This is a genomic window from Gluconobacter sp. Dm-74 (assembly GCF_018256135.1).
GTDB classification, from domain to species: Bacteria; Pseudomonadota; Alphaproteobacteria; order Acetobacterales; family Acetobacteraceae; genus Gluconobacter; species Gluconobacter cadivus.
Window position 1 is genome coordinate 1 of sequence record NZ_JAERLX010000002.1, and the last position, 230,686, is coordinate 230,686.

204 protein-coding genes, 5 tRNA genes and 3 pseudogenes (1 of these 212 cut by a window edge) are annotated in these 230,686 nt (G+C 57.7%); 105 read left to right on the forward strand and 107 right to left on the reverse strand.

Annotated elements, in window-relative coordinates:
• The 4 genes and pseudogenes from JK208_RS03180 to JK208_RS03195 form a co-directional block, all read right to left on the reverse strand.
• Nucleotides 1–356 (reverse strand): annotated as a pseudogene (locus JK208_RS03180) (energy transducer TonB); the annotation flags it as partial.
• Nucleotides 357–361: 5 nt separating this feature from the next.
• On the reverse strand, nt 362–829 hold the full coding sequence (exbD, locus tag JK208_RS03185) for a TonB system transport protein ExbD (RefSeq protein ID WP_211574341.1): 468 nt from the start codon (nt 827–829) through the stop codon (nt 362–364).
• Between the two features lie 5 nt (nt 830–834).
• Nucleotides 835–1,584 carry a tonB-system energizer ExbB gene (gene exbB, locus JK208_RS03190; protein WP_328750686.1) on the reverse strand — a complete coding sequence of 250 codons (750 nt, stop codon included), beginning with the start codon at nt 1,582–1,584 and terminating at the stop codon, nt 835–837.
• Nucleotides 1,585–1,801: 217 nt separating this feature from the next.
• On the reverse strand, nt 1,802–3,049 hold the full coding sequence (locus JK208_RS03195) for a PepSY domain-containing protein (protein WP_211574342.1): 1,248 nt from the start codon (nt 3,047–3,049) through the stop codon (nt 1,802–1,804).
• A 369-nt stretch (nt 3,050–3,418) separates the two neighbouring features.
• Between JK208_RS03195 and JK208_RS03200 the strand changes: the two genes are divergently transcribed.
• From JK208_RS03200 to JK208_RS03210, 3 genes are all read left to right on the forward strand, one after another.
• The gene (locus JK208_RS03200) at nt 3,419–3,925 is read left to right on the forward strand and encodes an RNA polymerase sigma factor (protein ID WP_249201914.1); all 507 of its coding nucleotides are present in this window, start codon (nt 3,419–3,421) and stop codon (nt 3,923–3,925) included.
• Between the two features lie 148 nt (nt 3,926–4,073).
• The gene (locus JK208_RS03205) at nt 4,074–5,006 is read left to right on the forward strand and encodes a FecR domain-containing protein (protein WP_211574343.1); all 933 of its coding nucleotides are present in this window, start codon (nt 4,074–4,076) and stop codon (nt 5,004–5,006) included.
• A 142-nt stretch (nt 5,007–5,148) separates the two neighbouring features.
• Nucleotides 5,149–7,653, forward strand: coding sequence for a TonB-dependent siderophore receptor (locus JK208_RS03210; protein WP_249201915.1), 2,505 nt, complete (start codon nt 5,149–5,151; stop codon nt 7,651–7,653).
• A 79-nt stretch (nt 7,654–7,732) separates the two neighbouring features.
• On the opposite strand, the gene JK208_RS03215 is transcribed toward JK208_RS03210, so the two are convergent.
• From JK208_RS03215 to JK208_RS03250, 8 genes are all read right to left on the reverse strand, one after another.
• Nucleotides 7,733–10,234, reverse strand: coding sequence for a TonB-dependent siderophore receptor (locus JK208_RS03215; RefSeq protein WP_249201916.1), 2,502 nt, complete (start codon nt 10,232–10,234; stop codon nt 7,733–7,735).
• Between the two features lie 82 nt (nt 10,235–10,316).
• Nucleotides 10,317–11,330: a FecR domain-containing protein gene (locus JK208_RS03220; RefSeq protein ID WP_211574346.1), complete on the reverse strand. Its 1,014-nt coding sequence runs from the start codon at nt 11,328–11,330 to the stop codon at nt 10,317–10,319.
• A 71-nt stretch (nt 11,331–11,401) separates the two neighbouring features.
• Nucleotides 11,402–11,926, reverse strand: a complete 525-nt coding sequence (locus JK208_RS03225) for a sigma-70 family RNA polymerase sigma factor (RefSeq protein ID WP_211574347.1) — start codon at nt 11,924–11,926, stop codon at nt 11,402–11,404.
• Between the two features lie 189 nt (nt 11,927–12,115).
• Nucleotides 12,116–13,489, reverse strand: a complete 1,374-nt coding sequence (locus JK208_RS03230; RefSeq protein ID WP_211574348.1) for a PepSY domain-containing protein — start codon at nt 13,487–13,489, stop codon at nt 12,116–12,118.
• Nucleotides 13,489–13,836, reverse strand: a complete 348-nt coding sequence (locus JK208_RS03235; RefSeq protein ID WP_349291955.1) for a hypothetical protein — start codon at nt 13,834–13,836, stop codon at nt 13,489–13,491. The genes JK208_RS03230 and JK208_RS03235 overlap by 1 nt, the downstream gene beginning before the upstream one ends.
• Entirely contained in the window at nt 13,785–14,063 is a 279-nt protein-coding gene (locus JK208_RS03240) for a hypothetical protein (RefSeq protein WP_194263344.1), read from the reverse strand. The genes JK208_RS03235 and JK208_RS03240 overlap by 52 nt, the downstream gene beginning before the upstream one ends.
• Nucleotides 14,060–16,339 carry a TonB-dependent siderophore receptor gene (locus JK208_RS03245; protein WP_211574349.1) on the reverse strand — a complete coding sequence of 760 codons (2,280 nt, stop codon included), beginning with the start codon at nt 16,337–16,339 and terminating at the stop codon, nt 14,060–14,062. The genes JK208_RS03240 and JK208_RS03245 overlap by 4 nt, the downstream gene beginning before the upstream one ends.
• Nucleotides 16,340–16,654: 315 nt before the next feature.
• Complete coding sequence (locus tag JK208_RS03250; protein ID WP_211574350.1) at nt 16,655–17,632, reverse strand: LLM class flavin-dependent oxidoreductase; 978 nt, start codon at nt 17,630–17,632, stop codon at nt 16,655–16,657.
• Nucleotides 17,633–17,961: 329 nt separating this feature from the next.
• On the opposite strand from JK208_RS03250, the gene fucP reads away from it, so the two are divergent.
• The gene (fucP, locus tag JK208_RS03255) at nt 17,962–19,296 is read left to right on the forward strand and encodes an L-fucose:H+ symporter permease (protein ID WP_211574351.1); all 1,335 of its coding nucleotides are present in this window, start codon (nt 17,962–17,964) and stop codon (nt 19,294–19,296) included.
• A 756-nt stretch (nt 19,297–20,052) separates the two neighbouring features.
• On the opposite strand, the pseudogene JK208_RS03260 reads toward fucP, so the two are convergent.
• The 14 genes and pseudogenes from JK208_RS03260 to JK208_RS03325 all read right to left on the reverse strand — a co-directional run.
• Nucleotides 20,053–20,394: pseudogene (locus JK208_RS03260) on the reverse strand (transposase); the annotation flags it as partial.
• Between the two features lie 192 nt (nt 20,395–20,586).
• Entirely contained in the window at nt 20,587–21,564 is a 978-nt protein-coding gene (locus tag JK208_RS03265) for a DGQHR domain-containing protein (protein ID WP_211574352.1), read from the reverse strand.
• Nucleotides 21,561–22,178, reverse strand: a complete 618-nt coding sequence (locus JK208_RS03270) for a hypothetical protein (protein ID WP_211574353.1) — start codon at nt 22,176–22,178, stop codon at nt 21,561–21,563. The genes JK208_RS03265 and JK208_RS03270 overlap by 4 nt, the downstream gene beginning before the upstream one ends.
• A gap of 91 nt (nt 22,179–22,269) precedes the next feature.
• Nucleotides 22,270–25,053, reverse strand: coding sequence for a MobF family relaxase (gene mobF / locus JK208_RS03275; RefSeq protein ID WP_249201918.1), 2,784 nt, complete (start codon nt 25,051–25,053; stop codon nt 22,270–22,272).
• Entirely contained in the window at nt 25,053–26,948 is a 1,896-nt protein-coding gene (locus JK208_RS03280) for a type IV secretion system DNA-binding domain-containing protein (RefSeq protein WP_249201919.1), read from the reverse strand. Before JK208_RS03280 ends, mobF (JK208_RS03275) begins: the two co-directional genes overlap by 1 nt.
• On the reverse strand, nt 26,945–27,310 hold the full coding sequence (locus JK208_RS03285) for a hypothetical protein (RefSeq protein ID WP_249201920.1): 366 nt from the start codon (nt 27,308–27,310) through the stop codon (nt 26,945–26,947). Before JK208_RS03285 ends, JK208_RS03280 begins: the two co-directional genes overlap by 4 nt.
• Nucleotides 27,311–27,517: 207 nt before the next feature.
• Nucleotides 27,518–28,099, reverse strand: a complete 582-nt coding sequence (locus JK208_RS03290; RefSeq protein WP_211574354.1) for a hypothetical protein — start codon at nt 28,097–28,099, stop codon at nt 27,518–27,520.
• 106 nt (nt 28,100–28,205) lie between these two features.
• Nucleotides 28,206–28,412, reverse strand: a complete 207-nt coding sequence (locus JK208_RS03295; RefSeq protein WP_211574355.1) for an AlpA family transcriptional regulator — start codon at nt 28,410–28,412, stop codon at nt 28,206–28,208.
• A 128-nt stretch (nt 28,413–28,540) separates the two neighbouring features.
• Complete coding sequence (locus JK208_RS03300; protein ID WP_211574356.1) at nt 28,541–29,614, reverse strand: hypothetical protein; 1,074 nt, start codon at nt 29,612–29,614, stop codon at nt 28,541–28,543.
• Nucleotides 29,615–30,778 (reverse strand): site-specific integrase, encoded by a 1,164-nt coding sequence (locus tag JK208_RS03305; protein ID WP_211574357.1) that lies wholly within the window; start codon nt 30,776–30,778, stop codon nt 29,615–29,617.
• A gap of 136 nt (nt 30,779–30,914) precedes the next feature.
• Nucleotides 30,915–31,005, reverse strand: a tRNA-Ser gene (locus JK208_RS03310).
• 18 nt (nt 31,006–31,023) lie between these two features.
• A complete protein-coding gene (locus JK208_RS03315) occupies nt 31,024–31,680 on the reverse strand; it encodes a phosphoribosylanthranilate isomerase (RefSeq protein WP_211574358.1) in 657 nt (218 codons plus the stop codon).
• Nucleotides 31,677–32,387, reverse strand: a complete 711-nt coding sequence (pyrF, locus tag JK208_RS03320) for an orotidine-5'-phosphate decarboxylase (RefSeq protein WP_211574359.1) — start codon at nt 32,385–32,387, stop codon at nt 31,677–31,679. The genes JK208_RS03315 and pyrF overlap by 4 nt, the downstream gene beginning before the upstream one ends.
• An 8-nt stretch (nt 32,388–32,395) precedes the next feature.
• Nucleotides 32,396–32,728 carry a lipopolysaccharide assembly protein LapA domain-containing protein gene (locus JK208_RS03325; protein WP_211574360.1) on the reverse strand — a complete coding sequence of 111 codons (333 nt, stop codon included), beginning with the start codon at nt 32,726–32,728 and terminating at the stop codon, nt 32,396–32,398.
• Between the two features lie 371 nt (nt 32,729–33,099).
• Between JK208_RS03325 and JK208_RS03330 the strand changes: the two genes are divergently transcribed.
• Genes JK208_RS03330 through JK208_RS03350 form a run of 5 tightly spaced genes read left to right on the forward strand, consistent with a single transcriptional unit; the run spans nt 33,100 to nt 39,955 of the window.
• Complete coding sequence (locus JK208_RS03330; protein WP_211574361.1) at nt 33,100–33,621, forward strand: protein-export chaperone SecB; 522 nt, start codon at nt 33,100–33,102, stop codon at nt 33,619–33,621.
• A 54-nt stretch (nt 33,622–33,675) separates the two neighbouring features.
• Nucleotides 33,676–36,768: a glycosyltransferase gene (locus JK208_RS03335; RefSeq protein ID WP_211574362.1), complete on the forward strand. Its 3,093-nt coding sequence runs from the start codon at nt 33,676–33,678 to the stop codon at nt 36,766–36,768.
• A 60-nt stretch (nt 36,769–36,828) separates the two neighbouring features.
• Nucleotides 36,829–38,253, forward strand: coding sequence for a M20/M25/M40 family metallo-hydrolase (locus tag JK208_RS03340; protein WP_249201921.1), 1,425 nt, complete (start codon nt 36,829–36,831; stop codon nt 38,251–38,253).
• The gene (pdxA, locus tag JK208_RS03345; protein ID WP_211574364.1) at nt 38,253–39,260 is read left to right on the forward strand and encodes a 4-hydroxythreonine-4-phosphate dehydrogenase PdxA; all 1,008 of its coding nucleotides are present in this window, start codon (nt 38,253–38,255) and stop codon (nt 39,258–39,260) included. Before JK208_RS03340 ends, pdxA begins: the two co-directional genes overlap by 1 nt.
• Nucleotides 39,257–39,955 (forward strand): pyridoxine 5'-phosphate synthase, encoded by a 699-nt coding sequence (locus tag JK208_RS03350; RefSeq protein WP_211574365.1) that lies wholly within the window; start codon nt 39,257–39,259, stop codon nt 39,953–39,955. Before pdxA ends, JK208_RS03350 begins: the two co-directional genes overlap by 4 nt.
• Before the next feature lie 46 nt (nt 39,956–40,001).
• Here the strand turns inward: JK208_RS03350 and JK208_RS03355 are convergent, their stop codons facing one another.
• Complete coding sequence (locus JK208_RS03355) at nt 40,002–40,601, reverse strand: hypothetical protein (protein WP_211562951.1); 600 nt, start codon at nt 40,599–40,601, stop codon at nt 40,002–40,004.
• A gap of 188 nt (nt 40,602–40,789) precedes the next feature.
• Here JK208_RS03355 and JK208_RS03360 point away from each other — a divergent pair, with 188 nt between their 5' ends.
• Nucleotides 40,790–41,014, forward strand: coding sequence for a DUF3126 family protein (locus tag JK208_RS03360; RefSeq protein WP_062107861.1), 225 nt, complete (start codon nt 40,790–40,792; stop codon nt 41,012–41,014).
• A gap of 4 nt (nt 41,015–41,018) precedes the next feature.
• Here the strand turns inward: JK208_RS03360 and JK208_RS03365 are convergent, their stop codons facing one another.
• Nucleotides 41,019–41,516: a DUF2939 domain-containing protein gene (locus tag JK208_RS03365; RefSeq protein WP_249201922.1), complete on the reverse strand. Its 498-nt coding sequence runs from the start codon at nt 41,514–41,516 to the stop codon at nt 41,019–41,021.
• Nucleotides 41,517–41,642: 126 nt separating this feature from the next.
• Here JK208_RS03365 and JK208_RS03370 point away from each other — a divergent pair, with 126 nt between their 5' ends.
• The 4 genes from JK208_RS03370 (at nt 41,643) to pyk (ending at nt 45,255) form a co-directional block, all read left to right on the forward strand.
• Nucleotides 41,643–42,413, forward strand: coding sequence for a HesA/MoeB/ThiF family protein (locus JK208_RS03370; RefSeq protein ID WP_211574367.1), 771 nt, complete (start codon nt 41,643–41,645; stop codon nt 42,411–42,413).
• Complete coding sequence (locus JK208_RS03375; protein WP_211574368.1) at nt 42,410–42,787, forward strand: DsrE family protein; 378 nt, start codon at nt 42,410–42,412, stop codon at nt 42,785–42,787. Before JK208_RS03370 ends, JK208_RS03375 begins: the two co-directional genes overlap by 4 nt.
• An 85-nt stretch (nt 42,788–42,872) precedes the next feature.
• On the forward strand, nt 42,873–43,799 hold the full coding sequence (locus JK208_RS03380) for an SH3 domain-containing protein (RefSeq protein WP_211574369.1): 927 nt from the start codon (nt 42,873–42,875) through the stop codon (nt 43,797–43,799).
• A 25-nt stretch (nt 43,800–43,824) separates the two neighbouring features.
• Nucleotides 43,825–45,255, forward strand: a complete 1,431-nt coding sequence (gene pyk, locus JK208_RS03385; protein WP_211574370.1) for a pyruvate kinase — start codon at nt 43,825–43,827, stop codon at nt 45,253–45,255.
• A 58-nt stretch (nt 45,256–45,313) separates the two neighbouring features.
• Here pyk and JK208_RS03390 read toward each other — a convergent pair whose 3' ends face one another.
• Both JK208_RS03390 and JK208_RS03395 read right to left on the reverse strand, forming a co-directional pair.
• Nucleotides 45,314–46,195: a prephenate dehydrogenase/arogenate dehydrogenase family protein gene (locus JK208_RS03390; protein WP_211574371.1), complete on the reverse strand. Its 882-nt coding sequence runs from the start codon at nt 46,193–46,195 to the stop codon at nt 45,314–45,316.
• Nucleotides 46,192–47,367 (reverse strand): HpnL family protein, encoded by a 1,176-nt coding sequence (locus tag JK208_RS03395; RefSeq protein WP_211574372.1) that lies wholly within the window; start codon nt 47,365–47,367, stop codon nt 46,192–46,194. The genes JK208_RS03390 and JK208_RS03395 overlap by 4 nt, the downstream gene beginning before the upstream one ends.
• Before the next feature lie 134 nt (nt 47,368–47,501).
• Between JK208_RS03395 and hpnA the strand changes: the two genes are divergently transcribed.
• From hpnA to hpnC, 3 genes are read left to right on the forward strand one after another with little or no spacing between them, the layout of a single operon-like run.
• Nucleotides 47,502–48,497 carry a hopanoid-associated sugar epimerase gene (hpnA, locus tag JK208_RS03400; protein ID WP_211574373.1) on the forward strand — a complete coding sequence of 332 codons (996 nt, stop codon included), beginning with the start codon at nt 47,502–47,504 and terminating at the stop codon, nt 48,495–48,497.
• Nucleotides 48,497–49,639 carry a glycosyltransferase gene (locus tag JK208_RS03405; protein ID WP_211574374.1) on the forward strand — a complete coding sequence of 381 codons (1,143 nt, stop codon included), beginning with the start codon at nt 48,497–48,499 and terminating at the stop codon, nt 49,637–49,639. The genes hpnA and JK208_RS03405 overlap by 1 nt, the downstream gene beginning before the upstream one ends.
• Complete coding sequence (gene hpnC, locus JK208_RS03410; protein ID WP_211574375.1) at nt 49,636–50,499, forward strand: squalene synthase HpnC; 864 nt, start codon at nt 49,636–49,638, stop codon at nt 50,497–50,499. Before JK208_RS03405 ends, hpnC begins: the two co-directional genes overlap by 4 nt.
• Nucleotides 50,500–50,528: 29 nt before the next feature.
• Here hpnC and JK208_RS03415 read toward each other — a convergent pair whose 3' ends face one another.
• The gene (locus tag JK208_RS03415; protein ID WP_194268405.1) at nt 50,529–51,698 is read right to left on the reverse strand and encodes a pyridoxal phosphate-dependent aminotransferase; all 1,170 of its coding nucleotides are present in this window, start codon (nt 51,696–51,698) and stop codon (nt 50,529–50,531) included.
• A gap of 80 nt (nt 51,699–51,778) precedes the next feature.
• Nucleotides 51,779–52,237 carry a cupin domain-containing protein gene (locus tag JK208_RS03420; RefSeq protein WP_194268407.1) on the reverse strand — a complete coding sequence of 153 codons (459 nt, stop codon included), beginning with the start codon at nt 52,235–52,237 and terminating at the stop codon, nt 51,779–51,781.
• A gap of 136 nt (nt 52,238–52,373) precedes the next feature.
• Here JK208_RS03420 and hpnD point away from each other — a divergent pair, with 136 nt between their 5' ends.
• The 4 genes from hpnD (at nt 52,374) to JK208_RS03440 (ending at nt 57,248) form a co-directional block, all read left to right on the forward strand.
• Entirely contained in the window at nt 52,374–53,249 is an 876-nt protein-coding gene (gene hpnD, locus JK208_RS03425) for a presqualene diphosphate synthase HpnD (protein WP_211574376.1), read from the forward strand.
• Between the two features lie 3 nt (nt 53,250–53,252).
• A complete protein-coding gene (gene hpnE, locus JK208_RS03430; protein ID WP_211574377.1) occupies nt 53,253–54,548 on the forward strand; it encodes a hydroxysqualene dehydroxylase HpnE in 1,296 nt (431 codons plus the stop codon).
• A gap of 73 nt (nt 54,549–54,621) precedes the next feature.
• Nucleotides 54,622–56,616 carry a squalene--hopene cyclase gene (shc, locus tag JK208_RS03435; RefSeq protein ID WP_211574378.1) on the forward strand — a complete coding sequence of 665 codons (1,995 nt, stop codon included), beginning with the start codon at nt 54,622–54,624 and terminating at the stop codon, nt 56,614–56,616.
• Nucleotides 56,616–57,248: a hypothetical protein gene (locus tag JK208_RS03440; RefSeq protein ID WP_211574379.1), complete on the forward strand. Its 633-nt coding sequence runs from the start codon at nt 56,616–56,618 to the stop codon at nt 57,246–57,248. Before shc ends, JK208_RS03440 begins: the two co-directional genes overlap by 1 nt.
• Here JK208_RS03440 and JK208_RS03445 read toward each other — a convergent pair.
• The 3 genes from JK208_RS03445 to JK208_RS03455 form a co-directional block, all read right to left on the reverse strand.
• On the reverse strand, nt 57,216–58,577 hold the full coding sequence (locus JK208_RS03445; RefSeq protein WP_211574380.1) for a sodium:solute symporter family transporter: 1,362 nt from the start codon (nt 58,575–58,577) through the stop codon (nt 57,216–57,218). The two genes, JK208_RS03440 and JK208_RS03445, sit on opposite strands and share 33 nt — an antisense overlap.
• Nucleotides 58,578–58,663: 86 nt before the next feature.
• Nucleotides 58,664–59,461 (reverse strand): RlmE family RNA methyltransferase, encoded by a 798-nt coding sequence (locus tag JK208_RS03450; RefSeq protein WP_194263053.1) that lies wholly within the window; start codon nt 59,459–59,461, stop codon nt 58,664–58,666.
• Complete coding sequence (locus tag JK208_RS03455; RefSeq protein ID WP_194268423.1) at nt 59,458–60,579, reverse strand: Ppx/GppA phosphatase family protein; 1,122 nt, start codon at nt 60,577–60,579, stop codon at nt 59,458–59,460. The genes JK208_RS03450 and JK208_RS03455 overlap by 4 nt, the downstream gene beginning before the upstream one ends.
• Nucleotides 60,580–60,736: 157 nt before the next feature.
• Between JK208_RS03455 and JK208_RS03460 the strand changes: the two genes are divergently transcribed.
• From JK208_RS03460 to JK208_RS03470, 3 genes are all read left to right on the forward strand, one after another.
• A tRNA-Gln gene (locus tag JK208_RS03460) sits at nt 60,737–60,810 on the forward strand.
• 155 nt (nt 60,811–60,965) lie between these two features.
• Nucleotides 60,966–62,459 carry an IMP dehydrogenase gene (gene guaB, locus JK208_RS03465; protein WP_211574381.1) on the forward strand — a complete coding sequence of 498 codons (1,494 nt, stop codon included), beginning with the start codon at nt 60,966–60,968 and terminating at the stop codon, nt 62,457–62,459.
• 56 nt (nt 62,460–62,515) lie between these two features.
• A complete protein-coding gene (locus JK208_RS03470; protein WP_211574382.1) occupies nt 62,516–63,877 on the forward strand; it encodes an RsmB/NOP family class I SAM-dependent RNA methyltransferase in 1,362 nt (453 codons plus the stop codon).
• Here the strand turns inward: JK208_RS03470 and JK208_RS03475 are convergent.
• Nucleotides 63,843–64,367: a GNAT family N-acetyltransferase gene (locus JK208_RS03475; RefSeq protein WP_249201924.1), complete on the reverse strand. Its 525-nt coding sequence runs from the start codon at nt 64,365–64,367 to the stop codon at nt 63,843–63,845. The two genes, JK208_RS03470 and JK208_RS03475, sit on opposite strands and share 35 nt — an antisense overlap.
• Nucleotides 64,368–64,459: 92 nt before the next feature.
• On the opposite strand from JK208_RS03475, the gene JK208_RS03480 reads away from it, so the two are divergent.
• Nucleotides 64,460–66,262, forward strand: a complete 1,803-nt coding sequence (locus JK208_RS03480) for a sodium:proton antiporter (protein WP_211574384.1) — start codon at nt 64,460–64,462, stop codon at nt 66,260–66,262.
• A gap of 154 nt (nt 66,263–66,416) precedes the next feature.
• The gene (locus JK208_RS03485; protein ID WP_211574385.1) at nt 66,417–67,376 is read left to right on the forward strand and encodes a glycosyltransferase; all 960 of its coding nucleotides are present in this window, start codon (nt 66,417–66,419) and stop codon (nt 67,374–67,376) included.
• Between the two features lie 23 nt (nt 67,377–67,399).
• Here JK208_RS03485 and JK208_RS03490 read toward each other — a convergent pair whose 3' ends face one another.
• Nucleotides 67,400–67,912 carry a L,D-transpeptidase gene (locus JK208_RS03490; RefSeq protein ID WP_211574386.1) on the reverse strand — a complete coding sequence of 171 codons (513 nt, stop codon included), beginning with the start codon at nt 67,910–67,912 and terminating at the stop codon, nt 67,400–67,402.
• Between the two features lie 163 nt (nt 67,913–68,075).
• Between JK208_RS03490 and JK208_RS03495 the strand changes: the two genes are divergently transcribed.
• The gene (locus JK208_RS03495) at nt 68,076–68,810 is read left to right on the forward strand and encodes a response regulator transcription factor (protein WP_194255901.1); all 735 of its coding nucleotides are present in this window, start codon (nt 68,076–68,078) and stop codon (nt 68,808–68,810) included.
• A 23-nt stretch (nt 68,811–68,833) separates the two neighbouring features.
• On the opposite strand, the gene JK208_RS03500 is transcribed toward JK208_RS03495, so the two are convergent.
• Nucleotides 68,834–69,631, reverse strand: coding sequence for an exodeoxyribonuclease III (locus JK208_RS03500; RefSeq protein ID WP_211574701.1), 798 nt, complete (start codon nt 69,629–69,631; stop codon nt 68,834–68,836).
• 81 nt (nt 69,632–69,712) lie between these two features.
• Between JK208_RS03500 and JK208_RS03505 the strand changes: the two genes are divergently transcribed.
• From JK208_RS03505 to JK208_RS03520, 4 genes are all read left to right on the forward strand, one after another.
• Nucleotides 69,713–70,720, forward strand: a complete 1,008-nt coding sequence (locus JK208_RS03505; RefSeq protein WP_211574387.1) for a dipeptidase — start codon at nt 69,713–69,715, stop codon at nt 70,718–70,720.
• Between the two features lie 315 nt (nt 70,721–71,035).
• On the forward strand, nt 71,036–72,973 hold the full coding sequence (uvrC, locus tag JK208_RS03510) for an excinuclease ABC subunit UvrC (protein ID WP_211574388.1): 1,938 nt from the start codon (nt 71,036–71,038) through the stop codon (nt 72,971–72,973).
• A 90-nt stretch (nt 72,974–73,063) separates the two neighbouring features.
• Nucleotides 73,064–73,666: a CDP-diacylglycerol--glycerol-3-phosphate 3-phosphatidyltransferase gene (gene pgsA, locus JK208_RS03515; protein ID WP_194263082.1), complete on the forward strand. Its 603-nt coding sequence runs from the start codon at nt 73,064–73,066 to the stop codon at nt 73,664–73,666.
• 102 nt (nt 73,667–73,768) lie between these two features.
• On the forward strand, nt 73,769–74,377 hold the full coding sequence (locus tag JK208_RS03520; protein WP_211574389.1) for a hypothetical protein: 609 nt from the start codon (nt 73,769–73,771) through the stop codon (nt 74,375–74,377).
• A 54-nt stretch (nt 74,378–74,431) separates the two neighbouring features.
• Here JK208_RS03520 and lexA read toward each other — a convergent pair whose 3' ends face one another.
• Complete coding sequence (lexA, locus tag JK208_RS03525; protein ID WP_194263042.1) at nt 74,432–75,151, reverse strand: transcriptional repressor LexA; 720 nt, start codon at nt 75,149–75,151, stop codon at nt 74,432–74,434.
• A gap of 303 nt (nt 75,152–75,454) precedes the next feature.
• Here lexA and rpmG point away from each other — a divergent pair, with 303 nt between their 5' ends.
• Entirely contained in the window at nt 75,455–75,622 is a 168-nt protein-coding gene (rpmG, locus tag JK208_RS03530; protein ID WP_011253780.1) for a 50S ribosomal protein L33, read from the forward strand.
• 84 nt (nt 75,623–75,706) lie between these two features.
• Here rpmG and JK208_RS03535 read toward each other — a convergent pair whose 3' ends face one another.
• Nucleotides 75,707–76,036: a septum formation initiator family protein gene (locus tag JK208_RS03535; protein WP_099286734.1), complete on the reverse strand. Its 330-nt coding sequence runs from the start codon at nt 76,034–76,036 to the stop codon at nt 75,707–75,709.
• Nucleotides 76,037–76,175: 139 nt separating this feature from the next.
• On the reverse strand, nt 76,176–77,456 hold the full coding sequence (gene eno, locus JK208_RS03540) for a phosphopyruvate hydratase (RefSeq protein WP_194268451.1): 1,281 nt from the start codon (nt 77,454–77,456) through the stop codon (nt 76,176–76,178).
• 101 nt (nt 77,457–77,557) lie between these two features.
• Between eno and JK208_RS03545 the strand changes: the two genes are divergently transcribed.
• The gene (locus JK208_RS03545; RefSeq protein WP_228125595.1) at nt 77,558–78,034 is read left to right on the forward strand and encodes a DUF3429 domain-containing protein; all 477 of its coding nucleotides are present in this window, start codon (nt 77,558–77,560) and stop codon (nt 78,032–78,034) included.
• Here JK208_RS03545 and kdsA read toward each other — a convergent pair.
• The 4 genes from kdsA to tpiA all read right to left on the reverse strand — a co-directional run bounded on the left by kdsA (nt 78,031) and on the right by tpiA (nt 81,707).
• On the reverse strand, nt 78,031–78,855 hold the full coding sequence (kdsA, locus tag JK208_RS03550; RefSeq protein WP_211570562.1) for a 3-deoxy-8-phosphooctulonate synthase: 825 nt from the start codon (nt 78,853–78,855) through the stop codon (nt 78,031–78,033). The two genes, JK208_RS03545 and kdsA, sit on opposite strands and share 4 nt — an antisense overlap.
• The gene (locus tag JK208_RS03555; protein ID WP_211562695.1) at nt 78,852–80,483 is read right to left on the reverse strand and encodes a CTP synthase; all 1,632 of its coding nucleotides are present in this window, start codon (nt 80,481–80,483) and stop codon (nt 78,852–78,854) included. Before JK208_RS03555 ends, kdsA begins: the two co-directional genes overlap by 4 nt.
• A gap of 103 nt (nt 80,484–80,586) precedes the next feature.
• Entirely contained in the window at nt 80,587–80,910 is a 324-nt protein-coding gene (gene secG, locus JK208_RS03560; RefSeq protein WP_099286729.1) for a preprotein translocase subunit SecG, read from the reverse strand.
• A complete protein-coding gene (gene tpiA, locus JK208_RS03565) occupies nt 80,907–81,707 on the reverse strand; it encodes a triose-phosphate isomerase (RefSeq protein WP_211574390.1) in 801 nt (266 codons plus the stop codon). Before tpiA ends, secG begins: the two co-directional genes overlap by 4 nt.
• A gap of 190 nt (nt 81,708–81,897) precedes the next feature.
• Between tpiA and JK208_RS03570 the strand changes: the two genes are divergently transcribed.
• The 12 genes from JK208_RS03570 (at nt 81,898) to JK208_RS03625 (ending at nt 94,954) form a co-directional block, all read left to right on the forward strand.
• Nucleotides 81,898–83,847 (forward strand): peptidyl-prolyl cis-trans isomerase, encoded by a 1,950-nt coding sequence (locus JK208_RS03570; RefSeq protein ID WP_211574391.1) that lies wholly within the window; start codon nt 81,898–81,900, stop codon nt 83,845–83,847.
• Nucleotides 83,847–85,259, forward strand: coding sequence for an anthranilate synthase component I (trpE, locus tag JK208_RS03575; RefSeq protein WP_211574392.1), 1,413 nt, complete (start codon nt 83,847–83,849; stop codon nt 85,257–85,259). Before JK208_RS03570 ends, trpE begins: the two co-directional genes overlap by 1 nt.
• A gap of 61 nt (nt 85,260–85,320) precedes the next feature.
• Nucleotides 85,321–85,917 carry an aminodeoxychorismate/anthranilate synthase component II gene (locus JK208_RS03580; protein ID WP_211574393.1) on the forward strand — a complete coding sequence of 199 codons (597 nt, stop codon included), beginning with the start codon at nt 85,321–85,323 and terminating at the stop codon, nt 85,915–85,917.
• A complete protein-coding gene (gene trpD, locus JK208_RS03585; protein ID WP_211574703.1) occupies nt 85,914–87,017 on the forward strand; it encodes an anthranilate phosphoribosyltransferase in 1,104 nt (367 codons plus the stop codon). The genes JK208_RS03580 and trpD overlap by 4 nt, the downstream gene beginning before the upstream one ends.
• Entirely contained in the window at nt 87,014–87,940 is a 927-nt protein-coding gene (gene trpC, locus JK208_RS03590) for an indole-3-glycerol phosphate synthase TrpC (protein WP_099286724.1), read from the forward strand. The genes trpD and trpC overlap by 4 nt, the downstream gene beginning before the upstream one ends.
• Nucleotides 87,941–88,093: 153 nt before the next feature.
• The gene (pdhA, locus tag JK208_RS03595) at nt 88,094–89,098 is read left to right on the forward strand and encodes a pyruvate dehydrogenase (acetyl-transferring) E1 component subunit alpha (protein WP_099286723.1); all 1,005 of its coding nucleotides are present in this window, start codon (nt 88,094–88,096) and stop codon (nt 89,096–89,098) included.
• A 3-nt stretch (nt 89,099–89,101) separates the two neighbouring features.
• The gene (locus JK208_RS03600) at nt 89,102–90,469 is read left to right on the forward strand and encodes a pyruvate dehydrogenase complex E1 component subunit beta (protein ID WP_211574394.1); all 1,368 of its coding nucleotides are present in this window, start codon (nt 89,102–89,104) and stop codon (nt 90,467–90,469) included.
• A 5-nt stretch (nt 90,470–90,474) separates the two neighbouring features.
• Nucleotides 90,475–91,704, forward strand: coding sequence for a pyruvate dehydrogenase complex dihydrolipoamide acetyltransferase (locus JK208_RS03605; protein WP_211574395.1), 1,230 nt, complete (start codon nt 90,475–90,477; stop codon nt 91,702–91,704).
• Nucleotides 91,705–91,707: 3 nt separating this feature from the next.
• Nucleotides 91,708–93,114: a dihydrolipoyl dehydrogenase gene (gene lpdA, locus JK208_RS03610; protein WP_211574396.1), complete on the forward strand. Its 1,407-nt coding sequence runs from the start codon at nt 91,708–91,710 to the stop codon at nt 93,112–93,114.
• A gap of 5 nt (nt 93,115–93,119) precedes the next feature.
• On the forward strand, nt 93,120–94,088 hold the full coding sequence (gene lipA, locus JK208_RS03615; RefSeq protein ID WP_194263029.1) for a lipoyl synthase: 969 nt from the start codon (nt 93,120–93,122) through the stop codon (nt 94,086–94,088).
• Nucleotides 94,088–94,567, forward strand: coding sequence for a type II toxin-antitoxin system RatA family toxin (locus tag JK208_RS03620; protein ID WP_211574397.1), 480 nt, complete (start codon nt 94,088–94,090; stop codon nt 94,565–94,567). The genes lipA and JK208_RS03620 overlap by 1 nt, the downstream gene beginning before the upstream one ends.
• A gap of 84 nt (nt 94,568–94,651) precedes the next feature.
• Nucleotides 94,652–94,954, forward strand: coding sequence for a hypothetical protein (locus JK208_RS03625; protein WP_211574398.1), 303 nt, complete (start codon nt 94,652–94,654; stop codon nt 94,952–94,954).
• Nucleotides 94,955–95,032: 78 nt separating this feature from the next.
• On the opposite strand, the gene JK208_RS03630 is transcribed toward JK208_RS03625, so the two are convergent.
• Genes JK208_RS03630 through JK208_RS03640 form a run of 3 tightly spaced genes read right to left on the reverse strand, consistent with a single transcriptional unit; the run spans nt 95,033 to nt 97,983 of the window.
• On the reverse strand, nt 95,033–95,518 hold the full coding sequence (locus JK208_RS03630) for a CinA family protein (RefSeq protein WP_211574399.1): 486 nt from the start codon (nt 95,516–95,518) through the stop codon (nt 95,033–95,035).
• The gene (locus tag JK208_RS03635) at nt 95,508–97,397 is read right to left on the reverse strand and encodes a lytic transglycosylase domain-containing protein (RefSeq protein WP_211574400.1); all 1,890 of its coding nucleotides are present in this window, start codon (nt 97,395–97,397) and stop codon (nt 95,508–95,510) included. The genes JK208_RS03630 and JK208_RS03635 overlap by 11 nt, the downstream gene beginning before the upstream one ends.
• Entirely contained in the window at nt 97,381–97,983 is a 603-nt protein-coding gene (locus tag JK208_RS03640; protein WP_099286714.1) for a YjbE family putative metal transport protein, read from the reverse strand. The genes JK208_RS03635 and JK208_RS03640 overlap by 17 nt, the downstream gene beginning before the upstream one ends.
• A gap of 91 nt (nt 97,984–98,074) precedes the next feature.
• Between JK208_RS03640 and purB the strand changes: the two genes are divergently transcribed.
• The 9 genes from purB (at nt 98,075) to JK208_RS03685 (ending at nt 105,047) form a co-directional block, all read left to right on the forward strand.
• On the forward strand, nt 98,075–99,406 hold the full coding sequence (gene purB / locus JK208_RS03645) for an adenylosuccinate lyase (protein ID WP_211574401.1): 1,332 nt from the start codon (nt 98,075–98,077) through the stop codon (nt 99,404–99,406).
• Nucleotides 99,407–99,551: 145 nt separating this feature from the next.
• Nucleotides 99,552–100,316: a phosphoribosylaminoimidazolesuccinocarboxamide synthase gene (gene purC / locus JK208_RS03650; protein WP_194263023.1), complete on the forward strand. Its 765-nt coding sequence runs from the start codon at nt 99,552–99,554 to the stop codon at nt 100,314–100,316.
• Nucleotides 100,313–100,555, forward strand: a complete 243-nt coding sequence (purS, locus tag JK208_RS03655; RefSeq protein ID WP_099286711.1) for a phosphoribosylformylglycinamidine synthase subunit PurS — start codon at nt 100,313–100,315, stop codon at nt 100,553–100,555. Before purC ends, purS begins: the two co-directional genes overlap by 4 nt.
• Complete coding sequence (locus JK208_RS03660; protein ID WP_211574402.1) at nt 100,552–100,956, forward strand: Rap1a/Tai family immunity protein; 405 nt, start codon at nt 100,552–100,554, stop codon at nt 100,954–100,956. The genes purS and JK208_RS03660 overlap by 4 nt, the downstream gene beginning before the upstream one ends.
• Nucleotides 100,953–101,654, forward strand: a complete 702-nt coding sequence (gene purQ / locus JK208_RS03665) for a phosphoribosylformylglycinamidine synthase subunit PurQ (protein WP_211574403.1) — start codon at nt 100,953–100,955, stop codon at nt 101,652–101,654. Before JK208_RS03660 ends, purQ begins: the two co-directional genes overlap by 4 nt.
• Entirely contained in the window at nt 101,651–103,855 is a 2,205-nt protein-coding gene (gene purL / locus JK208_RS03670; RefSeq protein WP_211574404.1) for a phosphoribosylformylglycinamidine synthase subunit PurL, read from the forward strand. Before purQ ends, purL begins: the two co-directional genes overlap by 4 nt.
• Before the next feature lie 5 nt (nt 103,856–103,860).
• Nucleotides 103,861–104,091: a BolA/IbaG family iron-sulfur metabolism protein gene (locus JK208_RS03675; RefSeq protein WP_194263019.1), complete on the forward strand. Its 231-nt coding sequence runs from the start codon at nt 103,861–103,863 to the stop codon at nt 104,089–104,091.
• An 87-nt stretch (nt 104,092–104,178) separates the two neighbouring features.
• On the forward strand, nt 104,179–104,514 hold the full coding sequence (gene grxD / locus JK208_RS03680) for a Grx4 family monothiol glutaredoxin (RefSeq protein WP_099286707.1): 336 nt from the start codon (nt 104,179–104,181) through the stop codon (nt 104,512–104,514).
• 206 nt (nt 104,515–104,720) lie between these two features.
• Nucleotides 104,721–105,047 carry a hypothetical protein gene (locus tag JK208_RS03685; RefSeq protein WP_211574405.1) on the forward strand — a complete coding sequence of 109 codons (327 nt, stop codon included), beginning with the start codon at nt 104,721–104,723 and terminating at the stop codon, nt 105,045–105,047.
• 4 nt (nt 105,048–105,051) lie between these two features.
• On the opposite strand, the gene JK208_RS03690 is transcribed toward JK208_RS03685, so the two are convergent.
• The 3 genes from JK208_RS03690 to JK208_RS03700 are packed head-to-tail and all read right to left on the reverse strand — an operon-like array spanning nt 105,052 to nt 107,877.
• Nucleotides 105,052–105,423 (reverse strand): YraN family protein, encoded by a 372-nt coding sequence (locus JK208_RS03690; RefSeq protein WP_349291962.1) that lies wholly within the window; start codon nt 105,421–105,423, stop codon nt 105,052–105,054.
• Entirely contained in the window at nt 105,420–106,430 is a 1,011-nt protein-coding gene (gene hemB, locus JK208_RS03695; protein WP_211574406.1) for a porphobilinogen synthase, read from the reverse strand. Before hemB ends, JK208_RS03690 begins: the two co-directional genes overlap by 4 nt.
• Nucleotides 106,431–106,440: 10 nt before the next feature.
• The gene (locus JK208_RS03700) at nt 106,441–107,877 is read right to left on the reverse strand and encodes an amino acid permease (protein WP_211574407.1); all 1,437 of its coding nucleotides are present in this window, start codon (nt 107,875–107,877) and stop codon (nt 106,441–106,443) included.
• 92 nt (nt 107,878–107,969) lie between these two features.
• Here JK208_RS03700 and glyA point away from each other — a divergent pair, with 92 nt between their 5' ends.
• Nucleotides 107,970–109,274 carry a serine hydroxymethyltransferase gene (gene glyA / locus JK208_RS03705; RefSeq protein ID WP_194255868.1) on the forward strand — a complete coding sequence of 435 codons (1,305 nt, stop codon included), beginning with the start codon at nt 107,970–107,972 and terminating at the stop codon, nt 109,272–109,274.
• On the opposite strand, the gene JK208_RS03710 is transcribed toward glyA, so the two are convergent.
• Nucleotides 109,271–110,413 carry a succinylglutamate desuccinylase/aspartoacylase family protein gene (locus tag JK208_RS03710; RefSeq protein WP_249201927.1) on the reverse strand — a complete coding sequence of 381 codons (1,143 nt, stop codon included), beginning with the start codon at nt 110,411–110,413 and terminating at the stop codon, nt 109,271–109,273. The genes glyA and JK208_RS03710 overlap by 4 nt on opposite strands.
• A 207-nt stretch (nt 110,414–110,620) precedes the next feature.
• Here JK208_RS03710 and JK208_RS03715 point away from each other — a divergent pair, with 207 nt between their 5' ends.
• Nucleotides 110,621–111,814, forward strand: a complete 1,194-nt coding sequence (locus JK208_RS03715; protein ID WP_211574408.1) for a glycosyltransferase family 4 protein — start codon at nt 110,621–110,623, stop codon at nt 111,812–111,814.
• Nucleotides 111,811–112,899 (forward strand): glycosyltransferase family 4 protein, encoded by a 1,089-nt coding sequence (locus tag JK208_RS03720; RefSeq protein ID WP_211574409.1) that lies wholly within the window; start codon nt 111,811–111,813, stop codon nt 112,897–112,899. Before JK208_RS03715 ends, JK208_RS03720 begins: the two co-directional genes overlap by 4 nt.
• Here JK208_RS03720 and JK208_RS03725 read toward each other — a convergent pair.
• Nucleotides 112,896–114,077, reverse strand: coding sequence for a DEAD/DEAH box helicase (locus JK208_RS03725; RefSeq protein WP_211574410.1), 1,182 nt, complete (start codon nt 114,075–114,077; stop codon nt 112,896–112,898). The genes JK208_RS03720 and JK208_RS03725 overlap by 4 nt on opposite strands.
• Nucleotides 114,078–114,139: 62 nt before the next feature.
• Here JK208_RS03725 and JK208_RS03730 point away from each other — a divergent pair, with 62 nt between their 5' ends.
• The 3 genes from JK208_RS03730 to JK208_RS03740 all read left to right on the forward strand — a co-directional run bounded on the left by JK208_RS03730 (nt 114,140) and on the right by JK208_RS03740 (nt 117,143).
• The gene (locus tag JK208_RS03730) at nt 114,140–115,072 is read left to right on the forward strand and encodes a mitochondrial fission ELM1 family protein (RefSeq protein ID WP_211574411.1); all 933 of its coding nucleotides are present in this window, start codon (nt 114,140–114,142) and stop codon (nt 115,070–115,072) included.
• 13 nt (nt 115,073–115,085) lie between these two features.
• The gene (locus JK208_RS03735; RefSeq protein ID WP_211574412.1) at nt 115,086–116,972 is read left to right on the forward strand and encodes a hypothetical protein; all 1,887 of its coding nucleotides are present in this window, start codon (nt 115,086–115,088) and stop codon (nt 116,970–116,972) included.
• Nucleotides 116,973–117,068: 96 nt separating this feature from the next.
• Nucleotides 117,069–117,143: transfer RNA gene (locus JK208_RS03740), tRNA-Val, on the forward strand.
• 167 nt (nt 117,144–117,310) lie between these two features.
• Here the strand turns inward: JK208_RS03740 and JK208_RS03745 are convergent.
• A complete protein-coding gene (locus JK208_RS03745) occupies nt 117,311–117,925 on the reverse strand; it encodes a LysE/ArgO family amino acid transporter (RefSeq protein WP_211574709.1) in 615 nt (204 codons plus the stop codon).
• A gap of 76 nt (nt 117,926–118,001) precedes the next feature.
• Here JK208_RS03745 and JK208_RS03750 point away from each other — a divergent pair, with 76 nt between their 5' ends.
• The gene (locus JK208_RS03750; protein WP_211574413.1) at nt 118,002–118,922 is read left to right on the forward strand and encodes a LysR family transcriptional regulator ArgP; all 921 of its coding nucleotides are present in this window, start codon (nt 118,002–118,004) and stop codon (nt 118,920–118,922) included.
• A gap of 95 nt (nt 118,923–119,017) precedes the next feature.
• Here JK208_RS03750 and JK208_RS03755 read toward each other — a convergent pair whose 3' ends face one another.
• A complete protein-coding gene (locus tag JK208_RS03755; RefSeq protein ID WP_249201928.1) occupies nt 119,018–119,596 on the reverse strand; it encodes a hypothetical protein in 579 nt (192 codons plus the stop codon).
• Nucleotides 119,597–119,616: 20 nt separating this feature from the next.
• Nucleotides 119,617–121,374, reverse strand: coding sequence for a hypothetical protein (locus JK208_RS03760; RefSeq protein WP_211574414.1), 1,758 nt, complete (start codon nt 121,372–121,374; stop codon nt 119,617–119,619).
• Nucleotides 121,375–121,912: 538 nt separating this feature from the next.
• On the opposite strand from JK208_RS03760, the gene JK208_RS03765 reads away from it, so the two are divergent.
• The gene (locus JK208_RS03765; protein WP_211574415.1) at nt 121,913–122,758 is read left to right on the forward strand and encodes an SDR family NAD(P)-dependent oxidoreductase; all 846 of its coding nucleotides are present in this window, start codon (nt 121,913–121,915) and stop codon (nt 122,756–122,758) included.
• 499 nt (nt 122,759–123,257) lie between these two features.
• Here JK208_RS03765 and JK208_RS03770 read toward each other — a convergent pair whose 3' ends face one another.
• The 15 genes and pseudogenes from JK208_RS03770 to gatC all read right to left on the reverse strand — a co-directional run bounded on the left by JK208_RS03770 (nt 123,258) and on the right by gatC (nt 139,974).
• Nucleotides 123,258–123,863 (reverse strand): nucleoside 2-deoxyribosyltransferase, encoded by a 606-nt coding sequence (locus tag JK208_RS03770; RefSeq protein WP_211574416.1) that lies wholly within the window; start codon nt 123,861–123,863, stop codon nt 123,258–123,260.
• Nucleotides 123,864–124,341: 478 nt separating this feature from the next.
• Nucleotides 124,342–125,120, reverse strand: a pseudogene (locus tag JK208_RS03775) (IS5 family transposase).
• A gap of 770 nt (nt 125,121–125,890) precedes the next feature.
• Nucleotides 125,891–126,811, reverse strand: a complete 921-nt coding sequence (locus JK208_RS03780; protein WP_211574417.1) for a hypothetical protein — start codon at nt 126,809–126,811, stop codon at nt 125,891–125,893.
• A 173-nt stretch (nt 126,812–126,984) separates the two neighbouring features.
• Complete coding sequence (locus JK208_RS03785) at nt 126,985–127,806, reverse strand: HNH endonuclease signature motif containing protein (RefSeq protein ID WP_211574418.1); 822 nt, start codon at nt 127,804–127,806, stop codon at nt 126,985–126,987.
• A gap of 45 nt (nt 127,807–127,851) precedes the next feature.
• A complete protein-coding gene (gene mobF, locus JK208_RS03790; RefSeq protein WP_211574419.1) occupies nt 127,852–130,635 on the reverse strand; it encodes a MobF family relaxase in 2,784 nt (927 codons plus the stop codon).
• Nucleotides 130,635–132,515, reverse strand: coding sequence for a type IV secretion system DNA-binding domain-containing protein (locus JK208_RS03795; RefSeq protein ID WP_249201929.1), 1,881 nt, complete (start codon nt 132,513–132,515; stop codon nt 130,635–130,637). The genes mobF (JK208_RS03790) and JK208_RS03795 overlap by 1 nt, the downstream gene beginning before the upstream one ends.
• The gene (locus tag JK208_RS03800; protein WP_249201930.1) at nt 132,512–132,877 is read right to left on the reverse strand and encodes a hypothetical protein; all 366 of its coding nucleotides are present in this window, start codon (nt 132,875–132,877) and stop codon (nt 132,512–132,514) included. Before JK208_RS03800 ends, JK208_RS03795 begins: the two co-directional genes overlap by 4 nt.
• A 207-nt stretch (nt 132,878–133,084) precedes the next feature.
• Nucleotides 133,085–133,666 carry a hypothetical protein gene (locus tag JK208_RS03805; protein WP_211574420.1) on the reverse strand — a complete coding sequence of 194 codons (582 nt, stop codon included), beginning with the start codon at nt 133,664–133,666 and terminating at the stop codon, nt 133,085–133,087.
• 107 nt (nt 133,667–133,773) lie between these two features.
• The gene (locus JK208_RS03810; RefSeq protein WP_211574421.1) at nt 133,774–133,980 is read right to left on the reverse strand and encodes an AlpA family transcriptional regulator; all 207 of its coding nucleotides are present in this window, start codon (nt 133,978–133,980) and stop codon (nt 133,774–133,776) included.
• Between the two features lie 136 nt (nt 133,981–134,116).
• On the reverse strand, nt 134,117–135,268 hold the full coding sequence (locus JK208_RS03815) for a hypothetical protein (protein ID WP_211574422.1): 1,152 nt from the start codon (nt 135,266–135,268) through the stop codon (nt 134,117–134,119).
• The gene (locus tag JK208_RS03820) at nt 135,261–136,427 is read right to left on the reverse strand and encodes a site-specific integrase (protein WP_211574423.1); all 1,167 of its coding nucleotides are present in this window, start codon (nt 136,425–136,427) and stop codon (nt 135,261–135,263) included. Before JK208_RS03820 ends, JK208_RS03815 begins: the two co-directional genes overlap by 8 nt.
• Nucleotides 136,428–136,563: 136 nt before the next feature.
• Nucleotides 136,564–136,655 (reverse strand) — tRNA-Ser (locus JK208_RS03825).
• Between the two features lie 90 nt (nt 136,656–136,745).
• A complete protein-coding gene (gatB, locus tag JK208_RS03830) occupies nt 136,746–138,203 on the reverse strand; it encodes an Asp-tRNA(Asn)/Glu-tRNA(Gln) amidotransferase subunit GatB (RefSeq protein WP_211574424.1) in 1,458 nt (485 codons plus the stop codon).
• Nucleotides 138,200–139,687, reverse strand: coding sequence for an Asp-tRNA(Asn)/Glu-tRNA(Gln) amidotransferase subunit GatA (gene gatA, locus JK208_RS03835; protein ID WP_211574425.1), 1,488 nt, complete (start codon nt 139,685–139,687; stop codon nt 138,200–138,202). The genes gatB and gatA overlap by 4 nt, the downstream gene beginning before the upstream one ends.
• Nucleotides 139,687–139,974, reverse strand: a complete 288-nt coding sequence (gene gatC / locus JK208_RS03840; RefSeq protein ID WP_194263284.1) for an Asp-tRNA(Asn)/Glu-tRNA(Gln) amidotransferase subunit GatC — start codon at nt 139,972–139,974, stop codon at nt 139,687–139,689. Before gatC ends, gatA begins: the two co-directional genes overlap by 1 nt.
• A 69-nt stretch (nt 139,975–140,043) precedes the next feature.
• Here gatC and ruvX point away from each other — a divergent pair, with 69 nt between their 5' ends.
• The gene (ruvX, locus tag JK208_RS03845) at nt 140,044–140,526 is read left to right on the forward strand and encodes a Holliday junction resolvase RuvX (RefSeq protein ID WP_194263285.1); all 483 of its coding nucleotides are present in this window, start codon (nt 140,044–140,046) and stop codon (nt 140,524–140,526) included.
• A 350-nt stretch (nt 140,527–140,876) separates the two neighbouring features.
• On the opposite strand, the gene JK208_RS03850 is transcribed toward ruvX, so the two are convergent.
• Genes JK208_RS03850 through JK208_RS03870 form a run of 5 tightly spaced genes read right to left on the reverse strand, consistent with a single transcriptional unit; the run spans nt 140,877 to nt 147,225 of the window.
• A complete protein-coding gene (locus tag JK208_RS03850; RefSeq protein WP_211574426.1) occupies nt 140,877–141,713 on the reverse strand; it encodes a lytic transglycosylase domain-containing protein in 837 nt (278 codons plus the stop codon).
• Between the two features lie 49 nt (nt 141,714–141,762).
• A complete protein-coding gene (locus JK208_RS03855) occupies nt 141,763–143,544 on the reverse strand; it encodes an aminopeptidase P family protein (RefSeq protein ID WP_211574427.1) in 1,782 nt (593 codons plus the stop codon).
• On the reverse strand, nt 143,541–144,086 hold the full coding sequence (locus JK208_RS03860) for a GNAT family N-acetyltransferase (protein ID WP_211574428.1): 546 nt from the start codon (nt 144,084–144,086) through the stop codon (nt 143,541–143,543). The genes JK208_RS03855 and JK208_RS03860 overlap by 4 nt, the downstream gene beginning before the upstream one ends.
• Complete coding sequence (locus JK208_RS03865) at nt 144,086–144,991, reverse strand: 50S ribosomal protein L11 methyltransferase (protein WP_211574715.1); 906 nt, start codon at nt 144,989–144,991, stop codon at nt 144,086–144,088. Before JK208_RS03865 ends, JK208_RS03860 begins: the two co-directional genes overlap by 1 nt.
• Nucleotides 144,991–147,225 carry a UvrD-helicase domain-containing protein gene (locus JK208_RS03870; protein WP_211574717.1) on the reverse strand — a complete coding sequence of 745 codons (2,235 nt, stop codon included), beginning with the start codon at nt 147,223–147,225 and terminating at the stop codon, nt 144,991–144,993. The genes JK208_RS03865 and JK208_RS03870 overlap by 1 nt, the downstream gene beginning before the upstream one ends.
• A gap of 93 nt (nt 147,226–147,318) precedes the next feature.
• Between JK208_RS03870 and JK208_RS03875 the strand changes: the two genes are divergently transcribed.
• Complete coding sequence (locus tag JK208_RS03875) at nt 147,319–147,942, forward strand: RadC family protein (RefSeq protein ID WP_249201932.1); 624 nt, start codon at nt 147,319–147,321, stop codon at nt 147,940–147,942.
• Between the two features lies 1 nt (nt 147,943).
• Complete coding sequence (gene radC / locus JK208_RS03880) at nt 147,944–148,690, forward strand: RadC family protein (RefSeq protein WP_249201933.1); 747 nt, start codon at nt 147,944–147,946, stop codon at nt 148,688–148,690.
• Nucleotides 148,691–148,694: 4 nt separating this feature from the next.
• On the opposite strand, the gene JK208_RS03885 is transcribed toward radC, so the two are convergent.
• From JK208_RS03885 to rpmE, 6 genes are all read right to left on the reverse strand, one after another.
• On the reverse strand, nt 148,695–149,819 hold the full coding sequence (locus tag JK208_RS03885; RefSeq protein WP_211574430.1) for a 5-(carboxyamino)imidazole ribonucleotide synthase: 1,125 nt from the start codon (nt 149,817–149,819) through the stop codon (nt 148,695–148,697).
• Nucleotides 149,819–150,340, reverse strand: a complete 522-nt coding sequence (gene purE, locus JK208_RS03890) for a 5-(carboxyamino)imidazole ribonucleotide mutase (protein WP_211574431.1) — start codon at nt 150,338–150,340, stop codon at nt 149,819–149,821. Before purE ends, JK208_RS03885 begins: the two co-directional genes overlap by 1 nt.
• The gene (locus JK208_RS03895; RefSeq protein WP_011253895.1) at nt 150,341–150,541 is read right to left on the reverse strand and encodes a YdcH family protein; all 201 of its coding nucleotides are present in this window, start codon (nt 150,539–150,541) and stop codon (nt 150,341–150,343) included.
• Between the two features lie 119 nt (nt 150,542–150,660).
• Nucleotides 150,661–151,245 carry a DUF1013 domain-containing protein gene (locus JK208_RS03900; RefSeq protein ID WP_062028710.1) on the reverse strand — a complete coding sequence of 195 codons (585 nt, stop codon included), beginning with the start codon at nt 151,243–151,245 and terminating at the stop codon, nt 150,661–150,663.
• A gap of 210 nt (nt 151,246–151,455) precedes the next feature.
• Nucleotides 151,456–151,914, reverse strand: a complete 459-nt coding sequence (locus tag JK208_RS03905) for an Hsp20 family protein (protein ID WP_349291957.1) — start codon at nt 151,912–151,914, stop codon at nt 151,456–151,458.
• Between the two features lie 156 nt (nt 151,915–152,070).
• A complete protein-coding gene (rpmE, locus tag JK208_RS03910) occupies nt 152,071–152,298 on the reverse strand; it encodes a 50S ribosomal protein L31 (RefSeq protein WP_062028708.1) in 228 nt (75 codons plus the stop codon).
• Nucleotides 152,299–152,487: 189 nt separating this feature from the next.
• Here rpmE and mscL point away from each other — a divergent pair, with 189 nt between their 5' ends.
• A complete protein-coding gene (mscL, locus tag JK208_RS03915; RefSeq protein WP_194263293.1) occupies nt 152,488–152,946 on the forward strand; it encodes a large-conductance mechanosensitive channel protein MscL in 459 nt (152 codons plus the stop codon).
• Nucleotides 152,946–153,338, forward strand: coding sequence for a hypothetical protein (locus JK208_RS03920; protein WP_194263294.1), 393 nt, complete (start codon nt 152,946–152,948; stop codon nt 153,336–153,338). The genes mscL and JK208_RS03920 overlap by 1 nt, the downstream gene beginning before the upstream one ends.
• 33 nt (nt 153,339–153,371) lie before the next feature.
• Here JK208_RS03920 and secF read toward each other — a convergent pair whose 3' ends face one another.
• Both secF and secD read right to left on the reverse strand, forming a co-directional pair.
• Nucleotides 153,372–154,310 (reverse strand): protein translocase subunit SecF, encoded by a 939-nt coding sequence (gene secF, locus JK208_RS03925; RefSeq protein WP_099286582.1) that lies wholly within the window; start codon nt 154,308–154,310, stop codon nt 153,372–153,374.
• A 5-nt stretch (nt 154,311–154,315) separates the two neighbouring features.
• Entirely contained in the window at nt 154,316–155,857 is a 1,542-nt protein-coding gene (gene secD / locus JK208_RS03930) for a protein translocase subunit SecD (protein ID WP_206033954.1), read from the reverse strand.
• Nucleotides 155,858–156,016: 159 nt separating this feature from the next.
• Here secD and JK208_RS03935 point away from each other — a divergent pair, with 159 nt between their 5' ends.
• Nucleotides 156,017–157,012 (forward strand): Gfo/Idh/MocA family protein, encoded by a 996-nt coding sequence (locus JK208_RS03935; RefSeq protein ID WP_211574432.1) that lies wholly within the window; start codon nt 156,017–156,019, stop codon nt 157,010–157,012.
• A 15-nt stretch (nt 157,013–157,027) separates the two neighbouring features.
• Here JK208_RS03935 and JK208_RS03940 read toward each other — a convergent pair whose 3' ends face one another.
• Both JK208_RS03940 and JK208_RS03945 read right to left on the reverse strand, forming a co-directional pair.
• Nucleotides 157,028–158,836, reverse strand: a complete 1,809-nt coding sequence (locus JK208_RS03940) for an ABC-F family ATP-binding cassette domain-containing protein (RefSeq protein WP_211574433.1) — start codon at nt 158,834–158,836, stop codon at nt 157,028–157,030.
• A gap of 60 nt (nt 158,837–158,896) precedes the next feature.
• Nucleotides 158,897–159,637, reverse strand: coding sequence for a response regulator (locus JK208_RS03945; protein WP_211574434.1), 741 nt, complete (start codon nt 159,635–159,637; stop codon nt 158,897–158,899).
• A gap of 226 nt (nt 159,638–159,863) precedes the next feature.
• On the opposite strand from JK208_RS03945, the gene JK208_RS03950 reads away from it, so the two are divergent.
• From JK208_RS03950 to recQ, 8 genes are all read left to right on the forward strand, one after another.
• Complete coding sequence (locus JK208_RS03950) at nt 159,864–160,367, forward strand: sigma-70 family RNA polymerase sigma factor (RefSeq protein WP_265589649.1); 504 nt, start codon at nt 159,864–159,866, stop codon at nt 160,365–160,367.
• 136 nt (nt 160,368–160,503) lie between these two features.
• Nucleotides 160,504–161,079: a sigma-70 family RNA polymerase sigma factor gene (locus JK208_RS03955; RefSeq protein ID WP_194263300.1), complete on the forward strand. Its 576-nt coding sequence runs from the start codon at nt 160,504–160,506 to the stop codon at nt 161,077–161,079.
• A 199-nt stretch (nt 161,080–161,278) separates the two neighbouring features.
• Nucleotides 161,279–161,452, forward strand: a complete 174-nt coding sequence (locus tag JK208_RS03960) for a NepR family anti-sigma factor (protein WP_194263301.1) — start codon at nt 161,279–161,281, stop codon at nt 161,450–161,452.
• 86 nt (nt 161,453–161,538) lie between these two features.
• Entirely contained in the window at nt 161,539–163,323 is a 1,785-nt protein-coding gene (locus JK208_RS03965) for a sensor histidine kinase (RefSeq protein WP_211574723.1), read from the forward strand.
• A gap of 112 nt (nt 163,324–163,435) precedes the next feature.
• Nucleotides 163,436–165,121, forward strand: coding sequence for a thiol reductant ABC exporter subunit CydD (gene cydD / locus JK208_RS03970; protein WP_211574435.1), 1,686 nt, complete (start codon nt 163,436–163,438; stop codon nt 165,119–165,121).
• Entirely contained in the window at nt 165,118–166,794 is a 1,677-nt protein-coding gene (gene cydC, locus JK208_RS03975) for a thiol reductant ABC exporter subunit CydC (RefSeq protein ID WP_211574436.1), read from the forward strand. Before cydD ends, cydC begins: the two co-directional genes overlap by 4 nt.
• Nucleotides 166,795–166,849: 55 nt before the next feature.
• A complete protein-coding gene (locus tag JK208_RS03980; RefSeq protein WP_194263304.1) occupies nt 166,850–167,257 on the forward strand; it encodes an OmpA family protein in 408 nt (135 codons plus the stop codon).
• Between the two features lie 13 nt (nt 167,258–167,270).
• Nucleotides 167,271–169,139: a DNA helicase RecQ gene (gene recQ / locus JK208_RS03985; RefSeq protein ID WP_211574437.1), complete on the forward strand. Its 1,869-nt coding sequence runs from the start codon at nt 167,271–167,273 to the stop codon at nt 169,137–169,139.
• A 4-nt stretch (nt 169,140–169,143) separates the two neighbouring features.
• Here the strand turns inward: recQ and JK208_RS03990 are convergent, their stop codons facing one another.
• Nucleotides 169,144–169,635: a copper chaperone PCu(A)C gene (locus JK208_RS03990; RefSeq protein ID WP_235993461.1), complete on the reverse strand. Its 492-nt coding sequence runs from the start codon at nt 169,633–169,635 to the stop codon at nt 169,144–169,146.
• 121 nt (nt 169,636–169,756) lie between these two features.
• Between JK208_RS03990 and nrdR the strand changes: the two genes are divergently transcribed.
• From nrdR to thiL, 3 genes are read left to right on the forward strand one after another with little or no spacing between them, the layout of a single operon-like run.
• A complete protein-coding gene (gene nrdR / locus JK208_RS03995; RefSeq protein WP_099286572.1) occupies nt 169,757–170,257 on the forward strand; it encodes a transcriptional regulator NrdR in 501 nt (166 codons plus the stop codon).
• On the forward strand, nt 170,254–170,739 hold the full coding sequence (gene nusB, locus JK208_RS04000; RefSeq protein ID WP_099286571.1) for a transcription antitermination factor NusB: 486 nt from the start codon (nt 170,254–170,256) through the stop codon (nt 170,737–170,739). Before nrdR ends, nusB begins: the two co-directional genes overlap by 4 nt.
• Before the next feature lie 3 nt (nt 170,740–170,742).
• Nucleotides 170,743–171,720: a thiamine-phosphate kinase gene (gene thiL / locus JK208_RS04005; RefSeq protein ID WP_211574438.1), complete on the forward strand. Its 978-nt coding sequence runs from the start codon at nt 170,743–170,745 to the stop codon at nt 171,718–171,720.
• A 27-nt stretch (nt 171,721–171,747) separates the two neighbouring features.
• Here the strand turns inward: thiL and JK208_RS04010 are convergent, their stop codons facing one another.
• A complete protein-coding gene (locus JK208_RS04010) occupies nt 171,748–172,941 on the reverse strand; it encodes a hypothetical protein (protein WP_211574439.1) in 1,194 nt (397 codons plus the stop codon).
• Nucleotides 172,942–173,080: 139 nt separating this feature from the next.
• On the opposite strand from JK208_RS04010, the gene JK208_RS04015 reads away from it, so the two are divergent.
• Nucleotides 173,081–173,884: an SDR family oxidoreductase gene (locus tag JK208_RS04015; protein ID WP_211574725.1), complete on the forward strand. Its 804-nt coding sequence runs from the start codon at nt 173,081–173,083 to the stop codon at nt 173,882–173,884.
• A 111-nt stretch (nt 173,885–173,995) separates the two neighbouring features.
• A complete protein-coding gene (gene glk, locus JK208_RS04020; protein ID WP_211574440.1) occupies nt 173,996–174,964 on the forward strand; it encodes a glucokinase in 969 nt (322 codons plus the stop codon).
• A gap of 81 nt (nt 174,965–175,045) precedes the next feature.
• Here the strand turns inward: glk and JK208_RS04025 are convergent, their stop codons facing one another.
• Both JK208_RS04025 and JK208_RS04030 read right to left on the reverse strand, forming a co-directional pair.
• Nucleotides 175,046–177,172: a hypothetical protein gene (locus tag JK208_RS04025; RefSeq protein ID WP_211574441.1), complete on the reverse strand. Its 2,127-nt coding sequence runs from the start codon at nt 177,170–177,172 to the stop codon at nt 175,046–175,048.
• 327 nt (nt 177,173–177,499) lie between these two features.
• Nucleotides 177,500–177,573: transfer RNA gene (locus tag JK208_RS04030), tRNA-Cys, on the reverse strand.
• 156 nt (nt 177,574–177,729) lie between these two features.
• On the opposite strand from JK208_RS04030, the gene JK208_RS04035 reads away from it, so the two are divergent.
• The 4 genes from JK208_RS04035 to JK208_RS04050 are packed head-to-tail and all read left to right on the forward strand — an operon-like array spanning nt 177,730 to nt 183,337.
• Nucleotides 177,730–179,187, forward strand: coding sequence for a TolC family outer membrane protein (locus tag JK208_RS04035; protein ID WP_194262009.1), 1,458 nt, complete (start codon nt 177,730–177,732; stop codon nt 179,185–179,187).
• 29 nt (nt 179,188–179,216) lie between these two features.
• Nucleotides 179,217–179,741: a DUF2497 domain-containing protein gene (locus JK208_RS04040; protein ID WP_211574442.1), complete on the forward strand. Its 525-nt coding sequence runs from the start codon at nt 179,217–179,219 to the stop codon at nt 179,739–179,741.
• Nucleotides 179,742–179,796: 55 nt separating this feature from the next.
• A complete protein-coding gene (locus JK208_RS04045) occupies nt 179,797–182,463 on the forward strand; it encodes a valine--tRNA ligase (RefSeq protein WP_211574443.1) in 2,667 nt (888 codons plus the stop codon).
• Nucleotides 182,456–183,337, forward strand: a complete 882-nt coding sequence (locus tag JK208_RS04050) for a hypothetical protein (RefSeq protein WP_194262012.1) — start codon at nt 182,456–182,458, stop codon at nt 183,335–183,337. Before JK208_RS04045 ends, JK208_RS04050 begins: the two co-directional genes overlap by 8 nt.
• Here JK208_RS04050 and ilvD read toward each other — a convergent pair.
• Nucleotides 183,315–185,171 carry a dihydroxy-acid dehydratase gene (gene ilvD / locus JK208_RS04055; protein WP_211574444.1) on the reverse strand — a complete coding sequence of 619 codons (1,857 nt, stop codon included), beginning with the start codon at nt 185,169–185,171 and terminating at the stop codon, nt 183,315–183,317. The genes JK208_RS04050 and ilvD overlap by 23 nt on opposite strands.
• Nucleotides 185,172–185,323: 152 nt before the next feature.
• Here ilvD and JK208_RS04060 point away from each other — a divergent pair, with 152 nt between their 5' ends.
• The 3 genes from JK208_RS04060 to JK208_RS04070 all read left to right on the forward strand — a co-directional run bounded on the left by JK208_RS04060 (nt 185,324) and on the right by JK208_RS04070 (nt 189,329).
• Nucleotides 185,324–187,267 (forward strand): CocE/NonD family hydrolase, encoded by a 1,944-nt coding sequence (locus tag JK208_RS04060; RefSeq protein WP_211574445.1) that lies wholly within the window; start codon nt 185,324–185,326, stop codon nt 187,265–187,267.
• 73 nt (nt 187,268–187,340) lie between these two features.
• Complete coding sequence (msrA, locus tag JK208_RS04065; RefSeq protein ID WP_211574446.1) at nt 187,341–187,895, forward strand: peptide-methionine (S)-S-oxide reductase MsrA; 555 nt, start codon at nt 187,341–187,343, stop codon at nt 187,893–187,895.
• A 51-nt stretch (nt 187,896–187,946) separates the two neighbouring features.
• Nucleotides 187,947–189,329, forward strand: coding sequence for a DUF2252 domain-containing protein (locus JK208_RS04070; protein WP_211574447.1), 1,383 nt, complete (start codon nt 187,947–187,949; stop codon nt 189,327–189,329).
• Nucleotides 189,330–189,332: 3 nt separating this feature from the next.
• Here JK208_RS04070 and JK208_RS04075 read toward each other — a convergent pair whose 3' ends face one another.
• The 5 genes from JK208_RS04075 to JK208_RS04095 form a co-directional block, all read right to left on the reverse strand.
• A complete protein-coding gene (locus JK208_RS04075) occupies nt 189,333–190,646 on the reverse strand; it encodes an AAA-associated domain-containing protein (RefSeq protein WP_211574448.1) in 1,314 nt (437 codons plus the stop codon).
• Between the two features lie 24 nt (nt 190,647–190,670).
• Complete coding sequence (locus JK208_RS04080) at nt 190,671–192,314, reverse strand: ABC transporter permease subunit (protein WP_211574449.1); 1,644 nt, start codon at nt 192,312–192,314, stop codon at nt 190,671–190,673.
• Nucleotides 192,315–192,406: 92 nt separating this feature from the next.
• Nucleotides 192,407–192,862 (reverse strand): dUTP diphosphatase, encoded by a 456-nt coding sequence (gene dut / locus JK208_RS04085; protein ID WP_211574450.1) that lies wholly within the window; start codon nt 192,860–192,862, stop codon nt 192,407–192,409.
• 19 nt (nt 192,863–192,881) lie between these two features.
• Entirely contained in the window at nt 192,882–194,081 is a 1,200-nt protein-coding gene (coaBC, locus tag JK208_RS04090) for a bifunctional phosphopantothenoylcysteine decarboxylase/phosphopantothenate--cysteine ligase CoaBC (RefSeq protein WP_211574451.1), read from the reverse strand.
• 4 nt (nt 194,082–194,085) lie between these two features.
• Nucleotides 194,086–194,874, reverse strand: a complete 789-nt coding sequence (locus tag JK208_RS04095; RefSeq protein WP_211574452.1) for a class I SAM-dependent methyltransferase — start codon at nt 194,872–194,874, stop codon at nt 194,086–194,088.
• Nucleotides 194,875–194,904: 30 nt separating this feature from the next.
• Between JK208_RS04095 and mutM the strand changes: the two genes are divergently transcribed.
• The 12 genes from mutM to JK208_RS04155 all read left to right on the forward strand — a co-directional run bounded on the left by mutM (nt 194,905) and on the right by JK208_RS04155 (nt 213,214).
• Complete coding sequence (gene mutM / locus JK208_RS04100; RefSeq protein WP_211574453.1) at nt 194,905–195,738, forward strand: bifunctional DNA-formamidopyrimidine glycosylase/DNA-(apurinic or apyrimidinic site) lyase; 834 nt, start codon at nt 194,905–194,907, stop codon at nt 195,736–195,738.
• Between the two features lie 136 nt (nt 195,739–195,874).
• Nucleotides 195,875–196,144, forward strand: coding sequence for a 30S ribosomal protein S20 (gene rpsT, locus JK208_RS04105; protein WP_062031354.1), 270 nt, complete (start codon nt 195,875–195,877; stop codon nt 196,142–196,144).
• 332 nt (nt 196,145–196,476) lie between these two features.
• The gene (gene dnaA / locus JK208_RS04110) at nt 196,477–197,901 is read left to right on the forward strand and encodes a chromosomal replication initiator protein DnaA (RefSeq protein ID WP_249201934.1); all 1,425 of its coding nucleotides are present in this window, start codon (nt 196,477–196,479) and stop codon (nt 197,899–197,901) included.
• Between the two features lie 90 nt (nt 197,902–197,991).
• Nucleotides 197,992–199,116: a DNA polymerase III subunit beta gene (gene dnaN, locus JK208_RS04115; RefSeq protein ID WP_194262021.1), complete on the forward strand. Its 1,125-nt coding sequence runs from the start codon at nt 197,992–197,994 to the stop codon at nt 199,114–199,116.
• 13 nt (nt 199,117–199,129) lie between these two features.
• On the forward strand, nt 199,130–200,233 hold the full coding sequence (recF, locus tag JK208_RS04120; RefSeq protein ID WP_211574454.1) for a DNA replication/repair protein RecF: 1,104 nt from the start codon (nt 199,130–199,132) through the stop codon (nt 200,231–200,233).
• A gap of 85 nt (nt 200,234–200,318) precedes the next feature.
• Nucleotides 200,319–202,763, forward strand: a complete 2,445-nt coding sequence (gene gyrB, locus JK208_RS04125) for a DNA topoisomerase (ATP-hydrolyzing) subunit B (protein ID WP_211574455.1) — start codon at nt 200,319–200,321, stop codon at nt 202,761–202,763.
• Complete coding sequence (locus tag JK208_RS04130; RefSeq protein ID WP_249201935.1) at nt 202,753–203,544, forward strand: DUF3108 domain-containing protein; 792 nt, start codon at nt 202,753–202,755, stop codon at nt 203,542–203,544. The genes gyrB and JK208_RS04130 overlap by 11 nt, the downstream gene beginning before the upstream one ends.
• Nucleotides 203,545–203,647: 103 nt before the next feature.
• Nucleotides 203,648–204,982, forward strand: coding sequence for a bifunctional UDP-N-acetylglucosamine diphosphorylase/glucosamine-1-phosphate N-acetyltransferase GlmU (gene glmU, locus JK208_RS04135; RefSeq protein ID WP_211574456.1), 1,335 nt, complete (start codon nt 203,648–203,650; stop codon nt 204,980–204,982).
• A complete protein-coding gene (gene glmS / locus JK208_RS04140; protein ID WP_211574457.1) occupies nt 204,982–206,808 on the forward strand; it encodes a glutamine--fructose-6-phosphate transaminase (isomerizing) in 1,827 nt (608 codons plus the stop codon). Before glmU ends, glmS begins: the two co-directional genes overlap by 1 nt.
• A gap of 78 nt (nt 206,809–206,886) precedes the next feature.
• The gene (locus tag JK208_RS04145) at nt 206,887–209,853 is read left to right on the forward strand and encodes an FAD-binding and (Fe-S)-binding domain-containing protein (protein WP_211574458.1); all 2,967 of its coding nucleotides are present in this window, start codon (nt 206,887–206,889) and stop codon (nt 209,851–209,853) included.
• A 117-nt stretch (nt 209,854–209,970) separates the two neighbouring features.
• Nucleotides 209,971–210,591, forward strand: a complete 621-nt coding sequence (locus JK208_RS04150; protein ID WP_211574459.1) for a thiamine phosphate synthase — start codon at nt 209,971–209,973, stop codon at nt 210,589–210,591.
• A gap of 49 nt (nt 210,592–210,640) precedes the next feature.
• Nucleotides 210,641–213,214 carry a cation:proton antiporter gene (locus JK208_RS04155; protein ID WP_194262029.1) on the forward strand — a complete coding sequence of 858 codons (2,574 nt, stop codon included), beginning with the start codon at nt 210,641–210,643 and terminating at the stop codon, nt 213,212–213,214.
• Here JK208_RS04155 and JK208_RS04160 read toward each other — a convergent pair.
• Nucleotides 213,211–214,638 (reverse strand): peptide MFS transporter, encoded by a 1,428-nt coding sequence (locus JK208_RS04160; protein WP_211574460.1) that lies wholly within the window; start codon nt 214,636–214,638, stop codon nt 213,211–213,213. The two genes, JK208_RS04155 and JK208_RS04160, sit on opposite strands and share 4 nt — an antisense overlap.
• Before the next feature lie 576 nt (nt 214,639–215,214).
• Here JK208_RS04160 and JK208_RS04165 point away from each other — a divergent pair.
• On the forward strand, nt 215,215–216,840 hold the full coding sequence (locus JK208_RS04165) for a porin (protein ID WP_211574732.1): 1,626 nt from the start codon (nt 215,215–215,217) through the stop codon (nt 216,838–216,840).
• 540 nt (nt 216,841–217,380) lie between these two features.
• On the opposite strand, the gene JK208_RS04170 is transcribed toward JK208_RS04165, so the two are convergent.
• Genes JK208_RS04170 through JK208_RS04205 form a run of 8 tightly spaced genes read right to left on the reverse strand, consistent with a single transcriptional unit; the run spans nt 217,381 to nt 225,208 of the window.
• Entirely contained in the window at nt 217,381–218,178 is a 798-nt protein-coding gene (locus JK208_RS04170) for an MBL fold metallo-hydrolase (protein WP_211574461.1), read from the reverse strand.
• Nucleotides 218,175–218,960, reverse strand: coding sequence for a TatD family hydrolase (locus tag JK208_RS04175; RefSeq protein WP_211574462.1), 786 nt, complete (start codon nt 218,958–218,960; stop codon nt 218,175–218,177). The genes JK208_RS04170 and JK208_RS04175 overlap by 4 nt, the downstream gene beginning before the upstream one ends.
• A complete protein-coding gene (metG, locus tag JK208_RS04180; RefSeq protein WP_211574463.1) occupies nt 218,957–220,492 on the reverse strand; it encodes a methionine--tRNA ligase in 1,536 nt (511 codons plus the stop codon). Before metG ends, JK208_RS04175 begins: the two co-directional genes overlap by 4 nt.
• 30 nt (nt 220,493–220,522) lie before the next feature.
• Nucleotides 220,523–221,446, reverse strand: a complete 924-nt coding sequence (locus tag JK208_RS04185) for a DNA polymerase III subunit delta' (protein WP_211574464.1) — start codon at nt 221,444–221,446, stop codon at nt 220,523–220,525.
• Nucleotides 221,443–222,087, reverse strand: a complete 645-nt coding sequence (tmk, locus tag JK208_RS04190; RefSeq protein ID WP_211574465.1) for a dTMP kinase — start codon at nt 222,085–222,087, stop codon at nt 221,443–221,445. Before tmk ends, JK208_RS04185 begins: the two co-directional genes overlap by 4 nt.
• Nucleotides 222,088–222,091: 4 nt before the next feature.
• Nucleotides 222,092–223,366 carry a D-alanyl-D-alanine carboxypeptidase family protein gene (locus JK208_RS04195; protein WP_211574466.1) on the reverse strand — a complete coding sequence of 425 codons (1,275 nt, stop codon included), beginning with the start codon at nt 223,364–223,366 and terminating at the stop codon, nt 222,092–222,094.
• A complete protein-coding gene (locus JK208_RS04200) occupies nt 223,363–224,214 on the reverse strand; it encodes a septal ring lytic transglycosylase RlpA family protein (protein ID WP_211574467.1) in 852 nt (283 codons plus the stop codon). Before JK208_RS04200 ends, JK208_RS04195 begins: the two co-directional genes overlap by 4 nt.
• On the reverse strand, nt 224,201–225,208 hold the full coding sequence (locus JK208_RS04205) for a lytic murein transglycosylase (RefSeq protein ID WP_211574468.1): 1,008 nt from the start codon (nt 225,206–225,208) through the stop codon (nt 224,201–224,203). The genes JK208_RS04200 and JK208_RS04205 overlap by 14 nt, the downstream gene beginning before the upstream one ends.
• A gap of 193 nt (nt 225,209–225,401) precedes the next feature.
• Here JK208_RS04205 and JK208_RS04210 point away from each other — a divergent pair, with 193 nt between their 5' ends.
• The gene (locus tag JK208_RS04210) at nt 225,402–225,968 is read left to right on the forward strand and encodes a DedA family protein (RefSeq protein ID WP_194262040.1); all 567 of its coding nucleotides are present in this window, start codon (nt 225,402–225,404) and stop codon (nt 225,966–225,968) included.
• Nucleotides 225,969–225,973: 5 nt separating this feature from the next.
• Entirely contained in the window at nt 225,974–227,038 is a 1,065-nt protein-coding gene (locus JK208_RS04215) for an ATP-grasp domain-containing protein (RefSeq protein WP_194267724.1), read from the forward strand.
• Between the two features lie 12 nt (nt 227,039–227,050).
• On the opposite strand, the gene JK208_RS04220 is transcribed toward JK208_RS04215, so the two are convergent.
• Nucleotides 227,051–227,515, reverse strand: coding sequence for an MlaD family protein (locus tag JK208_RS04220; RefSeq protein ID WP_211574469.1), 465 nt, complete (start codon nt 227,513–227,515; stop codon nt 227,051–227,053).
• Nucleotides 227,516–227,673: 158 nt separating this feature from the next.
• Here JK208_RS04220 and JK208_RS04225 point away from each other — a divergent pair, with 158 nt between their 5' ends.
• Both JK208_RS04225 and JK208_RS04230 read left to right on the forward strand, forming a co-directional pair.
• Nucleotides 227,674–228,516, forward strand: coding sequence for an undecaprenyl-diphosphate phosphatase (locus tag JK208_RS04225; RefSeq protein WP_211574470.1), 843 nt, complete (start codon nt 227,674–227,676; stop codon nt 228,514–228,516).
• Between the two features lie 38 nt (nt 228,517–228,554).
• Complete coding sequence (locus tag JK208_RS04230; RefSeq protein WP_211574471.1) at nt 228,555–230,096, forward strand: APC family permease; 1,542 nt, start codon at nt 228,555–228,557, stop codon at nt 230,094–230,096.
• Here the strand turns inward: JK208_RS04230 and JK208_RS04235 are convergent.
• A protein-coding gene (locus JK208_RS04235) for a mechanosensitive ion channel family protein (RefSeq protein WP_211574472.1) crosses the window boundary here: on the reverse strand, nt 230,088–230,686 show its end. 601 nt of this gene lie beyond the right edge of the window; only the last 599 of its 1,200 coding nucleotides appear in the window; its start codon lies off the right edge, out of view — the gene reads right to left on this strand; the stop codon is at nt 230,088–230,090. The two genes, JK208_RS04230 and JK208_RS04235, sit on opposite strands and share 9 nt — an antisense overlap.

Genomic DNA, 230,686 nt, shown 5'->3' on the forward strand with positions numbered 1-230,686 from the left:
GCGGGGGATGGGGGCGCGGTAATCTTTGGTGGATCTACGGGTGCCGGATCGGGGATGGACTGTGTCTGCTGTGGACCGGGTGGAACATCCGTAGGCGGTGTCGGGATTGATACCGGTTCAGGAACCATGTCGATGGCAATCGCGGCAGGGGGCGGTGCGGGAACGGCCATAACCGGCGGCGGCAGCCGCATGACGTACCACAGAGTGCCGCCACTGATCGCAAGAACAGCCAGAAAGGACAGCCCCCAGCGGAGCGCGTCTTCGCGATGTTTCAGTCGGAACTGGTCTCGTTGCCATCTGCTGAAAGAGAAAAGATCCTCCGCGCGGTTTTCCAGTTCCCGCGGCCGCCCGGTCATCCCGATCACGGTGTACCTCCAGGAAGGGCAGCCGGGTTTGACGCTGTTTCGCCCCCTTCTTCCTGTCCTTGCAGATTGACGAGCGCCACCTTGAGGTAGCCAGCCGAACGAAGTCTGTTCATCACCCCCATCAGCGTCCCGTAATCAACCGTCTTGTCTGCCCGCAGGAAGATGCGTTCGTCGTGATTTCCTTTTGTCGCCCGTTCCATCGCCGGGCCCAGTCCTCTGGTTTCCAGAGAGTCTTCTCCCAGAGCCAGAGTGTGATCCGCCTTGATCGTCAGGAATACGGGGTCCTCAGGTCGAGGCGTGGGTTTTTCGCTGGAGGACGGCAGATCTACCGGCACATTCACGGTGGTCAGGGGGGCGGTCACCATGAAAATCACGAGGAGCACCAGCATCACATCTATGAACGGCGTGACGTTGATTTCACTGGCTTCGTGCGGGCTTTCGTCAGCGTAGCGGATGCGGATCATACGGTTTACTCAGCAGCAAGGGAGCGCGCCTCCCGCGAGACGTCAAAACGGACCACCTGTCCACTCCCGCCAGACGGCTGAATCCGGCTCAGGTCACGTGAGACCAGCCGCATGACAAGGGACGTCAGGTCTGCGACCTGCGCCCGGCAGGCAGCGGACTGCCGGGCCAGATGATTGTAGATGACGACAGCCGGAATGGCCGCAACCAGACCCAGCGCTGTCGCCAGAAGGGCTTCGGCGATGCCCGGAGCGACGACGGCGAGACTGGTGGCCTTGCTGGCGGCAATGCCTGTAAACGAGGTCATGATACCCCAGACCGTGCCGAAAAGCCCGACGAACGGTGCCGTGGCTCCAATGGTTGCCAGAAGCCCGGTTCCGCGCATGAGATGCCGGCCTTCAGCCGCTTCCAGCCGTTCGAGATGCAGGACGATCCGTTCTTTCAGGCCATCGCGATCATCAAGGATATCGTGTGAACGCCGACGTTCGGTTTCAGCCGCAAGAACCAGGACATGAGCGATGGATCTGTTGTCCCGTGTCCATTCCTCTCCCAGATCCAGCGTGTCCGCTTCAGCCAGAGCATTTTCGGCCTTCCGCAGCCTTTGGCGCATACGGAAAAATTCAACCGTTTTGGCGATGAAAACGGTCCATGTCAGCAGGCTGGCAAACGCCAGCAGACCCATCACGCACCGCACGACAGGACCAGCGTTGAGAAACATGTCCCAAGGGGAAAAGGACATCGAAGTGAGATCGGTCACAGGGGACCTCCTTTTGAAGACGGTCTGCTCCAGGCACGCCTCAGGCAGACAGTTATGACGGCCAGAGGCATGGACAGGCTGATCCATGAAACGGCGAGCCAGACGCCGTGCTGGCCCAGCAGCGCCGAGATAAGGCCGGACAGCATGAGGGCTCCAAGCGATGCCGGCCATATCCAGATGGCAGTTGAGGACATGGAGGAGGGAAGGGCTTTAGCCTTCATCGCGCCGCATCCCCTGCATCGTGAGAAACGACGAGACCTGTATTGTCGTCGAATTCGTAGCCAAGAGTTCGCAGGCGCGTATCTGCGCTGACCCTGCGTTTTGCAGCCCACAGAACAAGCCCGCTGACCAGAACGCCGATCACCACGAGATCAAGAAGCGCCCAGAGAATGCGCAGCGGCATCCCGCCATAATCGCCGAAATGCAGAGGACGGGAAATTTCCAGAAAGCGGAGATACCAGGGCATAGGGTATGCGCCGGTCAGTTCCCCGGTTCGGGCGTCAACCAGCACCGGCGTGAAGAGACGTGCGCGTAGTGGCGTAGCCCCATGTGTCCAAAGAACGTAGTGAACCGGGCTGCCGAAGGAAGAGCCCGGAAAAGACAGTTCAGTGACCACATTCCCCGGAGCTGCTTTCGCCGCAGTTTCAAAAGCGGCCTGTACGGAAGAGAGATGGTTCTGAGTAGGGACTGCAAGATTGGCATAGGGTTTGAGAATCTGTCGGACATCCGTCACGCGCCACAGGCCGAACAGGGGTGTCTGAAGTTCGTTGATCAGTCCCGTAAATCCGACAACGCTCGCCCAGACAAGTGTCGCTACTCCCAACAGATTGTGCAGATCCAGCCAGGTGAGGCGCCGCGCACGATCCCGTCGGACGGTCCCGAACGGCAGGCGCTTCATGAATCGGCCATACAGAATGGTCCCTGACACAAGCGACCCAACGAAGATGCCGCCCATCAGTCCCAAAAACAGGCGTCCCGGCAGATAGGCGAACAGGCTGACATGCAACCGGCTGCACGTCCCCATAATGACGCCGGTCCAAGTCCGGGGCGGCGGTGGGGCATCTGCAGGTCGTGACTGCTTTAGGACTCTGGTGGTTCGGGCATCGAATTTGATCCAATGTCCGGAATTCCGGTCCGGGTATTTTTCGTCGTCTTTCAAGGCCTGCCAGCTTGGCGCCATGGACACCAGAACGGCAGGTTCATCATCATCGGGAGCAATGTCCGTGACAATCTGGCCCGGGAACAGGCTGTGTGCCTTTGCCACGATCGTATCCAGACTGGCATTGGACGTTCCGGGAGGGAGTGTTTCGTAAGGAGGATCGTCGTCTCCGACAAAAGTGTCCCAGATCTGTTCGGAAAACAGAAGCGGCAGCCCGGTCACACAAACGATCAGAAGGAACAGGGTACAGATCAGACTTGTCCATTTATGCACCAGAAACCAGCGGCGAAGGGTCCGGGTAGTCATGACTGGCTGACCGTATCCAGAACTCTGATGCATACTATACAATGATACTCATTCGCATCTTCATTCCGTGAAAAGAGCCACCTCTGCGTCATCTGAACCTTCTCGCCTTATCCGATAGGGGGTCTGCAATTTCGAGCCCGACCGGGCTGTGATGTTCCCCTGTTCTTTCAGACGTTCGGGCAAGGCATTTTTTCACAACTCAGCATAAAAAATAACGTGGACGTGATATCGCGCTTCCCCAGACAGTCGTGAGTGCGGACGGGAGAGGCGCTGTAGCCAGACATCTTGCGAAATGAAGATCTGTGTGTCATCAGAATTGCAAGTCGTTCTCAACTGCCGTCTGTCGGTCTGGCATCGGGAAGCTGTCTCTTGAAGTCTGAATCACTGCCTGTGGATCTGTATGAAACCCATCGCGCGGGGCTGCTGGCGTATGCCAGACGTCTCTCAGGAGACGGCGTGCTGGCTGAAGATATCGTCCATGATGCGTGGCTGCTCTTTTCGCGGCAGCCGAGTGGCAGTGTGTTGTCCCCGGTCAGCTATCTGCGGGCAATTATTCGTAATCTCTTGCTGGGCCGTCTGCGTCGTGCCGGGATTGAACGTGTCAGTACGGCTGATTTTGACATGACTGTTGCCGGTATTGTTGACAATACGGTGTCTCCAGAGGAGACCGTGGCCACGCGGGAAATTGTCGTCAGGATCATGGACGCCATCGATGCGATGCCGGACCGTCAGGCTCAGGCGATCCGCATGTATCATTTTGAGGGTATGAAACTGCGCGAGGTTGCCAAGGTTCTGGGGGTTTCCGTGCCTCTGGTTCACGCTCTGATTGCTGAAGGTATGGCAATCTGTAATAAAATCCGCAGGGAAGGGCAGTAAGCCGCGGTGCGCACTACGCTTTTCATGAAAAAGATGCGGTCTTGCGCATCATTCCGGTATGACTTCTCAGTGCATGCGTTTTTGTCTCCGTCATGGCTGTGTAGGGCTGCGCCTGAGAAACTGTTGTGCGATGGGACCAGAATGGCTCATGGATAACACTCACAACGCTGATAAGGCAGCATCTGGCTGGTATATTGCACTGCGCGAAGACAGTGATGATCCGGAACTGAGAAGTGCTTTTGAGGCGTGGCTGGCACAGGACCCACAGCATCGCCAGTCCTGGCAGGATATAAACGCTACAGCGCGAATCATGAAGTCCGTTCCTGCCATGCAACGACGGAAAAGACAGCGCGGTGTCCGGTATGGTGGCTATGTTGCTGCAATGGGCATGGCTGCCGCAGCCTGTCTGGCGACCGTTCTGCTCGTGCCTGATCTGATGCTTCGGCTTCGGGCAGACTATTACGCGCCGCCCGGCATGACGCGCGACATCCGTCTGGCAGACGGCAGCAGGATCGTTCTCGCTCCGCGCACAGCGCTTGCGGTGCATGTCACGCCTCGGGCACGCCAGATCGAACTGCTGCGGGGCGAGGCCTATTTCATTGTTAGACATGATGAAACCCGACCGTTTTTGGTCAATGCAGGTCCCGTCACAACGACCGATATTGGAACGGAATTTGATGCGCGGACGGACGGGTCAAAGACGGAAGTCGTTGTAAAAGAAGGGGAAGTTCATGTTTCAGCACGGAGCGGGCTTCCTTTTGAAAAGGATCTTCGTGCTGGAAACTGGGCTGAAATAAGCCGAGCGCGCGCTGCAACGGGTAACCAGAGTCCAGATACGATCGCGCTGTGGCGCACAGGGACGCTTGTCGCCCAGGACAATACCATAGCTGAGATGGTCGCAGCCCTTCAGCCCTGGATGCATGCACGCATTATGGTGATGCATGGAAGTCTAATGGAAAAGCGCGTGACAGGATCATACGATCTCCATCATCCAGAGGAAGCACTTGCGCTCATCGTAAGGCCTTACGGTGGAGAGATAGCCTCTTTTTCTCCGTGGCTTGCAGTCGTGACGGGGCACTGAGTCCGATGGGCTTTTTATATCGAAAAAAATAATATTGATTTAAATCAATACCTTATAAGAAAATAGTTTCTGATGGATGTTTTTTTTCGAAAAACGGAAGACGTCAAACATCTCACTGTCATAGGCAAAAGATGCAAATGACTTGCATTATCAAAAAGCTGCAGAGACAGGAAATGCTGCGTCCATGTGTCCATCAGGATTTTTAAAGACCCCCCTTGTTGCATCGGTTCTTATACTTGGTGGCACAACTGCCCTGAGTGCGGCTGTGTGCGGAACGGCTTTGGCGCAGGTTGAAACAGGGCAATCAAAATCACGTTTCGATATTTCAGCAGGCTCCCTGTCAGATGCGCTGGTTGCTTTCAGTGCGCAATCCCATCTTCAGATCACGTCACAGGCCCCCGCGCTGTCAGGGCATCGCACAAACGGTCTGCATGGCAGTTTTACGCCGGATGAAGCGTTGGGACATCTCCTGTTGGGAAGTGGTCTGTCCTGGCGGCCAGCAGGATCTTCGGCCGTACAGATTATTCCTGCGACCCGGTCGGCTTCGATCACACTGGGACCCGTCCGGGTTGGAGGGACTTCTGCCCGGATGTCCAATCCTCAGGCAGCCTATGGCCCGGGCGAGGGATTTTTTGTAAGTCACTCGACTGCGGCCACTAAAACCGACACGCCCATCGTCGACATTCCTCAGTCCGTTTACGTGATTGGACGACAACAGATGGATGATCTTCAGCCACTCAATGTGGCCGAAGTTCTGCGTTATATGCCCGGAATTACGGACCCGATGGGAGGGAGCGGAATACCGTCGATCAATTCGCACGATATTTATCAGCGCGGATTTCAGAGTGATACATTCGTGGACGGTTTGATGACGGGCGTGTCGCCTTCTACCGTGGAGCCGTTCATGCTTGACCGGGTGGAAGCCATGAGCGGTCCCGCGTCAGTGATGTACGGGCAGGCGGCGCCGGGCGGGATCATCAATGAAGACCTCAAGCGACCAACCGAACAGGCACAGCATCAGTTCAATGTGGGTTTCGGTAGTTATGGACGCTATGAAGGTCAGTTTGATACCAGCGGCCCACTGACAAAAGACGGCCAACTCCTTTATCGTATCGTCGCTGTCGGAAATACACAGGGCGATCAGGTTCAGTACGTGAAATATCAGAGAATGGTCGTTCAGCCAGCTTTGACCTGGAATATCGATAAAAATACGAAACTCACACTGATTGGGCAGTATAATTATACACCTTCACTGAGATATGCCGCCGGGGGACCGGCAATCGGGTCTCTCTTTCCCCAGAAATATGGACGATACAGCCCAACGATTGATACTGGCGATCCGGGGTTCGACAGGTCTTATGACAAGAGCCATCTGTTCGAATATATTTTCTCGCATAAGTTCAACCGTCATTTGCAGTTTAGTCAGAATTTTCGGTACGAGTATGACGACAGTTACTTCGCCCAACTCTTCAGTAATGGACTGGTTGCTGGTACGTCCGACATGAAGCGTTATGCGCTCGTTGATCACTTTAAAGGATGGGCCGCTTTACTCGATTCACATCTTCAGGGTGATTATGATACGGGTCCGGTTCACCATACTCTTCTGGTTGGCGTTGATTACAGGGATCAGCCCGACTCAGGAACGTACGCGTTCGATTTTTCCACCGTTCCAACACTAAACCTGCTGAGTCCGAAATATTATCAATATAACTACAGCGATTTTATAAAACAGACTGGCAACAAATGGGATACCGAGAACGACTCCCTATCCCAGACAGGTGTCTATTTTCAGGACCAGATGAAATGGAAAGGCCTCAATGTCATGATTGGTGGCCGTCAGGACTGGGACGATTATTATAGTACGTTCAAAAAAGCTTTTACGTGGCATGTCGGTGTTTCGTACAAGACAAATTTCGGGCTTTCTCCCTATTTCTCTTATGCAACATCATTCTTCCCACAAACATCCAATGTCTATGGAAAGGGAATTGCTGATCCCCTTGAAGGCAAACAGTGGGAGGTAGGTTTAAAATATCAGCCAACCAACACGAAAATGCTGTTCACTGCGGCTGCGTATGATCTGCGGGAAAACAATGTTCTGGAAAGTGATCCAGATCATCAGAACTTTTCTCTTGAAATCGGACAGGTCCGGGCGAGGGGCGTTGAACTTTCAGCAAACGTCAATATTACACAAGGGCTGAATCTGAACGCTAATTATACATATATGTCTATATATAACAGCCGTACGACACTGACTTCGACGGATATCAACGGAAAAACGGTTTCGCTGCAGGGTAAGGCTCCCACCGAACTTCCCCGGAATACCGTTAATCTCTTTGTGGATTATAAATTCCAGAAAAATTCCCTGAACGGCATTTTCGATGGCTTATCGTTGAATGCGGGCATGAGATATGTCGGCTTTTCCATGGGGGACGAAGCCAATTCCTTTCATGTTCCCGCCTATACTGTGTTTGATGGAGGCGTGAGTTACGATTTTGGGACGTTAAGCAGGCGTCTCAAAGGGCTTAATATGCGGGCAAGTCTCGTCAATGGTTTCAACAAACAATATGTAGTGGAATGTTCGTCGAGCAAATCCTGTTCATGGGGGCAGCTTCGCCGGGTAACGGGGCAGATCGGATATCGTTGGTAACTCTGTAGCGTTTGAAAGCCCACCACCCAGAGAGGCAGTGGGCAATAGTTTCAAGGCCAGCAGGGGCTACGGCAATGGATTACCAACGATATCCTATGAGTCCGAAAATTCGGCGCTGTTCACCGTACTGGCAGGTATCTAAACCACCGCATGATGTATAGGTTTTGTTTGTGGAATTTGTCATACTCAGCCGGACATGCAACCCTTTAAGAGATGGGAATGTCTGGGCGAAATTATAATTCAGACCGCTATCGAACAAGACATAGGCTGGGTTGCGGAAGGAGTTGGCTTCGTCGCCCCACGCAGAACCAATATAGCGCACACCGAAATTTATCGACAGCCCCGATGCAAGAGATGTCGGAAAGCGATAGTCGATGAAGACTGATGCAGTATGTTTCGGTTGATAAACAAGCGTCTTCTGGAGCAGTGATACTGTCTCACCCCCGATCGTATCAGCTGTCAGGTCTGTTTTTGAGTTGACTGGTCGCGAATAACTATAACTGGCTGTCAGATCCAGCCCTTCGGCCAGATTAGCATTTGCAGAAAGTTCAACACCGCGTGAACGCACCTGCCCGATTTCAAGATCGTAATTCGGAAAATCAGGATCGCTGACTAGAACATTATTTTCTTTTACGTCATAATAAGCCGCAGTGAAAAATGTCTGTATATGAGGGATCTGGTATTTCAGGCCAGCTTCCCATTGATGTCCGTTAAGCGGATCGGCCTGCCTGAGAACCTGATGGTTATAGATAGATCCTGTTTGTGGCATGAAGGATGTCGAATAGTTGAAATATGGTGCCAGGCCGACACTTGAAACATAATTAATGCCAGCATTCCATGTGAATGGGCGATTGAATATATGTCTTGCTCCATAAGAGTTCCAGTCCTGCCGCCCAGCCAGCGTGAGGTAGAATTTGCGCCATTTGATCTGATCCTGAAAATATATGGCATATTGGGAATACTGATAATGATATTGTGTGAATTTTCCCTGCGTTGCTGAAATATAATCGCTCATTGTGTATTGATTGTATTTCGGGTCCGTGATGCTGATGGATGGAACATTCCCGAAGGAAAATTTACTTCTCCCGTCTTCAGCCTGTGTCCGGTAGTCCACACCGACAAGCAGGTTGTGCCTTACCTGGCCCGTGGAAATTTTGTAGCTCAGGTTGCTGGTCATCTGGACGGAGCGTCCATTATTATTGTTGTTACAGGTTGCATAGCGACTGATCGTTTTGTTTACGAGATCAACAGTATCCAGCTGAAGATTGCAGTGACTGTCTGCCTGACCATCGTACCGGACAGTACTGTTGAATTGCATATTTTGGGAAAAATCGTGATGTAGGAGAAATTCTCCCAGATATTCTCTGTCCCAATTGCGATCAAAAGATGGGTCGCCATAATATCGGTTAACAGGAATATGCCCTAGAGGACTGCTGAGGGCACTTCCATAAGCAGGAACATAAGCACCAGAAATGGTCTGAGGAGAATAAGCGAACTGTCCAATCAGAGTGATGCTGGTTCTGTCATCGACTTTCCATTCCAGGTCACCCTGAATGGCAACGCGCTTGTAGTGCTGGTAATCGACCTGCGAGCCCTGTGTATTGCCGAGGGCGACAACTCGGTAGAGGACGTTGCGTTTTTTGTTAAGCGGGCCACCGAAATCGAGTTGTCCTTCATAGCGGCCATAATTGCCGAACCCGACATTAACCTCATGGCGGGCCGTGGTCGTCGGGCGTTTCAGGGTCATATTGATAAGACCCCCGGGTGTGGACTGGCCATACATGACTGAAGACGGTCCGCTCAGGGCTTCGATCCGATCGAGGAAAAACGGATCTGTAACGGAAGTACCGTTCAGGAGGCCATCTACGAAGGTATAGGATTCAAATCCGCGCTGATGCACGGGCTGGAATGTATCGCTTGAAGGGGAACTTGAGAGAACGTTCCCCGGAGAGGTAACGACGCCAGGTGTGTAGCGCAGGGCTTCGGCAATACTCTGTGGCTGAAGATCATCCATCTGTTTTCTGGTGACGACATAGATCGATTTTGGAGTTTCGATCATGGCAGTGTCGGTTCGGGTCGCTGATGCGCTTCGGGTTGCGACCAGCCCAACGCCCGGTCCATATGCTGACTGGGGATCAGAATTCCTGGAAACACGGCCGCCAACCCTGACGGGTCCGAGTCTGATGGCGGAAACAGCAGAAGCCTTTTGGATGACGATGGTGTCTTGCTGTGCGCGCCGGTAATTTAATCCACTTGCAGAGAGAAGCTGCTGCAGGGCAGCAGATGCGTCCTTTGCCCCTATAACGGGCTGTGACGTTTTTCCGGAAGTCAGAGCTGGATCGTATGTGATCTGAAGCCCCGCTTTTTTACCCAGAACTTCCAGAGCCTTATCCAGAGGCATCGCCGGGATCGTGTATGACTGAGACTGGGAAAGCTGAAGCGGGGCGGCGAGTGCTCCGGTGGATACCCCCAGTGTTCCAGTCACGCCCGCAAATATCAGGATAGATCGGATGGAGAGAGATGAAGATTTTTCGAAACTCCGTTCAGTGAGCGGATTTTCACAGGGCTTCGTCGGTTTCAAGAGTGTGGCGTCCTTGTTAAGAATGCATCGCATTTACAATAAGGACGGATTACGGTAAGAATTTTTAAGAGGACGGCCGGAATTAATTCAGCAAATCATGTGCCGAAGCGGGCACGACAATCATAAAGTGGGTTCCGAGCCTGTGTACGGTTCCCCCTGCTGGCATCAGGACAGCGCGCAGGGCGGCGGGGATATCGTGGAGATTATAAAGCCCTCCAATCCGATGCAGTTTTCGTTCTGGGAATGGTGTAAGAATGAAGCCTGGATAATAGCGTCTCAGGGTGGCGATCACATGATCGCTGGTATCATTTTCAACAACCAGTGTTCCGTCCCGCCATGCCCCGATACGATCAGGATCGACTGTTGTACGGGAGATTCTGCCGCTTTGCAGATCAAGCGCCAGTTCATCTCCCGGACCCAGTCGTGTCTCTGGAAGGCTTGGCTTCATTTGCCGGGAAACTCCAACACGTCCGTCCTGAACGTCAACCCGAATTTGTGTAGAATCCATTCGGATATCAAAGCGCGTACCGATGTCGCGGGCCTGCAGGATGCCGGCCTTTACCTGAAAAGGGCGACGAGGATCATGTCGGACATCGAATAAGGCTTCTCCGGCAAGGAGTGTGATATTCCGTCGTTCAGCGCTGTAATGAACGGCAATCGCAGAGTGGCCTCCCAGTGTGACGACGCTGCCATCGGATAGAACGATCCGGCTGTTTTGGCCGACCGCTGTTCTATGATCGGCCATGGTCGCGGTCTGGATTGCAGGGAACCCAAGCCAGAGTCCTGCGCAGGCCGCAGCGGCAAGGGCGATGGGCAGGCTTTTAGCCAGCATTCTGCTGCGGTGGATTTTTTTGAGCGGTTTCCGGCTTTTTGCAGGCAGGGAAACGTGAGCAAAAGCTGGCGTGGTCTGTCCCGTCAGGCTCCAGATGTGGAGTGTTTCGCGCCAGGCTTGGGCGTGAAGGGGGGAGGCCGCATGCCAGGCAGCAAAATCCTGTTTCAGGATGTCATTATCTGGATCGTCCGTCAGAACAATCGCCCAGAGGTTGGCTTCTGATCTGATCTGCTCAGAAAGAGGGATATCCGGAATCTGTTTCATGGTTCGTCGGTTCTCCTCTTCGCTCGAATGGAGGTTATCGAGCACGGGGAGCGCATATTGATGTCAGTCATTCAGGTGCGGGGATCGGCAGAATCAAGAACATTCTGGCATGCAAGAAGAGCATCGTTGATAAGTTGGGAGGCACGTACAACGGAAATATCGAGTGCTATCGCGATTTCCCTCAGTTTGAGGCCTTCAAATCGCTTCATCTCAAAAGCGCGCCGTGTGCGCGCGGGCAGGGCAGCCAGAGCCTGTTCCACAGCATCCAGTTCTTCTCGTCCTGAAGTATGGAGTTCTGGCGTCAGAGGATCGGCAAGGAGGATTTCCAGCCCCTGATCCGCAATGTCGGAAGTTTTGCGGATATTGCGTTGGCGCATTGTATCGATGGCAAGACGGCGAACAACCTGAAGGAGGTAAGCCAAGGGATGTCGGATCTCAAGCTCCGGTCGGTGGGTCAGCGCAATTTTGACAAAAGCGTCGTGAACAAGATCTTCGGCCTGAGCCCTGCATCCAACAATGGACGCAGCAAGATCTACGGACCGGTGCCTGTAACTGAGATAGGCATCTAGGACGCACTTGCTTTCATCTGCCGGCACGACACGGTCTTTCCTGTTCGATCGGCACAAGGCTGCTGATTCGGGTTTTATAGATAATGATAATTATTATCATTTAAAACAGTAAAAGAAAACCCCGTTCTTTTTATAGTGCATAGGTCCTGTTGCTGTGTCGGGTAACTGCTCTGACTGTTGCCGAGCATCGTAAAACATAAGCGATTTTCAACATTTTCATGATTTTTGTGTTTTTTTCGGTCGGAAAAGGAAAATGGCGATACATCCCAGGAAGACGGCATAATAAACAGAAGCTACGACGTTTCCGGTCATGATATCGGGTTTGGTGAGCCCCAGCAGAAGGACGATGGCAGTTCCGCTGATGCAGCCTGCGGTCCAGCCGGGAGTCAGTCGAGCCAGAATGTTGGTGGGGAGGCTGTCCCTGGAGAGGCCTGCTGCCTTTTCACGGCGGCGGCGGGCGTCGATCCAGAGCCGGTTGCCGGTATAGAACATGCCGGCTCCTGCAAGACCCAGAACGACATAACCCCATCGGATCGCGTTGCCGCCGAAACTACCGAAATGCAGTGCGAAGAAAACCGTCAGGATGGCAAAGCCGGTTTTCTGATGACCGGGGAGGTAATCCGCGGACAGGATTTTGCCGCTGCGGGGATCGACCGTGGCGAAGCCTGCCGTGGGACCGCGCATGCTGTAGCGGCTGTCCTGCCCGCTGACACGCAGCATCATGCCGCCATGGCCCTGACTATAGGCCAGTGTGGTGGGGACGAAGCCCGGGGCCTGTGTTCCGAGAGACGTCACGAGTGCGGTCGGGGTGAGGAGCGGTGCGTCGGGGTGTTGGTCCGCAGTGATGGGATGAGGCCTTGTATGCGTCGGAAGATGCTGGGAGGCATGGGATGTGCCGAAAACGCGGCTTTGCACTGCGAAAATGGGGTCATGGAATGCGAAGACCACCGAGGTCAGGGCCATGACGATGTGAAAGGGCAGCGAAAAGAAGCCCAGCAGATTGTGCAGGTCCAGCCAGAGTTTGCGCGGCCCCTCGCGGAAGCGGAAGGCGAACAGGTTGCGGGCCAGTGTGGGCAGGAACAGCAGCACGCCTGAGATCAGGGCTATGCCATAGAGCAGCGCGATGATGCCCATGAACGGTCGGCTGATTGCATGGGGCAGGGGGATGCCCAGTTCCTGATGCAGCATGTCGATGAAATGCGCGACCGGGGTGATGGCCTGCTGACGGACGACCAGCGCGCCGTCGGGGGCAAGCGTTGCGACGAACATCGGCCCGGCGTCGTGGCCGTGAGGCGGGTGCACAGGCCATGCCACGCGGCCGGGAAGGCTGCGGTCCGGGGCGAGAAGGATAGTGTAGGTCTGCCGGGCCTGCGGATAGGTACTGAAGACTTTTTCGAGCAGGTCTGGTGTCCGGGACAGGGGCACCGGGGACGGCATGTCGAGTTGGGGTGAGGTCAGGTTCTGGAGGGGCTGTTCGAACATGCTGATCGCACCGGCGAAGAACGCCACGAACAGAAGCAGTCCGGCACAGATCCCGACCCAGCTATGGACCTCGCGGTAGACGCGCAGGATGTCGGAGCGGATTTTCATCAGGATAATGCTCTCAGGAGCAGGAAGAGACCCCAGAAGGCGACACAGCCTCCGCCCAGCATTGCCCAGGCCCGGCGGCCCGTGGGGAACAGAAAGCAGGTTCCCAGCACCAGCACCCAGAGAACGGCCGTCAGCCACATCAGAGCCTGGGCGGAGAGGCTTCTGGGGTCGCCATTCGCGCCGATGAGCCGTCCGAGGACGGCCATGATGGCGAATGTCATGCCACCGCCCGCGAGGATGGCGGCGGAGACTTTCGCGACCCAGTGCCGGTTGTCGAGAGTTTGCGGCAGGCGCGTCATGGTCGGGACCTGCCAGCGAGGAGAGATGCGCTCAGTGGCAGCAGGCACCAGACGATCATGAGCAGGGTCATGCCCATCAGGCAGGCGGTGCAGAAACTCGTTGCGGTTGTCAGGATGGCTGTTCCGGCAAGCAGAGATCCGATCCCGAGCAGAACCGGAACGTTGCCCTGCAGGGCGCGGTTCAGGAGTTTCTGGTTGGCGGAACATGCATAGAGCAGTGCTCCGCCCCCTGCGATGAACAGGGTTGCGAGAGCGTAGGACAGGGCCGGACTCACCAGCGGTATTCCAGTCGGGCGGTGAGGTTTCTGCCTTGCCCGTAGTAGCAAGCGGCGACCGCCGTACAGGTTGCGACGAAGCGCTTGTTGGCGACGTTGCGCATGTTGAGCGAGAGCATCAGGCCCTTATAGGCGGGATGGGCATCGCCGACATCGTAGCGCAGAAAGGTGTCGAACAGCGTGTAGTCCGGGATGGCCAGTTTGTTGGCCGTATCGCCGTAGCTCGTGCCGGTGTAGCGCACGCCGCCGCCGACCCCCAGACCGCGGAGGGCGCCGTAGCGGATGCGCTGGTCGATGAAGAGCGAGGCCATCCATTTCGGGGCCTGCGGCAGATAGTTGCCGACCTGTCCCGGTGTGTTGGACTGCCGGATGCGGGCGTCGCTGCGCGTTCCGGTGAAGATGACGGCCATGTCCCACGGAAGGGTGGCGCGTCCTTCAAGTTCGAGACCGCGAACGCGCCCTTTGCCCGTCTGGATCAGGCAGGTCGCGGTGCCGCAGGTTTCGCCGTCGGGGTCGGGGGTCGTCATGTTCTTCTGGGTGATTTGGTAACCGCCAAACGTGACATAGATGCTCTTGCCGTATTGGTAGCGGATGCCGGCTTCGTACTGGTCGCCGGTGGTCGGCTTGAAGGGCAGGCCGTTCTTGGCCGTGGACGGATCGGAGACGGTCGGCTGGAAGGACTGGGCATAGCTGAAATAGGGTGCCAGTCCGTTATCGAACAGATAGACGCCGCCCGTGCGCCAAGTGAAGGCCTGCGAGGGGGTGATGTACCGTTTGCGGGTCAGGATATTATAGGTGTTGTCATTGGCCCAGTCCTGACGGCCGCCGATTGTAACGCGCAGGCGCTCGAACTTGAGCTGGTCCTGAAAATAGATTCCGTTCTGGCGGCTGACCGTGGACGTATAGACCTGCGGTGATAGGTTGTTTTCGTAACCTGCGCTGCCACGGCTGACAGGATCGAAAATGTTCAGAAGCGGCTTGACCAGTGTCGCGCTGACGAGGTCGCGGTCATGGTTCCAGTCCGTATAGAAGTAGTCCGTCCCCGCGAGGAAGAGGTGACGTACGGGGCCGGTGCGGACATGGCCTTCGAGCTGTGTGTCCATGGCGACGCCCTGCGACCGTCCCCGGCCTTCCACGGCACGGCGGTTGACCGTTTCTCCTGCCACGCATCCCGCAACAGTACTGGCGCATTTCGCAAGCGTGTCACCCGAGAGGACCGTGGAGCGGTAGAGTGTGTCGAGATAGGTATAGCGGACGTTGTTCCGCACCGTCAGGAAACGGTTGAAGCGATGTTCCAGAAACGATCCGAAAAGCGCCTGATTTCGGTCGAATGTGTTCCAGTCGGGTTCGCCGATATTGGCGTCATTGGCGATGTAACGGCCTTTGGAGGCGTAAAGCGTGCCAGTTGCGGGCAGGAACTGGAACGTCGAGCCGCCGACATCGCGCTGGTATTGCGCAAGCAGTGTCCATGTCGAATGGGGGGCGAATTTCCATGTCAGGCTGGGCGAGACGTAATAGCGGCCTGCCGTAACGTCATTGACCTGTGTGCCCCCATATTTCGCCAGAGCGACCATCCGGCCCGTGAGGCTGCCACTATGGGTCAGTTTTCCCGACACATCGCCGGAAGCCTGTCCCTGCCAGTTTTCCAGATCTGTATATCCGCTACTCTGGAGGAAGAACTCCCCTTCGCTTTTTTCTGTCGGACGTTTCGTCACCAGATTGACCACGCCGCCCGGTGCTGTCTGACCGTATAACGCTCCGGAGGGGCCTTTCAGGACGTCGATCTGCTGGAGGGCGAACGGATCGAACGATGTGCGCGTCCACTGCCCCCCGGCGGGCAGGCGCAAGCCGTCCACGAAATTGTTGTTCGATGAAAACCCCCCCGCCCCAAAACCACGGACAGACACTTCGTCAACCCGGTTGTCGATGCCCTGTGGTTCGGCTTGGACGCCTGCGGTGTAGGCGAGGGCATCGGCGATGGTGGGGGAGGAGCGCAGTTCGATTTCGTCGCGGCTGACGATCGAGATCGTCTGGGGAGATTCGATGATGGGTGTGCGGGTTTTGGTCGAGGCTCCGGCCTGCGACAGGCCCGTTGCGGTAACGGTGATGATTTCGGCAGACGCACCCGTCGCTGCCGGTTTCGCAGACCCCGTGGTCTGACCGGACGTGGTTTTCCCGGTGCGTTTGTCCTGCGAGGCAGAGGGGGTTGCGGATGCGATCTGTGCGCTCAGGGCGAGGCAGGACGCCGTACCGCAGATAAGCCGGGAGAAACTCATGGAGCGCCTTCATTAAAACTAAATTTACCCCTTTCTATTTCGATAATGAGAATCATTGTCAACTAGATGACATGGATAGGAAAAATACTTATTGTTGCCAGAGACGACACGCACCCGATTAAAGTCCGCAGAGGGCAGGTGCCGCACGTGCAATAACGAAAAAAATGGCTGGATAAATTGACCCGGGAGTGTCGAAGACCGGCTTGCAGCAGTTAGGCTGCCATAAGGAATGTGACCCATGGCGGCATAGAGTTGCTGCACGGTTTTAGCCTACGCTATGTCTCTCAGTGCCACCGCGTGTGCTCAGGTATAGGATTATTTTTCCATCAGATGATGCGCGATGCCACTGAGGGTCTTTCGCCTTGCCTCCTGAGAATATAACGGCGCACCGATCAGGAGTTCATCAGGCCTGTACCGCTCTACGAAAGCGGAGATGTTTTTTGTGACGTCTTCTGCGGTTCCTACGAAGGTATAACGTAGTGTGCTGTCAAGGATACGCTGTTCCTGACTATTCCAGGACACTGACCGAGGTGCAGGAAAAGTCGACGGACGTCCCTGACGCAGAGCAACGAAATGCTGCTGTAGAGATGTTGCCGCCTGCTGCGCTTCGGTCTGCGTCTCCCCGATCACTGCGTTGATGCCCAGCATGGCATAAGGTGACTGCAGTCGCTCCGAAGGCTCAAACCGCTCACGGTACAGCGTCAGAGCCTCTTCCATCAGATCAGGAGCGAAATGGCTGGCAAATGCGAATGGCAGCCCCATGATGGCGGCCAGATGAGCGGAGAACAGGGACGATCCCAGCAGCCAGACCGGTATAGTCAGCCCCGCGCCCGGAACGGCAAAGACTGCCTGACCCTGTTCCGGCTTTTCAAAGTAACGCAGCAGTTCGAACACGTCCTGTGGGAAGCGGTCAGCAGAGGCCGGATCACGACGCAGCGCGCGCATTGTGGCCTGATCGGAACCGGGCGCCCGTCCCAGCCCGAGATCGATCCGGCCCGGATAAAGGCTTTCCAGCGTGCCGAACGCCTCGGCAATAGCAAGCGGGGCATGGTTTGGCAGCATGATCCCGCCTGCACCCACCCGGATGGTTTTCGTAGCGCCTGCGACATAGCCGATTACGACCGCAGTCGCAGCGGAGGCAATGCCCGCCATTGAGTGATGTTCAGCCAGCCAGAAACGCTTGAAGCCCAGACTTTCCGCATGCTGCGCAAGATCCGCACTCCGATGAAGCGCCTCGGTCGCCGAACTGCCTTCGGTGATGAACGCGAGATCGAGAATTGAAAGAGGAATCATGTGCAACGCCCTGTCAGCAGTTTGCCCATACAGGTGGGGTGAAGTGTGGGATGTGCCAAGCAGAAAGGGCCAACCTTCTAAAACTCGGGGGACGCCCTGCTCCAACCTCAGAAAAGATGGCTACCGATACATCCCCGCGATCCTGGACCTCCATACAACGTGCTCTCCCCAAAGAAGTCAGAGCAGAGAAAACACATAAAATACCTCTTACAAAACATTTTATATGTGATATTCGAGATAAATATAACGAACACAATGATGAAGTGATGACCTCACGCCGAGGCGCCAGTTCTTATCTTTAGCGATCAACAAATTCTACGAGGCAATCCGTGGCCAAGTCCGATCCCGTCGTCCAGCTTCCGGATGGCTTTTACCTGAACCGCACACCCCTGCTCGCTTTCGGCCTGCTCTGCTGTCTGTTTTCACTATGGGGCTGTGCAATGAGCCTCAATGATGTGTTGATCGGGCAGTTCCGCAAAGCCTTCATGCTGTCGGATTTTCAGTCCGCGCTCGTACAGTTCTCGTTCTATATCAGCTATTTCGTGCTGGGCATTCCAGCCGGTATGATCATCAAACGCTTCAGCTACAAATGGTCGATCCAGCTGGGCTTGCTGCTTTATCTCATCGGCTGCTGCCTGTTCTTTCCCGCTGCCCATTTCGCGACGTATCAGATTTTCTTCGTAGCGCTTTTCGTCGTGGCGGCAGGGCTGGTCTTTATTGAAACTGCGGCTGATACCTATTGCACCCTGCTCGGCCCTCCGGGGCGCGGTACCCAGCGCCTGAACTTTGCCAGTGCTTTCCAGCCAATCGGCGCCATTCTGGGATCCAGCATGGGAGCCTACCTGATTTTCAGGGATGGCGATCTTTCGCGTGAACAGCTCTCCGCCATGCCAGCGGCTCAGGCGTGGCAACATCAACTCGGCATGATCCATGCCACTCTCGAGCCATATGTTTATATTCTCGGAGTGCTGCTGGTCGTCATGATCGGCATTGGCATCACGCATTATCCGGCCTGCAAGGGGCGGGATCAGCACAAGAAGCACGCCCTTGATACGACCGGTGCCCTCAAGCGCCTGTTCTCCAACAAACGCTTCGTCCTCGGTATCCTGACGCAGTTCCTGTATGTCGGCGCACAGGTGGGCGTCTGGAGCTTCATGATTCGTCTCTCCATGAGGCTGGGACACATCAACGAACGACAGGCCTCCGTATACCTCATCCTGTCATTCTGTGCGTTTTTTGCTGGCAAGCTGGTCGCCAACTTCTTCATGCGACATGCACGCCCTGCAAGGGTCCTGTTCATCTACAGCCTGCTCTGCATTCTCGCACTGGGGTACGCAGTGATGGTGCACGACTTTACGGCTGTCTATGCGGCCATCCTCGTCAGCGGACTGCTTGGCCCCTGCTGGCCTACCATTTACGGCCTTACCGTTGATGAACTTGGTCATGACCGTGCTTACGGCGGATCCATTCTGGTAATGAGCATCAGCGGCGGCGGTATCCTTCCGCTTCTGCAAGGCTATATCTCAGACGCTACTGGCGGGAACATGCAGCTTGCATATATCGTTCCGATGGGATGCTTTATTGTGATCGCGATGTTCGCAGCATACTGCATGAAAAACACAGGTGAAACGGCTGCAAATACCGTATTCGATGCCACGCTTTAATGACGTCATATGCCGGAAAAACTTCCATACGGCGTTCGAACACGAAGCCATATCGCTTCGTGTTTGTGGCACCTTTGGTTCGTCTCTCTGGTTAAGTCCTGTCTAAGTTCTCCTGTGTAAATCCAGATCTTCTATTCTAGGCGCAAAGCGATAATTGAAGAGAGGCAGGATCCCTTCGTGTGTCGAGCATGCCTTCGCCAAACAGAAGGTGTAGATGGAACTGTTCGTCCGGACCGTCGGCATTCCCCGGCCTCTATGAGGATCGGCTTGGTCACCTTTCTACAACATACGCCGATTCTTCTGGTGCGGCCTTGCTTACGCACGGTGATGTTTGTCAGCACTGATACCCCCATTCGTGCTTTGTTTGCTATTTGTTCTTTTTTGTTAACAGACACAAACTAGATGGGGGAAAAGGGCAGATTTGGCTGCCCTTGGTCAATAACGATCACTAATGGTGGGGGTATCACTGGCGGAGAGAGTGTCTTCCATATTATATCAACAATTTATTGATTTTACTATTAATTTATAATTTTTATTCTAAATTATACCACAAAAATTACCACTGAAGCATATTTCGCAACTCTCCTTTCGTGAACTTCAACGTGCAGCGCGCATGACGGTCCTTGCGGGATAGTTTGGACGGGTTGTCCTGTCAGTCTTTAAGAATCTGTTCTGCCCGGAGATCCGCCTTCTCGGCATTCGTATTGCGCTGCTTTGCGCAGGATCGCGTCAAAGCGATTGAACAGTCTTTACCTGTGTCAGGCGTTCACGGAACATCCAGATCGTCTTAGTATCCGGCACCCGATCTGAAAGCCCCAGACCAAGAAAGTGCATGAAGGAGAGGCGATCGTTGATCAGATACTCCGTCCGTTCATTGGACAAATTGTTCAGCGTCTGGATCACCAGGATTTTGAACATCAGTACCGGAGCAAATGGCGGTCGTCCGCCTCTGCTCCCGTCTGAATACGCCAGACCCAGCTCCAAATCCGGACGGAAGACTTCAAAATCCACAGTCCGGGAAAACGCTTCGAGTTGATCACCAAGCCCACTCAGCCGGGCAAGTCGTTCTTCAACATCAAAGAAGCCGCCCCGCGTTATAGCGCCACTCCCTCAATCAGAACCGGAGGAATGGAATCACAGAGCTGGCCTCAAAAGCAGAGGGTTTTTCGAACCCTCCACCTCCCCGGTACGAAACTTTCAGCTTTCTCACAAAGAAACGGCATTTCATTTATCCGTATTACTCTCGAAAAGCTCATTTTAAAAATATTTGTCTGGAGAAGCAGTCTTGTTTCAGTCAAATTTTATATTTTTTACAATTGTTTCTATTTGCTTCTGTACGTCTATCATTGCAGAATTACCTACCCCCACAGGTATCTGGAATTCTTCTTCAATTTTTTTCATCAAACAATTGAAGAATGCTACAGAAAGATCTTTTTGAGAGTCCCCAATTTGAATGATTGTTGACATAGCTCGCATCATGCCACCGTAGCCAGCCGTTTTATAAAAATAGCTCACATTTTTATCTGATAAATTCTGCTTCAATGAAGTGAAACAATTAAATATTATCTTTCTTATTACAGCATCCTGCTCATCTAAATAATATTTTTTAAATGACCCACTTCTTATTTGTTTCTCAATACTACCAGAAAAGGCAGCTTGAGATAAGCTTTCACTTTCATCCATTTTTTTTCCAAGAATTTTTATTTTTTTATAAAATGGAGATTCACTATCATTGTTTAATGATACAGCTATTTCATGACAAGTTTTTTCTATTGATCTTTTGTCATCCAATCCGAAAAGATCATACATTAAAGATTTTGAAACCGGTTTTTGGTTACTATTTATAGTGCTAAAAATTTTTGCTTGAGAATAAGGGTCTATATCGAAGCAAAAAACAATTAATATACTAGTGCTAAATCCAAATTCTTGATAAGCCCTTTTTATACCAAGAAGTCTATGTTGCCCATCTATAACCATTCCTAAATTGCCGTTATCAGAAATGTAGATTTTCCCATTGTCAAAATGAACAACATCTGAATTTGCAGCAATAATAATTGGTGTAGGAAATATTACATCGACTTCACTGCAGAATTTAGAAATATTTTTAATTTTTCCTTTATCTTCGTCTCTCTGAATCCCAAATTTAGGATCTTCTGATCGGCGATTTATTTCCACTCTATGTATGAAAAAAGTCGAAAGCATGACGCATGCGTAAAAAGTGCCTCCCGGCTGATCGTAAGGAAGACAATCAAATGTTAAGCTGCTCATAATTTAACACCATTTGCGCTATTCGTAGTGTTGGATTTTTTAGTCAGATCGTTTGCTTGTGCATCCCAAGCATTAGTAGCTTCTTTCGCACTATTTTGAATTTCCTCAGTGAACCACAATATTATTGAAACAATCAATGAAAAACAATATAATCCCCAATGCCAATGCTCCCTTACATTTGAATTTATTCCGCCATTATACTTGAAATTCATATAAAAATAAGAACAAATCGACAATAATGATACAGAAATTAGTATTAAAATTGATTTATAATTACTGTTATTTATATTTTCACTTGATATATATTCTTTAACCAAAAAGAATAATCCAGCAGAAAGTATGGATACAGCGCACATTATAAAATCACCACTATTTTCCATTTCATTTATTGATTTAATGATATCTTCAGAACTCCAATTCGTATTTAATATATTTAATACTATAGGAGCTTGCCCTGCGATAATTATCAAAAAAAGATACCAAATAAATATATACTTTTTCTCATTAAAGCCTTTAATTAATTTTTTCATAATAATAGCACCTCTCGAGTTAATGGTTTTATATAAAATTTCATTTATATATTTATTTATATTTTCTTTTTGTATTTTTATCATTAGATTATTTCCATTTATATTAATGTATTCCAATATGGTATAGGGTGATCTGGAATATTGCATAAGATTGCAGCAGGCTCAATAACTTCGTTTATATAATAAGACTAAAGTCTTGCACCCTCCCTCGCTGGCCGAGCCTCTCGATCAGCGAGGCAGATTTGTGCTGATTGACGGCATGTGCAGCGATCCCGACACGTTCCTGAAGCCCAACTTGCATTTCAAATCGGTTATCCGTGTAGAGCACGCTCTCTGCCTTGGCGCGTGAGAGGGCCACATAGAAGCTCTTCTGCTCCAAAAGATGCGTGGCCGAGCTCTCCGCATTGGCAAGCACCCGATCCGCCGTTCGTCCTTGGGCCGCAAAAGTTGTGCACACATAAGCATGAGACAGATGCCGGTCTCGTGTGCGCTCCAAGCTGATCGTCTCAATCCGGTTGCCTTGGAGTTTGACGCGGGCAAGCCCTCGGTCTGCGTCGATTGCGATCACCTCCCCAAGCTGCCCATTCATGCGCTTTGCCGCTTTGTCGTTCCGCGTAAACTGCACCCGATCGCCCACGCGAAGCTCTAGCGCTTCCTCACGATAGACCTGGGCCTGCGCCGCTCCCCATTGCCTGGGATGCCACGTAAGCTCTCGCCCGCGCCCGTCTTGAAGCGTGATCACATTTCTCGCCTCATCCGCCTGGATGACTCGATAGGCTCCATGCCGAGAGATGCCCTTATCCGTGTAATCCTTGGCAAAGCGCACGATATCACCGAGTTCATAACTCTCCGCCCGCGTGGCCTCCGCTTTGGTGAGGTCCTTGGAAACGAACTTCGTCGCGTTGAGCACCTCTGCGCCGAGCTGATCGCGCTCTATCAGTTTTTTTCGAATGTCCTGGGTCAGGCTGTCACGCCCTTCTCGCGAAGGTTCAATCACCAGCGTTTTCTGCCGTTCCTCGGTGCTAAGCGCCGCATAGTCCTCGGCAATCTGCGCAAACCGGGCTTCGCGATCAGCAATCTCCACCACACGCCCACCGCCGCGATCCAAGGCTTCCAATGCTTTCTTGGCGTTCCCCTCCAAGCTGGCCTCGACGGCCGCTTTTGTGTGCACATTGGTCTGGCGCAAGATCGTCGTCAGCGTGGTCGTTTCCATGCCTGCCTCTTGGAGCTGTTCAAAAGCGGCTCCGGCTTCAATGGAGCCAAGCTGTTTGATATCGCCCACCAAGAGCACCCGCGCCCGATGGCTCTGGGCGGTGTTCAAGAGCTTCGCCATGTCTTTGGCAGACACAAGCGACGCCTCATCGACAATCCAGAGCTGAGGCTGGGAGGTCGGTCGACCGGGGGCCAGAAGATGCCGCGCCAACGTGTCGGCCCGACTGTCGAGCGCATCCCCCAACACCTGCGCGGCTGAGGCGGTCGGGGCCAGGGCTGTGACGCGATAGCCTTGCGCTTCCGCACTCTTGGCCACCGTTGCCAAGACCGTCGATGTCTTGGCCGTGCCTGCATAGCCTTGGAGGCCAACGATCTGATTGCTGCTCGTGAGGATCTGCGCGGTCGCAGCCCGCTGCTCTTCATTCCAGGCGTGCCCTTTGAGGGCTGAGCGTTGCTCGGCTTCAGCCACGGCTTTGCCAGCCTCAAGGGGGGAGAGGATGGGCGCGGCTTTCTGCCGTCCGTTCTCTTCAAGCCGCAAGAGCGTCATCTCGTTTGCGATATTGGCCGCCGTCGTCATGCCCTCAAAAGCCGCGCCCCGATAATCAAGATAGGTCCGTCTCTCTAGCCCGCCAGCCGTCTCAGCCCGCGTGATCGCCTCAGCAATCTCGGCCTGACTGACCGAGCCAAGCGCAAAACGTCCTGCCGCCTCATGCAGCGCAGTCGTGGCAAAGACAGAATTCCGCTCGCCCAGCATCGCCGCCCCTTGAGCAACTGCCTGATCCGCTAACAGCTCCCGGCCAAACAGGTTGGGGCTCTCTTGATCGGCTTGCGCCGCCAGGCGCCCCTGAGCCTCTGCCACAAGCTGACGGCGCTTTTCTTCTGTCAGTCCGGCTGAATCTGCGGCCTCTCTCCAAGCCTGAACCAGTTCAGCCTGGGGCACGGCCTCTTTGGCTTGGCGAGTATCCAGCGCGATCGTCTGTTTTTCGGCCGCACTGGCCTGAGCGCGCGACTTTCCACGCTCCGCCAGTTGTGCCTCGATCGCCTGCGCTCTTTGGCTAAATGTCTCCAAGCTCTCAGGAGAGAGACTGGCAATCTCAAAGCTTGAATCTTTGCCTTTGGTGATCTCGTAGCCCAGCTGTGTCACCTCATGCGCTAACTCTTGGCGATAAAGCGCACCCAGCTGCTTTTGGAGTTGATACAGAGCCCGTGGTTCCAAGCTCCGCCAATGGCCGTCCTGGTCCTGCGTCATGTTCAAAATGACGTTGTGGCTATGGAGCTGCGGATCGAGCGCGCGGCTGGTCCCGTGCCGGAAGCTTGCAATCACAAGGTTCTGCGTCACCTCGCGGCTGACCGTCCCATCTTCTCGGATGCGGGTCGCCGCCAAGTGCTGCTCGGCAAGGGCAAGGGTGCGCTGGACCGCCGCCTCATGGGCTTCAATCAGACGACGATCGCCAGCTACTTCCGCCATGACCGATACGGACTTTGGCGCACTGAAGGTGAGATCCCATCCAGGGCGATGGCTCCATTCTCCATCGCGCTGCGTGCCCAGGCGCTGATCTTTTGTGATCTGTCCATGAAGGAGGCGTGTAAACGCCTCCTGATCGACGTCTCCAGAGAGGCCCAGCTCAGCCGCACCTTTTCCCAACCAGACAGACGGCGCAGTGCCATCCTCAGAATAGTAATCATCGGCCTCGTAATAGGCGCTGGCTTGCGCCGCATTGGTCAGCCCGGAAACGGTCGCCACCATCAGACTGGCCCCCGATCACGCGCGGGTTTGGGTGGAACGGCTGATGTCGGTTTTTGCGCCGTCTTGGATGGCGTTTTCTCACGGGCGGCGTCTTCACGCACAGCATTCTGTCTGTCTTGTTTGCCCCAGAATGTTTTGGCGGGGTCGATCGCTTCAAAAGCCGCGGCTTTTGGAGCGCCACGGGCCGCAATATGGTCTGTGCTGAGTGTGATGCGCGCCACTGGCAGGCCATCAGGGAGGAGCAGATAGCCGCGCCCAGGTGGCAAGCGGAACTGGCTTTCCATGACAGCAGGCCTGACCTCCCGTCGAGAACTTACAGTGATCTGGGGTTTCCGTGTTTTGGTGTCCATCACGCCCGAGACGGTTTGGATCTCCACCTCGACCTTGCCGATTGTAGCAGAGGCGCGCTCTCGGCTTTCCGTATCCGAGAGCTGAAGAAACAGCTTTGTGTTGCAGTTGCCCAAAATGGCTTGGGCATCTTGTTCACCGTAGCGGCTACGCATTTGACCGATGGTCTGAAAGGTCAGAATGACCGCGGCCCCGAACTGTCGGCCTTGGGGTAAGAGGCGCGTCATATTGTCAACGCGGGGAAGATCCGGGAATTCGTCGAGCACAAACCACAAGCGCCGCGTGCTCGAGGGCGGCAAGGCGAGAGTGGCCGAGGCCGCACATTCGAGCCAAAGTGCCATGAGCGGTTTGACGGCTTCGAAGTAATCTTCCTTACGCGGCACAAAAACCCAAGGGGCGCGTGTTCCGCCTTTGTACTTGTCCAGGCCGCCGAAGAACGCAGCAAAGGAAAAGCTGGCCGCGCCCGGTTCCGGCTCAGCCCGCAGGAACATCAAAAGATTGACCGCCTTGGCGAGCATGAAGAGCACGCTGGCTGTGGCGCGTTCTGCATCCTGAGCAAAGGTCCGCGCTGAGGAGGTATGAGCCAGCCAGTGGCCCAGCTCCTCGCTCGTCATATATTGCAGTGCCTCGATCAGCGCGGTCGGTGTTCCGCGTTGTTCTTCCCAAAGCTGGCGCAAGATATTGGCAACCAGGATGCGCGCCGTCTCTAACCAGACGTCTCGATCCCGATCTCCGGTCTCATTAATCAGGTAGCGCGCAAGACGCGCTGCATCCGCCGGATGCTGGATTTCGTCGAAGAGGTTCCAATAAACCCCGCGGGCATCAAAGGGGCTGAGAATAATGTCACCCCGTACAGGGTTATAATACTGAGCGACAAACGCGCCGGAGATGTCATAGACAATCGCAGGCTCACCACGGGCTTCGATGCCATCAAGCATCTGACGCATAGCCGTGGTCTTGCCGGACCCGGTCGAGCCATCCAGCTCAAAATGGCGAGTTTCAAAGCCGCGCGGGACCGGCACTGATCCGATGAAGAGTGGCGCAGGGTCATCGGGGTTGGTCGTGGCCTTAGCGAGCGTTTGGGGTGAGACCAGTTGCGTTCCGCTGATATAGCGATCCGCCAGCTCAGCAGCGGCTTTACGCTGTCGTTTGTCTTTGGTCAGCCAAAGACCCGCAATCGCGGCACCTCCACCCAAGATCAAGCCGATTGCGACGCGCTCCAAAAGACCGATCATGCGCCCCCGGAGCCAAGGCTCGCTCAGAACTTCTTGCGCGCCGGTGTCGTAGGTTTTGCCTTCAATACTCACGTGCATGGGCACGTCTTTGCCGGTTATGGCCATCACCGGACGTTGGGCTTCTGCACGCAAAAACGCTCCTGACAGACGCAGTGTCTCGCGTTGTGTCGTGGCGAGCCCGAATAAGAGTCCGCTTACAAGCGCCACGAACAAGATGATGAGGAACCCCTGGCGGGCGCGGGCGCCGCTCTCGGCGCGTCGAAGGGCGCGCAAAGCTTGAGCATGAGCGCGTTGGTCAAGATCATTGCTCATGAGGCGTCTCCGGCATGAGAAAGCTGGCGCTGAAAAGCCGCCGTGATGTCATCACTGAGTTGGGTGTCATCGACACGGGCCGGAGTTGCGGCGCGGGCATAGACATAGGCAGCGCACGCCACATAGAGCGTGCGCTCTGTGAGGCGCTCGACATGGGCAAGGCGCGCGCTGAGCGCTCCAAGCTCTCGCGCGATCTCGTTGAGGAGTGGGGTTTGGCCGCGCTCTTCGATTGCGCTCGCGAGTCCGCTGCGAACGCAGAGCTGTAAGAGTGCATAAGGGGTCAGCTCGCGAGCTGCCGCGTGCTTGCGTAGAGCCTGATCGAGCGCCCTTGGCAGGCGCAGAGTGTGCTGGACCGTGCTCATGGCTGCACCTGCCCGTGTAGGCCATCCGCACTCTCGGAAAATCTAGGCGTTCCAAGGTGTCGAACAGAACCGCCGGATGTGTAGGCGGATCGCACGCGCTGAAAAGCGCAGCCCCAAGCCGCAGGCCAGTGCGTGGGGTGTGTTCTTCTTTCTGTGGCCCGAGACAAAGTCTCGGGTCGATCGATCGGGAGAGAGACAGGCTGTCGTTTAGACATGCTGACCTCCTTTGGATGAGGAGGTCGAACGGCGCCGCTTCTGTGTTTTGGCCGGTGTAGGCCGTGTCTCTAATGAGTCTGGATGAAACACGGACGCCGTGTCGTCAAGGAGCGCGTCGAGATCGACTGTTGGGCCTGGCGGATGGAGGGGCTCAGGGGCAGGCTCACGCTCGTGGTACTCCGCGACCCAATCGACGATCGTGTTTTCGATGGCGATCTGGATCTGTTGGTCCAGGTCGTGGGCGTCTTCTGGCGGGAGGCGAACATCGAAGCCGGGTGTCTCAATGATCGCCCCTGTTGGGCGGTAGGCTTTGCCATGCTTCAGCAACGGGCCGGAGATGACGCAGGTCGATGTGGTGCCGAGATAATAGGCCAGAGGGGGCATGTCGTAGCGAAACCAGTGCGACGTGGCGCAACGGTAGCTCTCACCGATTTTGTCATCAGTGATGAGCTTCTCAATGATGGGGCCAACCCCCCGCAGAATACGGGCAGGCGCTTTGACCGAGAGGGTCTGATCAGAGGCGGGCAATAGCCAGGACTGAAGGCGTGCAAAAGCACTCAGGAACACGGGCATGCGAGATCCTTTTCGCATTCGAGGACGCAAATTCATGGAAGGGTGAGAATGTTCGGGAGGTCTGAGGCGGTGTGGCGCTTAACGACGCAGGCGCCGCCTCAGGCCGTTAACGGTAGGATTGGGTCGGGAGGCTCTTGAGCCAGTGCTCGATCTCGCCAGAGCGCCATCGGACGCGGCCTCCGCCGACCATAATCGGTAGCGGGATTTGGGAGCGCTTCATCAGGCGATAAATGCTCGATCGGCTGCGATAGCCCGTCATGCGGAGCACATCATCGATCGTGAGGAGGAGTGAAATGGACTGATTGGTGTTCATGCATTGCCATCCTGTTTGATTGGGTGCCTCCAATCTCTAGGCAAATGCGTTTTTGAAACGCCACAAGCTACTCTTACCATACCCAAGAAACGCAATTCGGTAATGAGTAATGCAGACTTATCAGTGGGTTAGTTAGATATAGAGGATTGATCCTTCAGGCCCATTTCCTTAAACGTCTCAATGCGATACCTGACATAATCGTGGTCTTTGGCGTAACCAAAGAACTTGCTCAGGCTCTGTGTGGGATCGCCGTTTCCCTCTGCCCCCTTGGAGAGCCATAAGGTTGAAAAGCCCTCTCTTTTCTGGGCTGTCGTCAAGGCATTAATAGCAACTCTCGCTAGGAATGCCCGCTGCTCCTGACCGCCCCGCAGCGGAACGGATTGATCATATTCAAGCACTGCGTTGAGTGCACTTCTCACCTTAATGGCGTCATCGTCGCGCCATTTCCCAATGCGTATGAACGTTTTACAGAACTCTGTACGGAGCTCAGGGGGAATGGAGTGCCGCCAATGGCTCTTCAGGCGATCTCCTTCCGACTCAATCGTTCTTTCATCCGCGAATGTAGCTGGCTCATCTAACTTCAGCGAAGGTGAAGTCTGCACGTAAATCGGTCGGCGAATACCCGAAAAAATATTGCGACAATCTGAGAGAACAAAGTGCCAGCAGTCTGGATTATTCATCAATAGAAGCGGACAAAACAGGCTTTTAAAAACCCGGCTGGACATCTCGCTTTCCAATTTTTCACCGTCAGGGGCACGGAATACGGCTTTCTTGGATAACGGCGAAGCCGTCACGAAATACGCCCGCAGACTCCCATTGCTGAGTTCTTGTATTATTCTTTTGGCGTCTTCGGATAAATTAAGATCAGGAATAAGTTTAGAGAACCATTGATTGCCTGACTGCACCAATCTGAGTAACGCACAACATACGCAAAACAATACAAATGCTATCGCAAATATATTGAACAATATGAGCTTCTGGTAAGAGGGATCAGTCGGAAGTTTAAATAAAACCCAAAATGCAGATGCGGAGATGATCAAAGATGGAAATCCAACCGCCCACCTAAAAAAATCTAACCTTTTTACAGTTCTAAATAATCTGTTTATTTCGTGTTTGTCCTTTTCCAGATCCTCGGAGGAGTTTGAATTTTCTTCATAAAATTTCGGCAGAGATTTAGCCACAAGTGAAGGCAAATGAGACATTTAAAGTGTCCTGCTTGGCTGTTGGGTGGAGCAGTAATCCCCCCAAGATGTCATCATAACCCGCCGTTTTTCTAAAAGATTTCCTCGGCGATAAGCAGCTTCGACCTTGTTTCCGATCGCATGAGCCAAGGCCATTTCGGCGATATCGCCATCAAAGGTGGTTTCTTCTGCCACCCAGTCGCGGAAAGACGATCGGAAACCATGTGGGACGGCTTCGATCTTGGCGTCTCGACAGATTTTAGTCAGCGTCATGTCCGACAGCGGCTTCGCTCCTCGCTGCCCTGGAAAGACCAGAGGGCTCCGCGCCTCCCGATATGCCGCAGCTTTGCGCAGCAGGGCAAGTGCCGGTGGGGAGAGGGGAATGACATGCTCCCGGCCTGCCTTCATACGCTCAGCCGGGATCGTCCAGAGGGCATTCTCGAGGTCAATTTCATCCCACGTTGCACCCCTGACCTCGCCAGAGCGTGTCGCCGTGAGGATCAGGACCGACAGGGCTAAGCGACCGATCGAATCACCGTCTTTGAGATAAGCCAGAAATTGCGGAACCTCCGCATAAGGAAGTGCCGCATGATGAATTGGCTTGGATTTGATTCGCGGGAGAGATTTGTCCATTGCTGCGAGCGGCAACGGTAAGGTTCGGTAGCCTTTGCCAATAGCCCAATCCACGACGCTGCCAATGCGCTGACGGACCCGGCGCGCTGTTTCGGGCTTCTCAAGCCAGATGGGCGCAACAACATCGCGCGCATGATGTCCGTCGAGCTCCGAAATGGAGAGGTCACCGATGATGGGAAAGGCGTAGCGCTCCAGCGTGGACAACCACTGGGCACGGTGTTTCTGATTTTTCCAACTCGCCTTGTTCTCGGCGAAGACCAGAGAGACGGCTTCGCGGAATGTCGGAATACCTGCCTCTTTGCGGCGCTCTGAGACGGGATCAATTCCGACCTCGACCTGCATCCGTGTTTTAACAGCGCGCTCCCGAGCGAGGGCCAAAGGCACCTTCTTGACGCTGCCTAAGCCGATATCCCGTCGCTTGCCGTTCTTCTGAACCCTGCAAACCCAAGATTTGCTGCCTGACGGCGTCACGACGAGATAAAGCCCATCACCATCTCCATAGCGTCCAGGCTCTTTGGTGGCCTTTACAGAGGTCGCTGATAACCGGCCCATCTATTCCCACACTCCATACCACGCGTGATGTGGGATACAGTGCAATTTGATGAGTCGGTATGCAACACGCAATGAGAGGATATCCGCAGAAATCCGCCACTTGTGATATTAATTAAAACTGTATTGTAAGGGTGATTGGCGGAGAGAGTGGGATTCGAACCCACGGTACGCTATTAACGTACACACGCTTTCCAAGCGTGCGCCTTAAGCCGCTCGGCCATCTCTCCTGTCGAGCGAGGCGGTGTTTACGAAAGGTTTGACGTCAGATCAAGCCCCTTTCGGGCATTTGCTACAAATTTTTCAATCAGTTCAGCAGATTTATAGCCCGGGGAGGCTTCAACTCCTGAGGAAACGTCTACTGCCGGGGCCTGACTTTCCCGAATTGCGTTCTGGACATTCTCGGGGGTCAGACCGCCTGCAAGCATCCAGAATGAAGGAGAGGTCCAGTTTTGCGTCAAGGACCAGTCAAAGGTTCGACCAAGCCCTCCCGGACGGCTGTCCCGGGCCTGTTTCGGAGCTTCGATAACATATCCTGACATTTGTGGATCTGTCGGTAGGTCAGCGCGTGAGGCGATGCCACAGGCCCGCCAGACAGGACGTCCAAAGCTGGACTGGATTTCGAGCGCGCGGTCAGCAGTATCGTAAATCTGCAGGATATCCAGCGGAACTGCCTTCAGAACCTGTTCTATCGATCTGTCATCTGCTCTGACAAAAAGGCCAACACGAAAGGGGCCGTTTTCCTTCGTAGATGGTGCGCTATCGTGCAGCCGTGATGCCTGATCGGCCGTCACAACTCTGGGGGAGGTTTCGCAGAACACGAACCCGACCCAGTCCACTTTCAGGCGCGCACAGAGCGCCATCGTCTGAACGTCCCGAATACCGCAGATCTTGACGCCCGTCATACGCTGGCGAGGTCTTCCATGATGGCTCTGGCAGCCAGAACAGGATCGGCGGCTTTCGTGATGGGCCTGCCGACAACGATCCAGTCCGCTCCTGCCTCGGCAGCCTGAACAGGGGTCATGATCCGTTTCTGATCGTCAGCCGAGCTGCCAGCAGGACGAATACCGGGAACGACCAGAATGGGATCGTCACCCAGAGCATCGCGCAGAGGGGCTATTTCATGTGCAGAGCAGATCAGACCATCTGCACCGGCCTGAACAGCCAGCTTTCCAAGCCTGAGCACCTGCTCCTGAGGCGTTGCATTCACACCGGTCTCAAGCAGACCTTCCGCATTCATACTGGTCAGAACGGTAACCGCCAGCAGTTTCGGGCGCTGTGCCTGTTCGGGAAAGGCCGCTTCAAGAGCTTCTCTGGAGCGGGAAATCATTTCCGTGCCACCACTGGCATGGATGGTCGTCAGGGTCGGCTTCAGCGGGGCGAGGGCGGCAAGACCCGATGCAACCGTATGGGGAATATCGTGCAGTTTCAGATCCAGAAACAATCGATGCCCCTCGGATACCGTTTTCACGGCATCCAGTCCGCAGGCATAAGTAAATTCAAGCCCGAGTTTGATGGCGTCGACGTCGTTTTTCAGACTGTCTGCCCAATGCTGGGCCTGAGTACGCGAAGCAGTATCAAGAGCTACGATCAGTCGTGTGCGGCGCGACATGCTGGAAGTCAGACCTTTGTTTCTGGAGAAGCAACGGAAGAGGAGAGGGGAGATGTCGGGTTTTGCAGGCGGTCGAGACGCTGGTGAAGTTCCACAAGCTGGCTCTCCAGCGTGCGGACATGCTGCTCGGCCCGACGCGCGCGTGAACGCTGTTGCATGTCACCGATCAGGCCGATCAGGAACCCGAGCAAGAGCGCAATCACGCCGACACCCAGAACAAGCGTGCCAATCGAAAGATGCCAGCCGAATGAGACCAGCCAGATAGGTTCCAGATCCGTATTGCTCAGGGCAAAAACGATCAGGACCGCAAGAAGAATAACAAGAATGAGCAATCTGAGCATGAATAAGGTCCTATCGTGCTGTCTGCAGCGCAACAAGGCGTGCGGGCAGGAAGAATGTTTCCCTGTCAGCAGTCATGATGTTCGCAGAGGGACACATCATGCGCCCGTGCTGACCGTTTGCAGGAGGGCGATATCGTTGCCAGCATATCTCAAAAGATCCATGGCTACACGGGGGAGGGAATAAAGCACTCCACTTTTCCCTGAAAACTGAGGAGCTTTTCCAGAAACAGGTCTGTTGGACGAAAGATGCATTGAAATCGCCCCGCTGGTCAAAACTGCGACATCGTGACAGAGTGCATGGCACCACATTTCATTGCATTTCAGTGCAATACGGAATGAAAAAGGTCATGACCGCATGAGGATGCTAGCCAATGGATCAGACATACACCGATACCGTGACAGGCAGTTCGGCCAGCCTTGATGTATCGGATTCCCTGCCTTCCTCCTCATCCCTGATTGTAGGGTCGCAGTATCTCCGTGCCTTGAACATTGACGTCCAGAATACTCCGGATGTCTATCGCGACCTTCCCTCGCAGCCTCATATTGGCATGACGGTGGATGTCACAGGGCGTCAGCTTGGAGATCAGCCGACATTCGAAGTCAATCTGGTCATCCGGGCACAGGGCTTCGAGAGCGCACCGGCACAGGATGCGTCCACACCCCGGGTGCTATACGAAATCAGTCTCGCTTATGCGGGTCTATTCGGCCTGACGGGACGCATTCCGCAGGAGGCAGTAGAGCCTCTGCTTCTGGTCGAAGCACCGCGTTTTCTGTTCCCACCCGCACGAAGTGCTTTGCTGAATACAATCCGCGAGGCTGGATTTCCGTCCCCAAACATCCAGCCCATCGATTTTCATGCGCTCTGGCAGAGCCGACGCGCTCAGCAGCGGTAAAGACGGAATAACGGCTCGGCCGTTCAGCAAAAGGCTCCAGAGGGTTCAGCGTCAATGAAAGATCATATCCTTGAATCCCCGGCTTTTGCTGGAGACCGACCGCCTCTCTGGGCGGCATTCGACGCTGAGTGGTATCGGACGCGTTACGGGCAGCGGCTGCGGCAGGACGCCAAAGACGGAGCCGAGGCTTCCGAACTTGATCTGAGCGACGACGGGCTGGAGCGTCACTGGAAACAGCATGGCGCCAGAGCCGGATTTTCTCCCAATCGCTTCTTCGATGAAGAATGGTATCTCCGTCAGAATCCTGACGTCAGGGAAGGGATCCGGCTTGGAATTTTTGACAGTGGCTTTCTGCATTATTGCGAAAGTGGCTTTCGGAGCCGCTCTCCGCACTGGCTGTTTTCCGAAGAGAACTATTTCAGCTGCAATCCCGACCTGAGCCCACACGTTCTCAAGTCCCAGGGTTTCTGTAATGGTTACGATCATTATCTTGCGATAGGCGATCAGGAACACCGCAAATCCCACGCGTTTTTTGATCCCGAGGTTTTCCGTGCTGCCAGCATGACCGAACGGCAGCATTATGATTTCGGCATGGGAGACTTCTTCCAGTTCATCAGATTTTCATCTGCCGGACGTCGACGCAGTTCGTGGTATTTCGATCCGCAATGGTATCTGGACCGTTATCCTGACGTCATCGAAGATCTGAAGAACAACCGTTACCAGAGCCCGCTCCATCATTATCTGACCAATGGAAACCCGACAGCCTACGACCCCAATCCATGGTTCAGTGAAGCTTTTTATGCCGAGCAGTATCCTGATGTCCGCGAAGTCGTGGCTCAGGGGAGCTTCCGCAATGGTTATGAACACTTTATCCGGTTTGGGATTTCAGAAAAACGTCAGCCTCAGGCGGATGTCGATCTCGCAGGCTTTCTGAGACAGAGCGGAATACAGCGCCTGCTGCGGCAGCCTCATATCCCCGACGTTTTTGCTCTGTGGGTTCAGTCTCAGGGCAGCCCTACGCAGGACGAAGCTCTGGAGGCCTCGGAAGAGCAGTACCAGTTGCTTGATCTTCAGCGAGCGCAGACTCTCATTCCTTCTCTGGTTCGTGCACCGCTGGATTTTCAACCGCTCACAGCGCCGGACATGACGGTTATCCTGCCTGTTTCAAACCAGTTTCAGGAAACGCTCTCCACCCTTGCGGCACTCCACGCAAATAATGATCGCAACCTTCAGGTTATTCTGGTCGATGCGGGCTCCACCGATGAGACTGCCCAGATCGAAAGGTTCGTTCGCGGTGTACAGATCGTCCGTCCTCCTTATCGCACGACTCATGCCGAACAGATGGGGCTCGGACTTGAGCTTGCACGGGGGGAGATCATCCTGCTGCTTTCCGCCGGTGTCCAACCGTTCCCTGGTGCTCTGAAGATCGGGCTTGAAGCCTTCGCAGATCCACAGGTCTGGGCCGTAGGCGGCCAGTCTCTGGGGCTGGACAGTAAAGTTCGGGAAGCCGGTAGCGTCGTCTGGAGAAATGCGAGTTTTACGCCTTTCGGGTTCGGAATGCGGGCCAACGAACCCGAAATTGCTTTCCGACGTTGGGTGGACGCTTTTACCGGGGGGCTTCTGTTCTGTCGCCGCTCCCCGCTGCGGGAGCATAATCGCCTCACTCTGGGGTGCATTGGCCTCGAAGCTGAGTTGCTGGCGATCTGCCTCTCCCTGCGTCAGGCGGGCGGGAAAATCCTTTACGATCCGGATGTGATCGACAGATCACCCTCCGAACCTGCAATCGCGGCGGATCTGCGAGCGCGCAATGAATCCTGGCTGAAACGCCGTTTTGCAGGGCTGCTCTCCAGACAGCCATTGCCCGGAACCAGCCTCATGCGTGCACGCGCCACGTTTGGGACGTCAGCGATATTGTTCCTGTGCCAGCGATTGCCTCATCCTGTGCTGGGAACGACCTGTCTGCGTCATCGGGACATGATTGTCGGACTGAGCCAGCTTGGATATCGGGTCACGGTCTTTCCGCTGGAGGGCACGCTGCACGATTGCGTGGCAACAGCTCTGGATTTCCCGCCTGACATTGAACTGATGGATGATTGTGATCTGTCCGAGCTTCCGGGCTTTCTGCGGGACCGCGCGGACTGTTTCGATGGCGTCTGGATTGGCGGATTACAGACACTCCAGCAGGCCGGCCCGATCCTGCAACAGCATTCCGGCTTTTTGCCCAAGCTTGGAATAGTCGCGGATATTCATGCAAGCCCGGCCAGAGAAACCCATCTGCGCAGGCGTGTCGGTGCTGTTAATGACCGGGAGCTGTTTCTGGACGATCTGGAACTTGATACCGATCAGGTCTGGCTCGCCCAGGCTATCGCTGTCGGAAACGAGGACGAAAAAGCAGATCTGGAAGCGCTCGGCCTGACCAATGTGCGCGTCATTGGGCATCCTCCAATTCCGTCAACGCCTTCTCGATCCTTTGAAAAACGTTCAGGCATCCTTCTGGCTCTTCCGGTCCATACCAGCGGCGATGCCATACATGATGGTTTGCATTTCTTCATTCATGATGTCCTTTCAAAACTGGACCGTGACCTTCCACCTGATGCAACCGTTCTTCTGGCAGGCTACCGCTCGGAGCAGATCGACCTTTCAGCCTTCACAAGATACCGCCGACTGGAAGCCTTTCCGGAAGACGTCGATCTGGATACGCTCTACAGATCCCGGCGTATTCTTGTAGAACCTGCGCGTGTCCTCGCTGCCGCTCCACGCGAAGTTCTGGATGCCGCAGCAGCCGGATTGCCCGCAGTGCTCTCGGAGACCGTCTGTCACACATTAGGCTGGGAGGATGGCCAAAACTGTCTGTCGGGCGGCTTCTGTGACCCGGAGAGGTTCGCCAAAGCTGTCATACGCCTGTATACCGACGTCGATCTGTGGAACGCGATAAGCCGACAGGCGCAGGCCAGAATGGACGAAGACGCCACCCATTCGAGTTTTTACAAAGACCTGAAGGACGTTCTTTCCGTCGCGGCGGGTATTACTCCCCTCACACCGTCGACGGTGACCTTGCGCCCACAGAAAAATCACGAAACCCAGATCGCTTTTGCTCCGGCTCCGATCCGGCTGCAACCGCGTCGACTGACGACGGATGACGCCTAAACGAACGACGCTCCCGCCTGACTTTGTGTATCTTAACCAGCCTGAATTATGGACAATACAATGACTGCCTATTCCGAGAAACTTGATGCCGTTCTCCAGACTGTCGACACCCAACTGGAGGCGTCGGTATCACGTCTTTTCGAGATCCTGCGTATTCCGAGTATTTCAACCCAGCCCACACATGCCGCCGATTGCCGCAAAGCTGCCAACTGGATGCAGCGCGAACTCGAAAATCTGGGCATGACGGCGGATGTTCGCGACGTTCATTGGGCAGCCCCCGGTCATCCGATGGTTGTCGGGCATGATCAGGGCTCAGCCGAGGACGACAATCGCCCGCATGTTCTGTTCTATGGACACTATGATGTTCAGCCGACAGATCCGGAATCGCTCTGGACGGCACCTCCCTTTGAGCCTCGCCTGATCGAAGAACCGTCAGGCCGCAAGGTGATCGTTGCCCGTGGCGCTAGCGACGACAAGGGACAGGTCATGACCTTCCTTGAAGCGTGCCGGGCATGGAAGCAGGTTACAGGATCACTGCCAGTCCGGGTCAGCGTTCTGCTGGAAGGCGAGGAGGAGTGTGGTGGCGCCAACCTGTTCCCCTTCCTCAAGGAAAACGCTGCAGAACTGAAAGCCGATGTTGCGCTCGTCTGTGATACGTCCATGGCCGACCGCACGACACCGGGCATCACGACATCCCTACGCGGCATGATGGCTGATGAAGTGGTCATCCAGTGCGCCAGCCATGACCTTCATTCCGGGCTGTACGGCAATGCAGCGGCCAACCCGATTGCCGTTCTGTGTCAGGCTCTGGCCACATTACGGAACGCGGATGGCAGCGTGACGCTTGCAGGGTTCTATGACGGCATCCAGGATCCGGCGCCCGCAACCCGCGCGCAGTGGAGCAAGCTCTTTCCAGACGACAGTTCTCTGCTTGATGAAGCAGGTCTGTCGGTTGCGGCTGGCGAAAAGAATTACAGTGCGATCGAGCAGACGTGGTGCCGTCCGAGCTGTGAAATCAACGGGATTTCGGGTGGCTATGAAGGCGAGGGCTTCAAAACCGTCCTGCCCGCCAAAGCCATGGCAAAAGTCTCGTTCCGCCTGGTTCCGGGACAGAACCCGGCCCGCATCCGCGAGGCTTTTCGTGCGCATATCCGTGCGGCCCTGCCAGCAGACGCCCATGTGACCTTTACGGCGCATGGTGGCTCTCCGGGCTTCGAGGTTTCCCGTGACAGCCGCTTCCTGACGCCGGCGCTTCAGGCCCTGACGGATGAGTGGGGCGTTCCGGCTGCCATGGTCGGATCAGGAGGCTCCATCCCCGTGGCCGGAGAAGTCCGGGATGCCTTGGGGCTGGATGCGCTCATGATCGGCTTTGCCCAGAACGACGACCGGATCCATTCTCCGAACGAACAATACGGGCTGGACTCCTTCCACAAAGGGATCCGTTCCTGGGTTCGGGTGCTCGCCGCTCTCGCTGAAGCAGGCTGATGATGCCCCCCTCCAGACCACTTGCGCTGACGCTGGGAGACCCGGCGGGCATCGGCCCGCAGCTTGCGGCGGAAGCGTGGCGCAGGCTGCGGCATTTGGAGGAGAGCGTGTTCTTCTGGCTGGGCGATCCGCAGCTGGTCGAGGCCGCAGTACCCGTCACTCTGATCGAGACACCGGAAGAAGCAGGCGCGGTTTTCGCCGACAGCCTGCCCATCCTGCCAGTTCTCTGTGAAGCCGACGTGATTCCGGGACAGCCCGATCCGCGTAATGCCGCAGCCACGATCACCAGCATCCGTCTGGCCGTTGAATACGCACTTGCAGACCGGGCTGGCGGCGTCGTGACCAACCCGATCGCCAAACATGTTCTGGCGGCGGCAGGCTTTCCGTATCCGGGGCATACGGAGTTTCTGGCAGCACTCTGTGGAATGGCAGGAGAGGAGATCATGATGCTCGTCTCACCCCAACTCAGGGTCGTGCCGGTAACGGTGCATGTTTCGTTGCGAAAGGTTCTGGAAACGCTGACGACCGATCGCATCGTGAGCGTGGCGGAAACGGCAAATGCGGCTCTGAAACGCGACTTCGGGATTGCAGCTCCGCGTCTTGCGATTGCGGGGCTCAACCCTCATGCCGGTGAACAAGGATTGATGGGCGAAGAGGAAATCACGATCATCCGCCCTGCAATCGAGCGCCTGCACTCAAAGGGGATTGACTGTCAGGGGCCATTCCCTCCGGATACGATGTTCAGCGCCACGGCCCGACCAAATTATGATGTCGCCATCTGTATGTACCACGATCAGGCGCTTATCCCGCTCAAGACGCTCGATATGGCCGAGGGCGTGAATGTGACGCTGGGGCTGCCCATTATCCGCACATCGCCCGATCACGGCACAGCGTTCGATATTGCAGGCCCTGTGACGGAGACATGCCGCGCCGACGTCTCAAGTCTTCTGGCTGCCATCCGTCTGGCAGACGGGATGAGCGCTTATCGGGAAGGAAAAAGATCATGATCCGCCTTGGTGTAAACATCGATCACGTCGCCACGTTGCGGAATGCCAGAGGCGGCACGTTTCCCGATCCGGTCGCCGCAGCGGAACTGGCGATTGTCTCAGGAGCGGACGGAATAACGGCGCATCTGCGGGAAGACCGTCGCCATATCCGCGACGCTGACATGCCGCGTCTGAAAGCGCTGTCCGCGCCGCTGAACTTCGAGATGGCCGCAACGGACGAAATGGTCCGGCTCGCCTGTGAGCTTCGTCCGCATGCCTGCTGTCTGGTTCCGGAAAAACGGCAGGAAGTCACAACCGAGGGCGGGCTTGATGTGGTCGGGCAGCGTGAAGCCCTGAGTTCCAAAATCGACCGCCTGAGAGACGCGGGAATACGGGTCTCCCTGTTCATCGATCCCGATACGCGACAGATCGAGACGGCAGCAGCTTTGGGAGCGCCCGTCGTGGAGCTTCATACGGGCGCTTATGCTTTGGGAGGCACTCGTGAACTGGAGCGCCTGCAAAAGGCCGCACACACGGCTTTAGCCTGTGGGTTGGAACTCCATGCCGGGCACGGGCTGACCTACGGCAACGTCGAAGCCATTGCCGCCCTGAAAGGTCTTGCCGAACTCAATATCGGCCATTTCCTGATCGGACAGGCCATTTTCGACGGTCTGGGATCAACGGTTCAGAAAATGAAGCGTCTCATAAACTCCTGAACAAAAAAAGGGCCGGGACAGAGTTGTCCCGGCCCTTTTTTCAAACTCACTTGACCGGCTGGATAACCGGCTGGGTGTCGTCCTTGCTGAACTTGGGAACATATTTTCCGGACTGATCGGAATAGGTGGCCGTAGCGCTCTGGGGCGGTGTGCGCGGCGGATGGAAAGCCGACACAGGACCGAACGGGCCCGCATTTACGCGGCGCATCGTCGATTCACGCTGCCGGGCACAACCCCGTGTAATGATGGAACAGATGCCGTCCGTACCGATATATTCATCATCATTGCCGGTATAATGGACTTCCGAAACCCGGTCATGATCTACCCGCACCAGCATCCGGCAGGTCGTCCCACCGCCACCCAGAGCGGACTGGTAAATGCTGATTGCAGACTGGACGGGAATGAAGCCGGAATCAGCCGGCATGGTCGGCAGAGCCATGGTTCCGTCATACTGCCAGAGCTCGGTCGTATCGTTCAGTTTCTTCGTGCTGGCCGGAATACCCGCGCAGGACTGAAGATCGTAGCTGGTCATCCCGATCATTTCGTACTGCGCCTTATGCGCATTCCGGGAATCAAAATATCCACATCCCGAGAGGGCGGCGGTGGAGGTCAGGGCAACGATCATTCGAAGGAAAACCGGGCGCATCATGTCTCCTTTGCGCGGAAGGGGAAGCAGACTGCGGACCCTGAACGATTCATGGCGAACAGGACACAATCACATGTGAAGTGCCCGGTTTCTACAACAGCATCCCTGACGGGGATAGAGGAGGCGGGTTCCTTTGTACGTGTCGATGGGTTACAGGGCAGTTCCCTTGCAGCACAGGAATGCCACCAATGGCCGATATGACCCTATCCGAGGTGACACGCCTCCAGACCACGCTCCAGCGCCTGCTGGGCTCTCCGAAACTGACCGTCAACAAGCCCAGCCGCAAGGGCATGAGCGTTGAACTGGCCGTGTCGGGAGAAGTGATCGGAACGGTTCACCGTGACGAAGACGAAGGTGAAGTTTCCTACGCCATTCACATCACCGTTCTGGAAGAAGACCTTCCCGCAGCCTGAGTTTTCAGGCTGCGGACGCCGGAGCAGGCATCTCGAATCGTGTGATCTTCCAGCCCCAGTGCTCGAATTTCATATGCAGGACGAACGGTGTCTGTCCCGGCTGATCCAGACTGGCCTCGAACTTTCCCGCGCTTACGAAATGGGCATGCACGCCATGCCAAACCCCGAGCCAGCCGGAAGTTGATACATCATGCGGCATGACCTGGTGGGCTGTGGTCATCAGTGTCGCAGGCGTCAGATGGGTGTCGATTGCGTTGGACACGACCTGTCCGGCAAAGGAACTCCCAAAACCAGGCAGGTCATCATCGGCCGGAACGGCAGGCGTGAACTGTTCCTTCAGGCAATGGCTCAGCGACGACCAGTCCACATGCGGCGCTAGACGCGACGCATTATTGCCGTGCAGTGCCCGGTCGATATCCCACAGGGCAAGATAAGGGGAGACGGCATAGGCCGCCAGAACGGCACCAGCCGTAACGCCCAGACCCTGCCATGCACGAGGCATGGCTCTGCGAAATCCTTTTCTCATGACATTTCCCTGCCTCGGGTCCCGCTAATGCAACCCCACGGTGACGGACAATTATCACGCTAACGTCTTTCAAGAGCGAAAGTCAGCAATTATCATCGTTCCATGGACATGAATTTTTCCGACCAGGAACTGGAACGGTATTCCCGCCACATCCTGCTGCCACAGGTGGGCGCGACCGGACAGGCGCGGCTTCGACAGGCTTCGGTGCTCGTCGTCGGCGCAGGCGGTCTCGGAGCGCCTCTGCTCCAGCAGCTTGCGGCTTCGGGCATTGGACATATCGGGATTATGGATCATGACCATCTGGAACTCAGCAACCTTCAGCGGCAGGTTCTTTATGGGACAGACGATCTTGGACTGCTCAAGGTCGAAGCCGCAGCCCGACGCCTGAAAGCGCTTAACCCACTGGTCAAAATCAGTCCCTACGCGGTTCGCGCAACGGAGACGACGCTGGACGCTCTTGTACCGCAATACGATCTCGTCTGTGACGGCACCGATAATTTTCCAACCCGGCTTGCAGTTTCCGATGCCTGCGTCCGGCACGGACGCTCTCTGGTTTCTGGCGCTGTACAAGGATTTTCGGGGCAACTCGCCGTCTTTCGGTCTCAGAAGGGCGGTCCCTGTTATCGCTGTCTGTTCCCCGAAGCCGAACAGACAGCGGCACCGGACTGCGGAATGTCGGGTGTGCTGGGCGCCGCCACAGGCGTTATGGGAAGTCTGATGGCCGTCGAAGTCATGCGTGAAATCATCGGCCTCGAAGGGCGTGACGAAACGCGGGTGAGTATGTGGGACGCGCTGTCGGGAACGATGACCGGTTTTACGCTCAGACGCGATCCCCGCTGTCCGGCACATCATGAGGACACCGTCAAACCATGAGCCGTCCCCTGTTTCTGACGCTGGCAGATGATTCGTGGCAACGCGCCCATTATGCGATGGTGGTGGCGGCAGGGGCGCTCTCGCTCGGGCGTGACGTCACAATTTTCGCAGGCGGACGCAGTGTTCTTGCCCTGACGCCGGATTGGTCAGGACTTCAAGACATCCTTGCCGATAGCCTGCTTGAGGCCCGGGGAATTGCAGGGTTCGGCGAATTGCGAGCGGCGGTGCTCGATTTTGGCGCTACTGTCATGGCCTGCGAAACCGGTCTGACGATGGCAGGGCTGGTTCCGGAAGACCTTTTGGAAGGCGTGATGGTGAAAGGAATTGTCAGCTTTCTCGAACTGGCGGGAGACAATCCGCTCCTTGCGCTGTAAGTTTTCCTTAAAGATTACGGGTTCAGGATGTCTTTCCCGTTTTGATGACTTGCCCAAACCGTCGGCCCTTGGCAGGGATGCGCTCATGAGAATGTCAGTCTTCCTTCCGCGTTCCGCCACAGGCCCATCCGCTTTTCTGCGTGCGCTTCTGGCAGGCACGATCCTGCTTGCCGCTCACGGCGCGCAGGCGGCCCACCATCACAAGAAGCATACAGAAAGCGCCGCAAAACCCGCGGACAAACACGTTTCTGCGAAAAAACACCACAAGGCCGACACGGCAAAGCCGACATCTCCGGCGCCGCACCACAAGGCGGCCCATCATGTCGCCATGAAACATGCGGCTCCCGTCGTCGCCGGGGCGGCTGTAGCAGGAGCCGCGGCTTCAACGGCAGCCGCTGCGGATCAGGCGGCCACCCCCGCGGTTCCTCCCGCGCCGGAAAATGCGGACAAGGGCAGCAATACCGGTCTTCCCCTGCCGCGTTACGCCGCGCTCCGCGCTGACAAAGTCTATATGCGTCGCGGACCCGGAGACCGTTATCCGATCGACTGGGTCTATCATCGTCGCGGACTTCCGGTGCAGATCGAACGTGAGTTCGATGTCTGGCGTCTTGTGGAGGACTCCGATGGCCAGAAAGGCTGGGTCCATCAGGCAACGCTGTATGGAAGCCGCACATTCGTAATTCCGGGCCTTCCTCCCGAAGGTGTGAAAGCCCAGACGGGCGAGGCGAGCGCGCAGGAAGGCGACCATATTGGCAAGGCCGACGCCCGCATCCTTGCCCGCGTCGCAACGCAGGATGAGGCGAGGGCACATAAAAATGATGTGCTTCTCATGAGCCATCCGGAAGAAGATAGCACCGTGGTTGCGGTTCTGGAGCAGGGAACGGTGGGCAACATCAAGCTGTGCCCGCAGAACTCCCAATGGTGCCATGTTAGCGTGAAGGGCTACGACGGCTGGCTGCCACGCCGTCTTTTCTGGGGCCTGCTCCCGGGCGAGACGATTCAACCAAACTGATTTTTTCCGATCGAGGACGCCGTATATGACATCGAGTTCCCATCACCGCCGCACGCGGATCGTCGCCACACTGGGGCCGGCTTCATCGTCCCCCGAGATGATCCTTTCTCTGGCGCAGGCCGGTGTGAATGTCTTCCGGCTCAATTTCTCCCATGGCGCGCATGCAGATCATGGCGAGCGTCATGCCGCCATCCGTGCCGCCGAAGAGAAGGTCGGCCATCCGCTGGCGATTCTTGCAGATCTTCAGGGCCCTAAACTGCGCGTTGGCGTGTTTGAAAACGGCCCCGTGATTCTGGAGGAAGGCAAACCGTTCCGTCTGGATCTGGACCGTACGCCGGGCACAATTTCGCGGGTCTGTCTGCCGCATCCGGAAATTATTTCCGCTGCGAAGCCGGGAAGCCACCTTCTGCTGGATGACGGCAAGCTCAAGCTGCGTGTGGTGACAGTCGGGGAAGGCTTTCTAGAAACGGTCGTGGTGGTCGGCGGCAAGCTGTCCGAGCGCAAGGGCGTCAACGTTCCCGACGTGACACTTCCCATTCCAGCACTGACCGAAAAAGACCGCCGCGACTTCGACTTCGCCCTGTCTCTTGGTGTCGATTTCGTGGCTCTGTCCTTTGTGCAGCGCCCGGAAGACGTTCAGGAAGCGCGCGATATTGCGAACGGCCGCGCAGCGATCGTGACCAAGCTCGAAAAGCCTCAGGCGATGGATAACCTTGAAGCCATCGTACATCTTTCGGATGCGCTCATGGTGGCGCGCGGTGATCTCGGCGTTGAACTTCCGCCCGAGGAAGTTCCGGTTGCCCAGAAGCGCGCAATTGCCGAAGCCCGCAGACAGTGCCGTCCGGTGATTGTGGCGACGCAGATGCTCGAGAGCATGATTGAAAGCCCGACCCCGACACGCGCCGAAGTCTCTGACGTCTCCAATGCCGTTTATGACGGTGCGGATGCAGTCATGCTGTCTGCGGAAAGTGCTGCCGGCAAATATCCGCTCGAGGCCGTATCAATGATGGTACGGATCGCCGAGCGGGTCGAGCAGGACCATGAATGGCGGGTCCGCATGGACCGTCTGCGCCCGACGCCGGACGAGAGCGTTCAGTGTGCGATTGTTCAGGCAGCTTGGCAGGTCAGCCGTACGCTGCATGCCGGTGTGATTGCGTCCCATACCCGTGGCGGCGGCGGCGCAATGCGCATGGCGCGTGAGCGGCCGCATTGCCCAATCATTGCCCTGACGCCAGAACTGGATGTTGCACGACGCCTCTGCATCGTGTGGGGGACATTCCCGCATGTCGTGGACCGCGAACAAACCGCTCACGGCATTGAGGATCTCGCTGGCCCTGCCGCAGAACTCGCCCGCAGCATGAACTTCTGCAAGGCCGGAGACCGGGTTCTGGTTCTGGCTGGACTGCCTTACGGCCATTCCGGCAGCACGAATACCCTGCGTGTTGTCACTGCCTGACGAAACGACCTGCTGCCGGGACATAGCCCGGCAGCAGATTCATGCATCTCAAAAAATCTCAGGCCTGACGGTTTTCGATCAGGGTTCGGCGGATCGCGCGTCCACGTTCGATCTTGCTGGTTATAGTCGCTTCGTCACCATGACGGATCGCATCCGCCATGGCCTGCGTATCGGCTAAGAACCTGTCGAGGGTACCCAGCAAGGCCTCACGATTGGCGAGAAAAATATCCCGCCACATAACCGGATCTGAGGCTGCAATCCGGGTGAAATCCCGAAATCCCGAAGCCGCATAGTCCAGTACCGCTGCGCGAATTTCGTCCGACAGATTATCGGCGGTATCGCAGATCGTGAAAGCCAGAAGGTGCGGCAGGTGACTCACCATGGCGCAGATCTGGTCGTGCTGTTCGTCAGACAGGATTTTCGTCCGGGCGCCACACAGATTCCAGAGTGCCTGGATTTTGGCGATCGCTTCCGGAGCAGATCCTTCAGGCGGCACGAGAAGCGCCCATCGATCTTCAAACAGGGTTGAAAAACCGGCGTCCGGCCCGGAATGCTCGGTTCCCGCCATGGGATGGCCCGGAACATAGGATATGCCTTCGGGCAGGATCGCCTGAATCGTCGGCCCAAGCTGGCCCCGCACCGACGCCACGTCCGTGAGAATGCTGCCGGGCTTCATGTATGGAAGCACCTGTCGTGCGACTTCTTCCACCGCACCAACAGGAACACAGATCATGACACAGTCCGCCTGCGCCGCAACGGCTAAATCAGGCGTCGTGACATCCGCAATCCCCAGTTCCTGAACCCGTTCGCGAACATGCGGCTTCGAGTCCGCTGCGATCAGGGTTCCGGCAATCGTGCAAGTTTCTTTGGCACGTCGAAGGATGGACGAGCCGATCAGTCCCGGACCGATGACACAAAGGGAACTGAAAAGCGGCGTCATAACACGCGTCTTGCTGTCGCGAAGGAGCTGTCTTCGGGAGTTTTTCCGTCTCGGGACACTGCTTCTTTCTTGATATTCCCGGTAAGAGCCGTCACGGCTGGCGCAATGACCTTTTTGCGAAGAGAGGCAGTGGCTGGTTCGTTTTCCAGCTTTGCCGCAGAGCGTTCATGACGAAGACGCCGCATCTCAACGAACTGCCAGATCAACAGAACCGGAATACCAATCAGGATATCCCGGCCGCGACGCAGAAGCGAAAGGCTAAGGGACACTTCCGCATCCACGCCGAAGATCATCCCAAGCGCGACATAAGCGGCTTCCTGAACCCCAAGCGCGCCCGGAACCAGAAAACCTGCCGACATAATGCCGCAGACTACGCCTTCAATGGCAACGGACGAGAAAAATCCGACATGCGCGCCAAGAAGCTGAAGTCCCAGCCACGTCATGGCAGCACTGCCCGTCCAGCATACCAGATGACAGAGCGCTCCCAGAGAAATCCGGTCCGGGCGGCTCCAGAGTTCCTCCAGTCGGGACTGGAAAGCGGCGGTATTTCCGATCAGCGACTCACGCCACTCCGCAGCGATATGCCGTCCAAGGAATGTCGCAACCTTGCTGACCGTCGCCCCACCGCGCTGCTGGGTCCAGATGAAACCGGCAATTCCGAGGCTGAGCAGCGCCATTCCGCCAATGAGCGGCCAGACAAATCTGGCAGCGTCATGATGACCGATAAGGCAGAGCAGTGCGATCAGCACGAAGGCAATCTGCCCCAGAACTTCTGTTGTGATGTCCACAAGATTGGCAGCGACGGCTTCGGGCCAGTGCAGTTCTTCGCCCTGTTCAGTTCTTGGGTCCACACCCGCCATTGTTGCACGAACACCAATAACCATTCCGCCAAGCTGGGAGAAGGGCAGGCAGGCTCCCGCACTGTCCCGAACAAGCCGTGCGGCCATCAGGCGTTTGACGCTGAGAATGGGAACGGCTGCATGCCAGGCAATCCCCAAACCCACATCCACCACAAGCTGACAGGCCGCAAGGAGCAGGAAGCCGCCAAGCCCGACTTTGGAGAGCGCTTCCATGACAGGATGGATACCGGCTCTGGCCGCAATGAAGGTGAACAGGGCCACCCCGAGAAGGGAAAGGAGAACAGGGAGAGTTTTTTTCAACGTCTTCGTCACATGCCGTTTGCACACGATCTATCGCAGGTATCGTTAATATTCCACCCTCACAGACGCTTTCCCCGAAAAGCCGGGAGGATTATGCTGTCATAAATTGCAACCATCTGCTGATGACCCAAGGAGACACTGCCACCATGAACGATGTCACACTCGTGACGGGGGCTACCGGGTTTGTCGGCTCTGCCGTCGCCCGCGTCCTTGAAGAACGCGGACACCGCCTGAGGCTTTTCGTTCGCCCGACATCCGACCGTTCAAATATTGCGGAGCTTGACGCGGAAATCGTTGTCGGAGATCTCGCCGATCCGGACACGCTCGCTCCGGCACTGAAAAACGTCAAAACCCTTTTCCACGTCGCTGCCGATTACCGACTCTGGGTTCCGGATCCGGAAATCATGATGAAGGCCAATGTGGAGGGCACGCGCAACCTGATGCTGGCCGCTCTGGAGGCCGGGGTAGAAAAAATCATCTACTGCTCGTCGGTTGCGGCACTTGGCCTGTGCAAAAATGGCGAATCAGCTGATGAGAACACTCCGGTTACGGAAAGTCAGGTCATCGGGATCTACAAGCTCTCGAAATATCGTGCGGAACAGGAAGTCCTGCGGCTGATCCGCGAAAAGAATCTGCCCGCGATTATCGTCAATCCCTCCACCCCCGTTGGCCCCCGCGACATCAAACCAACACCAACGGGCCAGATGGTTCTTGACTGCGCCAGCGGAAACATGCCGGCCTATGTCGAGACGGGTCTGAATATCGTCCATGTCGATGATGTCGCGGAAGGCCATGCTCTGGCTCTGGAGCGGGGCAAGATCGGCGAGAAATACATCCTTGGCGGCGAAAACATCATGCTGGGAGATCTTTTTCGCATGGTCAGTCAGATTGCCGGGGTGAAGCCGCCGGGGATCAAGCTCAAGCAATCCTGGCTCTACCCCGTAGCTCTCGTATCCGAATGGCTGGCACGTGGGTTCGGCATTGAACCGCGGGTGACGCGTGAAACACTGGCCATGTCGAAGAAGCTAATGTTCTTCTCATCGGACAAGGCCAGGAAAGAACTCGGATACACCCCGCGCCCGGCCCGCGATGCCGTGACAGATGCGATCGTCTGGTTCCGTCAGCATGGGCGGATGAAATAATGCTGTTCGGAACCTCACTGACCAGCCTGGGAGCCTGGATCTATCTTTCGCTGTTTCATGGAAAGTTCTGGCAGAAAGGCCCCATTCTTGAGCCAAAATCCACCCCGGATGCAGCTCCGGATGTGGCCATCGTTATTCCCGCACGGGACGAAGCCGAGTCAATCGCAGCCTGTCTGACGTCTCTTCTGGAACAGGATTATGATGGCAAGCTGTCCATTATCCTGATCGATGACGAGAGCACGGATGGAACGGCCGATATTGCCCGTGCCCTGCCTGATCCGCATGAGCGTCTGACAGTCATTACAGGCGCTAAACGTCCCGCAGGATGGAGCGGCAAGCTCTGGGCCGTCCATCAGGGAGAACAAGAAGCGCTGACACGGATCGCCCCCTATGGATACGTCCTCCTGACCGATGCCGACATCATGCACGCGCCAGAGCATCTGGCCTCTCTGGTCGCCAAGGCACGGGAAGACGATCTGGACCTTGTCTCGGAAATGGTGGCGTTGAACTGCGAGAGTCATGCGGAGCGCTTTCTGGTTCCAGCGTTCGTCTATTTCTTTGCCATGCTCTACCCGTTTTCGCGGATCGCCAGCGAACACTCCCGCATTGCCGGGGCTGCGGGGGGAACAATTCTCCTGCGTCGTCGGGCCCTGGACCGGATCGGCGGGATCAAGGCACTGCGCGGCGCACTGATCGACGACTGCACTCTGGCGGCTCATGTCAAACGGTCCGGTGGGCGGCTCTATCTGGGACACAGTGCTCTGGCATGGTCGATCAGGCCGTATCGCGGCATGAAAGATGTCTGGCACATGATTGCCCGCACGGCCTATGTGCAACTACGCTACTCGCCACTCCTCCTGTTGGCGACCATTCTGGGAATGGCCATGATCTGGCTGCTTCCCATCGGCCTCACACTCTTTGGCAAGGGGCGGGAACGGCGGATCGGACTTCTGACCTATCTCCTGTCGTGCCTGACCTTTGTCCCCACACTCCGCCGTTTCGGCCTGCCGCTGTGGCGCGCCATTCCTCTTCCACTTGTTGCGGCTTTTTACATGGCCGCAACCATCGGCTCAGCCATCGACCACCATCGTGGTGTTGGTGTGCGGTGGAAAAATCGTTCCTACACGGATGAAACATCGTGACAGACACCATCTGGGGGACGAAAGACGTCACCTCCGCCAAAGGCAAATCCGACGAAAATTTTCCCGTTGGATCATTTCTGATCGCCCCGCGTCTGCGGCCTTACGTTCACACCTATTATAATTTCGCGCGTGTCGCGGATGATATGGTGGACACGACTGAGCTGACGCCGTCTGAAAAGATTGCACGCCTCAAGGGCATGGCAGCCGTTATCCGGGGTGAGATCACAGCTCCTCAGCGCGCGGACGCACAAACAGCGGTCAAACTTCGAGACGTCCTCCTCCAGACAGGCGTCCCACTTGAAACAGCAACGGATCTTCTCGAAGCGTTCTGCATGGATGCCGAAAAGAACCGCTACGAAAGCTGGGACGAACTGCTGCATTACTGCAAATATTCTGCCAACCCCGTGGGGCGGTTTCTGCTCCTGCTACACGGCGAGGCCGAAGAAACGCTCGTCCCATCCGATGCGCTCTGTTCCGCACTTCAGGTCATCAATCATCTTCAGGATGTCGCGGGCGATCTGAAGGATCTGGACCGCTGCTATGTTCCGCTACCGTGGCTGGAAGAAGAAGGCGTCTGTCTGGATGACCTGCGTCTGGTCCGCAGCAAACCGGGCGTGCGTCGTGTGTTCAACCGGATGCTGGATGGTGTGGATGTTCTTAACAGGAACGCGAGGACCCTGCCGCTGCTCGTCCGGGATCGTCGGATGCGACTGGAAGCTGCCGTCATTGTGGAACTCTGCCACATCCTCACCGCTCGCCTGCGCCATCAGGACCCGCTTTTAGAACGCGTCGCCCTGACGAAAGCAGACGGTGCAAAGGCCCTGTTCCGAGCCCTGCGCCATTTCCCTGCCGTCGGCTGAATCGCAACGGCAGGGTTATCTGGACCAGATCAGGTGTAGATCTGGTCCAGTGCGGTACAGAAGGTCTTCATTTCATCCATGGAGCCAACCGTAATCCGCGAAGCATTTGGCCAGATAGGCCATGAGCGACCGATCAGAACATTCTGCTTCAGGAAGGCGTCCTGAATGGGCTTTGCCGGCTTCTTCCAGTCGATGATGAACATGTTTGCATCAGACGGAATGAAATGAATGCCCCGCTTGCGAAGGTGCTGGAACGTCATGTTGCGGGCCGCAATCATCTCCTCCTTGCGGGCCGCGATAGCGGACTTCATGGTGAGGCTCATCGTACCACAGGCCATGGCCGGAACCGGAAGCATCGAAGTGGCGCTTTTCCCATCATAGCGCATCATGCTTTCATGCAAATCAGGTCTGGCGAATGAAAGGCCAAGACGCATCCCAGCCATGGCAAACATCTTAGAGAACGTCCTGAGAACAACGACGTCCTTGTTCTTCGCCACCAGTTCCACGGCACTCGGCGCATTCGAGAAGTGGATATAAGCCTCATCCACCAGCACGACCGAACCCTTGGGCTTGTTCTCGACCAGCCATGCGATATCGCGCAGCGGCGTCAGCGTTCCCGTCGGATTGTTGGGAGAGCAGATATAATAAACACCAGCATTGGGATCAGCAGCCAGCATGGCCCGGACATCTGTCTTATAGCCGTTTTTCGCTGTCAGCGGCACACGGGCCAGAGGAATTTTCAGCCAGTCTGCCGCGACCCATCCGGCCTCATAGCTGGGGTCAGCCGTCACAAGGCCGCGGGTGGGTGAGCAGAACGTCACGATGGCACGGGCGAGGGGATCGGACGAGCCACACCACGTCATGACATGGGTCTGGGGAAGTCCTTCGACATTGGAAACCGTCTTGATAAGGTCATCACGCATGTGACCGGTCGGATCGTAGCGATTACTCTGAAAAACCGAGGATGCGCCAGCCTGTGCAGCTTCCGGGAAGGGACCAGTCCAGCATTCATTGCTACCAAGACGGGTAACGCCCTCGAAATTGATCCCCGACGGAAGAATATCCGCGCGGGCTGAGTTTGTCAGGGCCTTTACGGTCGCACCTGCGGCCAGAAGTGTAGCAATGCGCCCGAAGCTGCGCCGGGAATATCCCCGGGCAAGAAGGTCACTACGGGCGGCGGAAGAGAGGGGACTGGTCATTGTGGGCCATACTCCAGACTAGGGCCGGAACATGTTAGTTCCGAAACGTTTTCCCTGTCAAAGCACACCCGAAGATATTTTCAGTATTCTTTCTGCTGACCAGGCAGAGGGATGGACGTCGGCTTTCCGGGCGAACCGGCATAAGTCAACAAAAGAACCGTCTGGCCGTCGCCCGTGACGCCACGATGAACATCATTGACCGATTCCGCGAAGGCTTCGCCTTGATGAAACGTCCGCTTTTTGCCGCTCTGCCGATCCTCGATCGTGAGCGTTCCTTCCAGGACATAACCCGCATTCGGATACGGATGAACATGCCAGGGAAGGGCGGAATGCGCAGGAATGGTCAGCTTAATCATACTGAGCATCGGTCGCGTGGTCGGGTAGTGGTCGTAGGGCGTGCCATTCCAGGAATGATCGTCGGCAAGAAGATGTTCCGCATGCCCGCTGGCCGTCGTGGGAGGCGCTGTCTGGGCAGAGGCGAGGGGAGCGACCAGCACTGCGGCAAGAACGGTGGCGTTTTTCAAAGAGAGAACACGCATGACGAAAGACTCCTTTTCAGGTGTTGCCTTTTGGCATCATATTAACACAGGGCAGCCCTTTCGGTTCAGGTCATCTTTGTCTCGCCGGGATTTGGGTCTAGAACCCTGATCTTCTGAAACGAGACAGGGGACAGACATGGTTTTCAGCAGGATGCGCGCTTCTTCAGGTCTTCCCTGCGCGCAGGCCGATCTGGATCATGTCGAAAGGATCGTCACCGCCTCGGGAACGTCCTTTGCCCGTGGAATGCGTATCCTCCCGGCGGACCGCCGTCAGGCGATGTTCGCGGTCTATGCTTTCTGTCGTCAGGTGGACGATATCGCCGATGGCGATGCAGGCGTTGCAGACCCTATGGCCGCCCTTCAGGACTGGCATCGTCGCATCGACGGCCTCTATGAAGGGATCGCGACGGATGCGCTCGACCGTGTTCTGATCGTGGCAATCCATCGTTACCAGCTTCAGCCTCAGGACTTCCACGACGTCATTGACGGCATGGCCATGGATTGCGGAGCGCCAATCGTCGCACCGGATGAGGCGACGCTGGATCTGTACTGCGATCGTGTGGCGTCGGCTGTCGGGCGCCTGTCGGTCTGCGTGTTCGGAGATTCTTCCGACAATGCCCGGCGCGTTGCCTATCATCTGGGGCGCGCGCTTCAGCTGACCAACATTTTGCGCGATATTTCCGAAGATGCGGGCCGCGACCGGCTGTATCTTCCATCCGAACTCCTGACCCGGTTCGATGTCCCGAAAAATCCGCACGAAGCGCTTTACGCTCACGGTCTGGATCAGGTGGGGCGCATCCTTGCCCAACGTGCACGGGATCATTTCCGGGACGCGCGGAAGGCCATGCAACTGTGTGACAGCAGCGCAATGCGCCCCGCACGCATGATGGCTGCGTCCTACGCGCCCATCCTTTCAGCCCTGCAAAAGCGCGGCTGGAAAACACCCGACATCGCCCCGAAAGTCTCCAAACCCTTGAGACAGCTTCGTACCCTCGCAGCGTATGTGAAGTAACCCATGAGCCACGTCCACATCATCGGCGGTGGTCTGGCAGGCCTCTCCGCCGCAATCGAACTGGCGGCACAGGCCCGCGTCACCGTTTACGAATCAGGCCCGGCCTGTGGCGGCCGGGCGCGTTCCTTTCACGACCGCTCTCTCGACGCCCGGATTGATAACGGTAGCCACCTGATCCTGTCCTCGAACGATCTGACCTTCCGCTATCTGGACATTATCGGCGCGCGTCACACTCTGACCGGACCGGGATTACCGATCTTCCCCTATTACGATCTGGAAGACAGCCTCGCCTGGACGCTGCGCCTGTCGAAGGGAAAGATGCCTTTCTGGGCGCTTCCGGGCGGACGGCGCGTTCCGGGTATGAAGCTGTCCGAACTGGCCTCTCTCGGACGTTTCCTGCGCGCAGGCGACAGAACGACCGTGGAGAGCTGCCTCAGCTCCGGCCAGTTGAGCCGTAGGCTGCTGATCCCGTTCGCCATCTCGGTTCTCAATACAGACATCCATACAGGCAGCGCCAAACTCCTTGGCAATGTGATCCGCAAGTCTCTTGCCAAGGGAGGCATGGCCTGCTGCCCATGGTTTCCAGCCGTCGGTCTGTCCGAAACCCTGATCGATCCGGCCGTCGCCTATCTCAAACGCTTTCATGGCAACGTGCGCACCGGCGTCCGCGTGAGTGCCATCGAACAGCAGAACGGTCGCGCCACGGCACTGGAAACCGGGGAAGGGCGGATTGAACTCGGCCCTGAAGATCAGGTCATTCTGGCCGTTCCGGGGCCAGTAGCACAGTCCCTGCTACCGGGACTGACAGCGCCTGACGCTTTTGAAAGCATTGCCAACGCGCATTTCCGCCTTCCTGCTAAAGTTCAGGCACGGGGCGTTGTGGCTCAGGCCGGTTTCGTAGGACTGGTCGGGGGCATTTCGGAATGGATTTTCCTGAAAGGGGATATCCTCTCCGTGACCGTCAGCGCAGCCAACCGCTACGCGGATCGCAGCAACAGCGAACTTCTGGCCACGATCTGGTCAGAAATCAGACGCGCGCTCGATCCCGTTCTATCGCAGCCGCTGCCGGTCGCCATCCCACCGTCGCGTCTGGTATGGGAAAAGCGGGCGACGTTTGCCGCAACGCCGGAACAAAACCTCCTGCGTCCGGGAGCCAGAACCGACCTCGTCAATCTGGCACTGGCCGGAGACTGGACGGAGACCGGACTGCCCTCCACGATCGAAGGCTCCATCCAGTCCGGACTTCAGGCCGTCGCTGCTCTGGGCTTCCGGTCCGCCGTAGAGAACACAGGATCGTGATGAGCGGTCGTCCTGTCATGATTGTAACACAGCTCCCGCCTTTGAGGACTGCCTGTGTCGGAAGAGCCGAACAATGCTGATCTATTCTGATATTCTGGAAAAGGAGGATCGCGTGAGCGAAACCTTGTCCCGTCAATCGGTCGAACCCGATGAGATCAACCATGCCATCGAAGGCGCACAGAACGCGCTGGGCGGGAAACAGAAATCAGACGGTCACTGGGTTTACGAACTCGAAGCCGATGCGACGATCCCAGCAGAATATGTCCTGCTCGAACATTATCTCGACCGGATCGACCCGGAAAAACAGGCCAAGATCGGCGTCTATCTGCGTCGGATTCAGGGCGATCATGGGGGGTGGCCGCTTTATCATGATGGCGGCTTTGATCTGTCGGCGAGCGTAAAGGCTTACTTCGCCCTCAAGGCGATCGGGGATGACATCAATGCGCCCCACATGCGTATTGCCCGGGAGGCCATTCTCGATCACGGCGGGGCCGCACGAACCAACGTGTTTACGCGGATCCAGCTTGCCCTGTTCGGGGAAGTCCCCTGGAATGCAACGCCCGTGATGCCTGTTGAGCTGATGCTCCTGCCACGCAAGGCGTTCTTCTCGGTCTGGAACATGTCTTACTGGTCGCGGGCTGTGATCGCACCCTTGCTGGTTCTCAACACGCTCCGCCCCAAAGCTATCAATCCACATGGCATCCATGTGCAGGAACTGTTCGTCAAGCCGCCCTCCGAAGTCACGGACTGGATCCGTGGCCCGTACCGCTCGGTCTGGGGACGCTTTTTCAAGCATCTTGATTCTGCCCTGCGCCCCGTCCTGCCGCTCATTCCACAGAGCGTGCACAAAAAAGCCCTGAAAGCCGCCAGCGATTTCATCGAGCCGCGTCTGAGCCGGGGAGGGCTGGGTGCCATTTATCCCGCCATGGCGAATGTCGTCATGATGTATCGCGCGCAGGGTGTCCCCGATAGCGATCCACGCGCCATGACCGCATGGGAGGCGGTACAGGACCTGCTGGTGGATCATGGCGATGAAATCTATTGCCAGCCCTGCGTCTCGCCGGTTTGGGATACTGGCCTGTCCGGCCTTGCGATGATCGAAGCCGCTTCTGGCCCCGCTGGCACCAAGCATGAAGAAACGCTCGCTTCCCTGAAAAAGAGCGCCGAATGGCTTCGGGAACGCCAGATCCTGAACGTCAAGGGCGACTGGGCCATCAACACACCGGACCTGCGTCCTGGTGGCTGGGCGTTCCAGTACGAAAATGACTACTACCCGGACGTCGATGATACCGCCGTCGTCGGCATGCTGCTGCATCGTGTTGATCCCGAAGGCAGCCGCGAGGCGATCGCACGTGCGCGGGAATGGATCATTGGCATGCAGAGCACCAATGGTGGCTGGGGTGCGTTCGATATCGACAACGATCTCGAACTGCTCAACCACATCCCGTTCTCTGATCATGGCGCGCTTCTGGACCCGCCGACGGCCGACGTTTCGGCCCGCTGCATTTCTTTTCTGGCCCAGCTTGGCGATCCGGACGACCGTCCTGTCATTCTCAAGGCACTGGAGTATCTGCGCTCCGAGCAGGAGCCGGAAGGCTGCTGGTTCGGTCGTTGGGGCACGAACTACATCTATGGGACTTGGTCTGTCCTGTGCGCGCTGAATATCGCCGGTGTGCCGCATGACGATCCGATGGTTCTGCGTGCCGTGAACTGGCTCGAAGGCGTCCAGCGTCCTGATGGCGGCTGGGGTGAAGACTGTGCGACCTATGAAGGGGGCACTGCGGGCGAATACAACAAGAGTCTGCCCTCCCAGACGGCCTGGGCTGTTCTGGCCCTCATGGCCGTCGGGCGCCGCGAGAGCGACGCCGTCAAGCGCGGTGTTGCGTATCTGGTCACTCAACAGAACGACAAGGGGGAGTGGCAGGAAGACGCCTATAATGCCGTTGGTTTCCCGAAAGTCTTTTACCTGCGCTACCACGGCTATAAGCAGTTCTTCCCGCTGACCGCACTGGCCCGCTATCGCAACCTTGGCGCAAGCAACAGTGGCAAGGTGGAGTACGGGTTCTGATGCTGGGCATTCTCGCAGGGCTGAAACAGGAAGCCCGTCTGATCCGGCGCTTTCTGCCGGATGCCCCTCTTGCCCTGAGCCATGCGACGCCTGAGGGCGCACGACAGGGCGTGGAGCGTCTGCTTCGCGCGGGTGTCACGGAACTCCTGTCTTTCGGCTGTGCGGGAAGTCTTTCGCCAGAAGCGCCTCCCGGCACTGTTATCGTGGCCCATCATGTGCATCATGAGAACCGAAATATTCCCTGCGATCCCGCTCTGAGCCAAAGGTTTGGCTCTGCCTTCGCACGCCGGGGCGGCATTCTGCATAGCGATGCGCTGGTTGAATTCGCCTCTGAAAAGGCACGCTATTTTACCGAAACGCACTGTCTTGCAGTGGATATGGAAAGCGGTGTCGTGGCGCAGAGTGGCGTCCCGTTTGCCGTCCTCAGGGTTGTTTGCGACGACGCCACACAGGACCTGCCTCCTGCGGTGAAGACCAGCGTGAAGGATGGCGCGGTATATATTCCCGGACTGATCGGCTCGCTTGTCCGGCATCCGTTGCAGATCGGCGGTTTGATCCGCCTCGGCAAAGAAGCTGCCCTCGCGCAGCGCGCGATGGCGTCATTTCTTCAGGCCAATCCGCCGCAGACCTGAAAAGACCTTCGCTCCAGCGAACGTGGCCGTAACTCCCGCAGGAACGAGCCAGGGAAAAGCGATGGCATGTCCTTCGATCCTGACAAAGGACATGAGACCCAGCGCGCCAACAGCCGAGACAAAGCCGAAAATTGCCGCCTTCTCATCCCGCGAACGGCCAATCATCGCCAGCAGGAATACCCCAAGCGTCGCACCATAGCTGTAGGATGCGATGGAAAGTCCAAAGACGACAGCCGATCCATTGGGCCGTGAAAACAGCAGCGCGGTCAATACAAGAAGGCCGGCCCAGATAACCGTCAGACCCCGCAGGGAAAATTTCGCGCGCGACAGGAAATCGGCCTTGGTCGCCGCTGCCATGGCATTCATCGCGCTCGACAGAGATCCCATGGTCGCAGCCAGAATACCCGCAACCAGCAAGCCGCTCAGAACGGGAGGCAGCGTCAGGATAAACTGCGGAAACAGAGCATCCGGCCTCGCACCCTGACCCGGCATGAGATCGCGCAGCGCAACCCCGATGCATGACAGCAGAGCGAACAGCAGCCCCACGATAAAGACACTGCCGATCATCGCCGCCCGCGCGCCGTTGAGTGTTTTTGCCGCAAGACAGCGTTGCAGCATCAACTGGTCCGTTCCATGCGATGCCAGAGCCAGAATAGCGCCCCCGATCACAGCGCCAGCTATGGAAAACGGATCCGTAAAAGGCGGCATCCCATGGCTGAAAACAGGCGCCCAGTGAAAAGGGGCCACGCCTGCACGAGACCAGATCACAGCCAGACAGGCGATGCTTCCGCCCAGATAAAGTCCCAACTGGAGGCTGTCAGACCAGACAACCGCCCTCAACCCACCTGCCACGGTATAAGCCAGCGTCAACAAAACAATCAGAACTAACAGAAGCAGATCCGGGACGGCGTAGCCCATGCTGACAAACAGCATCGATACGGGAATCATCCCGGCGTAAAGTCGAACACCTTCGGCGACGAGACGGGTTGCAAGGAATGTTCCGGAAAGAATTTTCTGAAGTTTCGTGCCAAATCTCTGACCGATATAGCGATAGATCGACGTTGCACCGCGTTCGTGCAACGGCAGGAACCAGAGCGCAACCGCGATACGCCCAACGAGATAACCCGCGGCCAGACCAACGAAAACATACCCTTTAAGGTAAGAAACCCCCGGAACACTGACGATAGTCAGGGTGGATGTTTCGGTCGCGACAAGGGATAGACAGATTGCCCAGGGAGGAAGATCCTTACGCGGCTGACGGGCCAGCGTAATCGAAATGACAGGTAGCAGGCAGAGATACAGGAGAATAACGAGCAAACTTACAGTCATTGAAAATTATTACTTTTCCGGAATGGTGTTCCTGTAAGAAAAGGGAGGCAAATACCTCCCCTTTTCTTCTTCTCATATTCAGCCCGTCAGGAAGGATTAGTCAGGCGTTCAGGCCGAAACCCTGTTGCCACGACGTAAAGCTCACTTGATTCCTTGCGTGATGCAGGCGGTTTAACGTGCCTGACGCTGGCAAATGCGGTTTTCATCGTCGCCAGCATGTCTTTTTCCGAACCGCCCTGAAAAACCTTGGCGATAAAGCTGCCACCCTCGGCCAGAACCTGAAACGCAAAATCCAGCGCGCCCTCAGCAAGACCCATGATCCGCATATGATCGGTTGCGGCGTGCCCTGTCGTGTTGGGCGCCATGTCGGACATGACCAGATCAGCAGGACCGCCCAGCATCTCTTTCAACCGATCAGGCATCTCGGGATCGGTAAAGTCTCCCTCAATAATCTCTGCTCCGGCAACAGGATCAACCGGAAGCAGATCAAGCCCGACAACATGCTTTGCCCCCCGCTTGACCGCAACCTGCGTCCAGCCGCCCGGAGCAGCACCCAGATCGATGATGCGGGTCCCTTCTTCAATCAGCTTAAAGCGATCGTCGATCTCAATCAGTTTAAAAGCCGCACGAGACCGCCAACCCTGCTTGCGGGCCGCCGCGACATACGGATCGTTGAGCTGACGGTTGAGCCAGCGTTGCTGGGCCGTCGTGCGTCCACGCGCTGTTTTGAGCGAAACGGTCTTGTTGCGGGCCGTTTTTGACGTTGCGGAATCACGTGTTGCGTCGTTTTCACCGGGATTGGAAGCACTTTTCAGAGCCTTTCCCGGAATACGCTTCGGTCCCGTATCCTTACTGGAACCGGAACGGGATCTTGGCGACTTCATAGTGTGGCATATGTCCCGAATGGGCCCCTTGAACGGGGCGTGGCATGACGACTGGTCGTGTGGCGCCCCTTGCCGGAACGCTGACCATGATCGCGGGCCATACGCAGCAACATCCCATCGCGCAACCCCCGGTCTGCAATCGTGACGTCTTCGACCGGCCATAAACGATGGATGGCTTCGAAGATTGCGCAGCCCGGCAAGACGAACTTCATACGCTCAGATCCCACGCAGGGATGATCCGCCAGTTCTTGATTATTGAGACGCCGCAGACTTCCAATGGCATCCACCATGCTCGACCCCGGAAGCGTCAGTCCATCAATCGCCGCACGATTATAGCGGGGCAGGGAGAGGGCCACTCCGGCCAGCGTCGTTACGGTTCCAGACGTCCCGATCAGACGTGTCTTTCCGTGTGTAACCTCACGCCGGATGCGATGTACGTTCTCAAAGCCATTCAGATACTCCTGAACATGGCTGACCATCGTCTCATAAGAAGGGCCATGACCTTCACCAAACATTTCCTGCAGCGTGATCACGCCCACAGGAACGCTCGTCGTGCCAATGAGTGTCTGCGTCTCCCGTTCGGGGTCAATCCGCACCCATGCGACTTCGGTAGACCCACCACCGATATCGAAAAGAACGCCCCGATCGGCGCGAACAGGTCGATGTTCCGGCTGACGGAAAAGGGGAGAACAACTCTCAAGAGCCAGCTCCGCTTCTTCACGGGCCGTGATGATATCGATCGTCAGACCCGTCTCATGCTGCACACGCGCCAGAAACTCGCGGCCATTGGCAGCCTGACGACAGGCCTCCGTCGCAACCGCACGAACATGGACCAGAGGCCACTGTCTCATGCGCTCCGCACAGACCCGCAGGGCATCGAGCGCGCGCTTCATGGAATCTTCGGCAAGCCGCCCGCTGGCACGCAGGCCTTCCCCAAGCCGGACAGAGCGGTTGAAACTGTCCACGACACGAAAACCGGTCGGCGTTCCAGCAGCGATCATGAGGCGGCAGTTGTTGGTGCCGAGATCAATGGCGCCAAAGAACGGACCCGTACGTCTTGCAGACGCATGAACAGGCATCGGGCCTGACAGGTTGTGATCCGTTCCGTACCTCATCATATGTTTCGGCTCCCGCTTGCCCGTGATCTGGGACCTTGGAAATGCAGCATGGGGCGCGGGGGACCCTGCTCGCAAGAAAAATATGTGTTTTTTCAAAAAAATGTCCTGATCGCTCTTGCGCCCCACGGGGTCGGTTGATAAACACCCTCTCACCGCTTGGGAGATAGTTTAGCGGTAGAACTACCGGCTCTGACCCGGTCAGCCCTGGTTCGAATCCAGGTCTCCCAGCCAAGAAAATCCTCAGAAAATACCGCAAAAAAAAGAGACTTCCCCTCAGGGGGCAAAGTGCTCTATGAGGACCCGCCAACGGCCGGTCGGCCTTCTGGCCTCCGGTTCACACACATCGCGTCTTTCACGACGCATGACGTAACGGGGGCACGCGGCTCATGACTTCATCTTCCCACACAACAAATCTGAATGAGCGCATCCGCGAAGCGCTGGCTTTCGACGACGTTCTCGTCGAACCGGCAGAATCGTCGGTCCTTCCAGCCCAGACTTCGACGCGCACGCGCCTGACACGCTCCATCGAGCTGAACATCCCCCTGATGTCTTCCGCAATGGACACCGTGACTGAAGACGGCATGGCCATCGCCATGGCGCAGCAGGGCGGCATGGGCGTTATTCACAAGAACCTCTCAATTGAAGAGCAGGCCGAGCAGGTCCGTCGCGTCAAGCGCTTCGAATCAGGTATGGTCGTCAATCCCGTCACGGTCGGTCCGAACCAGACGCTGGCAGAAGTTCAGGCCATCATGGCACGTCATGGCGTCTCCGGCCTCCCGGTCATTGAAGAGGGCAGCGGCGTTCTGGTCGGTATCCTGACCAACCGCGACATGCGCTTCACGACCGACCCAAACACGCGCGTCCGTGACCTGATGACGCATGAAAACCTCGTGACGGTCCTTAACGGCGCGGCACCGGACGAAGCACGCACACTTCTGCACCGCCACCGCATCGAAAAACTGCTGGTGGTTGACGAAGCACAGCGATGCATCGGCCTGATCACTGTCAAGGACATGGACAAGGCCATCGCACACCCGCTGGCCATTAAGGATTCGCAGGGGCGGCTGCGTTGCGCCGCTGCTGTCGGTGTGGGCGAAGACGGCTTCCGGCGCGCCGCCGCACTCGCTGAAGCTGGTGTGGATGTCATCGTCGTAGATACGGCCCACGGCCATTCACACGGCGTTCTGAGTGCCGTCGAAACCCTCAAGAGCCGTCATGGCGGGTTGCAGGTCATCGCCGGCAACGTCGCCACCCCACAGGCCGCCCGCGCCCTGATCGCTGCCGGAGCCGACTGCGTGAAGATCGGTATTGGACCGGGCTCCATCTGCACCACGCGCGTCGTGGCCGGTGTGGGCGTTCCGCAGTTCTCGGCCGTTATGGAAACAGCCGCAGCCTGTCATGAACTGGACATCCCCGCCATTGCAGATGGTGGCGTCCGGACATCGGGCGATATCGTGAAGGCCCTCGGCGCAGGCGCGGATGTGGTCATGGTCGGCTCGCTACTGGCTGGCACGGATGAGAGCCCAGGCGAGACGTTCCTGTATCAGGGCCGCTCCTACAAGGCCTATCGCGGCATGGGATCGCTGGGCGCCATGGCCCGCGGTTCCGCAGACCGGTATTTTCAGGCGGAAGTCCGCGATACGCTCAAACTGGTCCCGGAAGGTATTGAAGGCCAGGTTCCCTACAAGGGGGGCATGTCCGCCGTCATTCACCAACTCGTCGGTGGTCTGAAAGCAGGTATGGGTTATACGGGATCGGCCACGATTGCCGATCTTCAGGTCCGCACCATGTTCCGTCGCATCACGAATGCAGGCCTGCGTGAGAGCCATGTCCATGACGTGACGATCACCCGCGAAGCCCCGAACTACCGCCGGGACTGAACCTCCCTGCATCAAAGTCTCTCGCATTGAGAGGCTAAACGGGCTACGGGGGCGCTATGACCCCCGCAGCCCGTCTTTCAGGCGCCATCGATCTGCTCTGTGCGATCCAGAATGCGCCCCGCCGTCCCGCCGACGCCACAGCCAACGCTTTTTTCCGCGAACGCCGTTATATTGGTGGCGGAGACCGTCGGGCCATTTCCACGATCGTCTGGGATGTCCTGCGTGGCTGGAGACGACTGCAATGGAATCTCCGGGATATTTCCGGCGATATTTCCCCACGACTGATCTGTGCGGCATCGCTCCTTCTTGGCGGAGAGACGATGGAAAATGTCCGTCGGCTTTTCTCCGGGGAGCGTTACGCGCAGAACCCTCTGACGTCTCGCGAGGATGTGGCCCTCAAGGGTTTGGAAGGAAAAGAACTTTCCACCCAGAAGCAGCCACTGGCCGTGCGGCTTGAGTACCCGGACTGGCTGGAGAGCGCGCTCCGTGAAACGTTCGGTAACCGGCTGCCAGACGAAATGGAAGCAATGCTGGGCACGCCGACGCTAGATCTTCGGGTCAACCTGCTCAAGGGAAGCCGGGAACAGGCCGCGCGGGAACTTCGTCGCGAATCGCTTCCGGCGGAAATGACGAAACTGTCTCCGTGGGGTCTGCGTCTCGATGGGCGCCAGCCCGTCACCGCGACGCAGGCTTTTAAAGACGGTCTGGTTGAGATTCAGGACGAAGGCAGCCAGCTTGTGGTCGCGGCCGCCGATGCGCGTGGTGAGCACCGGGTTCTGGATTATTGCGCCGGAGCAGGCGGCAAGACGCTGGCATTGGCGATGACCATGGAAAACCGTGGACATATCGTTGCCTGTGACGTGCATGAGAAACGCCTTGACGGAGCGGTGAAGCGGCTGCGTCGTGCAGGCGTTCACAACGTGGAACGGCATCTGTTGGTGTCCGGAGACAAATGGGCGAAGCGTCGGGCTGGCAGCTTTGATCGCGTGCTTGTCGATGCGCCTTGCTCGGGAACCGGGACATGGCGGCGCAACCCGGATGCACGTCTGCGCCTGACGCCCGAAGACATTCAGGAACTCGTCATCAAACAGGCGCAGATCCTTGATCGTGCAGCATCTTTGGTGAAGCCGGGTGGACGTATGATCTATGCGACATGCTCACTTCTGGCCTGTGAGAACGGCCAGCAGATCGACGCCTTCCTCAAGCGTCGCGATGACTTCAGACGCCTGCCGAAAGAGCAGATGTCCGAACTTCTGCCCGCCGAGTTGCGGAGCAAGGCCCAGTTCTCGCTGACACCATTGCGGGATGGCACGGATGGATTCTTCGCTTGCGTTCTCGAACGCGTCGTGACGGAAGCAAAGACACAAGAGGAAGACGTGGCCGTTACGGCCCCGGTGGCAGAAGATCCTTCCACATAACAAGCGCGTCCACATATCCTTCCGAAGGGTGATCGAATGCGCCCGGCAGCGTTCCGATCACCCGAAACCCCAGTAATTTCCACAGCTCTACGGCGCGCAGATTGGTGCTGACAACGAAATTGAACTGCATGGCGCGAAAGCCGAGTTTCGTCGCTTCAGCAAGTGCTTCCTCGGCCATTGCCCGCCCAGCACCAAAACCGGGTCGTGCAACGAATCCCGCATTGGCGATGTGACTTCCGCCGCCTTTCTGGTTGGCTTGAAGATAGAATGTGCCCACGATTTCATGATCGTGGGTCTGAGCGACATAAACGCGATGCTCGACAGCCATCCAATACGCCAGCGCCTGCTGCCGTCCCCAGTGTCGGGGCAGTGCGTAAGTTTCGCCTTTACGCAACACAGGAGACAGCAGGCGCCAGATTTCTTCCCGATCCAGAGACTGGGCGGGACGAATCAGAAGGTTGTTTCCGGTTTGAGCTGAAGACGATGGCATAACAGGGCTTTCTTCCATGTTTTAGGTGCGCGACGGCATTTGAGGTATGATACCGCTTCGTATCCATCATGCGGAGCCCGTGCCGAATATCCATGCAGTATGACATTCTTATCGGCATTGCCTCGACGTTTGGCGCAGGAATGCTGGCCCAGTGGGTCGCCTGGCGCTTTCGGCTTCCGGCCATTGTCCTTCTCTTCTCGCTGGGTCTGATTTTCGGGCCGGGGCTGGGTATTCTTCATCCTTCCGAAACGATGGGATGGATGTTCCGACCATTGGTGTCACTGCTTGTGGCGCTTGTCGTGTTCGAAGGCGGCATGGCGCTCGATTTCCGCCAGTTGCGCGAAGCCGGGGAGGGTGTCGCACGCCTGACGATGCTCGCGCTACCCATCAACTGGGTTCTGGGCTCTCTGGCAGCACATTACGTGGCCCATCTGGAATGGGGCACCTCCATGCTGTTTGGGGCAATCGTCGTGGTGACGGGCCCAACAGTCGTTCTGCCGCTTCTGCGTAGTGCCAAGCTTCAGCCGCGCGTTGCAGCGTTCCTCCGATGGGAAGCCATCGTCAACGATCCGCTAGGCGCCATTCTGGCTGCAGTCGTGCTTCAACTCATGCTGTTGCATGCGGACGTACATGCAGGCGTCTTCTTCACCCACACACTGCCTGATCTGCTGGGCGCGATTGCCGTCGCGCTCTCTGCAGGCATCCTGCCAGCCTATCTGATCCGGTATCTGTTCACCCGTGATCTGATGCCGGAAATTCTCAAAACGCCCATGTTGATCTCGATGGCATTGGTGATCTTCTCGCTGTGCAATCTGGAAATGGGTGGCGCAGGGCTGATGGCGGTCACGATCTTCGGCATGGCGCTGGCCAATCTTCATATTCCGGGTGTGACAGAGCTCCGGCGTATGAAGGAGTCACTGGTGGTTCTGGTCGTATCGGTGCTGTTCATCATGCTAACAGCCGATCTGCAGCGGAATGTTCTGGCGCAGCTCTCGATTCCGATTTTCGCACTGACGGTAGTGGTTTTATTTGTCGTGCGTCCGTTGGGTATTTTCCTTTCAACTCTGGGGACAAGCATGCCCTGGAAGGAAAAGCTGTTTGTCGGCTGGATTGCGCCACGCGGTATTGTCGCAGCTGCTGTGGCGGGTGAGGCGGGTGTCAGCCTGAAGGAAGCGGGCTATCATTCTGCCGATCTGATCATGCCCGCTGTATTCGCCGTGATTGCCGTTACGATGATCCTACACGGTTTTTCACTTGGCCCGATTGCGCGGCGCCTCAAACTCACACTCTCCAATGATCCGGCAATCGCAATTCTGGGATCAAGCGGATGGTCCATCAACTTTGCGTCCTGTCTGCGCAAGGCAGGGGTGCCAGTTTTGCTGGTCGATAACCGCTCCAGCGCACTTCTGCCCGCCACCCGGCAGGACATTCCAGTACTGCGCGCAGAACTCCTGTCACAACACGGACAGGAATCCCTTGAAGAGCGACCTGCCGACTATCTGATCGCAACAACCGCTGACGGCATTTATAACGGTATGGTCTGCGGGCATCTGGCCCCCACCATGGGACGTCAGCGCGTCTACCAGATCAGCCCAGGGGTGGCGCGGCTCGACTTCTATCACGGCCTGTCACGCGATGCGCGCGGCAAGGTTCTGGGCGAACCGGCGTGGAATTATACGCTGTTCGATACGCTATTCGATCAAGGCTGGCGTTTCAGCGCCACAGAAGCCACCGAAGAGAGCGCCTCAATGTTCGGAAATGACGAAAACAGGCTTGATATTCTCGTCGTGCGCCGCGACGGAGGCATCCTGATCCGTTCAGCTGAAGACAATGACAAAGCCGTACCCCAACCAGGAGATTACATGATCTCCATGGTTCCGCCGGATGTCGAATAAATATGAAGAGACCAAAGTAATATTCTGTCATGACGGCCATAAAATTGAAGATACATCTCAAAAATGACGTCTGATTTTTTACAATAGAATTTCCTCTTTTTCCTCTTCCCTTGCCCGCATGGCACCGCCATCATACAGAAAACGGAGAACTCGCATGGACGTACAGACTTGCGTTTGTTACTGCACTGATCGATCATATCTTTTTCCAACTCTCGTCAGTGCACTTCAGGCGCGCGCTCATGCGGCATCACACATTGCAGACATTATTATTGTCTGCTTTGACGTCGATGCAGAGACAATTTCCGTCGCTCAATCAATATGCAATAAAAATAATATCATTCTCTTCTCAAGATCTGGAAAAGACATAGATGGCGCGCCAGCTATGCTTGGAAGACTGTATCTGGATGAAATTCTACCTGAAAATTATAAAAATATCCTTTATGTCGATGGCGACACGCAGATCAAATCGTCGCTGAACGAATTTCTAGCCTGCGTACCGCCTGAAGGACGCTTTTTCGCTTCAGCCGATCCTATGGTTTTCCTGCTTGAAGATCAGTCAAAAGAAGGAAAGTCAGTCCGGAAGCACTTTCAGGAAATCGGCCTCAATCCTGAGCAATCCAGGCAATATTTCAATACAGGAGTGCTCTACTTCAATCGCTCAGCCTGGGCTGTTATTGCGGAGAAGGCACGGACAATCATTCGGTCTCAGAACACGATGTCCAGATTCCCGGATCAGGACATTCTCAATATTGTTGGCATTGAGCGTGCGCTGCCGATGTCGCTATCGTGGAATTTTCCCGTCTTTCTGCACAATGCCCGGCTTGAGAGCACGATTCAGCCAAAAATTGTCCACTATATGTCTCAGCCAAAACCATGGGACGGCGTCTTTCAGCCATGGCAGGCAGGTGATTATGCCCCATACTCGGCATTCGTTGCAGCTTATCCCGAAATTTCCGGACTATGGAAAAGAAGTTCGCTCCTTCGAAAATTAAAATATTTCGCGCAGCAGCATTACAAACGTTTCTGCGAGACCCGGAAATGGGGGCATGGTGCTGTGCATGCCCTTGTTCTGGACTACGAATCTAAATGCCGTAATGACGCAAAACAGGCCTAACGACTATAATTTCAATAGGGCCCTCAGGACGGCTCTTCCACTGTGATATGCGATAAACCGGCTTCAAGAAGCGCACGGAGGTCCTTTTCCTCAACGGCAATACAGCCCTCCGTGTATCCACTGGCAGGCGGTAGGTGCAGGAAGATCGCCGATCCGCATCCCGACCTGGCTGGCGCATCATTCCACCCCAGAACGATGCAAAGATCGTAAACATGATCGTCACGCCACAGGTTTTCGCATGAGGCCGGGTGAGGAAGCGTTACGGCGCGATTGTAATCAGAATGAGCGGGATCGTCGCACCAGCCATCATTAGGGGCGATAGGCTCGATGGGGAGGCCTGCTGTGCAGTCCGGACGCGATAGACGGTCCGCACGGTAGAAGACGCGCCGGAGTGGCAGTTCCCCGACGGGAGTACGAAGGTCTCCCTCCGTTTTGTCAAGAGACAGGCCGCGTTGTCCGATCAAAGCCGGAATGATTTTCCCCTGAAAGTGAAGAAAAGCGCGGTCTCCAGCGGTTCTCAAAATAGCTTTAGCCATAATGCTGTTTCCTTTTTCAGCTGTACTTGCCATAGTCTGATGCGAAAGCATGCTGCTTTCTTCCCGTTTACCGGGAATGGTAAGTCCGGATGTGCAAGTTACGAACACCGAATTTTTGCGGATGTGTCGTTTCTTCCGTCACGAGAGAACGAGACAGGTTATTATGGCAGGTCCACGCCCCATCCTGGTTGTTGACGATGATGATACGCTCCGTCGTCTTCTGGCGGAGCAGCTTCAGCACGGCGGCGAACTGGAAGCGGTTGAGGCGACGTCCGTTGCCGCAGCACGCGAACTCCTCGCCAAGCCTGGTGCCCGATATGACGCCATGCTGCTGGACATTACCCTTCCTGATGGTGACGGACGCGATTTCTGCGCGGAACTGCGGCGCGCTGGCGTCCGCATGCCAATCATCATCCTGACAGGCTCCGACGACGAACATGACGTGGTGCGCGGCCTTGATGCAGGGGCCAACGACTACGTTGCCAAGCCCTTCCGGATTGGTGAGCTTCTGGCCCGTCTGCGTGCCCAGTTGCGGATTTTCGAGAATAGCGAAGACGCCGTATTTGAAATCGGCCCCTATGCGTTCCGCCCGTCCGCAAAACTGCTGGTCGAAACTGCCCGCAACCGCCGGATCCGTCTAACGGAGAAGGAAGCGGCGATCCTGAAATATCTCTATCGTGCGGGTCAGCGTCCGGTGGCGCGTCAGGTTCTTCTGAACGAAGTCTGGGGTTATAACGCCGCCGTCACCACCCATACGCTTGAGACGCATATCTATCGCCTGCGTCAGAAAATTGAGCCCGATCCGACACGCACGTCGCTTCTGATTACAGAAGGCGGCGGATACCGTCTTGATCCTGAAGGACGTGGCGTTATTGGCTCCGACAGCCTGTCAGCCTAAAGGCTGACAGGCGTGGTGAGGGGTCAGGCTGGATCGAAGTCCAGCACGACCGGGACGTGATCGGAGGGGCTTTCCCAGTCCCGTACGTCCTGTAAGACCCTGATATCCCGCAGGCCCGGCATAAGATCGGGCGTCATCCAGACATGATCCAGCCGCCGTCCGCGGTTGGATTTTTTCCAGTCCTTGTTGCGGTATGACCACCATGTGTAGAGCTTTTCCGGCTCTGGTGTGATCTTCCGCATGGCATCCTGAAATCCTGTCGCCATCCACGCCTTCAGACGTTCGATTTCGGGCGGTGTGTGACTAACGATTTTCAGGAGTTGTTTGTGGCTCCAGACGTCATGCTCCAGCGGCGCGATATTGAGGTCTCCGACCAGAATGCTGCGGGCAGGGGGCGTATTGCTGAACCAACTCGTGGCTTCATCCACAAAAGCGAGTTTGTGGGCGAATTTTTCGTTTTCCACCGGGTCGGGAATATCGCCTCCTGCCGGCACGTAAAAATCATGCAGTAGGATCGGACCGGCCGGGGTCGCAATGCTGGCTGCCACATGTCGGCAATCGGAGCGGGTACACCAGTCGGGCGTACCCGCCACACTCTGCAGCGGATGTCGCGACAGGATCGCCACACCATTATAGCTCTTCATGCCCTTATAGGCCTGATGGGGCAGCCCCATTTCAGCCAGAGCCTGAGCGGGAAAGAGCGGATCCGGGACTTTCGTTTCCTGTAGACAGACGATGTCCGGGGCTTCCTGTTCGACGATCAGCTTCAGCAGAGGCAGTCTGAGTCGAAGGGAATTGATGTTCCAGGTGATGAGACGCATGACGACTGGATCGACCGGATCAGGCGTTTTGACAAGCACCCTCTTGCACACAAAGCTTTCCCGTCCGATCTAGAACGAACCATGACTGATCTGCACAACACGCTCCTGACGCTTGATTCCCATATCGATATTCCTTGGCCGGACCGGCAGGATGCCTGGGCGGAAGATACGCCGAGGCAGGTAAATGTCCCCAAGACACGCAAAGGTGGCCTGAAAGCCGTATGCCTTGCAGCCTATATTCCGCAGGGTTCGCGTGATGAGGCGGGACATGCCGAAGCCTGGGAGCGGGTTCAGGGCATGCTGGATGTCATTTCCGGGATCGAAGGACGTCAGGGCGATCACAGCGCACGCGTCTGTCGGACGGCGGCGGATGTCCGTGCGGCCCATACAGCAGGCGACCTTGCCGTCATTCCGGCGATCGAAAACGGCCATGGGCTGGGCGGTCAGCCAGAGCGTATCGCGGAACTCGCTCGTCGCTATGGTGTGCGCTATATGACGCTGACTCATAACGGGCATAATGCGCTCGCGGATGCGGCCATTCCGCGCAAGGATCTGGCGGACAGCGAAACACTTCACGGCGGGCTGTCAGATCTCGGGCGTGAGGCAATCGCACACATGAACCGCTCCGGCGTTCTGGTAGACGTCTCCCATGCCGCAAAATCGACCATGATGCAGGCCAGTGAAGTCTCCGCCACGCCGGTTCTCGCAAGCCATTCCTGTGCCCGTGCCCTGTGCGACCACCCACGCAATCTGGACGATGAACAACTAGACCGCCTGAAAGAAACGGGCGGCCTGATTCAGGTAACGGCCATGGGGTCATTCCTGAAGAAAGGCGGCGGCGGGACGGTCGAAGATCTGGTGCGCCACATCTTGTATATTGCGAACCGGATCGGTGTGGAGCACGTGGGCATTTCCTCGGACTTCGATGGCGGCGGCGGCATTCCGGGATGGAAAGATGCAACCGAAACCGCAAATGTGACGCATGCCCTTCAGGCAGCTGGGTTCAGTGATGCGGACATTTCTGCCATCTGGGGTGGCAACATGCTGCGCCTTCTGGAGACTGCTGAAAAAGCAACAACGGCACCCTGAACCCAGCATTGAAAACCCGCTTCGACAGACCGAAAAAGAACAGAACATGATCATGGCGGGCAAAACAGGCACCGCTTCGTCCACCATGATCTGTTGAGGCCCTCTCAAGCCTCCTGTCGATCCTTTCCTCCCTTCCAAAAATGCTTCTTGGAAGGGAGGAAGAAAGTAAGAAGTGACTGTTTTCAACAACTTACAAAATATGATTAAAAATTAGGCAATCTGATGGCAGGTCTGGCAAACCGTGGCTTTCATGATTCTGTCACAGACCAGCCCACAGACTTTTCCACAGGTTCAGTGGATGACTGAAGAAGCCCGATGACCGACCTTCCTCCCCAGAACTCCGACCGGCCTGACGACCATGACGAACCCACTGTTTCTTCGGAAAAAAGACAAGGTGTGGAGGCGATCCGCGAGGCCCTAAAGACCATACCATACAGCCCTGGCGTGTATCGCATGCTGAGTGCGAAAGGGGAGGTGCTGTATGTCGGCAAGGCGCTGAGCCTGAAAAAACGCGTCTCATCCTATACCCGCATCAATCAGCTTCCGGAGCGGCTGAGGCGCATGGTGTCGATGACGGTTTCGATGGAAATTGTCATCACGAAAACAGAAGCAGACGCCCTGCTTCTGGAAGCGAATTACATCAAGCGCATGAAGCCGCGCTTCAACATCCTGCTGCGTGACGACAAGAGCTATCCGTGGCTGATGCTGACTGAAAGCCACGAGTTTCCACAAATCACCAAACAGCGCGGCAAACCCGTAAAGGGCGCGACCTACTGGGGGCCGTTTGCCAATGCCTGGGCCGTCAACCAGACGCTCAATCTGGTGCAGCGCAGCTTTCTGCTCCGCTCCTGTTCGGATGCCGTGCTGAACAGCAGGACGCGGCCCTGCCTGCTGTACCAGATCAAACGCTGTTCGGCGCCCTGTGTGGATCGTATTTCCGGGCCTGACTACGCAAAACTGGTTGACGAGGCCCGGCAGTTCCTTTCGGGACACAGCACGGACCTGCAACAGCGCCTGGCTGCCGAGATGGAGCAGGCCTCGCAGGATATGGATTACGAGCGAGCCGCGTCGATCCGGGACAGGATCCGAGGCTTTGCCAGCATTCAGGGCTCCAGCACCGTCAATCCGGCATCGATCAATGACGCCGATATCATGACAATCTGGCAGGAAGCCGGTCAGAGCTGCATTCAGGTGTTCTTCATCCGGGGCAGCCGCAATAACGGCAACCGGGCATTCTATCCGGCTCATGCAGAGGAAGAGACCGCAGCAGACGTGCTGTCGGCGTTCATGATTCAGTTCTACGACAACAAACCGCCCCCGCCCACAATTCTGGCGAACTGCGAAATTCCCGAGCTGAATCTGGTCGAAGAAGCCCTCAGCATCCGGCGCGGACAGAAGGTCGAAATCCTCAGGCCACAACGGGGGGAGAAAAAAGACGTCGTCGAACACGCGGCTCTAAACGCGAGGGAGGCGCTGGAGCGCAAGCTGGCCGAGAATACCGGACAGCGCAAACTTCTCGAAGGGGTAGCGGAGGTCTTCGGTCTTCCGGAAACGCCACAGCGCATCGAAACCTATGACAACTCCCACATCATGGGACAGGCGCCTTATGGCGTGATGGTTGTCGGTGGCCCTGAAGGCTTCAACAAACGTGCTTACCGCAAATACGGGATCAAGGGTCCGGTCGCGCCGGGAGATGATTTCGGCATGATGCGTGAAGTCATGGAACGCCGGTTCGGGAAACGACCGGAAAACGGAGAGCGGCCGGAGGACTGGCCGGATCTGCTTCTCATCGACGGCGGCCTTGGGCAGTTCAATGCCGTGCGAAAGGTATTGGCCGATATCGGCGTTACCGGAATTCCGATCGTGGCCATCGCCAAAGGGCCGGACCGGGATGCCGGACGGGAATGGTTCTTCACAGAGACAAAACCGCCCTTCCAGCTCCCTCCAAGAGACCCGGTTCTCTATTATCTGCAAAGACTGCGTGACGAGGCGCATAGATTCGCGATCACCACCCACCGGGCAGGACGCTCGAAAGGCTTACGCAGCTCCGAACTGGATAATGTGCCAGGAATCGGCGCCGCGCGGAAAAAGGCTCTTCTCAATTATTTCGGCTCGGCAAAATCGGTCAGACAGGCGAGTCTTGAGGAGCTGGAAAGCGCCCCCGGCATCAGTTCGAGCACGGCAACTGCCATATATGGGCATTTCCATCCTGAATGGGTCCAGAAAGCCTCAACCGATCATCGCAGCCCCTGAGACCCGTTCGACGATTTACACGAAAAATACATCTTTCGCGGACACATTGGCGCATACCGGTATGAGGGAAACTGTTCTAGACTGAGCGTGATGCTGACAGATCTGCCAAACATTCTGACACTGCTGCGTATCGCGTCCATTCCCGTACTGGTCGTGCTGCTCTCCGTGCATTCACCGACCGCGAATGTGATCGCCTGCGTGTTCTATACGGCCGCATGCATCACGGACTATCTGGACGGAGCACTGGCCCGTCGCTGGCAGCAGCTGTCCGAGCTGGGCCGGATGATGGACCCAATCGCAGACAAGCTTCTGGTCGGATCACTTCTGCTGGCTCTGGCAGGGCTAACGCAACTGCCTGTCTACTCGCTCTATGCAGCGATCATCATCATGATCCGCGAAATTCTGGTCAGCGGCTTGCGGGAATACATGGCGTCCCAGCGGGAGACGCTTCCATCGACGCGATTGGCGAAATGGAAGACCGGTATCCAGATGGTGGCGATCGGTTTTCTGATCGGTGGGGATGGAGCCGCAGGAATGCTGGGGCTTTCGTTTCTGCCGGCAACGCTGATTGGCGGAATCCTCCTTTGGTTCTCGGTCATTCCGACCGTCATCAGCGGCTGGGGATATCTGACCGCAGGGTTAGCCCGCATCATGGCGGGACAATCCCGTAAATCATCCAAAATCGGCTTCTGAGGTCATAAGGCGAAAGAATTGTAGCGTTCTTCGACTGTCTTCATCTGGCGCTCCGTTACAAGGACCGCTAAAGGTCATGGATTGACCTCGTGGGAGTAAGAAATGCGGAAGACCGCTCTGCTGGCACTACCTCTCGCTCTGAGCGGCTGTTCAGGCATGGGCAAGTATATCCGCGACACGATGGTCTGGACGGCGCTCGATAATCCGAACGGCCCTCATGGTGACAGCGAGAATATTCATCGCGCCCGCGGTGAGAAATACTCCGAAACTCCAATTCTTCCCGAAAGCGGAAATATCTGGCCCGGGGCCCCACAACCGCTCCCGACGCTCAAGGATGTCGAAAACCCCAACAGTACGTTCAGCCACGCTCTCGGCGATCCGGCGACCTACTTTGGCGGTGCTGCACTTGACGAAAACTTCATGGGCGGAATCGCTGGCAAGGGCGCTCTTGGAGCCTCCGGCCCGCAACTCATGCAGGGCCAGAGCCTGTCAGTCGGGGAAGGTGCCGATACGCATCAGGGTGTGTCACACGACCGTAGCCATCTTATTCCGACGCTTCCTTCGTCAGTTCCCGACAGTGCGGCCCGCTTTCTGAACAAAAGCCCCAGCAAGGCCATCATCATTCCTAACGGAGATGGCACCAGCACAGTTATCGGCCCGGACGGAAGTGTGAAGGTCATTCACGGAACAACCTTACCTCCCACACAATGAGGGTCTACTGACGGACCAGAGCCGTCAGCATTTTACCATATCAGGCGTCCGTCTTTAATACTGACGGAAAAGGGCGATCAACCGTCCCTGAATGTTCACACGCTCTGCTGGGAAGATGCGCGTTTCGTAATCCCGGTTCGCAGCTTCCAGTGCGATCATTGATCCGCGACGGCGTAGCTTTTTGAGCGTCACTTCCTGTCCATCAATGAGGGCAACGATAATCTGTCCATTTTCGGCCGTCTCACGTCGCCGAATAATGGCGATGTCTCCATCCAGAATTCCAGCCTCGATCATCGAATCGCCAGCCACCGTGAGGGCGTAATGCTCTCCGGTGCCCAGAAGCGAAATGGGAACTTCGATCCTGTCGCTGTCGTCCTGCATGGCTTCAATCGGCAAACCCGCTGCGATACGACCATAAAGAGGAATGCTGACGGTCTGACGATCATTGGCGACACTGGCTTCGGAGAAGGCTCCATCAAGGCCCGTCTCGCCCTGGCTCAGAACAGCCGGGACAAAACCGGTTTCCGGAGCCAGAGCGGCAACAGGAGCTTCCGTACCCATATGGGGCAGACGCAGCACTTCGAGCGCCCGTGCACGGTGATGGTGCCGACGCAGAAAGCCACGTTCTTCCAAAGCGGAAATCAAGCGATGGATGCCCGATTTGGAACGTAGTTCGAGGGCATCTTTCATCTCATCGAAAGAGGGCGAATATCCCGTGCGGCGGAGATGATCGTCGATATACAGCAAAAGCTGGTGCTGCTTACGGGTCAGCATACAGGCGCTCCCATGCGCCTCGGCGGAGGCAGGTCAGAACAGGACACAGAATGACGGGCATCCTGCATTTGTTCCTTATAGGTTCCCACCTGTTGCCCTTCAAGCAAAGAGACGCACCGACAGAGTTATCCAGCAAGAATTTTTAAGCTTCAAACTCCTTGAAACTACAGGAAAACCGCTAAATCGTGCGCAAAGGTCTTGACCTGCGGGCCACAAATCAGCATGGTGCGCCAAATCTAGAGATCAACATGCTGCATCGACACCTTCGAGCGGCATAAGTTATGGCGAAAGCCCGAGGGTATCATGGGAAAGAGCAACGTTATTCAGATCCGGCTCGTTTCGTCAGCTGAAACCGGCTACTTCTACGTCACGAAGAAGAATGCCCGTTCCGCTACGGGAAAGATGGAAGTGCGCAAGTACGATCCGGTCGCACGCAAGCACGTCGTGTTTCGCGAAGCCAAGATCAAGTAAGGCTGCATCCAGCAGTCTTTATAAAAAAAGCGGCCTTCGGGCCGCTTTTTTTATGCTCTGAGAGCTGTTCGTTTTAACTACTGCTTAGAACAGCTTGTCATGCGGTCCGTAAGGAACAACCAGATCGCCGCTGCGCGTCAGGTTCATCGTGGCACGCGCACGCTCATCCAGCATATCAGCGTCCAGCGCTTTCTCCTTGAGGGCAACGACACGGCGACGCCAGACATTCTGCTCGTCATCAGCGTCCTGCCGGGCCTGAAGCGCATCCTTTTGAAGCTGGGTCTGCTCCTGATAGGCATGAATCCCGTGCGCTCCATGCAGAGCGTTCCAGCCGAAATAGGCGGTAAGCGACAGAAAAAAAGCCGGAGGAGCTACGGCGCGGACACCACGCTTGATAAGTCGGATCAGTGTCACGTCGCGAAAACTCCGTTCTGAGAGACTGTATCAGTCTATATCAGTCATTTGTGACCAGACAATGAATGATACGGACATCAATCATATTCAGGCACAAAAAAGGCCTCATTCCGGGGAGGAATGAGGCCTTGGCTCAGTCTCAGGAGTTTCTGAGAATGTTGCGACCGGCATAACGGGCCGCACTGCCGAGCTGCTGCTCGATGCGAATAAGCTGGTTGTACTTGGCCGTACGGTCAGAGCGGGAGAGGGAGCCTGTCTTGATCTGGCCGCAGTTCGTGGCGACCGCGAGATCAGCAATGACGGAGTCTTCCGTCTCGCCCGAACGGTGGCTCATGACGCAGGCGTAACCGGCCTTGTGAGCGGTTTCGACGGCTTCCAGCGTCTCGGTCAGCGTGCCGATCTGGTTGACCTTTACCAGCAGTGCGTTACCGGTTCCGGCCTTGATGCCGCGACGCAGACGCTCGGGATTGGTGACGAACAGATCGTCTCCGACCAGCTGGAGCTTCTTGCCCAGACGGGTCGTCAGTTCTGCCCAGCCTTCCCAGTCATCTTCCGCCAGACCGTCTTCGATGGAGACGATCGGATAGCGGTTGGCCAGATCTTCAAGGTAGGAAATCATGCCCGAGGCATCAAATTCCTTACCTTCGCCCTTCAGATTGTAGCGTCCATCCGCATAGAACTCGGTCGCGGCACAGTCGAGAGCGAAGGTCACGTCTTCACCCAGTCGATAGCCGGCGGCTTCAACAGATTTTGCAATGAAACCAAGAGCTTCATCCGCAGACTTCAGATTCGGCGCGAAGCCACCTTCATCGCCGACATTGGTGTTGTGACCGGCTTCAGACAGACCTTTCTTCAGGCGTGCGAAGATTTCGGAGCCCATACGGATGGCATCCGCAATCGTCGGCGCGCCGACCGGCTGGATCATGAATTCCTGAATGTCGATCGGATTGTCGGCATGCTCGCCACCATTGACGATGTTCATCATCGGCACGGGAAGCAGGTGCGAATAAGCGCCACCAACATAGCGGTACAGCGGCAGTTCCAGTTCCTCGGCGGTCGCCTTGGCAACAGCAAGCGAGACGCCGAGAATGGCGTTGGCACCCAGACGGGATTTGTTGGACGTTCCGTCCAGATCGATCATCGCATTGTCGATAGCGATCTGATCTTCGGATTCGGCCCCCTGAAGCACTTCAAGAATGTCGTTCTCGACGTGACTACAGGCCTTCAGGACGCCTTTGCCGCCATAGCGGGACTTGTCACCATCACGCAGTTCCACGGCTTCATGTGCGCCTGTGGAAGCACCGGACGGGACGGCTGCACGGCCGCGGGCACCGGAGGACAGCTCGACTTCGACCTCGACAGTGGGATTGCCGCGGCTGTCCAGGATTTCGCGGGCGATGATATCAACGATAGCGCTCAATGGAAGCTCTCCTGGGATGCGTGAACCGGGTTGGCTCGTGACCGTTCTGAATGGAACAGCTATTTCAAGTCTCAAAATCACGCCGTGAGGTCAACGACGACATGCGCCTTCCTTTTCCCATTTTCGTGCTTGGCATTGCCGGACTGATCCCCTTCATGACGCTTGGAGGGTGGATTTTCCTTGCCGGACTGTTTACGCCGCTGCCGCATCTGAAGATCATTCTGCTGGCGTATGGTGCCTGCATCCTGTCATTTCTGGGGGCCGTACACTGGGGGCTGGCCATGGAACGGCCGGACATCATTACGGTCGGCGGCACGTCACAGCAGGACCGGCAGCGCCTTGTGCTGGGTGTCTGCCCTGCGCTCTGGGCATGGCTTGCCCTCTGCATCGGCGTTCTGGGTCATGTCCGGGCCGGGTTCGGGCTGGAAATCATCGGTTTTGTCGGGACGTTCTTGGTGGAACGGGAAGCCTGGAGGAAGGGGGCGCTTCCCCCAGGTTATCTGCCGCTGAGAGCCGGACTGACGGCTATTGCGGTACTGAGCTTGTTTCTGGCTGCTTTGGCACCGTCCGGCAGTTAGGCCGGAAAGGATTTCGCCAGAGCGTCAAAGGCTTTCAGGCGCGTCAGGAAACTGCGCATTTCATGGAGCGGCACCATAGTCGGACCATCGCTTGGAGCATAGTCCGGGTCCTGATGTGTTTCGATGAAAACAGCCGCCACACCAATGGAGAGGGCTGCACGAGCGAGGGGTTCCACGAATTCACGCTGCCCCCCCGTTGACGCTCCAAGGCCACCCGGCTGCTGCACGGAATGTGTCGCATCGAACACGACGGGATAGCCCGTCTGCGCCATGATCGGCAGGCCGCGCATATCGCTGACAAGCGTGTTGTAACCGAAACTCGTGCCCCGATCGCAGAGCATGATGCGCTCATTGCCGGTTGAGGCAATCTTGGCCGCGACGTTCGCCATGTCCCACGGTGCGAGGAACTGACCCTTCTTAACGTTGATGGCACGACCGGTTTCGCCCGCCGCCAGCAACAGGTCCGTCTGGCGGCACAGAAATGCCGGGATCTGCAGAACATCTACGGCCTGAGCGGCAGGTGCGCACTGCTCGGCAGTATGCACATCCGTCAGGACGGGAACGCCGAATCGTTCGCGGATGCTGGCAAGGATCTCCAGACCGGCATTCATACCCACACCACGCGCAGCGTTGACCGAACTCCGATTGGCCTTGTCGAAGCTGCTTTTATAGATCAGCCCGATTCCGAGTTCGCGGCAGATGGAGGAGATGGCATCGGCCATCTCCGTTGCATGCTCGCGGGATTCGATCTGGCAGGGGCCAGCGATCAGCGTGAAAGGCTGATCCTGACCGACCGTGAGGTCTCCAATCCGGAAGCTCACTTGTTGTGAGCCTCCTTGACGGCGGCACCAATAAAGCCCGCGAACAGGGGATGCGGGTCGAAGGGTTTGGACAGCAGTTCCGGATGGTACTGCACGGCCACGAACCATGCGTGATCCGGGTATTCGACCACTTCCGGCAGCACGCCGTCGGGGGAAAGGCCAGAGAACCGCAGACCTGTCTTTTCCAGACGATCCTTGTAATGCGCGTTGACTTCCCAGCGATGACGATGGCGCTCACGGATTTCCGTACGGCCATAAATTTCGGCTACGCGGGAACCGGGAACCAGCTTTGCCGGATAGGCACCAAGACGCATCGTGCCGCCCAGATCGCCGCCTTCACGACGGCGGAGCAGTTCGCCCCCACGCGCCCATTCCGTCATCAGACCGACAACAGGCTCGTCCGTCGGACCGAATTCAGTGGAGGATGCTTTAGGAAGACCGGCAAGTGAGCGCGCGCACTCGACTACGGCCATCTGCATGCCAAAGCAGATCCCGAGGAACGGAATATTGTTCTCGCGGGCATAACGGACAGCCTGGATTTTGCCCTCGGCACCGCGTTCACCAAAGCCGCCGGGAACAAGGATCGCGTCTGCATCCTTCAGGCGCTCGGCGATATTACCGTTCTTTTCGAACTCTTCCGATTCGATCCAGTCCAGATTGACCTTCACATGATTGGCGATGCCACCATGCAGCAGAGCTTCGGCCAGCGATTTATAGCTGTCGAGCAGAGCTGTGTACTTACCGACAACAGCCACGCGGACTTCGGCTTCGGGTTCGCGAATCGCATGAACGATCTTTTCCCAGCGCGAGAGGTCTGGCTTGCTGTCATAGGGCAGACCGAAATAGCGCAGGACTTCCTGATCCATTCCCTCGTTGTGGTAGGAAATGGGGCAGGCATAGATCGTGTCCACATCGAGCGCCGCAATGACGGCTTCCGGACGGACGTTACAGAAATTGGCGATCTTGCGACGCTCGTTGTCCGGGATGGGACGGTCCGAGCGGCACAGCAGCATCTGCGGCTGGATACCCACATTCTGCAGTTCCTTGACGGAATGCTGCGTCGGCTTGGTCTTGAGTTCGCCCGCTGCCGGAATGTAGGGCAGAAGCGTCAGATGCACACACATGGTCTGGGCATGGCCCAGATCATTGCGGAGCTGACGGATGGCTTCAAGGAAGGGCAGACTCTCGATATCGCCGACCGTGCCGCCGATCTCCACCAGCACGAAATCGTAATCGTCCGTGCCCGTGACCACCACGTCCTTGATGGCGTCCGTGATATGCGGAATGACCTGCACGGTCCCGCCCAGATAGTCGCCGCGACGTTCGCGCGCGATCACATCCGAATAGATCCGCCCTGTCGTGGTATTATCAGCCCGGGAGGCATGAACGCCCGTGAAGCGCTCATAATGACCGAGATCGAGGTCAGTTTCCGCCCCGTCATCGGTAATGAACACCTCGCCGTGCTGATACGGGCTCATGGTGCCCGGATCCACGTTGAGATAGGGGTCCAGTTTGCGCATGCGGACCTTGTATCCGCGCGCCTGGAGGAGAGCAGCGAGGGCCGCGGAAGCGATGCCCTTGCCGAGAGAAGATACCACACCGCCGGTGATGAATACGAAACGCGTCATGGGCGGTCTTCATACACTGCCGACGTAGGGCAGGGGAAGCGAAGAGACGCGTCTGTGTGAAAGATCCCCGTTAAAAAATCTGAACGGGGATTTTCAGGCGCGGTCAGTGAGCGGGCGTGGACGCCGGAGCAGCAGGCGTTGCCGGTGCTGTAGCGGCGGGCGGCTGGGCCAGAATGTCACGCGAGCCGACGCCCGAGGAGGCACCACGGTTCATGACGGCCAGCACCAGGCACAACAGCATGAAAATTCCGGCCAGAACCGACGTGGCCCGCGTGAGCAGCGTTGCCGTTCCGCGGCCACTCATGAACGAGCCCATCCCCTGGCCGCTGCCAATGCCGAGGCCGCCGCCTTCGCTGCGCTGGATGAGGATCACCCCGATCAGCGCCAGTGTGACCAGCAGGTTGAGAGCAAGCAGAAGAGTGGTCATGAACGATAGGGTCCGGACAATGGTTGGGCAGACAGGCGGAGAGAGGCTGATTCGGCAATGCGCAGAAAGCTCTTCGCTTCCAGACTGGCACTGCCCACCAGCACCCCTCCGAGCGACCCGATGGAAAAAATGGTCGGCGCCTGAGCCGGTGTTACGGAGCCGCCATACAGGATCGGGACACGAATGTCATCCATCTTGAGACGCGACTGCAACAGTCCGTGAAGCAAAGAGAGGGTCCGTTCAAGCTCCTCAATCGGCGGAACGGAGCCGCTTCCGATGGCCCAGACCGGCTCATAGGCCAGTACGCCATTGAAATTATCTGTCAGCGACCCTTCGACCTGCGTTGCCAGAACGGTGGTCGTCCGCCCTTCGAGGCGCTCCTCCATCGTCTCGCCGATACAGACGATGGGAATAAGCCCGGCAGCCTCGGCCGCCTCGACCTTCCGGCGGATCAGTGCATCGGTTTCGCCATGGGCCTGACGACGCTCGGAATGACCGAGGATGACATACTGCACCCCCAGATCGGACAGCATATCCGCCGAGATATCGCCGGTATGTGGACCGGACGAGGTCGTATGGCAGTCCTGCGCACCAAGGTGCAGTAGTGTATCCGGGCCTGCGGCATTGATGATGCCGTGAACGCTCGCAAGCTGGGTGAAGGGCGGACACAGAACGAGCCGCACATCATCTGGAAGGGCGTCTGCGCCCTCGGCGACGGTACGGGCCAGACGGGTGGACTGCTCACGCAGCCCGTGCATCTTCCAGTTACCAACGACAAGTCTTGGGGATGGGATCACTCTTCCTCCTTGGTGGCGATAGCAGCGGGATAACCGCTCAATCGGGGCTTAAGGACCGGACGGGGGCTAAAAGGATGCTTTCCGTTCCGGTCTGCTTCTGGTCAAGCCGTTCTCACGACATTATGGTGCGGCAAGTTTAGCGGTCCTACCGTGTCCGCACCATCCCGTCATCCGGATCTGCCCTGACCCCATGATTATCTCGCTCCGCCACCTGTTTGTTGACTCCTGGATTGGCCGTGCCGCCGCTCTTCTGATCTTTCTGGCCTTTATCGGCTGGGGCGTAGGAGATGTTTACTCCAATCTGGGCGCGACAGGGTCCAACGAAATCGTGCGCATCTACGATCGCAGCATCACTCCGGACGATTTCAGCCGAGCACTTTCAGCCCAGCTTCCCGCCGTCGCCAAGCAGATCGGACTTGCCGATCCCTCCAAACTGCCCAAGAGCGAGGTGGAGCAGATCGCCCGACAGACGCTTCAAAATCTCGTGATGCAGAACGAGATCCAGCTTGCCGCCGAGCGCGCAGGCATGATGGTGCCCGACGATCTGGTTCGGCAGGATATTTTCGCGATCCCCGCTTTCCATGACGCGGCCGGAAAGTTTGACCGAAGCATCTTTAACGACCGTCTGACCCGGATGGGTCTGACTGAAGGCAAACTGATTCAGGTCGTTCGCGAGGATATTGCGTCCCGTGGTCTGTTGCAGGGGATCGGTCAGGCCGTAGTCGCGCCCCCGTCATTGACGGAGCGCATGCTGTCTTTCGATGCGAACCAGCGCGTTTTTGATATGGTGGAAATCCCGTTTGCGAGCGGCACTGTGACTGCGCCTCCCACAGACGAACAGCTTCACCGCTTTTATGACAACCACCCGCAGATGTTCCGCACGACAGAATATCGTCATGCCAAGATGGTCGTCATGACGGCGGACAGCGTTGCCAAGACAATCGAGGTTCCGGACGACGTTCTTCACCGGCTGTACGATTTTCAGGCGCGCACCTATGACATGCCCGAGACCCGCACGCTTCAGGTTCTGACTTTTACGGATCAGGCGAAAGCCGCTGCGGCAGCGACCGCATGGAAAGGCGGACTTTCCTGGGACGATATCCAGAAGAAGTTTCCCGAAGCCGCTGCCGTGGCCCTGCCATCGGTTCGGCAGAGCGATATTCCCAACCCCGAACTCGCCAAGGCCGCTTTCGCTGCACAGCCTGACCGCATTTCCGGCCCGGAAAAGACCGGAATGGGATGGGTCGTTTTCAACATCACGGCCGTCGTGGCGCCTCACAAAACAACATTCGAGCAGGCAAAAGGCGATCTGAAAAAGCAGGTCCAGACGCAGGAAGCTGCTGAGGCTCTTCAGGCACGCCAGAAGCAGTTTCAGGACGCGGTTGCCGGTTCTTCGACGCTGGAACAGATCCCGGGTGATCTCGGCGCCGTTCCGGCTGCGGGAACGCTGGACTCCAATGGCATGACGCAGGACGGTCTGCCCGCACCCATCCCGGGTGATGAGGCTCTGCGTCAGGCCATCGTTCATCAGGTCTTCACGCAGTCCAAAAATGCCCAGCCGACAGTGGTCAACGGCCCGAATGGCACCTTCTTTTCGGTACTGGTTGACGAGGTCCGCCCCGGAACCCTCAAGCCTTTCGACAGCGTACGCGATCAGGTCGTTCAGGCATGGACTGCCGAGCAGAAGCGCCGCGCCGCCAATCTGCGCGCAACAGCTTTGTTCGGCACTGCAAAGTCCGGCACACTTCGCAAGGCCATGGACGGGCAGCCGGAAGCTTCGACCCTTCGCCAGGACGTGAGCGTCTCGCGTGTTCATCCCGATCAAAGCCTGCCCCAGAACATCCTGCGCGGGATCTTTGATCTCAAGCCGGGTACGACCGGGATGTTTGAAACGCCGGATGCATTCTGGCTCGTTAACGTGACGGCCGATCGCCCTGCTTCGGCAGAAGACCTGAAATCCCTCGGCACCCGTCTTGTGGACGATTATCGTCAGTCCATGCAGTCCGATATTCCGATGGTTCTGAGTGCTGCGATGGAAAAGGCTTTTCCGCCCTCGCATATCAATATGGCGCTCTACAATCAGGTCGTAGCGGCCGCGGCTCCGGCCAGCGCACCCGCACCAGAAAACGGGGCACACTGATGGGTATCGTCTACAGCATTGAGGCTGCCGATCTCCTGACGCCTGTTTCGGCGTTTCTCAGATTATCGAACCTGTCGGATGATGCGTATCGGCTTCTGTTTGAAAGCGTCGAAGGTGGTGCTGCACGCGGGCGTTATTCCGTCATAGCTCTGCTGCCGGATCTGGTCTGGAAGTCCCGGGACGGAAAGGTCACGCTCGACGGCAAACCCATCGACGGAATACCGCTCGAGACACTCAAGACCATCGTGGACGAAAGCCAGATGGATCTTCCGAGCGGAATGCCTCCCATGATCGGGGGCGTGTTCGGCGTGCTGGGCTACGACATGGTGCGGCAGATGGAGCGTCTGCCGAATGCTCCGGTCAACGATCTGGAGCTTCCGGAAGGGATCATGATCCGTCCGCGTCTGTTCGCGGTCTTTGATTCCGTGCGGGACGAACTGACGCTGGCCGTGCCGGTCCGTGGAGATACGACGGACGCGGAAGCTCACGCGCTTCTGAACAGGGCGCGGTCTGCTCTGTCCGCCCCTCTGGGAGACGCGCGCGAGACGCTGCCTGCAGGTACAGAACTGGAAGCTCCGGTCTCCAACATGACGCAGCAGCAGTTTGAAGACCATGTCCGCAAGGCGCAGGACTATATTGCGGCGGGCGATGCCTTCCAGATCGTGCCGAGCCAGCGCTTTACGACACCATTCCCCCTCTCACCGCTCTCGCTCTATCGCAGCCTGCGGCGGGTCAATCCGGCGCCGTTCCTGTTCGTGATGGAGCTTGAGGATTACGCCCTCGTTGGCTCGTCACCAGAAATTCTGGTCAGGTTGCGGGACGGCGAAGTCACGGTGCGGCCGCTGGCGGGCACCCGTCCGCGCGGTGCAGACCGCGATGAGGATCTGGCTCTGGAAAAAGAGCTTCTGGCAGACCGCAAGGAACTGGCCGAGCATCTGATGCTGATCGATCTGGGACGCAATGACGTAGGCCGCGTCTCGAAGCTCGGGACTGTCGCGGTGCCGGAGCAGTTCGTCGTCGAGCGCTACAGCCATGTGATGCATATTTCCTCGACCGTCACGGGCCAGATCAAGGATGGCAGCACGGCGATGGATGCGCTTGTGGCTGCGTTCCCCGCAGGAACCCTGACAGGCGCCCCCAAGATCCGCGCCATGGAGATCATCGACGAACTGGAGCCGACACGACGCGGGCCATATTCCGGCTGCGTCGGATATTTCGGCGCGGACGGCGAGATGGACACCTGCATCGGACTGCGCATGGCCGTTCTCAAGGACGGCAACATGTATGTGCAGGCCGGATGCGGCGTCGTTGCGGACAGTGATCCGAATGCCGAATTCCGTGAGACACAGGCCAAGGCCCGCGCACTCTTCCGGGCGGCGGAAATCGCGGTCGCAACCGCGGCCAAAGCCTGACGGAGAGCCGAAACACGATGTGTTGTTTGACGAAAAGAGACGCGAAGGTCATTCTGTCGCCATGATCCTTCTCATCGACAATTACGACAGCTTCACGTTCAACATCGTCCATCATCTGGGCGCTCTTGGAGCAGCATGTGATGTGCGTCGCAACGATGCGCTGAGTGTCGACGAGGCTCTGGCGCTTGATCCGGCTGCTATCGTAATCTCACCCGGTCCCGGTGCCCCCGCGGAAGCGGGGATCTGCTGTGATTTGATCCGCGCGGCAGCAGGACGTGTGCCGGTTTTTGGCGTGTGCCTTGGTCATCAGGCCATCGGGCAGGTCTTCGGTGCAGAAGTCGTGCGGGCGCCCGTGCCGATGCACGGCAAGATCAGCGCCGTGCATCACGACGGAACGGGGGTTTTTGCCGGATTGCCCGATCCGGTAGATGTTGTCCGTTATCACAGCCTGACGCTTCGGCCCGACAGCATTCCCGAGACTCTGGTCGTCAATGCGCGGACGGAAGATGGGGTCATCATGGGTGCGCGCCATCGCGACTATCCCATACATGGCGTTCAGTTCCATCCTGAGAGCATCGCTTCCGTCGCCGGACGCGAACTGCTGGCCAATTTCCTGACGATTGCCGGAATCCCGGTCGTGACCTCGCAGGCCGCCTGACGGTGGGAACTGAGTTTACAACGCTTTTGCACAAAGCTGCTTCGGGACAGGTTCTCAGCAATCAGGAAGCAGAAACCGCTTTCCACGCCATCATGGCAGGAACGGTTGATCCGGTTCATCTCTCGGCTTTTCTGACGGCTCTGAAACTCCGTGGAGAAACTCTGGCCGAGCTGACGGGTGCCGTGAAAGCCGTCCGGCATCACATGACACTCCTGCCGGATGTTCCAGCTGGGGCGATTGATGTTTGCGGAACGGGCGGGGATGGCCTGAAGACGCTGAACGTCTCGACGGCTGTGGCCTTCGTGCTCGCCGGTCTGGGCGTTCCCGTCGCCAAACATGGCAACCGCGCGCTCTCGTCAGCCACGGGCGCGACGGATGTTCTGGAAGTTCTGGGCATTCCACCAACCGATGATCTGGCCCTGCAAGGCAGGCGTCTGCGCGAAGACGGTCTGGTCTTTCTGGCAGCCCCCCAGCATCATCCTGCGATGCGTCATGCGGCACCGGTGCGCAAGGCGCTGGGTTTTCGGACATTGTTCAATCTGCTCGGACCCCTCTGCAATCCCGCTCAGGTGCGCCATCAGCTGATCGGCGTATTTGATGGACGCTGGTGCGAGCCGGTTGCAAAAGCACTCGGTACATTGGGGAGCCTGTCTGTCTGGGTTGTGCATGGCGCGACCCCGGAGGGTGGCAGTGACGAACTGACCCTCGCTGGCCCCTCTCAGGTCTCGGCTTGGGAGAAAGACGCTCTTTTTTCGTTTGAGATCGAACCGGATATGGCAGACCTGAAGGCAGCTCCGATCTCCGCCATCCGCGGCGGTGATGCCCAGACCAACGCGACCGCACTGCTTTCCCTGCTGGAAGGCGCCGGTGGCGCTTACCGTGATACGGTTCTTCTCAACGCGGCCGCGGCCCTGCATGTGGCAGGACGCGGCGATATCGTGAAGGGCGGGACGATTGACGTTCCGGCTTTCCGTCGCAATGTAGGTCTGGCGGCAGAGTCCATCGACCGTGGGCTCGCCCGCGCCGCGCTTGAGCGGGCGCGTCTGTCAGCTCATTCCCCGACTCATTCCATTGCTTCCACAGACGCAGGACGATCATGACATTCATGCACCATCGACCGGCGATGACATATTCGCCCGAGGGAACAGAACAGTTTCCGGACCCGGAAGTTCCGGAAACGACGACCCCTCCCATCAAAAATCCGGAAGCGGAAACCGCTGCCGACCGGAGTGATGTTCTGGCACGCATCTGCGCGCGTACGCGGGTGGACATCGAGCAGCGCTCGCAGATCATGTCGCTTAAGGACATCACAGCGCGGGCGCGGGAAGTCACCACTCCCACACGGGGGTTCGGGCAAGCGCTTCAGCATCTGACGGCAGACCGTCAGGTCGGGCTGATTGCAGAAATCAAGAAAGCATCTCCCTCCGCGGGAATCCTGCGTCCGGACTATGATCCGGTGAAAATTGCGCAGGACTATCAGGCCGCTGGCGCCACCTGCTTGTCCGTTCTGACGGAAGGCTCGTGCTTTCATGGCAGCACGGAAGATATCCGCGTTGTTCGCGAAGCCTGCAGTCTGCCGATTTTGCGCAAGGACTTTATCCTTGACCCTTGGCAGGTCCATGAAAGCCGTCTGATCGGGGCCGACTGCATTCTGCTGATCATGGCAGTGCTTACGGAAACGCAGGCCGCCGAACTGATCGCGATTGCACGTGGACTAGATATGGATGTCCTGCTGGAAGTCCATGATGAAGCCGAACTGAACCGGGCGCTGGCACTCGATACATTCCTGATCGGGATCAACAACCGTAACCTGCGCACTCTGAAAACCGATATCCAGACGACGATCGATCTGGCGCCGATGGTGCCGCCGGATCGTCTGGTCGTCTCTGAAAGTGGCATCCGGACGCAGGATGACATGATGAAGGTTGGCGCAGTTGGCGCGAGCGCCGTGCTGGTCGGTGAGAGCCTGCTGCGTGAGCCCGATCCGGGCGTGGCGGCACGTCGACTGCTCGGTTTTATTTAAACTCCGGCCGCCTTTCGGGGCGGTCAGGGCCGTTTTTTCACGGCATATCCCTCAGATCGGGGCGTTTCGCGCAAGCGGAACGTGGTCTGGCTTTTGGTGGCTTCTGCCGCTAAGAGCATGCGGGATTTTATGCATTTCCATCAGGAGACCGTCATGGACGAGACACCGTCCGCTTCAGGCCGGAGCAACGGTCCGGCCCTTTCGCCGGAGACCATGAAGCGCGCTTACAGGGACATGCTTCTTGTCCGGCGTTTCGAGGAAAAAGCCGGACAGCTTTACGGCATGGGTCTGATCGGCGGCTTCTGCCATCTTTATATCGGGCAGGAAGCCGTTGTGGTCGGGATCGGCCTCAACATGAAGCAGGGCGACAAGTCCATCACGTCCTATCGTGACCACGGACAGATGCTCGTGGCGGGTATGACGCCGCGCGGTGTGATGGCGGAACTGACGGGCCGGTCCGGCGGGTATTCCCGCGGCAAGGGTGGCTCCATGCATATGTTCTCCCGTGAAAAGGAGTTCTACGGTGGTCATGGTATCGTCGGTGCGCAGGTCGCACTGGGTACAGGTCTAGCTTTCGCGAACAAGTATCGCGGGACGGATGAAGTCTCGATCGTGTATTTCGGCGAAGGCGCATCGGCACAGGGGCAGGTCTATGAGAGCTTCAATCTCGCGGCACTGCATAAGCTGCCCTGCATCTATGTGATCGAGAACAACCGCTACGGCATGGGCACGTCCATTGAGCGCGCCTCGGCCTCGAAGGACCTGTCGCGCAATGGCGAGCCCTGGGGCATTGCCAGCCGCAAGGTCGACGGCATGGACATTTTCGCAGTTCATGAAGCCGCGCAGGAAGCTGTGGAATACTGTCGTGCGGGTAAGGGGCCGTTCCTACTGGAAATGGAAACCTATCGCTATCGTGGGCACTCCATGTCGGACCCGGCGAAGTATCGCCAGCGTTCGGAAGTCGAGGAGATGCGCCGGACGCGCGACCCGATCGAGACGCTGAAGGCCGAGATGCTGCGCAGCGGGATCGAAGAGAGTGTGTTCAAGGACATTGAGACGGACGTGAAAGCCATTGTCGCTGACGCGGCCGAATTTGCGCAGACGAGCCCCGAGCCGGATCATTCCGAACTCTGGACTGACATTCTGGTGGAGGCCTGATCCATGGCATCTCTAATTCTGATGCCGGCTCTCTCGCCGACCATGACCGAAGGGACGCTTGCGCGCTGGGTCAAGACGGCGGGTGAGGCCGTTTCCGCCGGAGACGTGATTGCCGAGATCGAGACCGACAAGGCGACCATGGAAGTGGAAGCCGTGGACGAAGGCGTGATCGGCAAGACGCTGGTTGCCGAAGGTACGCAGAACATTGCAGTCAACACGCCGATCGCCATGCTTCTGGCGGAAGGCGAGGACGCTTCGGCTGCGGACACCGTAACCCGCTCTGCCGACCCAGCTGCGGGCGCTTCTGTCGCGATTGAAACACCGGCTGATCTGGGGATCGTGGAAGCGCCGGAAGTCGCACAGGCCGAGAATGACCGGGACTGGGGCGAGACCAGCGACATCACCGTCCGTCAGGCCCTGCGGGATGCGATGGCAGCCGAACTTCGTCGTGATGAGGACGTGTTCCTGATCGGTGAGGAAGTGGCGCAGTATCAGGGCGCCTACAAGGTCAGTCAGGGTCTGCTGGACGAGTTCGGCGAGAAGCGCGTCATCGATACGCCGATTACGGAACATGGTTTCACAGGTATGGCCGTGGGTGCGGCGCTGACGGGGCTGAAGCCGATCGTCGAGTTCATGACCATGAACTTCTCGCTGCAAGCCGTTGATCACATTATTAATTCTGCTGCCAAAACGCTTTACATGTCCGGCGGTCAGATGGGCTGCCCCATCGTGTTCCGTGGCCCGAACGGGGCAGCGGCCCGCGTGGGTGCCCAGCATTCGCAGTGTTTTGCGAGCTGGTACGCCCATATTCCGGGCCTGAAAGTGGTCGCCCCTTGGTCGTCTGCAGATGCAAAGGGTCTGCTGCGGGCTGCCATTCGCGATCCGAACCCGGTCATCGTTCTGGAAAACGAGATCCTCTACGGCCAGAAGTTTCCGTGCCCCGTAGATGAAGACTTCATCCTGCCGATCGGTCGCGCGAAGATCGAACGGGAAGGGACGGACGTAACGCTCGTGGCCTTCTCCATCATGGTCGGCGTGGCGCTGGAAGCCGCAGCCCTTCTGGCAGAAGAAGGCATTTCGGCCGAAGTCATCAACCTGCGCTCGATCCGTCCTCTGGATACCGAGACAATCGTACGCAGTGTGAAGAAGACGAACCGCATTGTCTCCGTCGAAGAAGGCTGGCCGGTTGCGGGCATTGGGGCGGAAATCTGCACCGTGGCCGTCGAGCAGGCTTTTGACTGGCTCGATGCTCCGCCCGCGCGTGTCTGCGGGCTTGACCTGCCGATGCCCTATGCGGCCAATCTCGAAAAACTGGCGCTTCCGAAACCCGAATGGGTGGTGGATGCGGTTCGCAAGCAGCTGCGGGACTGACAACGATGGCTACCGATATTCTGATGCCGGCGCTGTCGCCGACCATGACCGAGGGCAAACTGGCCCGCTGGCTCAAAGCCGAGGGCGATACCGTTTCCGCCGGTGACGTGATTGCTGAAATCGAGACCGACAAGGCGACCATGGAAGTGGAAGCCGTGGACGAGGGCATCCTTGGCCGCATCCTGATTCAGGAAGGCGTCGAGGGGATTCCCGTCAACACGCCGATTGCGATTCTTGTGGAAGAGGGCGAGGCCGTGCCTGACGCCTCTTCCACGCAGGCCCCAGCGGCTCCGAAAGCTGAGACACCAAGCGCGGAAACAACGCCTGCGGCTCCAGCATCCAAAGCTCCGGCTGAGGACAAGGGAGAGCGGATTTTCGTTTCTCCGCTCGCCAAGCGTATGGCGCGTGAGCGGGGCATTGCCCTTGACGCCCTGACAGGAAGTGGTCCGAACGGACGCATTCTCAAGCGCGACGTTGAGAAAGGCCCTGCTGCGCCCAAGACGGCTCCGAAAGCTGCTGCTACGCCCGTCCTCACCGCATCGGAAGAGACGGTCCGTCGGGTGCCGAACTCGACGATGCGCAAGGTGATCGCGCGTCGTCTGACAGAATCCAAGACGCAGGTTCCGCATTTCTATGTCTCGGTCGATATCGAACTGGATGCACTGCTGGCCCTGCGTTCGAAGCTGAATGCGACGGCGCAGGAAAACAGCTTCAAGATCTCGGTCAATGACATGATGATCAAAGCCGTGGCGTTGGCATTGAAGAAAGTACCGGGCGTGAACGTCCAGTTCACGGATGCCGAGACGCTGCATTTCGAGAATGTCGATATCTCGATGGCCGTCTCAATTCCGGACGGGCTGATCACACCGATCATCCGCAATGCCGATCGCAAATCCCTGCGCGACATCAGCGTCGAAGCCAAGGATCTTGCCAAGCGCGCGCGTGCCGGAAAGCTCAAGCCCGAGGAATTCCAGGGCGGGACGTTCTCCATTTCCAATATGGGCATGTTCGGCGTGCGTGACTTCGCGGCGATCATCAATCCGCCGCAGGCCGGTATTCTGGCGATTGCCTCAGGCGAAAAACGGGCTGTGGTCCGTGGCTCGGAGATTGCGATTGCGACCGTAATGACGGCGACGCTGTCGGTTGATCATCGGGCGGTTGATGGTGCCCTTGGGGCCGAGTGGCTGAATGCACTGCGCGATATCGTGCAGAACCCTTACTTTCTGGTGGTCTGAACCATGTCCGAGACTTTCGATCTGATTGTTGTTGGTGGCGGCCCCGGCGGCTATGTGGCTGCTCTGCGGGCCAGCCAGCTCGGCATGAGCGTGGCCCTCGTGGAAAGCACGCATTTTGGTGGCGTCTGCCTGAACTGGGGCTGTATTCCGACCAAGGCGCTTCTGCGCTCCTCGGAAATCCATCATCTTCTGCATGAACTGGGTACGTTCGGCCTGTCCGCAGACAATATCTCGTTCGACCTGTCCAAGATCGTGGGCCGCTCACGTAGCATTGCGCGCCGGATGGGCGGCGGGATTGCCCATCTTCTGAAGAAAGCCAAGGTCACGACCTTTGACGGCCGCGCCAAACTGGCTGGGCGTTCGGGCGAGGCGCATCAGGTTGCCATCACGAAGGATGGCGCGGCGGTTGCGACCATCAAAGCCCCGCATGTCATTCTGGCAACGGGTGCGCGGGGGCGTCAGCTTCCGGGACTGGAAACGGATGGCACCCTGATCTGGGGGGCACGCGAGGCCATGACGCCGAAGGAGTTGCCGAAGCGTCTTCTGGTCATCGGATCGGGTGCGATCGGTATCGAATTTGCGTCGTTCTACCGGAACATGGGCAGTGAGGTCACGATCGCCGAAGTGGCGGATCGGATCCTGATCGCCGAAGATCCGGAAATCAGTGCAGCAGCCCGCAAGGCTTTCGAAAAGCAGGGGATGACGATCATCACCAGCGCGAAAGTGGGCCCACTGAACAAGACTGAAAACGAGGTTTCCACGACGATCGAGAGCCCAACAGGCAAAATCGATCTGACGGTGGACCGCGTGATCTGTGCTGTTGGCATCGTGGGCAATGTCGAGGATCTGGGGCTTGACGGCACCAAGGTTCAGGTGGACCGCACCCATATCGTCACGGACGGTTTCTGCCGGACCGGCGAGCCGGGTGTCTATGCGATCGGTGATGTGGCCGGAGCACCGTGGCTGGCCCATAAGGCGAGCCACGAAGCCATCCTGTGCGTTGAAAAGATCGCCGGACGTTCGCCGCAGCCCTTGCATCCGCTCAACATTCCGGGCTGCACCTATTCGCGTCCGCAGATCGCGTCTGTCGGTCTCAGCGAAGAGAAGGCGATTGCCGCAGGACATAAGGTCAAGGTCGGTCGTTTCCCGTTCATTGCCAACGGCAAGGCTGTGGCGATGGGTGAGACGGACGGCATGGTCAAGACCGTGTTCGACGCGACGAGTGGCGAACTTCTGGGCGCACACATGATCGGCGCGGAAGTTACGGAAATGATTCAGGGTTATGTCATTGCCCGGACCGGGGAACTGACAGAGGCGGAACTGATCGAAACGGTCTTCCCGCATCCGACCATTTCCGAGACCATGCACGAGGCAACACTGGCGGCCTTCGACGGCCCGCTGCATATCTGAGCATCATGTCCCAGCGCATCACCATCGACCATCGCGCAGCACCCGCGCTTCGTCACCCGGAAAAGGCGCATCGGCCTGACAATCCGATCCAGCGCAAGCCGTCCTGGATCCGGGTCAAGGCGCCGAACCATCCCGTGTATCACGAGACGCGGGCGCTGATGCGCGATGCAGGCCTCGTGACGGTCTGCGAAGAAGCAGCATGCCCCAATATCGGGGAATGCTGGTCGCAGCGTCATGCCACGATGATGATCATGGGCGAGATCTGCACCCGGGCCTGTGCGTTCTGCAACGTCACGACCGGGATGCCAAAGCATCTTGATGCGGACGAACCCCGGCGTGTTGGCGAGGCTGTGGCAAAGCTCGGGCTACGGCATGTCGTTATCACGTCCGTGGACCGTGACGATCTGGCAGATGGCGGTGCGGAGCATTTCGCGCAGGTGATCCGTTCGATCCGGCAGACCTCTCCAGAGACTACGATTGAAATCCTCACTCCTGATTTCCTTCGCAAAGATGGAGCGCTGGAGGTCGTCGTGGCTGCACGTCCCGACGTGTTCAATCACAATATCGAGACCGTACCCCGACTTTATCCCACCATCCGGCCGGGTGCGCGTTACTATCAGTCCGTTCGATTGCTGGACGGAGTAAAGAAACTCGATCCTTCCATTTTTACCAAGTCCGGCCTGATGCTTGGGCTGGGCGAGGAGCGTATGGAAGTGGCTCAGGTCATGGATGATTTCAGGATCGCGGACGTCGATTTCCTGACACTTGGGCAATATCTCCAGCCCTCCGCAAAACATGCGGCCGTTGAAAAGTTTATTACCCCCGACGAGTTTGACGGCTATGCTGCGGCTGCCCGTTCAAAAGGATTTCTTCAGGTCAGTGCCAGTCCGCTGACCCGGTCCTCCTATCATGCGGACAGTGATTTCGCGAAGCTTCAGGCTGCGCGGAAAAGCCGTCTGAAAGAAAGTCTCTGATGCCGACACATGCCGAGCAAAGGTTGATCGCCTACACTCCGGACCAGCTCTTTGATCTTGTGGCGGATGTCGAGAAGTATCCGCAGTTTCTGCCCTGGTGCGTGAAGGCGAGCATCCGCACCCAGACGGAACAGGAGCTTGTGGCGGATCTGACGATCGGGTTTGGCCCCTTCCGCGAGACCTTCACGAGCCGTGTAACGCTGGAGAGGCCGTCGCGCATCCGGGTGCGTTATGAAAAAGGGCCTTTCCGTTATCTGAACAATGTGTGGACGTTCAGCCCGGACCCTCGTGGCTGTCTGGTCGATTTCTTTGTGGATTTCGAGTTCAAGTCACGCCTGTTGCAAAACGCGATGGGCGTGGTGTTCAATGAGGGTGTGCGCCTTATGGTGTCCGCCTTCATCAAGCGCGCACGAGATATTTACGGTGCCCAGGGGGCAAAGGCTGCTCCTCCGACGCCCGGTCTTTCCCAAAGGACATAAAATTTCATAGTGTTGCCAGAACCATTTGCGGGTTGAGTCGTTACACAGTCAAACACCGCGATGGTGACAGGAAAGGATTACGTTATGAAAAAGATTTCTTTTGGCGCATTCGCTCTGACTGCACTGGTCGCTGCGGCCTCTCCGGCCATGGCCGCGCATCATCACGGCAAGCATCATGACAAGGGCGGGCATGCTGCAAAAGCCAGCGGCTCCCCCACGACGGAAGACCTGAACGCACGTTCGCTGCAGCAGGCCCAGACGCCGGTTTCTCCGACGGCTCCGACGGCAGCAATCCCGCCCGCTGCTCCGACCGCGATCCCGACCGCTCCCAGCCTTCAGGCAGCTCCGGCAGCTTCGACGATGCCAGCTCCGACGCAGGGCAACTGAGGCTGTAAACAGATCGGTGGTCTGTTGTAGGTTTGCAAAAAAAGGCGGCGCCGTTCATTCGGAGCCGCCTTTTTTACGTCAGGCGTTCAGAACCATCTGAAGCGCTTGCTGCACAGCCTGAAAGCGAATGCTGCTGCGATCTCCGGCAAAGTGACACTGAACGACCGAAGGCAAGCCGGTGCGAACAGCCAGTCCGAAACAGACAGTCCCGACCGGTTTGGCAACGCTACCACCGCCTGGGCCTGCGATGCCTGTCACAGAGACGGCAATATCAGCATCCACGGCGTTCAAAAGGCCGCCTTCCGCCATGGCCTGAGCCGTCTGGAGGCTGACGGCTCCGTATTGTGCGAGAACCGTTTCTGGCACGCTCACGGCGCTCATTTTCAGAGCATTGGAATAAGTGATGAAGCCGCCTTCCAAAACGTCCGACGAACCGGGAATATCACTGAGAGCCGCACCGATCAGGCCGCCTGTGCAGCTTTCCACTGTCACCAGTCTGCGGCCGGACTGACGCAGATGTTCCAGAACCTGCCCGGCAATGGCTGCAATGTCGTTATCCGGCATGAAGATTCCTGACGCGATACACCATCATTCCTGCTTCAATATTCTCGATATAAAGGCGGGTTTCCCGGTAGGGTAGGCGTTCGATCCAGTCCAGAACGCCCTCTTCAGACAATGGTTCGGAAGGTGGGTTTGCTTTGAGCCAGAGGTCTACCCGATGCGGGCCAGCATTATAGGCAGCCAGCGCGTAGGGAATTACATTCCCGAAGCGTTCGAGAAGCTGCGAGACATAGGCGTTGCCGATTTTCAGGTTTATCTGCGGATCGGTCAGAGACGCGGGAGAGACATTGATCGGCCCCAGATGCCCTTTGCGCACCACGTCTCTGGCTGCGGCGGGCAGGAGTTGCAGCAGGCCCACAGCCTTTGCGCCGCTTAGGGCGTTCGGATCGAAACCACTTTCCTGCCGGATGATGGCGGGAAGCAAGCCGTCCGGAACAGTTGATGCGGCTGGGTAGGGGTCGGGGAAGCCCTGCGGGTAAAGGGCAATACCCTTGCGGGCCAAGGCATAGGAGGCAAAGACTTCCGGCGCAGGTAACCCAAGGCGGGACGCAGCATCGGCAACGGCTTTCTGACCTTCCGGAGACGGATTGACGGCTTCCAGCATCATGAGGAAATCCCGTGCATGATCAGGATCACCTGCCTGTACGAGATCCGTGGCGGCTTCGAGCAGATCAGGTCGGCTGAGCGTTCCTGCGGGCGGAGTGGGCAGAGACTGAAGGGCCTGTAACAGGGCGTCGTCAAAGGCCGATGACGACTGACCTGAGACCAGAATGGCGTTGTTCTGCGTCAGGGATGCCAGAGCGAGCTGACCCGGAAACGTCGTGGGGAAGGTCGCGGCTTTCTGAAAGGCGGCTTCAGCATCCTGATGCTTTTCAGCCGCCTGAAGAGCACGGCCTGTCCAGTAATAGCCGCGCGCCTGCATCTGAAGCGAGGTTGCGCTCTGAAGAAGGGCAAAGAACTGTTCCGCGCGCGCAGGGTCATGAAGCTCTCTAAGCACAATGAAGCCGCTGAGAAGAGCCGCTTCCTGACGGTCTGTGGTGTCCGCAGGCAGGGTGGTGTCATCTGCGAGATCGGCTGCCTCTTTGGGACGACCGGCCAGAAGCAGGGCGCGGGCGAGGCTGATGCGTTCGGAAGACCAGTCATGGGATGGGTGCGCCTGCTGGAGCATCGCGCCCTGCGCGTTCCAGAGAGACAGCGCTTCATCCAGCCGATCCCCGCGACGCAGCGCACGCAGGCGATAGCGGATCAGGGTCGGGTCGGATTGTAGGTCCGATGGCAGGGAGGCGAAAAGGGAATCGGCATCGGGAGACGCCAGACGCTCGGCCAGTCTGGCGCGGGCAAGAGGTTGCTGTTTGGCGGAAAGGCGCTCGATCTGCCTAGACGCCGCCGAAAACTGCCCCCGTAGTTCGAGCGCTTCATAGCGGCTCCACTGATCGGCGGGCGTGAAAGCCTGACCAAACCGCGTGAGCAGGGTCTGCTCTTCGGCAGTCGTCAGGGCATTTCCCGACAGCCAGAGACGGCGCGCTGTGGAGGCCGGGTCCGGGAGATGGTCTGCACACGCTGTAAACGCGGCTGGCACTGTCAGCGGATAAAGCGGGCAGAGGGCGTTCAGAGCCTGCGGGTCGGATGTCTGGGACAGGGCGTTCTGAAAACGCCACAGAATACGCACTCTCTGCGGCCATTGCGGCGTTTGTGCGAGGAAACTTGCGTAACGCTGCGCCGGGAAACTGCTTCCTTCCGGCCCGACGAGGATCAGCCACTCTGCCAGCCGTTCCTGAACAGGCGAGGGGGCGGTCTCTATCGGGGGTGCAGCGAGGGCTGATGACGTGACAAGCAGCGTCATCAGCCCTGCAAAAAGAGTTTTGTCAGCTCGGAAGAACATGCGTCCAGACCTCCCCGCCGCCGCGGATGATGAGTTCGATTGCAACACCCAGAACCACCAGCAGACCGATCCATGCAATCCAGCGATATCTGGCCAGAAGATTGGCGACGACCGATGCAGCAAGCCCCATCAGCAGCACCGACAGCACGAGCCCCGCAACCAGAATCCACGGATGACCGACAGCCGCTCCGGCAACCGCCAGCACGTTGTCCAGACTCATGGACAGATCGGCCACGACAATTTTAAGCACGGCAGGGCCGAGCCGGGGCGGGGCGGCTTCGACGTCTTCATGATGTTCGCCGCCTCGAAGCTCACGATACATCTTCCAGCAGACCCACAGAAGCAGAAACCCACCCGCCAGCGTCAGACCGACTACGGCGAGCAGCGTGGTCGCCAGCAGGGCCAGCCCTACGCGTAGAATGGCGGCGAACCCCGTTCCGAACAGAATGGCGAGCCGACGCTGCCGCCCTTCCAGATTGCGCACGGCCATCCCGATGACGACCGCATTGTCACCGGCAAGGGTGATGTCGATCAGGGTGATCTGGCCGAGGGCGATGAGGGCGTGAAGCAGAGAGTCAGGGGCCAAGGTGTCATTCTTCCGAAAAGGGGTCCGTGCAATGTCTTCGTATTTGGTCTAAGGAGCCTCCGTAAAGCCCCACCTCGCATCCGGAGTTCCCATGGTACCCCGTTACAGCCGTCCGCAGATGACTGCCATCTGGTCTCCCGCCAACCGTTTTCGCATCTGGTTCGAGATCGAAGCCCTTGCCTGCGAAGCCATGGCACAACGGGGTGACATTCCCGCCGAATCAGCAAAGACCATCCGTGAAAAGGGTGACGTCGCCATGGCGGCGTTCTCCGACGCGGATCTGGCCCGCATCGACGAGATCGAAGCCGAAACGCGCCATGACGTCATCGCGTTCCTGACCTGGCTTGCGGAAAAGGTCGGTCCGGACAGCCGTTTCGTGCATCTGGGCATGACGTCTTCGGATGTGCTGGACACCTGCTTGTCCGTGCAGATGACGCAGGCTGCCGATCTGCTGCTGGAAGATCTGGACCGCGTTCTGGCCGCACTCAAAGAGCGCGCCTACGAGCATCGCAACACGGTGACGATCGGCCGCAGCCATGCGATCCACGCCGAGCCGACCAGCTTTGGCCTGAAGATTGCCGGTCACTACGCCGAGTTCGCCCGGAACCGCGAGCGTCTTGTGCAGGCCCGCAAGGAAATTGCGGTCTGCGCGATTTCCGGCGCTGTCGGAACCTACGCCCATATCGACCCGGAAATCGAGGAATACGTCGCCGACAAGCTGGGGCTGGCCGTCGAGAGCGTGTCGACGCAGGTCATTCCGCGTGACCGCCATGCTGCCTTCTTCTGCGCGCTCGGCGTGATCGCTAGCGGCATCGAGCGTCTGGCGATCGAAGTCCGTCATCTTCAGCGTTCGGAAGTCCGGGAAGCGGAAGAATTCTTCCACAAGGGGCAGAAGGGCAGTTCGGCCATGCCGCACAAGCGCAACCCTGTCCTGTCGGAAAACCTGACCGGTCTGGCGCGCCTGATCCGCTCGCATGTCGTCCCCGCGCTAGAAAACGTCGCACTGTGGCATGAGCGGGACATCAGCCACTCCGCCGTCGAGCGCAACATCTGCCCTGATGCCACGATCGGGCTGGATTTTGCACTGATGCGTCTGGCCGGGATGATGGAAAAGCTGGTCGTCTATCCCGAGCAGATGATCGCGAACATGGAAAGCCTCGGCGGCGTCGTACATTCCGGCGAAGTCTTGCTGACGCTGGCGCGCGCCGGAATTTCCCGCGAGGACGCCTATCGGATCGTGCAGCGTAACGCCATGGAAACATGGACCAAGCTGAACAAGCCGGGCTTCAAGACGTTCCGTGAAAACCTTGAAGCCGACCCGGAAGTGGCCGGTCGTGTCAGCAAGGACATTCTCGATCAGGCGTTCGACCCGGCACAGCATCTGCGCGCCGTGGACCGCATCTTCGCCCGTATCTTTAACTGAGAAGGGTGCGGGACGCAGACCTCCTGCGATTTCCTGCGTTCCGCACACTCGCAGTTCCGGTTCCGCAATGCTATGGAACCACAATTCGTCGCTGCTCCAGCCGTCCGCATTTTCTGTCAGGACGGCGCAACGCTAAGGATTGCTCATGGCTCGCCGCCGCCAGCTCTATGAGGGCAAAGCCAAGGTTCTTTTTGAAGGCCCAGAACCCGGCACACTCGTTCAGTACTTCAAGGATGACGCCACCGCCGGAAACGGCGCGAAGAGCGGCATCATCACCGGGAAGGGTGTCCTGAACAACCGCATCAGCGAATACCTGATGCTCAAGCTTCACGAGATCAACATCCCGACCCACTTCATCCGCCGGCTGAACATGCGCGAGCAGCTCATCCGCGAAGTGGAGATCATCCCGCTTGAAGTTGTGATACGCAATGTGGCGGCGGGCTCGCTGGCCAAGCGGCTTGGCATCCCCGAGGGGACGCGCCTGCCGCGCACGATCATCGAATATTACTACAAGAACGACGCGCTCAACGACCCGATGGTGTCGGAAGAGCATATCGCAGCGTTCAACTGGGCCGCGCCGCAGGACATGGATGACATGAACCAGCTTGCGCTCAGGACAAATGATTTCCTGATGGGCATGTTCACAGCTGTCGGCATTACGCTTGTCGATTTCAAGCTGGAATTCGGACGGATCTGGGAAGGCGAGGAGATGCGTATCCTTCTGGCCGACGAAATCTCGCCGGATAACTGCCGTCTGTGGGATTCCAAGACGAACGAGAAGTTGGACAAGGATCGTTTCCGCCGCGACATGGGTCGCGTCGAGGAAGCGTATCAGGAAGTGGCAAAGCGTCTCGGGATTCTGCCCGAGTCCGGGAATGGTGACCTCAAGGGTCCGGAGGCAGTTCAGTGAAAATTCGTGTTTTTGTTTCCCTGAAAGACGGCGTTCTCGATCCGCAGGGCAAGGCCGTGGGCCATGCTCTCGAAACCCTAGGCTTCAAGGGTCTGGGCGAAGTCCGCATCAATCGCGTCGTTGAACTCGATGTTCCGGCCGACAATGCCGCCGACGCACTCGCACAGGGCGAGGCCATGGCGCGCGCGCTTCTGGCCAATGAGGTCATTGAGGATTTCAGCGTTGAGGTGGCCGGATGACTCGTCTTTCCACGATCTTCCTGCTGGCTGGTCTCGCGGCGGCTCCGGCTCTTGTTTCGGCCCCGGCTCACGCACAGCGCGTGTCCAAGGTTTCGGGCAAGGCTCTGGGCCAGATGTGCTCCAGCAAGTCCTCCATCGGGATGTGCGACGCCTATCTGTCCGGCCTGATGGACGGTGAGGCCTGGGCTAAGAAGTACGACACCTTCGCCCATGATGAATCTGCTCCGGTTGCATTCTGCGTTCCAGCCCAGCAGACAGCCCCGCAGGTCCGCGGCCTGGTCGTCGCGTGGCTGCATGCCCATAACGATGCGCTGACGGAGCCTGCAGGCAAAGCTGTCTATCGCGCGCTGCATGACACTTATCCGTGCCATGCGTCCGCTCCGGCGGAGGGCCAGAAATGAAGGCAGGTATCGTCGTATTTCCCGGCACGAACCGGGAGCGCGACATGGTCCATGCCCTGAAGCTGGTGACGGGGCAGACGCCGCGTCTGATCTGGCACGGGGAAACCTCTCTGGGGGATCTGGACCTCGTGGTGCTTCCGGGCGGTTTCAGCTTCGGGGATTATCTGCGTAGTGGCGCCATGGCCGCGCATTCTCCGATCATGCGTGACGTCAAGGCATTCGCAGGCAAGGGCGGTCATGTTCTGGGTGTCTGCAATGGCTTCCAAATCCTGACGGAATCCCATCTGCTGCCGGGCGCGCTGCTTCGCAACGCCGGGCTGCGCTTCCTGTCGCAGGACTGCCACCTGAAGGTTGAAAACGCTTCGTCGCCCTATACGCAGGGCTGGACGCGCGGCGACGTGTTCCGCGCGCCGCTTGCCCATGGTGACGGCAATTACACGGCCTCTCCCGAGACGCTGAAGCGTCTTGAAGGTGAAGGCCGCGTGGCGTTCCGCTATTGCGGTGCGGATGGTGTGGTTTCAGACGATAATCACACCACCAACCCTAACGGGAGCACGCGCTCCATCGCCGGGATTCTGAGCGAAAACGGCCGTGTCTGTGGCCTGATGCCGCACCCGGAGAACCTGACTGACCCCGAAATCGGCGCAACCGACGGCGTGCCGCTTTTCAAAGGCCTTGTGGAGGCTCTTGTCGGATGAGTGTGACGATTGATGCCCAGCTTGCCCAGTCTTTCGGACTGACGGGCGAGGAATACGACAAGCTTGTCACGATCATGGGACGGACACCGAGCTTTACGGAGCTTGGAATTTTCTCCGTCATGTGGTCCGAGCACTGCTCCTACAAATCGTCCCGCATTCATCTCAAGACGCTGCCGACCAAGGCACCGTGGGTCATCCATGGGCCGGGCGAGAACGCAGGCGTCGTGGATATCGGCGAAGGTCTGGCTGCCGTCTTCAAGATGGAAAGCCACAACCATCCGTCCTTCATCGAGCCCTATCAGGGCGCGGCGACAGGCGTCGGCGGCATTCTGCGTGACGTGTTCACGATGGGCGCACGTCCGGTTGCGAACCTCAACGCCCTGCGTTTCGGTGATCCGAAACATGCAGGAACGCGTCGCATCGTCGATGGCGTCGTCCGCGGCGTTGGCGGTTATGGCAACTGCGTCGGTGTTCCGACCGTGGGTGGCGAGGTCAACTTCCACAAGGCGTATGACGGCAATCCGCTCGTCAATGCCATGACGGTCGGCGTAGCCAAGCAGGACAAGATCTTCCTGTCGGCTGCGGCCGGCGTGGGCAATCCTGTTGTCTATGTCGGTTCCAAGACGGGACGTGACGGCATTCATGGCGCGACCATGTCTTCAGCCGAGTTCGACGAGGAAGCGGCGTCCAAGCGTCCGACCGTTCAGGTTGGCGATCCGTTCATCGAGAAGCTGCTGATCGAGGCCTGCCTCGAACTGATGGCGACCGATGCGATCGTTGCCATTCAGGACATGGGCGCGGCCGGTCTGACGTCTTCCGCCGTTGAAATGGCAGGCAAGGGCGGCGTTGGCATCGAGCTGAATCTTGATGCCGTGCCGCAGCGCGAGCCGAACATGTCGGCTTACGAGATGATGCTGTCCGAGAGCCAAGAGCGGATGCTCATGGTCCTCAAGCCCGAACGGACCGAAGTTGCCCGTGCGATCTTCGCAAAGTGGGAACTGGATTTCGCGATCATCGGCGTACTGACCAATACGGGCCGCATCACGATCCGTCATCATGGCGAAATCGAAGCCGATATTCCGCTGGCTCCGCTGGCGGATGAAGCCCCGCTCTATAACCGTCCGACCGTGCCCCTCACGGCGCCTGCACGCATCGAAACGCCTGCTGACCCGGAAGGGATTGAAAAGGCGCTTCTGACGCTGATCGGCTGCCCGGATCTGGCATCCCGCGCGTGGGTCTGGAACCAGTATGACGGTTCGGTCGGTGGCAACACGGCGCGTCGTCCGGGTGCGGCCGATGCGGCAGTCGTGCGCGTTGACGACACGCGTCTGGGTCTTGCCCTGACGACAGACTGTACGCCGCGTTACTGTCAGGCCGATCCGAAGACTGGCGGTGCGCAGGCCGTGGCCGAAGCCTGGCGGAATCTGACAGCAACGGGTGCCACACCGCTGGCCGTGACGGACAACCTGAACTTCGGCAATCCGGAACGGCCGGAAATCATGGCGCAGTTCGCCGATGCCATCAAAGGCATGGGCGATGCCTGTCGCGCGCTCGACTTCCCGGTCGTAAGCGGCAACGTCTCGCTTTATAACGAGACTCGCTCGCCGTCCGGTGAAGCTCAGGCAATTCTGCCGACGCCCGCGATCGGTGCGCTTGGCGTACTTGCGGATGCGTCCAAGTCCATCGGGCTTGCGATGCCGGATGCCCATGATCTGGTGCTGGTCGGCTCTATCCGGGGCGAACTTGGACAGTCCTTGTGGCTCCGCGAAATCTGCCAGCGTGAAGACGGAGCGCCGCCGGCGGTCGATCTTGCCGTCGAACGTCGTAACGGAGACTTCGTACGCAGCCAGATTACAGCGGGTGCGGTTGCGGCCTGTCATGACATCGCCGATGGCGGTCTGCTGGTGACAGTCGCGGAAATGGTCATGGCAAGCGGCGTCGGCTGTACGCTTGAAGCCGCTCCGCCTGATATTGCCGCGCATGCCTTCTGGTTCGGTGAGGATCAGGGCTGCTACGTCATTGCAACGTCCGATGGCGCAGCCCTTGTCGAAGCAGCAGGGAAGGCCAATGTCCCGGCGATCCGTCTGGGACGTTCGGGCGGCAGTGATCTGGTTCTTCCGGGAACCGTCAGCGTCAGCGCGGAGCGTCTCAGCGAGATCAATGCCGCGTTCTTCCCGCGGTTCATGGGTGAGGGAGCCTGATTTTTATGCCAATGGCAGCTTCTGAAATCGAACGCACGATTCTCGCCGCCATCCCTGATGCCCAGATCGAGATCGAAGATCTCGCCGGGGACGGGGATCATTACGCCTGTCAGGTTACAAGCGAAGCCTTCCGCGGGCTTTCGCGTGTACGCCAGCACAAACTGGTTTATGATGCGTTCGGAACCCGCATGGGCACTGAACTGCATGCGATGGCCCTCAAGACGCTCACCCCTTAAGAGCCGGGGCTGACGTCTTTTTTTCCAGACGAGCACTGACAGCAGGAGCGGACGTTCTGTCCGCCCTGCCGAACCAAGGAAAATCCAATGTCCGAAACCGTGTTCCAGCATATCCAGACCCTGATCGACGCCAATCCGGTCATGCTGTTCATGAAGGGTGACAAGCTCTTCCCGCAGTGCGGCTTCTCCGCGCGCGTGGTCCAGATCCTCAACCATCTTGGCGTTCCGTTTGCCACCTGCAATATCCTTGAGAGCGCTGAGCTGCGTCAGGGCATCAAGGACTTCTCGCAGTGGCCGACCGTGCCGCAGCTTTACATCAAGGGCGAGTTCGTGGGCGGCTGCGATATCGTGACCGATATGTATCAGAGCGGCGAGCTTGAGACTCTGCTGACCGAAAAAGGCATCACGACAGCCAACGCCTGACCGGCACGCGCCTGATTCGGGCGCGATTGTGACGAAAAGTGCTAAATTCAGCACTTTTTAAGCATTGCTCCTGCCACAATTCAGCCATGAAGCGACGAAAAGTGGCAGGACCTTGATTTTTTCGGAAACTTTCCCATCAGGGGTTGCCGGACCCCGAGTTCAGCGCATAGGCTGTTTCCATCAGAACGGGATGGGACACAACGTCAATGGCGCGCAACTGGGTCGGCAGAATTGCTCTGGGTATCATGGGTGTTGGTATCTGCATGGGGGCAGGCAAGGCCTATGCCCGTCCGGCCATCACCGATTACGAAGCCAGCAAGCTGACCTTTGACGCATTGACTGCAACGCCGGTCTATCACCGTGCCGTTTTCCATCATGCACTTGCGCGTCGCGCAACGTCGCATAACACAGCCGTTGCCTGGAGCAGCTCACACGCTGTCATCCGCAACGTTGCTTACCGCCCGCATGCAATCGCTCATGCCCATATTGCGGTTGCATCCGCTCATCACCACGCCCGCGTCCGTCGCACCTGATTTTTCAGAACTGGCGCAGCGCATCCTGAATGCGCCGCGCCTGACCTGACAGGTCCACGACGATCAGATCAAACCGTGTGTTAGGCCGCTGCCACTCCGGTTTCGTCAGCAGGATATACTCGAAGGCTTCCATCAGCCTTTGGGACTGTCTGACTGTCAGGCATGACGCACTTTCCCACAGGCTGCGTCTCTGCTTGACTTCAACAGCAATCAGCCATTCCGAATCTGCTGCCAGAAGATCGATTTCGCCGTAAGGCGTCCGCAATCTGTGCGCCATAATTGTCAGCCCGCGCTCTTCAAGGAGGCGGGCTGCAATGTTTTCGGCGTTCAGCCCCGTATAATAGGACTGAACACCTCGGGTCTGTGGGCTTTTCAGTGTTCGTCCCGCAGAAGACGGGCGGCATCCAGAGCAAAATAGGTGAGAATGCCATTACAGCCGGCACGCTTGAAGGCGATCAGGCTTTCCATGATCGTACGATCGCGGTCGAGCCAGCCGTTCTGGATGGCCCCCATAAGCATCGCGTATTCCCCGGACACCTGATAGGCGAAAGTCGGAACTTCGAAGCGTTCGCGGACGCGGCGAATGATGTCGAGATACGGCATGCCCGGCTTGACCATGATCATGTCCGCACCCTCGCGCAGATCCTGTTCGACTTCACGCATGGCTTCGTCGGAATTGGCCGGGTCCATCTGGTAGGTCTTCTTGTCCCCGTGCAGCAGGCTGCCCGACCCCAGAGCGTCACGGAACGGGCCGTAGAAAACGGAGGCATATTTCGCCGTGTAGGCCATGATACGCGTCGTATCGTAGCCATTGCCGTCGAGCGTTTCGCGAATGGCTTTCACGCGGCCATCCATCATGTCGGATGGGGCGATGATGTCGTTACCTGCACGGGCCTGATTGAGGGCCTGCTGGCGGAGAATTTCCACGGAGGCGTCGTTCAGGATCCGGCCATTCTCGATCACGCCGTCATGGCCATGATCGGTGTACGGGTCCAGCGCTACGTCGCCGATGATGCCCAGATCGGGGAAGGCGTCCTTGATGGTGCGCGAGGCGCGACACATCAGGTTGTTCGGATTCAGGGCCTCTGTGCCCGTGGCATCGCGGACGCTCATGGGCGTTACGGGGAAAATGGCGACAGCCGGGATACCGAGATCCACGGCCTGACGGACATGTTCGACGACATTGTCCACGCTGACGCGTTCTGCGCCCGGCATGGAGTCGACCTTCTGGCGCTGGTTTTCACCTTCGCAGACGAAAATCGGCCAGATCAGGTTGTCGACATGCAGGCGATGTTCCTGCACCAGACGACGGGTGAAAGCATCGTGGCGATTACGCCGCGGACGGGAAAGGGGATATGCTGCATTGCTCATACCCCCGATCATGCGCCTAACTTCAGTCCCTGCAAAGTCGACTGTTGCGGATGCCGTAGACGAAATAAATGACAAGCCCAATGATGAGCCAGACGATGAGCCGGATCCATGTCAGGCGATCAAGCGATACCATCACGGCCCCGCAGGACAGAACGCCGAGGACCGGAATGATAGCGCCACCCGGCACGCGGAACTGACGGGGTGCATCCGGCTGGGTTCGGCGCAGGACGGGGACGCTCGCACAGACAATAATGAAGGCAAGAAGCGTTCCGATCGAGGTCATGTTCCCAAGCACGCCAATCGGCACGAGAGCCGCGAGAAGGCTTGTCAGAACCGCGAACAGAAGATGGGACGTCCAAGGCGTGCGGGTGCGGGCGTTCAGCCGTGCGAACAGCGGAGGAAGCAGCCCGTCATGGGACATCACGAGAAAGATCCGTGCCTGTCCCAGAAGCATTCCGAACAGAACCGAGACATAGCCCGACGTAATGCCAAGCTTCACAAGACTTGCGACCCAAGGGAGATGCGCGGTGTCGATGGCGGTCGCCACTGGGCTCGGGTCATTGGCCATGAGGCGATAATTGACCACCCCGGTCAGAACCAGCGAGAAAATGACGTAGACCACGGAACAGACCAGTAGACTTCCGATGATCCCGATTGGGATGTTCCGCGCCGGGTTCCGGCTGTCCTGCGCGGCGGTCGAGACGATATCGAAGCCGAGATAGGCAAAGAAGGCCATCCCGGCCGCGCGCATGACGCCAGAAAACCCGAAAGAGCCGAACGTGCCGGTATTTTCAGGGATGAACGGATGATAGTTCGCCATATGGACATGCGGCGCACAGACCACGATCACGATAGCGACGACCGCCAGCTTGATGACGACGACGGCCGTATTCACCTTCGCGGATTCGCTAACACCGCGCATCAGGAGCGCCGTCACGATCCACAGGGCACAGGCTGCTGGCAGATTGAACCATGCAGTCGTGATGGTGCCGTCTGACAGCGTCACAGGCGTGAGTGGCGGGGCAAGAAGCCTCGGGTCAATGGGAAGCCCCCATCCGCCCAAAAGCGATGCCAGATAGCCGGACCAGCTTGATGCAACGGTCGCGGCTCCCACCGTATATTCGAGCACGAGATCCCAGCCGATCATCCATGCGATCAGCTCTCCCATGGACGCATAGGCGTAAGAATAGGCCGAGCCGCCGGAGGGAATCATCCCGGCCAGTTCGCCGTAACACAAACCTGCAAACCCGCAGGCCACGGCTGCGATAACAAAAGACAGCGTCACGGCTGGACCAGCATTCTGGCCAGCAGCGACACCTGTAAGAGAGAAAAGGCCAGCACCGATCGTCACGCCGATACCGAGGGCGACGAGCTGCCAGGGACCGAGAACACGCCTGAGGCCAGTCTGGCTGTCGGCTGCGGATGATACGGGTTTGGTCCGCCAGAGCGGAGTGGTCATGAAGGATCCTCGTTTGTTAGGCGGATTGTTTTTGCCGAGGCAGGCAATCTGGGCTAGTCACATGCCGAACTCACCCTGGAGAATGGACCACGATGTCGGAACACGCCAGCCAGTCCACGCTGAATCGTTTCTTTCATGCCCCCCTCAAGGAGGTTGATGCCGAAGTTGCCACCATTCTGAACGAGGAGCTGACGCGCCAGCAGGACGGCATCGAGCTCATCGCTTCGGAGAACATGGCCTCTTTCGCAGTCATGGAAGCACAGGGTTCGGTGCTGACGAACAAGTATGCGGAAGGCCTTCCGGGCAAGCGCTATTACGGCGGCTGCGTGGACGTGGACCGTGTTGAGAACCTCGCTATCGAGCGTCTGAAAAAGATGTTCGGCGCGGAATTCGCAAACGTGCAGCCGCATTCGGGCGCCAATGCCAATCAGGCGGCGTTCATGGCGCTGGCCAAGCCGGGCGATACGATTCTCGGCCTGAGCCTTGCCGCTGGTGGACATCTGACGCATGGCGCGGCTCCGAACTATTCGGGCAAGTGGTTCAACTCCGTGCAGTATGGCGTTCGCGCAGAAGACGGGCTGATCGACTACGACCAGATGGAAGCCCTGGCTCGCGAGCACAAGCCGAAGATCATCGTGGCTGGCAGCTCCGCCTATCCGCGCGTCATCGACTTCGCCCGCTTCCGCAAGATTGCCGATGAAGTCGGTGCGTATCTGATGGTGGACATGGCGCATTTTGCCGGTCTGGTTGCCGCTGGCCTGTATCCGAACCCGGTTCCGGTTGCGGACATTACGACATCCACGACGCACAAGACGCTGCGTGGCCCGCGTGGCGGCATCATCCTGACGAACGACCCGGATCTGGCGAAGAAGGTGAACTCCGCCGTGTTCCCCGGCCTGCAGGGCGGTCCGCTCATGCATGTCATCGCGGGCAAAGCCGTTGCGTTCGGTGAAGCGCTTTCGGACGAGTTCAAGGACTATCAGAAGCGTGTTCTCGCCAATGCCCGCGCGCTGGCGGACGAGCTTCAGAACCGTGGCTTCGACATCGTCACAGGCGGCACGGACAGCCATCTGATCCTTGTGGATCTGCGTCCGAAGAAGGTGACGGGCAAGCTGGCCGAAGCCATTCTGGAACGTGCCGGCATTACGGCGAATAAGAACGCCATCCCGTTCGATCCGGAAAAGCCGTTTGTGACATCCGGCATCCGTCTGGGCAGCCCGGCGGCAACCGCGCGCGGTTTCGGAGAAGCCGAGTTCCGCGAAGTCGGCCGTATGATCGACGAAGTGCTGACAGCGGCTCTTGAGGAAGAAAATTCCGAAGCCGTCACGGCGCGCGTGCATGAAGAAGTGAAGGCCCTGTGCCGTCGCTTCCCGATCTATGACCGCGCTTCGGCCTAAGATCTGAACGGCGCTGCGGTCCGTCTGGCCAAGCGGACCGCGAGCTGTCCCCGACGGGGACGCAGATTGGGCATGATCAGCAGGCACTCGTCATAGGGTGTGTAAATCAGGTCATGTCCGTCATGGGCGAGGGGCGTTCCCGCCTTGGGAATCGTGACTCCGCCCTCCCACGGCCTGACGAAACTGAAATCCGAATGCCGGGCAATGATGTTGTCGGTCACGACAGCCATTTCGGGCTCGCAGGCTTCCTGCGTGGCATGTCCACGAAGATGGATGGCCTCGGCCTGTTCCAGAAGACGCTCGATGGCGCTTTCCATGACCGTGACGGTTCCAGGCTCCCAGTGAGATCCGGCTTCCAGAAGACAGCTTCGTCCGGTTCCACCCGGCGACATGAAATGCGCGTGTTCGATCAGGCGTGAACCACCCTGATGCCCCAGATCCGTCAGAACCGTCTGAGGCAGATTTCGACCTGCCGCCAGAGCGCAGGCCAATTCTGCCGAACGCTGGCGGGGAGAGGCGATGAACAGGGGCTCGGACGGCCAGAGCGTGGAATGCAGATCCAGCAACAGATCCGCCCGGGCGATATAAGGCTGAAGCTGTCTGGCCCGTTCAAGCTCGCTGGAATGGTCGCGTCCATTCAGCCGTGTGCTGTGCCACAGACGGTTCAGATCTTCGTCGACATGGCGGGCCATGACGGGGTGGCTGATATCAAATCGGTCGAAGGCTGCCAGATTGGCCACAATGAAGGTCAGACGCCCCGATGTCAGGGACACGCCTCGTCGGCGAAAGTTCTCAAGCGCCCACCCCCCGGCATATTCGTTGCCATGGACCATGGCGGTGATAACGATTTCAGGACCGGAGCGCCCCGAATCGAAGATCCACACGCCCGGCACGCCTGAAGGCGGCAGACGCCACATGGCAAGATCGGGCGGAGGCAGACTCACCTTAAAGACGGGCGGGGGCTGTCCGAAGCCGGGCAGCGTTTCCGACAGACGGGGCTGACGGATCCGCACGGGGTGATGCCGCTGTCCCGCCTTGCAACTCATGTCATGCCCCTCCGTCGCGGACTGACGCGACAACAGGCACCCTCCGTCCGGCAGCCCGGCGAAGCCATACCTGCACCACAGAGCGTAGGACATGGATCGGTCATGGATTGTAGTGTAAGCACGTTGGGCGCAGGTCGCCAGAGAGGGAACATTGCCTTTCTTTCCTTCCATAGTGGAAAGAAATCACATTTTTCCGAGGCCGGTCTGGTAGTATCGTTTTCTGTTTTCCGCCCGGTTTTTCAGAGATTTCGGCTCCTTGCCCACGTCCACGACCAAGGACAGACGCCCCATGAACGGACGATGAAACAGTCTCTCTCCATTTTTCACAAAGTATGGCAGCGCTTCCCTGCGGACGCCCGACGACGCTTTTTCGTCCGGGCCACCGCTCTGGCCGTGCCTCCAGTCAGACCACAGAAACCTGTTGCGGCACAGGGGATGATCGTTGCTGGCGAATTCAGCCGTAGTTCTGGGCTAGGCGAAGGCGCGCGGCTGATGGTCCGGGCGCTGCGGGAGATGGGGATTCCCTGCGCGACATGGGACATTGACCGTCGCGTCCTTGAAGGAGACAGGACGGGACCGGGAGCGCCACTGGTGATGCATGTAAATGCTCCCATGCTGCCTTATGCCCAGTTCTTCATGCCCCGCGCACTGCGGACGGGACGCCGGGTTATCGGATACTGGGCGTGGGAACTCCCGGTCGTTCCGGAAATATGGCGCATCGCCCGGCGGCATGTGCATGAAATCTGGGCACCTTCGCGGTTTACGGCGGATGCCCTGCGCTCTCTTGGACGTCCGGTGCGGGTTGTGGAACATCCGGTTGGTCTTGCAGAAGAAAAATCTTCCGGGCGGGATCAGGCGTCGTTCGGGTTGCCGGAGAACTGCGTCATTGTTCTCGTTTCGTTTAGTCTCTCGTCCACCATGGTCCGCAAAAGCCCGATTGAGACAATCCACGCCTTCAGGAAAGCCTTTGGAGACCGCACGGACCGGCTTCTGCTCCTGAAAATTGGTCATACCGCGCATTACCCCGAAGATCTGGCGACGATCCGAGCAGCCATCGGAGGAGCCCCCAATATCCGGATCGAAACCGGACAGCTCAATAGTGCCGACAGGCTCGCTTTGACAGAATGTGCGGATATCGTGCTGTCCCTGCATCGAAGCGAAGGCTTCGGACTCGTCGTGGCGGAAGCCATGGCGCTCGGGCGGTGCGTGATTGCAACGGACTGGTCCGCAACAGCCGAGTTTATGGACGAAACCTGTGGCCTGCCGGTTTCCTATATGCTCGTTCCTGCCCGTGATCCTCGTGGAATCTGGGACATGCCCGATACGCAGTGGGCGCTGCCTGACATGGAGTCCGCCGTGCAGGCCCTTCGGACAGCGGCTGATGATCCGGATCTGCGAGCCCGTCTTGGCGCGCAGGCTAGACACAAAATTGCGACACTCCTGAATGGTGCGACATTGCGCGACGCGGCGCAGGCCGTTGGAGCGCGACCGTGAGCAGACGTTCTGAAGGCAGTCCGGCCAGACGCATTCTCGTCTGGCAGTGGGGACGGCGGGGCGCAGGGCCACGCATTGCGGTGGATCTGGCGGATGGCCTTAAAAGACTGCCAAAGACGGAGGTTTTGCTCTGCCTGTCAGAACGGGCGGAAATCCTGCGAAGCAAAAATGCCCCGGAATCCGTGCTCAAGGTCGCGACCTACAGCTCGCTGCGCGGATTGCTAAAACGACTTCTGACAGCGCCCTGGCTTCGCAGGCAGCTTGCACGAATCGTACGGGATTTCCGCCCGGATATCGCCATCTGTGCCATGCCGGGGCCACTGGACATGCTGATGACGCAGGTGCTCCACAAAGCAGGAGTCTGGACCGTCGTTATCGTGCATGATGCACAACCGCATCCGGGAGATGGATATCCGTTGCAGGCCCTGTTGCAGCGGCGCCTGATCCGACACGCCGATCAGATTGTCACGTTCAGCCGTCATGTTGCCGACGGGCTGACGTCAGGGCCGCATGCCGTGTCGTGTCCCATAACTGCGCTTGCACACCCACCCTTTATCGGCGGGACAGGCACAGTGCCATTTGCTCATGGAGGCGCGCCCCGCATTCTCATGTTCGGGCGCCTTCTGCCTTACAAGGGGCTGGACCTTCTGGCGGAGGCTCTGCCCCACGTCCGTCATACCTTTGAATGCCGAGTTGTCGGACATGGCCCGCAAAGCCCCGAACTCAGCAGGCTTGGGACGCTCGAAACTGTCCGTGTCGAGAACCGCTGGGTTGAGGAAGACGCTCTGCCCGCGCTTGTCGAATGGGCCGATATCGTGGTTCTGCCCTATCGTGAGGCGTCCCAGAGTGGCGTGGGCGCGATGGCGATTGCCAGCGGGCGCTACGTGGTCGCAACGCGTGTAGGCGGGCTGGTCGAGCAGTTTGCCGACGATCCGCAGGCCGTCCTGTGCGATCCGGACCCCGCAGCGATTGCACGGGCGCTGAAGACACTCCTTGAAGCCCCTCCGCCCATACGGCCCCGCGTTGATAATGCTCAGGAATGGGAAAATCTGGCGAGGGACATTCTCGCCAGCCGCAACGCTTAACGGTCCAGCGAGTCTTCCGTCGCGATCCGGACGCGGTAGCCGATATGTTTCTCGACATCACGCAGAAAAGTCCGCTCATCGATATTGATGAGTGAAAACGCCACGCCCTTGCGTCCGGCACGGGCTGTCCGGCCGATACGATGGACATAAGCCTCCGGCGTTTCAGGCATATCCATGTTGATGACAAGATCCACGTCCGGGATATCGAGACCGCGCGAGGCGATGTCGGTCGTCACCAGAATGGGAACGCGCCCCTGACGGAACAGATCAAGCGCCTTGTTGCGAGCGCCCTGCGTACGATCCCCATGCAGGGTTTCGATCCGCAGGTTGTGGCGCCGCAGGATTTTAGCGAGTGCATCCACTGTGTTCTTCGTCCGCGCAAAGACGATGCTCCGGCCTTCGAAATGCTTCAGCAGACGGGCCACGGTTTCGGGCTTGTCGTCTTTTTCCACGAAGATCGCCCGCTGGCGGATATTTTTGGGCGTGAAAGACTCTGCTGCGATTTCCACACGAACAGGATCGCGCGTCACCCGCTTGGCCAGATCCATCACGGGCTCTGGCAATGTGGCCGAGCAGAAAACGGTCTGGGGTGGGTGGTCCGGGAAATAAGGCGTGAGAGCAGTCATACTGGCCGAAAAATCTTCGTCCAGCAGGCGATCGGCTTCGTCCAGAACGAGATAAGTCAGATGTTCCAGAACAAGATCGGCCTGCATAACCAGATCCAGAAGACGCCCGTGCGTGGCCACGATGATATCCACACCATCGCTGACAGACTGCACCTGCTGCTCACGCGATGTTCCACCACAGACAACGCGCGTTTTCAGGGAAAGCCTACGCCCGAGCTGACGGCATACGGCGGCGGTCTGGGCGGCGAGTTCGCGGGTTGGCTCAAGAATGAGCGCGCGGGGGCCGGGCGCCGGGCCTGCTTCTTCGAGCTTCTGAAGCATGGGCAGCACGAACGCCGCCGTCTTGCCGCTGCCTGTCTGGGAGCCGACCAGAACATCCTTGCCCTCAAGCAAGGGAGGAATGGCCTGCGCCTGGATCAGGCTCGGGCGTTTGTGTCCGGCCTGGGCAAGAGTTGCCAGCAGAGGCGCAATCAGCCCAAGCTCTTCAAATCCGGGAGCAGGAGCGGCTGGGGTTGTATTCGAGGCGGCAGGGGGCGTCTGGGACGTTGTCATATGCGCTTCTTGCCAAATTTCTCGCAGTTCGGGAAACACCTTCTTTTTTGCGGAGTTCCGTCATGAAAGCCATCATCATCGCGGAGGACTTCGCCGGCATGCGCGCACAGGGTACGGGACTGGCCGAAAAGGCAGGTCTGGAATGGGATTTCCGCCCTGTGCGCATCCAGCCGTTCTGGTCGCGCTTTCCTGCACGGTACTGGCCGTTCCCCTTAAAACGGGTCGATCCGATCAGGATTCCCGAAGACACACGCCTCATCATCTGCATCGGAGGGACCGGAGGCGTTGTTGGAAGGGCCGTTGCAAGGCGCGAAGGGCTACCCGTCGTACAGATCCAGAACCCACGCATGCCGGTCCGGACGTTCGATCTGGTGATTGCCAACACTCATGATGGCATCAATGGGCCGAACGTCTTGATCTCGCGCAATGCGCTTCATCCCGTAACACAGCAGAAGCTCGATCTGGCGCGTGCCCAGTGGGAAGAGCGACTGAAGCGGGATGACCGTCCGCTTCTGTCCGTTCTGATCGGGGGCGCCAATGGCCGCTTCACACTGGGTGCGGCCGAAGCAGAGCGGATAGCGGAAGGGATCATCGCTTTTACAATGCGCAACACCATGCAGGCCGTCCTCACCCCATCGCGCCGAACTGATCCGGCAGCCGTGGATATTTTTCGCAAACGGCTGGAGCCACACGGCATTGCCGTTCTGACGGGCACTGGAGATGACAACCCCTATATGGGGATGCTGGGCTGCGCAGACGTCATTGCCGTGACGACCGATAGCGTTTCCATGATCTCCGAAGCCGTGGCGACATCCGCGCCCGTTCTGGTTTTTCCGCTGCCGGGGCATTCAAGCCGGATTTCACGCTTTGTGAAAACCCTCGAAGACGCCGGGCGTGTGAAAATGTTCGATCCCAAACAGACCCCGTGGGACGTGACCCCGCTTGACGATACCCCCCTCGTGGCGAGAGAAATGCGCCGACGTCTGAAGCTCTGAAAGGGCCCCCTGTATGCTCGATATCCGCACCTTTGGTCCGCAGGGTGGCAATATTCTGTACAAGGCACTGGCGCATCCGCTGGCCGCTGAAGCTCTCGTTCGCATGGAAGCCGAATTCTCGGGCCGGACACTGGCATTCTATGATCCGGATGATGCCGCCCGCACACTGGCTGCTCTCTATCCGGGTCTGAAACCGGCGCATGTCTATGTTCATGATACCGAACATGTCGGAAAACCGGACGGGTTTGGCGGTACCCTGCGGGCACTGGTAGATCTTCCCACGACGGAAGTGGATGTCATTCTCGCGCTGTCATTTGAAGATGCAAAAATGCGGACGCGCCTGAAGGGGCTTCTCAACGGGCGTGAACTCCAGACCCTCGCACCCGCTCGCCTGCCAGATGATATGCTGGTCAAGGGGCGACCCTATCTGGACAAGCTGAACTTCGCGACCAATTTTGCCTTTTTTCGCGAAACGGAGCGCTTTTCCTGCCGGATCGTGACGGCCAATTACTGGTCCAGCTATGCCGCCGAGAACCTGCGTTACTGGATGCGGCTCTATGACGGAAGCGGCAAAATTCTGGCGCAATGGGAGCAGCCGGTAACGGAAGCCGGTGCGGGAATTACGATCGATAGCTCCGAAGTACGGCGTCGGTTTGATCTGCCTGAGTTTACGGGACAGCTTTTCATTCACGTTCTGGGTGCGCGTGGCCATGACGTCGTAAAATATGCGCTCGATAGCTGGGGCAAGAACGGCGATCCAAGCCTGTCCGTCACGCATGACGCCAATGCATGGCCTTCGGTCCGTTATGCGACCCTTCCGGCACCGGAACCTGACGAAACGCTGATCGTGTGGGTCCAAAACAGTCACGCGACGACAATTCCCGCTGGCGCGATTACCTTCAACCGTATGGGAGAAGACGCCGCACGCGCGCTCAACCGTTCCGTAAAACCGTTCGAGACGGTCGCAGTAAATGTCGGCGCACTTTTTCCTGATCTGCACTGGCCCGCACAGCTTGAACTACGCTCCGGTCGACATCTGGTTCGGCCACGGTATGAAATCACCCAGCGTGGCCGGACCCGTATTGCGCATCTGAATGTGGAGCGCGACAACCTGCGCCCAGATCCCGCCATCTATCAGTTCCCGCCGTCGCTGGGCCGTGGCTTCCTGCTGCCGTTCCCGATCCTTGATCCAAAGCGCTTCGAGACTTTTCTTCAGCCCAATCCCATGTCCGAAGCACTGGAAACGCTGCCTGTCAGACTGGATCTGTTTGATGAATCCGGCGAAAAAACCGGCTCGCATTTTCTGGGAAACCTTCCTCGCAATCATAATACGGCCGTTGCTCTGCACGACCTGACAGATCGTTCTGGTCATGCGGATCTGGTCTATGATTTCCGCGATGGCGGCGAGGCGGATGGGTGGCTGCATGCGATGATGCGATACCGGCACCGCAAGAGCGACCATGCTGCGGAAACCAGCTTCGGGGCCCATATCTTCAATACGCTCATGACATGGCGTTCGGAGCCGCAATCCTATTCCGGGCCGCCGCCCGGCCTGACAACACGACTGTTCCTGAAACTGGGTCAGAAAACCGCTCGGGACATGCTGCGCAGCTTCTGTTGCCTGATCCATCCGGCTTCCGTTGAAGGAACTGACGCCTCCGAAACAGTCCTGCTGCTTCACGCAGCAAATGGTGCGTTGCTGGCCCAGACGACGATCAGGATCGCCCCCAATGGCTCTTTCATGGTACGACCACAGGAGTTGTTTGAAGCGTCTCATCTCGATCAGGCAGGGGAGGGAGGCTACGTCCTCATCCGTGATCTGACATGCCGTCTCTTCGGCTATCACGGACTGGAAAACGGGGGCGGAGCTTTCTCCCTCGACCATATGTTCGGTTTCTGAGCGCCCGATAAGGGAAGCCGGAGCGGACAAACCGGCTTCCTGCGAAAAAGATCTTGTCAGAAAAACAACATCTTGTTAGAAGCCCGTCCAACGGATGGGCGCGTAGCTCAGCGGTAGAGCACTGCCTTCACACGGCAGGGGTCACAGGTTCAATCCCTGTCGCGCCCACCATCCGAAATTCTTGGAAATCCTATCTCATATATTGCGATATAAACTCAGGTTGCGTTGGCAAGAAACAGTATAGTTTGTTCTGTATCCGTTCAGAAGATTTACTTTTTCCTGTTAAGTCGATTTCCAGCCTCATCATCCTGCAATATTCACTGTATTCGCAGACAATTTTAGAGATCTTGTACCAGCAAAAGGGTTGCGAGAAAAAGCATTACGCACCCAATAACAAGATCCAGAACCTTCCAGGATTTCGGCGTAGCGAATATTGGCTGTAAAAAACGTGCACCATAGCCTAATGCACCAAACCATAGAAAACTGGCAGATGCCGCCCCGGCTGCAAAAAAGGGCCTAAGGGGAAGTGGCTGCGCTGTCGACGCTGTGCCCATCAAGAGAACTGTATCGAGATAGACGTGCGGATTAAGCCAGGTAAACGCTGCGACTGAGGTCAATGCTTTCGACAAAGCAACAGAATCGCTTTGAGTGACTGTCATGCTCTCCGAGAGAGTAACCTGACGTAGCGTTCTTAGGCCATACCAGAACAGAAACCCAGCACCGGCGAGCGTAAATCCCTTCGCGATTTGTGGGAAAGCCTCCAGTAGAGCCCCCATTCCACTCACGCCTGCGATAATCAGGATAGCATCTGAAAAGCCGCAGAAAAGGACAATGGGACCGACATGCTCTTTCTTCAGACCCTGTCGAAGAACGAACAGATTCTGAGCGCCGATCGCGACAATCAGTGAGGCAGAAAGCGCAAAACCGGAAAAAAAGCTTGTAAGGAAAGGCATCATTCAGCCTCCTTACGGAGCGACTTCAAAAAAGGAAAACTTGTTTTTCTTATCCTGATGAAGCAATTCTTTATTGATGTTGGATTATAATGCTCTTGCAGCTGTAAGCGCTGTCATCCGGAAAGGCTCCTTCGAAAGCGCGGCCAGAAAATTAAACATTACGGCTTCTGCTGTTTCTCAGCGCGTCAGAGGATACGAAGACCGGCTGGGTGCTCTGCTGATTATTCGCGGCCAACCGTGCAGGCCGACAGAACTGGGCCAGGCCTTGGTGACACATCTCGACAGGGTTCACCTGCTCGAAGCGGAAATCCCTCATCTTTCCTTCGCGTCAGGGCCCTTGCCTCCACCTGAGATTACTCTGAGAATCGCCGTAAATGCTGATAGTCTTGCAACGTGGTTTCCAGGTGCAATCTCGCGCTTTGCTATGAAAGAAGGAATTTGTTTGGACCTTCTTGTCGAGGATGAAACCTGTACAGCTGACCGCTTAAGATCAGGCGAGGTTATCGCTGCAATCACCGCCCAAACAGAGCCAGTCCCGGGATGCAGCTCCATCCAGCTCGGGGGCATGCAGTATGTTGCCTGCGCTACTCCTGATTTTGCAGCGCAATACTTCAGAACCGGAGGTACCGCAGCTGAGTTTCAGGAGGCACCGTGCATATGCTTTGACCGCGACGATGGTCTGGAGGCGCGATGGTTGCATGCTCTGCACAAGACAGATCTACCGCAGCGGATACATTACGTCCCCTCTACGCACGGCTTTCTGGATTTTACACTCAATAGTTTTGGATGGGGGTTACAGCCGCACGCCTTGGTGGACAGGTATCTGTCTCAGGGAAATCTGATCGAAATCGTTCCTGGCCACCGTCTTACCGTAAATCTCCACTGGGTCATACCGAGATTCAAGAATAAACTGTTGAACGATCTTACTCTTCACTTGAAAAATGAATGCGACCTATATTCTTTTTTAGATCAAAACACGAACAGACCTGAAATATAATTTTTTAAAAATAATATGTTTACATCAGAACACTTACCTTGATAGTTCATCCTTCTGATCTTCAAGATTAAGGATGAACTGAAAGATCCCGGGAATTACTTGCCGCGAACACCAACAAATGGATGATCTGATCCGGGCGGGCAGGGGGAAGCATATCCACCGATCAACAGTTGGACATGCGCAGCCAACGCGGATCGATCTGCTTCGATCCGCGTTGCGGCTTCAACACGGACCGCATCGTTCTGCCCCAGAAGTGCTCCGACATATCCGACCTCACGTCCAGCCTCGGCATCAGGCAGCGCCGACAGAGGCACGAACTGGACCGGAAGACTTAGAGTTTGGCCCTTCGTTCGGCTGGCATCGGCCTGTAAACCAAAAACAGGGGTAAAGCTTGACGTCGAGACGGAGAACGACCCCGACTGACTAAACGTGCCGGACAGATCCATCGTCACCGGCCCGGCAATCATGGCCACGACCGGATCGGACGTGTTCTGCGCGCACTGAAGCGCCCGTACATTGGCGTCGAACCGGGCGGCCTGATCGGCCGCCCAATGCTGCACACCCGACACACTGACCACACCGGCTTTCGTCAGATCCGCCTGCACCCCGGCAATGGCCTGACTGATTGTGACGGGCGCGACAGACCCGGCAGAACAGCCAGAAAAAGCAAGCATTCCACAGAGCGCCAGCCTCCTCATACCAGCGCCTCTCCACCCAGACCTGTCCACGCCTTCGTATTCGGGTTCCACATCGCCATGACGCCCTGAGCGCCGGAGCCGATGGCCTTGTCCGTCACGACAGCACGCTGCCACGCAACAGGGGATGTCGGCAATGTAGCGAAGGTGTAGGCGTTATAAGCCAGAACAAGAGGTTCTACTGCCAGAGTGGCCTGGTTCGTGGCGCGGGTAATGGATACAGCGGGCGTGACCAGATAAGCAGAACTGTCGGAAGATGCGGCTGTAATATTGAAGGTAGCAGCACCATTTTGCGTGGATGGGCACGATATCTTCCAATAAACGCCTTCCCAATCCTTTTCGATCCACGCAATACCGCTCTCGCCCCAAGTGCCATCTATACCAAACCATGGCGACGCAAGCGCCGTGTTTCCACTGGAATTATGCGTAAATAGATATCCTTGATAGCCGTCCTTGTCCTGTAACGTCAGGCAAGGCGGGTTATTGTCTTTTGATACTAATGTAAATCTGTTGTAGTTATTATTGGAGTTAAATCCAACATTAATACTGTGGTTATTCCCGATATCCCACATTGAAAACAGAGAATCGTCCGAGCCTGCATCGGAGGGATGCGTTAAAGCAGGAATATTTGAAATCGATGCCATTTGTAACGGCAGATAACTCGCGCCGTTCGCCGCAGTGTATCCTAAGGCGGTATTAATCGCCGCCGCTGTCAGATCCGTCGTACTTCCGCCTGAACCCGGCGCACCTGCCGGTGCTTGAAAAGAAACTGCTGGAGCGGTTGCACCATTGCTCATTGTCGCTGTGAGCGTAACCGTGGATGCCTGACCCGCTACGACCGTCCCCTGACTTACGGCGACGGACGCTATTCCTATGCCGGACGCGCCGACAGGACCAGCCGCACCTGTTGCGCCCGTATCACCTTTCGGTCCAGCTGCACCTGTAGCACCTGTAGCACCTGTAGCACCTGTAGCACCTGTAGCACCGGCTGGAGCCACGAATGTTGTCGGTGCCGTCGTCGTGCCATCAGTGAGAGTAGCCGTCAGCGTTACGGTCGAAGGCTGGCCGGTTGTGACAGGGTCCTGAGTCACATCAATCGATTTGACACCGACACTCTGCACACCGCCCGAGGAGAGCGATGCAACCCATTGATCGATGGTCTGGGCTTTGCCGCCTGACGTGACATTCAGTCCGGAACCATCACCGGCATACGTCCCGGCCGTCACGCTCTTGAAAGATGGCGTGCCAACCGGGGCGGCATCCTCGGTCGCCATGACGACCTGACCGTTCGACGAATAACCCGAAGGCAGCGCCTCCACGCCCGCGATCAGCACGTTGCCGTTCGTCAGGGTGTCGGCAGGGAAATCCGATGGTGGGGCGGTCGCAGCGGTAAGGTCCGTGATCTGCAAGACGGCCATTACGGAATAGACCCGGCCCTGCTGCGTCGTAATCTCGAAGAGGATTTTCTGCGTCGTGTCCGGCTGGCCGCTCGCGAGAAATGCCACCACCATCGTCCCGGCGACGGCACTCCACATGACCGTAAGAGCATAATCTCCACTTGCCGTAATAACCTTGGCCGATCTGATGGCGACAAGCGTATCACCTGTCCCGGCCAGAAGCGCCGAGAAATCCAGCGAATAATCCAGACAGTCAGCAGACGACTTCGGACAAAAAGTGACTTGAGAGACGACTCCGTTGCATCCCTGCAAAGTAATCGTCCGCAGCGGAGATGGGGTAAGATTATGAATTGTGGTCATGCAGTCCTCATGTCGTTCAGAAACACGTCGAAATTTTCAGCGTTCCGGCGTCCTACCCGGAAGACCCAGCCAGCTCTGCTGCCGCGGCAGACCATAGGCTTCATCGCCCCTCAACTGATCTGTGGTCGGAGTTTGCATTCAGACGCATGGGCGGCACCGAATACGAAGAAGCGGTTGCGCATGTATCTCCAGACATAAAAAAACCGCCCAAAAGGCGGTTAGGAGAGTTAGGTTGATGGCGCAGCACGGAAAGCATCTTCATAGAGAAGCAAAGTCGCGCGCACCGAGGAAAATCATGTGTCAATCCGACACTTTGCGCAAATTGCCTGTCTTATTAAAATGAGCGCGGTTGAACCGTTATCATTGGCTATACCCGCGCAATTCCCCCCTATAACGCACAACAATCCTTCTCCTGCCTTCATATGTAAGAAAACCATAGGATGCATGCGGCTATCGCGTTATGAAGATTTAACAGTTTTTCCAGAAAGCCGATCATGAACGCCCTGACACCCTCAATTCCGACTGGTTCATACAATACATGAAGCTTTTTTCCTTCAAAAAGGGATTGTCAGTACCATCTTGCGCCGTCATGACGGGTGGAACAGGCGGAATTGGATGTGAAATTGCAGGGCTTCTTCTGGAAAAAGGATGGGATGTTCTTCTACTGACGCGCCAACCACGCAAAGCTGAAGAACAGATTTCCAGCAGAAACGGTCGGTTTGAGGCTGTCTATTGTGACCTTACCAAACCTGAAGATCTGGAAGCCATCAGTGCCGCCATTCTGGAAAGAAAAAAAAGTATCGGACTATTGATTCATTGCGCTGGAAAAATACAGCCCGAACTGACCAAAGATCTCACTCGGCACAGCCTTGAAGAACAGATGGCGATCAATCTGACATCACCAATACTCATGACCAGTCACTTGCTGCCAAACCTGTCCCCGGCTTCACATATCGTCTTCGTCAATTCCATTGCTGGCGTCATGCCCCTTCAGGGGAGTGCCGTGTATAGCGCAACAAAGTTCGGCCTCAGGGGTTTTGCACGGTCATTGGCGTTGGAGTTCAAAGCCGGAACAATCCGAGTTTCGTCTATCTTTCTTGGCGCCGTCGACACTCCAATGCTTGAACAGGAAACACGGGATGGTGGATCCGTACTCAACTTTGTCAACAAGCCTCTTCCGGCGCGGCATGTGGCCAGCCTGATCATCCGGACCAGTGAAGGAAGGGGACGTGAAATCTTTCTACCTGCGCTGGACGGGATTTTCGCTCATGCATGCCTGATCATGCCTTGGCTCCTACGAATGACCACCCCGATCCTAGAAAAAATCGGCCATATTGGACTGCGCCGCTTTCAAAAAAACAAACAATATTCCCATAAAATCTAGAAATTATTTCTGAATTCCCGATATCGTTTTGTATAAAATTTTTTACTCAATGAATAACACATTGAAACAAAGAGACACTACTCAGCCAAAATATCATCCATAGGGAATTTTAACGATTTATTGACGAAAAATGTGAAGGGATATACGCTCTTTGTCATCTTACACTTTCGGAAGGCTGTAACGTGCCACGTGTAACGTTGACTGATTTTCTGCAAGTGACTCAATGGTCGAATGACCAGCTTGCGCACCAGATTGGCCGTACAACAGATGATATTCTGCGATGGTCTCATCATGACGCTGAATTGCCGAAGCCGCTTCAGCAATGGATAACGCGCGTCGTAACAGCCTTCCAAACAGAACCTCCGCCGCGCGGATATGCCATGGAGCGTTCTGCAAGCTGCTCCTTCAATGATGATGCATCAATGACTGTCGTATGTAGCGTCTGCAGTCTGGCTCCCCGCTGTAGGCAAGGGATCTACGCCAAAAACTGAGGTTGAGTTTATATTTCTGCGTAAAGCCGTTTCGAAAGACACGCAGCAGCCTGCCGAAACGCTTGAAAAAAATCACGATCAATGGCGACGCTGCCGCCCGCCATCTCAATAAAACCCTCGACCATTCCATTCTGAAGCAGCCCTTCAGAATGGACCAGCATACCATCGGGATCTTCCATGCACCCTGAGGAGGGGGCATCGCCCTCAGGCCTTGCGGAAAGGCTCTCATTCCACACATCCCGCCAGTAAGTCTCGACCTTCTCGGAATAGAGGCGTCCGTCTACGGTATAAGCCTGCATCGGCTTTCCAAGACCCATCATGTAACCGATTTCAACCGCCGTTCCTGGATCCATCTCGGGAGAACGACGGAACGGATCAATACAGAACAGACCTGCGGCACAACGGTCCATCAGATCACGATCCGCGCGGACAAAGGCAAGAATAGTCTCCCGCCCTGGAGGCAGCAGACGTGCTTCGGCCTGCCCATCAAAGGGCGCAATACCCTCAAGACCATATTCTGCGCAGATCGATTTCAAACGCGCAAACAAATCAAGAGCCTGCGGCCTGAACACCAGATCACCGGCCAGATAGACTGGAATAAAATTCTCTGACATAGGCCACAGCCTCTACAGATTTCCGAAACGAAAATAAAGTCCCGCAGGATACACTCTTGGGCAACAAATATTCGGGCCATTATGTCTTGGAAAATACTGGCGGAGGGGATGTCTTACGTACTTTCATTATAAGATATTGATAATATGGACTTATATTTAAGATATAAAAAATTTATCCCACAAAAATTACCCACTTAAGAAGGCATAATTTTGAATAATGGACCCTTTCATCTGATTTTAATACACAACATAGTGGTTAGATATTCCGTGCTGGAATGCAGTTTGTTAGCTGCATGGTATCAATGAATCGAAGCCCGCGAATCACAGTGCGACGACCTGAATCTCCTGTAAGACAGTGCCCAAAAAAATATGGCTCCCTCGCTATGTAGTTTGATCATTCCGTGAATTTGAAAGGTATTTCAACAGTGCGCAGAAAACGGTGATGGAGATCACTTACGATTAAATTCCGTCCTAATAATTATTTATCTAGGCTCAGGACACATAGCCAGAAGATGACGGTTGCTGCGAGGCAGATGGCTGAGAAGAAGACATTCGGGCATCTGTCATAGCGTGTTGCGACCCTCCGCCAGTCCTTGAGCCTTCCGAACATGATCTCAATGTGATTGCGGCGTTTATATTTTCTCTTATCGTATTTGACCGGTTTTCCGCGGGATTTTCGTCATGGGATGCTGGGCTTTATCCCTTTCTCTTCCAGGGTGTCTCTGAACCAGTCGGCATCATACCCGCGATCTCCCAGCATCCACTGTGCCATAGGAAGACTGTCCAACAGGGCAGCGTCACCGGTATAATCGCTGACCTGTCCCGCCGTCATGAAGAAGCTCAGCGTTCGTACGTTCTGATCCGTGATGGCATGCAGCTTCGTATTCATGCCGCCTTTTGTCCGTCCGATCAGACGCCCTGGATCCCCTTTTTTAGCCGCAGGCTTGAAGCCGTGCGGTGTGCCTTGAGATACGTCGCATCAATCATAATCGTCCGAGGCTCGGCTTTTGCAGCAGACAGGCCATCCATCATCCGCATGAAAATGCCCATGTCGCCCCAGCGCTTCCAGCGATTATAGAGCGTCTTGTGTGGACCGTATTCCCGGGGCGCATCACGCCAGCGCATCCCATTGCGGTTGACGAAAATGATCCCGCTCAACACGCGACGGTCATCAACGCGGGGTCTGCCGTGGCTCTTCGGGAAAAGGGGCCGCAGACGATCCATCTGTTCATCCGTCAGCCAAAACAAGTCGCTCATCTCCAGTCTTTTCGCAGAGCCTGAATCAGATCTCCGTAATCAAATCAATGGGTCCTGAGCCTAATGAATAATAATTCCGGGAAGTAGAAGACAATAGAGCAGGAATAAGCATATAACGTTGGGAATTCGAGTTGTCATTCCAAAGAAATTCAAGTATGAGTAGTTGTTCTAAATATTACTCAAAAGTTCTGTATTGCAGAAAAATCTATCTTAGCCCCGCCGCAGTGATCTGAAGCAGGAAAATTATTCAGGGCTGTGACGATATTCTTTATCAAACAGCGCATGGGCACGCTTGACGACCATCAATAATGTTAAAATAAAATGCGTATATAGAAATACAACCACAAAAGAAATGAATCGACTATTAATTGACTGTATATATGATAGTAACGAAATTATCAACGCAGCACAACAAACTAAAACAAGATACGACAAATTTACGTTCAACTCTATAAGTAGTTTTCTTCTATTTTCGAGTTTTTCTTCTATTAATTTATTAATGCGCGCGTCTGAAGATGCGTCCCATTTGCGTTGAAAAATAGAAAATATCGCGACCTGAATATTCAATATTAAAGCAATAAAAATTCCAAAAAAAGTTATAGAAATATTGTAAGCATTTCCATCAAATATCTTTCCGTAATGATACATATATGTAGATAATAAAATAGGAATTAAATAAAATAATAGTATATCTTGTATTGATACCCTTCCGGTTCTGTTATTATACAGAGTAATTATATGGCCTTTAATGATTGATAAAATATCTATTTTCATTTTTTAGTTTTCTCCATGATATTGAAGAAATCTGAAAGTATTTCATCGGATTGTTGAGATATAGAATCGTAGGTAGGGTGACCGTCTCTTCCTCGATTTATGCTTTCCGTAATATCAATCACTCCGGCATTAGAGTCACTTCCGAATATGCCGACCGGGCGATATTTTCCTCCAATTTTTACTTCAGCATAGGCCTCAGAAAATTCTATACCCTCATGTAGTACTAAGCCGGATTCACTTTTTTTTAGTCCCCTGGTCACTGCGCTAAATAGCCCAAGCGTTTTGTTACGCTTGGCGGATAGCCGCACTTCAAAATCTACTTGGTCCGGAGCGTTCCCGCCAAGATAACTGTCAGCCAGGTCGGACGGTGCGTTGCGTTTGATAAGACGAAGTCGTCTAACAGGCTCTTTACTGTACAGGCTGCTGCCTTCGCTAGGAAGAAGCTTTTGATATTTTAATATATATCCTGGATTAGCGTGTGCAAAGTCTATTTTTGCTTGATCCATTACCAATCCAATGCACGAGCGCCCTTGAAATGATTGAAACGCAACAAAAGAAAAATCCTTATCTTTGGGTAACCAAATTTCGTAAAATAATGGTATTTCTTCAATGTCATCGACTTTTCGGCGGTAATTTCGTACCTGAGTCTTGTTATCTACAAAATTACTTTCAAACCCATATGTGCCGTAGTGTGTGTATCCTTTGCTATTACCTCTTCCATCTTGCTCAATCTCTTGAAAATACCAGCTGCGCTCTTTTTCCACGTCTTGAACGACTGTGTTATGCCGGATAACAAACTTTTTCCAAAACTGACGTGGTGCAACATTAAATTCTTTCGAATTAAAGGGTAGTCGTCCTGACTCGCCTTTTTTGTGGACCGTAATCAAATACCCACGCAAACCTATCGCGCTCGCCATTTCAATATTCCTGTTATATAATAATTAAATTTTTTAGTATCAAAGACTAGGATAAGAAGGCATCTTCTAATTATTACCTATCATATCCAAAGTCTCCACGGCTAGTGCTAGAAAAGGCTTCATCAGTTCTGAATACGCTCCATCAAAATTTTCATTAACATTATGAATAAAAATCAAAAAATTTCAATTTTTATTATTTTTTTAATAAGTTCGTTTTCGAACGATATTTGACTTCGTCCAAAATGCGCCTGTCTATGACAATTTGGGCACAGTGCGGCAACTGATGCGGGATGATCCGGGCCGCCATCACTCAGCTTATGAATATGGTGAGATTCGAGATATGGCTGCCCCGTGCTAGTCAAAAACGGTGCTGAACTTCCGCAATTTTCGCAAGATCCCTTCGCACGGGCCAGAACGTAGTCTCGAACTGCTTTGCTGCGTGCTCTAACATTCGCCAGCGCGACACGTGGGCTTGCCGTCGTGGGGGCAAGAGCCGCTTTCAATGCGCGCTTTCTCAGTTCTTCTAACGAGAGATCGACAGGAGCTTCTGTCGCAAGACCTTCAGCCTCGATGGAAAGCCCGCTCTGAGGCACCAACGTAAAGACAATCGCTTGTCGTGGCTGACCGTTCATATCGGGCTGCTGTTCCATCTTCCAACCGCCGCAGACATAGAGCCCCTCAAACCGAACCGGGCCGCCTTTCTTGGTTTGCTGAAACAACAGCAGGTCTTTGCCATTCTGCACATGGTCGCGGATGGCTCGGTTTCCCGAGATCATGCGCATATCACCAAGCTGGCCTTGCCCCGTATATCGGAAGCTCCCATCTGCTTCAAAAACGTCCTGGTAACCAACATGGCCGGCGCCATGTCCGGTAAAAATGAATATCCCAGGCGCGTTAGCAGGCGTTGAGATTCCGCCCTGCTGCTGGCCGCCAAAGCGCGCATGAATGTCATTGCGGCGATGATAGGATCGACGGAGTTCAAACGGCCAAAGCATGGCTCAATTGGTTACATAAGATTGCAACAGACACAATGGTGTTCCTCAAAGGGTCAGACTGGCGTCCTGAGCCTTTTCTTGCGCCTTTTGTTTCCCGTCCTGCATGTCGGTTCCGCGTTCCTTAAGCGCGCGAGCCGCCATTCCTGAACGCTCCTGGAGCCCAACTTGCATCTTCGAGCGGTCATCCGTGTAAAGCACGCTCTCAGCCTTGGCTCGTGAGAGGGCCACATAGAAGCTCTTCTGCTCCAAAAGATGCGTGGCCGAGCTCTCCGCATTGGCGAACACTCGATCCGCCGTTCGTCCTTGAGCAGCAAAAGCGGTGGACACATAGGCATGAGAGAGATGCCGGTCTCGAGCGCGCTCTAGGCTGATTGTCTCAATCCGGTTGCCTTGGAGTTTGACGCGGGCAAGGCTTCGGTCTGGGCCGATCCCGATCACGTCCCCAAGCTGCCCATTCACGCGCTTAGCGGCCTTATCGTTGCGCGTAAACTGCACCCGATCCCCCACGCGAAGCTCTAGCGCTTCCTCACGGTAGACTTGAGCTTGTGCCGCTCCCCATTGCCGAGGATGCCAGGCAAGCTCTCGCCCGCGCTCATCTTGAAGCATGAGCACATTCTTGGCCTCATTCGCTTGAATGACCCGATAGGCGCCATGCCGAGAGATGCCTTTATCGGCGTAATCCTTCGCAAAGCGCACAATATCGCCGAGCTCATAACTCTCCGCCCGCTTGGCCTCCGCTTTGGTGAGGTCCTTGGACACGAACTTCGTCGCGTTGAGAGCCTCAGCGCCAAGCTGACCCCGCTCTATCAATTTTTTTCGAATGTCCTGGGTCAGACCATCCCGTCCTTCGCGTGAGGGTTCAATCACCAACGTTTTCTGGCGTTCTTCGGTACTGAGAGCTGCATAATCCTCGGCAATCTGCACAAAACGAGCTTCACGACTAGCAATTTCCACAACACGCCCGCCGCCGCGATCCAGGGCCTCCAAGGCCTTCTTGGCGTTTCCTTCCAAACTCGCCTCGACGGCCGCCTTTGTATGCTCATTGGTCTGGCGCAAGATGGTCTTCAGCTTGGCCGTTTCCATGCCGGCCTCTTGGAGCTGCTCAAAAGCCGCTCCAGCCTCAATAGAGCCGAGCTGTTTGATATCGCCCACCAAAAGCACGCGTGCCCGATGGCTCTGTGCTGTGCTTAAGAGCTTCGCCATGTCTTTGGCAGAGACAAGCGACGCTTCATCGACAATCCAGAGCTGACGCTGCGAGCTGGGGCGCCCTGGTGCCAGAAGATGACGCGCCAACGTGTCGGCCCGACTGTCGAGCGCATTCCCCAGCACCTGCGCGGCTGAGGCGGTCGGGGCCAGGGCTGTGACGCGATAGCCTTGCGCTTCCGCGCTTTTCGCAACAGTCGCCAAGACCGTCGATGTCTTAGCGGTACCCGCGTAGCCTTGGAGTCCAACGATCTGACTGGTGCTGGTGAGGATCTGAGCGGTCGCCGCACGCTGCTCCTCATTCCAGGCATGTCCTTTGAGGGCTGAACTTTGCTCGGCCTGAGCCACGGTTTTTCCCGCCTCAAGGGGTGAGAGGATGGGCACGGCTTTTTGCCGTCCGTCCTCTTCGAGCCGCAAGAGTGTCCTCTCGTTAGCGATATTGGTTGCGGTCGTCATGCCGTCAAAGGCGGCACCCCTATAATCAAGATAGGTCCGCCTTTCCAGGCCGCCAGCCGTCTCAGCCCGTGTGATCGCGTCGGCAATCTCGGCCTGACTAACCGCGCCAAGCGCAAAACGTCCTGCCGCCTCATGCAGCGCAGTCGTGGCAAAGACAGAATTGCGCTCGCCCAGCATCGCCGCCCCTTGAGCAACAACCTGATCCGCCAAGAGCTCCCGACCAAACGCGTTGGAACTCTTTTGAGCGGATTGCGCCGCCAGGCGCCCCTGAGCCTCTGCGACAAGCTGACGGCGCTTTTCCTCTGTCAGTCCAGCTGAGTCTGCGGCCCCGCGCCAGGTTTTCACCAAGTCTGCTTGCGACACAGCCTCTTTGGCCAATCGAGTTTCTAACGCGACAGTCTGTTTCTCTGCTGCACTGGCCTGAGCACGAGATTTCCCACGCTTTGCCAATTGCGCCTCAATCGCCTGCGCCCTTTGGCTGAACCTCTCCAAGCTCTCAGGCGAGAGACCGGCAATCTCAAAGCTGGAATCTTTGCCTTTGGTGATCCCGTAACCCAGCTCGGTCACCTCATGCGCCAATTCCTGGCGATAAAGTGCCCCCAGCTGCTTTTGGAGTTGGTAAAAGGCCCGAGGCTCTAAGCTTCGCCACTGGCTATCTTGATCCTGCGTCATGTTCAAAATGACGTTGTGGCTGTGGAGCTGCGGATCGAGTGCGCGGCTCGTCCCGTGCCGGAAACTTGCAATCACAAGGTTCTGCGTCACCTCACGGCGGACTTCCCCATCTTCCCGGATGCGGGTTGCCGCCAAATGCTGCTCGGCGAGCGCCATTGTGCGCCGGACCGCCTCATCATGAGCTCCGATCAGGCGGCGATCGCCTGCCACCAGGGCCATGATCGAGACAGATTTTGGGGCACTGAAGGTCACATCCCAGCCCGGACGATGGACCCACTCCCCATCCTGAGAGGTCCCTAACCGCTGATCTTTGTTGATCTGTCCGTGGAGGAGACGCGTGAACCTCTCAGAATCAACCGCACTGGCAAGGCCGAGCTCTACCGCGCCTTTCCCGAGCCAGACAGACGGCGCATGGCCATCCTCAGAATAATAGTCATCGGCGTCATAATAGGCGCTGGCTTGAGCTGCATTTCTCAGCCCTGAAATGGTCGCCACCATCAGACAGGCCCCCGATCAAGAGCGGGCTTTGATGGAGAAGCCGCTGTCGGTTTTGGGGTTTTCTCAATGGTGGCGACATCACGCGCCGCGCTCTGGCGGTCTTTCTGCCCCCAAAGTGTTTTGGCGGGGTCGATGGCCATAAACGCAGCCGCCCTCGCAGGACCTCGGGCCGCAATATGATCTGTGCTGAGTGTAATTTGCGCCACTGGCAAGCCGTCCGGAAGGAGCAGATAGCCGCGTCCTGGTGGTAAGCGGAACTGGCTCTCCATCACAGCAGGCCGGACCTCACGACGAGAGCTTACGGTGATCTGGGGTTTCCGTGTTTTGGTATCCATCACGCCCGAGACGGTCTGGATCTCAACCTCGACCTTGCCGATCGTGGCAGAGGCGCGCTCTCGGCTTTCTGTATCTGAAAGCTGAAGAAACAGCTTCGTGTTGCAGTTGCCCAAAATGGCTTGGGCATCTTGCTCACCGTAGCGGCTGCGCATCTGACCGATGGTCTGAAAGGTCAGAATGACCGCAGCCCCAAACTGTCGGCCTTGGGGTAGCAGACGCGTCATATTGTCAACGCGGGGAAGATCAGGGAACTCGTCGAGCACAAACCACAGGCGGCGCGTGTTTGAGGGAGGCAAGGCGAGCGTCGCCGAGGCCGCGCATTCGAGCCAAAGCGCCATGAGCGGTTTGACCGCTTCGAAGTAGTCTTCCTTGCGCGGCACAAAGACCCACGGAGCGCGTGTTCCGCCTTCGTGCTTGTCCAGGCCGCCGAAGAACGCAGCAAAAGAGAAGCTTGTCGCGCTCGGTTCCGGTTCGGCTCGTAGGAACATGAGCAGATTGACCGCCTTGGCGAGCATGAAAAGCACGCTGGCTGTGGCGCGTTCTGCATCCTGGGCAAAAGTGCGCGCCGAGGAGGTATGCGCCAGCCAGCGACCCAGCTCCTCGCTCGTCATATACTGAAGTGCCTCGATCAGCGCGGTCGGTGTTCCGCGGTGTTCTTCCCAAAGCTGGCGCAAGATATTGGCAACCAGGATGCGCGCCGTCTCTAACCAGACGTCTCGATCCCGATCTCCGGTCTCATTAATCAGGTAGCGCGCAAGACGTGCTGCATCTGCCGGATGCTGGATCTCGTCAAAGAGGTTCCAATAGACCCCACGGGCATCAAAGGGGCTGAGAATGATGTCGCCCCGTACAGGGTTATAATACTGAGCGACGAAACTGCCGGAGATGTCATAGACGATCGCAGGCTCGCCACGGGCTTCGATGCCATCAAGCATCTGACGCATGGCAGTGGTCTTGCCGGACCCTGTCGAGCCATCCAGCTCAAAATGGCGGGTTTCAAAGCCACGCGGGATCGGCACTGATCCGATCAAGAGTGGCGCTGGGTCATCGGCGTTGGTCGTGGCTTTGGCGAGCGCTTGGGCTGAGACGAGTTGCGTTCCGCTGATATAGCGATCCGCCAGCTCCGCAGCGGCTTTGTGCTGGCGTTTGTCTTTGGTCAGCCAAAGCCCCGCAATCGCGGCACCTCCACCCAAGATCAGGCCGAGTGCAACGCGCTCCATTAGGCCAACCATACGCGTCCTGAGCCAAGGCTCGCCCAGAACCTCTTGCGCGCCGGTGTCGTAGGTTTTGTCCTCAATAACGACGCGCATCGGAACGTCTCTGCCGGATATGGCCATCACCGGTCGCTGTGCTTCGGCATGCAAGAAGGAACCTGCCAGGCGCAGTGTCTCGCGCTGTGTCGTGGCAAGACCGGCCAGCAGGCCAGTTACGAGGGCCGCGAACAGGATGATGAGCAGAGCCTGACGCGCACGGGCGCCGCTCTCGGCGCGTCGAAGAGCACGCAAAGCCTGGGCATGAGCGCGTTGGTCGAGATCATTGCTCATGAGGCGTCTCCGGCATGAGAAAGCTGGCGCTGAAAAGCGGCTGTGATGTCATCACTGAGTTGGGTGTCATCGACACGGGGCGGTGCTGCGGCGCGGGCATAGACATAGGCTGCACACGCCACATAGAGCGTGCGTTCTGTGAGGCGCTCGACATGCGCGACGCGGGCGCTGAGGGCTCCAAGCTCTCGCGCGATCTCGTTGAGGAGCGGGGTTGGGTCGCGCTCTTCGATCACGCTCGCGAGTCCAGTGCGCACGCAAAGCTGTAAGAATGCATAAGGGGTCAGCTCGCGAGCCGCCGCGTGCTTGCGTAGAGCCTGATCGAGCGCCCTTGGCAGGCGCAGAGTGTGCTGGACCGTGCTCATGGCTGCACCTGCCCGTGTAGGCCATCCGCACTCTCGAAAAAATTAGGTGCGCCAATGTGTCGAACAGAACCGCCGGATGTGTAGGCGGATCGCACGCGCTGAAAAGCGCAGCCCCAAGCCGCAGGCCAGTGCGTGGGGTGTGTTCTTCTTTCTGTGGCCCGAGACGAAGTCTCGGGTCGGTCGAACGGAAGAGAGACAGGCTGTCGTTTAGACATGCTGACCTCCCTTGGATGAGGAGGTCGAACGGCGCCGTTTCTGTGTTTTGGCGGGTGTAGGCCGTGTCTCTAATGACTCTGGATGAAACACTGAGGCCGTATCGTCAAGAAGCGCGTCGAGATCGACTGTTGGGCCTGGCGGATGGCGAGGCTCAGGGGCAGGCTTGCGCTCTTGATACTCCGCGACCCAATCGACGATCGTGCTTTCGATGGCCTGCTGGATCTGTTGGTCCAGGTCGTACGCGTCTTCTGGCGGTAGGCGAACATCGAAGCCGGGTGTCTCAATAATTGCCCCTGTTGGACGGTAGGCTTTGCCGTGCTCCAGCAACGGGCCAGAGATGACACAGGTCGATGTGGAGCCATGATAATAGGCCAAAGGGAGCACGTCATAGCGAAACCAATGCGACGTGGCGCAACGGTAGCTCTCGCCGACTTTGTCATCAGTGATGAGCTTCTCAATGATGGGGCCAACCCCCCGCAGAATACGGGCTGGCGCTTTAACCGAGAGGGTCTGGTCAGAGGCGGGCGATAGCCAGGACTGAAGGCGTGCAAAAGCACTCAGGAACACGGGCATGTGAGATCCTTTTCGCGTTCGAGGACGCAAATTCATGGAAGAGGAAAAAATATTCGGGGGGTCTGAGGAGGCGCGGCGCTTAACGACGTAGGCGCTGCCTCAGGCCGTTAACGGTAGGATTGGGTCGGGAGGCTCTTGAGCCAGTGCTCAATGTCGCCAGAGCGCCATCGGACGCGGCCTCCGCCGACCATGATCGGCAGCGGGATCTGGGAGCGCTTCATCAGGCGATAAATGCTCGATCGGCTGCGATAGCCCGTCATGCGGAGCACATCGTCAATCGTGAGGAGGAAAGCATCGGGTCCGAATTTATGCATCGTGGTCCATCCTGTTTCGTTTGGAACGATGCCGACCCTATGAGGTGCAATCGACGCTGTGTGAATTTAACCTTCGACCAGCAAAGCAAAATAAAGGTTAAATTATAATCAATTGATTTTTAAGGATATTTTTTAATTATTTTATCTTATTAAAGCTGTTGAATGCAATGATCCCGTCATAAATCCAACCATAGTTTTTCCCGTTATGCACAAAGCCTTTTACCCATTCGGTCGATGGGGAGTCTGCGGTCAGACCCACTTCATTGATTCGGTTTTCATCTTTGGCTTTTCCCAGTGCAGCTACACATTCGGCAATAAGGCGCTTGCCGGTGCTTTCGACGTTCCCCTTAGTCTTTGCGACCTCATGACAGGTTTGAAAGATGATCAGCCACTTCTCACCGTTTTCATCCGGCCACTTGTGTGATCTTTTTAATTTGCGCTCTAAGTGGAGATCTTGAAGGAATTCGAGCAGATCCTTGAATTGCGTAGGAAAGATAGACCGAAATTCCTCAAGCAGCCTGCCTTCTCTCGTAACAATATGGCTGCCTTGAATTACTTCCGCGGTATAGGCGGGTGATTCTCTCGGCGTATCTGTATCGCTGGGAGTTCCGTGACTTTCGCGTGCTACGTCCTCAAGAGCAATTTCAGTCGTCTCCTGTCTGCCGCTTTGGACGTGTATAGAAGCAATATCTGGTCTATCTATGGGGTGTTGACCGCTAGGTATTTTGCGAACCTGGATATCCCCAGAAAGCTTAGGTCTAAATAAACACCAGAGCTCATGCCGTCGTTCTCTTACATCTACTCCTCCGACCAGAAGCATGCGCCAAGGGCTATCCAACAGGTACGAGGGCATCTGCTTTCCACCGATCGAAGCCTCCCATGATCCGTTTCTTAAATCGTTGAAAAGACCTTCAATTTCAGGAGGGATTTCCCGATCCTCACGGAGGAATAACCTTGAAAAAACGGGCACATATTGAACACATCTTCCCAAATTAAATGCAAAGATCGCTAGTAAAAAAAAGGAAAATGATACAATTGAACGCCATATATGTGGGTCAAAATTTTTTCCGCTCGTGTATGTGTGTAAAATATAGCTCCAAAAACAATACGCAGATAAAAATAAAAATATTGATGATAGACTAATCGCTTTGATTTTTATTTTTCGAATTTCGCGTAAGGTAAATTCTATGCTTTTTCTAATCGTTCTCTTTCCAAGAACGATATCCCCTGCACCGACACGACGTGCTGCCTCGTTATAAATATCATCTTTCTGATACGCATCATGCATGAGTCGTGTCATCCACGTTGCAAGTTACATAAGACGCCCAAGCTTCCATCATCACACGCCGTTTATCGAGCAAGTTCCCTCGGCGATATGCGGCCTCAACCTTGTTTCCGATTGCATGAGCCAAGGCCATTTCGGCGATATCGCCATCAAAGGTGGTTTCTTCTGCAACCCAGTCGCGGAAAGACGATCGAAAACCATGTGGGACGGCTTCGATCTTGGCGTCACGGCAGATTTTAGTGAGTGTCATGTCTGATAGGGGCTTCGCGCCTCGCTGTCCTGGAAAGACCAGCGGGCTCCGTGCCTCACGATAGGTCGCAGCTTTACGCAACAGCGCGAGTGCTGGCGGCGAGAGAGGAATGACATGCTCCCGGCCTGCCTTCATGCGCTCAGCCGGGATTGTCCATAGAGCATTCTCGAAGTCGATCTCGTCCCACGTTGCACCCCGGACCTCGCCAGAGCGTGTCGCCGTAAGGATTAAGACCGACAGTGCTAAGCGACCGATCGAATCACCATCTTGGAGATAAGACAGAAATTGCGGCACCTCCGCATAGGGAAGTGCTGCATGATGAACGGGCTTGGATTTAATTCTCGGGAGAGATTTGTCCATAGCTGCCAGAGGCAATGGAAGGGTTCGGTAGCCCTTGCCGATCGCCCAGTCGACGACACTGCCGATGCGCTGACGGACCCGGCGCGCTGTTTCGGGCTTCTCTAGCCAGATGGGAGCGACCACATCACGCGCATGATGTCCGTCGAGCTCCGAGATGGAGAGGTCACCGATGATGGGGAAGGCGTAGCGCTCCAGCGTGGACAGCCACTGATTGCGGTGCTTCTGATTTTTCCAGCTCGACTTGTTCTCGGCAAAGACCAGAGAAACGGCCTCACGGAATGTCGGAATCCCTGCCTCTTTACGGCGCTCCGAGACAGGATCAATTCCGACCTCGACCTGCATGCGTGTTTTGACGGCGCGCTCCCGAGCAAGGGCCAAAGGCACCTTCTTGACGCTGCCTAAGCCGATATCCCGTCGCTTGCCGTTCTTCTGAACCCTGCAAACCCAAGATTTGCTGCCTGACGGCGTCACGACGAGATAAAGCCCATCGCCATCTCCGTAGCGTCCAGGCTCTTTGGTGGCTTTTACAGAGGTCGCTGATAATCGGCCCATCTATTCCCACACTCCATACCACGCAAGCAGTGGGATAGAGTGCAATTTGATGAGTCGGGATGCAACACAAAATGAGAGGATATCCGCAGAAATCCGCCATTTATGATGCGATCTAAAACTTGATTGTAAGGGTAATTGGCGGAGGGGATGGGATTCGAACCCACGATACGACTTACATCGTATAACGGATTAGCAATCCGCCGCCTTCAGCCTCTCGGCCACCCCTCCGCACTTTACGCGGTTTGCACTGCGTAAGCAGGAGTGTTCTTAGGGGGTAACCGCGTCGTGGTCAAACCCCCTGAGAACATTTTTTTCGCCTTACTCTGAAAGAAGTTTCTTCAGAGTTTCATTAACGAGAGCAGGGTTTCCCTTACCCTTCATGGCCTTCATCGTCTGACCGACGAAAAAGCCGAAAAGCTTGTCCTTACCGCTTTTATATTCTTCGACTTTATCGTTGTTCGCCGCAAGAATATCGCGAATGGCGCTTTCAATGGCCCCTGTGTCCGTAACCTGACGGAGACCCTTACGCTCAACGATGGCAGAGGCAGAATCGCCCGTCTCGACCATGTCTTCCAAGACTTCCTTGGCAATCTTGCCATTGATCGTGGAATTGGAAATCAGGCCAAGAAGTTCCCGCAAGCCTTCCGCACTCACCGGGCTGTCTTCAATGGAACGGCCAGTGCGGTTCAGTGCTGCGAAAAAATCGCCCAGCATCCAGTTTGCCGCCAGACGGGCATCGGCGCCACGCGCCAGGGTTTCGTAGAAATCCGCAGTCGCCTGTTCAACACACAGAACGGAAGATTCATAACGGCTGACGCCGTATTCCGCCTCCAGACGAGCGCGCTTTGCTTCAGGCAACTCAGGCAAGGCCGCTTTGAGTTCGTCAACCCAGAACTGTTCGATGACCAACGGCAGAAGGTCAGGGTCAGGGAAGTAGCGATAGTCGTGCGCATCTTCCTTGCTACGCAGAGAACGTGTTTCGCTCCGGACGTGATCGAACAGACGTGTCTCCTGATCGACGGTTCCACCAGCTTCCCAGACTTCGATCTGACGCTGCGCCTCGACTTCGATGGCCATCATGACAAAGCGGATCGAATTGACGTTCTTGATCTCGCAGCGCGTGCGATAGTCCGTCTCGCCCGGCTTACGGACCGACACGTTCACATCGGCACGCATGGACCCTTCTTCCATGTTCCCGTCACAGGTGCCGATATAGCGCAGGATTTGCCGCAACTTGCGCAGATAGGCACCAGCTTCTTCAGGCGACCGGATATCCGGCTCACTGACGATTTCCATCAGCGCCACACCGGCACGGTTCAGATCGATGAAAGAGCGTGTCGGATCCTGATCATGAATCGACTTGCCAGCGTCCTGCTCCAGATGCAAACGCGTCACACCGATTTCACGCGTGCTGCCATCGGCCAGATCAACGAGAACCTTGCCCTTACCGATGATCGGATGGGCAAACTGGCTGATCTGATAGCCGGTGGGCAGATCCGCATAGAAGTAGTTCTTGCGGTCGAAGCGGCTGAACAGGTTGATCTCAGCTTCGAGCCCCAGACCTGTACGGACAGCCTGTGCAACGCATTCCTGATTCAGAACCGGAAGCATGCCCGGAAAACCAGCATCGACGAGGCTGACATGCGTGTTCGGCTCACCGCCATATTCCGCCGAAGCACCGGAAAAGAGCTTGGCTTCGCTAACGACCTGAGCATGAACCTCAAGACCGACAACAATTTCCCATTCACCGGTGCTGCCGGTAATACGATAGCTCATGCCGACACTCCTGCATGAAGGGTGGGTCTGTGATGGAACGCCGCCGCCTGCTCAATGGCATGACCGGCAGCAATCAGCGTCTCTTCATCGAAGAACTTACCGATAAGCTGCAACCCAAGCGGCACACCGCGCGCATCCAGACCAGCCGGAACGGACAGGGCAGGGACACCCGCCATGCTCGCCGGAACCGTAAAGACGTCATTCAGATACATCTGCACCGGATCGGTCGGCTTTTCGTCCTGCGCGAAAGCACCCGATGGTGCGGTCGGCGTCAGAAGAACGTCGACATTTTCAAAAGCCCTCAGGAAGTCCTGCTGGATCAGCGTCCGAACTTTCTGCGCGCGCAAATAGTAGGCGTCATAGTAGCCCGAAGACAGCACATGCGTGCCGATCAGAATGCGGCGCTTGACCTCTTCGCCAAAACCAGCGGCACGGCTAGCCTCATAGAGACCATCCAACGAAGGCGCACTCACACGCTCACCAAAACGGACACCATCGTAGCGCGCAAGATTCGAAGACGCTTCGGCCAGAGCCGCGATGTAATAGGTGGGAAGGCCGTATTTCGTATGAGGCAGGGAAACCTCAACAATTTCCGCACCAGCATCCCGCAGCCAGGTCATACCCTGCTGCCACAGTGCCTCGATCTCCGCAGGCATGCCGTCCACATGATATTCTTTAGGAATACCAACGCGCAGTCCTTTGACGCCACGCTTCAGCGCAGCTTCGTAGTTCGGAACGGGCGTATCAACACTCGTGGAATCGCGCGGATCGAAACCAGCCATCGATTCGAGCAGAATGGCGCAATCCTGAAGATTACGGGCCATCGGACCAGCCTGATCGAGCGAGCTTGCAAAAGCGATCGTCCCGAAACGCGAACAGCGCCCATAAGTCGGCTTGATCCCGGCAATGCCCGTAAAAGCCGCCGGCTGACGGATGGAACCACCCGTATCCGTGCCCGTCGCACCCAGCACGAGCCCAGCCGCGACTGCTGCGGCTGATCCACCGGAAGACCCACCCGGAACCAGCTTGGCGTCAGAATCCTTGCGCTTCCAAGGATTTTCAACCGGACCGAACGCGGAGGTCAGATTGGCCGACCCCATGGCAAACTCATCAAGATTCAGCTTGCCCAGAAAAACTGCACCGTCTTTAAGCAGATTGGCCGTAACCGTGCTTTCATAAGGCGGTACGAAATTGCCAAGGATTTTGCTGGCCGCCGTAGTGCGAACGCCATTCGTGCAGAACAGATCCTTGATGCCCAGCGGAAGACCGCAAAGGTTCCCGCCTTCGCCCTTGGCCAGAGCCGCGTCCGCAGCCTTGGCGCCTTCGCGGGCCCGATCGGGCGTGCGGGTGATGAAGCTGTTGAGCTGACCGTCCAGACGCTCGATCGCGTCAATATGAGCGTTCGTCAGTTCGACCGCAGAGATCTTGCGCGCCTTGAGCGCGTCCCGGGCCGAAGCCAGCGTGAAATCGTGAATGCCGGACATTATTCAACCACCTTCGGTACCGTGAAGAACGGACCTTCCCGTTCGGGGGCATTGGCCAGAACCTTGTCACGGCAATCGCCATCCGTGACCCGATCTTCCCGCAGACGGGGCTTTGCCAGACCCGTACCAATCATGGGATCAACGCCCGTGACATCCACTTCCTTGAGCTGTTCCACCCAGTCGATGATGGAGCCCATATCCTGTCCGAGAGTTTCAACCTCTCCGGGCTGGAGACCGATCCTCGCCAGTCTGGCGATGCGCGTAACCGTTTTCGCGTCGAGCGACATGAATATTCCTGAGCAAGAGGAAATTTTATGGTGGCTTTTCAGCCTTCGAGGGGATCATAACGCCGTGCTATGCCCCTGTTCAATCCACATGATCTCCGTAATCTCGTTCAATCCGGTCAGCGCATCCTCGGGCTGGACCCCGGATCGAAGACCATCGGCGTCGCGCTGACGGATGTTTCTCTCATGCTGGCCTCCCCATTGATCGGCCTCAAGCGCAGAAAACTGGGAGAAAACGCTCAGGAACTTGCCAAGATCGTCCGCACGCAGGACGTCGGCGCCCTTGTTGTCGGACTGCCGCTTTCACTGGATGGATCTTTTGGCCCTGCAGCCCGTGCAGCCTCCGACTGGACGCAGGCTTTGTCCGAACGTCTCGGGATTCCCGCAGGACTATGGGACGAACGGCTGTCTTCCAGTGCCGTCAACCGTTTCCTGATCCAGGATGCCGACATGACACGAGGACGGCGTGCCGAAGTCGTCGACAAGATGGCCGCCGCCTATATGCTTCAGGGCTGGCTTGATGCCTCACGCCCTGAAGCCCCAGAGTTTTTCTAATCAGATCGTCCTGCTCTCCCCCAACGCGGAACGCCATGATGTATTGGCCAGAACACGGAACCACATCCGGGCTGTAAGGGCGCCGATGAACAGGCAAAACAGGAACTTCATGCTTCTTCTCCTCTCGTGAAGCACAAAACGAACCGTATTAGTCCAAGTTCTCTAACGAAGCGTTTCAAAGTGTTAAGGTGCGCTGAAAAATGATGTTTCGCACATCGATCTTGATAATTCTTCTGGGACTATCAGCCTGCGCTCATACGTCCGATGACGGCAGTGCCTCAATCACCCGACATCATTCTTCCCGTCATGGGGCGTACGCAGGAGCAGGGGGTGGCTGGTCCGGGTTCTGATCAGTGCTGACGCCACGCAAGCCGGACCGGCATGGCACGATAGGATGCAAGATCCCGTCCGCCATGCACAGGCAGAGCGCTTCCGGCCTGACCGACAGTGTGGTGGATGATCCGAGGCGGTGGCGCGTAAGACACCATGTGAACAGACGGCATGGCTTCCACCCGCGGCGTCGGACGTTCGGAAAATCCGGATTGCCGGTTCAGCGCAAAATAGGGCGCAGGTCGGGCGGCAGGAAGCATGGCCTGAAGACCTGATGCTGTCATGACAACCTGCGGTAGAAAATCAGGCGGCCTGTAGCTGTCAGGTTGTCCGTTCCAGATAGCCAGCACATGTCGGGCGTAGTCCGCACCGAGGGCCGGGGTAAGGGAGTGGTAGGCTGCCGTCGCCGCTGGCCAGCCATGAAGCTGGTTATGCAATCCGGACAGAAAACGCGCACCGTAGCGGGCATTACTGAACGGATCGAAAGCATCTTCAAGCGAAAAAAAGGCGTCCGGATGATGATGCAGGTTGATCTGCATGCAGCCCACATCAATCGAAACGATGCCGTGCGCCTGAAAATCCCGCACCGCCGCAATGGCTTCATCCTTACTCTCGTAGAAATACCCTTTTCCGGCTGCATTCACGGTCCAGGGCCAAGCAACGGTCACCGAACCATTCGGGTCCCGCCGCCCGCTCTCCACACGACTGATGGCATCTAAAAGACGAGGCGGGATTCCTGCCTGCTGTTCGGCAGCCTGCACCGCCGTTTTACAGACAGATGAAACATCAAAAGCCTTCGCAACCGGCACACCGGAGAGCGTCATGGCAGCAGCAAGACAACGAACTTTCCCGATCATTTTTCTGCTTATGACCGGGAAAGGTAAAAAAACGGTTATGCCTGCAACTTTACCGAACGAGCGGTTTGCAGGACTCCGCCAGCCACTCTGCGACTTCTGGTTCAACATGCGGCGAAACCCGCGCCTGAACCTCGGCGTGGTATGCATTCAGCCAGTTCAGCTCGGCATCATTCAGCAGCGCCACATCAATCAGCTTACGATCAATCGGCGTGTAGCTGAGGATCTCGAACTCCAGAAATGCGCTCTTGCTGCCCTTGAACGAAGACGGGCGCACCAGCATCAGGTTCTCGATCCGGATTCCATATTGCCCCGGTTCGTAATATCCCGGCTCGTTGGAAACGATCATGCCTGCTTCAAGCGCAACAGGACGCGGCGCAGGAGAGATGTTCTGCGGGCCTTCATGAACGGACAGATAACTTCCGATGCCATGTCCGGTCCCGTGATCGTAGTCCATCCCGACCTGCCACAGGGCAGCGCGTGCCAGAACATCCAGCCTGTGCCCGGTCGTGCCGGGCGGAAAACGAATGCGGGAGAGGGCGATATTGCCCTTCAGGACACGCGTGAACGCTTCCCGCACATTGGCTGGCGGCTCCTGATCCCCGACCCAGAGCGTACGGGTAATGTCCGTCGTGCCGAACGGATACTGACCACCACTATCGATCAGATAGACGCTGCCTGCTTCCAGAACCCGATCATGACCGACCTGCGCCCGATAATGCGGGAAAGCACCATTCGGCCCGACTGCGGAAATGGCATCGAAGCTCTGCTCCCGATAATCATTGGAGCGGGCACGCAGACCATCCAGCCGCGTGACGAGATCCGTCTCGTGCTGGCCGATTCCTGAGACCGTCAGGGAATACAGGAAGCGGGCCATTGCAACGCCGTCATGGGCATGGGCCTGACGCGCGCCCTCCTGCTCAACACTGTTCTTGATCGCTTTTGGAAGCGTGCAAGGGTCCGTTCCGTCCACAACCGTCGCACCGCCAGCCTGAAGCGTGGTGTCGAACCACACGGCCGTCGAAACCGGGTCCACGCGCACCGTTCTCCCCTTGAGGGCCTCAAGACGCGTTGCCAGTTCCGCAGGAGCCTGAACTGTCACGCCCGAACCACAGACATCCAACACGCCTGCCGACAGACGCTTTGATGAAACGAACCATTCGGCCGTTCCGTCAGCGTGCAGGATTGCATAGCCATGTGCGACAGGAGTCAGAGGAACATCGCTGCCACGAATGTTCAGCAGCCATGCCAGCGAGGTGCAGTCTGCGATGATGGCAGCATCGTGCCCCGCCCGGCTCAGAGCCTGTCCCAGACGCAGGCGCTTGTCGGAACTGCTTTCGCCAGAAAATTCCACAGGCTGCGGCGTGATCTGACTGGCAGGGGCCTCTGGACGGTCTGCCCACGCCTGATCAATCGGATTATGCGACAGCGCGACAAGTTCAACACCCGGCGTCTGCCATGACGCCAGCATGGACTGACTGACCAGACGCGGATCATACCCGATTCTCAGCCCGTTCGTATGCTCCGCCAGCCAGTCAGCCAGCGGTTCCAACGAAATATGCCGACGCTCCCACAAATCATGCGGAACCTGTTCTTCCAACTGCACCGTATAACGCCCATCGGAAAATACGGCGGCCACGTCCGGCAGAATGGCGGCAAGACCAGCACTTCCCGTAAAGCCCGTCAGCCACGCCAGACGCTCGGCACAGGGGGCAACATACTCGCCCAGATATTCATCCCCACGCGGGATGATGAAACCGTCAACGCCCAGTGCTTTGCAGGCTGCGCGAACGAGGGCAGGGCGCTCGTTGAGCGGGATGGAGGACAGGGTCATGAAAAGTCCTTTTCCACAGAAGACATATCGTCGAGGCAGAGTGTCATGAACAGCAAATCGAGCCAGCGGTCACGCTTGCTCCCCACCTGTGGGAGTATGCCGCAGGTCTGGAAGCCAAAGTTGCGATGCATCGCAACTGAGGCAACATTATCCGCCGTGATCCCAGCCACCATGACGTGAAATCCAGCATGTTTTGCATGCTCAATCAGAGCAAGCAGAAGAGCGCGGCCGATACCCTGACGCTGATGGTCAGGAGAAACATAGACCGAGTGTTCGACTGTACGAGCATAGCCTTCATAAGATCTGAAAGACCCGTAAGAGCCATATCCCATCACTTCGCCAGCCATATCGACAGCAACAAGAACGGGATATCCGTGCGCCAGCCTGTCCTCGAACCACTGACGCCTCTGGTCCAGCGTAAAGGGTGTCGTGATCCAGAGCGCATCGGTGTGCTCGATGGCATCATTGGTAATCCGCAGAATTGCCGGAAGGTCGTCCTGACCGGCGCTTCGGATCACCGGTAATGCACGCTGTGGATTCATCAGCCGCGGCGACGCAGGATCAGCGTGGCCCAGTCGCCCTCACGCAGAATACGCTCCAGCACAAGACCCTGCCGCTGATGCGCTACCAGAACCATCCGCGCCTGACTGTAAAGCAGCCCGGCCAGAATGGCCGTTCCGTTCGGCGCAAGATTCAGCGCAAGAGACTGCGCCATCCGGCACAACGGGCGGGCCAGAATATTGGCGAAGACCAGATCATACGGTGCCTTGGCCCGCACGGCCTCGGTCTGCCAGCCATTACCAAAACGGCAGTCCAGCAGATTGCCCTGACCGTTCAGCCGCGCGTTGAGCTTGGCCGTCCGGACGGACCAGGGCTCGATATCGACCGCCAGAACCGAACGGTGCAGCAGCTTTGCCGCAGCCATGGCCAGAATGCCAGACCCACAGCCCATATCCAGAATACGCTGCGGTTTGCGATACGCCACCATCTCCAGAGCCCGCAGACAGCCGCGCGTCGACCCATGCTCGCCCGAACCGAAAGCGATCCCGGCATCCAGCGTAATCGTCAGGCGGGACTGATCGGGCGCGCCATGAAGATGAGTGCCACGAATGGCGAACCGCTTGCCGACATTCTGCTGCGGAAAGGACTCATACGTCCGGGCCAGCCAGCCTTCGGACTCGGTCGGGGTGCGTTCAAGCTCCGCTTCACAGCCGGTCAGCATCCGTGCAACTGCCAGAGCGTTTTCGAGCTCGTCTTCCTTGAAGCCCGTATCCTTCACGCCTTCCACACGCCAGTATTTCTGCGCGTCATCGGCTTCGAAAATGCCTACCGTTTCGCAGGCACACATCAGGGCCTGCTCGAACAGGGGAACGAAAGGCTCTTCAACCGTGATGGACAGGGTTTCGAGCGCACTGGCATGGCGACGGCCAATGCTGCGGGGTGCCATCACGATCTGATCTCCACAAAGTTTGACATGACGCGCTTAACGCCACCGTTTTCAAAATTGATGTGCAACTGCTGTCCGTCAGCACCGATAACCGTGCCTTCACCGAACTTGTGATGAAAAACCGTCGCCCCGATCGCAACAGTCGGCTCCGACTTCACGTCATGAAGTTTCGGGCGCGGGGCACGGAACCCTGAAGGGCGCGTGCTGGTGAGTGGCCCCGACGCGAACATGGACGGTGCCGCCGCAGCCTGACGCCGCGTCTCGAACGCCTGCCCATTCATCTGGACATGCTCGGACGGGATTTCCTCAATAAAGCGGCTCGGCATCGAGGACTGCCAGTTCGCATAAATCCGACGGCTGGCCGCATGCAGCACGATCGCCCGACGACGCGCCCGCGTCAGCCCGACATAAGCCAGTCGCCGCTCTTCCTCCAGCGCCCGGTTTCCACCTTCGTCCAGCGACCGCTGGGACGGGAACACGCCTTCCTCCCAGCCCGGCAGGAACACCGTGTCAAACTCCAGCCCCTTGGCGCCGTGCAACGTCATGAGACTGACCTTGTCGTCGGACGTCTCACTCTCCGTGTCCATGACAAGCGCGACGTGCTCCAGAAAGCCCTGAAGCGTTCCGAATTCGCCAATCGCGCGTAGAAGCTCGCGGATATTGTCCAAACGACCCGGAGCCTCAACGGAGCGGTCGTCCCGCCACATCTGAAGATAGCCGCTGTCTTCAAGAAGCTGTTCAGCCGCAACGACGTGACCTTCGGTCTCCAGCGTGGCCTTGGCTCGCTGGAACGCGCCCATCAGCCCGTCTAACGCCTCTTTCGACTTGCCTTTGAGCAGCCCTTCCTGAAGCTGCCAGCTCACCGCTGCCGTCAGCGGGCCGGGGAGCGCCCGTGCCTGACCATGCAGCTTCTGCACGGCCACTGCACCAACGCCACGCTTGGGAACATTGATAATCCGCTCGAACGCCAGATCATCCGCAGGCTGCGACAGAACGCGCAGATAGGCCAGACAGTCCCGGATTTCAGCACGTTCGTAAAATCGCAGGCCGCCCACAACACGATACGGAATCCCGATCAGCATCAGCCGCTCTTCAAACGGCCGCGTTTGGAACCCGGCCCGCATCAGGATGGCAATTTCCGAAAGCGAGTGCCCGTCAGCGCGCAGACGCTCAATCGCCCCACTTACGATTCGTGCTTCCTCATCCGAATCACGAACGCCGATGATCTGGACCTTCTCGCCATCCGCGTCTTCACGACCCGGACGCAACGTCTTGCCAAGCCGCCCCTCATTATGGGCGATCAGGCCAGCGGCGGCCGCGAGGATCTGTGCTGTCGAGCGGTAATTGCGCTCCAGACGCACCACTTCCGCGCCGGGAAAGTCCTTCTCGAATCGCAGAATATTCTCAACTTCCGCCCCACGCCAGGAATAGATGGACTGATCGTCGTCCCCCACGCAGGCAATGTTGGACGGTCCATGCTCGCGCTTGGCCAGAAGACGCAGCCATAGATACTGAACGGTATTGGTGTCCTGATACTCGTCCACGAGAATGTAACGAAAACTCCGGTGATACTGCGCCAGAACATTCGGCTGATTCCGCAGAATCTCCGTCATATGCAGCATCAGATCGCCGAAATCGCACGTATTCAGTGCAATCAGACGCTCCTGATATGCCCGGTAGATCGCCAGCGCATGCCCATTCGCAAAATCTGTATCCTCAGCCGGTGTCACCCGGTCGGGCGTCAGGCCACGGTCCTTCCAGCGCTGGATGATCCCCATGAGCTGGTTTGGCGGCCAGCGTTTGGTATCGATCTTCCAAGGCTCCATGATCTGCTTGAGCAGGCGGATCTGATCGTCTGTATCGAGAATATTGAAGCTGCTGGTCAGACCGACATATTCCGCATGACGCCGCAGCATCCGCGCGCAGATTGCATGAAACGTCCCGAGCCACAGCCCTTCCGCAGGCTCACCCAGAATCGCGCTGACACGTTCGCGCATTTCACGCGCAGCCTTGTTCGTGAAGGTCACAGCCAGAATCTGACTCGGATAAGCACGTCCGGTCAGGAGAATATGCGCAAAGCGCGTTGTCAGAACGCGCGTTTTGCCCGTTCCCGCACCAGCCAGAATAAGGAGCGGGCCTTCGGTCGTCTCGATGGCGCGTCTCTGCTCCGGGTTCAGGCGGGAGAGATACTCGGGCGCGGAGGCAGGCGTGGGGGAAGAGAGGTCTTGCGGCACACTCCCGATATAGAGTGAGATACCGTCATGGCCAACACCTATCCCCGGATCGATCTGACACGCGGCACCGGTCCACAGGGACATCGGGCCAGAATGCGCGCACGCGTACTGAACACTGGTGCGAGCACGCTGGCAGACTATGAAATTCTGGAAATGCTTCTTTTTGCCGGCGTACCGCGCAAGGACACGAAGCCGCTCGCCAAAGGACTGATCGGACATTTCGGCAGTCTGGTCGAGGTCTTTCGTGCTCCAACGCAGGCCTTACGGGCAGCGGGCCTGAAAGACGACGCCATCCGTGTCCTGCGCCTCCCCGGCGTTGCGGCAGAACGGCTGGCGTCTTCGGAACAGCGCGAACGTCCGACACTGAGCAACTGGGATCAGCTCGTAACCTATCTCGATCAGGCGCTCGAGGGAGGGGTATCAGGACAGTTCCGATTACTCTATCTCGACAACCGCAACCGGCTGCTGGCGGACGAAACCGCACCCGACGCCGATACGCCAAGCGAACGCAACCGCGCCATCGCCATCCGGGCGCTCGCATTGCACGCTACGGCCCTGATCGGATTTTACGTCCGCCCGACAGAGCGCCCGACCGATCTGTCACAGACAGTCCGACAGCTAGATTTTGCAATGCGTCCCCTGTCCATCACGCTGCATGACGTGCTCATCACAGGAAACGGACCACCCTCCAGCCTGCGTCAGGAAGGATTGCTGTAGGATGGAAAGTGAGACAAGCGGCTTCTCGGATGGCATGACGGGCCTGTCATCGGCCGAGCTGAGACAGATCACAGCCCTGACCGAGCCTCCTTCGAAACTAGAACCGCCACTCGCCCTTCTGACGGGCCGGGGGCGCCATCTTGATGATGCGACCCTGCTGCATCTGATGACCGCACTGTTCACAGGACGGGAGGAGGGCAGCGCCGAACTTTCACATACGCTCTTTGCCCGTTTTGGATCGCTAGCTGCCGTTCTTTCCGCCAGCAACCGTGAACTTGAAAGCATCACGAATATGGGCACGCACATGGTGCCCATGATCCGCCTCCTTCTGGAAGCAGCGCTTCGCTACAACCGGGCACGCCTTCCACCCGAAGACGTCCTCGATAACGAGCAGAAACTCCTCGATTACCTCACGGCCCGTCTGGCCCGGGAAAATATCGAGCAGTTCCGGATCCTGTTTCTAAACGAGAAGAACAGCCTGATCGCTGACGAAGCTCAGGCCAGAGGCACCGTCAACCATACACCCGTCTATCCACGCGAGGTGGCCAGACGCGCCGTAGAAGTCGGCGCGAGTGCTCTGGTTCTGGTCCATAACCATCCGAGCGGCGACCCTACACCCTCAGAAGCTGACCTTCAGATGACGATGCAGGTTCAGGCCGCGCTGGATGTGGTCGGCGTCACGATCGCGGACCATTTCATCATCGGCAATGGCCGCCACACCAGTTTCCGACGCAGCAACCTGCTCTGAACCTTCACCCCCGAGGCGGCAGAAGTCCTTCGAGGGCCAGTTCTCCGGGAAGAGCGCCACGCGGAAAAATGGTGTTCACATGACCCATTTTTCGGCCCTCACGCGCCTCCGACTTGCCATACAGATGGAGCGACGCCCCATCCGTAGCCAGAATGGCCGGAACCCGCGCCATGTCCTCCGGGCCGATCAGATTGTGCATAACCGCATCGGAATGGCGACGCGCAGGAGGGAGCGGCAGCCCCGTAACCGCACGAATATGCATCTCAAACTGATCTACCAGACACGCATCCATGGTCCAATGACCGGAATTGTGCGGACGGGGTGCAATCTCGTTCACCATGAGGCTTCCATCAGCCACATGGAACATTTCCACGCCCATAATCCCGACCAGCCCCAGCGCTTCTGCAATCTGTGCCGCCATATCCTGCGCCTGTCGGGCAATATCAGGCATGACTCGGGCAGGAGCGAGCGTCACATCCAGAATGCCGTCCCGATGGCGATTTTCCACCGCATCGAAACAGCGCACAGTCCCGTCCAGACCCCGCACAACCATCACACTCAGCTCACGCTCGAAGTCGATCATCTTCTCCGCAACAAGCGGGTAGGGCAGATCGTCCAAGGCGGCCAGAGCTTCAGCATCCCGAACGCGGAACTGGCCCTTGCCATCGTAACCAAAGCGCGTTGTCTTGAGAATCAGCGGGAAACCCAGCGTTTCCAGCCCAGACAAATCTTCCGGACCATTAACCGCACGCCAAGGCGCAAGACTGACACCGACTTCGGAGAGACGTGTTTTTTCAGAAATCCGGTCCTGACTGATCCGAAGAATGTCGCCTCCCGGACGCACCGGACGACGTTTTTCCAGAAGTGCCAGGCCTTCGGCGCTAATATTCTCGAATTCGAACGTCACGACATCGCAACGCGAGGCAAAATCCTCAAGCACGGCAGGATCGTCATACGTCCCCACAGTAACAGAAGACGCGACTTCAGTGGCAGAGCTTGGGAAATCCGGGCTCAGAACATGCACATGATAACCGAGCTTCGATGCAGCAACAGCAGACATGCGACCAAGCTGTCCACCACCAATGATCCCGATCGTCCTGCCGGGTGCAAAAACGTCCTGTGTGTTCATTAGACAGGAACGTCCGCCACCGCAGCCGTCTGCGTCGCCCGCCAGGCATCCAGACGCGCCATGACCTGCCCGTCGGAAACTGAGAGGATCGACGCGGCCAGAAGCCCCGCATTGATCGCACCAGCCTTGCCGATCGCCAGCGTACCCACCGGGACGCCACCAGGCATCTGGACGATGGACAGCAGACTGTCCTGACCATTCAGCGCCCGGCTCTGGACGGGAACGCCAAGCACAGGAACGCTCGTCCATGCCGCGCACATTCCCGGAAGATGTGCAGCCCCGCCAGCGCCCGCAATAATGACATGCAACCCACGCCGACGCGCCGTCTTGGCGTATTCCACCAGACGGTCAGGGGTGCGGTGTGCAGACACAATCCGTCGCTCATGGGCAATGCCCAGATCGTCAAGAATGTTGCAGGCATGGCGCATGGTGTCCCAGTCGGACTGGCTTCCCATGATAACGCCAACGCGGATCGGCATGTCACCCTGAAGGGTTTCGTCGGCGGAGAGGATCTGGCTCATTCAGGCAATATTATCCGGGATGAGACGGGTCTCGATCCACGAAATCTCATCTTTAAGCTGAAGCTTGCGCTTTTTGAGGCGCTGAAGCTGAAGCTGGTTGAGGGGATGATGGACGAGACGCTCGATGACAGTATCCAGATCGCGATGCTCGCTGCGCAGTTCGTGCAGGCGTTTCAGCATGGCATTGTCGTCAGTCATCATGGCATCCGGTCCCGGAGAACGGTCAGGCATTGTGGAGAGACTGATTCTTTCCACTCTCTCCAATGCAGTATCATGCCTGAAGGGCACCGGACCAGTACCCGTCAGGTATTCATCCCGGATCAGGCGTGACTGTCGCTGTCCGGCACATAGGCTTCCACGACCGGCAGGGCATGACCTTCGCGCGCCAGACGGTCATTCGCAGCCGTGACGGCAGCATGAAGATCGGTCTGTGTGCACAGACCAAGGATCACCGGGTCGCGCGGCTTAATGTTGGCACTGTTCCAATGCTGGCGATCACGGACTTTGATGATGGTATCCTTGGTCGTGCCAAGCAGCTTGACGATCTGGGCCTCGGAAAGCTGCGGGAACTGGCGCAGAACGAACGCAATGGCATCCGGACGGTCATTGCGCTTGGCAACCGGCGTATAGCGCGCACCCTTGGCGCGACGCTTCACAGGGCTGGCCGTCGGCATGATCTTCAGGCGTGCGTTGGTATCTTTTTCGCAGCGCTTGATTTCGGCTTCGGCAAGCTGGTGGTTCTTGACCGGATCATAGCCGTTGATTCCGGCCGCAACTTCGCCGTCTGCAATCGCCTGAACTTCAAGCGGGTGCATGCCACAAAATTCTGCGATCTGGGTGAAGGTCAGGCCGGTTTTCTCGATCAGCCAGACGGCCGTCGCCTTGGGCATCAAAGGCAGGGTCATGTCGATGCGTTCCTTGCTGGGACACGGAGGGAGCCAGCTTCCGCAGGCACCGATCAGGCGTATCCGGCGAGGAAACGATCCCGCCCGGGATATGATCGCGGCACCTGCTGGATGCTCTGCGATAATGCAAACGGGTATGGGCCACCAAAGCCGCGATGGTCAAGCACCAAAACGGAGAGGCGCATTTTTAAGATGCACCCCTCCTATAGCTTATGCCGTGTAAATAGTTCCAGACGGAGCAGTCTGCCCCGTTCCGTTCCGAACCGGAATACGGCGCGGCCTGGCAGCTTCCGGCACGACCTGCCGAACCATGATGGACAGCAGGCCATTCACCAGATCCGCCTGATCGATTTCCGTGTGATCGGCGAGCACAAAACGGCGCTCAAAGGCCCGGGTGGCGATACCGCGATGCAACCACTCCCGGTCACGATTATTCTCCGGGACGCTCCCGCGCACGACAAGCGTACTATCTTCCTGAACAACATCCACGTCTTCAGGCCGAAAGCCCGCAAGAGCCATCGTCAGAACGTAATTCGTCTCGCCGGTTTTTTCGATATTGTAGGGGGGATAGCTTGGAAGGGCCTGAGCATTGGCAACATTGCCAGCCATTGTGGCCAGACGGTCGAAACCGATCGCGCTGCGAAACAGCGGTGTAAAGTCGTAAGTCACTGAAACCTCCTTCTGGCAGGAATCATCTGGCGCATTTCCCGATATGGCAAAATGCTGTGGTCAAACCAGCCACGACCCGAACGGCACCGCGGCTGATTCTCCAGATAGGTTCCGACCTGTCCGCCTTCAAGAGGAGGCGGGAGGAGGGGCGCCGAATTACTTCGTGCGCGTACCGATGCCTGCAAAGCGCTTGTTGAACTTTGCAACCTGGCCTCCGGTATCCATCATACGCTGGACACCCGTCCAGGCCGGATGGGACTTCGGATCAACGTCGAGACGCAGCGTCGCGCCCGGCTCACCGTAGCAGGAATGCGTCTTGTATTCGGTCCCGTCGGTCATGATGACGGTGATCTCGTGGTAGTCAGGATGGATGCCGGATTTCATGAATGTCTACTCCATAAAGAAAGCTCCGATGCCGACCGGAGCGAATCATCAGGCGCGTATAACGGAAACTGCCTCCAGATGAAAGTAGCCTTTACTGGATCATGTGAGTCCGTTTATCCCTTGCAATGAAAGCGGGCTCGAATGTCAGGCCTGCAACCGTGACTTCACGGATCTCAAGAAAGGTTTGATATGAGCGAGACGAAACACACTCTGCACACTCCGGGCTGGGTCAGCGATTTCCAGAAATTCATCATGCGCGGCAACGTGCTCGATCTGGCCGTCGGTGTCGTGATCGGTGCCTCGTTCAGCGCGATTGTCGGCAGTGCGGTTAAGGATGTCCTGACACCATTCATCGGCCTTCTCACCGGCGGTGTTGATTTCTCAAACCTGTTCATCACCCTCAAAGGACCGGTGAAAGACACGCTCGCCGAAGCCCAGAAGGCAGGCGCAGTGACCGTGAATATCGGCCTGTTCCTCAATGCCGTGATCCAGTTCCTGATCGTGGCCTTCTTCATTTTCTGGCTGACCCGCATCCTCAGCAAGCTGAGCCGTAAACACGACGAAGCTCCTGCCGCTCCGCCGGCTCCGAGCAAGGAAGAGGTTCTCCTCACGGAAATCCGCGACCTGCTGGCCCAGAAAAACTCCTGATGACAGCCATGAAAGTTTCCCGCCCCGCAGCCTGGCGCTCTGCGACGGCTCTGCTTGTAGCGGGAGGCTTTCTGGCCGGATGCGCGGCACGCCCTGAAATGACGGGACTGCCGCCATCCCCCAATTCCCGGCTTTATGCGTATTTGATCGCGCATGGCATGGCACGGGGAGCTGTCATGACCAGACAGATCGGCCCCGATGGACTGACCCGACTGGTCACTCTGGACAAAGCAGCACAGCAGGCAACCCTGAACGCACTGAAGCTGCAAAGCTCATCCGCAAACAGGCAGGCCGATCAGGCGCTCTCCAACCTTCTCGCTGATCTGCCGCAAAAGCCGCCTCCCATGACGAGCCATCCGTCAGAGCAGACACAAAAAAACCGGCTCCCCTAAGGGACGCCGGTTTTTTTGTAGACACTGGCCGTATCAGCCTGCGTCCGTCTCTTTGCGCAACCGCTTCTCGCCCATCAGAAGCAGAAGAGGCGCTGCAATGAAGATGGACGAGGACGTTCCTACGACGATCCCGAACAGCATGACCGTCGCAAACCCGGTCAGGGTGCTTCCCCCAAACAGTGCCAGGGGCAGGGCTGCCAGAAAGACCGTCATGGACGTACCAAGTGTCCGGTTCAGGGTTTCGTTGATGGACAGGTCCAGCAACTCCCGCAGCGGCATCGTCCGATACTTGCGCAGATTTTCCCGGATACGATCGTAAACGACAACCTTGTCGTTCGTGGAATAGCCCAGGATCGTCAGAAGAGCCGCAACCATCACCAGATCGAATTCAAAGCGCGTGATGGCCAGAAAACCGATCGTTTTGGTCAGATCCAGAATAAGCGTCACCACGGCACTGATGGCAAACTCACGCTCGAAACGCACCCAGATATAAACTAGAATCATCGCAAGGCTGAAGCCAAGCGCCAGCAGGCCGTCGCGGAACAGTTCGGAGGATACCGAAGCCCCCACGGCATCAGCGCGCAGAACTTGCGTGCCCGGTTCAGCAGCCGATATGGCGTTCTTGACACCATCGACCAGCTTCTGGGTCTGCGCCTCGCGATCCGCCCCTTCGGGAGCGTTGATCGAAATCCGAACATCGCGCGGCGACCCGAACGCCTGCACGGCATCAGGATGAATGCCGGCATGATCCAGAGCTGCCCGCAGCTTGCCAAAATCGGCAGGCCCGGGGGTTTGGGCTTCCACGATGATGCCACCTCGGAAATCCAGCCCAAGTTTCAGACCGGGCTGGAAGAACAGGATGACGGAAGCAATGGAGAGGACCGCCGAAACGATCAGCCCCATGTGACGGCCGCGCATGAAATTGATGCGCTGATCGTCACGGACAAAACGGAAAAGAGGACGTGACAGCATGACGATCAGACCGGAAGTTCTTTGGGACGGGCGAGGGCGTACCACCGCACGACCAGAAGGCGTGACAGCAGGAGGGTCGTGAAGAGGGTCGTGACGATACCGATGGTGATCGTCAGGGCAAAGTTGCGCACCGGCCCCGTTCCGAACACGAACAGCATGACATGCGCCAGAAATGCCGTGGCGTTACTGTCGATGATCGTGCCGGTCGCGCGGTCGAAACCTGCCTGCAGAGCCTGAAGCGGGCCCCGGCCGCGCTTCACTTCCTCGCGAATACGCTCATTAATCAGGATATTGGCATCAACGGCCATACCCAAAGTCAGCAGCATACCGGCCATACCCGGCAGGGTGAGCGTCGCCTGAAACAGCGACAGGATCCCAACCATCAGGATCAGGTTCGCAAACAGCGCGATATCGGCATACAGACCAAAGCGCCCGTAAAACAGCACCATGAACACGATGACCAGAAGCAGACCGGTCAGCAGGCTGATGATACCGGCACGAATAGACGCGGCACCAAGGCTCGGGCCGATCGTACGCTGTTCGACCACCGATAGCGGAGCAGGCAGCGCACCAGCACGCAGCAGCAATGCCAGATCCGACGCACTGCGCGCATTGAAGCCACCCGTGATCTGACCGTTTCCAGCCGTGATCGGGCTGATGATGTTCGGGGCCTCAATAACCTTGTTGTCCAGAACGATCGCGAAGCGCTTGCCAACATTGGCCCGTGTGACGTTCGCAAACGCCGTCGCACCCGCGCTGTTGAGCTGGAACGTCACCGCCCAACCACCGCTCTGCTGATCGATTACTGCACCGGCATTCGTCAGATCCGTGCCGTCGACATCGACGTGATCCTGAACCGCAACCTGCGTATGCATGCTCTCGTCTTCAAGCATCGTCGAGCCGGGGCTGGCAACGCTCGGGTTCGGAGCCAGCAGACGGAACGTCAGGCGTGCCGTTGTGCCAAGCAGGCTCTTGATCCGCTCGGGATCGCTGACGCCCGGAAGCTCGACGACAATCCGATCGTCGCCTTCACGCGCAATGCTCGGATCAATCGCACCCGTCGCGTCGATACGACGGCGAACGATCTCAATGGACTGCGCCACGGCTTCGCGCGCACGGGCCAGCATCGCCTCATGCTGAAGTGTCAGAACAATCCGCCCGTCTTTTTCGGACGTTGTAAATTCATTCGGCACCACAGGCGGCAGGGACTGCATGGCCTTGAGCGCCGCATCACGCTCGGCATCCGAACGTGGCATAAAGCTCAGGCTTGCGGTCGCATCGTCACGAACAAAATCCCGATATCCAAGAGAGTGATCCAGAAGAGTCTGGCGCACCTGATCCTGAAGGGATTGCAGACGATCATGCTCAAGAGATTTCAGATCGAGCTGAAGAAGAAGGTAGGACCCACCCCGCAGATCGAGCCCCAGATGGATCTGCCGCCAGGGCAGGGACGGTGCGGGAGAACGCAGGAAATTGGGCAGACACAGGAGCACGCCAATCAGGCAGATGCCTGCGACGCCCAGCAGTCTGAGCCGGCTATAATACATCATATCAGGTCGAGACGTCCTCGGCGGATTTGGACAGATCGTTTTTCAGATCATTTTCTGGCCGGGACCATGCCGTTTCCGCCATGCCGATGCAACCTTTTGCCTCTTTGCGCCTGCACGACCTTCCCGGAAAACAGCGCGCCTGATAAGCGTACCTACATGAATACAGCGCAGCAGCTTCGTGTCGGTATCGTCGGGGCCGGTCATTTCGGACGGTTTCACGCCCTCAAATCCGCAGCAAACCCGGCCGAACAGCTTGTCGCTCTTTATGACCCCGATCCAGCCCGCGCAGCCGTTGTGGCAGCAGAAGTTCGTTGCGGAATTGCCACAAGCTACGAAAATCTTCTTGAACAGGTCGATGCCGTCATTATCGCGGCCCCGGCGGAATATCATTTTCACCTGACCAGTCAGGCCCTCAGGGCCGGGCGACATGTTCTGGTCGAAAAACCGATCGCCGCCACGCTGGACGAGGCATATGCCCTCGCCGAACTGGCCGAACAGACCGGAAAAATCCTTCAGGTCGGTCATCTGCTACGATATTCTGCTGAACATCACGCTATCACCGAACGGATCAAGGCGCCCCTCTACATTGAGGCAACCCGCATTGCTCCATACAAACCCCGCGGGACGGATGTTTCGGTCATTCTCGACCTGATGATCCATGACCTTGATCTCGTTCTGGCGATCGTGGACAGCCCCATCGCGGAAATCGACGCACTGGGCGCGGCTGTTTCGAGCGCGCATGAAGATATTGCCAACGCCCGCGTCAGATTTGAAAACGGCTGCGTAGCCACCATCACGGCAAGCCGAATTTCGCTGAAAACAGAACGCCGTATGCGACTGTTCTCACAGGACGGATATCTTTCTGCCGACTTCATGGAGCGCAAGCTGAACTTCATCGGCCGTGAACGGGGCCTTCCCCTTCCGGGCACAGGCGGGTTCCGCCGTGAGGCCATAAGCTGGAAAGACCATGACAATCTAGCAGCCGAACATGAGGCCTTCGCCGCCTCATGCCTTTACGGCGCGCCCGTTCTGGTCGATGCGCAGGCTGGAATTAGAGCTCTGGATGCTGCCATCCGTGTCACGGACAGCATTAAGCGATCCAGAGAGATCATGGAGCTTTCCGGCCTGATTCCAACCTCATCGAAAAGCTGAAAATTTTCTTTCAAATTACTGATTTTCAAGAAGTTCTTTTTTTATTTCCAGTTCGAGCCACTCTTCCTCGGACTGGGTTAGTTCTCCTTCGGCGGCTTCAAGAAGCTGCGTGGTCTTCTCGAATTTGGCAGAATCCCGGCTATAGAGTTCCGGGTCTGCGAGAATGTCGCGGTAGGCCTGAATCTTCTTCTCCAGATCAGCCATTTTCTTAGGCAGCAGGTCCAGAGCCCGCTTGTCGTTATAGCTAAGTTTTTTCGTCTTTTTATCTGTTTTTAAAGCAGATTTTGGTGCGATTTCTTCTGCGCCAGAAGAGGGAATTTCACGACCTGCCGGGGCCTCTCCACGCTGAATCAGCATGTCCGAGTAGCCGCCCGCATATTCGATCCACTCACCGCCACCATCTGACACCAGAACCGAACTCGCAACCCGATCCAGAAAATCACGATCATGACTTACCAGCAGAACCGTACCCGCATAATCGGCCAGCATATCCTGAAGAAGATCCAGCGTTTCCAGATCGAGATCGTTCGTCGGCTCATCAAGCACCATGAGGCTCGACGGCTTGGCCAGAGCACACGCCAGCGCCAGCCGACCGCGCTCTCCCCCTGAGAGTTTTCCAACCGGGGTGCGAGCCTGTTCAGGACGGAACAGGAAGTCTTTCATATACCCAATGACATGGCGCTTTTCGTCGCCGACCTGCACCATATCTCCACTGCCACCAGCAAGGGTCTCAGCAAGCGTTTTGCTAGGATCAAGGCTTTCCCGCTGCTGATCCAGCGTCACCATAGCAACAGAAGGCCCCATCTTGATGGTGCCTGATTGTGGTTCCATTTTTCCGGTTAAAAGGCGCAGAAGCGTTGTTTTACCCGCACCATTTGCTCCCACCAGACCCAGCCGATCACCACGCAGAATTCTCAGATCGAGATCCCTGACGATGGCCCGATCATCATAAGCCCAGTTGACGCCTTCTGCTGCAATCGTGATTTTGCCCGCGCTTTCAGCATCAGTCGCAGCCATCCGCAGCGTACCCTTGTTGCGGGAGGCAAGCTCACGGCGCTGCGCCCGAAGCGCTGCCAGTTCTCCGACACGGCGGACATTCCGTTTACGGCGCGCCGTGACGCCATAAATCATCCAGTCTTCTTCCCGCGCGATCTGGCGGTCCAGCTTGTGCGCATCGCGCTCCTGCTGTTCCAGAACCTCATCGCGCCAGGTTTCATAGCGGGCAAACCCCTGATCGAGCCGCCGCGTCACCCCATTTTCCAGCCAGACGACACTGCGAGACAAAGTCTCCAGCAAGCGGCGGTCATGGCTGATAACGATCATCGCACAACGGGAGGCAGACAGTTCCTTTTCCAGCCATGTGATGGACGGAAGGTCCAGATGGTTGGTCGGCTCGTCCAGCAGCAGCAGATCAGGCTCGGCCGCAAGAGCGCGGGCGAGGGCGCAGCGCCGCACTTCACCGCCCGAAAGACTTTGGCAACTTTCCTCGCCCGTCATCCCGAGTTCCGCCAGCATGGAGCGTGCACGGTAAGATTCGGTCTCATCAAGACCTTCAGATGCATAATCGAAAGTCGTGGCGTAGCGCGAAAGATCCGGCTCCTGCGCGAGATAATGGACCTTTGTGCCGGGCTGCACGAAACGCTTGCCCGAATCCGTCACGATATCGCCCGAAGCAATCTTCAGCAGCGTGGATTTTCCGGAGCCATTGCGTCCGACAAGACAGATACGCTCACCGGGCAGAACAGCAAGCTCTGCGCCATCAAGAAGCGGTCGTCCGCCAAGAGTAAAAGTAATATTCTGAAGGGAGAGGATGGGTGCCGACATGGCTTCTTATGTGTCGCAGCGGAGCACCCGCCGCAAGCCACCCCACTCCAAATTATGCCATCAGACGAGCGTGACCCCACCAGTGACAGCCTGATAGGTCGCGACAGCCAGCGTCATCGGCTCGAACGGCTTGGTGATGACAAAAGACGGCTCCTGCGTTTCGCCCGTCAGCAGACGCTCGGGATAGGCCGTAACGAAAATGACCGGCGCCTCATGGGTCCGCAGGATGCGCCCGACGGCCTGCATACCGTCTCCACCGCCACCAAGATTAATGTCCGCAAGAATGAGGCCGGGTTTCGTTTTCGCAGCCAATTCAACGGCATCCGCTTCGGTATGCGCCACGCCTGCAATTTTGTGACCACAGCGCTCGACCAGATCCTGAATATCCATGGCGATGATCGGCTCGTCCTCAATAATCAGAACGCTGGTCTGGGCAATTCCCTGAAGGCCAGCCCGGGCCTTGTTGAGTTCAGCCGCAGCCTCTTCTTCAGTTAGGCCAAGAGCCTGCGCGCTGGAGGAGAGAGACTGTTCCTCAAGCGACGTTAGCAGAAGAAGAGCGCGCTGACGTAGCGGCATACCCACCGCAGCATCCCCTGCATGCTGCTCCGTGAACTTACTGACAAGTAGGCCGTAGAGCGCCTGTCGTGCGGACAGATTGCTATTGCGATGTGTCTCCATCAGCGTTTTCAGTGCCGCGGCGACAAGCTGATCGCCCGTCTTCTGATCACCGACAAGAGCGCGGGCAAAACGGCGGGCATAGGGAAGTGCCTTGACGAGTTCCTGACGCGCCAGATCAGTCATGAGTTCATGGCCTCCTGAAAAAGATATCTGCCGACCCACCCCTAAACGGAATGCATCCTGCTATGAAGGTCGAATAACCATGACACGATGCCCAATCTCCGTATAGTGTCTGTGGCTGCGCGGTCGTCTGCAATGTCGCGTGAAGGATATTCTTCTGAGCACATCAGCGTCCGAAGGGCACCAATCTGGCCCATCTTCCCAGAAAGTCAGCTTTCACAGCAGCCTTTTGCAGACCCTTCCGGATCTGCGAGGCTTTGCGCGCTTTCTGACACGGGACGCGACTGCGGCGGACGATCTGGTGCAGGATACGATCGTGCGCGCTCTGGCATCGCAGGATCAGTTCCAGCAGGGAACAGCTCTAAAAGCATGGCTGTTCACAATACAGCGAAACGCTTTTTACGAGCAGACCCGTCGACGCAGCCGCGAGCAGGAAATCATGCTCGATATCGAACTCGATATGCAGCCATCTACAGCTGTTCCGTCCCGCCAGAATGCCCGTGATGCCGTTCAGGATCTGGGAGAGCTGCTCTGGAAACTCCCGGATCTGCTGCGTGAAGCCCTGATCCTCGTAGGAGGACAGGAACTCTCCTACGAAGATGCCGCACAGGTCTGCAATGTTCCTGCTGGCACCATGAGGGCGCGAGTTTCCCGTGCAAGAACCCAGCTTGCGGAGCTAGCGGCAGAAAATACTGACATCCCAGAACCGGATCCTGAAAAAAAAATCATCTAATCTATGGCTGATTTCCGCGGGATATGGACACGGGATCCTCTGTTTTTAAAAATTATTCTCTTCCCGATGCAACATTCTCATTCGACCATTCATTGATCTCCTGAAAACAGACAGAACGAAATCAGGAGTCAGTTCCATGACGTTCCACGATCAGGTTATTGCCATTCTTCCGAAGCTGCGCGTTCAGGCCCTCTCACTGACCCGCAATCGCGCTGCTGCAGAAGACCTCGTACAGGACGCCGTGTGCAACGCTCTGGCAGCACAAAACAGCTTCATCCCGGGTACGAATTTCTCGGCATGGATGCATCGTATTCTGCGTAACCGTTTCATCTCAGACCTGCGCAAACGTCGTGAAACAACCGATATCGATGATGTGCCCGCAGCATCTTTTGCCAGCCCGGCGACGCATGAAGACAATCTTGCCCTGAAGGATCTGTCGATGGCGCTTTCCCGCCTTCCGTCCGATCAGCGCGAGGCATTGGTCATGGTCGTGATTCAAGGCATGAGTTACGAAGAGCTGGCCGAGGCTACGGATTGCGCCGTCGGGACAGCAAAAAGCCGCGTTTTCCGGGCACGTCGTCAACTGGAAGCCTGGATGAGCGGAGACCTTCCGACCAACGACAAACTTCGCGTCAAGGTCAAAGCCCTGCGCGATGCAATGGACGCCCGTCGGCGTGCTGGCCACGCATCTGAGGATCTCATGCTCTCCTGATGCGTTGCCTGTAAGAGAGCAGATCCCAGTCCATTGCGGATTGGAAGCGATTGCAGAAAACGCGACGTTTTCGTAAGACTGTTTCTGGCAGTTCATCCTGTAACGGCTTTCCAAAAGGAATCCGGAGTTCGCGCCATAATCAGTATCAGAGGTGCATAATCTGCACTTCTGACGTCACAGGAAGGTTCGGGACCAGCCAATGACCGCAGGAGACAAGCGGAAGTCTTCAGTCGACGATATAAAGGGGGAGGAACAGGACTCACCTTTCGGCATCTGGCTGAGCCGGGGTCTGCATCAGCTTTTCGACGATGTTGCAAATGAGCCAATTCCCGATGAGCTTCTCCGACTGATCGAGGAAGACCGAAACAAGTGACTGTTCTCCGGTCTGGTTCTCCAGACCTGAATCCGCGGCGCTGGCACCGCCTGCTTCGCGGACGCAAGGCGCTGCGCCATATCCGAATGCTCGATACTGTCGGCGCCCGGGTTATGGCGCTGATCGTCGCGACCACCCTTCCTCTCGCAATCATCGCGTCCATGCTTGCCTGGCACAGCTATCAGCAGAATGTCGGCAACAGCGCCCTGCGTACGGAACGCGATACGCAGCTTGCGATTTCAGAAATCACGACAGATCTGGACCAGACCCATACCCTTCTGGATATGCTGGCCGATGGAGACATTTCATCCGGAAATGCTCTCCGGGAATTCGCGCTCGTCCAGATGGTCTCCCAGCATCACTACTGTCTGTTGATGCTGACGGATGCCGAGGGGCGACCCTCTGTCGTACTGCCGTCGCCTTCAACTCAGGACCCGGCGATCTGTCACTCACCGGAAAATGCGTCGCCTTCGATGATGTCTGCTTCCGCAAGACTGCCCGTCGCCGGAATTGATGTGCTCAAGGGCGCGCGAGGCCCACTTCTGAAATTTGTTGTTCCCATTCTCAGCAACAATTCCGTTTCGGGCTATATCGTAGCTATACGGACCTTGGGGTGGCAGCAGAACCATCTTCGAAAAGGGGACAGTCGGCTTCTTCTTGGTACGGAGACTAATTCCCGGCATTTTCTCGCAATGCCTGATGGTTCTCTCTACTCGCTTTTTCCGGATCGTCCCGTATCGGTCAACCTGCCCCCAAAAGCGATGGCCCGTCTTCAGCGGGATATTACCGCCCAGAGCCAACATGACGTTTTCACAAATCAGGGCATCACATATGCCTTTCAGAACGCTTACGGGCCGGTCAGCCTGATTGTCGCTACCGAGCGCACAGCGGAAGAAAGCCACGCCCTGAATATCTTTCTGATCCGGGTCAGCCTGATTGTTGGACTTCTGGTTCTGGAACTGCTGGGCGTGGCACTTGGCGCCAGTATCTTCCTGGTTGATCCCCTTGAAAAACTTGCGCGTGCCGTTGCGGACTGGAGGCGGGGCGCCCTGTTCGCGCCCAGAAACAACCATTCTATTCCACTTGAAATCCGGCACCTGGAAAAAGCCTTCCTGCGTGCTACACGCCGCCTGACACAGCATGAAAAGGCTCTGGAACAGTCAGCCCGCAATCAGGACATGCTGATCCGCGAGATCCATCATCGCGTGAAGAATAACTTGCAGGTCGTGGCATCACTGCTCAATCTTCAGGCAAGCCGGATCCGCTCACACGAAGCCCGGGAAGAATTCCGCCTCGTGCGGGACCGTGTGAGAGCACTCGCAACCCTGCATCGTTATCTCTACTCGGAAAACGGTCTTTCCGCTCTGGACGTTCAGAGCTTTCTTGAAGAACTCTGTAGCATTCTGCTGTCAGCCAACAGCATGAATGCTCAGACCCGTATCCGACTCCGGCTTGATATCGAACATGTCCTGATCTCACCCGATCAGGCCGTACCGATTGCGCTCATCGTGACGGAAGTTCTCAGCAATGCCCTGCGATATGCGTTTCCAGGCGAGCGGGCAGGACGTATCGTCATTGCCCTTCACAAAGTTGTACCGCCAGATCCGGACAAAGAAGGACTGGTAGAACTGAAGCTGGGTGATGACGGCATTGGCATTGATGCCGGTCAGGCCAGCGAGTCCCGGACGCGTAGGGAAGGGATCGGTATGCAGCTCATTCGTGGATTTGCCCGACAAATCAATGCGGACATGACCGTCAGCAATGAAAACGGAACCTGGTACACTCTGCGTTTCATTCCAGAACGCCCGTCCCTTACGGCACTCGCCATGGCGCGCGAGGCCATTAATCACGACGAAGACTCGGTGCGGTAATCACGTAGCAGCCGCAGGTTTTCCCTTTAAAACCACAAAAAACTCTAAATAAGCTGCAAGAATTGCTCGAGGCACTGTCTTGTCGCGCTTTTGCGACCTATATGCAGGGGTCATGAAGGCCGACAAGACAATCGCAAAAGCGTGGGTAAAGGCACAGGGACGCGCCAGCCGCTCCCGAACCTCTGTCGTAGTATGTTTAGGATTGCTCTCAACCCTGCTGGGACTCCTGCAGGCCTGGGCGCTGGCACGAACGCTCGCCTCAGTGCTGACACACGACACGGACAGTATCGGTCCGGCGATTGTCGCCTTCCTTCTGGCCTGCCTCCTCAGGGTCATTCTCTCGACCGTGCAGGAAATGACCGCCATATCCGCCGGAATTCAGGGTCGCCGCCGTCTGCGAAAAGAAGTGCTGGATCGTATCCTCAATGAAGGACCAGCTCTTCTGCGTCGCCACCACAGCGCAGCCATCGCCGCAACGCTGGTTGACCGGATCGAAGCGCTCGACGGCTACTTTGCGCGCTGGCTGCCTGCCGCGTCGCTCTGGCTGGTCTCTCAATGGCTGGTCGTGATCGCAGTTTACCTCGAGAATCATCAGGCTGGCCTGATCCTCGCTGCCTGTTGCGCCGTCCTCCCCATCTTTCAAGCCGTCTTCGGAATCGCCACAGCTGTGGCGTCCCGCAAACAGTTTCTGGCCATGGCACGCCTTCAGACGCGTTTTTTGGACCGCGTGAAAGGGATCGCGACCATCGTTCTCTCAGGCGGAACTGAACGCGAGACACAGGCTCTGGCGAAAAGTGCCGACGATCTGCGCCAACGGACCATGAAAGTCCTGAGGATCGCCTTTCTTGCTTCCGCAACCACGGATGTGGCGATGGTCGTGGCACTCGTGCTGATCGTCGTAACGCAGGCCCACACCCTCATGGGGCATCCGTCCAACGCCGTCCTGACCCGCGCGCTCTACGCCGTTCTTCTGGTTCCTGAAGCGTTTGCCTCGTTCCGGGCACTTTCAGCAGCTTATCAGGATCGTGCGCACGCCACCGCCGCCGCAGAAGCCATGCATGAACTGGCCCCGCTAACCGAACGGATAGTCACCACTCCCGATATCCTCCATGCCGACAGCGGCATCTCCGTCACGGCAGAGAACGTCTCTTTTGCATGGGACGAGCAGCGCGGCACGGTCATTCACGATATCAGCTTCGTTCTTGCCGCAGGTGAGACACTGATTCTGGAAGGTGCCTCCGGAGCAGGGAAATCCACGCTTCTGGAACTGCTGCTCGGCTTCGTCTCTCCGTCCCAGGGACGCATCCTGTTTGATGGGCAGGACATGCAGGATTTTTCTCCGCGACAAATTTCCTCCCTGATCAGCTGGATCGGTCAGAAGCCGGTCCTGTTTGCCGGGACCATCCGTGAGAACATCCTGTTCGCCAAGCCCGATGCGACGGCCGACGAACTGGACCATGCCATTTCCGCGGCTGCCGTCGATCAGTACCTCTCATCCCTGCCGGACGGTCTGGAAACGCGGATCGGGGAGGGCGGCTTCGGTCTCTCCGGCGGTCAGGCGCAACGCATTGCCATTGCCCGCGCCTATCTCAAAAACTCGCCGCTTCTGCTGCTGGATGAGCCAACCTCCCATCTGGACCCGAAAACCGAGGCCAGCATCCTCGCAAGCCTGAAAGAACTGGCAAAAGGCCGGACTGTCATTCTTTGCAGCCATTCCGCACAGGCCCGACAGTTTCAGGGACGCCACCTTGTCCTTGATGGTGGCCGCGCCATCGCCTTTACGGGAGAAGCCGCATGAGTGCCTCACTGCCCACGCGCCCGGAAACACGCAGCGAAACAGCGCTTTCCCGAATCCTTCAGGTCTGGCGTCCGCAATATACGCGTCTCATCACAGGCATCATCATTGCCGAATTGGCTGTGTGTGCGGGACTGGCCCTGATGGGGCAGGCAGGTGGCCGTCTGGCGGGGGCTGCGATCGGCGTTGGAGCCGCCTATTTTCTTCTGCGCCTGTCCGGTGCAGCCCAGATCGTCCTGCGCTATGTGGAGCGTCTGTATACTCATGACGCCATGTTCCGCGCTCTGTCGGATCTGCGGGTGTGGTTTTATCGCAAACTCGCTGGCGGCGCTGCGGCGGGTCTGGGTTTCCAGCGTTCGGGAGACCTGTTGTCCCGCCTAGTGTCCGACGTCCAGACGCTCGACAACCTCTATCTGCGAATTTTTGTCCCGCTGGTTTCAGCGCTGCTGACGCTTCCAGTCGCCACGATCGTCTGGATGAAAGCAGGAACACAGGCCGGGCTGCTGACAGGCGCACTCTTTGCCGTTCTCGCTTTCGTTCTTCCATTGATGGGCGCGCACCTGTCCAAACGTTTCGGGCCGGACATCCTGCATGCGGAATCCGAACTTCGGGTTGCTGCACTCGATCTGACCTCGGGCCTTCGCGAGGCACGTGCGTTCGGTGCGGAAGACGTCCTCGCCGCGGTCGTTACGGAGCGGCAGGAAACCCTCTTCAAGGCCCAGCGCCGCCAGCAGACCCGTATGGCGCTCATGCAGGGTTTTGCAGGCCTGATCGCTAAAGGGGGCATCGCCATCATCCTGTGCGCGGTTGCTGGACTCCTGTTCCCCCAAGCACCCGCAGTCGCTGGCCTTACAGCGCTTTTCGTTGCCATCACGGCCCTCGAAGGCGTGACAGGTCTGGCACGGGCCGGTCTGCTGGGCGGACAGGTCAACCACGCCGCCCAGCGGATCGTTGAGATTGCCGATAAGGCTCCTCCGGCTCCAGAGGGCAACGCACCGCTCCCGACCGGACGGGATCTGCGTCTCGAAAACGTGACGTTCAGCTGGGCGCCGGATCGGGCGCCGATTTTCCACAATCTGAGCCTGACCCTGCGTCAGGGAGAGCGCGCGGCGCTGATCGGGCCTTCCGGAGCTGGAAAATCCAGTCTGGCCGCGCTGATCCTCAAGGCCGCATCTCCTGTTCAGGGCCAGATCCTGCTGGGCGGGACTGACATCAACACCCTGCGCGACAGCGATCTCCGCTCCCAGATCGCATGGCTGTCACAGGCCAGCCACCTGTTTGATGATACGGTCCGCGGCAACCTGCTTCTTGGCCGAGAAAATATTTCCGAAGAAGCTCTCTGGACGGCTCTAGAACAGGCCCGGATCGCGGATGTCGTTCGCAGCCTGCCTGACGGACTTGAGACATGGATCGGCGAAGGCGGCTCGAAACTTTCGGGCGGGCAGGGGCGCCGTATTGCTCTGGCGCGCGTCCTGTTGTCCGATGCGCCCATTCTCGTTCTTGACGAGCCGGCAACAGGGCTGGACGCCGATACCGAGCGCTCATTTCTCGAAACGCTCAATAACGCGACCGCAGGGCGAAGCGTTCTGCTGATCGCGCATCGTCTGACAGGCGTGGAAAAACTTGACCGCATCTGGCGTCTGGAAGACGGACAGGTTATTTCCAGTGCATGCTGAACGGCTGTGCGCCGCCCCAGCTTCACGCCTTTCCACCCTGACAGGACGCTACGCCATGGCACGTTTCCTCTCCCTCATCCGCATTGCGGCCCCGGTTTTCGTTCTGTCAGCTGCGCTGGCAGGATGCGCCGAACAGCCCACGCGCGACAGCTACGTCGTTTTCTTCGACCGTGAATCCGTCACACTCAGCCCTGTCGCACAGGCTGTCGTCACCAAAGCCGCCACAGCCGCCCGCGCTGAACATGCCACGGTCGTCCGCGTTTCCGGCTCGGCCGGGGTCAATGGTGACGCCGCAGTCCTGAAGGAGCTGGCCACGAGCCGCGCGCAGGTTGTTGCCACACAGCTCAGCAATGACGGCATCAATGGCGCCAAAATCGAAATGACGCCCTACACGCCAAGCCAGCTTGAAGATTCGCACGTCGCCCTGCGCCGCGTTTCCATCACCATCGTTCCGGGTCTCTGATCCGGAAGCAGAAATGACGCAATCGCAGACCACGCCTTCCGATCAGACGGGTGCCGGTACAGCGCTGTCTCCTGAGGGCGTTCTGGCTGAAATCTTCGGATTTTCGGGATTTCGTGGCCTCCAGCAGGAGGCCGTTGAAACGGTTATGCGAGGCGAAGACGTTCTCGTCCTCATGCCGACCGGCGGTGGCAAGAGCCTGTGCTATCAGGTTCCTGCGCTCTGCCGTGAAGGCATGGGTCTCGTCATTTCACCCCTGATCGCCCTGATGGACGATCAGGTGGCCGGTCTGCGACAGCTTGGAGTTCGGGCAGCCGCCCTCCATTCCGGGCTTGAACCGGATGAACGCGAACAACTCCAGAGCGATCTGCGCAACAACCGGATCGACATTCTTTATATTTCCCCCGAACGCCTGCTTCAGCCGTCCACAGCGAATTTCCTGTCTAAGCGCCGGATTTCCCTGATAGCCATTGACGAAGCACACTGTATCTCGGCCTGGGGGCATGAATTCCGTCCGGAATACCGCGCACTTGCCAGCCTGCCTGAAATGTTTCCCGGCGTTCCGCGCATTGCCCTGACGGCCACAGCCGATCCGAGAACACGCGACGATATCCTGAACGCCCTGGGCATGCCCGACGCACAGGTTCTGATGGCAAGCTTCCATCGCAGCAACCTGATCGTGGAAGCCCGCGCCAAAGCCAGCGAGAGCCGTCAGCTTCTCGAAACGCTTCAAAGCCATCGCGAAGGCGCCTCCATCGTTTATTGCGGCAGCCGCAACAAGACCGAGCGCGTCGCCACAATGCTGCGTGACAAAGGACTGACGGCTCTGCCGTTTCATGCAGGCCTGTCTGCCATCGAAAAACGCGCCACCCTGATGCGCTTCCGCTCCGGCGAAGAAATGGTGATCGTCGCGACCATCGCATTTGGCATGGGCATCGACCGACCAGACGTGCGTTGCGTCGTTCATCTGGACATGCCCTCATCGCCGGAAGCCTATTACCAGCAGATTGGACGGGCAGGGCGCGACGGCGAACCGTCCGACACGCTTCTGCTATATGGCGGGGAGGATATGGCCCGGGCGCGATACTGGCTCGAACAATCCGCCGCCCCTGACCACGAAAAACGCGTGATGCAGGCCCGTCTCGAAAGCATGATCGCACTTACGGAAACCACAGGCTGCCGCACACAGGCGCTTCTTGCCTGTTTTGGGGAAAACCTTCCCCAACCCTGCGGGCATTGTGACAACTGCATCAATCCGGTCTCGACATTTGACGGCACGCAGGCCGCCCAGAAAGTCCTCTCCGCCATCTACCGCACCGGCCAGCGTCTTGGCGCAGTCCAGCTCTCCAACATTCTGCGCGGCAAAACCAATGAGACCATCGAACGCAATGCCTACCAGCATCTTTCGGTGTTCGGGATTGGCAAGGATCATAGCGAACAGTGGTGGCGTGCCGTCATTCGACAACTGATCGCACGCGGCGCCATCCGGATGCATGGCGAGTATGGCAGTCTGGCGCTCCAGAGCGAGATTGCCCGCCCAATTCTGCGCGGTGAGGAACGTGTCGCGCTCAGGCTTGAAGCCAAAGCCGCATTGACGGCAAGCGCAGGGTCTGACGGCAATACGGAAAACGACCGCCTCTCAGCGGATGAAAAGCCGTATTTCGATGCCCTGCGACAGTGGCGCCTGTCCGAAGCGCGGGAACAGGAAATCCCGCCTTATGTCATTTTCCACGATTCCGTCCTGCGGGATATCGCCCGCGAACAACCGGACAGCCGGGACGGGCTGGGCTGCATTAAAGGCGTCGGCGCTTCGAAACTGGATCGCTACGGAACCGCCGTCTTGACTGTCCTACGAGAAATCCGCGAGCCTGCCTCAGCCCACTGAAACTTCAGTCATGGGTCAGTTCGTCAGGCCCCGTCACTGTGAAGCTGACAGTGATGCTGCCGCCGTTGAGAATATCGAAAGTGAAGGGCACTTTGCTCCCTACGGCAGGCATCTGCCGGATACCCATGCACATCATGTGATAGCCCGAGCGCGGGAAAATCATCGTGGAGTCGTGAGGCAGAGCCAGATGCGTGAAGAGGTCATTCGCCCCTTCGGTCTGCTGTTGGTTCGTATGATGTGCAACCACGTTCTGACAGAGCGGAGATGAAATCCCCTTCAGGAGGTGATCCACGCTATCGTCGTTGCGAATCGTGAAGTAACCCGCCCCACGGTCTGGAAAATATGCCGAAGGGCGGAACGTCCCGTCCAGAACGACAACGCGCTCCGCATCATGAGCGGCATCCGGCGGTGGCGCAGTTCCGGAAAGGGACTGCTGGGCGAAGGCCTGCGACGCAGAGAAAACAAAGAGGGCGGTCAGGACAGATACCCGTTTCAACGACAGTCTCCCGTGAATGTAGGCAGTCTCGTGCAAAGCCCCGTTTGGGCCAGAACGCATCATCCGGTAAAGTGCGCCCACTTACCCGGCCCCGACAAGGCCCGAACTCTCAGGATCGCGAATGCGTTGCCCTTTTTGCGGACATGACGATACCCAGGTCAAGGACAGCCGCTCCACGGAAGATGGCGTTGCCATCCGTCGCCGGCGCGTCTGTTCAGCATGCACGCAGCGCTTTACGACCGTCGAACGCGTTCAGCTTCGCGAACTTTCCGTCACCAAAGCAGACGGCAGACGCGTTCCTTTTGATCGGGACAAGCTGGCGCGCTCCATCCGCGTCGCCCTGCGCAAACGCCCGGTTCCCGAAGAACGTCAGGAGCAGTTGGTCAACGGACTGGTCCGACAGCTCGAAGCCTCGGGGGAACATGAAATTTCTTCCCATCGCATCGGCCAGCTTGCGATGGACGCATTGCGCGAAGTGGACGGTGTGGCCTATGTCCGCTTCACCAGCGTCTACCGCGACTTCCGCGAGGTCGAGGCCTTCTCGAAAATCCTCGCCGACATGAAACCTATTCCCGGGGGAGCAGACATGCCGCACCCCGACGACTCCCAGGAGACACCATGACCGTTACCGACGCCCCCGCCACAAACCCGACGCGCCGCAGCCGGACCATCGCCCGTGTCGCGGCCGTTCAGGCGCTGTTCCAGTGCGAACAGTCCGGCGACACGGCGGAAACCGTCATCAGCCAGTTCATTCGTCATCGCCGCGTCAGCTCCACCGCCCTGTTCGAAGACGGCCATATCCCAGATGCCGACCTGAAGCTGTTTCAGGAAATCGTCCTTGGCGTCACCCGTCGACAAGACGATATCGATACAAAACTGAGCGCCGTTCTGCCCGAACAGTGGCCGCTGCCGCGTCTGGACCCCGTTCTGCGCGCCTTGCTGCGTGGTGCCGTTTTTGAGCTGATCGGCACGGACACACCGGACCGGATCATCATCAACGAATATCTGGACGTCGCTCACGGCTTCTTCTCCGGCGACGAACCCAAGATGGTCAATGGCATCCTCGATACTCTCAGCCGCAGCGGTAATGACGGCAACGCCTGATCCATGACGGGCAGATCGGATTCCGAAGACGCCGGATCAAGCGAGTTCAGCTTCATTGCCCGTCATTTCCGGCCACTCGCCGGACCGGAAGCGCTCGACCTGCGGGATGACTGCGCACTGATGCGCTGTCCCGTAGGCGAGGAGTTCGCCATCTCGACCGACACCATGGTCGAGAACGTCCATTTTCTTCCGGATGACCCACCAGAAACTCTCGGTCGCAAGCTGTTGCGGTGCAACCTCTCCGATCTGGCGGCCATGGGCGCACGGCCTCATGCCTATACGCTGAACGTAACCGTCCCACGCGGAGGCCGACACGACGAAAACTGGTTTACCGCATTCTCGAACGGCCTCGCAGAAGACCAACGACACTATGGCGTGCATCTGATCGGCGGCGATACGACTTCCATCTCCGGGCCACTGGTTCTGTCCGCAACTGTATTCGGACTTCTCAAACAGAACACGGCGCTTCGCCGCAACAACTCCAGAGCAGGCGACGATATCTGGGTAACCGGCACGATCGGAGACGCTGCTCTGGGCTTGCTCGTGCTTCAGGGCAGGCTCAGGGATCCGTCGGGGTTTCTGGCCACACGATACCGCCTGCCACAGCCGAGAACAGGCTTAAATCTTCACGGCATTGTCAACGCAGCCATGGATATCTCAGACGGCCTCATTCAGGATTGCGGTCATATCGCAACGGAATCAGGCGTCCAGCTCGTTATCGAATCGGAAGCCGTTCCTGCTTCGGAGGCTGCCGCATCGCTCGGGCAGGACTGGCTCATGCAACGCCTGTGTGGGGGCGACGATTACGAACTGCTCCTCACATGCCCGCCCGAACGATCACGAGCGCTTCAGTCTGCATGCCAGGATGCCGGAATCCCGGTTCATCGTATCGGTCGAGTGCAAACAGGACGTGGCGTCAGGCTTCTGGATGCAACAGGAGCTGATATTGTACTTGAACAGGGTGGCTGGCAGCATTTCTGAAGCCACCCTGTAACAAACCTATAGCCTTCAGGCCGGATCGTCGATCGGCCGTTCATAAAGCCGATAGCGCTTGTAAGGCTCGGGCACGATGCTTTCTGCCAGATTGCGCATGTTGGAATCAGAAGCCTGAATCCAGCCCAGCTCCACCCAGGAATAGGGCAGGGACTTCCGGCGACGCATCAGTTCGGCAATCGCCAAAGACGGCAGAAGTGCCCCCAGAACGGTGCCACGTAGACGCTGCGTTACACCGAGCAGAATAACTCGCGCCGAATGAAAGCGATGCGTCGTCAGACGGGCCGCAAGCTTCACCCAACCCAGAGGCGAGGGCGCACCACCCAGATCACCGGCAATATCGTAAAGATTGGGAACCACCAGCGCCATGGCGACGGGTTCACCATCCTGATCGATCTGGACGTAATGTTCAGGACGAAGAACCGGACCAAGCTGCTTGATCATGGCCTTCATCTCGTAATCCTGAAGGGGTACGAAATTGAACTTGTCGCTCCAGGCATCATTGTAAAGCTGACGCAGGATTTCGCCCTGCTCGGCAATCTGCTTCTTCGACAGACGCCTGATGGCAATGGAGCCGAGTCGGCCTTCACCAATTTTCAGATCGCCCGGAACCTTGAAACGCGATTCCGTCTGATCATCGAGATCGAGCTTGTAGCTCAAAAGGTCTTCAACGGGCGTATAGCCCGCGTCTTCAACCAGTTTCCCCATCAGGCGCGGATGCCAGGGCATGGCGACCATCAGGGGTTGGTCCTGCCCTTCGATCATCAGGCCGGATTCGCCATTGCCGCTCAGCGTCACCGGCCCGCGCATTGCCTGCATGCCCTGAAGACGCAGCCAGTTCCGGGCCGTCTCCAGCAGTGCGCTGACGACACTGCCTTCAGGAACGGCATCCAGCGCGCCGAAACAGCCGATTTTCATGCCCCAGTGCTCAATGGCACGATGGTCCACGATTGCCGCAATGCGCCCCACAGCCGTGTTTCCACGCCATGCCAGAAAGTAGCGGATGCTCGCATGGCGGAAAATCGGCGCTTTTTTCGGATTCAGCAGATCATCCTGTTCCATGTCTAAAGCAGGGGCAAAGCCCGCCATTCCGGCATAGATACGGCGCGGAAGCGTCGTGAACAGTTTGAGATCAGCCCGCGTCGTCACTGGCCGGACCACAAGATCATCATGCGGCGCAGGGATGTCAGTCCTGTCGGGCAGTGTCATAATGGCAGGTGTACCTCTGATCGAAAAAAACATCCCGTCCAGCGGGCTGATGTGCCAGTACGGCACGGGGTCGCATCTTGTTGCATGGGAGGGCTATACCCTTCCAGCCCCGATCCGACCACGAATAAAGCGGTTTTCCATGCCAGAGACTTCTGTTTCCTCTTCCAGCGCCCCGTTTCACGTCCTCATCACCGGAGGATCGAGCGGGATCGGCGCCGCTCTGGCGATCCACTACGCCCGTCCGGGAACACATCTGACGCTTTGGGGTCGCAATCCCGAACGGCTCAAAGACATTGCCGCACAGGCCGTCCGTAAAGGCGCCTCGGCAGACATCCTGTCCCTCGATCTGTGCCGCACGGACGATGCTCTGGATGCTCTGCGAAAAACAGACGACGCGCGAAAAATCGATATTCTGATTCTGGGAGCCGGGCTGGGCGATATCCGTCCCGAAGGCGCTCTGACGGAAACGGCCGAGCAGGTCCGAGACATCTCCCTCGTCAATTTCACAACCCCGGCAACCCTCGCCACCGAAATTGCCTCACGTATGGCTGTCCGAAAAGAAGGCAGGATCGCACTGGTAGGCTCCGTCGCGGCATTCCATGATCTTCCGATCGCAACGGCCTATAGCGGCTCAAAAGCAGGTCTGGCACGCTTCAGCACGGCCCTGCACGCCGCCATGACCCCGCATCATGTCTCTGTCACCCTGATTTCTCCCGGTTATGTCGACACGCCGATGAGTCAGCGGCTCGAAGGAGCGCGACCCTTCCTCGTCTCCTCAAAACGCGCTGCCCGCATGATCGCACGCGCCATCGGGCAGGGAAGGGCGCACCTGCTTTTCCCTTGGCCTTTCGCCATAGCCCGGTTTCTTGAAATGATCGTGCCGCGCGCCATCGTTCACCGACTGCTGCGCACCGCAGAAGTCCGACAGCGGCCCGCTCGCTGAATTACGAATTCCATCACATCCGGAACTTGACGCGGAGGAACCGGTAGGCAACTGCTGCACATGGAAAAAGCGCAGGCCATCGGCCAGCATCGCCAGAGGACTTGAGGTGCCATGAGGGAAATCGTCGCCGTCGATATCGGTGGAACGCACGCACGTTTTGCAATCGCGACCATCGAGGATGGCAAGGTCATCACGTTAGGTGAGGCCACGACACTGAAATGTGCGGAACATGGCAGTCTGGCGCTGGCCTGGGAAACATTCGGCCGCTCCCTCAATCGTGACCTGCCGCGCGAAGCCGGTATTGCGGTCGCCTGTCCGGTCAGTGGAGAAATCCTCAAACTGACCAACAATCCGTGGATCATCCAGCCCAGCCAGCTCGCCGCGCGCCTGCATCTCGATAATTTCGTGCTGGTCAATGACTTTGGGGCTGTGGCCCATGCCGTGGCACAGGTCGATTCATCCTATATGAAACATCTGTGTGGGCCCGATATCGACCTTCCGACTGAAGGTGCCATTACTATTGTAGGGCCGGGAACCGGACTGGGCGCTGCGTGCCTCCTCCGTCGCAACGACCGGTATTTCGTGATGGAAACCGAGGGTGGCCACCTGGACTATCCTCCCCTCGACGAACTGGAAGACAAAATTCTCAAAGCCCTGCGTCTGCGCTTTCGCCGCGTTTCCGCAGAGCGGATTGTCTCAGGTCCGGGCCTGACCAATCTGTATGAAGTCATTGCGGAAATACAGGGCTGGCCCATTACCCTGCGTGACAACCGCACCCTGTGGCAGAACGCCCTTGACGGCTCGGACACCGTGGCCGTTGCCGCACTGGAACGCTTCTGCCTGAGCCTGGGCGCAGTCTCCGGCGATCTGGCGCTCGCGCACGGAGCACGAGGCGTCGTCATCGGCGGCGGACTGGGTCTCCGCCTCGCAGACAGCCTCGGTCATTCTGGATTTGCCGAACGCTTCGTCGCAAAAGGGCGTTTCGAGACAATGATGACCGAAATGCCGGTCAAGATTATCACCCACCCACAACCCGGCCTGTTCGGAGCCGCCGCCGCATATGCGGAAGCTAACCCATAAAAACCAACATCCCGGATTTCTGGAGAAAATCTCTGGAAACCCGGGCCTGGAAGAGCATCTTAGCCAGAGATCAAGGGGCGCTTATTGCAAAGCGGCCCCAAGCTGGATCGGATACCATTTCCCGTTTTCGTAAATGACGGGCACATGGTCATCGCTATCGTTGATGATCATTCCTTCCTCTGAACCTGTAAGGCCCAGAATTGTTGCTTTAGGCAACCCGATCAACTCCACCGGGACAGTGAATTTCGCACTGCCGAGTGTCAGGTCGAGCGCGGCCTGATAGACGTTTTTGCTGGCAAAGGCGAAGGTGAAATGACCGCCGGCATAGTCCACCCACACTTCGGAGTTGCCTTGCGTGGCATCGATCCTGGGCGTGCCGTCCGGATTGAAGCCGCTGATCCCGGCATTCCAGGTCCTGAAATGATACCCGTCGCCCATTTCTTCAAAATTGCGATTTGCCCACATCAGCCCCCGGTTGCCTGAACTGTCATCGATGCCGTTGACCTTCATCGGAGCCGCCGTCGAAGACGCCTTATAGACATTGTCGATAAACTGGAGCCCCTGGTCGGGATCGATCCGCAAACCATCGACGACATCCCCATAGCCATAGCGACCTGACGATGCCGGGGCCGTCGCATGACCCTGTGTTGCGGCCAGGGTCGGCGTACTGGTCTGTCCGTTGGCGAACGCCGTGATACGAGGGCAGATCCCTTTCTGCGCCGACATAACTCCAGCAGCACGCGCTGTCAGATTCGTCGCGTCAACCATACCCGCAGACAACAGATCCAGCGTCACGCGCGAAATGCTTTCAGGGTCTGTCTCGTTTCCGATGGAGTTTGTTACGGCCGCATTGGAATACTGGCCGACCATCCAGTAGTTCGGAAGCGCGTCCACACCGCCAATGGAATGGGCTGCCAGATAATGCGCCAGCGCCATGGTGTTTTGACGCATGATCGTATCGTAACCGTATTGCGGAGAACTGCCATTCTGCTGGAACGGTGAAGAAAACCAGTACACCGTGATGTTGTTCTGCTTGGCCCAGATGACCTGACCTGCCGAAAAACGCAGATACTCGTCGGGGAGATATGGCGCACGGAATGCCCCGACATTCTGACCGCCGTTAATGTCCCCCATGAGCATGGACGGCGGGTCATCTATGGAGAGCGCCCCTACGGATTTATAGAACGCCCGGTCATTGGCGTAATAAGGATCCTGAGCGAACTCAACCAGCGGATCATAGGATGAAGCGTGACGGCCGGGGTTGTAACCGACCATCATGAACGGGACCACCTGTTTGATGGAGGGCAGCGACTTCTGAACATCTGCGACGGCCGTTTCAGCCAGAGCCGTGTAGGTCGTCGAGTGGTTATCCGTCGCCGTCGCAGCCTCTATGGTCGCATTGAAACCGATATCCATGAACGCAATCTGCGGCCTGTAACCAAGCGCCCAGAGCGTCTTCGCCTGTTTTCCGCCCGGGAGTGTGACAGTGTCAGAGTTGGGTTTGTAGAAAATGGCATCACTGATCAGCTGGCCTTCTGGTGTCGGCGTGTAATCCGTGGTGGGCACATTCGGCGTGATGTAGGGACTCATCCCGATCTCAATGGCTTCAGGCCCTGCGGCTGCCGACTGGGCAATAAACGCCTGGACATCTGCTTCAGGTGTCGTGGAGGCAATATCCCCAGCGCCATCTTTCCAGCCAAGCGACAGCATGGTCGCGGCCCCTGAATTGAGCCAGTAGGCCACACTGCGTGTATCGGCGAGTTTGGGAAAATTCGAGGTTTTGAGAAGGCCCTGAATATTGGTCGTGGTGGTCATCAGCCCGGCCACAGGTGACGGGCTGCAAAGCCTGGTCCCCAACACATAATTCGTGTCGATATCGGACATCTGTAACGGTCCGGTCGTCAGGACGCGCTGATTGATAACCGGGTTTTGCAGGCGGCCATTCTGAGTGTCTGCTTTCTTCCCCAGCCAGAACGCAACCGAGTTATCGTTTTCTGTGGAAGGCGCGAGGTTCCGAAGGTTTTCCGTCTGGGTGTAGGTTTTCCATGTTGGCATGCTCTGGGCAAAGGCCTGGGAAGCAGCAAGCAGTGACCCCGCAAGAAGCAGCGGAAACAGTCGTATTGTCGGGACCCCAGCCACGTTGCTCAGCAAGGGTGGGCGCCATCTGGAGATGACGATTTTTCGGGCCCGTGTAAAATTCCGGGTCATGAGACGGTCCCTGTTCTTCAGCTGCAGAGGATTGGCGAGGCCAAAGAAGATGTTACGCTCGCAGGCACGTCGGGTTTTTCAGGACATCCAGTTCGACCCAATGACCCCGCACGGTCACCTTGTTCCAACATAGCCGGTCATCGGTCGCGTCGACAGATGACGACTCGCTTGATAACCCCATGAAGGATTGGTCACAGAGTCACCGCCCGATCTCTCAGGGCATAGTCTGCGCAAAATGCCGGTCTTAAGGCTGGCAGAGGCGAATGTTCTACCTTGAAGCTGAAAACCAGCTAGAAATTAACCATTTGTTTGTGCTGGAAGTGTCTCTGGAGGTCCGGGCGGGAATCGAACCCACATACGCGGATTTGCAGTCCGCTACATCACCATTCTGCCACCGGACCTCGACGGAGACAGGCGCTATATCCCTCTTAGAGCTTGGCGGGTCAAGACCGATAATTGATCTGCAGAAGGATTTTTCTTCTGCCTTCGAACAGGCTATTAAGGACTGATTCACATAACGCTGTGATATAATGCAGACTTCAAGAGCAGGAATTCTCATGACTTCAGGATGCAATGGCGCGACGAAACTGACGGCCCCGCTCGGGCTTGGTCTACTGTCGCTTCTCCTGAGCGGAACTGCTCTTGCACAAAAATACGATGGCAGCGGCTCACCGAATTTCATTCCACATACCCTGCAAGAAGCGCTTTCAACAGCTTACCTGACCAACCCGACACTTCGCGAAGAACGAGCGCATCTGCGAGCAACTGACGAACAGGTTCCAACTGCACTCGCAGGTTGGCGTCCGACCGTTCAGACGGGCATGAATCTGACTTATTATGACGGAAGCACAAATTACGCTTCAAGCGGCGGATATCTCGGCAGTTCGCGACGCTACCAGACACCCGGCTACACAGGGACCGTCACAATCACCCAGCCGCTTTATCAGGGCGGAAAAACTGTCGCCGGCGTTCACGCTGCAACAAACCAGATCATGGCTGAGCGCGCTCATCTGATCCAGACAGAGCAGGACGTCTTTACCAATGTCGTCGAAGCCTATGTGGGCATTATTGAAGACGAACAACTGCTGCAGATCGCGATCAACAACGAGCATGTTCTGCAACAGCAGGTCGAGGCAACTCAGGAGCGTTTTCACGTCGGTGAAATCACCCGAACAGATGTTGCACAGGCACAGGCTGCTCTCGCAAGCGCCACAGCCGAACGACAGCAGGCCGAAGGAACGCTTCAAAGTGCTCAAGCAACATACCTTCAAGCTGTTGGGATTGCAGCATCTCCAAATCTGGAAGCCCCCCAGCCACTTAACCTGCCCGTACACAGCGAGCAGGAAGCCGTTGGTGTCGCAGTCCAGAACAACCCTCAGGTTGTAAATGCACTCTTCACCGAGGCGCAGCGCAAGGACAACGTCTCTGTCCAGATTTCCCAGATCATGCCGAAGGTATCCGCGAGCCTGAACTATCAACGTTCCGTCAATCAGGCCTATGGCGACTCTCTTCAGGACAACAAGTTCGGCGAGATCGAATTTTCCGTTCCTCTTTACCAGGGCGGATCGGAATACGCCTCGATCCGAGGGGCTCGTCAGGATGCCCAGGCTGCTCATCGGGAAGTTGACGTGCAGCGCAGAGCCGCTCTTCAGAAAGCAGCATCAAGCTGGCAGCAGATGGTAGCTTACAAACAGTCCATTTCCAGTGATCGCATGGCCATTTCGGCAAACGTCATCGCGCTGGATGGCGTCGAACGGCAGGCTCTCGTCGGAACAAGCACTACTCTTGCGGTTCTCCAGCAGCAGCAAACCCTGCTCCAATCCCAGAGAACGCTCGTTCAGCATCTTTCGAACCTCGTGACGTCTTCATACGCTGTCGCTGCATCGATCGGACGTCTGACAGCGGTAGATCTCAAGCTGGGTGTCCCGCTTTATGATGAGAAAGCCTATTACAACGCCGTTAAGAACAAGCTCTGGGGCATGAGCGACTACGCGATCAACCAGCCCGGCCGATAATTTCAAGCAAAACGGAATATCCGAAATCCATGACTTCTTCTGATTTGAACCAGCACGACACCCATGACGGCGAAGGGATGACGGACGTTCTGACTTCCATCCGGCGCATTCTTCACGACGATCCCGCTCCGGCTGCGACAACCGAGGAAACGCAAAGCGTGCCAGCACAGGAAGAAGAACTCACGCTCGACAGCTCCATGATGGTCGCGCCGCCAGCGCCCGCTGTAACTGCGGTGCCGTCTTCGACAGCTTCGCCATCCTCTGACGTGAAGACCATTCCTCCCGCGGATGCCGAGCAGAGCAAGAACGATCTCATGAATGCCCATACAGTCGCTGCGGCAGAGCGCTCTCTCGACGAACTGCATGCAGCGTTCAGCGGAACGACTCCTCTCGCCTCCGATACTGTCATTAGCCGAGGAAGCGGTCTGACCATTGAAGACATGGTTCGCAGTGAAGTGCGCAGCATGGTCCGGACATGGCTGGACGCACACCTGCCGTCACTGGTTGAAATTCTTGTCCGTGCAGAAATTGCCCGTCTGCGTCCACGAGAGTAAGAAGGGCGGTGGAAGAGCATTCTTCCACCTGCTGTACTGACTGTCCTGGATAACCATGCTCGAAAAAAGCTTCGTCCCCGCCGACCATGAAAACGCCCTCTACGATGCGTGGGAGAACAGCGGCGCTTTTCGGGCTCACCCCGACAGACCCGGTGAGCCTTTTTCGATCATGTTTCCTCCGCCAAACGTCACGGGAACGCTTCACCTCGGTCATTCGCTAAACTTCGTCCTTCAGGACATGCTGATCCGCTGGAAGCGTCAGGAAGGCTTCAACGTCCTCTGGCAGCCCGGAACAGATCATGCCGGAATTGCGACGCAGATGGTTGTTGAGCGTGCCTTGGACAAAGAAGGCACCAGCAGGACCGCTCTAGGACGCGAAGGTTTTCTCGAACGGGTCTGGGACTGGAAGCATGAATACGGTGGCACCATCGTTCAGCAGCTTCGCAAACTCGGCGCATCTGCGGACTGGGAGCGTGAACGCTTCACAATGGATGAAGGACTGTCACGCGCGGTCCGTAAGGTTTTTGTCACTCTCTACAAGGAAGGGTTGATCTACCGCGACCGACGGCTGGTCAACTGGGACCCGAAATTCCGATCTGCCATATCGGATCTGGAAGTAGAGAACCACGAGACCAAAGGGTCAATGTGGTACATTCGCTATCCGCTGGAAGACGGCCGAACGATCACTGTCGCTACGACGCGCCCGGAAACCATGTTGGGCGATGTTGCGGTTGCCGTTCATCCAGACGATGAACGTTATGCCGACATGATCGGGAAAACGGTGATTCTGCCGCTGACGGGACGTCGCATTCCCGTTGTTGCCGATCTGCATTCAGATCCGGAAAAAGGCACGGGTGTCGTCAAGATCACGCCAGCCCATGACTTCAACGATTTTGAAGTCGGCAAACGTCACGATCTTCCGGCCCCGACAGTTCTCGATGAAACTGCCTGCCTCTGGATCGAAGAAATCCGGCCTGAACTGCAGGATGTTGATGGGCTGGCTTCAGTCGCATTCGTCGAAACCCTGAATGGCCTGAGCCGTGAAGAAGGCCGCAAACAGGTCGTCGCCGAACTTGAACGCCTTGAATGGCTGGAAAAAATCGAGCCGCACAAGCTTCAGGTTCCCCATGCAGAACGTGGCGGAGCCATTGTCGAACCGCGCCTGACGCTCCAGTGGTACTGCGATGCCAAAACACTGTCTGGTCCTGCGGTTGAAGCCGTCGAAAGTGGAAAGATCGCCTTCGAACCACGCCAGTGGGAAAATACGTTCCATGCCTGGATGCGCGATATCCAGCCCTGGTGCATCAGCCGCCAGCTCTGGTGGGGACATCGCATCCCGGCCTGGTACGGCTCAGACGGCAAGGTTTACGTCGCTGAAAATGAGCAGGAAGCTCAAGCACAGGCCGGTGAGGGCGTGATGCTCTCACAGGATGAAGACGTTCTGGACACCTGGTTCAGCTCCGCGCTCTGGCCATTCACCACCCTCGGCTGGCCGGACAAAACGGAAGAACTGGCGCGATATTATCCGACCAGTGTGCTCGTCACAGGCTTTGACATTATTTTCTTCTGGGTTGCCCGGATGATGATGATGGGTCTGCACTTCATGGACGATGTTCCGTTCCGGACTGTCCTGATTCATGGACTGGTACGGGACGAGAAAGGGCAGAAAATGTCCAAGTCCAAGGGTAATGGTCTGGACCCGCTGGATCTTGTTGCCGAGTTCGGAGCGGATGCGACGCGCCTTGCGATCTGTGCAGGGACGGGGCCAGGGCGGGATATCAAGCTCGGGCGCAAGCGGGTTGAGGAACATCGCGCGTTCATTACCAAACTCTGGAATGCAGCCCGCTTTCTTGAAATGAACGGGGCAACACCGACGGAAGGCTTTGATCCGACAAGCGTCAAGAGTGCGCTTGGACGCTGGATCCTGACGGAAGCCAACGATGCGGTGGCTGAAGCTGGACGCGCGCTTTCGGCCTATCGTTTCGATGAATATGCCAACTGCTGCTACCGCTTTGCCTGGAGTCGGTTCTGTGACTGGTTCGTGGAATTCTCGAAGCCCGTCTTTGCTGCGGAGAACGCGGAGACCATCGAACTGCGGGCCGTCAGCGCGCATGTTCTGGGGCTGATCCTGCGTCTGATGCAGCCGGTTATTCCGTTCGTGACAGCCACACTGTGGAAGGAACTGGGCTATGCGGGGGCTTTTGAAGACAGCCGCTGGCCGGAACCTATGCAGGTTGAGCAGGCAGATGCGGCCCGTTCGGAACTGGACTGGGTTATTCGTCTCATTGGTGATGTGCGGACCGTGCGTTCGGAAATGAACATTCCGCCTTCGCAGAAAGCACCGCTTCTGCTGCGGGATGCGACTGCGGAAAATCTGGGTCGTGCCCAGACATGGGCGGAAGCCATTGGCCGGATGGCACGGATTTCAGAAGTTGGCGTTGTGGGAGAGGATGCGCCCCGTAACGCGGCACAGATCGTTCTGGACGAGGCCACTGTTTTCATTCCGCTCGAAGGGCTGATTGATCTGGACGCAGAGCGGGCCCGTCTCGCCAAGGAAGCGACCCGGATCGAGGGCGAAATTCTCAAAGTGACACGCAAGCTGGATAATGCAGATTTCGTTGCCCGCGCCAAGCCGGAAGTCGTGGAGGAAAATCGGGAACGTCTGACGTCATTCCAGAATGATCTGGCTCGCCTCAAAGCGGCTCTGGGGCGTCTTGCCTGACTTAAAAACCTCAGCCTGTCTTGGCGCGGTCATTCTTGCTTTCGTGGCGGGAATGGCGGCAGCCCAGGCACTGCCGGAAGGCCGCAGCCTCGAGAATGCCGTTATAGCGGGCGAGCATCTCGATGTTTCGGTCTTTCGGCCTGCGTCCTGCCAGATCCGGGCCATCCTGATCGTTTTGGCAGGAAAAGAGCGGAACAGCGCGACATATCGTGACGACACCATTCCGTTGGCCAGACATGAATGCAGTCTGGTGTTCGCACCTTATTTTTCCATATCCCGTTTTCCCGTCCAGCAATATCAACGCGGGGGGTTTCCGGTCTCACCACAGAGTATGGTTCCCGCCGCCCTGTATATGAGACCGCTGGAACAGTGGGCCCGCAACGTTTCCAATGAGCGACATGTGCCAATTATTCTGGTCGGGCATTCCGCAGGGGCACAGTATCTGGAACGGGTTGCGGCTTATGCCCCGGGGGAAGAGGTCATGACGATCATCATGAATCCCTCCACCTATGTTGAACCGGAGACGAATACTGCTGTTCCGTACGGCTTTCGCAACTGGCCCGAAGCGGCCAGTCTGCCAGATCTGCGGCGTTATCTTTCAAGCAATATTGCCGTCATTCTGGGCGCTGAGGATACGGAAACCTCTTCGGCGACTGAACATCTGGCCGCAGCGGCGGAACAGGGGCGCAATCGTCTTGAGCGGGGGCAGTGGGCTTATGCGCAGGCCCGGGAACAGGCCGACAAGCTCAATGTTCCGTTTGGCTGGACGATTACGCTTGTCCCCGCAACAGGGCATGCTTCCGCCAAAATGCTGGCGTCCGCCGAATTGCAGGACGCCGTGGAGAGTGCGATCAGGTCCGCGTCTTCACGATGATCTGAGACAGATCGCGGACGGCGCCATGGGCTGCGCTTGTGGTCATGGCGGCATAAGCCTGAAGGGCTTTCGAGACCACGCGCTCCCGGTTGGGCGTCCACGCATCTGCGCCGCGCGCATTCATCCGCTCCCGCCGATCGGCGATATCGGCATCCGAAACGGCGAGATGCAGGCCGCGGTTGGGGATGTCGATCTCGATGCGATCGCCGTCCTCGACCAGTCCGATCAGGCCGCCTTCGGCGGCTTCGGGGGACATGTGTCCGATGGACAGGCCCGAGCTTCCGCCTGAGAAACGGCCATCCGTAATGAGTGCGCAGACCTTGCCCAGACCTTTGGATTTCAGATAGCTCGTCGGATACAGCATTTCCTGCATGCCGGGGCCACCCTTGGGGCCTTCATAACGGATGACCACGACGTCTCCGGCCACGATGCGGTTGCCGAGAATGGCGGCCACGGCATCGTCCTGACTTTCGAACACGCGCGCCGTTCCCGTAAAGATCAGGATGCTGGCTTCGACGCCGGCCGTTTTGACGATGGCACCGTCTTCGGCGAGGTTACCGTAGAGCACGGCCAGACCGCCATCCTGCGAGAAGGCATGTTCCTTGTCGCGCAGAACACCGGCTTCACGGTCCTGATCCAGTTCGTGATAGCGGCTGGACTGAGAAAAGGCGTGGACGGTCCGGACGTTTCCAGGAGCGGCCTTGAACAGATGGGCGGCTTGCGCATCCCCGTTCAGAATGTCCCACTTTTTCAGCGCATCGCCGAGCGTGGGCGCATGGACGGTCGGGACGCTCGTATCGATCAGGCCCGCGCGGTCCAGCTCACCCAGAATGGCGGGAATTCCGCCTGCGCGATGGACGTCTTCCATGTGCACATCGTTTTTGGCCGGGGCGACCTTGCACAGATTGGGCACACGGCGCGACAGGCGGTCGATATCGTGCATGTGGAAGTCAACGCCGCCTTCGCTGGCGGCAGCGAGAAGATGCAGGACCGTGTTGGTCGAACCGCCCATGGCGATATCGAGCGTCATGGCGTTCTCGAAAGCCGCGCGGGTTGCGATGCTGCGGGGCAGGGCGGAGGCGTCGTCCTGTTCGTACCAGCGACGCGCCAGTTCCACGACCAGACGCCCGGCGCTCAGGAAGAGTTCGCGACGGTCGCTGTGGGTAGCGAGCAGGGAGCCGTTGCCGGGCAGGGACAGGCCGAGCGCTTCGGTCAGGCAGTTCATGGAATTGGCGGTGAACATGCCCGAACAGGAGCCGCAGGTCGGGCAGGCCGAGCGTTCGATCTGTTCTGACTCGCTGTCGGAGACTTCTGGATCGGCAGCGGCGACCATCGAATCAACAAGGTCCAGCTTGCGCGTCACACCGGGGCCATTGATCTTTCCCGCTTCCATCGGGCCGCCTGAGACGAACACGACGGGGATGTTCAGGCGCATGGACGCCATCAGCATGCCCGGCGTGATCTTGTCGCAGTTGCTGATGCAGACGATGGCATCCGCGCAATGGGCGTTGACCATGTATTCCACGGAATCCGCGATCAGCTCACGCGAAGGCAGGGAATACAGCATTCCGCCATGGCCCATTGCGATGCCGTCATCGACTGCGATCGTGTTGAATTCCTTGGCAATTCCGCCGACTTCCTCAATCGCAGACGCCACCAGGCTGCCCATATCTTTCAGATGGACATGGCCGGGGACGAACTGCGTAAAGGAATTGGCAATGGCGATAATGGGTTTGCCGAAATCGCCATCCTTCATACCCGTTGCCCGCCAGAGCGCACGGGCGCCCGCCATGTTGCGGCCGTGAGTGGTGGTGCGGGAGCGATAGGCAGGCATGGAACAAACTTTCATGACGGAATAAGGCCCTGATCCATAGCGAATCAAACGCGCGGAAGCCAGTGCAGGAAAGATATGAAAACCGGTGCGTGCTGCTCTTGCCCGAAAGTCTCCGTCCGGTCCAAACTCGGAACAAAGATCAGGAGCCCTTTGTGAGACGTCATTTTCTGAGCCTCGGCACAGCTCTGGCCGTAACCTGTCTGTATGCAGCGCAGGCCGCCGAACCCACTTCCGCCCTACCGGTCACACCGGACATGATCCAGACTGGCAGCGATATTCCTGCCCATGTCAGCATGCCACCGGTCGAGCGCGACTATATCAAGCGCGACGTCATGATTCCGATGCGCGACGGGATCAAGCTCCATACCGTCATCGTCATTCCCAAAAACGCCAAAAATGCGCCAATGCTTCTGACGCGCACGCCCTACAATGCCAGCGAGCGCGCCAGCCGCGATGCGAATGCGAAAACCATGCGCGCGCTCCTGCCGCAGGGAGACGACGTGTTCGTGGATGGGGGCTATATCCGCATTTTTCAGGATATCCGCGGCAAATACGGCTCACAGGGCGACTACGTCATGACGCGGCCCCCGATCGGTCCGCTGAACCCGACGAAGACGGATGACACGACCGATGCGTGGGATACGATCGACTGGCTGGTCAAGAATGTGCCTCAGGGGAATGGCCGCGTTGGCATGACTGGGTCGTCCTATGAGGGTTGGACGGTCGTCATGGCGCTGCTGGATCCGCATCCGGCCCTGAAGGTTGCCTCTCCGGAAAGCCCGATGGTGGACGGCTGGATGGGCGATGACTGGTTCCATTACGGCGCATTCCGCCAGCCCAGTCTGGATTATTTTGCCGGACAGATGGCGGCTGCGGGCTCCGGCGTTTCGCTCGACCGTCCTGATGCGGACGACTACACGACGTTCCTTGCGGATGTTTCCACCGGCAATTTCGCGACGAAAGCCGGGTTGGACCAGTTCCCCTGGTGGCGCCGCACAAAAGCGCATCCGGCTTACGACGCGTTCTGGCAGGATCAGGCGCTGGATCAGCTCATCGTGAAAAAGCCGCTCAAGGTTCCGACCATCTGGGAACAGGGGCTTTGGGATCAGGAAGACATGTGGGGCGCGATCCATTCCTGGATGAACCTCAAGGCGCACCACACGCAGGTTCCGAACATTCTCGTTATGGGGCCGTGGCGCCATAGCGGCGTGAATTATGATGGCTCCACGCTCGGCCCGCTGCATTTCAATGGCGATACGGCGCTGTGGTATCGGGCCACTGTCATGCGCCCGTTTTTCGATCACTATCTGAAAGACGCGCCCGATCCGCATCTGGACGAAGCCATTATCTACAATACCGGCGAGAACCACTGGGACCACTTCCGCAACTGGCTGAGCGACTGCGGCACGTCGTGCATGCAGAAAGGTGAGCGCCTGTATTTCCAGCCGGATCATGGTCTTGCGTTCAAGCGCACCTTGCCCGGAACGGACAGCTATGTGGCCGATCCGGCGCATCCGGTGCCGTTTGTCGAGCGTCCTTACATGATGGACGGCGATCCGCGCTGGAAACCCTGGCTTGTGTCGGATCAGCGCTTTGCCGAAAGCCGCCCGGATGTCCTGACCTACGAGACACCCGTTCTTGATGCGCCAGTTCGGGTTTCGGGCGTACCGACGGCGGATCTGTTCGCTTCGACCACCGGGACGGATGCGGACTGGGTCGTGAAGATTATTGACGTCCAGCCCGGTCACACACCGGACAATCCCAAAATGGGCGGGTATGAACTGCCAATGTCCATGGATATCTTTCGGGGCCGCTACCGGCAGAACTTTGCTCATCCTTCCGCTATTCCGGCGGGACAGGTGCAGGAATACCACTTCACGCTTCCGGCCATGAACCATGTGTTCCTCAAGGGACACCGGATCATGATCCAGATCCAGTCGAGCTGGTTCCCACTTTATGACCGCAATCCCCAGACCTTCGTGCCGAACATTTTCGACGCCAAGGCACCGGAGTACCGTGCGGCCACACAGACCATCCACCGGGGCGGCGACCATGCCAGCGCCGTTTGGCTCCCCGTCGTCACGGCAGCACCGTAATTCATTCAGTGAACTCGTCAGACAGGTTCGGCCTCCCCATATGGGGAGGCTGTCCTTTTAACGGAGCATCATCATGACGACCCCGTCTTCCAGCCTGTCCTCCATTCTCCTTGGCGCAGGCTGCTTCTGGTGCGTCGAGGCCGTCTTTACCGGCCTGCGCGGCATCATTTCGGCTGAGCCGGGCTACGCTGGCGGCAGTGTTGAAAACCCGAGCTATGAAGACGTCTGCACAGGCCGAACAGGCCATGCCGAAGTTGTAAAAGTCGTGTTCGATCCGGCTGAAATCGGGTTGGAAGACGTACTACGCGTGTTTTTCACGACACATGATCCCACACAGCTCAACCGTCAGGGCAACGATATCGGTACGCAGTATCGGTCCGTTATTTTTGGCGATGCCGTCCAGCAGGACACTGCCAGCAAAGTTCTGGATGAAATTACTGCGGAAGGTCTGTGGCCGGAGCCGATCGTCACCTCCATTGAAGGCCCGGCCCATTTCTGGCCCGCTGAGGAAAAGCATCACGATTATTTCGCCCGCAACCCGCAGACCGCCTATTGTGCAGCCGTCGTGGCGCCCAAGGTTGCCAAGGCGCGCAAGCTCTATCGGGATCGTCTCAAACAGCCGGACTGACAGGCGCGGGGTGCTTTGTCATGGAGCATTTTTCGGATAACGTGACAAACCATGACAGAAACTCCCGTCTTTCCCACGCTCCGTACCCGTCAGGCCCGCTACGCAGCGGGCGTGGCACTCCGCAAAACCGTCAAGCGCAGCAGCCACGCTCTCTGGGCGCCTCCAGCCACACGGCCCGATCCGATCGGAATTCTGCTGGAGCAGGGAAAGAGCCGGATTGCGGACCTACTTCCCATCCGCCATCAGCGCATGAAAGCGTCGCCCTTCGCATTCCTGCGCGGGGCAGCGGCCATCATGGCCTCAGACCTGTCTTTTACGCCCGCGACCGGGATCCGCGTTCAGTCCTGCGGGGACTGCCATCTCGATAATTTCGGCTGCTATCCGTCTCCGGAAGGCCTGCCCGTTTTCGATATCAATGATTTCGACGAAACGGCGCCTGCAACCTTTGAATGGGATCTCAAGCGTCTGGCAACCAGCCTCGTTCTGGCCGGGCGTGAGGCGTCACTATCCGAAAAGTACTGTCGCCGTCTGGCCGTTTCCGCTGTCCGGCAGTATGTCGAAGAAATTGCGCGCCTGTCGGAATTGACGCCGCTTCAGGCCTGGAATGTGCGGATTGATCTGCGGGCCGTCATAGACGGCATCAAGGACAATACGACGCGTACGGGCATGATGGAGAAAATCCAGTCACAACTGGGGGCTATTTCCGGTCATTTCGGGATGATCGACCCCAAATCCTCGGTACGTCTGAAGGAACACCCGCCCTTCGTCACGCGCCTGCCGCAGCATAACGATGTCGTCCGTGGCGCCTTTGCGCGCTATGTCAGCGATCTGCCGCCCGAGCGCAGGATCGTGCTGGAACGCTATGCATTGCAGGACGTGCTGTTCAAGGTTGTGGGGATTGGCAGCGTCGGGACGTTCTGTGCGCTCGGGCTCTTCACCACGGCAGATCATGAGCCGCTGATCCTTCAGATCAAGGAAGCCCAGACATCCGTGCTTGAGCCCTTTCAGGGCGCTGTGGACCTTCCCAATCACGGGGAGCGCGTCGTGACAGGACAGCGGATCATGCAGGCCAGTTCAGACACATTTCTGGGCTGGACCCAGACTACGGGCAAACACACAACGTCCCAGACGGGCCGCAAGGCTGGCGGGGGACGGGACTTCTATGTCCGTCAGACTAAGGATGTGCGTCTGGCCATGATTGGCGAGAAAATCGAGAACGCTCTTCTGCCCGAATATGCGGCGTTATGTGGACGCACGCTCGGACGGTCGCATGGCCGGTCCGCCGACCTTTCGCTGCTGGCGGGTTATCTGGGGAAGGGCCAATCTTTTGCCTCCGCCATTGCCGATTTTGCGGTTCGTTACGCCGATCAGAGCGAAAAGGACTGGAAAGCCTTCACGCAGGCGATTGCGGACAAGCGCGTCTGCTGTGCCTGAGGTTTACTCCTCGTTTTCCAGATGGAAACGGTCGGACTCTTCGTCGTAGTCGAAGAGTTCGGCATAGCGGGCCCAGCCGATCGCCGTGGTGAGGGTCTGGCGGGCGTAATCAGGCGACATGCTCTCTTCCATCGCTTTACGGAAACGTGCGGCGTCCACGACATGGCTTGAACGCTCGTCCAGCGTGCCGCGGATGGAGCGGAGCAGAGGCAGATGATGCAGCAATGCCGTCCGCATCAGGTCCTTGCGGGTGTCGGAATCGCCTTCGACGAAGGCCTGACCATCGGGCGTGAGCAGAATGTCCCCATCTTCCAGTTCCGCCAGATCCAGAAGCTGAAGGGATTCCCCGAGCGGCAGCAGGTCATCAAGCGTCATCTGAAGCCGCTGCGCCAGCTCCGGCAGGTCCGCACGACCGGATAGCGGTTCGCTTTGCAGGACTTCCATCAGCCCGACCAGAACCTCCACGGCGAGATCGGGCAGGACGATGGAGAAGGGTGGCAGGCTTTCACCGGAGCCTGAATTCGACTGCACCAACTCCGCTTCAGACACGATCGGAGCACGACGGGTCATGAGCGTGTAGATCTGATCCACGAAGCGGCGGAAATCCTCGTCCTCGCGATTGCGCGGATGGGGGAAGGGCACCGCAATTTCGTGTGTAACGCGGCCGGGGCTGGAGGAGAAAATGAGGATGCGGTCGCACATCAGGACAGCTTCCTCAATCCCGTGCGTCGCCAGAAGCATGGCCTTGAGGGGCAGGCGTTTTTCGTCCCACAGCTCGATCAGATCGGTGCGGAGGTTTTCCGCACTCAGCATGTCCAGCGCCGAAAACGGTTCGTCCAGCAGCAACAGCGACGGCTGAAGGGCCAAGGCGCGAGCAAAAGAGACGCGCTGACTGAGGGCGTCTGACAGCTCTTTCGGATAGGCGTTTTCGTAGCCTTCAAGCCCCATGACCGCGATGGCAGCATCCGTCATGGCTTCGCGTTCTGCCCGCGGCAGACGGCGCATTTCCAGACCCAGAGCCACATTCTGCCGCAGCGTCAGCCAGGGAAAGAGCGCACCGGACTGAAAGACGGTCGCCACGTCATCCAGCGGGCCGGTCACGGGCGTGTCCTGCCAGAGCACCTCTCCCGACACCGGCGGCGTCAGTCCGGCCATGATCCGCAGCAGGGAGGATTTCCCGGATCCGGAACGTCCGAGAAGGCCGAGGATTTCTCCCGTTCTCACATCGAAGCTGATGTGATCGAGCACGACCAGATCCGTGCTGCTCTCCTTGAGATAGGTCTGGCGACATTCGCGAAGGGACAGGAGGGATTTCATGGATCTGGAATTTCAGCCTGAGGTTCAGAGAGTATATTTCTGGGCCGCATTCACGGCGAGAGGTTGCAAGATCAGACGGTCGAGCAGCATGGACAGCAGCGTCAGCAGCATCAAGGCAAGGATCTGCGCGCCCAAGGCCCCGCCGAGCACTTCGGACAGAAGGGTGGCGCCCAGACCGCTATCGGACGGCACGAAAGCCTCTGCCACCATCACAGCATTCCAGACCGGCACCACAGCCGTCAGCAGACCGCCGCAGAGTTCGGGGGCGATGGCGGGCAGAAGCAGCTTGCGCCACAGGAGGAAGCCTCGCAGCCTCAGGCCGGTGGCGACCTGTCGCAATCCCGAAGGAATGGCCTTTGCCGCATCCAGCACTACAATCCCGACCAGCCAGTGTGCGCCCAGAAAAAGAAGCACGATCGCGGAATTGAGACCCAGTTCCCGACACAGCGGATAGAGCAGGACAGCCGGAAACAGTCCGCAGGCCGCAACAGCATTTCGGCAGACATTGCGCAGGGACGCCCTGCTTTCGCTGATGAGCAGACCCAAAGGGACCCACACCAGAAGGCACAGGACCAGCGTTCCACAGACATGCGACAGCGTCAGGATACTCTCGGCGAGGTCCGAGGGAATAAGCGGCAGTAAGCCAGCATGGTAGATCGCGTAAACCAGCGCAAACAGCGAAAGAACCGGAAGGATCGCTCGGGGGAACTCGCGGGAAGCCACGTCCTGTTCGGGAAGAATGCTCCGGGGGCGCCCGATCCGCCAGTTTCCGATCCACGCAAGAGCCTCGCCCAATGTTCCGCTGAGCCAGAGCATCGGTTTTGTCCGCCGCCACACCGTCAGCAGCCAGGACTGGGGGCGGGGGCGTTCTTCCAGAGGGCCTTCAGGCCGGTAACGCTGCGCCCAGCCCAGAACCGGACGCATGACGGCCTGATCGACGAGAAGAATCAGCAGGAGAATGACGAACGAGATTTCGACGATTCTGAACGGGTGGTGATCCAGCATGGCGTGAAGAACTGCCGCGCCGCATCCTTCATTCATCCGATGGCTCATCAGCATCATCAGACCTTCCGCAGCCAGAAGACGGACCCAGAACGCCGGCATGGCCTGCATGGCCCTGAACGTCGTCAGCGGTACTGCAACGGGAATCTGCAAGCGCCAGAAACGCTGCCATCCTGTCATCCGCAGGCCGGTGGCCACTTCGTCGAGGGCGGGTGGGAGCGTATCTTCCGCATCCAGAACAGCCGTGACGATCCGCCAGATCATGCTGGAAGCCGCAACCAGAACGATGGTCACGGACGCAGGGAAGACAGCCGCGCAGATCCCGATCAGACCGAGACCCGGAACGGCTCGGCCAACCGAGAGAGCGGGGATCAGGAACGCTCTGAAACGCGGCCACTGACATGCCGCTCCGGATATGAGCAGGGAGAGGACCACAACGGTCATGAGCGACAGAGCGACATGCAGGAGGGTCAGGGCTGCGGCGCTCCAGACGCCGACTGCAGCCCCCGGCAACACCCCCGATATGGCAGGCGCCGCCGGAGCGTGCCGAACCACAAGGAGCGCGATTGCGGTGGCACAGAACAGGATCGAAAGCTCGACGCCGCTCATGCGCTGGCGCCAGCGATGCATGATCCGCAGGGGCATGGCCATCGGGCTACCCGTCATGGTGCGTGCTGTCCTCGTTCCTGATGGAAACCAGAGGTTAAAAAAAGACCTCTGGAAGTCTCAAGTGTTTTTTGCATGCCAGCAAGCCAAGATCAGTGGCCGGTGCTGCCAAAACCGCTATGACCCCGTGCGGTCTCGTCCAGTGTCTCGACTTCCGCCCACCGCAGACGGGAAACGGGGGCCAGAACGCCCTGTGCAATCCGGGTGCCACGCTCGACCGTAAAGGGTTCGGTGCCCGCGTTCATGACGATGATGCGAAGTTCGCCGCGATAGTCTTCGTCGATAGTGCCGGGCGAATTGGGCAGGGTAATGCCGTGGTTGAGCGCCAGGCCCGAGCGCGGACGGACCTGAAGCTCATAGGCAGGCGGCAGGGCGATGCACAGTCCGGTCGGCACGAGAACGCGCTCACCCGGAGCGATCGTCAGGGGCGCATCCACAGCGGCCAGGAAATCGAATCCTGCGGCCCCGGCAGTGGCGTAGGCAGGGAGGGGAAGCCCCTCGGAATGAGGCAGGCGCGTGATGCGCACATCGATCAGGTCTGTCGTCATGACCCTGTCTTACCCCGGATTATGCCCCCGGTGAAAGCGGGTTGGCGAAGAACGCGACAATCCGTTCAACGAGCTGTTCCGCAACGTCCGTCTTGTCCATTTCCGGCCAGCTTTGCAGGCCATGATCGTCGATCAGGCTGACGGTATTGCGCATCGCACCGAACACGCCATGACGGACATCATTGGCCACCAGCCAGTCACATCCCTTGCGCAGACGTTTGGCCTGCGCGTTTTGCAGGACAGCGTCCGTCTCGGCGGCAAACCCCACGACAAGGTGCGGACGCTGGGGCGAACGGCAGAGCGTTGCCAGAATATCCGGGTTTTCCACCAGTTCGAGCGCGGGTGGGCCGTCGCCAGTTTTCTTGATTTTGCCGGAGGCGATCTCTTTTGCACGCCAGTCACTAACGGCTGCCGTGCAGATTGCGGCATCGGCTGGCAGAGCGGCTTCACAGGCGACGAGCATCTCGCGCGCGGTCTGGACCGGAATGCGGCGTACGCCCTCGGGGAGAGGAATCGAAACCGGGCCACTAACGAGCGTGACGGTCGCGCCCCGCTTCGCCAGAGCCGCCGCGATGGCATAGCCCTGCCGTCCCGAAGAATGGTTTGACAGGAAGCGCACGGGATCGAGCGGCTCGACCGTTGGGCCTGCCGTCACCAGAACATGACGTCCGGAGAGGGACTGGTCGGGCGTCAGAAGACGCAGAATCGCATCGCGGATAACCGGAGGTTCGCTCAAACGTCCGGCGCCGACTTCGCCACAAGCCATGCTGCCTACATCAGGGCCGATCACGGAAACGCCGCGTGCTTTCAGAATTTTTAGATTGGCCTGTGTGGCGGGATGCTCCCACATCCGCACATTCATGGCCGGGGCCAGCAGAATGGGGGACGTGGTCGCGAGAAGCAGTGTGGTCGGCAGATCATCCGCGAGGCCATGGGCCATGCGCGCCATAATGTTGGCTGTGGCAGGGCAAACCACGACCAGATCCGCGCTTCGGGCCAGTGCGATATGGCCGATTTCGCTTTCCTGCGTGGGTTCGAACAACGCATCATGCACGCGCTCGCCTGCCAGTGTCTCGAGACTGAGCGGCGTGACGAACGCTTTTGCCGCTTTGGTCATGACGGGGGTGACGGCAATACCATCCGCCCGCAGCAGGCGCACGAGTTCGAGCGCCCGGAACGCCGCGATCCCTCCCGAGACGATCAGCAGGACGCGGCGCATGGTTTTACAGACGCCAGCCGGAATGGATGGCAGCAATACCACCGGACAGGTTGCGATACTGGACCTGCTCCAGCCCGGCATCACGCATCATCTGTGCCAGCGTTTCCTGATCGGGGAACATACGGATGCTCTCGGCGAGATACTGGTAGCTCTCGGAATCCTTGGCGATAATCTGGCCCATCTTGGGCAGAACCTGAAAGGACCAGAGATCGTAAATCGGTGCGAGGGCCGCGATCTCGACCTGCGAGAATTCGAGGCAGAAAAAGCGTCCGCCCGGCTTGAGGACACGACGTGCTTCGCGAAGAACTGCCAGCTTGTCCGTGCAGTTGCGCAGGCCAAAGGCAATCGTCACGCGATCGACGGAGCAGTCGGGCAGGGGGATGGCTTCCGCATCCACAACGCAGACCTCGATCTTGCCGATCAGCCCGGCCTTGATGGCGCGGTCACGCCCGACGGACAGCATGGCGGCATTGATGTCGGACAGGATGGCCGGGCCACCTCCAGCACGCAGCCAGCCGAACGTGATGTCGCCCGTACCGCCTGCCAGATCCAGCAGCTTCATGTTGGGGCGCGGGTTGAGCATCCCAACGAAAATGCGCTTCCAGACGCGATGAATTCCCAGCGACATCACATCATTCATGATGTCGTATTTCCCGGCGACGCTCTCGAACACCTCCCGGACCATCGTCTTTTTCTGGCCACGCGGGACATTGCGGTAGCCGAAATCGATGGTGTCCTCGATATGTTCGGAGGACTGGAAGGGCGAGGCGTTGTGTTCTGCGCTATCGGTCATGGGGCAATCGATATATCGTTGAGGCCAGCCATGCCAGAGCTTCCAGAAGTCGAAACCGTCATGCGCGGGTTTCGTGATGCCTTCGAAGGGCATCGAATCAGCCATGTTTCCGTCAACCGCCCCGATCTTCGATGGCCGTTTCCCGCAGATCTGCGGGAGAAGCTGGAAGGGCAGCGCGTTCTCTCGTTCCGCAGGCGTGCAAAGTACATTCTCATGCGCCTTGAGGGCGGCTGGAGCATGTTGCTGCATCTGGGGATGTCGGGCCGACTCACGATCGGCAGGGCCGGGACGAATGCGACTCCGCCAGCACATGAACATCTGGTTCTGGAGACGGGCAGCGGTGCGCGGGCAGGGCTTGTCGATCCCCGGCGCTTTGGCAGCGTCGATCTTGTCCGCACAGGCGAGGAGGAGGATCATCGCCTTCTCGCGCATCTGGGTATGGAACCCCTTTCTCCCACCATGACAGGACAGGCACTGGCAGAGCTGTTTCGGGGCAGGCGTACACCGGTTAAATCCGCTTTGCTGGATCAGAAGCTGATTGCGGGTCTTGGCAATATCTATGTCTGCGAAGCCCTGTTCCGCTGCGGCATTCATCCAGAACGACAGGCCTGCACGCTGACCAATGTTGAGACGCAGGCTCTTTCAGAGGCCATTCCACAGATTCTGGAGCAGGCGATCGCGTCCGGCGGGTCGTCCCTGCGCGACTATGTGCAGGCTGACGGGACCAAAGGCGGCTTTCAGGACTTGCATCTTGTCTATGGCCGCGAGGGAGCGCCCTGTCCGAATTGCGGGGATGCCAGTCCGATCCAGCGCATCACGCAGTCGGGACGTTCAACGTTCTTCTGCCCGACCTGCCAGAAATAATCACGAAGGGAGGCAGGGGCGGAAAGATGCCCCCATCCTGTGTAAAATGTGCAAAACGCTTGACGGGACCCGCCAGAGGGGAGTAGAGGGCGCCAACCATTTACGCGACCAAAACGCAAAGTGAACCGAAAGATCCATGGCAAACACAGCTTCTGCCCGTAAGCGCATCCGTCAGAATGAACGTCGCCGTGAGCGCAACGTCGCCCGCATGTCCCGTATGCGTACGTTCATCAAGAAGGTCGAACTCGCCATCCAGTCCGGCGACAAGTCCGCTGCTGCGGAAGCCTTCAAGGTTGCACAGCCGGAAATGCAGCGCGCAGCAGGCAAAGGCGTGATCGCAAAGAATACGATCAGCCGCAAGCTGTCCCGCCTGTCCGCTCGCGTGAAGGCTCTGGCAACCGCCTGAGCTTCACCTTCGGGTTGGAACTGAAGAACGCGCTCCCCTCCAGGAGCGCGTTCTTTTTTGACTGCATCCCGAAACTTTCCCCGAGCGTCTGACCTTGGGTTGCTTATGGGGAACACCCCATGACATCCCGCTGAACCGTTCGTGTTCCAGCTTGCTTCGGGCAGAACGGACGCCTATCCTGAGCGTTCGACAAAAAAATATCGGATGTCTGGCTCTCCGGGATTTTCCTGCGTTCCTGATGCGGATTTTCTGTCGAGAGCACAACCGCCCTGCGCGCAGGGACCAACAACTGATGCCCGCGTGCTGCGGGACTGGATATGAAAGGGGGTACAATGGTGGAAAACGCTCAGTATCTGGACGCCAGCGCCTCCGCCCCCGGTTCGACGACGCCGCTTGAGACCGCCTGGGTCCGCGTTCGTGAGAAACTGAAGAGTGAGGTTGGCGAGGTCGAATACCGGACATGGCTCCGGCAGATCGTTCTGGGGCCACTCGACGAAGATGAACTGACTCTCTATCTGCCCACGCGATTCCTCCGCGACTGGGTTCGCAGCCAGTATGAGGAGCGTCTTCAGACGCTCTGGCGGACTGAGCGCGAAGACATCAAGGGCGTGGAGCTTCAGGTCAAGCGAGGGCTACCCGAAGTTCCGGCGGACGACGTCGAAGACTCGGACGACACCACAGGTATTTCCAGTGAGACTGCGCCACAAAGCGCTGTTTCCGAGAGCCGGAGCGATCTGGCCGTCCCGCTTGATCCGCGCTTCACGTTCGACACCTTCATCGTCGGCAAGCCGAACGAATTCGCCTATGCCTGCGCGCGTCGTGTGGCCGAAAAGCCATCAAGCCCCGGCTTTAACCCGCTGTTTCTGTATGGCGGCGTAGGTCTCGGCAAGACGCACCTGATGCACGCCATCGGCACGGAACTAACCCGCACCGGCAAGGTCTCCGTGGCTTATATGTCTGCGGAAAAATTCATGTACCGCTTCATCGCGGCGATCCGTTCGCAGTCCACGATGGAGTTCAAAGAACAGCTCCGGTCCGTTGACGTGCTGATGATCGACGATCTTCAGTTCCTGATCGGCAAGGACAATACGCAGGAAGAATTCTTCCATACGTTCAATGCTCTTGTAGATGCTGGCCGCCAGATCATCGTCAGTGCGGACAAGAGCCCGTCCGACCTCTCCGGGCTTGAGGACCGTCTGCGGACCCGTCTGGGCTGCGGCATGGTTGCGGATATCCACGCCACAACTTTTGAGCTGCGCATTTCAATTCTGGAAGCCAAAGCCAAAGCGTCGGGCACGCATGTTCCGTCCAAGGTTCTGGAATATCTCGCGCACAAGATCACGACCAATGTCCGTGAACTCGAAGGCGCGCTCAATCGTCTGATCGCCCATGCTGATCTCGTGGGCCGCCCGGTGACACTCGATACGACGCAGGATGTTCTCAAGGACATGCTGAAGGCCCACGATCGCCGCGTCACAATCGAGGAAATCCAGCGCAAGGTTTCCGAGCACTGGAACATCCGCCTGACAGACATGTCCTCTGCCCGCCGTGCGCGCGCAGTCGCTCGTCCGCGTCAGGTGGCCATGTATCTGGCCAAGCAGTTGACGAGCCGCTCGCTACCAGAAATCGGGCGCAAGTTCGGTAACCGCGATCACACGACGGTCATGCATGCCGTCAACCGCGTCACCGAGCTGATGGATCAGGATACGTCCTTTGCCGAGGACGTGGAACTGCTGCGCCGGATGCTCGAAGGCTGACCTCCGCCAGCCCCCGATCCCTCTCTTTCCCGAGGGGCGGGGGTCTGCTAGGTTCTCTCAATTAATTCAAGATCTTCCCCGAGGCCCGGAATGAAATTCAAGGTTGACCGTACCCTGCTGCAACGGGCTCTGGCGCATATTCATGGCGTTGCGGAAAAGCGGAATACCATTCCCATTCTGGCCAATGTTCTGATGAGCTTTGAGGGCGATGTTCTGCGCCTGACGGCCACGGATATGGAAATTGCCGTCGTCGAAGATGTTCCCGCGACGGGTGAGCGCTCCGGCTCCACCACCGTGCCTGCTGCGGTGCTTTTCGAAATTGTCCGCAAACTGCCAGATGGTGTGGCACTTGAGTTCGATCATCAGGACAGCGAAGCACCGCTCGCGCTGCGTGCAGGCCGTTATGCCACCAGCCTGAATGTCCTTCCGGTCGACGACTTCCCAGCCATGGTCGCCGGAGATCTGCCACATCGTTTCTCGCTCCCCGCAGCAACGCTGCGCGGTCTGATCGATCGCACCAAATTCGCGATTTCAAACGAAGAAACCCGCTATTATCTGAACGGTATCTATCTGCACGTCGCGGAAAACGGGGCCACCCCGATGCTGCGCGCCGTCGCCACGGACGGCCATCGTCTGGCGCGCGTTGAGACAGATCTGCCCGAAGGCGCGCGCGGTATGCCGGGCGTCATTATTCCGCGCAAGACCGTCAACGAACTGCGCAAGCTGCTGGACGAAGGGGCGGCCGATCTGGAAGTCTCCCTGTCCGACACACGCATCCAGTTTCAGGCCGGACCAGTCCTTCTGACCTCCAAGCTGATTGACGGAACCTTCCCGGAATATGAGCGCGTTATTCCGAAGGGCAATGACCGCATCCTGCGTGTCGGCAAGCGTGATTTCGCAGCGGCTGTCGGTCGCGTCGCGGCCATCAGCCAGGAGCGTTCACGCCCGGTCAAGCTGTCTGTCACGCAGAACATGCTGAACCTGTCCGCCACCAGCCCCGATCAGGGCGTGGCGCATGAGGAACTGGACGAAAACGCCGTCTCCTACGATGCCGCACCGATCGAAATCGGCTTTCAGGCGCGTTATCTGACGGACATTACCGATCAGATCGACGTGGAAGTGGAATTTGCATTTTCCGATAGCTCTGCGCCCACCATCGTGCGTGATACGGCGTCGCCTTCGGCGCTGTATGTTCTGATGCCCATGCGGGTCTGAACACGAGCCACGATTGAAACTGACCCGGCTCGCGCTGACGGATTTCCGGAACTATACTCACACCGTCTGGACCCCGGATGCCTCCATTCTGGTCCTGACGGGAGAGAACGGGTCCGGAAAGACCAATCTGTTGGAAGCCGTTTCGCTGCTGTCTCCCGGACGTGGACTAAGGGGCGCGTCTCTCCCTGCGTTGTGTCGTACGGGAGCCGCACGGTGGGGCGTTGCGGCGTCGCTCCAGTCCGGTCTGGATGAATTCCGGATCGGAACAGGAAGTGAGTTAAACGAAAAACAGCGCCGGACATTCCAGCTCGACGGCGAAAACATCCGCTCTCAGGCCACGATTGGCCAAAGATTTTCCTGCGTCTGGCTGACGCCGCAGATGGATCGGCTTTTTCAGGAAGGCTCCAGCGGTCGGCGCCGCTTTCTGGATCGGCTGGTCATGGCGCTCTCTCCCGATCATGGTCGCCAGATTGCCGCCCATGATCGCTCGGTTGTCAGTCGGAACAGGGTTCTGTCGGATCGCCCAACCGAGACAACGTGGCTTGCGTCCATTGAAGATTCCATCGCCCGCCATGCGGTTGCGGCCTCTGCCGCTCGCCTCGCACTTGTTGAGAGTATGAACGCGCATCCATTTGAGAATAATGGATTTTCTGCCAGCACATTACATCTGGACTGCGCTGTTTCGAACCGCCTGACATCTCAACCCGCTCTGGACGTCGAAGACTGGATCAGAAACAGTCTCCAGCAATCCCGCACCGAAGACCGGCAACGCGCCACCACGTCCATCGGTGCACACCGGGCCGATTTCACCCTTTCGGACACTGCCACAGGACGCCCGGCTGAACTGTCCAGCAGCGGACAACAGAAAGTCATGCTGACTGGCACAATTCTGTCCCATGCGCGGCTGATGACACAGGAACGGGGGCAGGCTCCCGCTATCCTGCTGGATGAACCTCTGGTCCATCTGGACGAAACCCGACGTCACGCCCTTCTCGACAGTCTTGAGAAACTGCAGGCCCCCGTTCTGATTACCGGTACGGACCACGCGCCTTTTGCAGCACTCGAAGGCCGGGCCCAGTTTTTTTCGGTCAGGAACGGAAGCATATCTCCGGCCTGACGCATGCCCACCGCTGGTCTAACCGTCCGGTGCAGGCTATACTGATTCAACAGTTTTTCAGAGTACCACGGAGACCGTCACGCGCATGTCAGAGACCCAGAACCAGCCCGAGATCCCAGGCGCAGACGGTGAAGATTACGGCGCGTCGTCCATTTCGGTACTCAAAGGGCTGGATGCCGTCCGCAAACGTCCGGGTATGTATATCGGCGACACGGACGACGGCTCGGGCCTGCACCACATGGTTTTCGAAATCATCGACAATGCCGTCGATGAAGCGCAGGCCGGGCACGCGACATACTGCATCCTGACCCTGAACGGGGATGGTTCCGTCTCGGTTCGCGACAACGGTCGCGGCATCCCGACCGATCTGCATCCTGAAGAGGGCATCAGCGCGGCTGAGGTCGTTCTGACCAAACTGCATGCGGGTGGCAAATTCAACCAGAATTCCTACAAGGTTTCGGGCGGTCTGCACGGCGTCGGTGCGGCCGTGGTGAACGCGCTGTCCGAATGGATGGAGGTGCTCATCTGGCGCAATGGTCTTGAGCACAAGATCCGCTTCCAGCATGGCGAACGTGACGAGGCCCTGCACGTCATCGGTCCGTCCACGGAAGACCGTGGCACTCTGGTCACGTTCAAGCCCAGCAAACAGACCTTCACGAAGGTCGATTTCGAACTCTCCATTCTTGAGCGCCGTGTGCGCGAGCTGGCGTTTCTGAACTCGGGAATGCTGATCGTCCTGCGTGATGAGCGTCATGCGGAGCCGAAAGAACTGCGTTTCCACTATGAAGGCGGTCTGAGCGCTTTCGCGGAATGGCTTGATTCTTCAAAAACTTCCATCGTCACACCGCCGATCGTGGGCGAGATCGACAATCCGGAAAGCGGCATTCGCGTCGAATTCGCGCTGACCTGGAACGACAGCTATCACGAGACGATGTTGTGCTTCACGAACAACATCCCCCAACGCGATGGCGGCACGCATCTGGCGGGCTTCCGTCAGGCTCTGACCCGCGTTGTGGGCAAGTATGCCGAAGGCGTGGCCAAGCGTGAGGCAGGCTCGCTGACGGGTGAAGACATGCGTGAAGGCATGACGGCCGTGCTGTCCGTCAAGGTGCCGGATCCGAAGTTTTCGTCCCAGACGAAGGACAAGCTGGTCTCGTCCGAAGTCCAGCCCGTTGTGCACGCAGCCGCATCGGATGCGATCTCTCACTGGTTTGAAACGCATCCCAAAGAAGCCAAGGCGATCGTCGCCAAGATCATCGACGCCGCCAGTGCTCGTGAAGCAGCGCGCCGTGCGCGTGAGCTGACGCGCCGCAAGGGCGTGCTGGATGTCTCGTCACTTCCGGGCAAGCTCGCGGACTGCCAGGAGCGCGATGCGTCCAAGGCTGAAATCTTCATCGTTGAGGGTGACTCCGCAGGCGGCACGGCCAAACAGGGACGGGACCGTCGTTTTCAGGCCATTCTCCCGCTGCGTGGCAAGATCCTGAACGTTGAACGCGCACGTTTTGACAGAATGCTGGGATCGGCGGAAATCGGCACGCTGATTACTGCTCTTGGCACCGGGATTGGCCGCGGCGAAGTCGATCAGGGTGGTTTTTCGGCGGAAAAGCTTCGCTACCACAAAATCGTCATTATGACAGACGCCGACGTGGACGGCTCTCACATCCGTACGCTGCTGCTGACGTTCTTCTTCCGCCAGATGCCCGAACTGATCGAGCAGGGCTATCTCTACATTGCCCAGCCGCCGCTCTATCGTGCCAAGCGTGGACAGGAAGAGCGTTATCTCAAGGATGATGCGGCTCTTGAACAGTACCTGCTGGACAAGGCGCTGGCGAATGCAACCCTCCGCTTTGCTGATGGCCGCGAACTGACAGGCGAGGCTCTGGCAGAAGCAATTACCTTCATGTCAGCGGCCGCCCGTCGCCTTCAGAGCATTGCCTCCAAAGTGCCGGTCTGGGTCATGGAGCAGGCTGCTATTTCTGGGGTTCTAGACAGCAATATCGCTGTTGCAACCTCACGAATGGCGGAATTCCAGCAGCGGCTTGATGGTGCCTCCCTTGTCAACGAACGTGGCTGGAAGGTCTCCATTTCGGAAACCGGTCTGGAATGTGCGCGCTCTGTCCGGGGCGTGGGTGAAGTCTACCGCATTGAGCCTTCGCTCCTACGCTCCGTGGAGGCGCGCTGGCTGGTTTCGGAATGGGAGAGTCTGGCCCGTGATTTTGCAAAACCCGTCACCCTGACACTCGATCCGACGTCCTACGAACTGTTCGGCCCGGCCGCCATCATGGAGCGCATTCTGCTTCAGGGACGCCGCGGACTGACCATCAATCGCTTCAAGGGGCTGGGCGAGATGAATGACGAACAGCTTTGGCACACGACGCTCGATCCTTCGACCCGGACTCTGTTGCAGGTCAAGATCGGGGATGTCGAAGATGCCGGTCAGGTTTTCTCAACACTGATGGGTGACGTTGTGGAACCGCGCAGGGACTTCATCGTCGGCAATGCTCTGAAAGTCGCCAATCTTGACGTTTAAGGCTTTTGCAGCCGCAGCCAGCCTCGTTTTAACGGCGGGGCTGATCTGTGGTTCGGCCAAAGCTGAGCCCCAGATTAACGCGGCCTATGCTGTCTATATCAAGGGCTTTCACGTCCTGAACGCCAGGACGTCCTACCAGCTCCAGCCCTGGGGGTATGGTGGCAGTACCCAGATCAAGCCCGCGGGCCTGATCAGCTGGTTCGTCACGATGGACGTGACGTCGCATGTTCAGGGACAGTTCACCCCGGACGGTAATGTGCAGCCGGTGCTGTTTGAAAGCGGCGGCGTTTCGCGCGGCAAAAACAGGCATGTTCGATTGGAGTTTTCGAACGACACCCCGAAGGTGGTGGATCTCCAGCCGCCAGAAACCGACCGCGAACCCATTCCAGCCGACTTGCTGCCTCATACAGTCGACACTCTGAGCGGAATGGCGCATCTGCTGCATTCCCTTGCGACGACAGGAAAATGTGACGGATCTCAAGTCATTTTCGACGGACTTCGGCTGACGCAGATGATGGTGCATGGCCCTGTCATGGTGGATATTCCCCAAGGTCAGGATGAAGCCTATTCCGGGCAGGCCATGCGGTGCGATTTCATTGGTCGTCAGATCGCAGGGTTCATCAAGGACTCTCCGAACCGGGCCAAACTGGCCGCCCCACAACCCGGCGCAGTATGGTTTTTAAAGATCAACGGTCTGGGGCTTGTTCCCGTGCGGATCGAGTTCAATCATCCTAAACTCGGTCATGTCATGGTCGTCATGCAGCATGCCCTGGCTCCGTGAGCGAGCACTCGAACGAATTGCAATAATCGGCAATTCGAAGTGATGACATAGTCTGCGGGCTTCGTTTGACGCGGACCCGTGGTTTGGATACCCCGGGCAGAACATGACCGAAACAACCCATCGCACCACCGCCATTATTCTCGCTGCGGGCCTCGGCACACGCATGAAATCCCGTCTGCCAAAGGCGCTGCATCGTCTGGGCAACCAGCCCATGATCAATCACCTCATCACAACTGCCCGGCAGGTCTTCGATGATGTGGTCGTCGTCACGGGGCCGGATATGCCGGAACTCGAAGAGGCTGTCCGTCCGTTCAGAACCGTCACGCAGATCGAACGGCTCGGCACGGCGCACGCAGCCAATGCAGCGCGGGACCTGTTCGGGGATGGGGATATTGCTGTTCTTTATGCTGATAATCCGCTGATTACCGCCGAGACCATGGAACGCCTGCTTGCGGCCCGTAGAGAGGGTGCCAGTCTGGCGCTTCTGGGAATGCGTCCAGCCGTTCCGGGACGTTATGGCAGGATTGTCGAAGACAGCGGTAAGGTCGTGAAAATCGTCGAATTCAAGGACGCGACTGAAGACGAACGCAGCATCACCCTTTGCAATGCTGGCGTCATGTGTGCGGGAGCGGAGAATTTCCGAAACTGGCTGGAGAATGTTCGTAACGACAACGCTCAGGGCGAATATTATCTGACGGATGTCGTTGAAATGGCCGCTAAAGCCGGTTCGGTTATTTGTGTGGAAGCGCCTGAAGACGAACTGGCTGGCGTCAATTCCCGCTCTGAACTTGCGCGCGCCGAGGCAACCCTCCAGACGCGCCTGCGAAATGCGGCGATGGATGCCGGAGTGACACTGGTTGCGCCGGAAACCATCTTTTTCAGCACTGACACCGTTCTTGAATCTGACGTGACGGTCGAGCCGAATGTCTTTTTCGGGCCGGGTGTAACGGTCCGTTCAGGCGCGCTTATTCGCGCTTATTCTCATCTTGAGGGCTGCGAAGTTGGAGAAGCTGCGCTGATCGGTCCTTACGCCCGGCTCCGTCCCGGAACGGTCTGTGCCGCGCAGACGCATGTCGGCAATTTCGTCGAGCTCAAGAACGTGGAGTTGGGCGAAGGCGTAAAGGCCAACCATCTGACCTATCTCGGCGACGCTTCGGTCGGACGCGGCACCAATGTCGGGGCGGGGACAATCACCTGCAATTACGATGGCGTCTTCAAACACCGAACCATTATCGGAGAGCGGGTTTTTGTCGGTTCTGACGCCATTCTCGTGGCTCCCGTAACCATCGGTGACGATGCACTCGTGGCCGCAGGAAGTGTGATTACCGATGATGTACCTGCCGGTGACCTGGCTCTGGGCCGGACGCGCCAAACACTGAAAGCCGGACGCGGCCTTCAGATCAAACAGTCTCTTAAAGCTCGGAAGGAACAGGGCTGATGTGCGGTATCTGCGGTATTGTCGGACACAAGCCTGCCAGCCCGATCGCCTTCGAGGCGCTGCGACGCCTTGAGTATCGCGGATATGATTCTGCCGGGATCGCGACCCTGACGGCGTCGGGCGACATCGAACGCCGTCGCGCTGCGGGTAAGCTCGATAATCTGGAGCGCGTCCTCAAAGAGCATCCGCTGCACGGCACCACGGCCATCGGTCATACCCGTTGGGCAACGCATGGCGCTCCCACCGAAAACAACGCCCACCCCCATGAAGCCGGGCGTGTGGCAATCGTTCATAACGGCATTATCGAGAACTTCGCAGCCCTTAAGGAAGAACTGGAAGCGAAAGGGCGTGTGTTTCGGACCGAAACGGATTCCGAAACCGTCGCCCATCTGGTCGATGACTATCTGGAGCAGGGACTGCCGCCCCGGGAAGCCGCGTTTGCGGCCATCAAGCGACTGGAAGGGGCCTATGCCATCGCCATGATCTTCAAGGATCATGAAGGTCTGCTGATTGGCGCCCGTCATGGCGCACCGCTTGCTGTCGGCTACGGTGACGGCGAGATGTTTCTGGGCTCGGACAGCATTGCACTGGCCCCCATGGCCCGGAAAATGACCTATCTCGAAGACGGGGACTGGTGCGAACTCACAACAGATAGCGTCAGAATTTTTGACATGACCGGCGCTGAAGTCAGCCGTCCGGTTCAGGATCTCACCTTTATGGCAGGGCAAGTCGGCAAAGATGGCTACCGGCACTACATGGAGAAGGAACTGCACGAACATCCGGTCGCTATTGGGCAGACGCTGAAACGGATTACAGACCCGGCCTCAAAGCGCATTACGCTGCCACCCATGCCGTTCGATCCGGCACAGGTTCCGCGCATCACCATCACGGCCTGCGGTTCCGCCTATTATGCCGGGATGGTCGGTCGGTACTGGCTGGAATCCCTTGCGCGCATTCCGGTGGAAATCGATGTTGCGTCCGAAATGCGCTACCGCGAACCGCCCCAGCCGGACAAAGGCGTGGCGCTGCTGATTTCACAGTCCGGCGAGACCGCCGATACGCTGGGTGTTCTGCGCAGCCTCAAAAAGGCCGGTCAGAGCATTGTCTCGGTTCTGAATGTCGAGCATTCCACAATCGGGCGGGAAAGCGATCTCGTGCTGGGCATGGATGCAGGGCCGGAAATTTCCGTTGCTTCGACCAAAGCCTTCACCGCGCAGCTTTCCGTTCTGGCAGCGCTGGCGATCGAATTCGCCCGTGCGCGTGGGACGATGGATCAGGCCCGCGAAGAACGTCTGACGGCGAGCTTGCTGGATCTGCCGTCGCGGGCAGCAGAAGTTTTTACCCGCACCAAGGACATTCAGGCTATGGCCGCCCTTGTCGCGCAGGCGCGTGATGTCCTGTATCTGGGACGCGGGATTTGTACACCGATTGCCTTTGAAGGCGCTTTAAAATTAAAAGAAATCAGTTATATCCACGCCGAAGCTTATGCTGCGGGTGAACTGAAACACGGTCCGATCAGCCTGATCGACCAGACCGTTCCGGTCGTCGCAATCGCGCCGTCCACAATCCTGTTCGACAAAACACTGTCCAATCTTCAGGAGGCCAAAGCGCGCGGTGGGCGCATTCTTGTCTTCACCGATGCGGCAGGTGCCAAGCGCCTTGAAGGTGTGGCGGAACAGATCGTCATCATGCCTGATGTGGACGCTTTCGTCGCACCGATCCTGTACGCCATTCCCGTTCAGATGCTCGCCTATGAAGTCGCGCTTCTGAAAGGCACGGATGTGGACCAGCCGCGCAATCTTGCGAAATCCGTGACGGTCGAGTGAAGAATTTTCCTGTCCGGAGAGCTTATTTTTCATTCATTATAACGGTATGGACCATAAAACACTAAAAGGGACGTAAAGATGGGTGGAGACGCAATATCCGGAACACCAGCCGGAAATTCAGGCCTTTCCCCCAGCGCTCCCGAAATCGCCCTGCGTGAAGCTTTCGTCAGAAGGCTGAACGAGCAGGGCTTTGAAGGTGATATCGACCTGCGGGTTTCCTCGCGGCTGATTTCTTCCACCGACAACAGCATTTATCAGCGTCTCCCGGCTGCGGTCATCCATCCGCGCACCGGCGAGGACCTCAATCGGGCCGTAAGAGCGGCTTCTGAAGGTGATCTGACGCTCGCAATCCGGGGCGGCGGCACTGGCACCAACGGCCAGTCCCTGACCGATGGCGTCGTGGTTGACGTCTCACGTCATCTGGACCGGATCCTCGATTTCGATGCCGAAGCAGGGACGGTCACCGTTGAGCCGGGCGTTATTCTGGCGCGGCTCAACGCCTTTCTGAAGCCCCATGGTTTTTTCTTTCCGCCAACCGTCTCAACCGCTACGCGCGCGACGATTGGCGGCATGATTGCGACGGATGCTTCCGGCAAAGGCTCAAGGATCTATGGCAGAACATCCGACTATCTTGAGGCGATGGATGTCGTTCTCGCGGATGGGAGCGATCTTGCAGTTGGTCAGCTGACTGCTGACAAGCTGCAAGACGCAATGACCGGAACCGGGCTTGCCGTCCGGGCTTATCGTGAAGTCCATCGGGTCGTCACGGAGCGTGCGGAAGAAATCCAGCGCGTTTTCCCGGACATGAATCGTGGTCTGACCGGATACAATCTGCAGAATATCCTGCTCGAAGACGGGAGCTTTCATCTCGCACGGCTTCTGGCGGGATCGGAAGGCACGCTTGCCCTGACCAAGAAGGTCGTTCTGCACGTCAGACGACTGCCGAAATACCGCCAGCTTATCGTCGTCCGCTATGCCAGCTTCAATGAGACCCTACGGGACGTCCAGACCCTTTTGCCTGCCAACCCCTCCGCAGTTGAAGTGCTGGATGACCGTGTTCTCGCCAAGGCCCAGCAGGACGTGACATGGCATGCCCTTGAACGCGTTCTGGGCAATATGTCAGCTCTTCCAGTCAAGGGAATGAGCTTCGTCGAATTCGTGGGAGACGATCTGGAAGTCCTGAGAGAGCAGATGGCTCATGCTGTTGGACTTCTTGAAAGCTCTCCTCACAAACCCATTGATCATAAAGCAGTTTCTGATCCGGAAATTATTGCGAACCTCTGGACGCTCCGGGAAAAATCTGTAGGTCTGCTAGGGCGTCCGGACGGCCATAAGCAGGGTGTTCCTTTCGTCGAGGATACAGCCGTCCCCCCCGAGGTTCTGCCCGAATATGTCAGCGAATTCCGCGACATTCTGGATGGGTATGGCCTGTCTTATGGCATGTTTGGCCATGCGGACGTCGGGTGCCTGCATGTCCGGCCTTTTCTGGACATGCTGACCGCTGAAGACCGGGCGCTGATCCGGCCAATTTCTGACGCAGTGGCTGAGTTGACGAAACGTCATGGCGGTCTGCTTTGGGGAGAACACGGTCGGGGGTTCCGCGGGGAATTTTCGCCGCTCTTTTTCGGCGAAACTCTTTTTGCAGAACTGTGCCGCATCAAGGATGTCTTTGATCCCAAAGATATTTTTAATCGTGGCAAGCTGGCTCCGGGTGGAGCGGGGTATCCCGTGGACCGGATTGATGGCATCCCCTTCAAGGGCGGGTTTGACGAGGAGATCACACCTTCGCTGCGTGAATCTTACGGCCTGTCCGTAAGCTGCAACGGCAATGGTGCCTGTTTCAACCGCGAGCCGGACATGGCCATGTGTCCGTCTTACAAGATCACGAAAGACCGCTCGCAGTCTCCGAAAGGCCGCGCCCTGCTGCTTCGAAGCTGGGCCAGACTGGCCTCTTTGCCGGAAGATGCTCCAGATCGAGGGATGCTTCCCGCTTTAACGGAAGAGCTGAAGGCTTCTCTGGACACCTGCCTGTCGTGCAAAGCCTGCGCCACGCAATGTCCGATCCGCGTGGATATTCCATCCATGCGTTCCAAGTTTCTTTCAACCTATTTTCGTGAAAACCGCAGGCCTGTACGGGATTATATCGTCTACTGGTTGGAGCCGCTTCTGGCAGCAGGACGAACAACTCCCAAGCTCGCCAATCTCATAATGCACAATCTCGCATCGCAAGCCGTTCTGTCCCGTCTGGGACTGGTGGATCTTCCGCATCTGCGACCGGCTCGACTAAAGGCGGGCAGTCAGGTCAGCCGGTCGTGGCTGCAACGCAACCGGAGCAATCCGCGCGCTGTTATTGTGATGCAGGATTCCTTTACCGGCAGCTTTGACGGAGGGCTTGTTGAGAAGGTTCATGCCCTGCTGACGCAGTTCGGGTTTGATGCGAAACTCACGCCCGTCTGGGACAATGGCAAGGCACGTCATGTTCTGGGGTTTCGTAAAGGCTTTGGTGCGACGGCGCGCGCGACCCTTAAGAAATTGAGGGCACTGGCCGAGTTTGATATTCCTGTCGTTTCCTTGGATGCAGCAACTGGTCTCATGTTCACGCAGGAATACCGGGAAGTGGCAAGAAGCAGTCCCATACCGCCAGTTCTTCCACTGGAGACGTTTCTTCGGCAACAGATCGGGCAGGGAAACTTGCAACCGCTTCAAGGCCGTGGCGATACTCGCCGAATGACCGTCATTTCGCATTGCACGGAACAGGCCGCCCGTCCCGAAAGTGCCGGAGACTGGGCTTTTGTCCTTCAGCATTATGGTGTGCTGGTGGAGGCTGGGAAAGCAGGCTGTTGTGGCATGGCGGGGCTGTTCGGACATCAGAAGGAACATGCCGGAATGTCACGGGATATGTTCGAGCAGAACTGGGCCAGGAAAGTTGAGACACCGGTTCTCGCAACCGGATTTTCGTGCCGCTGTCAGACTGAGCGCATGGCTAGAATCCGTCCATCCCATCCTGCGGAAACACTGATTTCCATTTTGCAGGAACGCTTGTGAAAACAGGGCGTTGATAACGACATCGCACCTCTGGACGCGTAGGGTCCGAACTGTAACAGTGTTACCCGATCTCAAAAGGCTCATCTTTGCCAGCAGGCCCTGTGGAGTATGAACGTCATGTCTTCCCTTCCGTCCCAGATTTACGCCGTTGTTGACCAGCCCCGCTGGGTGGAACGGCTTGGCGGAGCCGGGCTGCGATTCATCGAGCTTTATCTCCGGGATCTGTCTGAAGAGGATGTTCGGGCACAAGCTTTGCTGGCTCAGGAACTTGCGGCACGTTTCAATGTGTCTCTCGCGTTGAACCGCTACTGGCAGACTGCCATCGAACTGGGTTATGAGTGGCTGCATCTTGGACCGGAAGATCTGGAAACCGCTGACCTGGAGGCGATCCGGACCGCAGGTATCAGATTTGGTATCTCGACCCATACCCGTCAGGAGCTGGAAGAGGCTCTGGCCTGCAAGCCGGATTACATTTCCTTTGGTCCAGTCTGGTCCACGGAACTTCGGGGCGTGAAGCTGACGGGCAGGGGGCTGAAGCAACTTGCGGAATGGCGGGAGCTGTGCGGAGATGTGCCGCTGGTAGCGATCGGAGGCCTCACGGTGCCACGGCTGACGGAGTGCCTTGAAGCCGGAGCGGATACGGTGGCTGTGATGAGCGATTTCATCGGCCATTCAGACCCGGAAGGGCAGGTCCGGCGCTGGCTTGACGCCATCTCCGAAAAAGCCGCCTCAACCTGAAACCTACCACCTCGTCTGCGGACGATCTGATGAAAGAGCCGAGACAACGATGATGGTGACAGGACTGGCAGCCGTACTCCTAGCGCTTGCGTTCCTGCTCACGCTTGTCAGCATCATTCAGCCTCTCGCGAAGCGTCTTGAAATTTCAGAGGCGGTTCTGCTGGCTCTGACAGGGATCGGGCTGGGACTGGTTGCGTCTCTGATCGTCCGATCTTCTGCGACCGATCTTCTGGACGGCGCGGCGGAAGCGTTGATCTATTTTCCGGTTAACAGCGAAGCCTTCCTGCTGATTTTCCTGCCCATTCTGGTTTTTCAGGGTGCGATGGCCATCGATGTGCGCCGTCTGGCCCATGAAACGGCAACTGTCCTACTGCTGGCTGTTGTGGCGGTGATTGTGTCCACGGCTACGATCGGCTTTGCGCTCTATCCTTTTGCCAAACAGAGCCTTGTTGTCTGCCTGCTTCTGGGATCGATCGTCGCGACGACCGATCCGTCTGCCGTGGCCGGAATTTTCCGCGAAATTGGTGCTGCATCCCGCCTGACACGCCTCGTTGAAGGAGAAGCGCTCCTGAACGATGCTGCGGCCATTTCGATCTTCTCGATCCTGCTCGCCGCCGTTACGTCCCATCACCAGATCCACCCGACCGAAGCCCTGATGGACTTTATGACGGCCTTTATCGGGGCCATCGTGGTGGGGGTCTGTCTGGCGCGCCTGACATTACTGCTGATTGCAGGACTTGGCGGGTCGGCGGCTTCGGAAGTTACGCTAACGCTAGCGCTTCCTTATGCCGTCTATATCCTGTGCGATGAAATGCTCGGCTTTTCGGGGGTTGTGGCAACGGCCGCCGCAGGCTTGACCGTTTCCGCTTACGGGCCCTCCACCTTCCGTCCGCAGGTCTGGCGTTTTCTGAACGAAATGTGGGAACAGCTCGTTTTCTGGGCCGGATCGCTCGTCTTCCTTCTTGCGGCCATGCTGGTTCCACGTCTGCTGATCGGCATGACGAAATGGGATTTCGTGCTGATCCTGATTGCGAGTGTGGCTGGTCTGATCGCGCGCTCGGCCGTAATTTTCGGCATGCTGCCTCTTTTGGCCATTACGAAACTCTCGCCCCCTGTTCCGAATCCCTTCAAGGCCACGATGGCCTGGGGTGGCATTCGCGGCGCCATCACGCTTGCCCTTGCCCTTGCTGTGACGGAGAACCAGAGCGTTTCCAGCCCTGTGGCCCATTTCGTCGGTATCATCGCCACGGGCTTCGTTCTCATCACGCTTCTGATCAACGGTACGACGCTGCGGGCCTTGGTTTTGTTCTTCAAACTGGATCAGCTTTCCCCTATCGATCAGGCCATCCGCCAGCAGATCGTGGGAATTGGTCTGGGTGAGGTCGCAGAACGGACGCGGGAACTGTCCGAAGAGCTTGGCTTCAGCGAGCAGACGCGCGCCGGCGTTATCAGCCGTCTCGAACGTCGTGCCGAGAAGGAGAGGGCGGCCAATAATTTTGAGTCCGCCCTGAGCGACCGTAACCGCGTTAACATTGCCCTGATTACCATCGCCAATCAGGAACGCTCCCTGCTGCTGGACCTATTCCGGATTCAGGGACTGTCACGCCGTGTGATGGAAACGCTGTTGAGAACGGCTGAATCCATGGCCGATGGCGCCAGACTGGAAGGGCGTTATGGCTATGTGCGCGCGCTCAAGCGGCGTCTTCAGCCCTCACTCCGCTTTCGGATCGCGCAGGAATTGCATAGTCGTCTGCATATCGACGAACCCCTGACGAACTGCATGATGGAGCGCTTCGAGATGCTCATCATCGCGCATCTGGTCTCGCTGTCGCTTCAGCGCTTCGTTCGCCAGCGTATGGAACCCACACTCGGTCCGCGTATCACGGAAATCGTGGCTGAAGTGCTCGGCCGTCAGCGCAAACTGCTGGATGATGCGCTTGAAACACTTCGCCTGCATTATTCCGGCTATTCCGAAGCTCTGGAAAGCCGCATCCTGCGCCAGATCGCCCTACGCCTTGAAGACGAAGAATATGATGCTCTTGAAGCCGACAGCCTGATTTCCGAGGAACTTCACCGCGAGTTGCATCGTGAGATCGAACGTCAGCGGGCACGACTTGATGCGCCGCTACGCTTTAATCTGAAAAGCGGCATCGAACAGCGCCTCCGGGCTTTTCCGGCATTCAATGGCGTTCCGGACAGTGTGCTGCAAAAGCTGTCCTCCAAGGTTTCAATGCACTTCGTCTCACCCGGAGAAGTGTTGTTCAAACGCGGCCAGCGCGTTCGGGTGGTCTATGCTCAGGTCGCGGGGCTGGCTGAAGTCAATCTGGCTGAGCAGGAGATCCTGTTCGGTAGTGGAGATCTGATCGGGGCTGCCTCCGTCATCCGCAACGACGTCATGCCCGGAACTGTCCGCTCCCTTCAGTTCAGCCATCTACTAGCCATTCCGCGACCGGTTTTCGAAAAGCTGATCCGGGATTATCCCATCGTCCAGCGCCTTATCATCCAGCGCAGCAAGAAAAGGGCAGACGGGCTTCTGATGCCTGTCACAGTCCGCACGCTGGACGGAGACGCGATCTCAACGGCCTCCGCCGCGGAGATGCGTCATCTGGTTTCGCCGCCTTAAAGAGCCGGGGGCGGGGTCTCTTTTTCGGGAGCCAGCAACTCCCGGAACCGGAGCGCGCAGAACCCAAGAATGACCGCCGCCAGCAGAGCGGCTCCAGAGTGCAGCAGCCAGAACGAGACGTCGGAAATACGACCCAGAAGTGTTGCGAGCTTTCCAATCAGAAGATTGGAGAGAAACAGATGTAGCGAAAAGCAGGCCACGAGGATGGTGTTGACGCTCACGGGAGCAGCCCGGGAGAAAAGGGCCATTCCGATCGCATAACTCATCGAAAAGCCGATATCATTAACGATGTGAAAGGCCAGCCCCCAAAGCAGGCTGACTTGATGTAGGCCCGGGCTGATCCATGAGCCCAAAGCCAGCAGCAGGGGACCGAATGCCCCGATAAAAGTGCCGAGTGCGACTTTCGTAATCTCGGAAAGATCCTGCCGCCGCCGGGAATAGGCTTTCCAGAACCACAGGACAGCCACAGCACATAGGGTACTGATGAAGCCGTCCAAGGAAATCAAATCGCTGACCGGCATTTCGTGCCCCAAAAGACGAAGCTGGAAATGCTCGCGTCCCCAGAGCAGATAACCGTCAAAAATTTCGGAGTTCGGGACAGCTCCAACTGCCATAACCGGCACAAGCGCCAGAAGCAGCCAGACCGTCTTTTTTTCCTGTGACGTCAGGGCAGGGCGTATGCGTTTTGAAATGTTCGCATCATGAGGCTTCAGATGGACGGTAAGGTCAGAGGCAGGAAGCCAGCGGCGCCCGAAAAGATAGACGACGAGCCCGATCAGCATACCAACGCCCGCGGCCAAAAACCCCCAGTGCCATTCGATCTGCGCCAGGCTTGCACATAATATCGGCGACACGATGACGGCAACCTGAAGTCCCATCATATAGATCTGATAGGCGTCCGAACGTCTCCGGTCGCCCAAGGCATAAAGCGCGCCAACCTGTGCCCGCAATCCTCCTGCCATGCCAAGACCTGCGAGCAGGAAACCCAGTGCCAGCACGAAGCTCCAGTCGAATGACAGCAGGAAATGACCCACCGTCATCAGAACCGCCCCAAAAAGAATGGTGCGTGTCTGACCAAGAACCCGGTCCGCCAGAAAACCGCCGATGAGGGGAGTGGCATAGATCAAGGCCAGAAAAAGCCCTGTAATGGCTCCCGCCAGAGCTCTCGGCCCGACTGGCGCATATAAAGCCGAGACAAACGCCTCAAGCGGCGCCAGACCAAATACATGCCCGGAATGGTCGGGCTGAAGCAGATGGTCCGTGAGATAAAGCGCAAGGATGGCCTGCATGCCATAAAGCGAAAATCCGACCCAGCCCTCCGTCAGTGTTAACACCCACAACCCGATGGGATGCCCCCAGAGTTCACGTTGTCTTGAGGGAGCAAACGGTTCGATGACGGGGGAAGCAGGAAGGATCTCGGTCATGCAGCCTCAGTGATGCAGGGGAGGAAGATCCTGCGTAACGGCAGAAACCCACGGAGGTAAAGAGGAGAGATGCCTATGGCAAAATGCCATCATCTAGCCGTAGTGGCATTTTGCCATAAGATCACCAGCCCAAAGTTTTCTAGTGGCAAAGTGCCACAAATCTTATTCATGGCACTTTGCCATAGGTATCAGATCAGTCACCAGGAACGCGATCTGCATCTCAAAAATCCGCTTCAAAGGCACCGAAAATCTGGGGCAATGGTGTTCCGTGGCATTTTGCCATAGGAATAAGTTTGAAATCCGATGGGTTCAATGCGCTGGGCACAAGTTGAAAGACTTGAAATCCCACATGAATCAGAGGCGGGATCTGCAATACATATATGTCGTATAAGATATATTATGCCAACTTATATATCTGGGAACTCTAAATTTCTGACTTTTTTGTGAGAACACATCCTATTGTTGCGAAGAATGTCTCAATTCGCGCTAGGAAAAGCGGTGTAGTCCATTTCTGCCGGTGAGAGCACATACTCGATCACCGGTATATCCGCGGGAGCGGCTGTTTATATGTCATCTATGTCCCTGTGCCGCCTGAGTCTTCTGGGAAGCACATTCTGCGTTGCTGTTCTCTCCGCCCTCCCGACCATCGCACGGGCTGATGATTATACGGAACTGCTCGACATCCTTCGCGCCAAGGGCAGCCTGAGCCGTTCGGAATACAACGTACTGCTGTCACATCACCAGCATCACGCGCACCCCTCGCTGCAACGTGACGACGACGGAGCATCCCCGGCACCCGCACGCCATCGCAACCGTTACATGCGCTACGGACCCCAGAACGAAGGCAGCAGCCTTGATACTCCACCAGACGTGACGACGATTGCCGCAGTCTCCGCAGCGCGCCGTGCCGCCATGGAAGCCTCGGCGAGCGCACAGGACGCGCGCAACTCCCTGATGGAAGCACGCAGGACGTATAATCCGGACAGCATCGTCCGCGTGAAGCCCTATGTTGCGGGCAAAGGCGTTACGATCCAGGCAGGCCAGATCGACATCAACATTTCCGGCTTCGTCAACGCCTATTATACCTATAACAGTCCCAGCGGCGGGCGCCCCGTCGCGGGCGGCGTTTCCACCGGTAGCAGCGGGTTCGACTCATCTTCCGTCCGTAACGGCCTTCTGCCGGGTGGTCTGATTCTGAAGCTGAACACGGTACAGGAAGGCATCAAGTTGGGTGCCGTGTTCGGGATGTATCCCGGTATCAACAACAACGACCCCAGCACTTTCAACGCCAATTCCGGCGGCAGCCCGGTGGGCCTTGGAACCGCCGGCCTCGATTTCCGTCAGGTTTTCATGACTGCGGGAACCGACGAACTCGGTACTGTCAAGCTGGGTCGTGATATTGCGCTGTTTGCATCGGATGCCATCCTGAACGATGCCACGCTTCTCAGCGTCGGCAGCACAGGCAGCAACGCCAACCCGGCCAATACGTCTCTCGGCCGCATTGGCGTCGGTTACGTCTATACTGACTGGCTTCCGCAGATCACCTATATCTCACCGAAATGGAAAGGCTTTCAGGCTTCCGTCGGTGTGATGACACCGCTTGACGAATATAACTTCGCAGGCGGCGGCCTTTCCGCGACGACGACCCAGCACAGTTCGCCCATGCTTCAGGGCAAGGTCACCTATGACGGCAATATCGCCGGATTTACGACACGTTTCTGGACCAGCTTCCTCGTTCAGCACCAGCAGAATCTGACCAGTGCGACCCTTGGCAGCAACAGCCGCAAGGGTACGACGGTCGAAGCGGGAGACGTCGGCGTCAAACTTTCGCGCGGTCCGTTTGAGGGCGTGGCGTATTATTATTATGGCAGTGGCCTTGGCACGACGGGCCTGTTCTTCGACGGTGTCTCGGCGCAGGGGCGCAAGCGTGATTCGGAAGGCTACTACGTTCAGGCAGCCTACAAGATCCTGCCGAAGCTCAAGGTTGTCGGCAGCTATGGCGTCAGCAATCTCTATCAGGCTCCCGGTGAAGACAATCCGTCCATGGTCCGCCGCAACCAGTCGGAAGTCGGAGCAGTCTATTACAACCTGACGGACTGGTTCACGCTTGTGGGCGAATATGCCCATACGGAATCGGACGCCCACGGCATCGCACATGAGAGCGACCATACGATGTCGGCCGGTGCGATGATGACGTTCTGATCTTTGAAGGATCGGGCAATGCGCCCTGCCCGGTCCTTCAAAAACATGAAAATATTTTTCGTCTGCCTTTTGTGCGCCCTGTTTGTGTTTCATCGACGGGGTGCAGCACAACCTCGCCCCGACATACAGGACGTCATAAAGACGAAGCTCGGATTATCCCACTATCAGGGAGCAGAAGTCGCGCTGGATGCAACAGGTCAGACGCAGCAATATCTTGTCTATTCCCGGGACAACAGCTGGTGTGGAGCAAGCGGTGGCTGCACACTTTTCATTCTCACAGGGCATGCAGGCAAATGGAAACTTCTGTCACGCATGACACTGGTTCATCTGCCGGTTCGTATCCTGCCCGTTCTGTCTCATGGCTGGCACGATCTCGAAATTTCCTATTCTGGACAGTTGCCAGATGGGCACCCTGCCCTCGTCCTAAGCCGCATGCGGTTTGACGGAAAACGATATCCGCTCAATCCCTCGCTTCCTCCAGCTGAACCACTCCCGCACGCAACAGGGGCAGAGTGCTCTCTCACCAGACAGCCCGGTCCATTAAGCCTGAAGTTCGAGAACCATTCCGTCATAGGCAGGCTCAACACCCTCGGGCAGCGTGTTGCACAAGGTCTGGTAGTCCATGTCCGGGCCCATATGGGTCAGAATGATATGCTCAACGCCAAGACGCTCGCGCCATTCCAGCACGCGTTCCAGCCAGGCGTGGGCGGGGTGCGGGTCATACTGGAAACAGTCCACAATCCAGGTCTGCACCCCTTCGAGCAGCGACAGGGCTTCGTCCGAAAGTGTTTCGACATCCGTGCTGTAGGCAAAATTGCCGCATCGTACGCCCAGAGACATGATCCGCCCGTGGCGCTGTTCGAAAATCCGGGCATTCAATCCGGGAAACGAAACCGTCTCTGCGGCCTGCACGATCCGTTCATCAAAGACCGGCCGATAGAAGTCGGGGCCCTTCCAGGGCGCGAACGCATAGGCATAGCGCAGGCGCAGTTCTTCAAGCACATCCTGTGTCGCCAACAATGGCAGCGGCGTTCCGATCACGCGGTTGATGGCGCGCAATTCGTCCAGGCCGCCGATGTGATCGCTATGCGGATGTGTATAGAGGACCGCATGAACATGGCTCAGACCACAATTCAGCATCTGATCCCGAAAATCCGGCCCTGAATCCACAAGAAGCCGAAACCCGCCCTCACCTTCGATCACGATTGAGGAGCGGGTACGACGGTTGCGCGGCTCGGCGGGGTCACAGGCGCCCCAGATCCCCGTCTGTGGCCCCTCCTCGCCTCCGATCATCGGAACGCCAGCAGAGCCGCCACATCCAAGGATCGTCACCTTCATGCAGCGATCCTCGTGAACAGACGGCGGGCATTTTCGGTCGTGATTCGGGTGATGTCTTCGAGAGAAACCCCGCGCTCTTCTGCCAATCGTGCCGCCGTATGAGCAACATAACCCGGCATGTTGGGCTTTCCGCGTTTCGGAACGGGCGCAAGATACGGGCTGTCCGTCTCAACCAGAAGACGATCTTCCGGAACCATCCGTGCGACTTCGCGGATTTCCTCGCATTTCGGGAAGGTCAACAGGCCGGAAAAGCTGATATAACCTCCCAGCTCCAGAGCCGCTTCCGCCAGTTTGGGGCCGGACGCAAAGCAGTGAATCAGGAACGGAAATGCGCCTTTGGCGTGTTCTTCACGCAGAATGGCGATCATGTCGTCATCGGCGTTGCGGGTGTGGATAACGACCGGCAATCCCGTCTGGCGCGCAGCCGCGATATGGGTTCGGAACGCGGCATGTTGGGCGGGTTTAGCCTCATCGCCGCTATGGAAATAATCCAGCCCCGTCTCCCCGATTGCCACGACGCAAGGCGCTTCGGTTTTGGCGACAAGCTCCTCAACCGACGGCAGACGCTCCTCACCCGCATAATCCGGGTGAATGCCGATCGCACACCAGATCCGCAGCTCCGGAGTGTCGTGCTTCGTTAGGGCAATCTGAGTATCTGCTTTGGAAAAGCGCGTGCCGATCGTGATCATTCCGGACAGGCCCGCTTCCCGCGCCTGCTCGAAAGCAGGCGCGAGGTCGTCGAGCTTGTCCAGATGACAGTGCGTGTCGATCAGTCCTGTCATGCCTCTTCCTCGACGAAGCGCGGAAACAGGCCTTCGGGCTTGGGAAGTGTGCGGCCAGCCGGGAGCAGCGTCTCAAGAGCGGCGAATGTCCGCTCGTCACCCTGCACGCCAAGCTGCGTGAGCATCTTGTCCATCGTGTCCGGCATGAAAGGCTGAAGCATGGTCGCGATACCACGGATCACGTCCACGAGAACGCGCAGCACATCGGCCATCCGCTCGGGATCGGTCTTTTTCAGAGCCCATGGGGCCTGACGGTCGATGTAGGAGTTGGCGGCGCGGATGACTTTCCAGACTTCCTCCAGCGCATCCGTAATCGCCTTGCGTTCGATCTGTTCGGACATGATCGTCGGCAACAGCGTTGCCATCGCCAGCATGGCCTGATCGTCTTCGGTCAGCGTGCCGCGTTCGGGCAGAACGCCGCCCAGATTGCGGGCCACCTGGCTCAGTGTGCGCTGGCACAGATTGCCAAGATCGTTGGCGAGTTCGACATTCGTGCGCGTGATCATGGAGCGGCGGCTGAAATTGGAATCGCCACCGAACGGCACTTCCCGCATCAGGAAGAAGCGCAGCGCATCCAGCCCGAACTCGTCGGCCAGAGCCTTCGGATCAAGGACATTGCCGAGAGACTTGCTCATCTTCTCGCCCTCGACCGTCCACCAGCCATGGGCAAAGACGCTTTTCGGCAGATCGATGCCAGCTGCCATCAGGAACGCCGGCCAGTACACGCAATGGAAGCGCGCGATTTCCTTGCCGACGACATGGATATCCGCAGGCCAGAACTTCGCACGAGGATCATCAAGATCGGGATAGCCCACGGCCGTCAGGTAATTCGCCAGCGCATCGAACCAGACATACATGACATGGTCCGGATCGTTTGGAACCGGCAGGCCCCATTTAAAGCTCGTGCGGCTGACGGACAGATCGCGCAGACCCTGACGCACAAAGCTCTCGATCTCACGACGCGGGCCGACGGGACCGATGAAGTCGGGATTGTCTTCGTACAGCTTCAGGAGGCGATCCTGAAAATCGGACAGACGGAAGAAGTAGGATGGCTCCTTGACGCGCTCGACCGGCGCACCGGAGGGGGCCACGAATGTTCCATCGGGCTTCTTGACCAGTTCGTCTTCGCCGATGAAGGCTTCATCGCGGGTAGAATACCAGCCCTCATAAGCGCCCAGATAGATATGCCCGTTCGCGGCAACCTTCTCCCACAGCGCCTTGGCCGCGCCCTTGTGACGCTCCTCGGTGGTGCGGATGAACTCGTCGGTCGAGATCGCCATGTCCTTCTGCATCTGGCGGAAGGAGGCCGACACCTCGTCGGCATAAGCCTGCGGATCCATACCCTTGGCAACGGCGGTCTGCTCGACCTTCTGGCCGTGCTCGTCCGTCCCGCTGACGAACAGGACCTCTTCGCCATTCAGGCGATGGAAGCGCGCCAGAACGTCGGCCGCGATGGAGGTGTAGGCATGCCCGATATGCGGAGCGCCGTTCACATAGAAAATCGGGGTGGTGATGGTGAAGCGCCGCGTCATGTCCACTCGTTTCATAACGCCCTGACCATCTCAGCTGCCGGAAGCGAGTTCCGCTGCCTGACGGATGGCCTGGGCCTTGTCCAGATTGAAGCCTTCGGTCTGACGCCTCAGCGTGTCCAGTTCAGAACACTGCCGCGCCGCCAGATCGGCCTTTGCAAGATCCCCATGTCGCGCTGCCAAGCGCGCACGGTCTGCCAGTCCTTCGCCTAGCAAATCGCAGAGCAATGCGAAACCTTCCGCTTCTTTTGCAATACGTTCGCTCAAGGCCATGGTTGCCGAAGCACGCACCTTTCCGCCAAGGATTTCCGCCACAAATGACGCAATCGCCCCGTCCCGATCGTGCGAGAGAAAGAGTGCCCGGCCCGGCGACCCGTGAGCCCGTACCAGCACATCCGCAGAAATGCTGGGCAGTGCAGCGCGCATATCCGCGTCGGACAGCGCGGACAGCGTGAGCATGCGGCACCGGCTGCGGATCGTAGGCAGGAGCGCACCCGGAGCAGACGTGGTGAGCAGCAGAACGCAGCGCGGGGGCGGTTCTTCTAGGATTTTGAGCAGGGCGTTGGCTGCGAACCGGTTCAGATATTCCGCGCCGTCCACGATCACCACGCGCCAACCGCCTTCGGTCGCTGTATGATGCAGGAAGGTTTGCACCGGTCGCACATCTGCTGCCGTGATTTCGCCGCGCAGACGGCCTTTTTTCTCGTCCACGGCCCGCGAGATTTCCAACAGATCCCCGTGCGTGGATGCCGCGATACGCCGCGCTGGTGCCGAGTCCGGATTTTCCGCATTCAGCAGCAGTCGGGCCAGACGGAAGGCCAGCGTCGCCTTGCCAATCCCTGCCGGGCCGCAGATCAACCAGGCATGATGCAGCTTGCCGCTGGCCAGAGCCTGCCGAAACGTCGTTTCCGCCTCAGAGTGACCGTACAGATCCAGAGTGTGACGCGGATCGCTCACACGCCCTGAACCGTCAGGCGGTCCTGCACTGCCCGCAGAAGCGCCGCACTGACGGCTTCGGGCGTCTGGGCAGCATCCACGCGTTTCACGCGCGCTGGGTCAGCCGAAGCAATGGCCTCAAAACCAGCCAGAACGCGCTCGTGAAACGCTTCTGCCTGACCTTCGTAACGATCCGTCTGGCCGCCACGCGCACGAAGACGCACGAGCGCCTCGGCCCGCGGCAGTTCTAGCATGAGCGTCAGATCCGGCTCGAAATTCACGAGTTTGCGCGCACCATTCAGAAACGCCAGAACCTCGGGTGAACCCTGCCCAATGCCATAACCCTGATAGGCAAGCGTCGAGTCATGAAACCGGTCACAGACCACGATCTCACCGCGCTCCAGCGCCGGAAGAATGGCGTTATCGAGATGGTCCGAACGCGCCGCCATGTGCATCAGGATTTCCGCCCGCCAGGACAGATCAACTTTCCCAAATAGCAGCAGGTTGCGGATTTCTTCCGCGCCCGGCGTGCCACCGGGCTCCCGCGTCAGAAGAACCGTATGCCCCTCCGCGCGCAGGGCTTCGGCCAGAAGGCGGGCCTGCGTGGATTTCCCCGCGCCCTCACCGCCTTCGAGTGTGATGAACAGTCCTGTTCCAGCCATGCCCTTACTGCGCGGGGCCGTGGCCCAGACGCGTCATGGCGCGGGCGACCAGTCCAAGTTTCGCAACCGATTCGCCAGCCTCAAGCGGGACGCGGATATCGGCCATGTTCGGAGCGGAAATCACAAGCGCGCCACAAACCTGCCCCTTCGTCACCGGGGCGATCACCGGCGAAGCATAATCCACGGCGATATGCGAGCGTTGCTGCCAGCCGACGGGCAGCGTCATAACGATATCGGCCCCTGCAACCAGCGGGACCTGACGGCGTTCGCCCATCCAGACGGGAGCGGAGTCCACGACCTGCCCACGACGGAACAGCGTTGCGTTCTCGAAATTCGCAAACGCCCAGGACATCAAACGCTCGCCTTCATGCGCGCGCTCGTTGCTCGACGACGTGCCGTTGATGACGACGATGACGCGGTTGCCGTTGCGCTTGGAACTGGCACAGAGGCCAAACCCGCCCGCATCGGTATGACCGGTCTTCAGGCCGTCAGCGAGGCCCTTGTCGACCAGCACGTTCCGGTTGCCCTGACGGATGTGGTTATAGGTGAATTCAAGCTCACCGAAATAATGATAATACTGCGGGAAATCGCGGATCAGATGCGACGCCACCGTCGCGACATCGCGGGCCGTCATGTAGTGACCGTCCGCCGGAAGGCCCGTTACGTTGAGGAAGTGCGAGTTCATCATGCCGAGCTTCGGCGCTTCCTCGTTCATCATCGCGACGAAGCGTTCTTCGGAGCCCGCAATACCTTCTGCCAGCACGATGCAGGCATCATTACCGGACTGGATCAACATGCCCTGAATGAGGTCGGACACCAGAACGCTCTGGCCCAGCGGCACGAACATCTTGGAGCCCTGCGTGCGCCAGGCTTTCTCGCTGACCGGCAGGCTCTGTTCCAGACGGAGACGCCCTGTCGCCAGCATGCCGAACACGATGTAAGCCGTCATCATCTTCGTAAGCGAAGACGGGGCCATACGCTCGTCAGATGCCTTGTCAAGCAGGACAGCGCCTGTGTCGTGATCCACGACATAGGCCCAGCGCGCCACGGTATCGAACGGGCCGATCGGCGTGTTCGCGGGCGTTCCAGCCGGCGCGTCTACCGCAGGAGCCGCAGCAGCTTTCGCGGCGTGGGCCGCATGGTGGTGCGGGCGGGCAAACGCCTTCAGGGGTCCCGCAAAAGAAGCACAGGCCGCAATGCCTGCCACCCCACCGAAAAGAGAGCGTCTAGTCCGCACGTTCGTCCCCAGTTCCACGGCCTTCAGACAACGGGCCGTCATTCCACAATGATCCGCGCGCCCTCTACCCCGCACAGGCGGGTGTGGTCCAGTGCCGCATCGGCCTGTGCGATGTCGGCATAGGGTCCACCAAGAACGCGCCACTCCAGTCCCGCACCTTCGGAGGCGTGCAGAACCGTACCGTTACAGCGCAGGGCAACACCTGCCGCTGCCGCATGACCGGAAAATATTCCCATCAGAACATACAGCCCCGATGGCCCCGGACTACCTTGCATCCATGTCGCAGGCAGCGGCCCAACGGCCACGGATGCCGTCGTCGCGGACGAGTCGTTACCATAGACGTGCGAAGATCCGTCACTTAGCGATGTTTCACGCACTTCGCCGACCGGTGCGGCAGAAATGCTCTGCGCGGCGGGTCTTCCCCCCAGCCCTTCCGCCAGTGTGCGGCTGGCCGCCTCGTCTTCAATCACCTCAACGGGTGTATCGGCGGCCATGCCCAGCAGATCGGCCGCTTTTGGGGAAAGTGCAATGATGCGCCCCTGCCCCTCTGGCCCACGATCCGTCAGGCGGATGCGAACGATGCGTCCGTTCAGCAGATTGCGTACGCTGACGATCGCCGGGAGCTGGAGCGTCTGATGCGCGCCCGTCATGCCTTCTGCGGACCAGACTTCCCCGTCAGCACTCAGGCCGGAAGCAGGCGCTTTCTGGCGTGTGGCCAGACCTGTCATGCGATAATCAAACTGCTCGCTGGGATAGAACCATCCCTGTGCACCATGCCACGCAGCACCCAGTTCGTAATGCGGATGCGCAACAGGCGCAGGTTCGTCGCGATGACACGCACCCAGAACCGACAGAAGGGCCAGAACGGCTCCGCAATTACGCAGAAACAATGCCCGTCCCCAGAAGTCCGACGCCCAGCGCATAATAGTCCGACGGATTGTACCGACGGATCACGTTGAAGTTGTGATAAACCATGAAAGCCTGCGTCCCCGGGCCATCGGGCTGCACGACAGCGCCTTTCACGTCCCGGCGCGAGAATGCCGTCCCGTCTGCCCGGCGCACACCCAGCGCCATCCACTCCCCCAGTGTCCGCTGGCGGGTCCGACCGGTTTCGTTTTTGTCGAGCGCTTTGGTGAGAATGATTTCCTGCCCCCATGGCTCGTTGACCTGCCAGCCGGACTTACCGAGATAATTGGCGATGGACGCGAATACATCCGCTTCCGATGTCCAGATATTGCGCTTGCCGTCTCCGTCCCCGTCCGCCGCATACCGCAGATAGGCGCTGGGCATGAACTGCGCCTGCCCCATGGCCCCGGCATAGCTGCCGAGCATGGCTGCAGGGGCGATATCACCGTCATTGAGGATCTGGAGCGCTTTCATGAGTTCGTTGCGGAAAAATGCCGAGCGTCGTCCGTCATAGGCCAGCGTCGCCAGCGCATCGATGACGGAATATGTCCCGTCATGGGCGCCAAAACCCGACTCGAGGCCCCAGATTCCCATAACGGCACGGTCGTCACATCCGAAACGTGCGCTTACGGGAGACATCACGGATTGCTGGGCGGCATAGACGCTCCGCCCCTTTGCAAAACGCGACTCCGGCAGAACGCGATCGCGATATTGCGCCCAGGTCAGGGTGAACTCCGGCTGGTGGCGGTCCAGTTTGAGGACGGAGGCATTGGGGATGCGGGTCAGGGCGAGAGCCTGTGAGACGATCGACGGCGCGATCCCCTGTGCCAGAGCCTGCGTCCGGACGCTGTCGAGAAAAGCGGCGTAACTCTGCGCTGATATCTGGGAGGCAGCCTGCGCACGAGCAGGGAAAAGCCCCACTGCGGCGGAACCGGCAACGGAGGTCAGGGTAGCAAGCAGATGACGTCTTTGAAGCACGGTCAGGACCAGTCCCTTACAGGGAGAAATGATAGGGCACACGCTAGCAATCCGCAGCCCGGACCGCCAGCCTCGCCAGAACTCTGTCAGCACTCTCGCAGAGCATTCGCGCCGAAATATGGCACGGTAAGATTGTGGTTGGCGCGCTGGCGTGCGAAACCGGCGACTGAATGTTCATGGACTCTCCCCACTCGTGATCGCCATCGGCCCCGCCATGGCCTCGCAGCCAGCATGGCTGAAGGCGGCCACCATCATTGTGGGCACCTTCATCCTTGAAGACGTGGCCACGGTGCTCTCCGCCATCGCGGCCCGTGCGGGCGAGGTGAGTATTCCACTGGCTCTGGGTGCGCTCTATTTCGGCGTGGCGGTCGGAGATCTTGGCCTGTACGGCCTTGGAGCTGCCGGTGCGCGCTGGCCTTATCTCAGGCGCTTTCTGACGCTGCCCAAGCGCGAGCGCACGCAGGACTGGTTCAGCACGAATGTCATCCGCATCGTCGCCATCTCCCGTTTCGTGCCCGGCGCAAGGCTTCCGCTTTATACCGCCTGCGGTTTTTTCCACGCGCCGTTCCTGCGCTTTGCCCTGACCGCAGTTCTGGCTACGCTGGTGTGGACGACATGTCTTTTCCTGCTCGCCATGCGGGTCGGCGGCTGGCTTCTTGCCCATCAGGGCGGCTGGCGCTGGGCCGGACTGGCGGGGTTTGTCCTGTGTATCGTCGTCGTCGGGCATCTGATCGCCCGTCTCCAGACCGTGAGCAAATAACAGCAATGTCCAAGTCAGAAGCCGACCAGAACCCGCTTTCCCTTTTTGAATTCTGGCCCGGTTCCATCTTCTACACGCCCATCGTCCTGTACTGGATCGTCATGGGGATCAAATACCGTGATCTCAGCATCTCCACGGCCGCCAATCCGCGCATCGAAACGGGTGGCCTGTGTGGTGAGAGCAAATCGTCCATTCTCGATATGGGGGGCGCCACGGCGCAGTCCTTCATCGCGCCCTATGCCGTCTTCCGCAGCGGCAAAGGCGCGGACCATCGTGCGCTGGATGCCATGACCCGTAAGGACTTGTCCTTTCCTGTCGTCATCAAGCCCGATATCGGCTGTAACGGCACGGGTGTGAAGCTCGTCCAGTCCCGTGAACAACTTGAAACGGTTCTGCCGCAGTTCCCCGACGATGTGGACATGCTGGTTCAGGAACTCATCACCTATCCCGTCGAGGCCGGACTGTTCTACATCCGCCATCCCGACGAGCCGCGTGGGCGCATTACTTCTATCACTTACAAGGAAGCACCGGTCCTGACGGGCGATGGCGTGTCGACGATCGAGGAACTGATCCTGAGCGACGCGCGCATGAGCCTCGTCCCGCAGATCTACCTGCCGCGCCTTGCAGGTCGGGAAAAGAACGTCCTTGCTAAAGGCGAGGAGATGTCACTGGTTTTTGCGGGCAATCACTGCAAGGGGTCCGTCTTCCGGGATGGGCGCGCCGATACCACGGATGCGCTGACGGCCCGTCTTGATGCCATCATGCAGGACATTCCGGATTTCCATTTCGGGCGCGTGGATGTGAAAGCCGCCTCCATCGAAGACCTGCGTCGTGGTGAGAATTTCCGGATTATCGAGATCAATGGTGTCGGCTCAGAAGCCACCCATATCTGGGACCGACGGACGACGCTCTGGGAAGCCTATCGCGCCCAGTTCTCCCATTACCGCCAGACGTTCCTCATCGGTGCCGCCAACCGGGCGCGGGGCTGGAAAACGTCCGGCGCGTTCTCGATGCTGCATTCCTGGCGCAAACAGCGTCGTCTGCTTGCGTCCTATCCTCTGAACGACTGACGAAAGCGGGCCTTACTGGCCCAGCTTGCCACCACCGAAAATATAATTGCTCACCTGCTGCTCCAGCGAAAGTTGATCCTGCGTATCGGTGATCTTGCCCTCGCTGGAGAGCGTCGTGCGGGAATGACCCGGCTGGATCTGCAGGGCGTTGTCCGCCGTCATGGTCGGAGCACCGATTCCCACAGCTGTATCCACCGGAAGATGCAGGCGCTGGTCCACCGTAAAGGCAACATCCGCCATCTGCGTTCTGGGATCGAGCGTGATGGACACGACGCGCCCCACCGGAACGCCTGCGAGATCGACATTCGCACCCGTATGGAGCCCGTTCGCGGAATTGAAGGCGGCATGCAGGACCGAGCCCTGAAAATCCGGTCCCTTGCGCAGGGCGTTACCGTAGGCAAGGAATGTTCCGGCAATCGCCAGCACCAGACCACTGGCCAGGATGGCGCCCCCGCGGCCGCTCAATGTTGACTGCATGCCAGCCTCGCCTTCCGGAAAATCTTGAACAGATCGGGAGTTAGTCCTCCCATGACCGACCGGTCAAGGCTACATCCGTGGTTGCGTCGATTGTAACCATCGGGCAAGTGATCTCTTTTCCGCCTTCGTAAACGAAGGCTTTCACCGAGACAGGCTCCATGACGCTTCTCCAAGCCCTCATTCTCGCCGTCGTCCAGGGAATTACCGAACCTTTTCCGGTAAGCAGCCTTGGTCATGCCGTTCTGCTTCCTGCGCTTCTGCACTGGGATCTGGATGAGCACGCACCGACGTTCCTGCCGTTCCTGACCATGCTTCATGTCGGAACGCTGGTCGCGCTGGCAGGTGTGTTCTGGAAGGACTGGGTGGCTATTCTGACCGGAATGATGGGCCGTCATGGTCGCCACGCCCAGATGGACGCGATTCGGGTCTTCCTGCTTCTCGTCATTGCCACCATTCCCGCCGTGCTGGTCGGCTGGCTTCTGGAGCATCGTCTGCGGAACGTTTTCGGCTCTCCCATTGCGGTGGCGGGTTTCCTGATCCTCAATGGCTTCCTGCTGATGGCGACCGAGTGGCTCCGTCGCCAGAAAGGCCAGCGCGACCATCGCCCCATTTCGACACTCGCTCCAAAAGACGCCGCCATCATCGGCATCTGGCAGTGCCTTGCCCTTCTGCCCGGCCTGTCCCGCTCCGGTGCCACCATGAATGGCGGTCTTCTGCGGGGGCTGGACCACGAAACGGCTGCGCGCTTCTCCCTGCTGATGGCCCAGCCCATCGTACTGGCTGCCACGGTCCGTGAAGCCTGGCAGATGCGCCACATGACGATCTCCCATGATGTCATGATCCAGTGCGTCGCAGGTGCCATCGTCGCCGGAATCACCGCGCTGATCTGCTCGCTCCTCATGCTGCGTTTCTTCCGCAACCATGACGGCTGGGCGCTCACGCCGTTCGGTGTCTACTGCATTGTGGCCGGGGCGTTTTCCGCTGCCGTCATCCTTCTCTAAACTTCCCAGCCGCCGTTTTTCGCGGCACATTACGGATCATGCCAGCATCGATACAATCTCCTCCTGACGTTTCCGGATCAGGTCGCCGGAAAACCCTTGAACAGGTCCTGTTCGAAAACGATACGAACGGCCTCAAGCGCAGCCTGACGGCGACCCAGCTGGTCATTCTTGGCGTCGGGTCCACGATCGGCGCTGGCATCTATGTCATGACCGGCACGGCCGCTGCCGAATATGCCGGACCGTCGGTTCTGATCTCTTTCGTCATTGCTGCCCTCGCCTGCCTGTTCACCGCGTTTTCCTATGGCGAACTGTCTTCGACGCTGCCTGTCTCGGGATCGGCCTATTCATACGCCTATATCTCAATGGGCGAAAAAGTGGCCTGGATGGTTGGCTGGCTGCTGCTTCTGGAATACGGCATCTCGTGTTCTGCCGTTGCCGCCGGTCTTTCAGGCTATGCCAGCTCTCTTCTGGGCATCACCGGCTTTCATATTCCCACGGCCTTGACCCATGCGACGCTTCAGCCTGTTGCAGGCACAGCTGGAGCGCAGATCAGCGCAGGATGGCGCTTCGACCTGATCGGCTTCGTAGCAACGCTTCTCGTCACGGCCCTGCTCGTGCGCGGCATCGAGGAATCAGCCCGCGTCAACACCATGATCGTGGCGCTTAAAGTCGGCGTTCTGTTCGTTTTCGTGGCGTTTGGGATCGGTGCCATCAATCCGGCGAACTGGCATCCGTTCATTCCCCCCAATGAAGGCGGGTTTCACTATGGTGTGCGCGGCATCTTTCGTGCGGCCTCGGTCATTTTCTTTGCTTATGTCGGGTTTGAAGCTGTTTCCACAGCTTCTGCCGAGGCCCGCAACCCCACGCGTGACGTGCCGATCGGCATTATCGGCAGTCTGCTGATCTGCACGGTCGTCTATATGATCGTCGCCACGGTCCTGCTCGGGATCGTACCCTATCGTGAACTGGACGTCCCGGATCCGCTCGCAATTGCCGTGAAGATCATGCACACACCCTGGCTGGCCCTGCTGGTCAATGTCGGAGCTACGATCGGTCTGTGCTCGGTACTGATGGGACTGATGTATGCCCAGTCCCGTGTTCTGCTGACCATCAGCCGCGACGGCCTGATCCCGCAGATCTTTTCCGTCATCCATCCTCAGCTCCGCACGCCGTGGATCGGCACGATCGTGCTTGGCCTTGTCGTTGCCCTCATCACCGCAACACTCCCGATCGACATCATCAGCGACCTCGTGTCCATCGGAACGGCGGCTGCGTTCGGAATTGTGTGCTTTACCGTGATCTGGCAGCGCAACACACGACCGGACATTGTTCGCCCCTTCAGTGTCCCGCTGGGCGGTATCCGTATCCGCGGGTTCTGGATCGGTACGACACCTGCGCTGGGCATCCTGTTCTGTCTGGTGATGACCATCCCGCTGGTTTCAGACATGGTCAGCGCCGTCAGAAGCGGCAATCCGGTGCCATTGATCCTTTTGGTGACCTATCTGGTTCTGGGCGTCGCAACATACGTCTTCTATGGTCGCAGACACTCCAAAATGCGCCCGGAACTGCCTTTAGTCTGACGACATCGACGCGCTGCCCATTCCTGGGCCCATATAGCTTCCCGGCGGCGGGCGTCCGATCGGGGGCGCCATCTGCTCCCACGGGTCCTGCCCGCCCGGACCGGGCGGCATCATGGAAAAACGCGAACGCGGGAGTGCTTCGGGGCATTCATCGCGGATCCGGGCGATGATCTTCTCACGGATATCACACCGCAGATCCCAGCTCTGAAGCGCCGTCCGTGCGCTGGCGATGATACGGATGGACATGACATGCGCGTTGCAGTCGGCCACCTGTACGTCGAACACACGCCCATCCCACAACGGGCAGCCCCGCACGATCTCATTCAGCATCTCCCGGATCTTATCCATCGGCGCCTGATAATCGACCCACAGGAACACCACGCCGATGATGGCCGCAGAATTATGCGTCCAGTTCTCGAACTGGTTCTCCAAAAAATACGAGATCGGCACGATATGCCGCCTCCAGTCCCAGACACGCAGCACCACATAAGTCGCGTTGATTTCTTCCACCCAGCACCAGTCACCATTGATGATAATCAGATCTTCCATGCGGATCGGCTGCGTAAGCGCAATCTGTACGCCTGCGATCA

What these genes read in the sequence shown, in the direction of transcription:
- JK208_RS03480 (WP_211574384.1), top strand. Translation starts at nt 64,460, where the DNA reads ATGCAGTATGACATTCTTATCGGCATTGCCTCGACGTTTGGCGCAGGA.
- exbD (WP_211574341.1), bottom strand. Translation starts at nt 829, where the DNA reads ATGATCCGCATCCGCTACGCTGACGAAAGCCCGCACGAAGCCAGTGAA.
- JK208_RS04215 (WP_194267724.1), top strand. Translation starts at nt 225,974, where the DNA reads ATGTCCAAGTCAGAAGCCGACCAGAACCCGCTTTCCCTTTTTGAATTC.
- JK208_RS03745 (WP_211574709.1), bottom strand. Translation starts at nt 117,925, where the DNA reads ATGCCTTTCCTTACAAGCTTTTTTTCCGGTTTTGCGCTTTCTGCCTCA.
- JK208_RS03440 (WP_211574379.1), top strand. Translation starts at nt 56,616, where the DNA reads ATGCTGGGCATTCTCGCAGGGCTGAAACAGGAAGCCCGTCTGATCCGG.
- hemB (WP_211574406.1), bottom strand. Translation starts at nt 106,430, where the DNA reads ATGATCGGGGGTATGAGCAATGCAGCATATCCCCTTTCCCGTCCGCGG.
- glk (WP_211574440.1), top strand. Translation starts at nt 173,996, where the DNA reads ATGAGGGAAATCGTCGCCGTCGATATCGGTGGAACGCACGCACGTTTT.
- JK208_RS04225 (WP_211574470.1), top strand. Translation starts at nt 227,674, where the DNA reads ATGACGCTTCTCCAAGCCCTCATTCTCGCCGTCGTCCAGGGAATTACC.
- JK208_RS03815 (WP_211574422.1), bottom strand. Translation starts at nt 135,268, where the DNA reads ATGCATGATGCGTATCAGAAAGATGATATTTATAACGAGGCAGCACGT.
- JK208_RS03855 (WP_211574427.1), bottom strand. Translation starts at nt 143,544, where the DNA reads ATGACCCTGTCCTCCATCCCGCTCAACGAGCGCCCTGCCCTCGTTCGC.
- ilvD (WP_211574444.1), bottom strand. Translation starts at nt 185,171, where the DNA reads ATGCCTGCCTATCGCTCCCGCACCACCACTCACGGCCGCAACATGGCG.
- JK208_RS03715 (WP_211574408.1), top strand. Translation starts at nt 110,621, where the DNA reads ATGAAACAGTCTCTCTCCATTTTTCACAAAGTATGGCAGCGCTTCCCT.
- secF (WP_099286582.1), bottom strand. Translation starts at nt 154,310, where the DNA reads ATGCTGTCACGTCCTCTTTTCCGTTTTGTCCGTGACGATCAGCGCATC.
- JK208_RS03280 (WP_249201919.1), bottom strand. Translation starts at nt 26,948, where the DNA reads ATGAGCAATGATCTTGACCAACGCGCTCATGCTCAAGCTTTGCGCGCC.
- metG (WP_211574463.1), bottom strand. Translation starts at nt 220,492, where the DNA reads ATGACGCGGCGCTTCACCATCACCACCCCGATTTTCTATGTGAACGGC.
- JK208_RS04145 (WP_211574458.1), top strand. Translation starts at nt 206,887, where the DNA reads ATGGGTGGAGACGCAATATCCGGAACACCAGCCGGAAATTCAGGCCTT.
- JK208_RS03980 (WP_194263304.1), top strand. Translation starts at nt 166,850, where the DNA reads ATGGCACGTTTCCTCTCCCTCATCCGCATTGCGGCCCCGGTTTTCGTT.
- JK208_RS03735 (WP_211574412.1), top strand. Translation starts at nt 115,086, where the DNA reads ATGCTCGATATCCGCACCTTTGGTCCGCAGGGTGGCAATATTCTGTAC.
- JK208_RS04150 (WP_211574459.1), top strand. Translation starts at nt 209,971, where the DNA reads ATGTCTTCCCTTCCGTCCCAGATTTACGCCGTTGTTGACCAGCCCCGC.
- JK208_RS03730 (WP_211574411.1), top strand. Translation starts at nt 114,140, where the DNA reads ATGAAAGCCATCATCATCGCGGAGGACTTCGCCGGCATGCGCGCACAG.
- gyrB (WP_211574455.1), top strand. Translation starts at nt 200,319, where the DNA reads ATGTCAGAGACCCAGAACCAGCCCGAGATCCCAGGCGCAGACGGTGAA.
- JK208_RS04160 (WP_211574460.1), bottom strand. Translation starts at nt 214,638, where the DNA reads ATGACCGAGATCCTTCCTGCTTCCCCCGTCATCGAACCGTTTGCTCCC.
- cydD (WP_211574435.1), top strand. Translation starts at nt 163,436, where the DNA reads ATGAAGGCCGACAAGACAATCGCAAAAGCGTGGGTAAAGGCACAGGGA.
- JK208_RS03365 (WP_249201922.1), bottom strand. Translation starts at nt 41,516, where the DNA reads ATGCCTCGTGCATGGCAGGGTCTGGGCGTTACGGCTGGTGCCGTTCTG.
- JK208_RS03765 (WP_211574415.1), top strand. Translation starts at nt 121,913, where the DNA reads ATGAAGCTTTTTTCCTTCAAAAAGGGATTGTCAGTACCATCTTGCGCC.
- JK208_RS03700 (WP_211574407.1), bottom strand. Translation starts at nt 107,877, where the DNA reads ATGACCACTCCGCTCTGGCGGACCAAACCCGTATCATCCGCAGCCGAC.
- JK208_RS04170 (WP_211574461.1), bottom strand. Translation starts at nt 218,178, where the DNA reads ATGAAGGTGACGATCCTTGGATGTGGCGGCTCTGCTGGCGTTCCGATG.
- JK208_RS03205 (WP_211574343.1), top strand. Translation starts at nt 4,074, where the DNA reads ATGGATAACACTCACAACGCTGATAAGGCAGCATCTGGCTGGTATATT.
- mutM (WP_211574453.1), top strand. Translation starts at nt 194,905, where the DNA reads ATGCCAGAGCTTCCAGAAGTCGAAACCGTCATGCGCGGGTTTCGTGAT.
- pyrF (WP_211574359.1), bottom strand. Translation starts at nt 32,387, where the DNA reads ATGTCGCGCCGCACACGACTGATCGTAGCTCTTGATACTGCTTCGCGT.
- JK208_RS03885 (WP_211574430.1), bottom strand. Translation starts at nt 149,819, where the DNA reads ATGAACACACAGGACGTTTTTGCACCCGGCAGGACGATCGGGATCATT.
- recQ (WP_211574437.1), top strand. Translation starts at nt 167,271, where the DNA reads ATGACGCAATCGCAGACCACGCCTTCCGATCAGACGGGTGCCGGTACA.
- msrA (WP_211574446.1), top strand. Translation starts at nt 187,341, where the DNA reads ATGACGACCCCGTCTTCCAGCCTGTCCTCCATTCTCCTTGGCGCAGGC.
- JK208_RS03785 (WP_211574418.1), bottom strand. Translation starts at nt 127,806, where the DNA reads ATGCTTTGGCCGTTTGAACTCCGTCGATCCTATCATCGCCGCAATGAC.
- JK208_RS03895 (WP_011253895.1), bottom strand. Translation starts at nt 150,541, where the DNA reads ATGATGACTGACGACAATGCCATGCTGAAACGCCTGCACGAACTGCGC.
- JK208_RS03820 (WP_211574423.1), bottom strand. Translation starts at nt 136,427, where the DNA reads ATGGGCCGATTATCAGCGACCTCTGTAAAAGCCACCAAAGAGCCTGGA.
- JK208_RS03630 (WP_211574399.1), bottom strand. Translation starts at nt 95,518, where the DNA reads ATGCCGGATAACGACATTGCAGCCATTGCCGGGCAGGTTCTGGAACAT.
- JK208_RS03300 (WP_211574356.1), bottom strand. Translation starts at nt 29,614, where the DNA reads ATGTCTCATTTGCCTTCACTTGTGGCTAAATCTCTGCCGAAATTTTAT.
- JK208_RS03780 (WP_211574417.1), bottom strand. Translation starts at nt 126,811, where the DNA reads ATGGCGAGCGCGATAGGTTTGCGTGGGTATTTGATTACGGTCCACAAA.
- JK208_RS03685 (WP_211574405.1), top strand. Translation starts at nt 104,721, where the DNA reads ATGGCGCGCAACTGGGTCGGCAGAATTGCTCTGGGTATCATGGGTGTT.
- JK208_RS03920 (WP_194263294.1), top strand. Translation starts at nt 152,946, where the DNA reads ATGACAGCCATGAAAGTTTCCCGCCCCGCAGCCTGGCGCTCTGCGACG.
- JK208_RS03675 (WP_194263019.1), top strand. Translation starts at nt 103,861, where the DNA reads ATGCCAATGGCAGCTTCTGAAATCGAACGCACGATTCTCGCCGCCATC.
- shc (WP_211574378.1), top strand. Translation starts at nt 54,622, where the DNA reads ATGCTGATCTATTCTGATATTCTGGAAAAGGAGGATCGCGTGAGCGAA.
- dut (WP_211574450.1), bottom strand. Translation starts at nt 192,862, where the DNA reads ATGACGACAGACCTGATCGATGTGCGCATCACGCGCCTGCCTCATTCC.
- JK208_RS03325 (WP_211574360.1), bottom strand. Translation starts at nt 32,728, where the DNA reads ATGCTCAGATTGCTCATTCTTGTTATTCTTCTTGCGGTCCTGATCGTT.
- JK208_RS04095 (WP_211574452.1), bottom strand. Translation starts at nt 194,874, where the DNA reads ATGACCGATAGCGCAGAACACAACGCCTCGCCCTTCCAGTCCTCCGAA.
- JK208_RS03555 (WP_211562695.1), bottom strand. Translation starts at nt 80,483, where the DNA reads ATGACGCGTTTCGTATTCATCACCGGCGGTGTGGTATCTTCTCTCGGC.
- purE (WP_211574431.1), bottom strand. Translation starts at nt 150,340, where the DNA reads ATGAGCCAGATCCTCTCCGCCGACGAAACCCTTCAGGGTGACATGCCG.
- JK208_RS03750 (WP_211574413.1), top strand. Translation starts at nt 118,002, where the DNA reads ATGTTGGATTATAATGCTCTTGCAGCTGTAAGCGCTGTCATCCGGAAA.
- JK208_RS03265 (WP_211574352.1), bottom strand. Translation starts at nt 21,564, where the DNA reads ATGAGCAGCTTAACATTTGATTGTCTTCCTTACGATCAGCCGGGAGGC.
- JK208_RS03420 (WP_194268407.1), bottom strand. Translation starts at nt 52,237, where the DNA reads ATGCGTGTTCTCTCTTTGAAAAACGCCACCGTTCTTGCCGCAGTGCTG.
- gatA (WP_211574425.1), bottom strand. Translation starts at nt 139,687, where the DNA reads ATGTCCGGCATTCACGATTTCACGCTGGCTTCGGCCCGGGACGCGCTC.
- JK208_RS03795 (WP_249201929.1), bottom strand. Translation starts at nt 132,515, where the DNA reads ATGAGCAATGATCTCGACCAACGCGCTCATGCCCAGGCTTTGCGTGCT.
- JK208_RS04015 (WP_211574725.1), top strand. Translation starts at nt 173,081, where the DNA reads ATGCCAGAGACTTCTGTTTCCTCTTCCAGCGCCCCGTTTCACGTCCTC.
- JK208_RS03295 (WP_211574355.1), bottom strand. Translation starts at nt 28,412, where the DNA reads ATGAACACCAATCAGTCCATTTCACTCCTCCTCACGATCGATGATGTG.
- JK208_RS03195 (WP_211574342.1), bottom strand. Translation starts at nt 3,049, where the DNA reads ATGACTACCCGGACCCTTCGCCGCTGGTTTCTGGTGCATAAATGGACA.
- JK208_RS03805 (WP_211574420.1), bottom strand. Translation starts at nt 133,666, where the DNA reads ATGCCCGTGTTCCTGAGTGCTTTTGCACGCCTTCAGTCCTGGCTATCG.
- JK208_RS03245 (WP_211574349.1), bottom strand. Translation starts at nt 16,339, where the DNA reads ATGAGTTTCTCCCGGCTTATCTGCGGTACGGCGTCCTGCCTCGCCCTG.
- mscL (WP_194263293.1), top strand. Translation starts at nt 152,488, where the DNA reads ATGAGCGAGACGAAACACACTCTGCACACTCCGGGCTGGGTCAGCGAT.
- rpmE (WP_062028708.1), bottom strand. Translation starts at nt 152,298, where the DNA reads ATGAAATCCGGCATCCATCCTGACTACCACGAGATCACCGTCATCATG.
- JK208_RS03520 (WP_211574389.1), top strand. Translation starts at nt 73,769, where the DNA reads ATGCGGAAGACCGCTCTGCTGGCACTACCTCTCGCTCTGAGCGGCTGT.
- JK208_RS03405 (WP_211574374.1), top strand. Translation starts at nt 48,497, where the DNA reads ATGCTGTTCGGAACCTCACTGACCAGCCTGGGAGCCTGGATCTATCTT.
- JK208_RS03875 (WP_249201932.1), top strand. Translation starts at nt 147,319, where the DNA reads ATGCGCGCACGCGTACTGAACACTGGTGCGAGCACGCTGGCAGACTAT.
- JK208_RS03250 (WP_211574350.1), bottom strand. Translation starts at nt 17,632, where the DNA reads ATGATTCCTCTTTCAATTCTCGATCTCGCGTTCATCACCGAAGGCAGT.
- JK208_RS03570 (WP_211574391.1), top strand. Translation starts at nt 81,898, where the DNA reads ATGATTATCTCGCTCCGCCACCTGTTTGTTGACTCCTGGATTGGCCGT.
- JK208_RS03285 (WP_249201920.1), bottom strand. Translation starts at nt 27,310, where the DNA reads ATGAGCACGGTCCAGCACACTCTGCGCCTGCCAAGGGCGCTCGATCAG.
- JK208_RS03490 (WP_211574386.1), bottom strand. Translation starts at nt 67,912, where the DNA reads ATGGCTAAAGCTATTTTGAGAACCGCTGGAGACCGCGCTTTTCTTCAC.
- JK208_RS04025 (WP_211574441.1), bottom strand. Translation starts at nt 177,172, where the DNA reads ATGACCCGGAATTTTACACGGGCCCGAAAAATCGTCATCTCCAGATGG.
- JK208_RS03865 (WP_211574715.1), bottom strand. Translation starts at nt 144,991, where the DNA reads ATGGCACCCCGCAGCATTGGCCGTCGCCATGCCAGTGCGCTCGAAACC.
- radC (WP_249201933.1), top strand. Translation starts at nt 147,944, where the DNA reads ATGGAAAGTGAGACAAGCGGCTTCTCGGATGGCATGACGGGCCTGTCA.
- JK208_RS03470 (WP_211574382.1), top strand. Translation starts at nt 62,516, where the DNA reads ATGACCCCCGCAGCCCGTCTTTCAGGCGCCATCGATCTGCTCTGTGCG.
- purB (WP_211574401.1), top strand. Translation starts at nt 98,075, where the DNA reads ATGGTACCCCGTTACAGCCGTCCGCAGATGACTGCCATCTGGTCTCCC.
- lpdA (WP_211574396.1), top strand. Translation starts at nt 91,708, where the DNA reads ATGTCCGAGACTTTCGATCTGATTGTTGTTGGTGGCGGCCCCGGCGGC.
- JK208_RS03940 (WP_211574433.1), bottom strand. Translation starts at nt 158,836, where the DNA reads ATGTCGGCACCCATCCTCTCCCTTCAGAATATTACTTTTACTCTTGGC.
- JK208_RS03485 (WP_211574385.1), top strand. Translation starts at nt 66,417, where the DNA reads ATGGACGTACAGACTTGCGTTTGTTACTGCACTGATCGATCATATCTT.
- JK208_RS03945 (WP_211574434.1), bottom strand. Translation starts at nt 159,637, where the DNA reads ATGACTGATCTGGCGCGTCAGGAACTCGTCAAGGCACTTCCCTATGCC.
- coaBC (WP_211574451.1), bottom strand. Translation starts at nt 194,081, where the DNA reads ATGCGCCGCGTCCTGCTGATCGTCTCGGGAGGGATCGCGGCGTTCCGG.
- JK208_RS03290 (WP_211574354.1), bottom strand. Translation starts at nt 28,099, where the DNA reads ATGCCCGTGTTCCTGAGTGCTTTTGCACGCCTTCAGTCCTGGCTATTG.
- JK208_RS04155 (WP_194262029.1), top strand. Translation starts at nt 210,641, where the DNA reads ATGATGGTGACAGGACTGGCAGCCGTACTCCTAGCGCTTGCGTTCCTG.
- JK208_RS03380 (WP_211574369.1), top strand. Translation starts at nt 42,873, where the DNA reads ATGAGAATGTCAGTCTTCCTTCCGCGTTCCGCCACAGGCCCATCCGCT.
- cydC (WP_211574436.1), top strand. Translation starts at nt 165,118, where the DNA reads ATGAGTGCCTCACTGCCCACGCGCCCGGAAACACGCAGCGAAACAGCG.
- pdhA (WP_099286723.1), top strand. Translation starts at nt 88,094, where the DNA reads ATGGACGAGACACCGTCCGCTTCAGGCCGGAGCAACGGTCCGGCCCTT.
- pyk (WP_211574370.1), top strand. Translation starts at nt 43,825, where the DNA reads ATGACATCGAGTTCCCATCACCGCCGCACGCGGATCGTCGCCACACTG.
- JK208_RS03370 (WP_211574367.1), top strand. Translation starts at nt 41,643, where the DNA reads ATGGACATGAATTTTTCCGACCAGGAACTGGAACGGTATTCCCGCCAC.
- JK208_RS03495 (WP_194255901.1), top strand. Translation starts at nt 68,076, where the DNA reads ATGGCAGGTCCACGCCCCATCCTGGTTGTTGACGATGATGATACGCTC.
- JK208_RS03580 (WP_211574393.1), top strand. Translation starts at nt 85,321, where the DNA reads ATGATCCTTCTCATCGACAATTACGACAGCTTCACGTTCAACATCGTC.
- lipA (WP_194263029.1), top strand. Translation starts at nt 93,120, where the DNA reads ATGTCCCAGCGCATCACCATCGACCATCGCGCAGCACCCGCGCTTCGT.
- trpC (WP_099286724.1), top strand. Translation starts at nt 87,014, where the DNA reads ATGACATTCATGCACCATCGACCGGCGATGACATATTCGCCCGAGGGA.
- JK208_RS03960 (WP_194263301.1), top strand. Translation starts at nt 161,279, where the DNA reads ATGACCGCAGGAGACAAGCGGAAGTCTTCAGTCGACGATATAAAGGGG.
- JK208_RS03445 (WP_211574380.1), bottom strand. Translation starts at nt 58,577, where the DNA reads ATGACTGTAAGTTTGCTCGTTATTCTCCTGTATCTCTGCCTGCTACCT.
- JK208_RS03955 (WP_194263300.1), top strand. Translation starts at nt 160,504, where the DNA reads ATGACGTTCCACGATCAGGTTATTGCCATTCTTCCGAAGCTGCGCGTT.
- ruvX (WP_194263285.1), top strand. Translation starts at nt 140,044, where the DNA reads ATGCCCCTGTTCAATCCACATGATCTCCGTAATCTCGTTCAATCCGGT.
- JK208_RS04195 (WP_211574466.1), bottom strand. Translation starts at nt 223,366, where the DNA reads ATGACGGCCCGTTGTCTGAAGGCCGTGGAACTGGGGACGAACGTGCGG.
- JK208_RS03340 (WP_249201921.1), top strand. Translation starts at nt 36,829, where the DNA reads ATGACTGCCTATTCCGAGAAACTTGATGCCGTTCTCCAGACTGTCGAC.
- JK208_RS03355 (WP_211562951.1), bottom strand. Translation starts at nt 40,601, where the DNA reads ATGCGCCCGGTTTTCCTTCGAATGATCGTTGCCCTGACCTCCACCGCC.
- JK208_RS03770 (WP_211574416.1), bottom strand. Translation starts at nt 123,863, where the DNA reads ATGTCAGAGAATTTTATTCCAGTCTATCTGGCCGGTGATCTGGTGTTC.
- glmS (WP_211574457.1), top strand. Translation starts at nt 204,982, where the DNA reads ATGTGCGGTATCTGCGGTATTGTCGGACACAAGCCTGCCAGCCCGATC.
- JK208_RS04230 (WP_211574471.1), top strand. Translation starts at nt 228,555, where the DNA reads ATGCCAGCATCGATACAATCTCCTCCTGACGTTTCCGGATCAGGTCGC.
- tmk (WP_211574465.1), bottom strand. Translation starts at nt 222,087, where the DNA reads ATGGCTGGAACAGGACTGTTCATCACACTCGAAGGCGGTGAGGGCGCG.
- gatC (WP_194263284.1), bottom strand. Translation starts at nt 139,974, where the DNA reads ATGTCGCTCGACGCGAAAACGGTTACGCGCATCGCCAGACTGGCGAGG.
- JK208_RS03350 (WP_211574365.1), top strand. Translation starts at nt 39,257, where the DNA reads ATGATCCGCCTTGGTGTAAACATCGATCACGTCGCCACGTTGCGGAAT.
- JK208_RS03935 (WP_211574432.1), top strand. Translation starts at nt 156,017, where the DNA reads ATGAATACAGCGCAGCAGCTTCGTGTCGGTATCGTCGGGGCCGGTCAT.
- JK208_RS03660 (WP_211574402.1), top strand. Translation starts at nt 100,552, where the DNA reads ATGACTCGTCTTTCCACGATCTTCCTGCTGGCTGGTCTCGCGGCGGCT.
- secG (WP_099286729.1), bottom strand. Translation starts at nt 80,910, where the DNA reads ATGACCACTCTTCTGCTTGCTCTCAACCTGCTGGTCACACTGGCGCTG.
- JK208_RS03600 (WP_211574394.1), top strand. Translation starts at nt 89,102, where the DNA reads ATGGCATCTCTAATTCTGATGCCGGCTCTCTCGCCGACCATGACCGAA.
- JK208_RS03545 (WP_228125595.1), top strand. Translation starts at nt 77,558, where the DNA reads ATGCGCCTTCCTTTTCCCATTTTCGTGCTTGGCATTGCCGGACTGATC.
- JK208_RS03725 (WP_211574410.1), bottom strand. Translation starts at nt 114,077, where the DNA reads ATGACAACGTCCCAGACGCCCCCTGCCGCCTCGAATACAACCCCAGCC.
- lexA (WP_194263042.1), bottom strand. Translation starts at nt 75,151, where the DNA reads ATGCTGACCCGTAAGCAGCACCAGCTTTTGCTGTATATCGACGATCAT.
- JK208_RS03710 (WP_249201927.1), bottom strand. Translation starts at nt 110,413, where the DNA reads ATGTCCTACGCTCTGTGGTGCAGGTATGGCTTCGCCGGGCTGCCGGAC.
- JK208_RS03305 (WP_211574357.1), bottom strand. Translation starts at nt 30,778, where the DNA reads ATGGGCCGGTTATCAGCGACCTCTGTAAAGGCCACCAAAGAGCCTGGA.
- JK208_RS03625 (WP_211574398.1), top strand. Translation starts at nt 94,652, where the DNA reads ATGAAAAAGATTTCTTTTGGCGCATTCGCTCTGACTGCACTGGTCGCT.
- uvrC (WP_211574388.1), top strand. Translation starts at nt 71,036, where the DNA reads ATGACCGACCTTCCTCCCCAGAACTCCGACCGGCCTGACGACCATGAC.
- JK208_RS03760 (WP_211574414.1), bottom strand. Translation starts at nt 121,374, where the DNA reads ATGACCACAATTCATAATCTTACCCCATCTCCGCTGCGGACGATTACT.
- pgsA (WP_194263082.1), top strand. Translation starts at nt 73,064, where the DNA reads ATGCTGACAGATCTGCCAAACATTCTGACACTGCTGCGTATCGCGTCC.
- JK208_RS03375 (WP_211574368.1), top strand. Translation starts at nt 42,410, where the DNA reads ATGAGCCGTCCCCTGTTTCTGACGCTGGCAGATGATTCGTGGCAACGC.
- JK208_RS03315 (WP_211574358.1), bottom strand. Translation starts at nt 31,680, where the DNA reads ATGACGGGCGTCAAGATCTGCGGTATTCGGGACGTTCAGACGATGGCG.
- JK208_RS03270 (WP_211574353.1), bottom strand. Translation starts at nt 22,178, where the DNA reads ATGATAAAAATACAAAAAGAAAATATAAATAAATATATAAATGAAATT.
- pdxA (WP_211574364.1), top strand. Translation starts at nt 38,253, where the DNA reads ATGATGCCCCCCTCCAGACCACTTGCGCTGACGCTGGGAGACCCGGCG.
- thiL (WP_211574438.1), top strand. Translation starts at nt 170,743, where the DNA reads ATGACGGGCAGATCGGATTCCGAAGACGCCGGATCAAGCGAGTTCAGC.
- JK208_RS03390 (WP_211574371.1), bottom strand. Translation starts at nt 46,195, where the DNA reads ATGACGCCGCTTTTCAGTTCCCTTTGTGTCATCGGTCCGGGACTGATC.
- JK208_RS03450 (WP_194263053.1), bottom strand. Translation starts at nt 59,461, where the DNA reads ATGAAGTCGCCAAGATCCCGTTCCGGTTCCAGTAAGGATACGGGACCG.
- purC (WP_194263023.1), top strand. Translation starts at nt 99,552, where the DNA reads ATGGCTCGCCGCCGCCAGCTCTATGAGGGCAAAGCCAAGGTTCTTTTT.
- JK208_RS04010 (WP_211574439.1), bottom strand. Translation starts at nt 172,941, where the DNA reads ATGACACTGCCCGACAGGACTGACATCCCTGCGCCGCATGATGATCTT.
- JK208_RS03475 (WP_249201924.1), bottom strand. Translation starts at nt 64,367, where the DNA reads ATGCCATCGTCTTCAGCTCAAACCGGAAACAACCTTCTGATTCGTCCC.
- JK208_RS03900 (WP_062028710.1), bottom strand. Translation starts at nt 151,245, where the DNA reads ATGACCCTGCCTTTGATGCCCAAGGCGACGGCCGTCTGGCTGATCGAG.
- JK208_RS04175 (WP_211574462.1), bottom strand. Translation starts at nt 218,960, where the DNA reads ATGACAGGACTGATCGACACGCACTGTCATCTGGACAAGCTCGACGAC.
- JK208_RS04045 (WP_211574443.1), top strand. Translation starts at nt 179,797, where the DNA reads ATGCTCGAAAAAAGCTTCGTCCCCGCCGACCATGAAAACGCCCTCTAC.
- trpE (WP_211574392.1), top strand. Translation starts at nt 83,847, where the DNA reads ATGGGTATCGTCTACAGCATTGAGGCTGCCGATCTCCTGACGCCTGTT.
- JK208_RS04220 (WP_211574469.1), bottom strand. Translation starts at nt 227,515, where the DNA reads ATGCAGTCAACATTGAGCGGCCGCGGGGGCGCCATCCTGGCCAGTGGT.
- rpsT (WP_062031354.1), top strand. Translation starts at nt 195,875, where the DNA reads ATGGCAAACACAGCTTCTGCCCGTAAGCGCATCCGTCAGAATGAACGT.
- JK208_RS03505 (WP_211574387.1), top strand. Translation starts at nt 69,713, where the DNA reads ATGACTGATCTGCACAACACGCTCCTGACGCTTGATTCCCATATCGAT.
- rpmG (WP_011253780.1), top strand. Translation starts at nt 75,455, where the DNA reads ATGGGAAAGAGCAACGTTATTCAGATCCGGCTCGTTTCGTCAGCTGAA.
- dnaA (WP_249201934.1), top strand. Translation starts at nt 196,477, where the DNA reads ATGGTGGAAAACGCTCAGTATCTGGACGCCAGCGCCTCCGCCCCCGGT.
- JK208_RS03810 (WP_211574421.1), bottom strand. Translation starts at nt 133,980, where the DNA reads ATGCATAAATTCGGACCCGATGCTTTCCTCCTCACGATTGACGATGTG.
- JK208_RS04040 (WP_211574442.1), top strand. Translation starts at nt 179,217, where the DNA reads ATGACTTCTTCTGATTTGAACCAGCACGACACCCATGACGGCGAAGGG.
- JK208_RS03415 (WP_194268405.1), bottom strand. Translation starts at nt 51,698, where the DNA reads ATGACCAGTCCCCTCTCTTCCGCCGCCCGTAGTGACCTTCTTGCCCGG.
- hpnE (WP_211574377.1), top strand. Translation starts at nt 53,253, where the DNA reads ATGAGCCACGTCCACATCATCGGCGGTGGTCTGGCAGGCCTCTCCGCC.
- JK208_RS03755 (WP_249201928.1), bottom strand. Translation starts at nt 119,596, where the DNA reads ATGCTTGCTTTTTCTGGCTGTTCTGCCGGGTCTGTCGCGCCCGTCACA.
- purL (WP_211574404.1), top strand. Translation starts at nt 101,651, where the DNA reads ATGAGTGTGACGATTGATGCCCAGCTTGCCCAGTCTTTCGGACTGACG.
- gatB (WP_211574424.1), bottom strand. Translation starts at nt 138,203, where the DNA reads ATGAGCTATCGTATTACCGGCAGCACCGGTGAATGGGAAATTGTTGTC.
- JK208_RS04165 (WP_211574732.1), top strand. Translation starts at nt 215,215, where the DNA reads ATGTCCCTGTGCCGCCTGAGTCTTCTGGGAAGCACATTCTGCGTTGCT.
- JK208_RS03335 (WP_211574362.1), top strand. Translation starts at nt 33,676, where the DNA reads ATGAAAGATCATATCCTTGAATCCCCGGCTTTTGCTGGAGACCGACCG.
- JK208_RS03800 (WP_249201930.1), bottom strand. Translation starts at nt 132,877, where the DNA reads ATGAGCACGGTCCAGCACACTCTGCGCCTGCCAAGGGCGCTCGATCAG.
- mobF (WP_211574419.1), bottom strand. Translation starts at nt 130,635, where the DNA reads ATGGTGGCGACCATTTCAGGGCTGAGAAATGCAGCTCAAGCCAGCGCC.
- JK208_RS04080 (WP_211574449.1), bottom strand. Translation starts at nt 192,314, where the DNA reads ATGACGGGTAGCCCGATGGCCATGCCCCTGCGGATCATGCATCGCTGG.
- hpnA (WP_211574373.1), top strand. Translation starts at nt 47,502, where the DNA reads ATGAACGATGTCACACTCGTGACGGGGGCTACCGGGTTTGTCGGCTCT.
- JK208_RS04070 (WP_211574447.1), top strand. Translation starts at nt 187,947, where the DNA reads ATGACAGAAACTCCCGTCTTTCCCACGCTCCGTACCCGTCAGGCCCGC.
- JK208_RS03850 (WP_211574426.1), bottom strand. Translation starts at nt 141,713, where the DNA reads ATGATCGGGAAAGTTCGTTGTCTTGCTGCTGCCATGACGCTCTCCGGT.
- JK208_RS03620 (WP_211574397.1), top strand. Translation starts at nt 94,088, where the DNA reads ATGCCGACACATGCCGAGCAAAGGTTGATCGCCTACACTCCGGACCAG.
- grxD (WP_099286707.1), top strand. Translation starts at nt 104,179, where the DNA reads ATGTCCGAAACCGTGTTCCAGCATATCCAGACCCTGATCGACGCCAAT.
- mobF (WP_249201918.1), bottom strand. Translation starts at nt 25,053, where the DNA reads ATGGTGGCGACCGTTTCCGGGCTGACCAATGCGGCGCAAGCCAGCGCC.
- JK208_RS03455 (WP_194268423.1), bottom strand. Translation starts at nt 60,579, where the DNA reads ATGATGAGGTACGGAACGGATCACAACCTGTCAGGCCCGATGCCTGTT.
- JK208_RS03860 (WP_211574428.1), bottom strand. Translation starts at nt 144,086, where the DNA reads ATGAATCCACAGCGTGCATTACCGGTGATCCGAAGCGCCGGTCAGGAC.
- JK208_RS03605 (WP_211574395.1), top strand. Translation starts at nt 90,475, where the DNA reads ATGGCTACCGATATTCTGATGCCGGCGCTGTCGCCGACCATGACCGAG.
- JK208_RS03330 (WP_211574361.1), top strand. Translation starts at nt 33,100, where the DNA reads ATGGATCAGACATACACCGATACCGTGACAGGCAGTTCGGCCAGCCTT.
- JK208_RS03635 (WP_211574400.1), bottom strand. Translation starts at nt 97,397, where the DNA reads ATGTTCTTCCGAGCTGACAAAACTCTTTTTGCAGGGCTGATGACGCTG.
- JK208_RS03360 (WP_062107861.1), top strand. Translation starts at nt 40,790, where the DNA reads ATGGCCGATATGACCCTATCCGAGGTGACACGCCTCCAGACCACGCTC.
- JK208_RS03220 (WP_211574346.1), bottom strand. Translation starts at nt 11,330, where the DNA reads ATGAAACAGATTCCGGATATCCCTCTTTCTGAGCAGATCAGATCAGAA.
- JK208_RS04075 (WP_211574448.1), bottom strand. Translation starts at nt 190,646, where the DNA reads ATGAAATCCCTCCTGTCCCTTCGCGAATGTCGCCAGACCTATCTCAAG.
- secD (WP_206033954.1), bottom strand. Translation starts at nt 155,857, where the DNA reads ATGTATTATAGCCGGCTCAGACTGCTGGGCGTCGCAGGCATCTGCCTG.
- hpnD (WP_211574376.1), top strand. Translation starts at nt 52,374, where the DNA reads ATGGTTTTCAGCAGGATGCGCGCTTCTTCAGGTCTTCCCTGCGCGCAG.
- glyA (WP_194255868.1), top strand. Translation starts at nt 107,970, where the DNA reads ATGTCGGAACACGCCAGCCAGTCCACGCTGAATCGTTTCTTTCATGCC.
- JK208_RS03230 (WP_211574348.1), bottom strand. Translation starts at nt 13,489, where the DNA reads ATGAAAATCCGCTCCGACATCCTGCGCGTCTACCGCGAGGTCCATAGC.
- JK208_RS04035 (WP_194262009.1), top strand. Translation starts at nt 177,730, where the DNA reads ATGACTTCAGGATGCAATGGCGCGACGAAACTGACGGCCCCGCTCGGG.
- glmU (WP_211574456.1), top strand. Translation starts at nt 203,648, where the DNA reads ATGACCGAAACAACCCATCGCACCACCGCCATTATTCTCGCTGCGGGC.
- nrdR (WP_099286572.1), top strand. Translation starts at nt 169,757, where the DNA reads ATGCGTTGCCCTTTTTGCGGACATGACGATACCCAGGTCAAGGACAGC.
- JK208_RS03965 (WP_211574723.1), top strand. Translation starts at nt 161,539, where the DNA reads ATGCTCGATACTGTCGGCGCCCGGGTTATGGCGCTGATCGTCGCGACC.
- guaB (WP_211574381.1), top strand. Translation starts at nt 60,966, where the DNA reads ATGACTTCATCTTCCCACACAACAAATCTGAATGAGCGCATCCGCGAA.
- dnaN (WP_194262021.1), top strand. Translation starts at nt 197,992, where the DNA reads ATGAAATTCAAGGTTGACCGTACCCTGCTGCAACGGGCTCTGGCGCAT.
- nusB (WP_099286571.1), top strand. Translation starts at nt 170,254, where the DNA reads ATGACCGTTACCGACGCCCCCGCCACAAACCCGACGCGCCGCAGCCGG.
- JK208_RS03500 (WP_211574701.1), bottom strand. Translation starts at nt 69,631, where the DNA reads ATGCGTCTCATCACCTGGAACATCAATTCCCTTCGACTCAGACTGCCT.
- purQ (WP_211574403.1), top strand. Translation starts at nt 100,953, where the DNA reads ATGAAGGCAGGTATCGTCGTATTTCCCGGCACGAACCGGGAGCGCGAC.